The organism is Undibacter mobilis, assembly GCF_003367195.1.
Lineage (GTDB): Bacteria > Pseudomonadota > Alphaproteobacteria > Rhizobiales > Xanthobacteraceae > Pseudolabrys > Pseudolabrys mobilis.
Genome location: NZ_QRGO01000002.1, coordinates 112,029 through 340,808, shown reverse-complemented (window position 1 = coordinate 340,808; position 228,780 = coordinate 112,029). Strand labels below are relative to the sequence as shown.

222 protein-coding genes and 1 tRNA gene (2 of these 223 running past the window's edge) are annotated in these 228,780 nt (G+C 61.1%); 139 read left to right on the top strand and 84 right to left on the bottom strand.

Translation table 11 applies throughout. From position 1 onward, the window contains the following. The 4 genes from DXH78_RS15820 to DXH78_RS15805 all read left to right on the top strand — a co-directional run. Positions 1–15 carry the 3' portion of a twin-arginine translocation signal domain-containing protein gene (locus tag DXH78_RS15820; RefSeq protein WP_115518523.1) on the top strand. It extends 195 nt beyond the left edge of the window, so 15 of the gene's 210 nt are visible here — the last part of the coding sequence; its start codon lies off the left edge, out of view; it ends in the stop codon at positions 13–15. 13 nt (positions 16–28) lie between these two features. Next, positions 29–2,977, top strand: coding sequence for a formate dehydrogenase subunit alpha (locus tag DXH78_RS15815; RefSeq protein ID WP_115518188.1), 2,949 nt, complete (start codon positions 29–31; stop codon positions 2,975–2,977). A gap of 13 nt (positions 2,978–2,990) precedes the next feature. Then, positions 2,991–3,587 (top strand): formate dehydrogenase FDH3 subunit beta, encoded by a 597-nt coding sequence (gene fdh3B / locus DXH78_RS15810; RefSeq protein ID WP_115518187.1) that lies wholly within the window; start codon positions 2,991–2,993, stop codon positions 3,585–3,587. A 99-nt stretch (positions 3,588–3,686) separates the two neighbouring features. Continuing rightward, positions 3,687–4,724 carry a formate dehydrogenase subunit gamma gene (locus DXH78_RS15805; RefSeq protein ID WP_245416900.1) on the top strand — a complete coding sequence of 346 codons (1,038 nt, stop codon included), beginning with the start codon at positions 3,687–3,689 and terminating at the stop codon, positions 4,722–4,724. Between the two features lie 168 nt (positions 4,725–4,892). Here DXH78_RS15805 and DXH78_RS20275 read toward each other — a convergent pair whose 3' ends face one another. Next, positions 4,893–5,021 (bottom strand): hypothetical protein, encoded by a 129-nt coding sequence (locus DXH78_RS20275; RefSeq protein ID WP_283805641.1) that lies wholly within the window; start codon positions 5,019–5,021, stop codon positions 4,893–4,895. 568 nt (positions 5,022–5,589) lie between these two features. Then, entirely contained in the window at positions 5,590–6,594 is a 1,005-nt protein-coding gene (locus DXH78_RS15800; RefSeq protein ID WP_168192865.1) for an AbrB family transcriptional regulator, read from the bottom strand. A 268-nt stretch (positions 6,595–6,862) separates the two neighbouring features. Between DXH78_RS15800 and DXH78_RS15795 the strand changes: the two genes are divergently transcribed. From DXH78_RS15795 to DXH78_RS15785, 3 genes are all read left to right on the top strand, one after another. After that, the gene (locus tag DXH78_RS15795) at positions 6,863–7,840 is read left to right on the top strand and encodes a Bug family tripartite tricarboxylate transporter substrate binding protein (protein WP_147292661.1); all 978 of its coding nucleotides are present in this window, start codon (positions 6,863–6,865) and stop codon (positions 7,838–7,840) included. Positions 7,841–7,995: 155 nt separating this feature from the next. Further along, the gene (locus DXH78_RS15790; RefSeq protein ID WP_115518184.1) at positions 7,996–8,772 is read left to right on the top strand and encodes a maleate cis-trans isomerase family protein; all 777 of its coding nucleotides are present in this window, start codon (positions 7,996–7,998) and stop codon (positions 8,770–8,772) included. A 101-nt stretch (positions 8,773–8,873) separates the two neighbouring features. Next, entirely contained in the window at positions 8,874–9,281 is a 408-nt protein-coding gene (locus DXH78_RS15785) for a RidA family protein (RefSeq protein ID WP_115518183.1), read from the top strand. A gap of 92 nt (positions 9,282–9,373) precedes the next feature. Here the strand turns inward: DXH78_RS15785 and DXH78_RS15780 are convergent, their stop codons facing one another. After that, positions 9,374–10,366: an ABC transporter substrate-binding protein gene (locus DXH78_RS15780; protein WP_168192864.1), complete on the bottom strand. Its 993-nt coding sequence runs from the start codon at positions 10,364–10,366 to the stop codon at positions 9,374–9,376. A 120-nt stretch (positions 10,367–10,486) separates the two neighbouring features. Between DXH78_RS15780 and DXH78_RS15775 the strand changes: the two genes are divergently transcribed. The 13 genes from DXH78_RS15775 (at position 10,487) to DXH78_RS15715 (ending at position 23,548) form a co-directional block, all read left to right on the top strand. Next, positions 10,487–11,530, top strand: coding sequence for an aromatic ring-hydroxylating dioxygenase subunit alpha (locus tag DXH78_RS15775; protein WP_115518181.1), 1,044 nt, complete (start codon positions 10,487–10,489; stop codon positions 11,528–11,530). Further along, positions 11,527–12,285 (top strand): SDR family NAD(P)-dependent oxidoreductase, encoded by a 759-nt coding sequence (locus tag DXH78_RS15770; protein ID WP_115518180.1) that lies wholly within the window; start codon positions 11,527–11,529, stop codon positions 12,283–12,285. The genes DXH78_RS15775 and DXH78_RS15770 overlap by 4 nt, the downstream gene beginning before the upstream one ends. A gap of 28 nt (positions 12,286–12,313) precedes the next feature. After that, positions 12,314–13,126 carry an SDR family NAD(P)-dependent oxidoreductase gene (locus DXH78_RS15765; RefSeq protein WP_115518179.1) on the top strand — a complete coding sequence of 271 codons (813 nt, stop codon included), beginning with the start codon at positions 12,314–12,316 and terminating at the stop codon, positions 13,124–13,126. 43 nt (positions 13,127–13,169) lie between these two features. Beyond that, positions 13,170–14,402, top strand: a complete 1,233-nt coding sequence (locus tag DXH78_RS15760; RefSeq protein WP_115518178.1) for an NAD(P)/FAD-dependent oxidoreductase — start codon at positions 13,170–13,172, stop codon at positions 14,400–14,402. Between the two features lie 352 nt (positions 14,403–14,754). Next, positions 14,755–15,432, top strand: coding sequence for an isochorismatase family protein (locus DXH78_RS15755; protein WP_115518177.1), 678 nt, complete (start codon positions 14,755–14,757; stop codon positions 15,430–15,432). A gap of 67 nt (positions 15,433–15,499) precedes the next feature. Beyond that, positions 15,500–16,303, top strand: a complete 804-nt coding sequence (locus DXH78_RS15750; protein WP_168192862.1) for a polysaccharide deacetylase family protein — start codon at positions 15,500–15,502, stop codon at positions 16,301–16,303. A 4-nt stretch (positions 16,304–16,307) separates the two neighbouring features. Then, entirely contained in the window at positions 16,308–17,174 is an 867-nt protein-coding gene (locus DXH78_RS15745; protein WP_168192861.1) for an ABC transporter permease, read from the top strand. A 1-nt stretch (position 17,175) separates the two neighbouring features. After that, positions 17,176–17,967, top strand: a complete 792-nt coding sequence (locus DXH78_RS15740) for an ABC transporter ATP-binding protein (RefSeq protein ID WP_115518174.1) — start codon at positions 17,176–17,178, stop codon at positions 17,965–17,967. A 268-nt stretch (positions 17,968–18,235) separates the two neighbouring features. Further along, entirely contained in the window at positions 18,236–19,111 is an 876-nt protein-coding gene (locus DXH78_RS15735; RefSeq protein ID WP_115518173.1) for an FAD binding domain-containing protein, read from the top strand. Beyond that, complete coding sequence (locus DXH78_RS15730) at positions 19,111–19,596, top strand: (2Fe-2S)-binding protein (RefSeq protein ID WP_115518172.1); 486 nt, start codon at positions 19,111–19,113, stop codon at positions 19,594–19,596. The genes DXH78_RS15735 and DXH78_RS15730 overlap by 1 nt, the downstream gene beginning before the upstream one ends. After that, positions 19,593–21,953 (top strand): xanthine dehydrogenase family protein molybdopterin-binding subunit, encoded by a 2,361-nt coding sequence (locus DXH78_RS15725; RefSeq protein ID WP_115518171.1) that lies wholly within the window; start codon positions 19,593–19,595, stop codon positions 21,951–21,953. The genes DXH78_RS15730 and DXH78_RS15725 overlap by 4 nt, the downstream gene beginning before the upstream one ends. Before the next feature lie 26 nt (positions 21,954–21,979). Next, complete coding sequence (locus tag DXH78_RS15720) at positions 21,980–22,966, top strand: ABC transporter substrate-binding protein (RefSeq protein WP_115518170.1); 987 nt, start codon at positions 21,980–21,982, stop codon at positions 22,964–22,966. Between the two features lie 18 nt (positions 22,967–22,984). Continuing rightward, positions 22,985–23,548 carry an SRPBCC family protein gene (locus tag DXH78_RS15715; protein WP_115518169.1) on the top strand — a complete coding sequence of 188 codons (564 nt, stop codon included), beginning with the start codon at positions 22,985–22,987 and terminating at the stop codon, positions 23,546–23,548. Positions 23,549–23,560: 12 nt separating this feature from the next. On the opposite strand, the gene DXH78_RS15710 is transcribed toward DXH78_RS15715, so the two are convergent. Further along, positions 23,561–24,550, bottom strand: a complete 990-nt coding sequence (locus DXH78_RS15710; RefSeq protein ID WP_147292660.1) for a LysR family transcriptional regulator — start codon at positions 24,548–24,550, stop codon at positions 23,561–23,563. A gap of 84 nt (positions 24,551–24,634) precedes the next feature. Here DXH78_RS15710 and DXH78_RS15705 point away from each other — a divergent pair, with 84 nt between their 5' ends. The 11 genes from DXH78_RS15705 (at position 24,635) to tcuB (DXH78_RS15655) (ending at position 36,940) form a co-directional block, all read left to right on the top strand. Then, a complete protein-coding gene (locus DXH78_RS15705) occupies positions 24,635–25,633 on the top strand; it encodes a quinone oxidoreductase family protein (protein ID WP_245416899.1) in 999 nt (332 codons plus the stop codon). Continuing rightward, positions 25,630–27,159 (top strand): class I adenylate-forming enzyme family protein, encoded by a 1,530-nt coding sequence (locus DXH78_RS15700; RefSeq protein ID WP_115518167.1) that lies wholly within the window; start codon positions 25,630–25,632, stop codon positions 27,157–27,159. The genes DXH78_RS15705 and DXH78_RS15700 overlap by 4 nt, the downstream gene beginning before the upstream one ends. Then, complete coding sequence (locus tag DXH78_RS15695) at positions 27,159–27,584, top strand: PaaI family thioesterase (protein ID WP_115518166.1); 426 nt, start codon at positions 27,159–27,161, stop codon at positions 27,582–27,584. The genes DXH78_RS15700 and DXH78_RS15695 overlap by 1 nt, the downstream gene beginning before the upstream one ends. 146 nt (positions 27,585–27,730) lie before the next feature. After that, complete coding sequence (locus DXH78_RS15690; RefSeq protein WP_115518165.1) at positions 27,731–28,255, top strand: thiamine pyrophosphate-binding protein; 525 nt, start codon at positions 27,731–27,733, stop codon at positions 28,253–28,255. Positions 28,256–28,267: 12 nt separating this feature from the next. Further along, positions 28,268–28,879 (top strand): thiamine pyrophosphate-dependent enzyme, encoded by a 612-nt coding sequence (locus DXH78_RS15685; protein WP_115518164.1) that lies wholly within the window; start codon positions 28,268–28,270, stop codon positions 28,877–28,879. A 12-nt stretch (positions 28,880–28,891) separates the two neighbouring features. Next, positions 28,892–30,304: an aldehyde dehydrogenase family protein gene (locus DXH78_RS15680; protein WP_115518163.1), complete on the top strand. Its 1,413-nt coding sequence runs from the start codon at positions 28,892–28,894 to the stop codon at positions 30,302–30,304. A gap of 25 nt (positions 30,305–30,329) precedes the next feature. After that, positions 30,330–32,459 carry a hydantoinase/oxoprolinase family protein gene (locus DXH78_RS15675; RefSeq protein ID WP_115518162.1) on the top strand — a complete coding sequence of 710 codons (2,130 nt, stop codon included), beginning with the start codon at positions 30,330–30,332 and terminating at the stop codon, positions 32,457–32,459. A gap of 1 nt (position 32,460) precedes the next feature. Continuing rightward, positions 32,461–34,032 carry a hydantoinase B/oxoprolinase family protein gene (locus DXH78_RS15670; RefSeq protein ID WP_115518161.1) on the top strand — a complete coding sequence of 524 codons (1,572 nt, stop codon included), beginning with the start codon at positions 32,461–32,463 and terminating at the stop codon, positions 34,030–34,032. A 22-nt stretch (positions 34,033–34,054) separates the two neighbouring features. Then, complete coding sequence (locus tag DXH78_RS15665; RefSeq protein WP_115518520.1) at positions 34,055–34,405, top strand: RidA family protein; 351 nt, start codon at positions 34,055–34,057, stop codon at positions 34,403–34,405. A gap of 8 nt (positions 34,406–34,413) precedes the next feature. Next, entirely contained in the window at positions 34,414–35,826 is a 1,413-nt protein-coding gene (gene tcuA / locus DXH78_RS15660; protein WP_115518160.1) for an FAD-dependent tricarballylate dehydrogenase TcuA, read from the top strand. Continuing rightward, entirely contained in the window at positions 35,813–36,940 is a 1,128-nt protein-coding gene (gene tcuB / locus DXH78_RS15655; RefSeq protein ID WP_210209595.1) for a tricarballylate utilization 4Fe-4S protein TcuB, read from the top strand. Before tcuA (DXH78_RS15660) ends, tcuB (DXH78_RS15655) begins: the two co-directional genes overlap by 14 nt. A 30-nt stretch (positions 36,941–36,970) precedes the next feature. Here tcuB (DXH78_RS15655) and DXH78_RS15650 read toward each other — a convergent pair whose 3' ends face one another. From DXH78_RS15650 to DXH78_RS15640, 3 genes are all read right to left on the bottom strand, one after another. Continuing rightward, positions 36,971–37,291, bottom strand: a complete 321-nt coding sequence (locus tag DXH78_RS15650) for a 2Fe-2S iron-sulfur cluster-binding protein (protein WP_115518158.1) — start codon at positions 37,289–37,291, stop codon at positions 36,971–36,973. Between the two features lie 201 nt (positions 37,292–37,492). Further along, positions 37,493–37,942 (bottom strand): nucleoside deaminase, encoded by a 450-nt coding sequence (locus DXH78_RS15645; RefSeq protein WP_430727502.1) that lies wholly within the window; start codon positions 37,940–37,942, stop codon positions 37,493–37,495. A 45-nt stretch (positions 37,943–37,987) separates the two neighbouring features. Further along, entirely contained in the window at positions 37,988–39,700 is a 1,713-nt protein-coding gene (locus DXH78_RS15640) for a thiamine pyrophosphate-requiring protein (protein WP_115518156.1), read from the bottom strand. Between the two features lie 289 nt (positions 39,701–39,989). On the opposite strand from DXH78_RS15640, the gene DXH78_RS15635 reads away from it, so the two are divergent. The 5 genes from DXH78_RS15635 (at position 39,990) to DXH78_RS15615 (ending at position 45,061) form a co-directional block, all read left to right on the top strand. Further along, positions 39,990–40,934, top strand: a complete 945-nt coding sequence (locus tag DXH78_RS15635) for an ABC transporter substrate-binding protein (RefSeq protein ID WP_147292659.1) — start codon at positions 39,990–39,992, stop codon at positions 40,932–40,934. Positions 40,935–41,015: 81 nt separating this feature from the next. After that, the gene (locus tag DXH78_RS15630; RefSeq protein WP_168192859.1) at positions 41,016–41,846 is read left to right on the top strand and encodes an ABC transporter permease; all 831 of its coding nucleotides are present in this window, start codon (positions 41,016–41,018) and stop codon (positions 41,844–41,846) included. A gap of 1 nt (position 41,847) precedes the next feature. After that, positions 41,848–42,645 carry an ABC transporter ATP-binding protein gene (locus DXH78_RS15625; protein ID WP_115518153.1) on the top strand — a complete coding sequence of 266 codons (798 nt, stop codon included), beginning with the start codon at positions 41,848–41,850 and terminating at the stop codon, positions 42,643–42,645. 61 nt (positions 42,646–42,706) lie between these two features. Then, positions 42,707–43,516 carry an enoyl-CoA hydratase/isomerase family protein gene (locus DXH78_RS15620; protein ID WP_115518152.1) on the top strand — a complete coding sequence of 270 codons (810 nt, stop codon included), beginning with the start codon at positions 42,707–42,709 and terminating at the stop codon, positions 43,514–43,516. Between the two features lie 24 nt (positions 43,517–43,540). After that, on the top strand, positions 43,541–45,061 hold the full coding sequence (locus tag DXH78_RS15615) for a class I adenylate-forming enzyme family protein (RefSeq protein WP_168192858.1): 1,521 nt from the start codon (positions 43,541–43,543) through the stop codon (positions 45,059–45,061). A 750-nt stretch (positions 45,062–45,811) separates the two neighbouring features. On the opposite strand, the gene DXH78_RS15610 is transcribed toward DXH78_RS15615, so the two are convergent. The 10 genes from DXH78_RS15610 to DXH78_RS15565 all read right to left on the bottom strand — a co-directional run bounded on the left by DXH78_RS15610 (position 45,812) and on the right by DXH78_RS15565 (position 56,175). Beyond that, positions 45,812–46,567, bottom strand: a complete 756-nt coding sequence (locus tag DXH78_RS15610; protein WP_115518150.1) for an SDR family NAD(P)-dependent oxidoreductase — start codon at positions 46,565–46,567, stop codon at positions 45,812–45,814. Between the two features lie 23 nt (positions 46,568–46,590). Continuing rightward, positions 46,591–47,778, bottom strand: coding sequence for an ABC transporter substrate-binding protein (locus tag DXH78_RS15605; RefSeq protein ID WP_168192857.1), 1,188 nt, complete (start codon positions 47,776–47,778; stop codon positions 46,591–46,593). A gap of 76 nt (positions 47,779–47,854) precedes the next feature. Beyond that, positions 47,855–48,628 (bottom strand): SDR family NAD(P)-dependent oxidoreductase, encoded by a 774-nt coding sequence (locus DXH78_RS15600; RefSeq protein WP_115518148.1) that lies wholly within the window; start codon positions 48,626–48,628, stop codon positions 47,855–47,857. A gap of 39 nt (positions 48,629–48,667) precedes the next feature. After that, a complete protein-coding gene (locus DXH78_RS15595; protein WP_115518147.1) occupies positions 48,668–50,281 on the bottom strand; it encodes a flavin-containing monooxygenase in 1,614 nt (537 codons plus the stop codon). After that, positions 50,274–51,287 (bottom strand): branched-chain amino acid ABC transporter permease, encoded by a 1,014-nt coding sequence (locus DXH78_RS15590; RefSeq protein WP_115518146.1) that lies wholly within the window; start codon positions 51,285–51,287, stop codon positions 50,274–50,276. Before DXH78_RS15590 ends, DXH78_RS15595 begins: the two co-directional genes overlap by 8 nt. Next, positions 51,284–52,168 (bottom strand): branched-chain amino acid ABC transporter permease, encoded by an 885-nt coding sequence (locus DXH78_RS15585; protein ID WP_115518145.1) that lies wholly within the window; start codon positions 52,166–52,168, stop codon positions 51,284–51,286. The genes DXH78_RS15590 and DXH78_RS15585 overlap by 4 nt, the downstream gene beginning before the upstream one ends. A 5-nt stretch (positions 52,169–52,173) precedes the next feature. Then, the gene (locus tag DXH78_RS15580) at positions 52,174–52,881 is read right to left on the bottom strand and encodes an ABC transporter ATP-binding protein (protein WP_115518144.1); all 708 of its coding nucleotides are present in this window, start codon (positions 52,879–52,881) and stop codon (positions 52,174–52,176) included. Then, on the bottom strand, positions 52,874–53,632 hold the full coding sequence (locus DXH78_RS15575) for an ABC transporter ATP-binding protein (RefSeq protein ID WP_115518143.1): 759 nt from the start codon (positions 53,630–53,632) through the stop codon (positions 52,874–52,876). The genes DXH78_RS15580 and DXH78_RS15575 overlap by 8 nt, the downstream gene beginning before the upstream one ends. Positions 53,633–53,837: 205 nt before the next feature. Next, entirely contained in the window at positions 53,838–54,575 is a 738-nt protein-coding gene (locus DXH78_RS15570; protein ID WP_168192856.1) for a cyclase family protein, read from the bottom strand. 43 nt (positions 54,576–54,618) lie between these two features. Continuing rightward, positions 54,619–56,175 carry an aldehyde dehydrogenase gene (locus DXH78_RS15565; RefSeq protein WP_245416897.1) on the bottom strand — a complete coding sequence of 519 codons (1,557 nt, stop codon included), beginning with the start codon at positions 56,173–56,175 and terminating at the stop codon, positions 54,619–54,621. Between the two features lie 227 nt (positions 56,176–56,402). Between DXH78_RS15565 and DXH78_RS15560 the strand changes: the two genes are divergently transcribed. Next, positions 56,403–58,082, top strand: a complete 1,680-nt coding sequence (locus DXH78_RS15560; protein ID WP_115518141.1) for a GMC family oxidoreductase — start codon at positions 56,403–56,405, stop codon at positions 58,080–58,082. A gap of 17 nt (positions 58,083–58,099) precedes the next feature. After that, complete coding sequence (locus DXH78_RS15555; RefSeq protein WP_168192855.1) at positions 58,100–59,272, top strand: mandelate racemase/muconate lactonizing enzyme family protein; 1,173 nt, start codon at positions 58,100–58,102, stop codon at positions 59,270–59,272. 14 nt (positions 59,273–59,286) lie between these two features. Here DXH78_RS15555 and DXH78_RS15550 read toward each other — a convergent pair whose 3' ends face one another. Beyond that, entirely contained in the window at positions 59,287–60,231 is a 945-nt protein-coding gene (locus DXH78_RS15550; RefSeq protein WP_115518139.1) for a LysR substrate-binding domain-containing protein, read from the bottom strand. Positions 60,232–60,483: 252 nt separating this feature from the next. Between DXH78_RS15550 and tcuA (DXH78_RS15545) the strand changes: the two genes are divergently transcribed. The 4 genes from tcuA (DXH78_RS15545) to DXH78_RS15530 all read left to right on the top strand — a co-directional run bounded on the left by tcuA (DXH78_RS15545) (position 60,484) and on the right by DXH78_RS15530 (position 66,539). Further along, the gene (gene tcuA, locus DXH78_RS15545; protein ID WP_115518138.1) at positions 60,484–62,016 is read left to right on the top strand and encodes an FAD-dependent tricarballylate dehydrogenase TcuA; all 1,533 of its coding nucleotides are present in this window, start codon (positions 60,484–60,486) and stop codon (positions 62,014–62,016) included. A gap of 149 nt (positions 62,017–62,165) precedes the next feature. Beyond that, positions 62,166–63,587 carry an MmgE/PrpD family protein gene (locus DXH78_RS15540; RefSeq protein ID WP_115518137.1) on the top strand — a complete coding sequence of 474 codons (1,422 nt, stop codon included), beginning with the start codon at positions 62,166–62,168 and terminating at the stop codon, positions 63,585–63,587. Between the two features lie 25 nt (positions 63,588–63,612). Continuing rightward, positions 63,613–65,034, top strand: a complete 1,422-nt coding sequence (locus DXH78_RS15535; protein WP_115518136.1) for an MmgE/PrpD family protein — start codon at positions 63,613–63,615, stop codon at positions 65,032–65,034. After that, entirely contained in the window at positions 65,031–66,539 is a 1,509-nt protein-coding gene (locus DXH78_RS15530; RefSeq protein ID WP_115518135.1) for an aldehyde dehydrogenase family protein, read from the top strand. Before DXH78_RS15535 ends, DXH78_RS15530 begins: the two co-directional genes overlap by 4 nt. A gap of 96 nt (positions 66,540–66,635) precedes the next feature. Here DXH78_RS15530 and DXH78_RS15525 read toward each other — a convergent pair whose 3' ends face one another. Further along, a complete protein-coding gene (locus DXH78_RS15525) occupies positions 66,636–67,622 on the bottom strand; it encodes a Bug family tripartite tricarboxylate transporter substrate binding protein (protein ID WP_115518134.1) in 987 nt (328 codons plus the stop codon). A gap of 304 nt (positions 67,623–67,926) precedes the next feature. Between DXH78_RS15525 and DXH78_RS19950 the strand changes: the two genes are divergently transcribed. After that, a complete protein-coding gene (locus DXH78_RS19950; RefSeq protein WP_168192854.1) occupies positions 67,927–68,085 on the top strand; it encodes a hypothetical protein in 159 nt (52 codons plus the stop codon). A gap of 66 nt (positions 68,086–68,151) precedes the next feature. On the opposite strand, the gene DXH78_RS15520 is transcribed toward DXH78_RS19950, so the two are convergent. Beyond that, a complete protein-coding gene (locus DXH78_RS15520) occupies positions 68,152–70,515 on the bottom strand; it encodes a xanthine dehydrogenase family protein molybdopterin-binding subunit (protein WP_115518133.1) in 2,364 nt (787 codons plus the stop codon). Positions 70,516–70,894: 379 nt separating this feature from the next. Here DXH78_RS15520 and DXH78_RS15515 point away from each other — a divergent pair, with 379 nt between their 5' ends. Together DXH78_RS15515 and DXH78_RS15510 are read left to right on the top strand one after the other, a co-directional pair. Next, a complete protein-coding gene (locus DXH78_RS15515; protein ID WP_115518132.1) occupies positions 70,895–71,749 on the top strand; it encodes an FAD binding domain-containing protein in 855 nt (284 codons plus the stop codon). Then, complete coding sequence (locus DXH78_RS15510; RefSeq protein ID WP_115518131.1) at positions 71,746–72,219, top strand: (2Fe-2S)-binding protein; 474 nt, start codon at positions 71,746–71,748, stop codon at positions 72,217–72,219. The genes DXH78_RS15515 and DXH78_RS15510 overlap by 4 nt, the downstream gene beginning before the upstream one ends. Positions 72,220–72,260: 41 nt before the next feature. Here the strand turns inward: DXH78_RS15510 and DXH78_RS15505 are convergent, their stop codons facing one another. After that, positions 72,261–73,844, bottom strand: coding sequence for an FAD-binding oxidoreductase (locus tag DXH78_RS15505; RefSeq protein WP_115518130.1), 1,584 nt, complete (start codon positions 73,842–73,844; stop codon positions 72,261–72,263). Between the two features lie 243 nt (positions 73,845–74,087). Here DXH78_RS15505 and DXH78_RS15500 point away from each other — a divergent pair, with 243 nt between their 5' ends. From DXH78_RS15500 to DXH78_RS15470, 7 genes are all read left to right on the top strand, one after another. Continuing rightward, positions 74,088–74,825 (top strand): isochorismatase family protein, encoded by a 738-nt coding sequence (locus tag DXH78_RS15500; RefSeq protein WP_115518129.1) that lies wholly within the window; start codon positions 74,088–74,090, stop codon positions 74,823–74,825. A gap of 313 nt (positions 74,826–75,138) precedes the next feature. After that, positions 75,139–76,005 carry an amidohydrolase family protein gene (locus DXH78_RS15495; protein ID WP_115518128.1) on the top strand — a complete coding sequence of 289 codons (867 nt, stop codon included), beginning with the start codon at positions 75,139–75,141 and terminating at the stop codon, positions 76,003–76,005. Between the two features lie 62 nt (positions 76,006–76,067). Beyond that, positions 76,068–77,216 (top strand): ABC transporter substrate-binding protein, encoded by a 1,149-nt coding sequence (locus tag DXH78_RS15490; RefSeq protein WP_115518127.1) that lies wholly within the window; start codon positions 76,068–76,070, stop codon positions 77,214–77,216. A 63-nt stretch (positions 77,217–77,279) separates the two neighbouring features. Next, positions 77,280–78,167, top strand: a complete 888-nt coding sequence (locus DXH78_RS15485; RefSeq protein ID WP_115518126.1) for a branched-chain amino acid ABC transporter permease — start codon at positions 77,280–77,282, stop codon at positions 78,165–78,167. A gap of 3 nt (positions 78,168–78,170) precedes the next feature. Beyond that, a complete protein-coding gene (locus tag DXH78_RS15480; RefSeq protein WP_115518125.1) occupies positions 78,171–79,121 on the top strand; it encodes a branched-chain amino acid ABC transporter permease in 951 nt (316 codons plus the stop codon). A 1-nt stretch (position 79,122) separates the two neighbouring features. Beyond that, on the top strand, positions 79,123–79,905 hold the full coding sequence (locus tag DXH78_RS15475; RefSeq protein WP_168192853.1) for an ABC transporter ATP-binding protein: 783 nt from the start codon (positions 79,123–79,125) through the stop codon (positions 79,903–79,905). After that, complete coding sequence (locus tag DXH78_RS15470; RefSeq protein ID WP_115518123.1) at positions 79,898–80,602, top strand: ABC transporter ATP-binding protein; 705 nt, start codon at positions 79,898–79,900, stop codon at positions 80,600–80,602. The genes DXH78_RS15475 and DXH78_RS15470 overlap by 8 nt, the downstream gene beginning before the upstream one ends. A gap of 13 nt (positions 80,603–80,615) precedes the next feature. Here the strand turns inward: DXH78_RS15470 and DXH78_RS15465 are convergent, their stop codons facing one another. Continuing rightward, a complete protein-coding gene (locus tag DXH78_RS15465; RefSeq protein WP_147292658.1) occupies positions 80,616–81,119 on the bottom strand; it encodes a MarR family winged helix-turn-helix transcriptional regulator in 504 nt (167 codons plus the stop codon). 161 nt (positions 81,120–81,280) lie between these two features. Here DXH78_RS15465 and DXH78_RS15460 point away from each other — a divergent pair, with 161 nt between their 5' ends. From DXH78_RS15460 to DXH78_RS15440, 5 genes are all read left to right on the top strand, one after another. After that, positions 81,281–82,423 (top strand): acyl-CoA dehydrogenase family protein, encoded by a 1,143-nt coding sequence (locus DXH78_RS15460; protein WP_115518121.1) that lies wholly within the window; start codon positions 81,281–81,283, stop codon positions 82,421–82,423. Beyond that, complete coding sequence (locus tag DXH78_RS15455; protein WP_115518120.1) at positions 82,420–83,919, top strand: class I adenylate-forming enzyme family protein; 1,500 nt, start codon at positions 82,420–82,422, stop codon at positions 83,917–83,919. Before DXH78_RS15460 ends, DXH78_RS15455 begins: the two co-directional genes overlap by 4 nt. Positions 83,920–83,957: 38 nt before the next feature. Continuing rightward, the gene (locus tag DXH78_RS15450; protein ID WP_115518518.1) at positions 83,958–84,842 is read left to right on the top strand and encodes a polysaccharide deacetylase family protein; all 885 of its coding nucleotides are present in this window, start codon (positions 83,958–83,960) and stop codon (positions 84,840–84,842) included. 47 nt (positions 84,843–84,889) lie between these two features. After that, on the top strand, positions 84,890–86,437 hold the full coding sequence (locus DXH78_RS15445) for a long-chain-fatty-acid--CoA ligase (protein WP_115518119.1): 1,548 nt from the start codon (positions 84,890–84,892) through the stop codon (positions 86,435–86,437). A 125-nt stretch (positions 86,438–86,562) separates the two neighbouring features. After that, on the top strand, positions 86,563–87,861 hold the full coding sequence (locus DXH78_RS15440) for an amidase (RefSeq protein WP_168192852.1): 1,299 nt from the start codon (positions 86,563–86,565) through the stop codon (positions 87,859–87,861). A 3-nt stretch (positions 87,862–87,864) separates the two neighbouring features. Here the strand turns inward: DXH78_RS15440 and DXH78_RS15435 are convergent, their stop codons facing one another. From DXH78_RS15435 to DXH78_RS15415, 5 genes are all read right to left on the bottom strand, one after another. After that, positions 87,865–88,758: a polysaccharide deacetylase family protein gene (locus DXH78_RS15435; RefSeq protein ID WP_115518117.1), complete on the bottom strand. Its 894-nt coding sequence runs from the start codon at positions 88,756–88,758 to the stop codon at positions 87,865–87,867. 75 nt (positions 88,759–88,833) lie between these two features. After that, the gene (locus DXH78_RS15430) at positions 88,834–89,796 is read right to left on the bottom strand and encodes a helix-turn-helix domain-containing protein (RefSeq protein ID WP_245416896.1); all 963 of its coding nucleotides are present in this window, start codon (positions 89,794–89,796) and stop codon (positions 88,834–88,836) included. Positions 89,797–89,812: 16 nt separating this feature from the next. Continuing rightward, positions 89,813–90,805, bottom strand: a complete 993-nt coding sequence (locus tag DXH78_RS15425; protein WP_115518115.1) for an NADPH:quinone oxidoreductase family protein — start codon at positions 90,803–90,805, stop codon at positions 89,813–89,815. Positions 90,806–91,013: 208 nt separating this feature from the next. After that, complete coding sequence (locus DXH78_RS15420; protein ID WP_115518114.1) at positions 91,014–91,433, bottom strand: PaaI family thioesterase; 420 nt, start codon at positions 91,431–91,433, stop codon at positions 91,014–91,016. Beyond that, entirely contained in the window at positions 91,430–93,082 is a 1,653-nt protein-coding gene (locus DXH78_RS15415) for a class I adenylate-forming enzyme family protein (protein WP_115518113.1), read from the bottom strand. Before DXH78_RS15415 ends, DXH78_RS15420 begins: the two co-directional genes overlap by 4 nt. A 173-nt stretch (positions 93,083–93,255) precedes the next feature. Between DXH78_RS15415 and DXH78_RS15410 the strand changes: the two genes are divergently transcribed. The 9 genes from DXH78_RS15410 to DXH78_RS15370 all read left to right on the top strand — a co-directional run bounded on the left by DXH78_RS15410 (position 93,256) and on the right by DXH78_RS15370 (position 102,160). Next, the gene (locus DXH78_RS15410; protein WP_115518112.1) at positions 93,256–93,957 is read left to right on the top strand and encodes a class II aldolase/adducin family protein; all 702 of its coding nucleotides are present in this window, start codon (positions 93,256–93,258) and stop codon (positions 93,955–93,957) included. Positions 93,958–94,012: 55 nt separating this feature from the next. Next, positions 94,013–95,410: an FAD-dependent tricarballylate dehydrogenase TcuA gene (tcuA, locus tag DXH78_RS15405; protein WP_115518111.1), complete on the top strand. Its 1,398-nt coding sequence runs from the start codon at positions 94,013–94,015 to the stop codon at positions 95,408–95,410. Further along, on the top strand, positions 95,397–96,524 hold the full coding sequence (tcuB, locus tag DXH78_RS15400; protein ID WP_210209593.1) for a tricarballylate utilization 4Fe-4S protein TcuB: 1,128 nt from the start codon (positions 95,397–95,399) through the stop codon (positions 96,522–96,524). Before tcuA (DXH78_RS15405) ends, tcuB (DXH78_RS15400) begins: the two co-directional genes overlap by 14 nt. Before the next feature lie 133 nt (positions 96,525–96,657). Further along, positions 96,658–97,683: an ABC transporter substrate-binding protein gene (locus tag DXH78_RS15395; protein ID WP_115518110.1), complete on the top strand. Its 1,026-nt coding sequence runs from the start codon at positions 96,658–96,660 to the stop codon at positions 97,681–97,683. A 5-nt stretch (positions 97,684–97,688) separates the two neighbouring features. After that, positions 97,689–98,561 carry an ABC transporter permease gene (locus DXH78_RS15390; protein WP_115518109.1) on the top strand — a complete coding sequence of 291 codons (873 nt, stop codon included), beginning with the start codon at positions 97,689–97,691 and terminating at the stop codon, positions 98,559–98,561. Further along, positions 98,558–99,358, top strand: a complete 801-nt coding sequence (locus DXH78_RS15385; RefSeq protein ID WP_115518108.1) for an ABC transporter ATP-binding protein — start codon at positions 98,558–98,560, stop codon at positions 99,356–99,358. The genes DXH78_RS15390 and DXH78_RS15385 overlap by 4 nt, the downstream gene beginning before the upstream one ends. Positions 99,359–99,384: 26 nt before the next feature. Beyond that, positions 99,385–100,086, top strand: a complete 702-nt coding sequence (locus DXH78_RS15380; RefSeq protein WP_115518107.1) for an isochorismatase family protein — start codon at positions 99,385–99,387, stop codon at positions 100,084–100,086. A 41-nt stretch (positions 100,087–100,127) separates the two neighbouring features. After that, complete coding sequence (locus DXH78_RS15375; RefSeq protein ID WP_115518106.1) at positions 100,128–101,024, top strand: polysaccharide deacetylase family protein; 897 nt, start codon at positions 100,128–100,130, stop codon at positions 101,022–101,024. Positions 101,025–101,137: 113 nt separating this feature from the next. After that, a complete protein-coding gene (locus DXH78_RS15370) occupies positions 101,138–102,160 on the top strand; it encodes an MBL fold metallo-hydrolase (protein WP_115518516.1) in 1,023 nt (340 codons plus the stop codon). Between the two features lie 164 nt (positions 102,161–102,324). On the opposite strand, the gene DXH78_RS20270 is transcribed toward DXH78_RS15370, so the two are convergent. After that, positions 102,325–102,450 (bottom strand): hypothetical protein, encoded by a 126-nt coding sequence (locus tag DXH78_RS20270; protein ID WP_283805640.1) that lies wholly within the window; start codon positions 102,448–102,450, stop codon positions 102,325–102,327. A 516-nt stretch (positions 102,451–102,966) separates the two neighbouring features. Here DXH78_RS20270 and dusA point away from each other — a divergent pair. After that, positions 102,967–103,968 carry a tRNA dihydrouridine(20/20a) synthase DusA gene (gene dusA / locus DXH78_RS15365; RefSeq protein ID WP_115518105.1) on the top strand — a complete coding sequence of 334 codons (1,002 nt, stop codon included), beginning with the start codon at positions 102,967–102,969 and terminating at the stop codon, positions 103,966–103,968. A gap of 40 nt (positions 103,969–104,008) precedes the next feature. Then, entirely contained in the window at positions 104,009–104,839 is an 831-nt protein-coding gene (locus DXH78_RS15360; RefSeq protein WP_115518104.1) for a sulfite exporter TauE/SafE family protein, read from the top strand. Between the two features lie 11 nt (positions 104,840–104,850). Here the strand turns inward: DXH78_RS15360 and DXH78_RS15355 are convergent, their stop codons facing one another. The 3 genes from DXH78_RS15355 to DXH78_RS15345 all read right to left on the bottom strand — a co-directional run bounded on the left by DXH78_RS15355 (position 104,851) and on the right by DXH78_RS15345 (position 107,455). Continuing rightward, positions 104,851–105,348: a TIGR02281 family clan AA aspartic protease gene (locus tag DXH78_RS15355; protein WP_115518515.1), complete on the bottom strand. Its 498-nt coding sequence runs from the start codon at positions 105,346–105,348 to the stop codon at positions 104,851–104,853. 211 nt (positions 105,349–105,559) lie between these two features. After that, positions 105,560–105,748 carry a DUF1289 domain-containing protein gene (locus DXH78_RS15350; protein WP_245416895.1) on the bottom strand — a complete coding sequence of 63 codons (189 nt, stop codon included), beginning with the start codon at positions 105,746–105,748 and terminating at the stop codon, positions 105,560–105,562. A gap of 111 nt (positions 105,749–105,859) precedes the next feature. After that, positions 105,860–107,455: a sensor histidine kinase gene (locus DXH78_RS15345; RefSeq protein ID WP_115518103.1), complete on the bottom strand. Its 1,596-nt coding sequence runs from the start codon at positions 107,453–107,455 to the stop codon at positions 105,860–105,862. A gap of 189 nt (positions 107,456–107,644) precedes the next feature. On the opposite strand from DXH78_RS15345, the gene DXH78_RS15340 reads away from it, so the two are divergent. Beyond that, positions 107,645–108,256, top strand: a complete 612-nt coding sequence (locus tag DXH78_RS15340; protein ID WP_115518102.1) for a glutathione S-transferase family protein — start codon at positions 107,645–107,647, stop codon at positions 108,254–108,256. A 142-nt stretch (positions 108,257–108,398) separates the two neighbouring features. Next, positions 108,399–109,142, top strand: a complete 744-nt coding sequence (locus DXH78_RS15335) for an MBL fold metallo-hydrolase (protein WP_115518101.1) — start codon at positions 108,399–108,401, stop codon at positions 109,140–109,142. A 79-nt stretch (positions 109,143–109,221) separates the two neighbouring features. Here DXH78_RS15335 and DXH78_RS15330 read toward each other — a convergent pair whose 3' ends face one another. Together DXH78_RS15330 and DXH78_RS15325 are read right to left on the bottom strand one after the other, a co-directional pair. Further along, a complete protein-coding gene (locus DXH78_RS15330) occupies positions 109,222–109,404 on the bottom strand; it encodes a hypothetical protein (RefSeq protein WP_115518100.1) in 183 nt (60 codons plus the stop codon). 168 nt (positions 109,405–109,572) lie between these two features. Further along, entirely contained in the window at positions 109,573–110,445 is an 873-nt protein-coding gene (locus DXH78_RS15325; RefSeq protein ID WP_115518099.1) for an NAD(P)-dependent oxidoreductase, read from the bottom strand. A gap of 239 nt (positions 110,446–110,684) precedes the next feature. Here DXH78_RS15325 and DXH78_RS15320 point away from each other — a divergent pair, with 239 nt between their 5' ends. From DXH78_RS15320 to DXH78_RS15305, 4 genes are all read left to right on the top strand, one after another. Then, the gene (locus tag DXH78_RS15320; RefSeq protein ID WP_115518098.1) at positions 110,685–111,821 is read left to right on the top strand and encodes an Mrp/NBP35 family ATP-binding protein; all 1,137 of its coding nucleotides are present in this window, start codon (positions 110,685–110,687) and stop codon (positions 111,819–111,821) included. 188 nt (positions 111,822–112,009) lie between these two features. Next, complete coding sequence (locus tag DXH78_RS15315) at positions 112,010–113,098, top strand: TRAP transporter substrate-binding protein (RefSeq protein ID WP_115518097.1); 1,089 nt, start codon at positions 112,010–112,012, stop codon at positions 113,096–113,098. Positions 113,099–113,159: 61 nt separating this feature from the next. After that, positions 113,160–113,549, top strand: a complete 390-nt coding sequence (locus tag DXH78_RS15310; RefSeq protein WP_168192850.1) for a type 2 periplasmic-binding domain-containing protein — start codon at positions 113,160–113,162, stop codon at positions 113,547–113,549. A gap of 335 nt (positions 113,550–113,884) precedes the next feature. Next, a complete protein-coding gene (locus tag DXH78_RS15305; RefSeq protein WP_115518095.1) occupies positions 113,885–114,970 on the top strand; it encodes a TRAP transporter substrate-binding protein in 1,086 nt (361 codons plus the stop codon). A gap of 81 nt (positions 114,971–115,051) precedes the next feature. On the opposite strand, the gene DXH78_RS15300 is transcribed toward DXH78_RS15305, so the two are convergent. The 5 genes from DXH78_RS15300 to DXH78_RS15280 all read right to left on the bottom strand — a co-directional run bounded on the left by DXH78_RS15300 (position 115,052) and on the right by DXH78_RS15280 (position 120,256). Beyond that, positions 115,052–116,866, bottom strand: a complete 1,815-nt coding sequence (locus DXH78_RS15300) for a TRAP transporter large permease (protein WP_115518094.1) — start codon at positions 116,864–116,866, stop codon at positions 115,052–115,054. 27 nt (positions 116,867–116,893) lie between these two features. After that, a complete protein-coding gene (locus DXH78_RS15295; protein ID WP_245416894.1) occupies positions 116,894–117,496 on the bottom strand; it encodes a TRAP transporter small permease subunit in 603 nt (200 codons plus the stop codon). A gap of 225 nt (positions 117,497–117,721) precedes the next feature. Beyond that, on the bottom strand, positions 117,722–118,762 hold the full coding sequence (moaA, locus tag DXH78_RS15290; protein WP_115518093.1) for a GTP 3',8-cyclase MoaA: 1,041 nt from the start codon (positions 118,760–118,762) through the stop codon (positions 117,722–117,724). Between the two features lie 194 nt (positions 118,763–118,956). Then, positions 118,957–119,448, bottom strand: coding sequence for a hypothetical protein (locus DXH78_RS15285; RefSeq protein WP_115518092.1), 492 nt, complete (start codon positions 119,446–119,448; stop codon positions 118,957–118,959). 133 nt (positions 119,449–119,581) lie between these two features. Further along, a complete protein-coding gene (locus DXH78_RS15280; protein ID WP_115518091.1) occupies positions 119,582–120,256 on the bottom strand; it encodes an HAD family hydrolase in 675 nt (224 codons plus the stop codon). A gap of 169 nt (positions 120,257–120,425) precedes the next feature. On the opposite strand from DXH78_RS15280, the gene rpiA reads away from it, so the two are divergent. The 5 genes from rpiA (at position 120,426) to DXH78_RS15255 (ending at position 126,459) form a co-directional block, all read left to right on the top strand. Continuing rightward, positions 120,426–121,133: a ribose-5-phosphate isomerase RpiA gene (gene rpiA, locus DXH78_RS15275; RefSeq protein WP_115518090.1), complete on the top strand. Its 708-nt coding sequence runs from the start codon at positions 120,426–120,428 to the stop codon at positions 121,131–121,133. A 15-nt stretch (positions 121,134–121,148) separates the two neighbouring features. Beyond that, positions 121,149–121,673, top strand: a complete 525-nt coding sequence (locus DXH78_RS15270; RefSeq protein ID WP_115518089.1) for a DUF2059 domain-containing protein — start codon at positions 121,149–121,151, stop codon at positions 121,671–121,673. 57 nt (positions 121,674–121,730) lie between these two features. Further along, entirely contained in the window at positions 121,731–123,140 is a 1,410-nt protein-coding gene (gor, locus tag DXH78_RS15265; protein ID WP_115518512.1) for a glutathione-disulfide reductase, read from the top strand. 93 nt (positions 123,141–123,233) lie between these two features. Then, positions 123,234–124,616, top strand: a complete 1,383-nt coding sequence (locus DXH78_RS15260) for a class II 3-deoxy-7-phosphoheptulonate synthase (RefSeq protein WP_115518088.1) — start codon at positions 123,234–123,236, stop codon at positions 124,614–124,616. Between the two features lie 85 nt (positions 124,617–124,701). Next, entirely contained in the window at positions 124,702–126,459 is a 1,758-nt protein-coding gene (locus DXH78_RS15255; RefSeq protein WP_115518087.1) for an NAD+ synthase, read from the top strand. Positions 126,460–126,568: 109 nt separating this feature from the next. On the opposite strand, the gene DXH78_RS15250 is transcribed toward DXH78_RS15255, so the two are convergent. The 4 genes from DXH78_RS15250 to DXH78_RS15235 all read right to left on the bottom strand — a co-directional run bounded on the left by DXH78_RS15250 (position 126,569) and on the right by DXH78_RS15235 (position 129,803). Then, the gene (locus DXH78_RS15250) at positions 126,569–127,609 is read right to left on the bottom strand and encodes a DUF2865 domain-containing protein (RefSeq protein WP_115518086.1); all 1,041 of its coding nucleotides are present in this window, start codon (positions 127,607–127,609) and stop codon (positions 126,569–126,571) included. 74 nt (positions 127,610–127,683) lie between these two features. Then, positions 127,684–128,565 carry a DMT family transporter gene (locus tag DXH78_RS15245; RefSeq protein ID WP_245416893.1) on the bottom strand — a complete coding sequence of 294 codons (882 nt, stop codon included), beginning with the start codon at positions 128,563–128,565 and terminating at the stop codon, positions 127,684–127,686. Positions 128,566–128,606: 41 nt separating this feature from the next. Then, positions 128,607–129,254: a maleylacetoacetate isomerase gene (gene maiA, locus DXH78_RS15240; protein ID WP_115518084.1), complete on the bottom strand. Its 648-nt coding sequence runs from the start codon at positions 129,252–129,254 to the stop codon at positions 128,607–128,609. A gap of 45 nt (positions 129,255–129,299) precedes the next feature. Next, a complete protein-coding gene (locus tag DXH78_RS15235) occupies positions 129,300–129,803 on the bottom strand; it encodes a MarR family winged helix-turn-helix transcriptional regulator (protein WP_168192849.1) in 504 nt (167 codons plus the stop codon). A 187-nt stretch (positions 129,804–129,990) separates the two neighbouring features. Here DXH78_RS15235 and DXH78_RS15230 point away from each other — a divergent pair, with 187 nt between their 5' ends. Further along, positions 129,991–130,434, top strand: a complete 444-nt coding sequence (locus DXH78_RS15230) for a DoxX family protein (protein ID WP_115518082.1) — start codon at positions 129,991–129,993, stop codon at positions 130,432–130,434. Here DXH78_RS15230 and DXH78_RS15225 read toward each other — a convergent pair. Both DXH78_RS15225 and DXH78_RS15220 read right to left on the bottom strand, forming a co-directional pair. Further along, a complete protein-coding gene (locus DXH78_RS15225) occupies positions 130,431–132,650 on the bottom strand; it encodes a hybrid sensor histidine kinase/response regulator (protein WP_115518081.1) in 2,220 nt (739 codons plus the stop codon). The genes DXH78_RS15230 and DXH78_RS15225 overlap by 4 nt on opposite strands. 145 nt (positions 132,651–132,795) lie before the next feature. Then, entirely contained in the window at positions 132,796–133,107 is a 312-nt protein-coding gene (locus tag DXH78_RS15220; protein ID WP_115518080.1) for a hypothetical protein, read from the bottom strand. A 352-nt stretch (positions 133,108–133,459) separates the two neighbouring features. On the opposite strand from DXH78_RS15220, the gene cysS reads away from it, so the two are divergent. The 6 genes from cysS to DXH78_RS15190 all read left to right on the top strand — a co-directional run bounded on the left by cysS (position 133,460) and on the right by DXH78_RS15190 (position 138,454). Next, positions 133,460–134,824, top strand: coding sequence for a cysteine--tRNA ligase (gene cysS / locus DXH78_RS15215; protein ID WP_115518079.1), 1,365 nt, complete (start codon positions 133,460–133,462; stop codon positions 134,822–134,824). A 22-nt stretch (positions 134,825–134,846) separates the two neighbouring features. Further along, positions 134,847–135,317, top strand: a complete 471-nt coding sequence (locus tag DXH78_RS15210) for a GFA family protein (RefSeq protein ID WP_115518078.1) — start codon at positions 134,847–134,849, stop codon at positions 135,315–135,317. Beyond that, positions 135,317–135,829 carry a GNAT family N-acetyltransferase gene (locus DXH78_RS15205; protein ID WP_115518077.1) on the top strand — a complete coding sequence of 171 codons (513 nt, stop codon included), beginning with the start codon at positions 135,317–135,319 and terminating at the stop codon, positions 135,827–135,829. The genes DXH78_RS15210 and DXH78_RS15205 overlap by 1 nt, the downstream gene beginning before the upstream one ends. Positions 135,830–136,035: 206 nt before the next feature. Further along, positions 136,036–137,631: a citramalate synthase gene (gene cimA, locus DXH78_RS15200; protein WP_115518076.1), complete on the top strand. Its 1,596-nt coding sequence runs from the start codon at positions 136,036–136,038 to the stop codon at positions 137,629–137,631. Positions 137,632–137,651: 20 nt separating this feature from the next. Next, complete coding sequence (locus DXH78_RS15195) at positions 137,652–138,080, top strand: nucleoside deaminase (protein ID WP_210209592.1); 429 nt, start codon at positions 137,652–137,654, stop codon at positions 138,078–138,080. Continuing rightward, on the top strand, positions 138,077–138,454 hold the full coding sequence (locus tag DXH78_RS15190) for a VOC family protein (protein ID WP_115518074.1): 378 nt from the start codon (positions 138,077–138,079) through the stop codon (positions 138,452–138,454). Before DXH78_RS15195 ends, DXH78_RS15190 begins: the two co-directional genes overlap by 4 nt. Here the strand turns inward: DXH78_RS15190 and DXH78_RS15185 are convergent, their stop codons facing one another. Beyond that, positions 138,455–139,093, bottom strand: coding sequence for an LOG family protein (locus DXH78_RS15185; protein WP_245416892.1), 639 nt, complete (start codon positions 139,091–139,093; stop codon positions 138,455–138,457). Between the two features lie 116 nt (positions 139,094–139,209). On the opposite strand from DXH78_RS15185, the gene DXH78_RS15180 reads away from it, so the two are divergent. The 4 genes from DXH78_RS15180 (at position 139,210) to DXH78_RS15165 (ending at position 144,060) form a co-directional block, all read left to right on the top strand. Further along, positions 139,210–141,174: an ABCB family ABC transporter ATP-binding protein/permease gene (locus DXH78_RS15180; RefSeq protein WP_115518073.1), complete on the top strand. Its 1,965-nt coding sequence runs from the start codon at positions 139,210–139,212 to the stop codon at positions 141,172–141,174. Between the two features lie 112 nt (positions 141,175–141,286). Next, a complete protein-coding gene (locus DXH78_RS15175) occupies positions 141,287–141,985 on the top strand; it encodes a phosphatidylserine decarboxylase (RefSeq protein ID WP_115518072.1) in 699 nt (232 codons plus the stop codon). 573 nt (positions 141,986–142,558) lie between these two features. Further along, a complete protein-coding gene (gene pssA / locus DXH78_RS15170) occupies positions 142,559–143,455 on the top strand; it encodes a CDP-diacylglycerol--serine O-phosphatidyltransferase (protein WP_115518071.1) in 897 nt (298 codons plus the stop codon). Between the two features lie 23 nt (positions 143,456–143,478). Then, positions 143,479–144,060 carry an urease accessory protein UreE gene (locus DXH78_RS15165; protein ID WP_115518070.1) on the top strand — a complete coding sequence of 194 codons (582 nt, stop codon included), beginning with the start codon at positions 143,479–143,481 and terminating at the stop codon, positions 144,058–144,060. A 3-nt stretch (positions 144,061–144,063) separates the two neighbouring features. On the opposite strand, the gene DXH78_RS15160 is transcribed toward DXH78_RS15165, so the two are convergent. From DXH78_RS15160 to DXH78_RS15150, 3 genes are read right to left on the bottom strand one after another with little or no spacing between them, the layout of a single operon-like run. After that, positions 144,064–144,732 (bottom strand): glutathione S-transferase family protein, encoded by a 669-nt coding sequence (locus tag DXH78_RS15160; RefSeq protein WP_115518069.1) that lies wholly within the window; start codon positions 144,730–144,732, stop codon positions 144,064–144,066. A gap of 37 nt (positions 144,733–144,769) precedes the next feature. Continuing rightward, positions 144,770–145,186 carry an AprI/Inh family metalloprotease inhibitor gene (locus DXH78_RS15155; RefSeq protein WP_147292657.1) on the bottom strand — a complete coding sequence of 139 codons (417 nt, stop codon included), beginning with the start codon at positions 145,184–145,186 and terminating at the stop codon, positions 144,770–144,772. 13 nt (positions 145,187–145,199) lie between these two features. Further along, complete coding sequence (locus DXH78_RS15150) at positions 145,200–146,696, bottom strand: CoA-acylating methylmalonate-semialdehyde dehydrogenase (protein WP_115518067.1); 1,497 nt, start codon at positions 146,694–146,696, stop codon at positions 145,200–145,202. Positions 146,697–146,959: 263 nt separating this feature from the next. On the opposite strand from DXH78_RS15150, the gene DXH78_RS15145 reads away from it, so the two are divergent. The 5 genes from DXH78_RS15145 to DXH78_RS15125 all read left to right on the top strand — a co-directional run bounded on the left by DXH78_RS15145 (position 146,960) and on the right by DXH78_RS15125 (position 153,167). Continuing rightward, positions 146,960–147,745, top strand: coding sequence for a motility protein A (locus DXH78_RS15145; RefSeq protein WP_115518066.1), 786 nt, complete (start codon positions 146,960–146,962; stop codon positions 147,743–147,745). A 36-nt stretch (positions 147,746–147,781) separates the two neighbouring features. Further along, a complete protein-coding gene (locus DXH78_RS15140; RefSeq protein ID WP_115518065.1) occupies positions 147,782–148,606 on the top strand; it encodes an OmpA/MotB family protein in 825 nt (274 codons plus the stop codon). 213 nt (positions 148,607–148,819) lie between these two features. After that, entirely contained in the window at positions 148,820–150,655 is a 1,836-nt protein-coding gene (locus tag DXH78_RS15135; RefSeq protein ID WP_245416925.1) for a potassium transporter Kup, read from the top strand. A 170-nt stretch (positions 150,656–150,825) separates the two neighbouring features. Next, entirely contained in the window at positions 150,826–152,742 is a 1,917-nt protein-coding gene (locus tag DXH78_RS15130) for a potassium transporter Kup (RefSeq protein WP_115518063.1), read from the top strand. Positions 152,743–152,828: 86 nt separating this feature from the next. Further along, a complete protein-coding gene (locus DXH78_RS15125) occupies positions 152,829–153,167 on the top strand; it encodes a rhodanese-like domain-containing protein (protein WP_115518062.1) in 339 nt (112 codons plus the stop codon). Between the two features lie 6 nt (positions 153,168–153,173). Here DXH78_RS15125 and DXH78_RS15120 read toward each other — a convergent pair whose 3' ends face one another. The 7 genes from DXH78_RS15120 to DXH78_RS15090 all read right to left on the bottom strand — a co-directional run bounded on the left by DXH78_RS15120 (position 153,174) and on the right by DXH78_RS15090 (position 158,905). After that, positions 153,174–154,100 (bottom strand): lipid A biosynthesis lauroyl acyltransferase, encoded by a 927-nt coding sequence (locus DXH78_RS15120; protein ID WP_115518061.1) that lies wholly within the window; start codon positions 154,098–154,100, stop codon positions 153,174–153,176. Then, on the bottom strand, positions 154,100–155,122 hold the full coding sequence (locus DXH78_RS15115; RefSeq protein ID WP_115518060.1) for a zinc-binding dehydrogenase: 1,023 nt from the start codon (positions 155,120–155,122) through the stop codon (positions 154,100–154,102). Before DXH78_RS15115 ends, DXH78_RS15120 begins: the two co-directional genes overlap by 1 nt. Before the next feature lie 28 nt (positions 155,123–155,150). Next, a complete protein-coding gene (locus DXH78_RS15110; protein WP_115518059.1) occupies positions 155,151–156,422 on the bottom strand; it encodes a beta-ketoacyl-ACP synthase in 1,272 nt (423 codons plus the stop codon). Between the two features lie 11 nt (positions 156,423–156,433). Then, the gene (locus DXH78_RS15105; protein ID WP_115518058.1) at positions 156,434–157,627 is read right to left on the bottom strand and encodes a beta-ketoacyl-ACP synthase; all 1,194 of its coding nucleotides are present in this window, start codon (positions 157,625–157,627) and stop codon (positions 156,434–156,436) included. Continuing rightward, positions 157,620–158,093 carry a 3-hydroxyacyl-ACP dehydratase FabZ family protein gene (locus tag DXH78_RS15100; protein ID WP_115518057.1) on the bottom strand — a complete coding sequence of 158 codons (474 nt, stop codon included), beginning with the start codon at positions 158,091–158,093 and terminating at the stop codon, positions 157,620–157,622. The genes DXH78_RS15105 and DXH78_RS15100 overlap by 8 nt, the downstream gene beginning before the upstream one ends. 12 nt (positions 158,094–158,105) lie before the next feature. Beyond that, entirely contained in the window at positions 158,106–158,387 is a 282-nt protein-coding gene (locus tag DXH78_RS15095) for an acyl carrier protein (RefSeq protein WP_056912728.1), read from the bottom strand. 185 nt (positions 158,388–158,572) lie between these two features. Next, complete coding sequence (locus DXH78_RS15090; protein WP_245416891.1) at positions 158,573–158,905, bottom strand: hypothetical protein; 333 nt, start codon at positions 158,903–158,905, stop codon at positions 158,573–158,575. A gap of 85 nt (positions 158,906–158,990) precedes the next feature. Between DXH78_RS15090 and DXH78_RS15085 the strand changes: the two genes are divergently transcribed. Then, positions 158,991–159,347, top strand: coding sequence for a hypothetical protein (locus DXH78_RS15085; protein WP_147292656.1), 357 nt, complete (start codon positions 158,991–158,993; stop codon positions 159,345–159,347). A gap of 84 nt (positions 159,348–159,431) precedes the next feature. After that, positions 159,432–159,926 carry a copper chaperone PCu(A)C gene (locus tag DXH78_RS15080; RefSeq protein ID WP_115518055.1) on the top strand — a complete coding sequence of 165 codons (495 nt, stop codon included), beginning with the start codon at positions 159,432–159,434 and terminating at the stop codon, positions 159,924–159,926. A 23-nt stretch (positions 159,927–159,949) separates the two neighbouring features. Here the strand turns inward: DXH78_RS15080 and DXH78_RS15075 are convergent, their stop codons facing one another. The 8 genes from DXH78_RS15075 to ku all read right to left on the bottom strand — a co-directional run bounded on the left by DXH78_RS15075 (position 159,950) and on the right by ku (position 168,355). Then, positions 159,950–161,272, bottom strand: a complete 1,323-nt coding sequence (locus tag DXH78_RS15075) for a TRAP transporter large permease (protein ID WP_115518054.1) — start codon at positions 161,270–161,272, stop codon at positions 159,950–159,952. Continuing rightward, a complete protein-coding gene (locus tag DXH78_RS15070) occupies positions 161,272–161,772 on the bottom strand; it encodes a TRAP transporter small permease subunit (protein ID WP_245416890.1) in 501 nt (166 codons plus the stop codon). The genes DXH78_RS15075 and DXH78_RS15070 overlap by 1 nt, the downstream gene beginning before the upstream one ends. After that, the gene (locus DXH78_RS15065) at positions 161,772–162,860 is read right to left on the bottom strand and encodes a TRAP transporter substrate-binding protein (protein ID WP_115518052.1); all 1,089 of its coding nucleotides are present in this window, start codon (positions 162,858–162,860) and stop codon (positions 161,772–161,774) included. Before DXH78_RS15065 ends, DXH78_RS15070 begins: the two co-directional genes overlap by 1 nt. A gap of 205 nt (positions 162,861–163,065) precedes the next feature. Then, on the bottom strand, positions 163,066–163,710 hold the full coding sequence (locus DXH78_RS15060; RefSeq protein WP_210209591.1) for a carboxymuconolactone decarboxylase family protein: 645 nt from the start codon (positions 163,708–163,710) through the stop codon (positions 163,066–163,068). A 68-nt stretch (positions 163,711–163,778) separates the two neighbouring features. Further along, positions 163,779–164,153, bottom strand: coding sequence for a septal ring lytic transglycosylase RlpA family protein (locus tag DXH78_RS15055; protein WP_115518051.1), 375 nt, complete (start codon positions 164,151–164,153; stop codon positions 163,779–163,781). A 90-nt stretch (positions 164,154–164,243) separates the two neighbouring features. Further along, complete coding sequence (locus DXH78_RS15050; protein WP_115518050.1) at positions 164,244–164,753, bottom strand: low affinity iron permease family protein; 510 nt, start codon at positions 164,751–164,753, stop codon at positions 164,244–164,246. A 78-nt stretch (positions 164,754–164,831) separates the two neighbouring features. Further along, entirely contained in the window at positions 164,832–167,477 is a 2,646-nt protein-coding gene (gene ligD, locus DXH78_RS15045) for a DNA ligase D (protein WP_115518049.1), read from the bottom strand. A 14-nt stretch (positions 167,478–167,491) separates the two neighbouring features. Next, positions 167,492–168,355, bottom strand: coding sequence for a non-homologous end joining protein Ku (gene ku / locus DXH78_RS15040; RefSeq protein ID WP_115518048.1), 864 nt, complete (start codon positions 168,353–168,355; stop codon positions 167,492–167,494). 131 nt (positions 168,356–168,486) lie between these two features. Here ku and DXH78_RS15035 point away from each other — a divergent pair, with 131 nt between their 5' ends. Then, positions 168,487–168,666 (top strand): DUF1328 domain-containing protein, encoded by a 180-nt coding sequence (locus DXH78_RS15035; RefSeq protein WP_115518047.1) that lies wholly within the window; start codon positions 168,487–168,489, stop codon positions 168,664–168,666. Between the two features lie 88 nt (positions 168,667–168,754). Here DXH78_RS15035 and DXH78_RS15030 read toward each other — a convergent pair whose 3' ends face one another. Both DXH78_RS15030 and DXH78_RS15025 read right to left on the bottom strand, forming a co-directional pair. Beyond that, positions 168,755–169,300 carry a sigma-70 family RNA polymerase sigma factor gene (locus DXH78_RS15030; protein ID WP_115518046.1) on the bottom strand — a complete coding sequence of 182 codons (546 nt, stop codon included), beginning with the start codon at positions 169,298–169,300 and terminating at the stop codon, positions 168,755–168,757. Continuing rightward, the gene (locus DXH78_RS15025) at positions 169,300–169,488 is read right to left on the bottom strand and encodes a NepR family anti-sigma factor (RefSeq protein ID WP_115518045.1); all 189 of its coding nucleotides are present in this window, start codon (positions 169,486–169,488) and stop codon (positions 169,300–169,302) included. Before DXH78_RS15025 ends, DXH78_RS15030 begins: the two co-directional genes overlap by 1 nt. 220 nt (positions 169,489–169,708) lie before the next feature. Between DXH78_RS15025 and DXH78_RS15020 the strand changes: the two genes are divergently transcribed. The 8 genes from DXH78_RS15020 (at position 169,709) to DXH78_RS14985 (ending at position 177,812) form a co-directional block, all read left to right on the top strand. Beyond that, positions 169,709–170,509 carry a response regulator gene (locus DXH78_RS15020; protein WP_115518044.1) on the top strand — a complete coding sequence of 267 codons (801 nt, stop codon included), beginning with the start codon at positions 169,709–169,711 and terminating at the stop codon, positions 170,507–170,509. A gap of 113 nt (positions 170,510–170,622) precedes the next feature. Further along, the gene (locus DXH78_RS15015; protein ID WP_115518043.1) at positions 170,623–171,741 is read left to right on the top strand and encodes an HWE histidine kinase domain-containing protein; all 1,119 of its coding nucleotides are present in this window, start codon (positions 170,623–170,625) and stop codon (positions 171,739–171,741) included. Positions 171,742–171,774: 33 nt separating this feature from the next. Continuing rightward, the gene (locus tag DXH78_RS15010) at positions 171,775–172,257 is read left to right on the top strand and encodes a DUF992 domain-containing protein (protein WP_115518042.1); all 483 of its coding nucleotides are present in this window, start codon (positions 171,775–171,777) and stop codon (positions 172,255–172,257) included. Between the two features lie 283 nt (positions 172,258–172,540). Continuing rightward, on the top strand, positions 172,541–173,560 hold the full coding sequence (locus tag DXH78_RS15005) for a carbon-nitrogen hydrolase family protein (RefSeq protein ID WP_115518041.1): 1,020 nt from the start codon (positions 172,541–172,543) through the stop codon (positions 173,558–173,560). 36 nt (positions 173,561–173,596) lie between these two features. Beyond that, positions 173,597–174,694, top strand: coding sequence for a cupin domain-containing protein (locus tag DXH78_RS15000; RefSeq protein ID WP_115518508.1), 1,098 nt, complete (start codon positions 173,597–173,599; stop codon positions 174,692–174,694). A gap of 94 nt (positions 174,695–174,788) precedes the next feature. Then, positions 174,789–175,544: a maleate cis-trans isomerase family protein gene (locus DXH78_RS14995; RefSeq protein WP_115518040.1), complete on the top strand. Its 756-nt coding sequence runs from the start codon at positions 174,789–174,791 to the stop codon at positions 175,542–175,544. 18 nt (positions 175,545–175,562) lie between these two features. Continuing rightward, the gene (locus DXH78_RS14990) at positions 175,563–176,819 is read left to right on the top strand and encodes a flavin-dependent oxidoreductase (protein WP_115518039.1); all 1,257 of its coding nucleotides are present in this window, start codon (positions 175,563–175,565) and stop codon (positions 176,817–176,819) included. An 81-nt stretch (positions 176,820–176,900) separates the two neighbouring features. Then, positions 176,901–177,812 (top strand): fumarylacetoacetate hydrolase family protein, encoded by a 912-nt coding sequence (locus DXH78_RS14985; RefSeq protein ID WP_115518038.1) that lies wholly within the window; start codon positions 176,901–176,903, stop codon positions 177,810–177,812. A 46-nt stretch (positions 177,813–177,858) separates the two neighbouring features. On the opposite strand, the gene DXH78_RS14980 is transcribed toward DXH78_RS14985, so the two are convergent. Beyond that, positions 177,859–178,350 carry a MarR family winged helix-turn-helix transcriptional regulator gene (locus DXH78_RS14980; protein ID WP_115518037.1) on the bottom strand — a complete coding sequence of 164 codons (492 nt, stop codon included), beginning with the start codon at positions 178,348–178,350 and terminating at the stop codon, positions 177,859–177,861. A 233-nt stretch (positions 178,351–178,583) separates the two neighbouring features. Between DXH78_RS14980 and DXH78_RS14975 the strand changes: the two genes are divergently transcribed. After that, positions 178,584–180,767, top strand: coding sequence for a cytochrome P450/oxidoreductase (locus DXH78_RS14975; protein ID WP_147292655.1), 2,184 nt, complete (start codon positions 178,584–178,586; stop codon positions 180,765–180,767). A gap of 26 nt (positions 180,768–180,793) precedes the next feature. Here the strand turns inward: DXH78_RS14975 and DXH78_RS14970 are convergent, their stop codons facing one another. Further along, positions 180,794–181,498: a GntR family transcriptional regulator gene (locus DXH78_RS14970; RefSeq protein WP_245416889.1), complete on the bottom strand. Its 705-nt coding sequence runs from the start codon at positions 181,496–181,498 to the stop codon at positions 180,794–180,796. A 270-nt stretch (positions 181,499–181,768) separates the two neighbouring features. Here DXH78_RS14970 and DXH78_RS14965 point away from each other — a divergent pair, with 270 nt between their 5' ends. The 7 genes from DXH78_RS14965 to DXH78_RS14935 are packed head-to-tail and all read left to right on the top strand — an operon-like array spanning position 181,769 to position 187,732. Then, positions 181,769–182,632 (top strand): alpha/beta hydrolase, encoded by an 864-nt coding sequence (locus DXH78_RS14965; protein WP_115518034.1) that lies wholly within the window; start codon positions 181,769–181,771, stop codon positions 182,630–182,632. A 19-nt stretch (positions 182,633–182,651) separates the two neighbouring features. Then, positions 182,652–183,083: a cupin domain-containing protein gene (locus DXH78_RS14960; protein ID WP_115518033.1), complete on the top strand. Its 432-nt coding sequence runs from the start codon at positions 182,652–182,654 to the stop codon at positions 183,081–183,083. A gap of 45 nt (positions 183,084–183,128) precedes the next feature. Then, complete coding sequence (locus DXH78_RS14955; protein ID WP_115518032.1) at positions 183,129–184,301, top strand: ABC transporter substrate-binding protein; 1,173 nt, start codon at positions 183,129–183,131, stop codon at positions 184,299–184,301. 60 nt (positions 184,302–184,361) lie between these two features. Beyond that, on the top strand, positions 184,362–185,282 hold the full coding sequence (locus tag DXH78_RS14950; protein WP_115518031.1) for a branched-chain amino acid ABC transporter permease: 921 nt from the start codon (positions 184,362–184,364) through the stop codon (positions 185,280–185,282). Beyond that, a complete protein-coding gene (locus tag DXH78_RS14945; RefSeq protein WP_115518030.1) occupies positions 185,279–186,277 on the top strand; it encodes a branched-chain amino acid ABC transporter permease in 999 nt (332 codons plus the stop codon). The genes DXH78_RS14950 and DXH78_RS14945 overlap by 4 nt, the downstream gene beginning before the upstream one ends. After that, positions 186,274–187,026, top strand: coding sequence for an ABC transporter ATP-binding protein (locus tag DXH78_RS14940; protein WP_168192847.1), 753 nt, complete (start codon positions 186,274–186,276; stop codon positions 187,024–187,026). Before DXH78_RS14945 ends, DXH78_RS14940 begins: the two co-directional genes overlap by 4 nt. Beyond that, positions 187,019–187,732, top strand: a complete 714-nt coding sequence (locus DXH78_RS14935) for an ABC transporter ATP-binding protein (RefSeq protein WP_115518028.1) — start codon at positions 187,019–187,021, stop codon at positions 187,730–187,732. The genes DXH78_RS14940 and DXH78_RS14935 overlap by 8 nt, the downstream gene beginning before the upstream one ends. 96 nt (positions 187,733–187,828) lie before the next feature. Here the strand turns inward: DXH78_RS14935 and DXH78_RS14930 are convergent. From DXH78_RS14930 to DXH78_RS14920, 3 genes are all read right to left on the bottom strand, one after another. Continuing rightward, a tRNA-Gln gene (locus DXH78_RS14930) sits at positions 187,829–187,902 on the bottom strand. 144 nt (positions 187,903–188,046) lie between these two features. Beyond that, entirely contained in the window at positions 188,047–189,273 is a 1,227-nt protein-coding gene (locus DXH78_RS14925; RefSeq protein ID WP_115518027.1) for an MFS transporter, read from the bottom strand. 194 nt (positions 189,274–189,467) lie between these two features. Beyond that, positions 189,468–191,828 carry a xanthine dehydrogenase family protein molybdopterin-binding subunit gene (locus DXH78_RS14920; RefSeq protein WP_115518026.1) on the bottom strand — a complete coding sequence of 787 codons (2,361 nt, stop codon included), beginning with the start codon at positions 191,826–191,828 and terminating at the stop codon, positions 189,468–189,470. Between the two features lie 196 nt (positions 191,829–192,024). On the opposite strand from DXH78_RS14920, the gene DXH78_RS14915 reads away from it, so the two are divergent. After that, the gene (locus DXH78_RS14915) at positions 192,025–193,161 is read left to right on the top strand and encodes a Ppx/GppA phosphatase family protein (protein WP_115518025.1); all 1,137 of its coding nucleotides are present in this window, start codon (positions 192,025–192,027) and stop codon (positions 193,159–193,161) included. A 99-nt stretch (positions 193,162–193,260) separates the two neighbouring features. Beyond that, complete coding sequence (locus DXH78_RS14910; protein WP_115518024.1) at positions 193,261–193,941, top strand: RlmE family RNA methyltransferase; 681 nt, start codon at positions 193,261–193,263, stop codon at positions 193,939–193,941. 23 nt (positions 193,942–193,964) lie between these two features. Here the strand turns inward: DXH78_RS14910 and DXH78_RS14905 are convergent, their stop codons facing one another. Both DXH78_RS14905 and DXH78_RS14900 read right to left on the bottom strand, forming a co-directional pair. Continuing rightward, a complete protein-coding gene (locus DXH78_RS14905) occupies positions 193,965–196,205 on the bottom strand; it encodes a tetratricopeptide repeat protein (protein ID WP_115518023.1) in 2,241 nt (746 codons plus the stop codon). 126 nt (positions 196,206–196,331) lie between these two features. Beyond that, positions 196,332–197,747 carry a DHA2 family efflux MFS transporter permease subunit gene (locus DXH78_RS14900; protein ID WP_115518022.1) on the bottom strand — a complete coding sequence of 472 codons (1,416 nt, stop codon included), beginning with the start codon at positions 197,745–197,747 and terminating at the stop codon, positions 196,332–196,334. Positions 197,748–198,065: 318 nt separating this feature from the next. Between DXH78_RS14900 and guaB the strand changes: the two genes are divergently transcribed. Beyond that, positions 198,066–199,550, top strand: a complete 1,485-nt coding sequence (gene guaB, locus DXH78_RS14895; RefSeq protein WP_115518021.1) for an IMP dehydrogenase — start codon at positions 198,066–198,068, stop codon at positions 199,548–199,550. Positions 199,551–199,630: 80 nt separating this feature from the next. Here guaB and arsH read toward each other — a convergent pair whose 3' ends face one another. Genes arsH through DXH78_RS14875 form a run of 4 tightly spaced genes read right to left on the bottom strand, consistent with a single transcriptional unit; the run spans position 199,631 to position 202,300 of the window. Beyond that, complete coding sequence (gene arsH, locus DXH78_RS14890; protein ID WP_115518020.1) at positions 199,631–200,386, bottom strand: arsenical resistance protein ArsH; 756 nt, start codon at positions 200,384–200,386, stop codon at positions 199,631–199,633. A 10-nt stretch (positions 200,387–200,396) separates the two neighbouring features. Further along, a complete protein-coding gene (arsB, locus tag DXH78_RS14885; protein ID WP_115518019.1) occupies positions 200,397–201,488 on the bottom strand; it encodes an ACR3 family arsenite efflux transporter in 1,092 nt (363 codons plus the stop codon). 18 nt (positions 201,489–201,506) lie between these two features. After that, on the bottom strand, positions 201,507–201,941 hold the full coding sequence (arsC, locus tag DXH78_RS14880; RefSeq protein ID WP_115518018.1) for an arsenate reductase (glutaredoxin): 435 nt from the start codon (positions 201,939–201,941) through the stop codon (positions 201,507–201,509). Continuing rightward, a complete protein-coding gene (locus DXH78_RS14875) occupies positions 201,938–202,300 on the bottom strand; it encodes an ArsR/SmtB family transcription factor (protein ID WP_115518017.1) in 363 nt (120 codons plus the stop codon). Before DXH78_RS14875 ends, arsC begins: the two co-directional genes overlap by 4 nt. A gap of 232 nt (positions 202,301–202,532) precedes the next feature. Here DXH78_RS14875 and DXH78_RS14870 point away from each other — a divergent pair, with 232 nt between their 5' ends. From DXH78_RS14870 to DXH78_RS14825, 10 genes are all read left to right on the top strand, one after another. After that, entirely contained in the window at positions 202,533–202,958 is a 426-nt protein-coding gene (locus DXH78_RS14870; RefSeq protein ID WP_115518016.1) for an MAPEG family protein, read from the top strand. Then, complete coding sequence (locus DXH78_RS14865) at positions 202,955–204,223, top strand: RsmB/NOP family class I SAM-dependent RNA methyltransferase (RefSeq protein WP_115518015.1); 1,269 nt, start codon at positions 202,955–202,957, stop codon at positions 204,221–204,223. The genes DXH78_RS14870 and DXH78_RS14865 overlap by 4 nt, the downstream gene beginning before the upstream one ends. Positions 204,224–204,421: 198 nt before the next feature. Continuing rightward, positions 204,422–205,342 (top strand): hypothetical protein, encoded by a 921-nt coding sequence (locus DXH78_RS14860; protein ID WP_115518014.1) that lies wholly within the window; start codon positions 204,422–204,424, stop codon positions 205,340–205,342. A 131-nt stretch (positions 205,343–205,473) separates the two neighbouring features. Next, positions 205,474–207,045, top strand: a complete 1,572-nt coding sequence (gene guaA / locus DXH78_RS14855; protein WP_115518507.1) for a glutamine-hydrolyzing GMP synthase — start codon at positions 205,474–205,476, stop codon at positions 207,043–207,045. A 93-nt stretch (positions 207,046–207,138) separates the two neighbouring features. Continuing rightward, positions 207,139–208,785 carry an SIR2 family protein gene (locus tag DXH78_RS14850; RefSeq protein ID WP_115518013.1) on the top strand — a complete coding sequence of 549 codons (1,647 nt, stop codon included), beginning with the start codon at positions 207,139–207,141 and terminating at the stop codon, positions 208,783–208,785. Further along, positions 208,782–209,030 (top strand): type II toxin-antitoxin system HicB family antitoxin, encoded by a 249-nt coding sequence (locus DXH78_RS14845; RefSeq protein WP_210209590.1) that lies wholly within the window; start codon positions 208,782–208,784, stop codon positions 209,028–209,030. Before DXH78_RS14850 ends, DXH78_RS14845 begins: the two co-directional genes overlap by 4 nt. A gap of 164 nt (positions 209,031–209,194) precedes the next feature. Further along, on the top strand, positions 209,195–209,545 hold the full coding sequence (locus DXH78_RS14840; RefSeq protein WP_115518012.1) for a hypothetical protein: 351 nt from the start codon (positions 209,195–209,197) through the stop codon (positions 209,543–209,545). 105 nt (positions 209,546–209,650) lie between these two features. Beyond that, positions 209,651–210,469, top strand: a complete 819-nt coding sequence (locus tag DXH78_RS14835) for a hypothetical protein (RefSeq protein WP_115518011.1) — start codon at positions 209,651–209,653, stop codon at positions 210,467–210,469. Positions 210,470–210,714: 245 nt separating this feature from the next. Continuing rightward, positions 210,715–211,266, top strand: coding sequence for a hypothetical protein (locus tag DXH78_RS14830; RefSeq protein ID WP_115518010.1), 552 nt, complete (start codon positions 210,715–210,717; stop codon positions 211,264–211,266). Positions 211,267–211,287: 21 nt separating this feature from the next. After that, a complete protein-coding gene (locus tag DXH78_RS14825) occupies positions 211,288–211,842 on the top strand; it encodes a papain-like cysteine protease family protein (RefSeq protein WP_147292654.1) in 555 nt (184 codons plus the stop codon). 59 nt (positions 211,843–211,901) lie between these two features. On the opposite strand, the gene DXH78_RS14820 is transcribed toward DXH78_RS14825, so the two are convergent. From DXH78_RS14820 to DXH78_RS14810, 3 genes are all read right to left on the bottom strand, one after another. Next, positions 211,902–212,441: a GNAT family N-acetyltransferase gene (locus DXH78_RS14820; protein WP_115518008.1), complete on the bottom strand. Its 540-nt coding sequence runs from the start codon at positions 212,439–212,441 to the stop codon at positions 211,902–211,904. A gap of 142 nt (positions 212,442–212,583) precedes the next feature. Continuing rightward, on the bottom strand, positions 212,584–213,777 hold the full coding sequence (gene nhaA, locus DXH78_RS14815; protein WP_115518007.1) for a Na+/H+ antiporter NhaA: 1,194 nt from the start codon (positions 213,775–213,777) through the stop codon (positions 212,584–212,586). A gap of 141 nt (positions 213,778–213,918) precedes the next feature. Further along, the gene (locus tag DXH78_RS14810; RefSeq protein WP_245416888.1) at positions 213,919–215,322 is read right to left on the bottom strand and encodes an aminotransferase-like domain-containing protein; all 1,404 of its coding nucleotides are present in this window, start codon (positions 215,320–215,322) and stop codon (positions 213,919–213,921) included. Positions 215,323–215,442: 120 nt separating this feature from the next. Between DXH78_RS14810 and DXH78_RS14805 the strand changes: the two genes are divergently transcribed. The 3 genes from DXH78_RS14805 (at position 215,443) to arsK (ending at position 218,225) form a co-directional block, all read left to right on the top strand. After that, on the top strand, positions 215,443–216,303 hold the full coding sequence (locus DXH78_RS14805; RefSeq protein ID WP_115518006.1) for a DMT family transporter: 861 nt from the start codon (positions 215,443–215,445) through the stop codon (positions 216,301–216,303). A 90-nt stretch (positions 216,304–216,393) separates the two neighbouring features. Further along, positions 216,394–216,828: a VOC family protein gene (locus DXH78_RS14800; protein WP_115518005.1), complete on the top strand. Its 435-nt coding sequence runs from the start codon at positions 216,394–216,396 to the stop codon at positions 216,826–216,828. Between the two features lie 188 nt (positions 216,829–217,016). Further along, entirely contained in the window at positions 217,017–218,225 is a 1,209-nt protein-coding gene (gene arsK / locus DXH78_RS14795) for an arsenite efflux MFS transporter ArsK (protein WP_115518004.1), read from the top strand. Positions 218,226–218,255: 30 nt separating this feature from the next. Here the strand turns inward: arsK and DXH78_RS14790 are convergent, their stop codons facing one another. Beyond that, entirely contained in the window at positions 218,256–219,179 is a 924-nt protein-coding gene (locus DXH78_RS14790; RefSeq protein ID WP_115518003.1) for a LysR substrate-binding domain-containing protein, read from the bottom strand. Between the two features lie 215 nt (positions 219,180–219,394). Here DXH78_RS14790 and DXH78_RS14785 point away from each other — a divergent pair, with 215 nt between their 5' ends. Beyond that, entirely contained in the window at positions 219,395–220,393 is a 999-nt protein-coding gene (locus DXH78_RS14785) for a TerC family protein (protein ID WP_115518504.1), read from the top strand. 244 nt (positions 220,394–220,637) lie between these two features. Here the strand turns inward: DXH78_RS14785 and yghU are convergent, their stop codons facing one another. From yghU to DXH78_RS14770, 3 genes are read right to left on the bottom strand one after another with little or no spacing between them, the layout of a single operon-like run. Beyond that, positions 220,638–221,510, bottom strand: coding sequence for a glutathione-dependent disulfide-bond oxidoreductase (gene yghU, locus DXH78_RS14780; RefSeq protein ID WP_115518002.1), 873 nt, complete (start codon positions 221,508–221,510; stop codon positions 220,638–220,640). Positions 221,511–221,551: 41 nt separating this feature from the next. Further along, on the bottom strand, positions 221,552–221,839 hold the full coding sequence (locus tag DXH78_RS14775) for a YciI family protein (RefSeq protein WP_115518001.1): 288 nt from the start codon (positions 221,837–221,839) through the stop codon (positions 221,552–221,554). Positions 221,840–221,859: 20 nt separating this feature from the next. Further along, the gene (locus tag DXH78_RS14770; RefSeq protein WP_115518000.1) at positions 221,860–222,465 is read right to left on the bottom strand and encodes a TetR/AcrR family transcriptional regulator; all 606 of its coding nucleotides are present in this window, start codon (positions 222,463–222,465) and stop codon (positions 221,860–221,862) included. 415 nt (positions 222,466–222,880) lie between these two features. Here DXH78_RS14770 and DXH78_RS14765 point away from each other — a divergent pair, with 415 nt between their 5' ends. The 7 genes from DXH78_RS14765 (at position 222,881) to DXH78_RS14735 (ending at position 227,478) form a co-directional block, all read left to right on the top strand. After that, positions 222,881–223,303, top strand: a complete 423-nt coding sequence (locus DXH78_RS14765; protein ID WP_115517999.1) for a VOC family protein — start codon at positions 222,881–222,883, stop codon at positions 223,301–223,303. 79 nt (positions 223,304–223,382) lie between these two features. After that, positions 223,383–224,594, top strand: a complete 1,212-nt coding sequence (locus DXH78_RS14760; protein ID WP_115518503.1) for an alpha/beta hydrolase family protein — start codon at positions 223,383–223,385, stop codon at positions 224,592–224,594. A gap of 2 nt (positions 224,595–224,596) precedes the next feature. Then, the gene (locus tag DXH78_RS14755) at positions 224,597–225,373 is read left to right on the top strand and encodes an LOG family protein (RefSeq protein ID WP_245416886.1); all 777 of its coding nucleotides are present in this window, start codon (positions 224,597–224,599) and stop codon (positions 225,371–225,373) included. A gap of 139 nt (positions 225,374–225,512) precedes the next feature. Next, positions 225,513–225,899, top strand: a complete 387-nt coding sequence (locus DXH78_RS14750; protein WP_115517997.1) for an ArsR/SmtB family transcription factor — start codon at positions 225,513–225,515, stop codon at positions 225,897–225,899. Further along, positions 225,896–226,429: an SRPBCC family protein gene (locus tag DXH78_RS14745; RefSeq protein ID WP_115517996.1), complete on the top strand. Its 534-nt coding sequence runs from the start codon at positions 225,896–225,898 to the stop codon at positions 226,427–226,429. The genes DXH78_RS14750 and DXH78_RS14745 overlap by 4 nt, the downstream gene beginning before the upstream one ends. Positions 226,430–226,460: 31 nt before the next feature. After that, positions 226,461–227,213: a DUF899 domain-containing protein gene (locus DXH78_RS14740; RefSeq protein ID WP_115517995.1), complete on the top strand. Its 753-nt coding sequence runs from the start codon at positions 226,461–226,463 to the stop codon at positions 227,211–227,213. A gap of 4 nt (positions 227,214–227,217) precedes the next feature. Further along, entirely contained in the window at positions 227,218–227,478 is a 261-nt protein-coding gene (locus tag DXH78_RS14735; RefSeq protein WP_245416885.1) for a hypothetical protein, read from the top strand. Positions 227,479–227,490: 12 nt separating this feature from the next. Here DXH78_RS14735 and DXH78_RS14730 read toward each other — a convergent pair whose 3' ends face one another. Beyond that, positions 227,491–227,937, bottom strand: coding sequence for a MarR family winged helix-turn-helix transcriptional regulator (locus DXH78_RS14730; RefSeq protein WP_168192846.1), 447 nt, complete (start codon positions 227,935–227,937; stop codon positions 227,491–227,493). Between the two features lie 173 nt (positions 227,938–228,110). Here DXH78_RS14730 and DXH78_RS14725 point away from each other — a divergent pair, with 173 nt between their 5' ends. Continuing rightward, positions 228,111–228,780, top strand: the 5' portion of a protein-coding gene (locus DXH78_RS14725; RefSeq protein ID WP_245416884.1) for an alpha/beta fold hydrolase. Its footprint extends 185 nt past the window's final position; the window shows 670 of its 855 coding nt (coding positions 1–670); its start codon is at positions 228,111–228,113; its stop codon lies beyond the right edge, outside the window.

Genomic DNA, 228,780 nt, shown 5'->3' with positions numbered 1-228,780 from the left:
CGCTATCCGAGCTGAGGGAGGCTGAGCCGTGTTAATAAAAAAATCGGAACGACAGGCACGTCGCGGCAATCTCGCAGCGGCCATTGATACTCAGGCGACGGGCGGCTTCGACCGCCGTACCTTCCTGCGCCGATCCGGTCTGGCAGCCGGTGGTCTCGCGGCGCTCGGCGCACTGCCGCTGGCCAGCGTCCGCAAGGCAGAAGCCGCCGGTACGCAGGTTGCTGGCGCAACCCTTCGCAAGAACATCTGCACGCACTGTTCGGTCGGTTGCACATTGATCGCTGAAGTGTCGAACGGCGTCTGGGTTGGGCAGGAGCCCGGCTGGGATTCGCCGATCAATCGCGGCTCGCATTGCGCCAAGGGCGCGGCGACCCGCGAACTGGTGCATGGCGATCGCCGCCTGCGCTACCCGATGAAGATGGTGAACGGGGAGTGGACCCGCATTTCGTGGGACGTCGCGATCAACGAGATCGGCGACAAACTGATGGAAATCAGGGCGAAGTCGGGCGCCGATTCAGTTTATTGGCTGGGTTCGGCGAAGTTCACGAACGAAGGCGCCTTCCTCAATCGCAAGCTCGCCGCCTTCTGGGGAACGAACAACGTCGACCACCAAGCGCGTATCTGCCATTCGACGACCGTTGCCGGCGTAGCCAACACCTGGGGCTACGGCGCGATGACGAACTCGTACACGGACATCCGCAACGCCAAGACCATGATCATCATGGGCGGCAATCCGGCCGAGGCGCATCCGGTGTCTCTGCAGCATGTGCTGGAAGGCAAGGAAGCCCGCCGCGCCAACATGATCGTGATCGATCCGCGTATGACGCGTACCGCGGCACACGCCACTGAATATGTCCGCATCCGCTCCGGTACCGACATTCCGGTGATCTACGGCATGCTGTGGCATATCTTTAAGAACGGCTGGGAAGACAAGCAGTTCATCGAACAGCGCGTCTACGGCATGGACGACATCCGCAAGGAAGTCGCCAAGTGGACGCCCGAGGAGGTGGAGCGCGTGACCGGTGTGCCGGGCGCGCAGCTCGAGCGTGTCGCCAAGATGTTCGCGACCGAGAAGCCGTCGACGCTGATCTGGTGCATGGGCGCGACCCAGCACACGGTCGGAACCGCCAACGTGCGCGCGCTCTGTATCGCGCTGCTGGCCACCGGCAATGTCGGCGCCCCGGGCACCGGCGCCAACATCTTCCGCGGCCACACCAACGTGCAGGGCGCGACCGATCTCGGCCTCGATATCGTGACGTTGCCGCTGTATTACGGCCTGGTCGAGGGCGCGTGGCGGCATTGGTCGCGCGTCTGGGAAGTCGACTACAACTGGTTCGTCGACCGGTTCGACAAGAGCACCGCCGCGGACGGCAAAGTCACCAACACGATGAACACGCCGGGTATTCCGTCGACACGGTGGTTCGACGCGACGCTTTTCGACAAGAAGGACGTGCGGCAGAAGGATCCGATCAAGGCGATGTTCATCATGGGCCACGGCGGCAACACCGTGACCCGCATGGCCGAAGCGCAGAAGGGTATCGAGAAGCTCGATCTTCTGGTGGTCTGCGACCCGCATCCGACCACCTGGGCGGCGCTGGCACCGGCGCGCAAGAATGGCACCTATCTGCTGCCGATCGCGACCAGCTACGAAACCAACGGCTCGCGCACGGCGTCCAACCGGGCGATCCAGTGGGGCGAGCAGATCGTCAAGCCGATTTTCGAATCGAAGGACGACCTTGAGGTCATGTACCTCCTGGCCAAGAAGCTCGGCTTCGCCGATGCGATGTTCAAGAACATCAAGGTCGAGAACAACCTGCCGTCGCCTGAGGATATTCTCCGCGAGATCAACCGCGGCGGCTTCTCGACCGGCTACTGCGGCCAGTCGCCGGAGCGGCTCAAGTCGCACATGGCGAACCAAAAAGACTTCGACATGCTGACGCAGAAGGCCACCACCGGTCCGAACAAAGGCGATTATTACGGCCTGCCGTGGCCTTGCTGGGGCACGCCCGAGTTCAAGCATCCGGGCACGCCGCTGCTGTACAATACCAACCTCTCGATCAAGGAAGGCGGCGGCACATTCCGTCCGCGCTTCGGCATCGAGCGCGAGGAAACGCTGCCGGACGGCACCAAGCGTATGGTGAGCCTGCTTGGCAACGGCTATTACTCCAAGGACTCCGAGATCAAGGACGGCTATCCCGAATTCACCCTGGGCGTCCTGAAGAAGCTCGGCTGGGATAAGGATTTGACCGAAGCCGAATTGGCGGTGATCAACAAGATCAATCCGACCACGCCGGATTCGGTGTCCTGGGCCATCGATCTGTCAGGCGGCATCCAACGTGTTGCCATCGAACATGGCTGCACCCCTTATGGGAACGGCAAGGCGCGTGCCAATGCATTCGGTCTGCCGGATCCGATCCCGGTGCACCGTGAGCCGATCTACACACCGCGTCCCGAACTCGTGGCGAAGTATCCGACGCTGCCGAACGCCGTGCAGTTCCGCTTGCCCAATATCGGCTTCGACGTTCAGAAAGCCGCGGTCGACAAGGGCGTTGCCAAGCAGTTCCCGCTCATCCTCACCTCCGGCCGCCTGGTTGAATACGAGGGCGGTGGTGAAGAAACGCGTTCGAACAAATGGCTGGCAGAACTCCAGCAGGACATGTTCGTCGAAATCAATCCGGCTGATGCCGCCGAACGCGGCATCAAGGACGGCAGCTGGGTTTGGCTGACCGGTGCAGAAAACAACTCCAAGGCCAGGATGAAGGCGCTGGTCACCGAACGTGTCGGCAAGGGCGTGACCTGGTGTCCGTTCCACTTCGCCGGCTGGTTCGAAGGCGTCGATCAGCGCGGCAACTATCCGAAGGGTACCGATCCGATCGTGCTGGGCGAAAGCGTCAACACGCTGACCACCTACGGCTACGACCCGGTCACCGGTATGCAGGAACCCAAGGCCACCCTCTGTCAGGTCAGAGCGGCTTAAAGGAGCAACGATCATGGCACGTATGAAATTCCTCTGCGACGCCGACCGTTGCATCGAATGCAACGCTTGCGTCACGGCCTGCAAGAACGAGAACGATGTCCCCTGGGGCATCAATCGTCGGCGTGTCGTCACTATCAATGACGGCAAGCCGGGTGAGCGTTCGGTGTCGATGGCTTGTATGCACTGCACCGATGCGCCCTGCGCTTCGGTATGCCCGGTGGACTGCTTCTACACGACCGCGGACGCGGTGGTTCTGCACTCCAAGGACCTCTGCATCGGCTGCGGGTATTGCTTCTACGCCTGTCCCTTCGGCGCGCCGCAGTACCCTAAAGTCGGCAACTTCGGTTCGCGCGGCAAGATGGACAAGTGCACGTTCTGCGCCGGCGGTCCGGAAGCGGACGGCAGCAAGGCGGAGTATGAAAAATACGGCGCCAACCGGTTGGCCGAAGGCAAGCTGCCGCTCTGCGCCGAAATGTGCTCGACCAAATCGCTGCTGGCCGGCGACGGCGATGTGATTGCCCAGATCTACAAGGAACGCGTGTCCCGTCGCGGCTACGGCTCCGGTGCCTGGGGCTGGCAGACGGCCTACCGCGAAACGATCGCGACCTGAACGGGGCAAACCGATGTCGGCGGCGTGAAACGCTCGCGCCGCCGTTTCCGACAACGAGACATTGAGAAGATATTGAGACGACAAGGGGAGGGGATGCCGATGTTGCGCATTTTGGCGAAACTCATGATGCAGGGTCGCTACATCGCCGGCGCTCTCGCGCTTGCTTTCGTTATCGCCATCGCTGCGCCGGTCTCGGCGCAGCAGCCATCCTCGGTCAACCCGACGGCAAGTGCGGTTCAGGAGCGGCAGCTTCTCCAGGAACTCAACCGGATCCAGGGCCGGGTTTCGATCCCGGATACCAAATCCGATGTGCTGGAACAGCCGGCCGGCCGCGAATGGCGGCAGTGGCACCAGGTGACGCTGCGCTGGATCGGCGCCATCGCCATTCTCGGAATGCTGGCGCTGCTGGTCGTCTTTTATCTGGTGCGCGGCCAAGTCAAACTGGAAAGCGGGTTTTCCGGGCGCAAGATCGTACGTTTCAGCGCGGTCGAGCGCTTCGTGCATTGGCTGACGGCGACATGTTTTGTTGTTCTGGCGGTTTCCGGACTTAATGTGACCTTTGGCAAGGCGCTGCTGCTGCCGCTGATCGGCCCGTCGGCGTTCTCCACCTGGTCGGAGCTGGCGAAATACTCACACAACTTCCTCAGCTTCCCGTTCACGATCGGCGTGGTGCTGATTTTCCTGATGTGGCTCGGCAGCAATATTCCGAACCGGACCGACGTCGAGTGGGTGAAGCGTGGCGGCGGCATCATCGGCCATGACCATCCGCCGGCCGGTCACTTCAACGCCGGCCAGAAGATGATCTATTGGATCGTTGTGCTCGGCGGCGGCGCCTCGGCCGTCACTGGTTATCTGCTGCTGTTCCCGTTTTACGGCACGGGAATCGCCGACATGCAATTGGCCCAGGTGATTCACTCTGTCGTCGCGGTGCTGTTCATCGCCGCTATGCTTGGCCACATCTACATTGGCACGGTCGGCATGCAGGGCGCCTTTGAGGCGATGGGCGAGGGCACCGTCGACGTCAATTGGGCGAAGGAGCACCACAGCCTGTGGCTGGATCAGGAAAGGGCTCGTGCGGGTGCGGCCGGTGCGGCTGACGCACAACGCCGGGCGACGGCTGCAGGCCCCGCCGAGTAGCCATCAGGTCTACAACAACAAGAAAGCGCCCGGCTTGCGAAGCCGGGCGCTTTTCTTTTGGCGATTCGAACGGTTTGCGATCAATCGTAGCGGCTCGACCCTCGTCGTTTCGGACTGAATCGGAAGGCTGCCTTGCTGCGATCGGTGTAGAGCCGTCCCTGGTACCGCTTAGGCGCCGAGGCGTACGCCGCCGGTGCTGAAGGCCTTGTCCGCAGGCTCGTTGATACCACTGAGAACAACGCCGCCGACGACAGCGATCAAAACGGCTGCGAGGCAAGCAATGATGAAGCTTTTCATGGATGAACCCTCCGAATAAGTCGTTATTTTAAACTATAGCAGAAATAGCCAGCGGTGAGGAGACGCAAGTTTGCGGCGGCCTGTCGCGGCGGCCGTGCGTCGGGGAAAGGCGCCAAATGCGCGCAGTGCGGAACCCGGAGCTTACCCAAGGGTTGAACCGGGAATCTCACTATGGAGTGTCCCATGCGCGCCGCCCTCGTTCTGCTCTGTTTGGTTACCTCAGCCGGGCTGGCGTCAGCTCAGACGCAGCCTCCGGCGACGGAGAATGCTCCGGCCTCGGAACAAAGCACGGGCCGTACGGTCACGCCAGAAACGAAGGGACAGCTACAGCCGCAGGGCTGGACAGGTCCGATCAATACGAAATCTGAAGGCGGTGCCCCCGCTGAAAGCCCGCAGGGCCAAACCCCTCCTGGCATGCAGGCGGCTCCTGAAGGATCTTCGAAAACCGTCGTAGACCCGGGCACGAAGGCGCAATGACGGTTGGTCGACCGCCGGCATGACTCTAATGGCGTCGTATTGCTTTTGGTTTTGACGCAAGCAATTTGTCGAACCTTTCCGGGATGGGTATCTACCGTCCGCGCCGCAAAAAGCGCAATATAAGGGGCGTGACACCCATCACGAAGAAGACCCGTACTAGGTGATGCGCGCCGACGTATATGGGATCAAGGTGCAACGCCAAGGCGAGCAGCATCATGCCGTCAGAGGCGCCGGGGGCGAAAGCCACCATCATTTGAGCGGTGGGGACGGCGAGTATGGGCAGAAGCGCGCCGGCGAAGCTGGCGGCGATGATAGTGGTGAGAAGCAATGTGCCAATTGCCGCACCAAAATAGCATTTGAGCTGCGACCAGGATGTGTTCGAGAATCGAGCGCCGGCGACGGCGCCAAAGGCGATCATCACAACGTATTGCACTCCAGATGGCAGGGTGACATCAATCAAGCCGCTTCCATGCAGGGCCGCGGAGGCGAGCATTGCGCCGAAAAGAAGCCCGCCCGGGAATCTTGCGCGATGAGCAAGTGCGGCGGTGAGGGTCGAGACCAAAGTGAGGATTGCCAGCTCACCGGGCTGCGACAGCTGAAATGCGTTGCGCGTTGAGATCGGCGTACCGTCGGCGAGTCCCAAAATTGCGAATGTCGCGGGCAACGCGATTGACAGGACGATGACGCGTACCGTTTGCACAATAGCCACCGCGCGTGCATCTGCCTTACATTCAAAAGCTAGCACCATTACCTGCGCCATTCCCCCGGGCACTGCCGACAAGTAGGCCGTCGTACCGTCGAATTTGTGGACGAATTTCAGATAACTGGTGCCAGCAACACTCATCGCTATTGTCGATGCAAGTAGCATCGTCAGGCTAAGCGGATAGTCGCTCAACCCGTTGATCGTCGCCGGAGTGACGACGCTTCCCAAAGATATGCCGATGAGCACAAATAAAATGCGGACCGCCGGCGTAGGAACATACATAGGCCGGCCCGCCAGCGCGGCACTTGCCACAAAGGCGATCGAACCCGACAGGTAGCCCGCTGGAACACCTAGAAGAGTGAAAGCGATCCCGCCAGCGCCAGCAAGTGTCAATGTCTCCGCGATGTTGCGACATGAACGCGGAGGCGGACGGAATGCCGATATCATTCGTGCTTTCTCGAGTGCGCGATTATTCGTCTGAGAAGAATTATCGTTCGTTTTTTACAATGCGAACGGTCGCTATTTTCATAATACCCTTCGGCACAGAAGCGTCATCAGCCGTAGCTATGCGCCTCAAGAATCGATGTATTGCAATTTCAGATATGATGCCGGGATAGTGTCTATCGAAGCTGCCGCCAGAGATCTCAATCGGAGTTGAACCTTGCGAAATCATGTGCTGACTACGGTAGTAGCCGCGCTACTTGCCGCCTTGTGTTCTGAGGTCGCAGTTGCGAACGATTATCCGTCGCGCCCGATACGAATGTTGGTGACCACAGGAGCGGGCGGCGCTGGAGACCTGGTTGCGCGAGCTATTGCGGAGCGGTTTTCCCAAAGCATGGGGCAGCCTGTAACCGTCGAAAACAATCCGTCGGCGAATGGCGGCGTCATGGCGGGGCAGCTCGCGAAAGCAACGCCCGATGGGTATACGCTGTCAGTCATGGTCGACAGCACCCTGACCAGCAATCCTCATCTATATAAGAATCTGTCCTATGATCCGTCCAAGGACTTCGAGCCGATCGGTATAATCAGCAAGCTCCCGCTGGTTCTCGTCGCTAATCGCGAATTGAAGGCGGATGATGTTCGTGGCGTCATCGGTCTGGCCAAAGCGGCTCCGGGAAAATTGACTTATGCGTCGACCGGCATTGGCACGCAGCTGCACATAGGGATGGAGCTTTTGAAATTGAGGGCCGGCATTGATCTGCTCCACGTGCCATATCGGACCACGACGAGCGCCATGACCGATGTTATGGGCGGCAGGATCGACATGGTGATGGTGGGGCAATCGTCGGCGAAAGCCCAGGCGGAAGTTCCACAACTCAAATTGCTCGGCATAGCCGCGCTCAATAGGTCAGCGCTGCTGCCGAACGTGCCGCCGATCAGCGAGGCCGGGCTGGATGGATATGAGGTAACGTCCTATTTTGTGCTGCTTGCCCCTGCGAAAATGCCGAGAGAGATTGTCATGCGTCTTTCGGACGAGCTCAAGAAGGCGGCGAGTGATCCCCGATTCATTGCGGCTCTTGAACCGCAGGGCATGGAGATTGTTGCCAGCTCTCCGGAAGAAATGCGAACGACGATGGAGAAGACTTCTGAGAAATGGCGCGATGTCATTAAGGCGACCGGCACGACCGTTAATCAGTAGTCTATACCATCCCCACGCACATCGCGGGTGGTTGTGTCGGCCCCCCGAAGTCGCGCGGAAGTGGCAGATCCGGTGAGGGTTTCGGGGCTTCCATTCGCTATCGTTAGTGCGGTGTCGCAATACACATCGCGCGCTCTGGAATCGCGAGATCGCAAATGAGCTTTTCGCTTTGGCGTGGTGTGGTCGGAATGGTACGCCCGACGCGGCGGCCAGGGACTCTGGAGGAGCTGATACGAATTCTGCCGGAGGGCATAGGCATTGTGCCCTTGCTTTTGAATTTTAAAGCCGGTTCCAATTCTGAGTTTCTCGAGTCGTTGCCGCAGTATGAGGCATTCGTTGCCGAACTAGCGGAACAGGGCGTTGACTTCATTATTCTCTCCGGCGCCCCGCCTTTTATGTTGCTCGGCTACGAAGGCGAGCGTGCATTGATCGAGGCGTGGGAAGCAAAATATGGAACGCCGATCGTTACAGACCCGCAAATGCAGGTCGCGAGCTTGCGCGCATTAGGCATCAAGTCGTTCGTTGGCGCGAGCTACTCCGCGATCCAGAATGAGATCGTGCTGAAATACATGGCTGAGGCCGGCTTTCAGTCCCTGTCGATGGAGCCGATTGATGTTCCCTTCGATCAGGTATCTCAAATTTCCGCAGAGAGGCTATACTCTCATGTGAAGCGTCAATGCGTCCGGCATCCGGGCGCAGATGGCATCTATATTCAGGGCGGCGGGTGGCAAACGGCCCGGGTCGTTCAGATGCTCGAGGACGATCTGCAAATGCCGGTTGTGCATGCGACTATTTGCCAGGCCTGGGAGATTCATACGCGGCTCCGCGTCCGGCAGGTGGCGAGCGGGTACGGCAGACTTCTCACGGAGCTTCCCAAAAACCCGGCGATAGCTAGTCATCGCGCAAAGGCTGATCCTGGGCTGGAGAGGTAAGCACTGGGCATTACTACCGGGCTTGAGTTCGTTCGCGCCCTGGTGCGTCTGTCAGCGCAGCGATTGTGATCCCTGTCTCCTTGAGCGGTTGAGGTGAATTCATGGCGACCGTCAAAATTTATACGCCGGATACGATGTGTCCTCCAGGCTCGCCTTACGAGCAAATCGCCCAAGTCCGGGGCAGCGAATATGTGTTCATCGCCGGACAGGTCGCCGTGGACGGGTCTGGAAATCTTGTAGGAGACGGCAACATTGAGGCTCAGTGTGAGCGCGTATTCGCCAATATCGAGCTGGCTCTGCACGCCGCCGGGGCCGGATGGCAGAATGTCGTGGAATTTACCAGCTATCTCGTGCGCCGAGAGGATATTGCGCCGTTCAGAGATTATCGTACACGTGTCTTTCCAGACATGTTCGCCAATGGCGCCTATCCGCCATCGACGCTCCTCATTGTGAGCGGACTTGCGAGCCCGAAGTATCTGCTGGAAGTCAAAGCCACCGCGGCGATTTAGTGGCGTTATTGCCTGCGCCAAGGACGCAGCGAAGCCCTAGGGGATTGCGAGGGAGCAAAAACGTTTTGCTCCCTCGTAACCGAGTGGCTTGGTTATTTGCCCCAACCGGCTTTAACATAGCTATCGTCGACAAACTTCGTAATCGCCGGCGCCGGTGACGGCAAGTCGCCGAACTCGATCAAGGTGTCGGCCATCTTCTTCCAGCTGGCATCGTTGATCAGGCCGTCCTTGCTGTAGGCGGCGATGCCGATGAAGTAGTCGTAGGTGTCGTTGGCATCCTGCTGGGTCACCTTACCGTGCTTCATCAGGATCTTGACCGCTTCGTCCTTGTTTTTCTTGTCGTACAGCCAAGTCAGCGCGCGGCTGTAGGTCTTCATATAGTTGCGAAGAGCCTCGCCGTTCTTCTTGGCCCAGTCCAGATTCGCTCCATAGACGATGAAGGGAATGTCTTTGACGTGATCGCTGATTGTGGCGACCTTGTTGAATCCGGCAGCGGCGGCCTTGAAGTTCGTCGGCGGGTACAGGATTGCCGCATCGACGCCGCCAGACATCAACGCAGCAAAGCGCGCCGTGGTGGACTTGGCATAGATGTAATCGACGTCAGTCGGCTTCATGCCCACGGCGGCCATGGCGGCTGTTACGTAGGTGAGGGTGATATCCTTGTTGCCGCCGATTGAGACAAGTTTGCCCTTCAGTTCCGGCAGCGATTTGATGGTGGGCTTTGCGTATACGTCGTAGGGAGGCATGTTGACGCCGTTCAGCACGATTTTGATCGCCGCACCCTGCTCAGTCGCGCGCACGTAGTCGGGAAAGCCGCTTGCTGAAAGATTGAGTGCACCCGCTGCCAGTTGCTGCGCGGCGCCGCCGCCGACTGCCAGCATCTCGATGTCGATGTTGTTTTCCTTGAACCAGCCTTTTTCGATCGCAACGTACTCAGGCCACTGCAATGCGCCGTCCGAGACGTAGCCGAAGACGACCTTTGTCTGTGCATTCGCATGCTGAGTGCCAAGAACGATGACGCTCGCGGCAAATATGAAGACCGCGGCGGTAGCGCTTTTCATCAAGCGAGATGCGTAAGACGTCATTTGACCACCTATCGTGTTTAGTTGTTTGTCCATAACTATTGCCTAATTGAGTTATCCGGCGTGCCGTGTACCTTAACGCTGGTGTAAATAAATTCTCAAGCGAATTGGGAGTCGAACTGAATGTATCTGCAGAACGCCTGGTACGTCGCCGCGTGGGATCACGAGATTGGCGATGGACCACTGGCGCGCACGTTGCTTAATCAGAAGATCGTCTTCTTTCGTGCTGCTGATAAGTCGGTTGCTGCTCTTGAAGATCGCTGCTGCCATCGCGCTGCTCCGTTGTCGGTAGGGCGCGTAGTCGATGGTTTGATCGAGTGCGGTTATCATGGAATGGTCTTCAACGCGGCGGGCAAATGCGTTTGCGTGCCGAGCCAAGAGACGGTTCCCGCAACGGCCTTCGTTCGCAGCTATCCGGTCGCCGTTAAACACCGGTGGGTGTGGATATGGATGGGCGAGCCGGAATTGGCCGATGAGGCGCTGATCCCCGATTTGTACTGGCATGACCACCCGAAGTGGAAGATGCTCGGTGATTACTTCCATGTTAAGTGCCATTATCAGGAATTGATCGACGTCCAGCTGGACAACACCCACTCCAAGTATGTTCACCCAGGCTCGCTGGGAAACGACGGCGCTGTCGCGACGCCCCCGCGGGTGAAGCTCGTTGGCGACAAGATTCATGGGTCGCGGCATATGGCCGCGAGCGATCCGCCGCCGATCTGGCGCAAGGCGGCGGATTACAAGCTTGAGAGGGCTGACTATTGGCTCACCTGGATCTATCACGCGCCGACAGTGATCACATTTGACGTTGGAATTGCTGAGCCGGGAACGGGAGCGTTCGAAGGCAACCGAAGCAAGGGCATCACGGTATACACCGATCACGGCATTACGCCGGAGACCGACGACACCACCCACCATTTTTGGACGTGCTCGCGGGATTTCCGCCTTGAAGATGAAGGTCTCACGAAGACGCTGAGCGGTATTCGGAACACCTTTCTCGAGGACGTCGCGATATGCGAAGCGCAACACGCCACGATCGCCGCGTTCCCGGGCGCGAAGATGGTGGACATCAGTTCTGATGCACCGACAATTCAGGCGCGGAGACTGCTCAGGCGGATGCGCGAGCGAGAGATGGCTGCTGCGTCCGAAAGCAGAGCGTCGCAATGAAGCGACTCGAAGGTAAGGTGGCGTTCGTAACGGGGGCCGGTGGTGCCATCGGTTCGGCCATAAGCCGCCGTTATGCTGAAGAGGGGGCGTCGGTCGTCTGCACCGATATTGCGAACGATAGCGCCGCCAGAACCGTTAAGGATATCATTGCGGCCGGTGGGCGCGCGGTTTCGACGTACTGCGATTCATCGAATGCAGGCGACGTCAAATACGCGATCGATTACGGCTTCAAGGCGTTCGGTCGTCTCGATATTCTTGTCACCACGGCTGCCAGCAACGATCCTGTGGCGACGGTTGTGGACCTCGATGAGGCCGACTGGAACAAAGCGCTTGCCGTCAATCTGACCAGTGTTTTTCTGATTACAAAGTACGGGATTCCGAAGCTTGTCGAAAGTGGCGGCGGAAGTGTCGTCATCCTGGCGTCGCAGCTGGGACAGGTCGTCGTTCCGCGTCGTCCGGCCTATGTGACGACCAAGGCAGCGCTGATCCAGTTCGCGCGCTCCCTGGCGTTGGACCACGCAAAAGACCGAATTCGGGTTAATTCGCTCTCTCCTGGTGCCATTGAGACTGTTCGTGTTGAAACGCGCTTCGCTGATATGGACGCCGCACGCAAGGCCTTGATCCCGCTGCATCCAATCGGTCGTCTTGGGCAGCCGGGAGACATCGCAAACGGCGCATTGTATTTGGCGAGCGACGAAGCGTCTTTTATGACGGGCGCTGATCTGGTCATCGATGGTGGGTATACCTGCATCTGACCGCGCTGGATTTCCGAGGACGGTTTGAATGGGCGAAAGTACTGACCGAGTGGTTATCGTTACGGGCGCCGCTCAGGGCATTGGGCGGGCGATTGCGCTTCATATGGCAACGATAGGCAATCGGGTCGCATGCGTCGATTTGCCGGCCTGCCGCGATGAGATGAACGAAACCCTGGCCTCCGCGAAGGAGCGAGGGATCCCGGGCGACCAGTTGTTCGGCATTTTTGGCGACGTCACACAGGACGGCGAGTGCGTCTCGTTCGTCGAGGCGACATTGCAGCGCTTCGGCGCCATCCATGGACTGGTCAACAACGCCGCGATCGGGATGCAGTTCATCGGGCATGTGCTCGGGGGACAGCGCAAGCGCTTTTTCGAGGTTCCGATCGAGCGGTGGAGAGAGGTCATCAACGTCAACGTGAACGGCTCGTTCAACATGGCGCGGGCGGTTACGCCGCATCTTGTCGAGCGGCACTTCGGCAGGATCGTCAACATCACGACCAGCTACCCAACGATGCTGATGGCGGGATTTTCGCCTTACGGTCCTTCGAAGGCGGCGCTCGAGGCCGCGACTGTCATCTGGGCCAAGGATCTCGACGGCACGGGCGTGACCGTCAATGCGTTGCTTCCCGGCGGTGCCGCCGACACCAAGCAAATTCCGGCGAGCGACGGCGTCGACCGCGAAAAGCTGTTGCGGCCCGAAATTATGGGGCCGCCGTGTGCGTGGCTGATCAATCAGGCGGGTGCGGATATAAGTGGACAACGTTTTATCGCGAATGTGTGGGACGTCGCTCTCAATCCTGATGAGGCGGCCAGGAAGGCGGGCTCGTCCGCCGCGTGGTGAAACTGCTGCCACATTTCCAGTAATGCGCGACGCGAGGCGGTGAATGTCGAAACCTGGCACCGTGATCGTTGGCGCCGGTCAGGGCGGATACCAGCTCGCGGCTTCACTTCGGGAATTCGGCTATGCCGAGCCGATAGTCCTGATCGGTGAGGAGACCGAGCAGCCCTATCAACGCCCGCCCTTGTCCAAGGCCTTTCTGCTCGGAGAGATGGCCGCGGAGCGGCTGGCATTCCGGTCGCCTGACTTCTATGAAAAGCAGAATATCGAGTTGATCACCGGCGCGCGGGCGATGACGATCGACCCGATCGCGAGGCGGGTCGAGCTGCAGACTGGCGCGGCTCTCGGTTACGATCATCTTGTGCTGGCGACGGGTGCTAGAAACCGGGCGCTGCCTGTGCCGGGAGCGGACTCGGACGGTGTGATGTATTTGCGCACGCTCGCGGACTCGCATGCCATTCGCGAGCGTTTCGAGCGGGCGCAAGATATCGTCGTTATCGGCGCAGGCTTCATCGGCCTTGAGCTGGCGGCCGTTGCGTCGAAGGTTCGAAAAACAGTGACAGTCGTGGAAGCTCTGCCTCGCGTGATGAGCCGCGCTGTGACGCCGATCGTCTCGGATTTCTATGCCGGTGAGCACCGCAGGTGGGGCGTTGACCTGATATGCGACGCCGGCGTCGGGGCACTGGATGCAAGCGACGGCAAGGTCAGCAAGGTTGTACTGTCCGACGGACGGCGCATTCCTGCCGATCTCGTTCTGGTTGGTATTGGCGTTGCTCCGGCGATCGAGCTTGCGATGCAGGCCGGTGTGGCGGTCGACAACGGCATCGTCGTAGACGCAAACCTCTCGACTGCCGACCCGCGTATTTCTGCGATCGGCGACTGCGCTTCCTTTCCGCTCGGTCAGCGGTATATGCGTTTGGAGTCAGTTCAAAATGCGGTCGATCAGGCCCGCTGCGTCGCTCGACGTATCGTGGGACGTTCAGAGCCATACTCGCCTGTGCCGTGGTTCTGGAGTGACCAGCGAGATTTGAAGTTGCAGATGGTTGGGCTAACCGCAGGGGCGGAACGGTGCGTGGTGCGTGGCTCGATCGAGAAGCGGGCCTTCTCGGTATTCTGCTTCACAGGCGAAACACTGATCGGCGTCGAGTCTGTGAACAGCGGTGGTGACCACATCTTCGGCCGCCGGTTGCTGAATGCAGGGGAAAGCATATCCCCGGACGAAGCGGGCGACAGCAGCTTCGACTTCAGGGAAAGGATTGCACGCATCGGTAAACAATAACGTTGCTATCGATCATTAAGGTTGCGGGGCTGTGACGACGCCATTCGCCCGGCGTCTGGTGGCGCGCGGCATACGGCCGGGAGCCCAGAACCGCGACGTCATTCTTCGCTGCAAGTAATCAATTGCCTTAATTTATCAATTTGTGCCTTGGTGTTCCGGTTAGTTATCTAGGATGGCCGGGCTGTTCAGGCACTCTGCGGTAACTACCGGTCCCAGAAAGGGCCGTCGGCAACTGGAATCTGGTGCGGTGTCCATGGCGCGGGGCGGCAAGCCTCGATCTGCGGTCGTCGTGGTCTAGCGCCGGAATCCGGGAGCAACCGTCACAGAGGCGTTCGTCTTGAGGTCTGTCGAAATGGACGATTTTGAGGATCACTGCTGGCAGGACGTTTATTCAGCAGACGTTTTGGAACTCTACAGACCATACCGTCGACCGCTGTACGTGGGGCCCAGGCCCGCGGTTCTCCTGATCGACTTGTACCAACTCGCGTATGCCGGTGGCCCAAAGCCGATCAGCGACGTCAGCAAGATGTTTCCTTCGTCCTGCGGTATCGCGGCCTGGAATGCTCTGCCGCCGACACAGAAGCTCCTCGCCGCCGCGCGGCGCGCCCAACTGCCGATCTTTTACACTACCGGCTGCGTTCCAAAATCGAAGGGAGCGATGGCGGCGACTCAGCGCGGCGGCAGGCGACCTGACGAGTCGGATTTCGTGATCCAGCCGGACGTCGCGCCCGAGGAGGGGGACGTCATCATTACCAAGGAGCGGGCCAGCGCGTTCTTCGGCACGCTTCTTGCGACAAACCTTACGCGCTTGGGCATCCAGAGCCTGATTGTCGCAGGCGAGACCACATCGGGTTGCGTGAGAGCCAGTGTCGTTGATGCATATTCGTCCGGTTTTCACGTCACCGTCGTCGAGGAATGTTGCTTCGACCGCAGCGAGTTGTCACATAAGGTGAATCTATTCGACATGCATCACAAATACGCGGATGTCTTGAAGATCGAGGCAGTTCTCGCGCATCTCGCTAAGGCGTGAGGCGTCGATGTCTTCCGTCTATGGTCCTTTTCGATACTCGCCCGTAACGGCCCGGGAACCGTATCGCATGAAGAACGGCGCGAAAGTCGCCGTGTGCGTCTTCCCGAATATTGAGTTCTTTCCGCTCAACATGGTGATTCCAAGAGCCGGCGCGAGCGGGAAGATCCCCGATGTTCCCGGTTGGGGCATGCGGGATTACGGCAATCGAATCGGCGTATTTCGTCTCATTGAGCTCCTGAACCGCTATGGCATTCGCGGTACCGTGGCGCTCAATAGTGACATATGCACGCACCACCCGCAGATTGTCGAGGCATGCCTCGCCCACAAGTGGGAACTCATGGGGCACAACGAGACGAACGTAACCCGCCTCAATGAAGTGCCCGAGAGCGAAGAAGACGGAATAATCGTTCGAACTGTCGAAGCGATTGAGAGGGCGACGGGAGAACGGCCCAAGGGGTGGCTTGGTGCAGGTCTGCAAGAGACCTGGCGGACGTTGCCGCTTCTGCATAAGGCGGGAATTGAGTACGTCGCGGACTGGTGCAATGACGACCAGCCATACAACATGAGTATCGGCGACGGCGAAAAACTCGCCTGTATTCCCTACTCGTTCGAGCTCAACGATAAAATGGCGTACGAGGCTTATACTTGCACTCCCGATGAGTTTGCCGGGATGCTACGGCGCCAGTTCGATGTTTTGTACCGGGAAGGCGAGACGCAGGCGCGCGTTCTCCCCATTGCGCTACATCCATACTTGTCCGGTGCGGCCCATCGTATCGATGCGCTCGACCGCGCCCTTGAATACATGTGCGGGCACGAAAAAGTGTGGCTCGCGACAGGTTCTGAAATCGCTACTTTCGCCAGGGATCTCTGAGCCAATGTCGGTAAAGCAAGCTGGTTTCGCGTTAGGGCAGGATAAGCTCACGGAGGCCCAAGGACAGCCGGTGCAGGTTGTTGAAGTGGAGCCGCAACCCTCTGCACTCAAGAAAATCGTGTCTTTCTTGAATAGGCGTATGTGGGGCTGGGTCTCAGTCATCACAGGGCTCCTTTTGTGGGAGCTTGCCGGACGGTTCATTGTGGAATCGAAATTGTTCCTGGCGCCGCCGTCGCAGATCGCAGCGGCGGTCGGCAGGCTCTACGAAGCCGGCGAACTACAAAAACACATTTGGGTCAGCGGTACCGAATTCGTCCTCGGGTATGTTAGCGCGAGCATCATTGGCGTTGCCCTTGGCCTTTTGATCGCGAGTTTTCGCACGGCCAAGCAAGCGCTGCAGCCCTGGGTGTCCGGACTATACGCAACGCCCACCGTTGCCTTGGCCCCCCTATTCATTCTGTGGTTTGGCATCGGCATTACCTCGAAGACAATCGTTGTCGCCCTGCTGGTCGTTTTTCCGGTGATCATAAACACCGAGGCGGGCTTGCGTATGACAGACCGGCAGCTCGTCGAGATGGTCAGAAGCTTCGGTGCATCATCTCGACAGATCTTTCTCAAAGTGTCGTTGCCCTCGGCGCTGCCGTTCATTTTCGCCGGTTTGAAACTGGGTATTGGTCGCGGCCTGATTGGTGTAGTCGTCGCGGAAATGTTCGGCGCCCGAGCCGGTCTTGGCCAGTTGATCAGCCAGTCCGCAGAGACGTTCAATATGCCGGAGCTGTTCGCGGGCGTTCTGATATTGGCCGCGGCAGGCATCCTCCTCACCAGCGGCTTTCAGTGGCTTGAGACGCGTCTGATCTCATGGAAAGATTAAGATGGGCGATGCAGTGACGACGAAACTTTCGGTATCGGGACTGACGAAGAAATTTGCCACGCTCGATGTGCTTAGCTCGGTCAGCGTAGACGTCGGTCGCGGTGAGTTTATATCGATTGTCGGGCCCTCCGGCTGCGGAAAGACGACGTTCCTACGGATCGTCGGCGGGCTTGAACACGCGACATCGGGCACTGCCGCCCTTGATGGCAAGACGATCACGGGTCCTGGCATGGACCGCGGATTTGTCTTTCAGCAGGATAATCTGCTGCCGTGGCGTACGATCGAATCGAATGTAAACATCGGGCTTGAGATCAATAACAGGCTTGATCGGGCGCAGAAGGAGCGGACTGCGAAGCTGCTGAACCTAGTCGGGCTCAGGGGCTTTGCCGACTACTATCCGCGTCAATTGTCCGGCGGTATGCGTCAGCGCGTCAACTTGGCGCGCGCACTGGCCGTCGATCCGGAACTCTTGCTGATGGATGAGCCATTTTCGGCGCTAGATGCCCAAACGCGTGAGATCATGCAGACCGAGCTTCTTCGGATCTGGGAGGCGGGGGCCAAGACCGTCTTGTTTGTGACCCATCAGATCGACGAAGCTGTCTATCTCTCGGACCGAGTTTTCGTTTTCGCCCGGCGGCCCGGTCGCATTAACGAGATTGTGGAGATCGACCTGCCGCGCCCGCGTCCGCTCAGCATCAAACGCACTCCCCAGTTCGCGAAATATGTCGATCACATCTGGAAGCTTATTGAAGAGGATGTTCGAGTCTCGGTGCTTGAAGAACATGTTGGCTGAAGCTGAGCCGATTTATCGTTAATATGGAATAATATAGCGTAATTATTTATTTGTAGTAATGCCGTGATCGGCGAAAATCGGCCTGCGGCGAAGGCCGCAGCGGACTGCGAGCGTGGGGCGGAAGAGTGATAGAGGCTGATGCACCCGAAACTGGCTCGCTGTTGCGGTCGGCACTGCTGGGCTCCACAAGCGACCTCGGTAGCGTGGGTGAATCGCATGATCCACTCGCCATTTCCCAGTAGGTCTGACCGTCTCCGAGACCCCGCGCATGAAACCCCCTCCATTTGAATACTTCTGTCCTGCCACGCTTGATGAGGCGATAGGGCTCCTCAGTGAAAGGGAGAACGCAAAAGTTCTAGCGGGGGGGCAATCGCTCATGGCGATGCTCAATCTGCGCTATGTCTTTCCCGACGTGCTGGTGGATATCAACAATCTCCATGATCTTGCGAGTATCGATGTAACCGCCGAGCGCATCCGCATTGGCGCGATGACGCGGCAGCGGAAGATTGAAGTCGATGCGGCTCTCTTCGCTCGCGCTCCTATTTTCCGTTCTGCCTTGAAACTGGTCGGTCACCGCCAGACTCGAAACCGGGGAACGATCGGAGGAAGTCTCTGTCATCTCGACCCCGCTTCGGAACTGCCGCTACTCGCCTTGCTCCTCGACGCTGTGGTCGAAGCTGCAGGACCTTCTGGCAGGCGGCGCATTCCGGCCCGGGACTTTATCGCCGGATTCATGATGCCGGGAATAGCGGCCGATGAGATCGTTACGGCCATCGAATTTTCGCCTTGGGCAGATACCCACACATTTGGCTTCAACGAGTTTGCACGGCGGCACGGCGATTTTGCCATTGCATCATCCGCCGTGCATATCGAACGTGATAGTTCCCTGGTGATCCAGCGCGCCGCAATTGCGATCGGCGGGATTGGTTCGGTCCCGCAGCGGCATTTCGCCGGAGAGAAACTGCTCGTAGGGACGAGCGGCGATGCCGGCGCCATTGCCGCGGTGGTCGAGGCCTGCGACCAATTGGAAGTGATTGGCGATTTTCACGGAGGCCCGGAGTATCGTTTGAGCGTTGCCCGAACGATGCTCAGGCGAAGCTTGCACTCGGCCCTGCCGGGACCTAACAGACCGGTGGCAGCGTGATGCACGAGATCGAAATGCTGATCAATGGCCGCAGTTATAGCGGCCTTGCCGAAGCCCGGATGACCTTGGCTGATTTCTTGCGACACAGCCTCGGCCTGACAGGGACGCATTTGGGTTGTGAACACGGTGTGTGCGGAGCCTGCACCGTTCTGGTGGACGGCGCGAGCGTGCGAAGCTGCCTGATGCTGGCGGTGCAGGCGAAGGGCGCTATTGTGGAGACCGTCGAAGGACTCGCGGCCACCGACGGAAAGTTGAGTCCGCTCCAGCAGGCCTTCCAGGATACGCACGGCCTGCAATGTGGCTATTGCACCCCCGGCATGCTCATGACCATCGTCGAGTTGCTCCGGGAGAACGCGCAACCGTCGGAAGCGCAGATACGCGACGCCATCTCGGGAAACATTTGCCGTTGCACGGGCTATCAGAGCATCGTCGAGGCGGTTCTGCTGGCGACCGGGGGTAAGAGCGCCGGAAGGATGAGCGAATGACCGGCCATGACAGCCAGAAGCCGGCGGTTCCCGCGGCCTTGTCGGTCGGCCGCGCCGTTCCGCGGTTGGAAGATCCGAAGCTGCTCCGCGGGCAGGGGCAGTACCTGGACGACATTGCGCTACCGGGTCTTCTGGAATGTGCGTTTCTTCGAAGCTCGGCCGCCCACGCGAAAATTGATGATCTCGACGTTGAAGAAGCGCGGGCCATGCCCGGCGTGCACGCCGTCTTGATTCTCGCCGATTTGATGCCGAAGTTGACGTCAGGTCGGATGCCGCTCGGCGCGAGCCCGACCGGGGGACAAAGCAACAGCACGCCCTTTGTGCTCTCGAACAGCGAAGTCGCGTATGTCGGCGAGCCCATTGCGATGGTGGTCGCCGATACGCGATATCTTGCCGAAGATGCAGCCGCGCGTGTCAAGGTGGCTTACACGCCGCTGCCGGTGGTTACCGACGCCAGGGCGGGAATGTCCGCCGATGCTCCGACCGTCCGCACCGAGCTCGAGAGCAACGTTCTCAATTCCTTCAACGTCGGCTTTGGCGACGTCGAGAGCGCTTTCGCCAACGCTGCTCATGTTTTCTCCGACGATCTTTGGCAGCATCGCGGTTGCGGACATTCGATGGAGGGGCGCGGCGTCGTCGCCGAGGTGCGGCCCGGCGATGAGCTTTGCGTATGGTCGTCAACCCAAATGCCGCATGACCTCTATTACATGCTGCAGTCCATGCTGGGCCTGGACCAGGACAGGCTGCGCGTGATTACGCCGGACGTCGGCGGTGGTTTTGGTCCCAAATATTGCCTTTATCCGGAAGAAGTCGCCGTTCCGGCAGCCGCGCGTCTGCTCGGCAGGAACCTGAAATGGGTCGAAGACCGCCGCGAAACCTTTATTTCGTCGATCCAGGAGCGCGACCAGTACTGGACGGTTGAAGTCGCGGTAGACGCCAATGCGCGTCTGCTCGGAATTCGAGGAAGGTTGGTGCATGACCAGGGCGCATATGCGCCGAAGCCCGTCAACCTCCCATATAACTCCGCCACGGCGATGAGCGGCCCTTACATGCTGCCTTCATACAGCATGGACGTGGTCATCGTACACACGAACAAGGTGCCGGTTTCGTCGGTGCGCGGCGCGGGATATCCGCAGGCGGCGTTCGCGATGGAACGGACGATGGATCTGATCGCCTTCAAACTCGGGCTGGATCGCGCCGAAGTGCGACGACGCAATCTTATTCCGCCAGAGAAAATGCCGTACACGAAGAAGCTGAAGGCCCGGTCCGGCGCAGCGATGGTGTATGACAGCGGCGACTATCTCGCCTCGCAGGCAGAAGCCTTGGAGGCTGCGGGGTGGAAGGATTTTCCGGATCGCCAGGCGCGAGCACTGGCTGAAGGCCGCTACATCGGTATCGGAATAGCCAATGCCGTCAAAGGTACCGGCCGTGGACCGTTCGAAAGCGGGATTGTCCGGGTCGGCCAAGACGGCAAAGTCAGCGTCTATACCGGTGCCACTGCGATGGGGCAGGGCATTGAGACGGCCCTGGCTCAGATCTGCGCGGACGGCTTGTCGCTTCCCGTTGACGATGTTCGGGTGATCGCGGGAGATACGGCCCGAACTCCGCTTGGGCTCGGTGGATTTGCCAGCCGTCAACTCGTGACTGCAGGCTCATCCGTGCACCTCGCGGCGAAATCGGTGGCGGCCAAAGCATTGGCAGCCGCAAGCGTGATCCTTGATGTTCCGCAGGCTGATTTGGAGCTGAAGGATGGTCACGTGCGGGTGCTCGCGAGCAATCGCGCTATCAGCCTTGCGGAAATAGCGCGCACGCTGCGAGGAGCACCGGGCTATGCCTTCCCTGCGGGCACTGAGCCCGGGCTCGAATCGGCCATGCATTGGCGCTCGGACTCCTTGGCCTACGCGAATGCGTGCCACGTTGCGGAAGTGGAGGTCACGCCCGAACTGGGACAGGTTGAGATCAAGCGCTACGTTGCACTGAACGACTCAGGGCGAATGATTAACCCGATGATCGTCAAAGGTCAGGTCGAGGGAGGCATCGTCCATGGCATCGGCAATGCTCTCTACGAACTCATGGGCTATGACGATTCGGCTCAGCCCGTAACGACCAGTTTCCAGGAGTATCTATTGGTGACCGCGACCGAGTTGCCGTTCCTGGAGACGATTCTGCGGGAGACTCCGTCTCCCATCAATCCCATTGGCGCGAAGGGGGTTGGTGAGGCAGGAACGATTCCGGCGGCGGCCGCAATCGTGTCCGCCGTGGAACATGCTCTGGCGCCATTCAAAGTGCGCATCTCACAAACGCCGATCACGCCGGAGGCCCTCTTCAGGCTAGTCGAATCTTCAAAGACAAATTGACGAACTGCTTCTTCAGAAAGACCACCATGACAAAGAAACTCGAACTCACCCTCGCTTGCGGCGATTACGAGATCGTTCGTCCTTTGAAGGAGGGGCTTGTTCGGCCCGATGGCATTGAACTGAACATTCTAACCGGTGCGGACTCAGCCACGCGTCACTGGCGTTTCTTGCGCAATGAGGAATACGACATCGCCGAGTGTTCCGCGTCTTCCTATATTGCTGCCCGCGCGCGCGACCTGCCTTTCCGCGCTCTTCCGGTATTTCTTCACCGCCGTTTCCGCCACGGCTTCATCTTCGTGAACACGTCGAAGAACATCACCAAGCCGAGCGATCTGATCGGCAAGAGAATAGGTGTGAAATTCTACCTGGTGTCCGCGATCCTCTGGCTGCGCGGCATTCTTGAGAATGAATACGGCGTTCCTCATAAATCGATCGAGTGGTTCGCCGAGCTCGATGAAGACGTCGCCTTTACACCCCCGCCCGGGCTTAAGCTGACGCGGCTTCCAGATGACAAATCAGTCGAAAAGATGCTGGCAGATGGCGAACTGGACGCCGTCCTGCATCCCGACATCATCGACCCGATCATCAATAAAGATCCGCGTGTTGGGCGCCTTTTCCCGGACTATAAATCGGAGGAAGAGCGTTACTATGCTAAAACTGGCATATTCCCGATCATGCATGTGCTGGGTATTAAGAAAGCACTCGTCGAACAACATCCCTGGATCGTGCCAAATCTCTACCAGGCCTTTGAAGAATCCAAGAATTTGGCGATGAAGCGGATGCGAAACCCGCGGCTCGTCCCTCTTGCGTGGTACCAGGAAGCTTGGGAGGAGCAAGAGAGGCTCTTGGGTCCGGATCCTTGGGAGTACGGTTTGGGGGAGAGGAACGCTCACAACTTCAATACGCTCGTCGGCTATTCGCACCAGCAAGGACTAATCGATCGGATGATTCCTCTCGATGAGCTTTTCCTTCCTGTGTCCCAGGGCCGCAAACGCGGAAAGTTCCGCACTTGATCTTTGAAGAGCAGGCACATGTTAATTAAGAACAGCTTTGAAATACCGCTTCCACCGCAGCAGGCCTGGGCCGTGTTGATGGACATCCCGCGAATCGCGCCCTGCATGCCGGGTGCTGAATTGACCGGGCAAACGCCCGACGGCGGTTATCTCGGCAAGGTTTCTGTAAAGCTCGGCCCGGTCGCGCTATCGTTTAATGGTGTGGCGCACTTTATCGAGCGCGATGAGACGGCGAAGGTTGCCAAGGTCAAGGCGCAGGGCTCCGATCAGAAAGGTAGAGGCGACGCCCACGCTGTGATCGAGTTTCGCCTGTCGGCCAGTGGACAAGGTTCTCACGTTGATATCTCGACCGACGTTACGCTCTCCGGTTTGGTTGCTCAATATGGTAGAGGAGCTGGCCTTATTCAGGCCGTCGCAACGCAACTCGTCGGTCAGTTCGCTGTAAATTTAAGTTCGATGATTACCCAGCCGTCTGCGCAAGCCGGCGCGGAGCGCGGTGTGGAGCCGGCAAAGCCGATCAGCGGATTTTCCCTCGTCCTATCGGCAATCTGGCAAAATATTCGCAGCCTGTGGTCGCGCTAGTCGAGCGGTGGCTCAGTAAATCTTGGATCCAAATAACCGCTTCGACGACTTTATGGTCGACAGCAGAATATCCAGGATACGCTGAGTGCTCGGAGAATGAGAGCGAAGTTGACGCGTAATAAGGCATATTTCGCGGAACACCTGCGGCTTGTGCAGCTCGCGGAATTTGAACTTCGATAGCTCCTCCGTATGAGCAGCCAGCGATGGAAGCACCGAAATCTTGCCCCCTAGTTGGAGCAGCGCGAGGAGAGACGTGGTGCTTGATGCATAGTCGCGCACCTCGATGCCTTCGAGTAGTTCCTTCTCGCGCGTGAGCAATGCGCCGATGCCGGTATCCGACGTCAACCCAACGTAGTCATACTGCCGCAGTTCCGACCATGCCACCTTGCCTGGCTTCCGCCCGACGGGGTGGTCAGGCGGAAATATCACTCCGAACGGATCCGACAACACTGGAACATAATCAAGATCCGCAAACCGATTCAGGGGAGTCGACAGGCCGAAATCCATATCCCCATTGAGGACTGCTCTTTCAATCTTGTCCGACCCGAGATCGTATACCGAGATACTGATCTCAGGATATTGCGCGCGGAACGATTTCAGCGTCGGCGCCAGCACGTGGGGCATCATCGATGGCGCGACTGCGATTTTGATGTGGCCGCGCTGGCTCTTCGAGACGGCCTGCAGATCAGCGATAGCGTTGTCGAAATCCAGCAGGACGCGTTCGGCAACTGCTTTGAACCAGATGGCGTCTTTGGTCAGCTCGACGCGGCGTGTAGTTCGATCAAAGAGCTTTAAGCCGGCCGTCTCTTCAAGCTGTTTGATTGTCGCGGTTAAGGAGGATTGCGTTTGGAACAGACGGTTGGCAGCAACCGTGAAGGAGCCGGTCTCAGCGACTGCCACAAAACTCCGCAAATGCCTTAGCTTTATGCTTGCTCCCATTACGCCAACCCGCTTAAGAACTGATCCAGTATAGATCTTTTGTATATCTGTGTTGATTGTCAATCAAGCAGTTTTAATAATTTGTCCCGCAGCTAGATATGTCCATATTCGGTCGCAAGCCTAGTTCGGTATCGGATCGAGTGGTTCATGACGAGCGCGACAATGAGAGCCATTGCGTTACGTGCGCATGGCGGGATTGATCAACTAAAGCTGGAGACGTGGGACGTACCCGTTGCTGAAATGGGGCAGGCGCTCATTGAAGTGAAAGCCTGCGGTCTGAACTATATGGACGTCTTCGTTATGCGTGGCATGCCCGACATGCCCACGAAGATGCCGCGAATTCCCGGCGGCGACATCGCAGGAATCGTAAGGGCCGTCGGCGAAGGCGTAGACAAGGCCTGGGTCGGCAAACCGGTTGTTCTGTTCCCGCGTTTTCCAACCGGTGGTGTTCTTGGCGAAAATGGAAATGGTGGCCTTTGCGAGTATATCGCGGCCGATCATCGCCAGCTCATCGAGATTCCTGCGGGCGTCAGCTTCGACGATGCGGCGGCTTTGCCGATTGCGTACGGTACGTCGCATCGGATGCTTTTCACGCGCGGCAACATCAAGGCGGGCGAAAAGGTACTCATTCTTGGAGCAAGCGGCGGCGTTGGTGTTTCGTGTCTGCAGTTCGCAAAAATGGCCGGATGTGAGGTCTTTGCGTGTACTTCGAGCGAGGCGAAGGGTGCCAAACTCAAGGCATTGGGCGCCGACCACATCATCAACTATGTCGAGCAACCCGAGTTTTCGCGCGCGGTGTGGACAGCGAGCGGCAAGAAGGGCGTCGACGTAGCGGTCAACTTCACCGGTGGTGATACCTGGATCCAAACACAGCGATGCATGGCGACGGGTGGTCGCATCCTTACCTGCGGATCGACCGCCGGCCACATGAGTATGATTGATGTCCGTTTTCTTTGGCATCGCGAGACAGAAATCATTGGAAGCCGCGCATATGTTCCGGAAGACATAGTCGCATGTCTCGAACATGTCGCTTCTGGCCGGCTCAAACCTGCGGTTGAGACCAGGTTGCCGCTTGAGCAGGCGGCGCGAGGCGTTGCTCTGCTCGAAGACAGGCAAATCTTTGGTAAGGTCATCGTAGTCCCATGAGCGAAGAGATTCGCAATCTCGGCAGCCTCGGCAGCAATTTCCGAGATGCAGGCCACACCGCCATTATTGATCTGTACGATCCGCTGAATCCGCGTGTAATCGATTATCCAGCATATCACTCCGCCTGTGACGCCATTGCGCGGGGGCTTCTTAAACGCGGTTTCAAGCCTGGGAGCCGGATCGGCGTACTCTGTTCCAACAGGGCAGAGTTCTTGCAGATATTTTATGGCGCGATGCGTGCTGGCGTTGCCCCGGTGATGATGGGCATCCTGCAGCCGCCGGAGACGCTCGCCTGGATCATGCAGGACTCTGAAGTCGAGCTGGTTTTCTGCGAGGCGGCGTTGCGTGAAAAACTCCCATCGGGGACGCCGATCGTCGTTATTGATTCCGACGGGACCGATGGGCTGGAGGCCTTCAAAGACGGTGGCTCGCTGGTGCCGTTCAGGCCGGAGCACGATTCGCTCGCCTTTATCCCGTACACGTCAGGATCGACCGGGCGCCCAAAGGGCGTTCTGCTGTCGCATCGGGCGCACAGCTGGGTCGCGGAGAAGATTTCAAGTGACCGCGATTTTTCTCCGTCTGATCGGATGATCGTGGCCGCGCCGCTGTATCACAAGCACGGGATGAACTCGATCAAGTGCGTCCTTTACGGCGGTTCTACGGTCGTCTTGATGCCGAAATTCAACGCTCGCGCCTACATCGAAGCGATCAACAAATTCCAAACGACCGTCGTTTCGGGCGTGCCGACGATGTTCGCCATGATGCTTCAGCAGCGCGATCTCTTAGCAGGCCGCGACTATTCGTTTGTGCGGCTGGCCACGCTGGGCGGTGCTCCAGCGTCGGACGAGTTGCTGGACCAGGTGGCAGATCTATTTCCCAATGCAATGATCAACCTCATCTTCGGCATTACGGAGACAAGTGCGGCCCTGTTCGGCCGGCATCCCCAGGGCGAGACCCGGCCGCGTCACTCCGTTGGGTGGCCGATAGCGGGTAACGAGTTCAGGCTGGTTGGCGGCGAGGACGGCAACTTCGGTACCCTGCATGTTCGCGGCCGCGGGATGATGAGCGGCTATGTCAAAAATCCAGAGCAGATGAAGAAGCGTATTGACGCAAATGGATGGTACAATACCGGCGACATCCTCCGTAAGGATGAAAAGGGCTGGTTTTATTTTGTGGGCCGTTCCGACGACATGTTCACGTCAAGTGGACACAACATCTACCCGGCTGAAGTTGAACTCATGCTCGAGCGGCATATTGACGTCGATCAGGCAGTCGTCGTTCCTGCGCCGGACAAGATCAAGCACACTGTTCCATACGCCTTCATCGTTAAGCGCGCTGGTTCTGCACTCAACGAGGAAGAGGTTAAGCAGCATGCGCTGAAGAACGCGCCTCCCTATCAGTATCCTCGGAGGATCGTATTCGTCGACGTACTGCCAGTGAATACGGTCGGCAAGATCGATCGCCGAAAGCTTGAGGCGGAAGCGGCACGCCTTACAGAGACAACGCAAGTCGGAAAGGTGTCCTGATGAGCATAGATCCTTCCGGCAAAACCGTGGCCGATGTGCAGGCGATCGTTGACAGAAGTGCCTTCCTCTCCTGGCTTGGAATAAAAGTGATCGCCCTCGAAAGCGACACGATTGAGGTGCGAGCCACTTGGCGTTCTGAATGGGTTGCCAATCCAGTCGTTGGGCAGACTCAGGGCGGTATTCTCTCGGCGCTGATCGATTTCGCGGCTTGTTTTTCCCTTATGAGCAAGATTGGACGGCCAGCTTTTACCGTCGACTTGCGAACTGATTATCATCGGGCCAGCAAGAACAGCGATCTCGTCGCTAAGGGAAGCGTGATCAAGTTCGGCAAGCAGGTGGCGACCTGTGAAGCGGAACTGTTCGATCTGGAAGGCCGCCTGATCGCCAGTGGGCGCGGGACTTTTCTTACCGCTTCGTCGTCCTGATCCGAACGGCGGCCATTCATACGGCAGGATGATAAATAGACAAAAATTAATCGTTTGTGACTCAAGCGACGCTCCTTATTGTCCTCTTGTAGTAGCAAACTAAACGGTCGATGGGTGGCTGCGGGTAATGCTGGGCCGAGGCGAGCATGTCGGAAAATAAAAAGCGGGAACCGTGGGAAGAAATCGTCATCCGCGTTCTCAAAAAGAATGAAGTTAGGCTCGTTAGCCATGTGCCGGATAATGTTCTGTCTCGCCTCATCCGGCTCATTGAGGAAGATCCATACTTCACGGTGATTTCGCCGGCGCGGGAAGAGGAGGCGATCGGCATCGTGGCTGGCGCCTACATGGCTGGCACGCGCGGTATTGTGCTGATGCAGACCAGCGGTTTTGCGACCGTTGTCAACGCGCTGGCGTCGTTGGCGTGCCCCTATCAAATCCCGATCGTTATGATGGTGTCCGAACGGGGCACTCTTGGCGAGTTTCAACTGGGCCAATCGATTGTTTGCCGCACAATGCGCCCGGTTCTGGTGAGTTTGGGAATGGAGCACTTTGCAATCCAGGATATCGATCAGGTCGAATTCGTAGCCGATGGGATGATCTCGCAAGCGTTCACCACCCAATCGCCGGCGACCATCATTCTCTCCCCGCTTCTTACGAAGCGAAAAGTCTAGAGGAGGTGGCTCATGTCGAACAGTGAACCCGATATTACGCGAGAGACCGCGTCCCTCCTTAATCGAAGCGACCTCACTCGCAGGCTTGTCGAAAAGCTCGATTCCCAGGAAGCCGTTATTGGCGGCATCGGATTTTCCAATTTCGATCTTTGGGCAAGCGGCCAGCGCCAGCAGAACTTCTATATGCTCGGGAGCATGGGGTTGGCGACAGCCATTGCTCTTGGCGTGGCGGTCGCGCAGCCTGATCGCAAGGTATTCGCACTGGATGGCGATGGGTCGATTCTCATGCAGCTCGGTTCCTTTGGCACCGTAGCGGCAGTTGCTCCCAAGAATCTGGCGATCATCATCTGGGACAACGGCGCTTACCACATCACTGGCGCGCAGAAGACGCTCACCGAGAAAGGGTCTGACCTGGTGGCCATCGCCAAGGGGGCGGGCATAAAGCAGGCCTTCTGGGCAGCTGACGCCGAACATTTCGAGGCGTTGGTCGAGCGGACTCTAAGCGGAGATGGGCCTTGGTTGATTGTCGCCAAGATCGACAAGGAGAGGCCGACCGGCGTTACCGAAAGAGACCCGGTGAAGATCCGAATCAATTTCATGAACGGCATTGCCGCAAAAGCTTAGCAGAGGCTAGCCGTGTCAAAGTTGCTCATTGGCGGTCGCTGGGTAGACGGAGAGTCGACTGATCGATTGTTCGATAAGTTCGGAGGTCGTTCTTTCGGGGAAATGGCCGTGGCTTCCCTGGAACAAGTCGATGAAGCGGTCGCCGGAACGCATGCTGCAGTGGCCTCGTCGAAACTGGGCCCATACGAACGTTACCGGGTCCTGTCAGAAGCGGCGAGGTTGCTCGAGAACCGCTTCGATAGGCTGATCTCGCTGATGCGCGACGAGGTCGGTTTCACACGGGCGGACGGCGAGAACGAGGTGCGCCGTTGCATTCAAACGCTTGAGTTATCGGCGGAGGAAGCCAAGCGTCTCAATGGCGAGCTTATTCCGATGACCGCTGCGGCAGGCAGCGCTGACAGGATTGGGTACACCATTCGCAAGCCGCGCGGCGTCGTGTGTGCGATCACTCCATTCAATTCGCCCCTCAACGTTGTGGCCCACAAGGTTGCGCCGGCCCTCGCGGGAGGGAACTCGGTCGTCGTGAAGCCGTCCGAGCATACGCCGCTGTCTGCGGTTGAACTGTGCAAGCTCTTGATCGACGCCGGCTTGCCGCCGGAAATGCTGGCCCTTGTGCACGGGCCTGGACAGGCAATCGGAAAGCGTCTGCTCGCGGACCAGCGGATCGCATTCTATGCCTTCACCGGCAGTACGCGCGTTGGCCGCGAGATTCAATCGGCGGCGGGTTTGCGAGGAACCCAGCTCGAACTTGGGAGTATAGCGAGCACGATCGTTTGCAGCGACGCGGATATCGGACGCGCAATTCCCAAGATTATGAATGCGGCTTTCCGTAAGGCCGGCCAGGTCTGCACGTCGGTCCAGAAGCTTTTCGTGGATCGTCGTATTGCGGCAAAATTCACGCCGGCGTTTGTGGATGCCGTTCGTTCCCTTAAAGTAGGCGATCCGGCTGATCCTTCCGTGGTCATCGGGCCTATGATTTCCCAAGCGAGCGCCGAGCGCGCCGCCCGGTGGGTCGACGAAGCGGTGTCTGCTGGTGCTCGCGTTCTCGTCGGGGGCACTCATGACGGTGCGCTCTTTATGCCCACGGTTCTTGACCGTGTTAGCGCTGATATGCGTGTCGTTTGCGAAGAGATATTCGCCCCCGTGGTCTGTATCATCGAATTCGACCAACTGTCGGAGGCCGTGGCACAGGCAAATGCGACTCCATTCGGGCTGGCAGCCGGACTCTTCACCTCGAATATCAGTACGGCCCTACGGACGGCGCCAGCACTTCGTTTCGGCGGTGTTCATATCAACGAAGCATCCAGCGCACGCGTTGATGTGATGCCGTTCGGTGGCGTCAAGGAAAGTGGCTTCGGCCGAGAGGGACCAGCTTATGCGGTGCGTGAGATGACCGAAGAGCGGCTGATCACCGTCTCCTACTGAACCCGAAGCCGGACCATCAAAGCCTATGAATAAGCAAGTTAAAGTCGAGAACATCCTGCGTGTCGCGGTCGACATCGGCGGGACATTTACAGACGGGGTGGCCGGGCTTCTGCCGGCAGGTCGAATTTGGGTGGCCAAATCACCGACCACGCCGGACGACCCAGGCGAGGCCGTCTCCACGGTAATCCGGGACTTGCTGAGGCAGGTTGCCGCTTCCTATGCCGACGCCGAGTCCAGTTCACCGCCTCTCGCGGAGGTCGTGCACGGGACGACACTCATCACGAATACGTTGATCGAGCGAAAAGGGGCCCGATCAGCCCTCGTTACGACCAGCGGAATGCGTGACGTGCTCGATATCGGGCGGGAGTGGCGCTACGACATCTACGATCTCGAGATCGAACTGCCCAAGCCCCTTATCGCCGAGACTGACCGTATCGAGGTCAGCGAACGCCTCGATGCGCGCGGCGAGAAGTTGTTGCCGCTGACGGCGGCCGAAGCGCAGCGCGTGGTCGACGAACTGCGGTCACTGAATGTGACTTCCGTCGCGGTGTCTCTGCTGCATTCGTATGTCAACCCGGATCACGAAAAGGAAATCGCAGCCCAGATCAAGGCGGCCCTTCCGGGAATGTTCGTCTCTCTGTCGTCAGATCTGGCTCGCGAAATCAAGGAATATGAGCGGACGTCGACCGTGGCCGCGAACGCTTACGTGAAACCGCTCGTTTCTAACTACCTCAATGAACTCAACGCGCGTATTGCGGCGATTAAGGAGAATGTGCCACTTCGCGTCATGGTGTCGAGTGGCGGCTTTAGCTCGGCCGAAGCGGGCGCCGAATCGCCCATTCTTCTCCTGGAGTCGGGCCCGGCGGCCGGCGTCATGTCTGCGCTCAACACTGCGCGCCAGAACGATGTGCAGCAGGTGCTCGCATTCGATATGGGGGGGACAACCGCCAAAGCCTGCGTTGCAGTGGGCGGTGAGGCGCCAATCGCGCACAGTTTCGAATGCGCCCGCGTCAAACGGTTCCGCCGGGGTTCGGGACTGCCCATTTTGATACCAAGCATCGAGCTGATTGAAATCGGCGCCGGCGGGGGATCGATCGCGCACTGCAACCGGCTTGGTCTTCTGAACATCGGCCCGGAATCGTCCGGATCGGTGCCGGGGCCTGCCTGTTACGGGCGCGGAGGCACCGAGCCGACCGTAACGGACGCGGATCTTTTGCTCGGCTACCTGAGCCCGGACAATTTTCTCGGCGGTGAAATGAAGCTCGACGTTGCCAACGCGTCTCAGGCAGTGGCGAAGCTCGCAACTGACCTGAAGGTGTCGCCTCTGGAAGCGACCTGGGGCATCTGCAACGTCGTCAACGAGAATATGGCGAGCGCCGCGCGCATCCACATTGCCGAAAACGGCCTCGACCCTCGCGACTTTACCATGATCGCGACAGGCGGTGCCGGCCCGGTGCATGCCGTGGAAGTGGCGCGCAAGCTTCGCATTCCGCGAGTGTTGATCCCGATTGCCGCGGGCGCGGGCTCGTGCCTCGGCATGCTGGCAGCGCCTGCGCGTGTGGATCGCGCGTGGTCGAATCCGCAGCTGTTGGCCGATGTTGACTGGCAGACGGTGGCCCAGAACCTGGCTGATCTTCGTCACGAGAGTCAGGCGGAGCTGGAGGCGGCTGGAGCCGACACCGTCGAATGGATTATCGGGGTTGATATGCGTTATGCGGGGCAGGGTGCCGAGATTGCGGTCACGCTTCCCTTCGAGGAAGTATCGCAAGCGACGGCCGATCGTTTGTTGAAGTCCTTCGAATCCGAATATGAGCGCCTCTACGGCCGCCTGGTGCCAAACGCCTTGCCACAGGTCATCACGTGGCGCCTGGTCGGTCGGGCACCCAACGAGGGACAACGCTTCGCTTGGGGGGACAGTCGTGCGTCTGCTCGTAAGGACGTCGTGCCATCAGGGCAGCGCAAGATTTACCTGCCGCTCAAGGGCGACTTCGAGATGGTGAATGTCTACAACCGCTATTCGGTGCCGCCGGATTCATCTCTGATAGGGCCTCTCATCCTCGAGGAGCGTGAGTCGACAATTGTGGTTGCAGTTACGGCGGATGTTTCCATCCGATCCGACCTGACGGTCTCGGTGACGATCAAGGAATTCGATTGACATGAAGACAGCTTCGGCTCCTGCGCCGACTCGGCGCAACTCGTCTTTCGACGCGATTGAACTCGAGATTCTCTGGAAGCGCTTGATCAGCGTTGTTGACGAGGCATCGGCCGCATTCGTTCGAACCTGTTTTTCGACTTTGGTCCGGGACGGAAACGATTTCGCGATCGTGCTCACGGACGCAAGGGGCCGCTCGCTCGCCCAATCTACGATGAGCCTGCCGGGTTTCATCGGATGCCTTCCGGCGACGGTGCGTCACTTTCTGGAGAAGTTTCCCGCGGATACGATCAAGCCTGGCGACGTATTCATAACAAACGATCCCTGGAAGGGATCCGGTCACGTTCACGACGTGACGACGGCAACGCCCATATTTCATCGTGGTCAACTTGTGGCCTTCGCGGCGGTCGTTTCTCACTTGCCTGACATCGGAGGCAAGCTACGCAGCAACTCCAGCCGAGAAATCTACGAGGAAGGCTTGCAGATACCGGTGATGCGATTGCTCGATGGTGGCAAGCCAAACGATGTTCTGATCGAGATCATTACGCAGAATATCCGGGTCTCCGAACAGGGAATGGGTGACGTCTGGGCGCAGGTTTCCGGTTGCCGGACCATGGGGGAGCGGCTTCAGGGCCTGCTGGATACGGTCGATATCGAAGCGCTAGGTTCGGAAGTGCGCGCCCGCTCGGAAAAGGCCATGAGGGATGCAATTCGTGCAATCCCAGACGGGGTATATCGTTCAACAGTGAACCACGATGGCTTCGAAGGCACGCCGATCAAAATCGAGTGTGCATTGACCGTTCGTGGAGATGAGATCTCGATCGACTATGCAGGTACCAGTCCCCAAATTCCATATGCGATGAACGTCGTACCGATATATACGTTCGCATACACGGTATACGGCCTGAAGGCGCTGTTATGTCCGGATATTCCGAACAACGAAGGCTGCTTCATTCCGATCAAGACCTCTGCCCCCATCGGCTCGCTACTAAATCCAACATATCCTGCCGCTTCCGGTGGACGTAGCGCGATCGGACATCTTCTGCCTGCGGCGGTGTTTAAGGCGCTCGCTAACGTACTGCCTGATCAGGTATGGGCGTCCGGATCGCCCAATTCGTCCATGACCATGTCGGGGGAGTATCGCGGCAAACGGTTTGCCGTCGTGAACTTTCTCAATGCGGGCCAAGGCGCCACTTCCCGACGTCCTGGATTCTCGGCTTTGAGCTTTCCGGCCAACCTCGGAAACACGCCGGTAGAAATGATGGAGAATCTTGCGCCGATCCGGGTCGTTCGTCGTGAAATCCGTCGGGGCAGCGGCGGCGAGGGCAAGAATCGAGGCGGAGCCGGAATCAGCTTCGAGTTCGATATTCTGTCTGACGCCTCGGAAATCATGGCGTCATTTCTGATGACGCAGTTGAAGGCGCCCACCGAAGGATTGGCTGGCGGTGGAGCGGGCAGACCAGGGCGACTTGCGATCAATGGTCAACAGACCGATCCGACGACGCCACGCGTGCTGAAACCTGGCGATCGCGTACTGATGGAAACCGCGGGTGGCGGTGCGTACGGCCGCGCCTGAACGTCTAGAGAATGAGGATAAGATGAGTGAAATTAGTCGTTTCGATCAGAACCAGCGCCGTAGCCGTGCGATCGTGCATGGCGGCATCGTATACACCGCCGGCCAGGTTCCCGACGATATGTCTCTCGACGTGACCGGGCAGGCGCAGCAGGTTCTTGCCAAGATCGAACAACTGGTCAATGAAGCCGGCTCTAACAAAAGTCGAATCCTCACTGCCCAAGTCTGGTTACGGACGATGGATGACTTTGCTGCCTTCAATAAGGTCTGGGATGCCTGGGTCATTCAAGGTTCAACTCCGACGCGCTGCTGCGGCAAGGTTGAGATGAACAATCCAAATTGTCGCGTGGAGATTCTTGTTACGGCGGCGCTCTGAGGGCGAGCATGGGTGAGTTAGGCCAGCTCGATCCCGCTAAGCTTTATGACGTACTGGTCGTCGGGGGAGGCAATGCGGCGCTTTGTGCGGCAATCGCCGCGCGCCGCGACGGTGCGTCGGTCCTCGTGGTGGAGGGCGCGTCAAAATTCTATCGTGGCGGCAATACAAGACATACCCGAAATATTCGCTGTGCGCATGACACCGCGACTGAGACCCTCACGGGCCCATACAGCGAAGAAGAGCTTTTCCAAGACCTGCTGCGCATGACTGGGGGTAAGACCGACGAGCCCCTCGCAAGACACATGATTCGCGAGTCGAAGGAAGTGCTGGTGTGGCTGACGGAGCAGGGCGTACGTTATCAACCGTCGCTCGGAGGCACACTCACGCTCGGTCGAACCAATGCGTTCTTCCTCGGCGGCGGCAGGGCCATGCTGAACGAACTCTATCGCACGGCTGAGCGGATTGGAATCGACGTTGTCTACGACACACCGGTTACGGCGTTGGAGATTGACGGAGGCGTCTTTAAATCGGCAACTGCGTTGCATAAAGGGGTGCCCCATAAACTCCGGGCGAAAAATCTGGTGGCGGCTGCCGGCGGCTTCGAGTCCAACATCGAGTGGCTGAAGGAATATTGGGGCGAGGCGGCCGAAAACTTTCTCATCCGGGGTACTCCGAACAATCGCGGCACCGTTCTCAGGATGTTGCTTGATGCTGGGGTTCAAGAGACCGGCGACCCGACGCAATGTCACGCGGTGGCGATCGATGCGCGGGCGCCGAAGTACGATGGCGGCATTATCACCCGACTGGATTGTGTGGTCTTCGGCATCGTGGTGAACAAGAACGCCGTTCGCTTCTACGACGAGGGCGAGGACATATGGCCCAAGCGCTACGCAATCTGGGGCCGTCTCGTCGCGCAACAGCCGGACCAGATCGCCTATATCGTGTTCGACGCGTCCTCGCTGGAGCTCTTCATGCCGTCGCTCTTTCCGCCGATTACGGCGGACACAATTGAAGAACTCGCTGGCAAGCTCGGTCTCGATCCGGAAGTTCTCGGTAAGACAGTTAGTGAATTTAATTCAGGCGTCCGACCGGGGAACTTCAACCACGCCGACCTCGATGGATGCCGAACGGAGGGGGTGACACCCCCGAAATCGAATTGGGCACGGAAGATCGAGAAAGCGCCCTTCTATGCTTATCCAGTCAGGCCCGGGATCACATTCACCTACCTTGGGGTGCGTGTGAATCTTGAGGCGCGCATGATCATGAATGACGGGAGTCCGGCGGAGAACATGTTCGCGGCCGGTGAGATCATGGCCGGTAATGTTCTGACGAAGGGATATGCCGCCGGCATCGGTATGACGATCGGCAGCGTCTCCGGACGTATGGCAGGACGAGGGGCGGCGAAGAATGCGCACCGTTGATATGCATACGACGACGTCCCACCCGACCGAGGCTTTGAATGAAGCGGACCGGTTGATGGTGGTCTGCAACTCCTGCCGCTATTGCGAGGGCCTTTGTGCGGTGTTCCCGGCTATGGAGCGCCGGAGGCTCTTCACCGATGCGGACCTCAACTACCTATCCAATCTTTGCCATGGCTGCGGAGCCTGCTTCTCTGATTGTCAGTTTTCTCCGCCGCACGAGTTTTCGGTCAATGTGCCGCGGGCGCTCGCAAAGGTACGAGGCGACTCATACCGAGTCTATGCTTGGCCTCGACCGCTGAATGGGCTTTTCGCCAGAAACGGCCTCGCCATCAGCCTCATCGCTGCGCTAAGTGTGGCAGCCTTCATTGTCGGCTTCGCCGCTTATCGTGATGCCAGCGTGTTGTTCGGGGTTCATACTGGTCCCGGCGCCTTCTACAAGCTGATGCCGCATAACACGATGGCCGTTCTGTTCGGTTCGGTCTTCGTCTATTCATTGGTGGCACTTACGCTGTCCATGCGTGCATTCTGGCGCGACATATCTGGCGGCGCACCGATTGGCGGCCTACGACCGCTTCTCCAGGCGGTAAAGGATGCCGGTCGGCTGCGTTACCTCGATGGCGGCGGCGCTGGGTGCATCAATGATGATGAAGAGCCGACAGACCGGCGCAAGCACTATCATCACGCCACATTCTACGGCTTTCTTCTCTGCTTCGCGGCGACGTCCGTGGCGACGCTCTACCACTACTTCCTGGGGCGCGAGGCCCCTTATCCCTGGTGGGACTTGCCGGTCGTTCTCGGGACGCTTGGCGGGGTGGGACTTGTTGTCGGTCCAATTGGCCTTTTGGTCGCGAAGTTCAGGCGCGCCCCAGAGCTTCTCGATGAAGCGCGGTTCGGTATGGACGTCGCATTCATCGTCATGCTGATGCTGACGAGCGTCACGGGGCTGGCCTTGCTCGTCTTCAGGGCAACGCCCGCCATGGGGATACTGCTCGCCGTGCACCTAGGCGTGGTTTTTGCTCTGTTCCTGACGATGCCCTATGGAAAATTCGTTCATGGCCTGTATCGTTTTCTTGCTCTCGTGCAATACGCGAGAGAGAGCAAGACAGGCCATTGATCCGGAGGCGCGGCAAGCGCTGATGGGCTGTTAGCCCTGCTTCGAGGGCGTATGAACGATGATGCCGTCGAGCTCATCGGTCACCTGGACCTGGCACGAGAGTCGCGACGTTGGGCGGACATCCTCACTGAAGTTGAGAAGGTCCTGCTCAAGTTCACTAATCGGGCCCGTCTTCGAAAGCCATTCCGGCTCCACGTAGACGTGACAAGTGGCGCAGGCGCATTGTCCGCCGCACTCGGCAATAATTTCGGGGATATCGTTTCGCCGCGCGACCTCCATGAGCGATAGCCCAGCGTCGGAATCGACTTGCCTGTGTCGGCCGGTCGAGTCGATGAATGTGAGTGTCGGCAAAGGCGGCGCTCCGTGAGCATAAGCGATCGTTCGCGAATCTGCCTTTCGGCAGTTTTCGATGCTCCATTTGCAATAAGCGTTCGACCCACGTCTAAGCAAATTGGATCTTTCGAACGATTATGCAGCATCTCCGATGCATGCCGCGTCAGAGCGGATGCCGTACCGCGGCGTCTACCGTGTGTGCGGAAGTCTAGGAAAGAGTTAGCCGCTACTTATTTGGGCGCTCGCCCAGTCACTGAACAGAGCTTGTGCTTGTGGGCGCATTAATTGCTCCGACGGCTGACGACGCTTGGCGATAGGCAGTCGGACTTCGCGGATCAGCTCGTCCAGGTGTATGCCCACCTTTCCGCAATCGTCGACCGTGGCCGCGTAATAGGTCTTGCGAATCCGGGCGTACCAGATGGCGGCGACGCAAAGGGGACACGGTTCGCAAGTCGCGTAGAGATCGCAATCGCTAAGGTCGCGTGTGCCTAACTTATCGCAGGCGTCTCTGACCGCAAGAATCTCTGCATGTGCAGTGGGGTCGTTTCCGCTCCCGCTAAGGCTCACAGCCTCGCAAACGACCGATCCGTTTCTCGCTATGACTGCGGCGAAGGGGCGATGGCCTGCCTGGCCGAGTCCCATGCGTGCGGTATCTATCGCCCGCTGCATCAGTTCGTTCGGTGTCATGAGTGGTGCTCCGGAGATGGGCGCGTTCTAACGGCCTTCTGTAAGAACATTCAATACGGCGGGAACGCCGGCTCGCACGGCGTCCAGCCCCCGCTCTATCGCGTTGGGTAACTCCGCCGGCGTGTCGACCTTTTCGCCATAGCCGCCAATGGCAGAAATCGTCTTCTCGTATTGAGGCGAGGGTGCGAGCGACGTTAATGGCATGTCATTGGACTTGGCCGCGGCGCCGCGGGGATAGACCGATCGGGCCGCGACCCTCACGGCGTGCCAAGCGTGGTTATTCGAGACAATTGTCAAAGTCGGCAGCTTCTCGGCTGCCTGAACGAAATGATAGGGGGTCGGGTTGCCGAACATGTATGACCCTTCGCCGCAACACACGATCACCTCCCGCTCGGGCGCAGCGAGCTTGGCGCCAAGGGCAGCACCGAGACCGAAACCGAGGCCACCGGCCAAGCTTGTCGCCATGTAGCTCCCCCATTCGTTCAGTTCCAGAAAGTCCGGAGCATTGAAGCCGAGCTCGTTGATGATTATCGCGTCGGGCGATTTAAGAGCATTGAGGCAATGCGTAATCCACACCCCGCCAGCGCGGGGAGCGGCGCTCGCCTTGTCGATCTGTCGCCGGCGCTCAAGCGCCTGTTCGTCCCGGATCCGACTGATACTGATACGGCGCTCGTCCTTCCTGATCTTTGCCTTATTGTTTGCTGCTGCGGTCATGGCCTGGTCGAGCGCGACGACACCACGCGTTGTCTCGCTCGTGATTAGAACGTCTGTTTCGAACTCCCGGAACGGGTAGCGAGACGCGAGAGGATCTGCCGACATATGGATGACCTTGGCGCCCGGTGACGGGCCACCGACGCTCGGTAGCCATGGAACATCGTTGTCCAACACCAAAATCACGTCGGCTCGAGGCAGGATTTGGTGCACATTATGACCGAGGTTCATCGCGTGCGCTGTCGGTAGATTGAGGTCGCGAGTCTGTGATTGGACCACCGGAATCGCGTGCCGATCGGCGAAATCTGTGAGCGCGGCGTAACTGGTGCGCGTCCTTCCGGCTGTCGCGGTGATAATTAAAGGAAAGCTTGCATTGGTGAGAAGCTCAGCGGCGACTCCGATTGTTTCGGGGCATGGATGAGGGGCGGCCGCGCCGAGCCCGCGGAGGTTGTTGCGCCGCTTGTCAACAACGGGCCCTCCTAGAACCTCGCGAGCGAGTGTGAGATAAACCGGGCCTCGCGGCTCGCTCATCGCTATGTCGAGAGCTCGATCGACGACATCTCCGGCCGGCTGGCCGTGGCGCCATTCGTAATCCCATTTGACGTATTCGCGGACGAGTCCGCCCTGGTCGAATGATTCCGTGCCCCAGTGAATGTAACCGTTGCGCGATTCCGGGAAGCCGGTCTCGGTGTTGGGCGTACGACCAGCCGCCAGCAATACTGGGATATGATCGCGCGAGCAGTTCATCAAACCGCAGAGCGCGTTCGCCGTACCAACGGTGACATGGCACATGACCGCTGCGGGCTTTCCGGAGAGGCGATAGTAGCCGTGTGCCATAGCCATCGCGAGATTTTCGTGAGGCACGGTGACGAAGCGTGGAAAACGTGCGCTGTTTGGTTCGCGGGCCAATGCTTCAACGATTGGCGCGAAGTCGGTACCGGAGTTGACGAACGCATACTCCACGCCTCTCTGCGCCAGGCGCTCAAGGAAGGCAGTAGCCGCAAGGTCTGGAAGCGGTGTGTCGTGCATTGCGCGCACCTTGAGGTTGAATGGCGTTTCGATGGAATCCGCAGCGCAGCGTGATGGTGACTGAACTACGAGCGTGAATGCAACCGCGCCTCAACAGTCACTCCGACTTATTAGCCTAGGAGATTAATATGCGACGAAAAAGCAATTTGTGCTGTTGAGTGTGAGCTTCATACTCTCTCTCGGCCGGCTCGCTCGCGCTTGGGCGCGAGCTGATGGCACGTGCATTGCATGCCATTCATCGGTCTGATCCTCGGTCGGGCCAACGTTTATCTCGTTACAGGAGCCTCCGGTGTTTTCATATCCAGCAACACTCTTCCGCGCACTTGTTGTGGCGCTGACGACCGGTCTTGCCGGCGGCGCATATGCCGCTGATCAGATGCGCGTTCACGTGTCGCCGCCGCTCTCGATTGAATCGGCGCCGTACTGGCTGGCCGATGAACTTGGGTACTACAAGGAAGAGGGCATCGATTATAAAAGCATGCCGATGGCGACCAGCGTGGGCGTGACCGCGACAGTTGCGGGTGAGGTCGAGGCGACCCAGATCCTGGGGTTGTCGCTGCGAGGCGCGGTTCAGGGCATCGATATGAAGATTGTGATGGTCTTCAATCGGTCGCCGACTTTCAGCTTCGCCGCTCGTCAGGCGGGTACATGGGCGGAGCTCAAAGGAAAAAAGATCGGTGCCACCGCTATCACCACCAGCTCAACGGTTATGATGCGGCAGAAGCTCCAGGCAGCCGGCGTTGACCCGGCTAAAGACGTGACCTTCTTCTATCTTGGCGCTCCCAGCTCCATCTATGAGGCGTTGAATGCGGGCACCATCGATGGCGGCTATGTCGTGGTGCCCAATGAATTTGAGGCCGAGAAGCGCGGCATGAAGTTGCTGCCTTATGCCGAAGGTGTGCGTATTCTCGTCGGCGGCGTTGCGGTTCGCGGCAAATTCGCTGCGGAGAACCCGGAGCTTCTCAAGCGTTTCCTCCGCGCCACCTATCGCGGGCTGCGCACGTTTCACACCGATCGCGCCAAGACGATTCCCGTTATGGCCAAGGTGATGAAGATCGACGTGGGCCTGGCGGAGAAAGTGTATGACCGGTGGCGTGGCGCATTGAGCGAGGATGGTCACGAAGATGAGGCATTCATGGAGGCCGCGCTTAATTATGAGTTCGGCGCGACGGTTCCGCAGAAAGCCCGAGAAGCTTTCGATTTTTCCATCGTCAAAAGCTTCAAGGACAAGTAGTGCGCACCGCAAGCAGACGCTCAGCTGGAGCGAATTCTGAGGCAAACGAGTGTACAGGCCGGCATCGCCATGAGTGACATGATGACTGCGTCGACTGCCGGTCGCAGCGAACGACGGGCTCCAGGAATCATGGAGCGTCTCGCAAAATACGAAAAGACGCTCTATGGCGTTGGCACTGTCGGTATCTTGTTGGTGGCTTGGCAGGTCGCCGTTGCGAACATTGATCCATCGCTCGCGCCGCTCTTCAGCTCGCCAACGCGTGTACTGGCATCCGCGATTGAGTTGTTCCAAAGCGGGGAGCTTGTTCACCACCTTCAGGTCAGCGCCGTCGAGTATGCACTGGGTTACGGCGTGTCGATTCTGATAGGCGTTCCGCTCGGCATTGCCCTGGGTTGGTACAAGCGATTCAATTACGCACTCGATCCACTCACGACTGCCCTGTACGTTGCGCCTGGGGTGGCTTTTATGCCCCTGATTATGATCTGGTTCGGCATTGGCCTCGCTTCGAAAGTCGTTCTTATTGTGCTTCTCGCGTTGTTTCCGATCATGATCAATTGTCGTGACGCGGTGAAGACGACGCCGAAAAATCTTCTGGAAGCAGCACGGAGCTTTCAGGCGTCGCAAGGGCGCATCTTTAGGACGATTGTCTTCCCGTCAGCCGTGCCATTCATCTTGACCGGATTGCGCCTCGGAGCGGGACGCGCGTTGATCGGCGTCTTCGTCGCGGAAATGTACATTTCACAGGCAGGCATCGGGTACATGATTACGCAGGCCGGGACGAGCCTCAAGACCGATGTCGTGTTCGTTGGCGTGATCATCTTCTGCATTGCTGGCCTTCTCGTCTTCGAATTGATCGCTCAGCTCGAGCGTCGGTTCGAGAAATGGCGACCGCAAGTTGGGTCCGGAGAGTGATATGACGCCAAAGGTCCAGATATCTGGCGTCCGTATGGAGTATCGTCGCAAGAGCGACGAAACGGCGACTGTAGCGTTGGACGGAGTTAATCTGTCGATCGAGGCAGGGAAGTTTGTTGCGCTTGTCGGACCAAGCGGCTGCGGCAAGACCACGCTGATCAAGATTGTCGATGGCCTCATCAAGCCCAGTTCAGGAAGCATCGTTATCGATGGAAAAGCGGTCAGTGGTCCCGGACCCGATCGTGCCATGGTTTTTCAGGACGCATCCTTGCTTCCGTGGCGCACCGTGTTCGATAACGTTATTTACGGCCTCGAATGCCAGGGTCGGGTAACCGATGCGAGCCGGCAACGGGTGTCCGAGCTGCTCCAGTTGGTGGGCATTGCGAAGTTCGCCCGACACTATCCTCATGAATTGTCGGGTGGTATGCAACAGCGTGTGAATATTGCGCGTGCGCTGGCGGTGGATCCCGAAGTGCTGATCATGGATGAACCGTTTGCGGCGCTTGATGCCCAGACGCGCGAGCTGATGCAGCAAGAATTGCTGAGGATATGGAGCGAATCCAACAAGACTGTCTTGTTCGTCACCCACCAGATCAACGAAGCCGTTTATCTGGCCGACGAAGTCGTCATTCTTGGCTCGCGTCCAGGCCGTATCAAGCGGTGCGTCGACATCAAGCTTGACCGTCCCAGGCCGTTATCCATCAAGCGGGATCTCAATTTCCTTCGGTATGAGGACGACATCTGGTCCACGATCGAAGAGGAAGCATCTAAAGCGATGTTGCGCGAGGAAGTGGCGTAGCTAAGAAGCCCGCCGTCAGCGAAAGCGCCAACCATCGTAACTTGGATTGAGGAAGTATAAGATGTCGGAAGAACATGTCGTTACACGCGTATCCGGAGCGGAACATATTGCGTGGATGCGTCTCAATAGGCCGGAGAAGAAGAACTGCCTTTCAAACAAGATGATGGATAAGATGATCGTCGATATTAAGGCGATCACAGAGAATACCGACATCAAGGTTCTCGTTCTGTCAGCGGCCGGGGATTCGTTCTGCTCTGGACTCGATCTTTTTGATTTGCGCGAAGCGAACACCAAGGAGCATCGGTTTGGCCGATCGGAGGGGACTCGCGAGATTACTCAGTTGCTCCGTAAAATGCCGCAGATCACCATCGCTTCAGTGCAGGGGTGGTGTCTCGGTGGCGGCATCGCCCTGCTCAATGCCTGTGACCTCGCGATTGGCGCAGAGGACGCCAAGATCGGCATGCCGGAGGTTCTGCGAGGATCGTATGGTGAGGTGGCGACGCCCACTCTTTTCCACACCAAGATTCCCCTGAAGCAGGCGTTTTACATCTCGTTGACGGGGCGCAATCTGAGTGGGGTTGAAGCAGCTCGGATCGGTCTTCTGTCGAAAGCTGTGCCTACGGCGGATCTCGAAGCATCGGTTGATGCCCTCGCCAGAGAGATTGCCTCTCGTCACCGAGTGACGCTGACCCATGCGAAGATTGCCGGCTACACAGAAGTCGATTTGTCATTCGCCGACGCAATGGCTGCGGACGAGCTCATCGGGCATCGGCAGCGCTTCTACATGAATCCCTTGAATGACGTTGAGAAGTATCTCGGGTCGCAGAAGGGCGGTGGTAGCGTCACGTACAAGAAGCCGGACGCGCAGTAGAAGATGGATGAGAGGGGATTAGCGGTGTCTGGCGCCTTCGGTCTGTACACCGTTCATAATTTGCTTGCCGTGAACGCCAGGCGTTACCGCGACCGCGTCGCGCTGGCGCAGGGCGGCGTTCGGCTACGATACGAGGAGCTGAATGCCCGAGCAAACCAGCTGGCGCATGAGCTCATTGCGCGTGGTGTGCGTCCTGGCGATCATGTCGGCGTCCTTGCCGGCAACACGATTCCGCACGTTGTTGCGCTGTATGCCGTGGCCAAGGCAGGGGCGGTTTCCATCGTTTTCGATGTGAAATGGGTGCCGCGCGAGACGGGTATCGCTGTCAACCTCTTCGACTGCAGTCTTCTCATTGCTGACCGCGCGCACGCGGCACAGTTGTCCGATGAGGCGATCGGAAGTGTTCGGTGCGGGGTCCTGTGGTGCGATGCGCGACGCCCGCAGGACTGCGAGTTCGAAGGGGCGTACGCGAAGCGCCCCGGTGACGATCCCGGCATTCCTGTTGCGGAAGATGCGACATTTATGCTCATGCTGACTTCTGGAACCACGGGGCGTCCGAAGGGCTGCATCAAAACCCACAAAAGCTACCTGCACAGTACGATCAATAATCTTCTGAGCAAAAGAATGGGAGGCGGAATCAACGAGCTGTTGGTTGTGCCGATCTACTACAATTCGGGCCGTGTCAGCCTCATCACGCAATTGAGTTTTGGCGGCACGGTTCACCTCCGCGAGACATTTGACGCGACCGATGTGCTGACGACGATACAGGAGGAACGCATCGCGTGTATTGCGCTCGCGCCACAGCAATGTGAGGAGTTGCTTCGGCATCCGGATCTGGACCGGTACGACAAGTCTTCGCTGCGGGTGTTGCGTAAGGCGGGCTTGCCGTTTCAGAAGCGCTCGCTTGAAGCGATCGTAAAGTCGATCACGCCGAACGTTTTTCAGTCCTATGGAGGCACGGAGTTCTCCGAGGCGTCGGTGCTGATGCCTGAGGAGCAGTTGACCAGGATAGGGTCGGCGGGCCGACCATTGTGGGGGATGGAGATCGACGTTGTGGGGCCGGACAAGCAGCCACTGCCGGCCGGGACGCAAGGAGTAATTCGGGTGCGCGGGCCGAGCGTTTGTGATGGTTACTATCACGACAGCGAGGCCACAGCGGCTGCCTTCCAGGACGGCTGGTATTATTCGGGCGACCTTGGATTCATGGATGAGGACGGGTTCCTGTATATCTCTGGTCGCGAGAAGAACATCATCAAGACAGGGGGCATCAATGTCGCGCCGGCCGAGATTGAGGATGTCCTTCTGTCTTTCCCCGAGGTCGCCGACGCGGCGGTCGTTGGCATAGCAGACGACAAATGGGGGACGGCGATCAAGGCCATGGTGGCGCTGCGAGACGGCGCGGCGATCTCCGAGCAGGAATTGTTGAAGCGCTGCGGCGAGAGCCTCTCTCGATACAAATTGCCGAAGGTAATCGAGTTTGTGGACCAGATATCTCGCGATGCGCTGGGGAAGACCGGTCGCGCTTCGGCGGCGCGGAATCCCTGAACTCCTTTGATCTGATAGCTGAGGCGCGTATCTGCGGCCAGGCTTCAATTGATCACTCAGATTGGCTGATCGTACGGGATATCGCCCATTCACTAGGCCGCGCCAGCATCTAGCCCGGTTCCGGTCATGGTGGCCAGTTCCGTCGGAATGCAGGCCTTGTGGACAAATTGTTGCTCGGACAGGTGCGAGAAGTAGTCGGAGCAGCCCGTGCTAAGAGAATAACGTCCGTGCCGTTATGCTGAGTCATCAGCATAAATGACGTATTCAAGGCCATTGTCTTCGTTTGCAAGACCTATTTTCTGCCATATCTCGCGTGTGACAAAGCCGAGCACGACCGCCGGCTGCTCTATCGCCAAGACGTAAATGATTGAATTAAAAATAACATTCGCTACTGCCCCGTTATGGAGAGGGGTAAGTGAAGTAAGAAGGCGTTATTGAAAAATTGGTTATCTGTGGCTTACTATTCGGTACACCGATCGCAAGTTCTTCTACTTGACTAGGAGAGGCGCGAACTGCCGCTCCGCTGAGCCGACGGTAAAAAAATGGTCAGGTTACCGGCGCGCGCCCCGCTGGGTGACCAGTTTAACCTCACGTGTGTCCCAGAGATCGCGGGACGATCGGCTACCATGTCGACCGATTATCGACAGTTTGCGGCAATGCTGGTCAACGGATGCAAGGCTGGTTCGCGAACCGCAGTCGGGCTAACGCGAACGTAATGATTGCGGCAACCGGCATTGCCATCATTTTACTTCAGGCCATCGATCCACCGTCCACAAGATAAGTCGCTCCGGTACAGAACCGGCTGTCTTCGCTTGCGAGGAACAGCATCATGTCTACGACATCGGCAGGCTCGGCGTAGCGGGCCAGCGGGATGCGCGCTGTCGAGCCGCCAGGTCGACCTGCCGCTACCATGGCTTCGTCGATCGCGGCCATCATTCGGGTCCGCGTCTGCGCCGGATTGACCGTGTTGACGCGGACATTGTCGGCGGCGCCTTCCAGCGCGGCCGAGTGCATCAGGCCGACAACGGCATGCTTGCTTGCGCTGTAGGCCGCGAGCATCGACGAGCCGCGCAGCCCGGCGACGGAGGAGGTGATCACGATGCTGCCGCCGCCCGTCTCCTTCATCGCCGGCATCAGGGCCGCAATGCCTAGCCAGACGCTACGCACATTCACTGCCATGACCTTGTCGAAGGCCGAGACCGGGAGGGCATCGATCCTCCCGATCTCGCCTTCGATGCCGGCATTCAGTAGCGCGATGTCGATGCGGCCGAAGCGACGCTTCGCTTCCGCCACAACCTTCTGCATCGCGGCCTCGTCGGTGACGTCGGCGACGACAAAGCCCACTCTGTCGAACAGGAGGGCCGTCATCGCCTGCTTTAAGGCGACCTCATCGCGATCGACGAGGAGAACCTTGGCGCCTTCCTCGGCGAACCGCCTCGCTGCGGCCGACCCTATGCCGCCCGCCGCGCCCGTGATGATTGCAACTTTGTCCGAGAGACGCCCCATAGCGTTCGCCTTCCTTGTCGCTGCTAGAACGTGCAGCCGGTCTTGCCTTCGGGAACGAAGCCTTCTTCGCCCGATACTTTGCCCGACAATTTGTAAACGTCGAACGGACCGACCGACTCCGACGGCGCCTTCACCGACGCGATATTGAGGTCGTAAATGACGCGACCATCCTTGCGAATCCGACCTTTGAAGTCGAGCACCGAGACCGGCAGCTTCTTCATCTCTTCGACCACCGCTTTGCCGTCGGTATGCGACTTCATCTGGCTGACGGCTTTCAGGTAGTGCTGGGTGGCGGCATATGCCATGAACTGGTTTTCGCTCGGCACCTTCTTCATCTTCTCCTCGAAGCGCTTGGAGAAGGCGCGCGTGACATCCGACTGGTCCCAGTAGACACTGTTAGTGACGATGACGCCTTGGCCGACCGTCAGTCCGAGCGCCAGCGCGTTCGGGATCTGGAAGGCGGGGGCAACAAACTGCATCTTCGCATGCAAGCCGAATTCGCGCGCTTGCTTGATCGACGTGGACATGTCGTTGCCCGAGTTGATGAAGGTGATGACATTGGCGCCCAGTGACTGCGCCTGCAGCAGGTAGGTCGAGAAATCGGGCGTGCCGAGCGGGTGTCGGACGGCGCCCACGATCTTGCCGCCTTCCGATGTCACCAGGTTGGTGACCAGTTCCTGCAGCTGGTGGCCGAAGGTGTAGTCGGTGACCAAGAGGAACCACTTATCGCCGCCGCGCTTGACGACGACCTTGGGGGCGGCGTTGCCGAAGGCGTAATTATCCATGCCCCAGACGACGCTGTTGGGCGAGCATTTGGCACCGTAGAGGTCCGATGTCGCCGGGCCGAGGGGCAGGGCGACCTTGTTGGCGCTGCGTGTCAAGGCCTGGGCGGCGAGACCGACCGTCGAGGTCGTGAACTCCATCGCCACGTCAACGCCACGCTCTTCATACCATTGGCGCAGGATGCTCAAGGCGACGTCCGGCTTGTTCTGGTGGTCCGCGAAGATGATTTCGATTGGCTTACTATTCACCTTGCCACTGGCGTCGGCAACCGCGAGGCGGACGGATTCCACCGCGCCCTGGCCGACAATGTCTGCAAACGGGCCGCTCATGTCGGTGAGGACGCCGATGCGGATCGTGTTCTCGTCCGCCATGAGCGGGCCCGTCAACGCCGTCAGTACCGCAAGTGCTGCTGCTGTTTTCCTGATCATTTTCCCTCCTGCCTCCCTTTTCGATGGCGCGCCGGGTCTGGCGAACCTTCTCGAGCGTTCAGCCGATTGCTGGCTGTTATTGTTCCGAAGCGTTGCCGGCGTCGCCGAAGGCCGCCCATCCTCCATCCACCGACAACGTCACGCCGGTCACGTAACGGGCCGCGTCGGAAGCGAGAAACAGGACCGGGTCGGCAATGTCCTCGGGTGTGCCCAAACGGGCCATCGGGATGCGGCGGCAAAGCCGCGCGCTGTCGACCTTGCCCTGGTCGACCAGCCCCTGAACCATCGGTGTGGCGACGTAGCCAGGCGCAACGGCGTTGACCCTGATGCCGTGTTGGGCCCATTCGGTTGCAAGCGAACGGGTGAGTGAGTGAACACCGGCTTTGGCAGCTCCGTAGGCGTTGCGCCGCGGCAGTCCGGTGAGACCGGCGATCGAGCCGACATTGACGATGGCGCCGCTTTTCTGTGCCGCCATCGGGTGGAACGCGGCGCGCGAGCAGAGAAAGGTGCCGTTGATGATGACCTTGGTGATGCGGTCGAAATAGACCATGTCCTGGCTGATCGATGGCTCCTGCGAGCCGACGATGCCGGCATTGTTGACGAGCACGTCGAGCCGGCCGTAGCGGGTCTGGACAGCGGCGAAGGTCCGTTCGACCTGGCCTTCGTCGGAAACGTCGCAGCCGTAGCCCTCGTGGTTGCCGTTCAGTTCGCCGGCGCGCTTCTTCGCCGTCTCGGCATCGAGATCCACGACGCAGACCGCATAGCGCGCGCGGGCAAAGGTCTGGGCAAGGGCCCAGCCAATGCCACTTGCCGCTCCGGTAATGACCGCCACCTTCTCGTCCGCACTCACGTTTCGCTCCTCTGCCGCACGTCTGACGTCGGTCTCGCCTCAAGTGAGGGTGAGGCCGGGATAATCGTTATCGGGGCCTGCCTGCCGGAGTTCGCGGACGTAGGCCGGGATTCCGCCCATGTACAAGAAGTACCGGTTGGTCTTCCCCGCGACATTGGCGCCGGTGTACCAGGACTTCGTTTTGCTGATCAGCGTGCCCTGGGCGAGGGCGGCGACCTTGTTCACCCATTCCTCCTCGGCGTCGCTTTTCGCTTCGATGACACGCGCCAGCCTGGCGCGGGCATGAGCGACGCAGTCCGTGATCCAGTTGACGTGGTGCTCGATCGCCAACACGACGTTCGACAGAACGGACGGGCTGCCGGGGCCTGTGATCATGAACATGTTTGGGAAGCCGCTGATGCAAATTCCCAAATAATTGGCGGGACCGTCGACCCACTTTTCATTGAGCGTCAGGCCATTGCGGCCGCGCACATCGATTCGGCTTAGCGCGCCGGTGAAAGCGTCGAATCCGGTTGCGAGCACCAGCATGTCGATGGCGTGCTCGCCGCGCTCGGTGCGAAATCCGTTGCGTGTCACACCGAGTAGAGGGTCGGTGCGCAGATCCACCAACGTCACATTGTCGCGGTTGAAGGTCTCGTAGTAGCCGTTATCGACGCAGAGCCGCCGGCCACCGATCGGGTATTCGGTGGGGATGAGCTTGGCTGCGATTTCCGGATTGCCAATCTTTTCCGAGATCTTGCGATGGACGAAATCTGTCGCATGCTTGTTCACCTCCGGATCGGACGTCATGTCCGGATAGGCGTAGACGAATCCCAGACCACCGGTCTGCCAGCGGCGCTCGAACTCGCGCTCGCGTTCCTCGAAAGAAACCTGCCGACCCGGTACCGTGCCGGCGTCGAACAGATTGTTGCTGCGGGTCGCGAGTGCTGCTGCGCGATGCGCAGGGTAGTTCGCTTTCCAGTCGCGCTCGAAGTTGGGATCCATCGGTTGGTTGCGGCCCGGAACCGAGTAGTTCGGTGTCCGCTGCAACACGAACAGATGGTCGGCCTGCTCGGCGATCACCGGGGTGCACTGGATGCCCGACGAACCCGTGCCAATCACGGCAACACGCTTGCCGGTGAAGTTGATATCTTCTTTCGGCCAGTTCGAGGTCCGCAGGATACGACCCTCGAAGCGATCAAGACCACTGATCTCCGGCTCGATAGGTACCGACAAGCAGCCGGTTGCGAAGACCAGGTAGCGGGCGCGATAGGCGTGGCCCTCGGCGCTCGCGACATCCCATAGGCCCGATGCATCGTCGTAGTGCGCGCGGATGACGGACGTGTTCAGGTCGATGTCGCGGCGCAGATCGAAACGATCGGCGACGTAATTGATGTAACGAAGAATCTCGCTTTGGCTCGCGAAGCGCTCGGACCAGTTCCACTCCTGCTGAAGATCGTCGGAGAAGGAATAGGAGTACTGCAGGCTCTCGACGTCGCAACGCGCGCCGGGATAACGATTCCAGAACCAGGTGCCACCAATGCCGTCGCCGCGCTCCAGAACGATGGTCGCAAGGCCGAGGTTTCTGAGCCGATGGAGCGCGTACAGGCCCGCGAAACCCGCCCCAACAACGATTGCGTCGTGGGTCGACGTGCTAACTCCCGCCTCATGCATCCTTGCTTTCCTCTGTGCCTTGCATGCGCCGTTTCTCGATTGCGGCGGCGATTGTGCCGACGATGCCCTGCCGGAACAGCAGCACGCAGGCCATGAATACGAGGCCATTGATGACCATGACGGGGAACTTGCTCTCGGCGAAGAACCAGTCGAGGCCGACGATAGCTGCTGCACCGGCGAGCGGCCCCAGCATCGTGCCGATGCCGCCGACAAGAGCGACAATGACCACCTCGGTCGAGGCCAGATAGGTTGCGTCATTCAGCGTCGCGATCTGGAAGAGCAGCGCCTTGAGCGCGCCTCCAAGGCCGGCGATCGCCGCGGCAATCATCAGAACGGCGAGTTTGTAGCCGTGAACGTTGTAGCCGAGAGAAGTAGCGCGGGCTTCGTTGTCGCGGATCGCGATGACGACTTGTCCGAAGGGGGAATTGACCATCCGGTAGATGAAAAGGAGGCCCGCGACCGTGAAAGCGAGGATGAAGTAGTACATCGTCAGGCTGTTCCCCAAATTGAGGATGCCGAGCACGGTGCCGCGCGGAATGTCCTGGAGGCCGTCTTCGCCGTGAGTGAAGGGCGCCTGAAGGAAGATGAAGTAGATCAACTGGGAGAGCGCCAGTGTGATCATCGCGAACTGAATACCACGGCGCCGGATGGCGACGAGTCCGAACAGCCAGCCGACGGCCGTGGCTGCCGCCATGCCGAGGATGATGGCGAGGAGGGGCGACAGGTGCATTTCCTTGGCGGCGTAACCGGCGATATAGGCGGCGCTCCCGATGAAGGCGGCGTGTCCGAACGACAACATGCCGCCATAGCCGAACAGCAAGTTGAACGACGCCGCCATCAGCGCCATGCACATCAGCTTCATTAAAAGAAACGGATAGAAGTAAAATGGGGCGAACAGCGCCAGGATCATCAGGGAGGCGATGCCCGCGACGTGCAGATGCCGGGGAGTCGTGGTCGTTCGCTTCGCTTCGGTGGTGAGCACGTTCGGCTCGAAGGTCGTGCTCATCGTGTCGACTCCTGTCGACCAAACAGTCCTTCGGGTCTGAGCACGAGCAGCGCCGCCATGATGACGAAGACGGCCATGCTTGCAGCTTGCGGGAAGGCGATCTTCGTCACCGTCTCAGCGATGCCGAGCAGGAAAGAAGCGGCGATGGTGCCCTTGACGGAGCCCATGCCGCCGATGACGACGATGGCAAAGACCACCACCATGATGTGCGTGCCCATGAAGGGGCCGACCTGATAAATCGGCGCGGCCAACGTGCCTGCGACGGCCGCAAGCGCTGCGCCGAAGGCGTATGTCGCGGTCAGCAGCAGCGACACGTTGATTCCGAAGGTGCGTAATAACTGCGGGTTTTCATGGGCGGCCCGCAGGTAGGAGCCCGCGCGTGTCCGTTCGATCAGCAGCCATGTGCCGAGGCACAGCACCACGGAGGCGATCACGACGAACAGCCGGTAGCGCGGGAAATACATGAAGCCCAGATTGACGACGCCCGACAGCGATTCCGGCACGACATAGGCGCGGCCGGCCGAACCGAACCAGTAGCGGAACAAGCCTTCAAGAACGAGCGTCAGGCCGAGCGTGAAGAGCAGCCCGTACATGTGGTCGATGTTGTAGAGCCGCGAGATCATCGAGCGCTCGATCGCCGCCGAGACGAGCCCGACGACAAGCGGCGCGATCAAGAGCGACCACCAGAATCCGATACCGAAATAGACGAGGAGAAGATAGGACAGGAAAGCGCCGACCATGAACTGGGCGCCGTGGACAAAGTTGACGATGCGCAGCAGGCCGAAAATGACGGTCAGGCCGACGCTGAGCAGCGCATAGATGGAGCCGTTGACCAACCCAAGGAAGAACTGCGGAAGGATTGCGTTGAGGGTGTCGCTCATGACGTTTACACTCCGACTGACACTTCGACGCGCTCGCGCGAGGCAAGAAACTCGTCGCGATCCAACGCCGCGGTCACCCGGCCTTCGTCGATGAGATAGAAACGGTCGGCGATGCGCGCCGCAAAATGCAAATTTTGCTCGGCGATAAGGATCGAAATGCCCTTTTTCTTCAACAGGTGGATCACTTCCCCGATCTTTTGCACGATGACGGGAGCCAGGCCCTCCGTCGGCTCGTCAAGCAGCATCAACCGGGCCCCGGCGTAGAGTATGCGAGCGATCGCGAGCATTTGCTGCTCGCCGCCCGATAGCTGGCCGCCGAGACTGCCGCGCCGTTCCTTGAGATTGGGGAACAGTTCGAAGATCTCGTCGGTGCTCATCCCACGGTCGGACAGGACCATGGGGAGGACGAGGTTTTCGTAGACTGTCAGCGAGGCGTAGATGCCCCGTTCTTCGGGGACATAGCCGAGGCCGAGCTGAGCGATGCGATGCGGCTTGGTCGCAATCGCATCCGCGCCCCAGACGCGGATAGTGCCCTTCCTTGTCGGCAGAATGCCGACGATGGAACGCATCAGCGTCGATTTGCCGACGCCGTTGCGGCCGAGCAGGGCGACCGTCTCGCCTTCGCGGACGGTGAGCGAAAGGCCATGCAGTACGTGGCTCTCGCCATACCAGGCGTGCAGGTTTTGAACTTCGAGCGCCGGGGGATTATGCATCGGCGCCTCCGATATAGGCTTCGCGGACAGCGGGATTGCGGCTGACCTCGGAGTAGGGACCTTCCGCGATGACTTCGCCACGGGCGAGCACGGTGATCTGGTCGCAGATCGTTGCGACTACGGATAGATTATGTTCGATCATGATGATCGCGTGGCGGTTCGACAGCGAGCGGATCAGATCGCTGATGCTGGCGATGTCCTCATGGCCCACGCCGGCCATAGGTTCGTCGAGCAAAAGCAGCTTCGGCTCCATCGCTAGGGTCGTGGCGATCTCAAGCGTGCGTTTGCGGCCATAGGGTAGTGACTTGGCTTCGACGCCGGCGAACTTCTCGAGTTTTACGGCACCGAGCAGCTCAAAAGATCTGTCGCGCAGGCGGTCAAGGACCTTCCGCGAGCGCCAGAATTGACTAGCGAGTCCGGCTTTGCGCTGGAGGGCCACTTCGATATTCTGCAGGACGGTAAGGTTGGGAAATACGGCCGAGATTTGGAACGATCGGATGATACCCTGCCGTGCGACCGCGACTGGCGTGAGGTTGGTGATGTCCTTGCCCTGAAACTGGATCGAACCGGAGGTCGGCGACAGGAATTTCGTGAGCAGGTTGAAAACGGTCGTTTTGCCCGCTCCATTAGGCCCGATAATGCCGTGGATTCCGAACTCGCGGACGTTGAGGCTGACATTGTTGACGGCGAGGAAGTGCCCAAAGCGCTTGCTGAGGCCATCGAGCTGCAACGCATAATTATTGTGCGCCATTCGGTTGCGCTCCTCCTCCGCTAGCTTTTTTTGCTTTCGGTTTCCGCACATGGCAGGCCCCGAGATCTGTTTTTCTGGATGTCTACCGACGTACTGAAGTCGGGAGCAGAATTCGTTAATGTGATGCTAGTGATGCGACTATCGCCGGAACAATGCTATTTCGAATCCGATGATAACCAGCGCGCATGCTGGATGGCGTCTCCACTCAGGATTCGACTAGTCTCGCCACCACCCGTGCGGGGGCGCCGTCGGCTCCACTGATGGGCAGCGCGCCAAACATGAACTCGACATGCCTGCCGGCGAGTGCGGCATGGCCTCTGAGGTGTTCGCAAATAAGAATGCCGCGGCTGAGCAGTGTGCGGTGCACAGGCCAGTTAAATCCGGCGGGTCTGAGATGGTAGACGAGATCGGGCGTGGCGAAGTCGCAGGCGAGCATCTTGATACGCCGCTCGGCTAGCCAGGCCGCAGCTTCAAGTGACAGACTCGGATGCCAATCATAACTGTCGTCGCCGAAGCGCGCCGCCCAGCCGGTGTCGAGGGCCAGGATGTCGCCCGGCCGTAGCTCTGGCCGACATTTTTCGAGGCTCGCGACGCCGATGACCTCATTCGGCTTGGGGGACATTCGCCACACAACGCCCGGCCCATTCAGGCGATCGAAGGGAATGTCCTCAAACGCGGGGCCGTCGAGATAGTAATGCCGGGGCGAATCAACATGCGTTCCGGCATGTACCACCATGCGCAGTTCGGTCACATTGAACGGGTCCTTGGGCATTTCGCGCAGCAGCGACAGGGAGGGGCGCGTAAAGATCGAAGCGCAGGGCAGGTCTGGGCTGACCGGGTACGAAAGTTCGGTCCAGGGACCCAGCGCCGGGCCGGCGCTACGGTCGGGCAATGGAATCCAGCCCAGCCATCCGGCGCCGCTTGTGGCGCAGTTCTCACACATCGTCTTGCTCCTGCCCCACGTGCCGCGGCGCTTCCTTGCACGCTCAGGTTTGGACGGCGAACGGGTCGCGCTCGGCATCGGAGAAGTTGATCATGACATTCTTCGTCGTCAAAAACTCCATTAGCCCTTCCTGGCCGCGCTCTCTGCCATAGCCGCTGTCCTTGACGCCGCCGAACGGAATTTGGGCGGCAACGGCACGATAGGTATTTACCCAGACCATGCCGGTGCGAAGGGCGCGTGCGACGCGATGGACGCGGTTGACGTCTCGGGTCCAGATGCCGGACGCTAGGCCGTAGCGCGTGTCGTTTCCGATGGCGATGGCTTCGTCCTCGCTGTCGAAGGGAATGATGGAGAGCACAGGGCCGAAGATTTCCTCCTGCGCGAGCCGCATCTCATTGCGGACGTCCTTGAAGATGGTCGGCTGGACGAACAACCCGCGACCCAGGTCACCGCCGGTTGCGCGCGCGCCGCCGGCGACAAGCGTTGCGCCCTCGCTCTTTGCTTGTTCGATAAACCCCATAATACGGTCGAACTGCGGTTCGTTCGCCGCCGTGCCCATCTCTGTTGTCTTATCGAGCGGATTTCCGAGACGGATCGTTGCAGCTCGCTTCGCCAGACGCGAGGCGACCTCCTCATAGATCGGACGCTGAACCAGCAGGCGGGAACCGGCAACACAGGTCTGTCCAGTGGCGCCGAAAATCCCTGCAAATGCGCCAGTGGTTGCCTTGTCGAGATCGGCATCCGAGAAGATGATGTTCGGGGATTTGCCGCCGAGTTCTAGGATAACCGGCGTCAGGGTCCGACCGGCCGCGGATGCGATGGCCCGGCCGCCGGCGCCGCTACCGGTGAACGATATTTTGTCGAGGCCTTCGGCGCTCGCAAGAGCTTGCCCGGTGCGCACGTCGCCTGTGACGACGTTGAAGACGCCGGCGGGGAAACCGGCTTCTTCCATTAGTTTACAAAACTCCAGCGTCGTCACTGAAGCATGTTCCGACGGCTTCACCACGACCGTGTTGCCGGCCGCCAGCGCCGCTGCCAGCTTGTTGCCGAGCAATGCCATCGGTGAATTCCACGCCGTAATGATGCCGATAACGCCGAGGGGATCCATCGTCGCGTAATCGAAGACGTCGGGCCGGTCGAGCGGGATAACGCGGCCCCAGATTTTGTCGGCATAGCCGGCATAGAACCTGAACATGCGCGCGAGAAAGATGACCTGCGAGGTGGTTTCGCGGATTATCTTGCCGTTGTCGGTTGTTTCCAGCCGCCCGATGCGCTCGGCCGATTTTTCGGTCAGATCGGCCAGCCGGAACAGCAATTTCGCCCGCTCGTATCCGGTCGTGCGGCTCCATGTCTGATTGAATGTGTCGCGCGCGATCGCGATCGCGGCATTCACGTCGGCCGTTTCAGCCTGCGATATGATGGCCCACGGCTCTTGCGTGAATGGATTGTAGGTAGGAAACCGCTCGCCGCCTGCCGGAGGAAGCCATCGCCCGCCGATATAAAGCTCGTAGGAAGGCAGCGATTCCGTATTTACCACCCTAGGTCGTCCTTTCGCTTGAAGAGCAAGGTGTCGAGTCGCGCATTTGCACGCTATCGGCAAAGGGTCGGTCGCAAAATAGGGGGCTCATCGACACTGGAGCCAATAATGTTTCCGCGGCGAGCATGTCGGCACGTTATGCAAACGCAAGTGGTCGTGCCCTTGGCACAGCCTGAGTATGCATTCCGCGCATCTTCGCCCAAGTATTGATTATTGTGCGGCATGGCCAAAGCTCACTAAAACGACAGTCTGGCGATGCATGCGCCAATCTCAGACAGTGAGGACAACAAGTGGCGGACAAAGCGACCACCAAGGCAGAGTTCGATTTCATTGTGATTGGGGCCGGGTCCGCCGGTTGCGCCCTCGCGAACAGACTGTCCGAGGACGACTTTTCCCGTGTTCTTCTGATCGAAGCGGGCGGCAAGGACGACAGTATCAACATCAAGATTCCGTTGATGGTAGTGAACCTTCTCAAGGATCCGAAATTTACCTGGCCGTTTGTGACCGAGCCCCAGGCCGCACTGAATGACCGCGTCCAGCTATGGACCCGTGGCCGCGTGCTCGGTGGCTCGAGTTCGATCAACGGCAATGTCTATGTGCGCGGCGATCCGGCGGTGTACGATTCCTGGTCGGAGATGGGCGTTGCCGGCTGGAGCTGGGCGGACATGCTGCCTTACTTCAAGCGCATGGAGAACTATGCAGTCGGCGATCCGGCCACGCGCGGCAAGAGCGGGCCGATCGGCGTGACCAGCCTGAAGAACTTCGACCCGCTCGCCGACGGCTATGTCGAAGCGTGCCGCGAGGCCGGCTTTCCGGTCGTCGAAGACTATAATGACGGCCACTATGAGGGTGCTGCTTATCTCCAGTATTCGACGCGGCGCGGCTATCGCTCGAGTTCGGCGGCCGGTTATCTGCGGCCAGTGGAGGGCCGGGCAAACCTTGCAGTCTGGACCGATACTGTTGTCACTCGCGTTTTGATCGAGAGCGGCCGTGCCACCGGCGTCGAATGCCGCCGCGGTGGCGAACTGCAGCAGGTCCGGGCCAAGAAGGAGGTGATTATCTCCGCGGGGCCGATCCAGTCGCCGAAGCTGCTCGAACTATCCGGGATTGGCAATCCGGAATTGCTGCGGTCAAACGGCATCGACGTGGTCCGTGCCTTGGCGTCGGTGGGCGAGGGCTTGCAGGACCATCCGAACACACGGTTGACCTTCGAATGCAGTCAACCGATCACAATCAACGATGTTCTGCAGAACCCAGTCGCCAAGGTGCGGGAGGGCCTGAAGTACCTGTTCAGGGGAAAGGGGCTCCTGTCGATCTGTTCGGCCACGGCGCACACCGTTATGCGCAGCCGGCCGGATGAAACCTCACCCGACTTGAAGATTCAGCTGCAGCCCTTCTCCGGAAAGGACCGCTACGCACGGCGCCCGCAAGATGGGCTCGATCCGCATTCGGGTTTCACGGTCGGTGTCATGGCGCTAAAACCAAAGTCGCGTGGTTGGGTACACATTTGCTCGCCAGATCCGCTGGCCTTCCCGAAGATCGATCCGAAGTACCTCGATAGTCCCGAAGATGCAAAAGTGCTTCTGGCCGGCATCAAAGCGGTGCGCCGCGTTGCGTCGTACCCGAGCCTGAAGAAGCTGATCGTGCGCGAGACGCGGCCAAGCGACGCTGTCGTGACCGACGAGCAACTAATGGACTACATCCGCGAGACCACGCAGACGACGTGGCATGTGGTCGGCAGCTGCACGATGGGCCGGGATGCATCCGACAGCGTCGTGGATTCCGAGTTGCGGGTGCACGGTGTCGGCGGCCTTCGTGTTGCCGACTCCTCGGTGTTTCCGACGATCCCGTCATCGAACACTAACGCTCCGGCCATTGCGCTCGGTGAGAAGGCTGCCGATATCATCAAGCGAGCCTGGTCGAACCGGGGGCAGGGCGCGGCCGCTCGTGCCGCCCGACGCGCCTTATGACGGACGGAATACCCTCAATGATCGAGCGCATCGAAATCCGTGTTGTAGAAATGCCCGTGCGCTTGAAGCGCACATTTTCCAGCGGTAGCTATGACACCGGCCCGGCCGGCCAGATTCTAGGCAAACCGGTTTTTGTCCGCATCTTCGCCGACGGCGTGATCGGCAACGGTCAGATCCGTCCGATCAGCCCCGGCCATTTTGTCGCCGACACGGTGCATAGCGTCGTGGCTGCGATCCGCGAGGTTTACGGGCCATTGCTCATAGGCCGCAAACTGAGTGACCTCGAGGCAACGGATGAGCTCCTCACGTCGCGGCTTGCCAGCAATCCGGCGGCGCGCGCCGTTCTCGACGTCGCGATATATGATGCACTAGGCAAAGCGCGAGGCGTGCCCATCCACGCGCTGATTGGCGGCTGCAGCCAAGCGGAGATTCCGCTGGAATGGTCGGTGAGCCTCGCCGATGATATTGAAACTATGATCGCCGAGGCGCGCCGCGCGGTCGAGGAGTACGGCGTCAAGGTGCTATGCCTGAAGGCGGCCGGCAAGGGTGGCTGGCGACGCGATGTCGCAAACTTCGAGGCGGTGCGCCGCGCTGTCGGCGACGACATCGTGATAGGCGTCGATCCGAATACCGGTTGGACGGTTGCCGAAACGGTCAGCGCCATAGCGGGATTTCGCCCCTTCAATCTGGGCTATTTGGAGCAGCCAGTCCTGCGGCGGGACGTTCACGGAATGGCTGAGATCCGCGCCAAGGCCGACGGGGTGCCGGTGATGGCGGATGAAAGCCTGTTCACGATTCAGGATGCGGCGGAGCTTGCTGCGGCGCGGGCGGTCGATGTCTTTTGCATCAAGCTCTACAAAGTCGGTGGCCTGTCGCCTGCGCGCAAGATTGCGGCGATCGCCGAGGCGAATGGCATACAGCTCAACTGCGGCGGGCTTGCTGTCGCCTCGCAGTTCGAGGCGGCGGCCTCCGCGCATTTTTGCGCCACGGTACCGGCGAAGCGGACGTTCGGGGCGGCGGAATTTATCTTCGGTGTCGGTCCGATGGGGGCTGACCCGCTTGTTGCCGATGGGGCGATGTCGATCCACGACGGCGCTGTCACCGTGCCGATGGAGCCGGGTCTCGGCCTCACGCTCGACGAAAAGGCGCTTGAGCGCATGACGCTGCAGATGAGCGTCGTGGAAGCCTGAGCGACGCCCCGGTCTCAGTACATGCCGGCTCGCGCCGGTGCTTCGCGCAGGGCTTCGCGCAGCACTGTCACGGTAATCTGCGGCGCGATGGCATGAATAAAGTCGACAAGGTACGGCCTGAGATAGACGTTGGGACGCAGCGAAACTTTGATCATGCTGCCTGGGAATAGATGGCTGGCGTCGCGTGCTGAGAGGCCGACGTCCCGCTTTGGGTCGTATGTAACGGTGGTCAGGATGGCAATGCCCAGGCCCTTCTCCACGTAGGTTTTGCAGACATCGGCGTCGATTCCGCTGAGACTCACCTTCGGTTCGACCCCGTTGTCCCGGAACACTTTCATTACCTTCCAGCGTCCGCTGTAGCGAGTGTCGTAGGTAATAATGGGATATTTCGCGATCTCCTCGACGGTGAGCTCGGGGATGCTGAGCAGCGGATGTCCCTTTGGCGCGATGATCGAACGCGGTAACTCGAAGCAAGGTAACTGCACGAGGCCTGGAAACTCGCGCATTGTCTCGGTTCCGACGGCGAGATCGGCGTCGCCCGACTCCACCAGGGCGCATATCTCCTCGGGGTCACCTTGCTTGAGCGTCAGATGCACCTGCGGATAGCTCTTGATGAAGGTTTCGACCACCGTAGGCAGTACGTATCGAGCCTGCGTATGTGTCGTACCGATGGTCAGCGTGCCACGGTTGCCGGAGGTCATGTCGCTCTTGAGGGAGCGCAGGGCGGCAATGTCGGTGGTCACTCTTTGCGCGATCGCAAGAACCAACTTGCCCGGTTCGGTGATGCCGATGATCCGATTTCGCGTGCGCTGGAATATCTCGAAACCCAGATCCAGTTCGAGAAGCTGGATCTGGCGGCTCACACCGGGCTGGGAGGTGTTGAGTGCATCCGCAGCCGCTGAGAGATGATTGCCATGTCGTACGATCTCCACGACGTAACGAAGTTGCTGCAGTTTCATCTCTGTCCTCGCTATAGAAATACTAAATGCCAGGATAACGGAATATTGTGTGAATGCATACTGCGTCCGGAGTAGACAGAAAATCGAATAGTCCGGTGCGTCATGCCGCGATTTCGATCATCCAGGGCAGATCTCGCCCGACGATAATCGAAAGACCTCAGCTGGTAGGGGCTGCCCGTTTCTCAAGGCTTGAGAAGCGTGCCCGTCATGACGCGTGACTGGGCGGATTAGTCAGCCTGCGCTGGAGAACAGATGTCGTCAGCACCTGGACCGGATTACGACGTGATCGTTGTGGGTGGTGGAAATGCTGCGTTGTGCGCCGCGATATCCGCCGCCGAGCAAGGCGCCAGGGTTCTGGTTTGCGAGAGGTCGCCGGAAGCGGAACGAGGCGGCAACAGCACTTACACCGACGGAAAGTACCGTGCGGTTTACAACGGCGTCGAGGATGTGAAGGCCCTGGTGCCCGATCTCACGGATGAAGAGGTCGCGTCGAGCGATTTCGGCAGCTACTCCGAATCCGATTTCTTCGACGACATGGGGCGCATCACCCTGAACCGTACCGACCCGGATTTGTGTGAAATACTAGTCCGCAACAGCCGCGATATTCTCTTTTGGCTTAAGTCGGTTGGCGTGCGGTTTATGCCGAACTACGGCCGTCAGGCTTACAAGGTTGACGGCCGCTTCAAATTCTGGGGCGGCACGACGCTGACCGTGGCTGCAGGCGGGCCGGGGCTTGTCGATTCCCTGTACCGCGCGGCCGAGAAACGTGGCGTTGTCATTCGCTATGACGCCTGGGTCAGAGATCTCGTCTATAGCGAAGACGCCGGTGTCACCGGAATAACCGTGCGTATCGACGGACATCTCCAGACTATCCGGGCGGGCGCCGTTGTGTTGGCTTGCGGCAGCTTCGAGGCGAATGCCGAATGGCGCGCCAAGTATCTCGGCCCGGGCTGGGATCTCGCCAAGGTGCGCGGCAGCAAATACAACACGGGCGACGGACTGGCGATGGCGATGAAGATCGGCGCGCTGCCCTATGGTCATTGGTCCGGCTGCCACGCCACCGCCTGGGAGCGCTACGCGTCCGACTTCGGCGACATGGTCAACACGCCGCAGTACCAGCGGCACAGCTACACGTTCGGCATTGTGGTCAATGCACAGGGCGAGCGCTTCATCGACGAAGGCGCCGACTTCCGCAATTACACCTATGCCAAATACGGCCGCGAAGTGCTGGAGCAGCCCGGCCAGGTTGCCTGGCAGATCTACGACGGCAAAGTGCTGCATCTGCTCACCAGCGAATACCGCACGCGCACTGTCACCAAGGTGCGCACCGACACGCTGGACGCCCTAATCGCTCAGCTCGACGAAGTCGACAGCGACGGGCTGCGCCGCACCATCTCCGAGTTCAACGCGGCGGTGACGCAGGACGTGCCGTTCGACCCGAACAGCCGTGACGGCCGCAGCGCGCCAGGCCTCGCGGTGCCGCGCTCCAACTGGGCGAACCCGATCGATACGCCGCCGTTCGAAGCTTACGCCGTCACCTGCGGCATCACCTTTGCTTTTGGTGGCATCCGCGTCACGACGGAAGGGCAGGTGGTCGATACTGATCTTCGGCCGATCCCCGGTCTGTTCGCAGCGGGCGAGATGATCGGCGGCATTTTTTATCACAACTACCCTGGAGCCAGCGGGCTCACCAGCGGCTCGGTCTTCGGCCGGCTTGCCGGCGGCAACGCGGCCCGTGCCGCGGCTGCGACGCAGCCGCTCGCGTTGGCGAAGCAGATGGGTTGAGGAGCATGTGCAAAGCGCATGCTGACTACCCAATCAGTATTGGACTGCGATTGCCGCAACACTGAAGTTCAACATGTGCGGGACAACGCGATGTCCATGCGTTCTGCAATCGATGTGCCGCCGCTCAATTATCTATCGAAAGGTCGATCATGAATATCGCCGTGACCGCCACCGCCACCGCGCCAGCGACAACCCGCACCGTGGCGGAATTCGCCGTCGGCCTGCGTTATGAGGACCTGCCGTCTGAGGTCATTGCCATGGCCAAACGCTGCATCCTCGATTCCCTCGGCTGCGGCGTCTTCGGTGCACAGACCCCGTGGACACAGGCGGTGACGCGCGTCGTGAACGGGTTAGGTCAGGCGATGCGCGCTTCGGCCTGGGGCCAGAAAGGCAAGGCTGATGTACTCGGCGCTTCGTTCATCAACGGCACTTCGGCCCAAGGCTACGAGCTCGACGACTGCCACGATCAGTCGATGTCGCATTACGGCGCCGGCGTGATCCCGGCGGTGATGGCGTGCTCGGAGGATTTTGGCAACGTCTCGGGCAAGGATATGATCCTCGCCGTCGTCGCCGGCTTTGAACTCGGCACTCGCATCGGCAACACGGTGAGCCCGTCAGCTTTCCACACCGGTTTCCATCCCTGCGGCTTGACCAGTACTTTCGCGTCGGCCGCGGCGATCGGTAAGCTGATCAAGCTAGACACTGACAAGTACGTCTCCGCGCTCGGTCTCGCCGGCTCGCAAGCTGCCGGCCTGATGGCGGCACAGTTCGGCGCCATGGCCAAGCGTTTCCATTCCGGCAAGGCGTCGCAGAACGGAATCATCGCCGCTTATTGCGCGCGCGAGGGATTGACCGGCGTGCGCGACGTGCTGGAAGCCGAATATGGCGGCTTCTGCTCGTCCTACTCGCGCGAGTACGATCTGTCCTGGGCGACCAAGGGCCTCGGCACTGGCCACTGGGAGATCCTGAAGAACGGCTTCAAGCGCTACTCCTCGCTGGCGTCGAGCCAAGCGACCGCCGAGTGCCTGCGCATCCTTCGCGAACAGCACAAGCTGCGCGGCGAGGACGTCGCCAAGATCGATGTCGGCACCACCAAGATGGTGTTCGTGCATTGCGGCTGGCCGTACAAGCCGATGAACCCGCCGGAGACGATCGCCGCGCAGATGAACTTGCCGTTCGTCGCCGCCGTGATGATGCTCGAGGGCAACGCCTTCATCGACCAGTTCCAGGACTCCAAGTTGCTCGATCCGACCATTATCGATCTCGCCAACCGCGTGAACGTCACGATCGATCCGGAGCTCGATGCGCTCGGCCCCGACGAGATGCGCGCGGTGCGCGTCACGCTCACTATGAAGGATGGCGTGGCATACAAACACTCGCTGCTGTATCGCCCTGGCCACTGCATGAACCCGATCCCGGACGAGGCGCTGCGCGCCAAATTCCGCGACCTCGCCGGCCGCGTCATCACCAAGGGCGCGGTCGAGCGTATCGAGAACATCGTCGGCAATCTCGACAAAGAAAAGAACCCGGCCGCCGAACTCGGCACAGCACTGCAGGACGTACGCGGCTAAGCGCCGTCCGCAGAGGAACACGCCCATGACTTCGACCCTTGCTCAGACCTTTGCTGAATTCGCGACCGGCCTTGCCGACAAGCAGGTGCCCGACGCGGTGCGCGACGCGGCCGCCTGGCACGTCGTCGACTCGATCGGCGTGTCCATCGCCGGCGCCAGCCCGCACGAGGAAAGCGGACAGGCCGCGCGGCGACTGGCATCGAAGTGGCGCGGTGATGGCGCTACCATCTTCGGCATCAATCAGAAGGTGAGGCCCGAGCTGGCGGCGCTGGTCAACGGCTCACTAGCGCAGGCCCTGGAGATGGACGACAAGCACGGCTCCTCGCTCGCCCGTCCGGGCTCTACCGTCGTGCCGGCGGTGCTCGCCGTCGCCGAGGAGCGCAACGCTTCGTTCCGCGAAGTCATCACCGCCGTGACCATCGGCTACGAAGTGATGATTCGCCTGGGCTTTGTTGGCGGCGACCGTTTTCTCGAGCGCGGCTATCACACCAGTTCGCTAATCGGCTCGTTCGGCGCTGCCGCTGCGGTTGGTCGCTTGATCGGCGCCACGCCGCAGCAGATCGTCGATGCCATGGGCATCTGCGGCACCTTCGCCTCCGGCATCCAGGAATCGACTCGCACCGGCTCAACGTCCAAGATCCTACACGGCGGCTGGGGCGCGCATGCCGGCATTCTCGCCATCGATCTGGCGCAGTCCGGTATCACCGGTCCGGGCAGTGTGTTCGAAGGCAAGTTCGGCTTCTTCCAGACCCACCTGACGCCGGTGAAGGGCGAGCTCGATTTCGCCAAGGCTGCGGCCGGCTTCGGCAGCCGCTGGTATTTGCCGGAGACGGCTTACAAGCCTTATCCGTGCTGCCAATTGCTCCACGCCTTCATCGAGGCGTGCAAACAGTTGCTGGCGCAGTTCAAGCGCGACGGGATTTCGCTGGATCAGATTACCCGCATCTCGTGCCAGCTTGCGGAGCCGGGCCTGACGCTGGTCACCGAGCCGAAGGATCGTAAGAAGGCGCCGCAGACGCCGCACGAGGCGCGCTTCAGCCTGATGTTCGGCGTCGCGTCAGCGCTGGTTTACGGCGACGTCGGCCTCGAGACCTTCCGCGTCGACCGGCTTGGCAACCAGAAAGTGCTGAAGCTGGCCGCGCTGGTCGAAGCCTCGGTCGATCCCGACTCCGATTACCCGGCGCATTGTCCGGCGATTTTGGAGATCGAGGTCGCGGGCAAGACCTATCGCAGCCATGTTCTGCATCACCCCGGCTGCCCGGAGGCGCCGCTGTCGAAGGACGACGTCCTCGACAAGTTCGCGCGCAATGCTGGCTGGCTGTTTGGTGATGCGACCCGTGAGGTTGGTGCCGAAATCGCCGCCACGCCCGAGCGCGACACGATGCGCACCGTCGTCAAGCGTCTCGGCGAGGCCGGCGTGACGGTGCTGTCGGGCGCTATGGCATGAGCGAAGCGTCTGCGTTTGCGCCGTCGCAGGAAGAGCCAAGACGCTACGACCGTCTCTTTATCGACGGCGAGTGGGTGGCGGCGCGGTCCGGACGGGTCATCCGCTCGATCGATCCGTCGACCGAAGAGGTCTGGGCCGAGGTCGCCGAAGCCGACGCCGACGATGTCGACGATGCAGTCCAAGCGGCGCGACGGGCGCTCCGCGGCCCATGGGGCGGCTACTCGCCGACCAAACGCGGCGAGATGCTTTCGAAGCTGGCCGGCTTGGTGCGGCGTGACGCCCGTCGCCTGGCTGAGATCGAAAGCCGCGACAACGGCAAGCCGCTACGCGACACGCTGGGCGAGGTGCAACGCGCCGCCGACTGGCTAACATTCTTTGCCGGCGCCGCTGACAAGATCAACGGACATCAGATTCCGTACCGGCCGGACGCGCTAGCTTACACGCGGCTGGAGCCGGTCGGCGTCGTCGGCGCCATCCTGCCGTGGAATTCGCCGATCTCGCTGTGCTCGTGGAAGCTCGGTCCTGCGCTCGCGGCCGGCAATACGGTGGTGCTGAAGCCGGCCGAGCAGACGCCGGTCAGTCTGGTCGAGATCGGCAGGCTGGTGGAGGAGGCGGGCTTTCCAGCGGGTGTCGTCAACGTCGTGCCGGGCTACGGGCCGCTTGCGGGCGCGGCCTTGGCCGCGCACCCACACGTCAACAAGATCTCGTTCACCGGCCATCATGGCACGGCGGCCGCCATCATGAAGGCTGCCAGCGGCAACCTGAAGCGCTGCTCCTTCGAGTGCGGCGGCAAGTCGCCGTATATTGTCTTCGCCGATGCCGACTTTGAGCGCGCACTGTCGGTTGCTGTGCACAGCGCGTTCCGCTCGACCGGTCAATCCTGCTCGCTGGCCTCGCGGATTTTCGTCGAACGTCCGCTGTACGAGAAGTTTGCCGCGGCGATTGCCGAGCGCGCCGGGCGGATCCGTGTCGGCATGCCGTTCGACGAACGCACCCATATCGGGCCGCACACCTCGGCGCAGCAGCGCGACAAGACGGAGCAGTACATCGCGCTGGGCCGGGAATCCGGCGCGCGAATTTTAACGGGCGGCGGCCGGCCGCGCGGCTTTCCGCGCGGCTACTTCGTCGAGCCGACGGTGTTCGCCGATGTCGATAACCGCTCGCGGCTGGCGCGCGAGGAAGTGTTCGGGCCGGTTCTGGCGGTGATGCCGTTCGACGACGAGGAGCAGGCGGTCGAGTTCGCCAATGACACTGATTATGGTCTCGTCGGCGGCCTGTGGACGTCGGACGTCGGGCGCGCGCACCGCGTGGCAGCGAAGATCGAAGCCGGGCTGGTGTCGGTCAACACCTTCCGCCCGGTGCATTACATGTTGCCTTATGGCGGATACAAGCTGTCGGGCTTCGGTCGGGAGAACGGCTTCGATGCCATCCGCGAATACACCGAAGTGAAGGCGGTGGTTGTGGACTTGGCGCAGGATATGCCCGCGGATCCATTCGCCGATTAACACCGGCCAAATCTTTCGAAAAGACGAAGCGCCGGCTCGGGCGCACAATTGAGAAACGCCGGGCGCACAGCCCGGCGTTTCTTTCACGTCCGTCGCTCAGTTGACCTGCATGCCGGACTCTTCGACGATCTTGCCCCACCGGTCGTATTCTTTCTTGACGTAGGCACCGAATTCTTCCGGCGTGGTCGGCCTGGTCTCGTAGCCGCGGTCGAAGAACAATTTCTTGACGTCCGGCTTGGTGAGGACATCGCGGATCGCCGTGTTCAGGGTGAAGACGATGTCTTTCGGCATTTTTGCCGGACCGAAGATCCCCCACCAGGTTTCGATGCTGTAATTGGGCAGGCCTTGTTCGGCGATGGTTGGGATATCCGGCGCAAACTCCGAGCGCTGCGGGGTCGTCACGCCGATGGCCTTCAACTGGCCGGATCTGATCAGCGGTAAGACGACCGGCAAGTGGGCGAACATGTAGGGCAGGTGGCCGGCCAGGACGTCGGTGGTCGCGGGACCGTCTCCCTTGTAAGGGACTGTCTGCACCTTGATACCGGCCGTGGCGTTGAACAATTCGCCGGCCATATGAGGCACGGAACCTGTTCCGCCATTGGCGTAGCTGATGTCGTTGTTCTTCGACTTGATGTAAGCGAGCAATTCCTTGACGTTCGACGCAGGCACACTCGGGTGAGCGACGAGGACCAGCGGCGTGTATCCCACATAGGAAATCGGTGTGAAGCTCTTGATCGCATCGTAGCCGATCGTGTTCCTGAACAGCCACGGATTGACGGCGTGAGTGGTGGCGGTGGCGATGACGATCGTGTAGCCGTCCGGCTTCGCTTCGGCGGCGAAGCGCGCGCCGAGCATGCCGCTGGCGCCGCCGCGGTTGTCGACCACGATCCGTTGGCCGAGTTTGTCGCCCAGCGCCTCGGCTAACAAACGCCCGATCAAATCGGTCGCACCGCCTGCTGGATAGGAAACGACCAGATGGACAGGCCTGTCGGGGTAGTCGCCAGCATGGGCAACTGGGCCGATCAACGGAAGCGCTCCGCCGATGACGACTGGAGCGAAAATCTTGAGGAGCGTGCGTAACATCTGCTTCTACCCTTTGGCAACGATTTGACCGCCGTGGAGGGCGGCTCGCTGTTGGGCTGCATCGGTACGGCGTGTTTGACCCGATAGAGATTGCCGCGCCGCACCATTGCCCGCTGTTGCTCGGAGGAAGGATAGACGAGGCAGCCCCGCGCGGGAAAATACCAAAGTTCGGATCGAGTATGCCTAACTGATATGAGCAACATAGCGATTGACTCGTGCCGGCGACACTGGTTCCGGCGCCAAGCGCATGCTATAGATACTCCGGCTTTCTGACTAAGCCGCTTGTACGCGCCGGAACGCGCACATGATCGTCGAGCGGATTCGCGCTTATGAGCGCGCCGGCATAGGGTTCTTAATGTTCCACCTTCATCCAATGATGGAGTGGCTTGAGCGACTCGCGGAGCAGGTCATGCCGCTGCTCTCATCAAAGGCGATGCCACTTGAAGAGCATATTGGTCTCTAAACTTCGAGCGGCTAGACCCAGTTTTGGCCTTGATCTAGAATGTTTATCAGATTGCGTCCTGAACGTTCAGCGCACGCCGGCTGCCTCAAGCATAAGCGCCAGGTCCTTCGGGCGAATTGGAAATTGGAGAATGCGTACGCCGAACGGTGACAGGGCATCTTCTACGGCCGAGACGATCGCGGCGGGTATTGGCAATACGCCTGACTCGCCGATGCCCTTCACGCCAAGTGGGTTTAGCGGGGTTGGCGACTCGCGGTGGCCAATGTCGAGCCTGGGCATATCGCCGACGGTCACGAGCAAGTAGTCCGCTAAAGTCGTCGTCACTGGCTGGCCTTCGTCGTCGTACCCCATCCACTCAAAAAGCGTATTGCCGATGGCATGGGCGATGGCTCCGACAATCTGTCCGTTGGCGACCATCGGATTGATGATCGTGCCGGCGTCATGGATAAAGGCGATGTTGATGATCTTCACGGTCGCTGTCTTGATGTCGACCTCGACCTCGGCGACCGCTGAGCCATTGCCGTAAGTCATAGCGTCGATGACGACGTTCTCCGTTGCGTCCAGTCCAGGTGACAGGTTACCCGGCAGCACAAAGCCAGCGGAGCCCGCCATAGTCTTGGCAATCTGGCCGAGTGAAATTTTCATGCCAGCGGCGCCTTTGACCGCGATATGATCGTCATCGATGCTGAGATCTTCGACATCGACCTCAAGCAGATGGCTGGCTACGAGCAAGGCTTTCTCTCGCACCCGGACGGCCGCGACGTGCGCTGACGAACCGGCCATCACCGTTTGCCGACTGTTGAACCCCCCAAATCCCATCGATACTTTACCGGAATCGCCCGTAGTGACGACAACGCGCTCCATTGAGCCGCCCAGCTGTTCGGCGACGACTTGCGCAAGCATTGTCTTGGTGCTTTGGCCCATGGCCGCGGCACCGGTTGCAACCTCGATCGTTCCGGTGGCTGTTATCCGCACGCTCACCTGCTCATAGGGACCGCGGCCTGTTGCCTCGACAAAATTCGCGAGGCCGATGCCGAGATAGCGGCCAGCCGCGAGCGCTTCGCTTTGCCGCTTTGGGAAGTCGGACCAGCCAGCCCGTTCAAGGGCGTCTGCCTGACATGCAGGATAATCACCGGAATCCAGAACGATCGGGATGCCGCCCCGCGTCACAAAGTCCTTTTTATAAGGCATTGCACTGGCTGGTACGAGATTTCGTCGGCGAATCTCGGCGCGGTCAATCTTCAATTCTCTGGCGGCCCGGTCGAGCAGACGCTCCATCACAAAAACGCCCTGCGGCTGGCCGGCGCCGCGCACCGGCGTGACCGGAACTTTGTTGGTGAGAACAACTTTCACCGCCATGTGGTAGGCGGGCACGATGTAAGGTAACGTCAGCGCGGCGACCGAACCCTGAGGCACCGTAAGCCCACGCGCGGTATAGGCGCCATGATCGTGCAGCAGAGAGCCGCGCACGCCGAGGATCTTGCCATCGGCGTTGAGAGCGATCTCCGCGTCCCAGTGTTGATCACGCTCCTGCGTGGTTGAGATAAAATGCTCGCGGCGGTCTTCGATCCACCTCACTGGGCGGCCAAGTGTCACCGCCGCGATGGCGACCGCGGCTTCTTCCGGATAGAATACAAGCTTGGGTCCGAATCCGCCTCCAACGTCTGGCGCCACCACGCGCACGCTGGTTTCCTCCCGCCCGAGCAGTTCGGCGAGAATGCGCGCGCCGACCAGAGGTGTCTGGGTTGAACTCCACAGCGTCAGCTTGCCGTCGACGTCGTCTTGGGAAGCGATACAGCCCCGGCATTCGACGGAGGTCGCACAGCCACGATGCATCCAATAGGAGTCTTTGAAGACATGCGTTGCGCCGGCAAATGCGGCGTTGACGTCGCCGTAGGCAGTGGCAAATTCGGCAACCAGATTACTTTGCGCATCGCTATGGACACGCGGGGCATCCGGTTCAAGCGCAATGCGGCAATCGAATGCTGCCTCCAAAGGCTTGAACTCGATTTCGACGAGGCCGGCGGCGTCTTCCGCAAGGTAGGCATCGGTGGCGACGACCATGGCAATCGCCTCGCCAACATAGACGGTCTCGCCGGCGGCAAGAATGTAGCGGTCGCGTTGCTGCTTGTAGGTCTTGTCCGGCAGGGCGACGATGAGGCGATCGATCGTTGCCGCCGCGCGGATATCGTCACAGGTTAGAACCGCGACGACGCCGGGGAGGGCGAGCGCTGCGCTCTTATCGATCGAAACGATCTTGGCATGGGCGTGCGGGCTCCGAACAAAGACGGCGTGCAGGGTGCCTGGCAGCCTTATATCCGCGACAAATCGCCCTTTGCCGCATAACAGGTCGCGATCCTCAAGCCGCGCAGTCGATTGTCCAAATGTCTTTGTGGCAGACGTCGACGTTCCCGAAGCGGATTTTTTCATTGCTTAAATATGCGCAGAGAACGGCGTATTGCGCCGCGCTTCGCTTGCCTGCTTATGCTTGAAGATTGAAGGCATTGTCGGCCCGGAACCTGCCCGGCGGCGGCAAGGTCACGGCTGCTCGCAATCGGTCCGAGTTCTTTGTCGATGGCTGCGCGCATGCTAACCCTAGAGAAAGACTATCCCATTTTTAATACAAAGTGGCCCGGGCCACAACATTAAAAGGTTGGCTACGATGGCTGGAAAAGGAAAAATGACCTTATTGCAGATGCATGTGGCGATCCCGGATTCTGAAACTTCCCTTTCTAAATTGCAATAAAAAGATTACAATCGATCAATTGATATCGGTGCCATGACGTTTGGAGCAGATTAGGTCCGCCCAATGAAACCCGCTTCTTTTGCCTACCACGCGCCAAAATCGGTGGATGAAGCCGTGTCTCTTTTGGACGAATTGGCCCCGCAGGATGGGCGCATCCTAGCTGGCGGCCAAAGCCTGGTCGCGACTATGGCCTTCCGCATGGCGCGGCCTTCGCACCTGATCGATATCAACGGGATCGAAGAACTGGCCAAGCTGTCGGCCGATCACGGGGTTGTTAGGATCGGCGCCTGTGTGCGCCACTGCGCGTTCGATAGCGATGCCTTGACCGGCGCGACTGGCGCGTTATTGCGCAAGGTCGTTCGCAACATCGCGCATCTTCCGATTCGTACGCGAGGCACATTCTGCGGGAGCGTCGCAAATGCCGATCCGGCTTCGGAGTGGTGCTGCGTCATGGCGGCACTTGATGGCGTTGCTGTGCTGCGCAGTCCGCGCGGCACCCGACGTGTGCCGGCCGCTGAACTTTATCAAGGTGTGATGGCGACCTCAATGGCGGAAGACGAACTGCTGATCGCGGCCGAATTGCCGATGCTCGCCGATGATACCAGAACCGGCTTCATTGAATTCAGCCGGCGGCAGGGCGATTTTGCGATCGCCATGGCGCTCGTGACTTACCGGCTCGAGGGCACGGTCATCGTAGAGCCGCGCGTTGCCATCGGCGGTGCCGAGACGTACCCTCGCCGTATCTCCGAGTCAGAAACCGTTCTGCAAGGGCGCGCCCCCTGTGAAGCAACTTTTGTAGCGGCTGCCGAGGCCGCGGCCGTTGCGATAGACCCCATGGAAGACATCAACAATACCGCCAGATATCGCCGCAATTTGGTCCGAGATTTGACGCAGAAGGCGCTGGAGCTAGCAGCGTGACGGACCGCCGCGAAATCACGCTGAAGATTAACGGCACCGAGTACACCATCAATGTGGAGGCGCGCCGGACCCTGGTGGATGCCATTCGCGAAGAATGCGGCCAAACCGGCACACACATTGGGTGTGAGCACGGGGTGTGTGGCGCTTGCACGGTACTGGTGAACGGAAATCCGGTGCGCTCGTGCCTGATGTTCGCGGTCCAGGCAGAAGGCCAAAGCATTCGCACGGTTGAAGGGTTGCAGCAGGGCGAACAACTCCACCCGCTACAGGAGTCCTTTATGAAGCATCACGCCCTGCAGTGCGGCTTCTGCACGCCGGGATTCCTGATGCTGGCAGTCGGCGTACTCGAAAAGAATCCGGACCTGACCGACGAAGAACTGAGCGATCTTCTGTCGTCGAACTTGTGCCGGTGCACTGGGTACGAGAATATCATGAAGGCTGTGCGTGCCGGCGCGGATGGAATGAAATAGGCATGCCGCTAATGCCTGGGCGGTTTTTTGACCGGCTTTCGCTATTGCGGTTTCTTCGGCCACCCGAAATTGCCTGGATTGAGCCGACCTGCCGGGTCAAACGAATTTTTGATAGCGGTTAGCAGATCGTAGGTCTCGGGTGCGACTGCCTTTTCGTAGCCGTAGTACTTTCCAATCTGCAGATGTGATGCGCCGAACTCAAAGAAGATGGTTCGCAACTTCTCTCGCAGGCCGATAACCACGTTACGCGTGTCAATATTGCGTTTGTTTTTATTCAGCTTGGCGAATTTGTCGGCCGGCAAATGGCGCTGGTGAATCGGCCCCAATTCATCTGCCCAGTAAAACATGGGTTCCAGCAGAAATACGCCCTGTTCCGCCGAGGCAATGCAGCTGGTAGATATGTCATTTTCGTCAAACACGGGTTTGTGTTCAGCGAAAAATTGTTCAATCCGCGATGCGACCGCCGCTGCGCGCGAATAGGGGAAAATAGCGTTGATCGGTACGAACCGCTCACCCTGGATACCAACAAGGCCGCGAATGGAATAGGGACGAGCATTATAGGCGATAGCCACGGTAGCGGGAAGCTCCAGCCCATTTTTGCAGCAGATGTCGCGAATCAAGCGGATGCTGGCCTGTGCAGCGTCGTCGTTCACGCCTTCGGCGTGAACATGCAAAACCCAATCAGCCGCGTCTAAGGCGCCGCGCCCAGCGCGGACCACGGTCGCCGCGTCAACAAGACCTTTCATCAGCGAGTTTCGTCCAGACGCAATCGACGAGAGCGTACGCCCGGCCTCGACGATGGTCACCTTCGTCGCCGTTCGAGACTTCAGCGGGTCCATGCCGTAAAGACGGGGCACAATGTTCAGGCGGGCAATTGCAAGGATCGATTCCACCATTTGACTCAGTGATGGAAAGGAGAAAGCCGCCATTGCAAGACCGTGTGGGGGCTTTTCAAGCTTCAGCGTCACCTTAGTTTTGATACCCAATGCACCAGTATCGCCGATAAAGAGGCCAGTTAGGTCCGGCCCGTAATGGCGATAATGGGGTGAGGGCAGTTTCTTCATAGCTCCTGAGCCAGTGGTGACGATCCGGCCGTCCCCCAACACGATCTCGAAGCCCAAAAAACTATCTAGTCGCCCGAGTAAATTCTGCGATGCGGCGCCGCCAACTGTCGCGTGGCTGCCGGATATCGGCCCGTGCATAACAGGCCGCAAACCGACGCTTTTGGCAGCATCGAAGACTTGCTGCCAAGTAGCTCCGGCACCGACCGTTATGTATTGGTCGTCTTCACTTAGAGCGGTAATCTCATCGAGCCGCGTGAGGTCAATGGCTACGGTTTCGTCCGCTTGCGGCAGATATCCACCCGTATATGAAAGGCCCGCGCCGCGGACAGTGATAGCCAAGTTGAGTTGCCCGGCCAATTTAACGACAGCCGCGACCTCATTCGTGTTGGCCGGGCTGACAACTAACGCGACGCGGGCGCTTGCCTCCCAGTCAATGAGATCTTGGGAAAACTCCCGACGCAGGTCATCACTGGCGCGCGCATATTCTTTGCCGACAATCCCCGCAAACAAGGCGATTTTATCATCCGGCGAAGGGGGAGCGTCCGCTAATGCCTTTGTCATGCTTGCTCTAACCCTTCCAAGCGCCTTGATGTCTTCTTCGGCGGCGACGCTTCAGACGTCCGCCGCATCTTCTGCTGGGGTATGATGCATCCGCGACAGGCTGATACATCAAAAACCAGGAACGGCCAATTTTGCGTATTGTACCAAAATATTAACAAAATACGAAAATAATGTCAAACTTGTCGGCGTTGCCACTCGTGAGGCGCAACGCAAAAGTAGCATCGAACGAAAAGGGATGAGTGCATGGAGCGTATTTGGGACAAGTTTTTAACGCCCAGAGATAGGGCGGTATTCGCCGCGGCGGGTTATGGAGAGCTTGCTGGATACGGAAAGCGTCCAGCGTTGCTCGTCATTGATGTCTGCTACGGTTTCACAGGTGACAGGCCGGAGCCGATACTCGACTCGATTAAGCGCTGGAGCAGTTCTTGCGGTGCCGAGAGCTGGGATGCGATCGCAGTCATCAAGCCGCTCTCGGAGTTGTTCCGATCGAAACGGATGCCCGTCATATACACAAAGGGATTCGGCCGTAGCGATAATTGGGACGCAGGCGGTTGGGCCTGGAAAAATAGCCGAACAGCGGAAGCCGTTTCGTTGCCGAAGAGCAACTCGGGGTTCAATGAAATTGTCGGCGAGCTGGCGCCGCGTCCCCAAGATCTGGTGGTCGAGAAACAGAAACCAAGCGGCTTCTTTGGAAGCAATCTCCTGAGCTACCTGTTGCTTCTGAATTGCGACAGCCTGATCGTTGCCGGCACAACGACTAGTGGGTGCGTTCGCGCCACGGTATTGGATGCATTCAATTACAATCTAAAGGTTACGGTCGTGGAGGATGGCTGCTTCGACAGGAGCGAGGCCAGTCATGCCGTGAGCCTGTGTGATATGCACGCAAAGTACGCAGACGTTTTGCCGTCTTCCGAGATCACACGCCACTTAACCTCTCTGCCTGACAATCTCTTTCCTAACTTACCTGCCACCGCGAAATAGCGTTGGGCGCTTGTGCTGACGTCGCATTGTGCGACGCAAAGCTGAAAACCAGCAATGTTTGCTGCCTTTTGGCGGACACGCAATGACGGCAGCCATTGCTGTCTAAAATATGGCCACGCAGTGTCTGTTCTTACGCCAGCATTCCAATAGGCAGAGCGTCCCGCGCGGGATGGTCCACGTTGCCAACGCACTGGGCGTTTCAACGATCGTTTGCTGCGCCCTCGGCTTCAGTCTCTGCGGAGAATAGTCATTGACACCGCGTCGCGACGGCTTCTAAAATAGTTCGGGACCGAACGATATTTTGGGAGTGTAAATGTCCGGGTACATTGACCTTGTCGCAAATCTCCATACGCCGGACATTGTGGCCGACGGTTACGAGAGTGTTGACGAGCATTTCAAAACTCAGGTTCGTCTGGATCCTGAGGTTTGGAACGGCCTGCCGATTGAGAAGTACATCGAGAAGAAAGATAAGGCGGGAATCGAGCGGACTTTTCTTGCTGCCGCGCGAATGGGTGACCTCCGTATGCGTGGGTCGGTCCATATTCCTTATGACCGCGTTGCCAAGGTTTGCCGCGACTATCCGGATCGGTTCTCCGGCCTGGCCGGCATCGATCCCACTCTCGGCATGAAGCAACTCTATGAACTCGAATACGCGGTTAAGGAGCTTGGGTTTATCGGCGCTCACTACTACCCGCATTGGTTTGATATCGCCCCGGACCATCCGTACATCTTTCCGATATACGCAAAGTGTATCGAGCTCGACATTCCGATCATGCTGCAGGTCGGACAGAATCTAATCTATCAGCAGGACAGGCGGCTCCCGTCGATTGCAAATCCGATTACGCTGGATCGGGTTGCGATTCACTTCCCTGAGCTTCGCTTGATCGGCATGCATCTTGGCGTTCCGTGGACCCAAGAAATGATCGCAATGGCCTGGAAGCATAAGAATATTTACATCGGCGGTGACGCCTATGCGCCGAAACACTGGCCAGCCGACATCGTCCACTTCGCTAACACGTATGGCCAAGACAAGTTCATGTTCGGGACCGATTGGACGGTGGTGGATCCAATTCGCGCAGTTAACGACGTGAAAGAACTCAATTTTCGTCCCGAACCGCTGAAGAAAATTATGCGTGAGAACGCCTACCGCGTTTTCAATCTCGATCGTCTGCAGAAGTAGAAAGCGACTAAGCAGGTTTGTTGCCGGAAGCTTGAATTCAACAGCTTGAAGGAGACAAAGTCATGATCAAGAGTTTAGTGCGTACTAGCGCTCGAGTGGCTTTCTTGGTGATGCTCGCCGGCTCGGTGGCAGTTGCCCAGGAAGAAATCGTTGTCGGAGCCGCTCTTCCAATCACTGGTCCATTTGCGGGGGCCGGCCTGCAGACCCTTCAGGGGCTCCAACTCGCGGAGCATGACATCAACACGGCTGGCGGGATCAATGGCAAAAAAATCCGCTTCCAGACCGAGGATACGCAAGTCTCAAACAGCGTCGCGATAAACGCATTTTTGAAGCTCGATCAAGCGAAGCTGCCATTCATATTCTTAAGCAGCTTCACCGTGCAGAACTTGGCGACCGAGCCGGAAGTGAAGAAGGCCAAGGTGGCGGTAATGTATGGCGGAGGTGGCGTCACCATTGGCGAGCAGAATAATCCCTACATGTTCAGACTTCGCGCCAACGACGCGCTGCGCGCGGCAGCCACAGCCGAAGCGGCGATGGGCGTCTTGAAGAAGAAGAAGATTGCAATCATCAACGTGCAAGACCAATTTGGAAACGCGATAGCCGAATTGCTTCGTAAGAAAATTGTCGAGCGGGGCGGCGAGGTCGTTGCCACTGAGACGCACAACATTCGCGATACGGACTTTGCTCCGCAATTGCAGAAGGTGAAGAACTCCGGTGCTGAAGCGCTTGTTGTCTTCGGATACATTCGCGATCAGGCTCTTATCATCAAGCAGCGCAGGGCGCTTGGCTTGACGGGGATCCCCATGGTGTCGGTGACCTCGGTGAACGAAGACTCGATGCTTAGCCTCATCGCTCTCGAAGACCTCGAGAACGTCATTGGCGTAGCCGATGCGGTATTTGGAGAAGCGAATCCGAACGGGCCAAAAAGCGTGAAATTCGTCGATGATTTCACCGCTCGCTTTAAGGTGCCGCCCGATGGCTTTGGTTCGGTGTATTATGATGGTGCCATGATGGTCGCGGAGGCCTTGAAGAAGGTTGGTCCGGATCGCGAAAAGATCCGAGCCTATCTGGCTGGCCTTCAGAACTACAAAGGCGTCACCGGGACATTCGGAGCTGGTGCCAACGGTGACATGCTGCATGCCGTCTCGATCGTCGAATTCATCCCGGGCAAGAAGGCAGTCCGGGTCGTGAAGAACGTCACCGACAAGTAAACGGCGCAAACGTATCGCTGCGCGAACCTTGCTGAGTATGAGCTCAATCCACGAGGTGTCGTTTTGGACTTAGCTATTCAGCAGTTCGCGCAGCTCGCGCTGAACGGTGTGGCCGTAGGGTGCATTTATGCAATCATGGCTATCAGCGTTCAGCTCGTTTACGAGACGACAGGTGTCGTGAATTTCGCGACGGGCCAATTGGTGATGGTCGGCGCCGTCGTCGGCGCGTCGTTTGCCGCGATAGGTTCTCTGGGTGTCGGCGGAATTTATACTGCGACCCTTGTCAGCATGGCCGCTATGGGAATTGTGTTCGCCATTACCGCGTATTGGCCCCTTCAAAGCCGGTCAATTTCGACCGTGGTGATTGGCACAATTGCCGTCGGCATCTTTCTTCAGAATGTTGCCTTGATGGGATTTGGCCCGTTGCCAGCCAAAGGGTTTTCTCCGGTAGGAGAGGGCATCTTGAATATTAGCGGCATCGTCGTGCCAACACATTCCATTTTTGCGGCAGTCGTTTCCTCCGCCTTAATCGGAGGTCTCTATATTTTCCTCAATTATACCAGCCTCGGTGTGCAAATGCGCGCGATCGCGCAGGACATAGAGGCGGCGCGTTTGATGGGAATTCAGACGACTGCGGTTCTGGGATTCACTTGGGCCCTAACCTGGGTTTTCGCCGGAGTCGGCGGGCTGTTGCTGGCGCCGCTGTGGCTGGTCGACGTTGACGTTGGGGATTCCGTCGCGCTCAAGGCGTTCGCCGCGGCCATCATTGGCGGGTTCGGGAGTATCCCAGGGGCGATCGTTGGAGGCCTGATTGTCGGCTTGAACGAGACTTTCAGCGCTGCGTATATCTCTACGAAGTACAAGGACGTCGTTGTATTCGGCGTAATGATTGCATTTTTGCTGTTCAAGCCGAGAGGAATCTTCGGCGAACGCATCAGTGAACGGGGTTAAATAATGCCCGGTTCATCTATCGAATTTCGGGTCGTCATTTTAGCCGTCGTGCTCGCAATATTGGGAATCGCTACGTTTCTTTCCGACTATGATTTGCGTTTGGCGATCCTCGCCATTTTGGCAGCAATTTCGGTTATTGGTCTTTACTTCGCGTTCGGCCTGGCGGGGATGATCCATCTGGCGCAGGGGGCTTTCGTCGGGATTGGAGCCTATTTTTCAGCTGTGCTGGTGTTACGGACGGGGCTGAGTCCATGGATAACGGTTCTGATTGCCACGGCTGCGACGACGCTGATCAGCGCGTTGCTTGCATATCCAATGCACCGGACGAAAAGCCACTATTTGGCGCTGATAACAGTCGGATTCAACGTCAGCTTCGAAGTCATCATTCGCAACTGGATATCGATGACCGGCGGTTATGACGGAATCGGCGGAATTCCGCTGCTGCGTATAGGCACGCCTTTGCGTTCCGAACTTGAGTTCTTTTACATTGCGGTGGCTGCTTTGATCGTTTGTGCGCTAATCGCAAGTCTGTTGCGAACGTCGCATATTGGCAGGGCGATGGTTGCAGTCCGTGATGACGAATTGGCGGCCGCTGCTTCGGGAATCAACGTTGCGCGAACTAAAACGCTGGCATTCGTCATCTGTAGCGGCTACGGCGGTTTAAGCGGCGCCCTCTATGCGCATTACAGCGGCTTCATATCGCCGGACGATTTTTCTCTTGGGCGCTCGATCATCCTTTTATCGATGCTGATTGTCGGCGGTGAGTTCTCGATCCTTGGCGCCATCGTGGGCGCCGTCGTCTTGAGCTACTTGCCCGAGTGGTTGAGGTTTGTCGGCGGCGGCTACATGGCCGTGTTCGGACTTCTCATGCTGGGCGTTCTCATCATTATGCCGAATGGCATTATGGGGTCGCTCAGGTCCCGTTGGCGGCTCGCCATGTCGAAGGACCGGTGAGATGGAACGGAAGATTCTTCTCGAGACCGTGGGACTCGAATGCCACTTTGGCGGCCTCCGGGCCGTGTCCAACCTCGACATGCGGCTTGAGCGCGGAAAGATTACCGCGCTGATTGGGCCGAACGGCGCCGGAAAAAGTACGACGATCAATCTTCTTTGCGGATTCGTGACCCCTACCGCGGGCCGTATTCTTCTCGATGGTAAGGATGTGACGGCTCGGCCGCCGCACCGGTTGGCGAAGGCTGGCATGGTGCGGACATTTCAAAATGGCCGATTGTTCAGCCGAATGTCTGTTTTCGAGAATGCTCAGATAGGAAACAGCAGCAGAATGGCGGCGAGTGTATTCGATGTCGTCAGGCGTGGGCTGCGATGGCGAACTGAAGAGGTGAATCTTCGGCGGCGTGTCCGGGATTTGCTCGACGAATTCGGGCTTTTGGCCGATGCGGATCGCCTTGTGACAGAGTTGCCTTACGGTAAGCAACGCCAAGTTGAGATGGTCCGTGCTCTGGCGGGATCGCCTGATGTGCTGTTGCTTGATGAACCCGCGGCCGGACTCAACTCCGTGGAACGCGAAAATCTTGCGTTATATCTCGAAGAATTGCGAGGCCGTGGCCTGACAATGTTGCTCGTCGAACATCACATGGGGCTAGTTATGAAAGTGGCCGACCACGTGGTCGTTCTCAACTTCGGCAGCAAGATATTTGAAGGCACGACTGAGAAAACACAAAAATCTTCCGTCGTTGCGGAAGCCTATCTTGGGCGGCGGGGCATCCAACATGCTTAGATGCAACGACATCTCTGTCTCTTATGGGAGCGTTAAAGCGCTTTCGGAGGTTTCGCTACACGTTGAGGCGAACGAAATTATATCTTTGTTGGGCGCCAACGGGGCCGGCAAGACCACATTGCTGCGCGCCATTTCGGGACTGACAGCGACATCTGGAACCGTATCGCTGGACGGAAGTTCCATCGATCATCTTTCGCCTTCCCGGCGCGTACGGGCCGGCGTAGCGCAGGCTCCAGAGCGAAGGCGTATTTTTCCGGGGCTAACGGTCCTCGAAAATCTGACGGTAGCGACCGCGGCGTGGAAACGCCTTGGCGTCGCTTACGATGAAGATCTGGATCGCGTTTACCAGCTGTTTCCGCGATTGAAGGAGCGGGCACGGCAGCTCGGGTGGTCCTTGTCCGGGGGCGAGCAACAAATGCTCGCAATCGGTCGGGCGCTCATGTCGCGTCCCCGTGTGTTGCTACTCGATGAGCCGTCGCTTGGCCTTGCGCCGATGCTGTCCGAAGAAGTCTATGAGCGCATCGCGAAGATTAACAAGCAGGGAATGACGGTGTTGCTCGTCGAACAGAACACTGCAATGGCTTTGGCCTATTCGACACGCGCCTACGTTCTCGAACACGGCAAGATCGTACTTGAAGGAACGGCGAAGGTGCTCGCCGAACATCCGCGAGTCCGCGAAGCTTATCTGGGGACCTGACGCGATGGCTACTTCACGCCGCTTTGTCGGGATCGCGCGCCGTCGCTTTGCCGTGAACTGGGCGGCTGGCCCTGAAGTTTTGTCTAATTTGCCAAAGGCAAGCTCGCAGGACCTTAACCTCGGCGGGACCGATCCCCTGCAAGGCAGAATCATTGACCTCTTGAGCTATGGGCACAATCTGCTTCTTCAAGGCGCGACCTTTCGGAGTTAGAAATACATGAATCTTGCGCCGGTCAATTTTCGAGGGCGTTCGCTTTATGAAGCCTCGTGCTTCCATTCTGCGCAGCTGCTCAACGGTACCTGGTCCAAGAGTGCCGACGCGGTCGCCAAGCTCTTTTTGGGTGAGGCCGTCCTCGCGCCAGAGCCACATGAAAAAATAGAACATACCCATGGAAATATCGTGGGGCGCCAGCCGTTCCTGCATCTTCTGATAAATGAACCGATAGGTATGCCGCAGTGAAGCTCCAACGTAGAACTCACTTGTGGCTTTCGTCGACTTGGAGGTGGGCTGTTTCAAGATCTTCACCTGTGTCCAGAACGCTATGCTGGGGAGCAATAGTTCATGAGCGGTGAGAAGGTCAACAGACTTGGCCGGGTCGATCCCGTCCCATTTTTTGAGGCTCGGTGTCTGATTGATGGGCGGCGTCCGATTGTTACATTTGCTGCGAAAGGCTTTCTATGGACTTTGCGATCACCAGCGACCAACTGCAAATCCTAGATACGGTAGATCGGCTCATGCAGCGCCATTATCCGCCCGAGGAAATTCGTCGTCGCGATGCTGCCCACCAGGATTGCAAGGATATGCTTCCGGTTTTCGCCGAGGCCGGACTTTTGGCTTTGCCGTTCCCTGAGGAATATGGCGGCCTGAATGCCGACCGGCTGACCGTCGTTCTTGTGCAGGAGCGACTCGCCCAACATGGAGCGATTGCTGCGATCGTCTATGGGCAGCTTGCCGACTTCGGCGGGACATCCCTTCTCAAGTACGGAAGCGAGGCACAGAAACGCGAATTGCTGCCGCGCGCAATTCGCGGCGAGCTTAGTTTTTCATTTGCATTGACCGAACCGGGCGCCGGCAGCGACGCAGGGGCCGCGATGACCTCGGCCACGAAAACCAGCAGCGGCTGGCGAATCAATGGCAGAAAAATTTGGATCAGCATGGCCGGAACGGCCGACTATCTGCTGACCATGTGCCGCACTACCAAAGGAAGCAAAGGCAAGGTCGGTCTCTCGACCTTTTTGATACCCAGGGATACTCCCGGAATCAGCATGTCCCGTCTCGACAAGGTTGGAAACAACTGTATGTCATCGTGGGACATTGGCTTCGAAGACGTCGAGGTGGCCGAGACGGCTCTTATGGGTGAAGAAGGAAAGGGCATGAGCAATATGCTCAAGACCCTCCAATACAGTCGGACCGCACAGGCCGCGTTAGCCATCGGAATTGCGCAATCTGCCCTGGAGACGGCCAAGGCTTTCGCGATTGAACGGCGTCAGTTCAATAGACGAATTGCCGATTTCCAGGTCATTCGCCATCGGCTGGTCGATATGCAGACACGAATCGATCAGGCGAGGCTGATGCTCTACTACTCGAGTTGGCTGGTCGATGCCGGACGTCCATTTAGGAAAGAGACAGCCCAGACAAAGGTTCTCGCCTCAGAGGCCCTGGAGTTTGTGTCGAGGCATGGCATGCAGATTATGGCAAGCTTCGGGTATTCTGCGGAGAGCGATATGCAGCGGCATTGGCGTGATGCCAGGCTCTATACTTTCGGAGAAGGCACGAATGAGCTGCAACGGGACCTCATCGCCAATGAGATGGGTCTATGAAAATCGATAACGTCACTTACTGTCTAATCAACAACGCGGAGCGTCGTCCGCACCACACCGCTGTGATCGACGGCGACCGACAAATTGACTATCAAATGCTCGAATTGCATGTAGAGCGTTTCGCCGGCGCATTGAAGGAGCAGGGGGTCGCGGCCGGCCAGATTGTCGGCGTGTCGATGAAGGATACGATCGAACTGATCGTCATCATATTTTCACTGATGCGCCTAGGTGCGATTCTGCTGCCGTTCGATTTTCGTTGGACTGCCGCGGAGCGTCGCGCCGTCGCGGCCGCGTTCCAAGCAAAGTTGATCATCACAGATACGCCTTTTGTTCCGGTCGAGAAAACGCGCTCGATCGTCATCGACCAGGCTTGGCAGACTGCTGCAATGGCCGCGCCAGCTGTGACAGGCTGGAGCACGACGGCCGACAGCCCGGTCATGTTGTCTCTTTCTTCTGGGACCACGGGCACACCAAAAGGCCCGCTAGTAACCCACGGCCTGTACATGGCGCGGTTCTTCTATGAATCGATGGCGGTATCGTCGACGCAGGACGACGTCAATATGTGCGCGCTACCGATGTATTTTGGCGCCGGCCGCAACATTACGCTCCAGCATCTGATGATGGGGGCGACGGTGGTTATGTATACGCCGCCTTATGAAGCGGCGGAATTGGCGCTAGAAATCAACCGGAGAAATGTGAATTCGGTGTTTCTGGTGCCGACGATTATCCGCCGGCTGTTGAAATTATCGAATCCGGAAGGGGTTCTGTTTCCAAAACTGCGAGCCCTCATTTCCGGCGCGGCGCCCCTCTACGAAGAGGAGGTGAGGCGCGTACGCCAGGCGTTGACGCCCAATCTTTACGTGAGTTACGGCACGACGGAAGCGGGCGTCATATGCTACCTGACGCCGCAACACGAAGACCGGAAGCTTGGTTCGGTTGGAAAGCCGGCATTCCTGAGCGACGTCAAGATTCTCGACGACAACTATAACCCGCTGCCGCAAGGCGAAATCGGGCGCATCAGTTTCGATACGCCTGCGGTGCCGAGTGGCTTCTACAAAAACCCCCAGGCCACTGCCGAATCCTTCCACGGCGGACGATTTCTGCCGGGCGACCTCGGTCGCGTGGACGAAGAGGGGTACGTCTTCATCGTCGGGCGATCAAAAGACATGATCTTGCGGGCCGGCGTCAATATCTATCCCGGTGATGTTGAGTCCAGCATTCTCATGCATGAAGCCGTTGTCGATGCGGCTGTCGTCGGCTGGCACATTGGCGAGAAGGGCGAAGAAGTTGCTGCCGTCGTCGTCGTGAAAAGCAGCGTTTCCGAAGCGGATCTGATTGAGCATTGTCGCGGCTTGATCGCGCCTTACAAGGTTCCCCGTCGCATATTCTTTGCCGATAAATTGCCGCGCAGCGAGGGAGGCAAGATCGCAAAAGCGAGGATTGCCGCTTTGCTGCCGGACAAGCTCGACGGCAAGCTTAAATCCGAAATGGATTGAACGAGCCGGATCGCCCCCACGCAGTGAATGGAGCCGTTATGCACCACGATCGATTTGATTATTCCCCGATCATAGATCGACCGAATCTGCGCCTGCCCGGTAACGCCCGCGTGGCCCTTTGGGTCGTGCCGAACATCGAGCACTTTCTGTTCGATAGACCTTCGACGTCATTGGTTCCTTTCACCGCGCCCTTTGTGCCGGACGTGCTGAACTACGGTTGGCGCGACTACGGGGTGCGGGTGGGAATTTGGCGGCTGATGGAGGCGCTGGAGCGACACGGAATTCGTGGCACGGTTGCGCTGAATTCCGACGTTTGTGACCGCTATCCGCGAATTATCGAAGAGGGTCTCAAGCTGAAGTGGGACTGGATGGGGCATGGCACCAATAATTCGACACTCCTGAATTCGCAGGACAAGGCCGAAGAACAGGGAATTGTTAAAGGTGTGCTCCACAAGATTTCTCAGGCGACGGGGCGCCGGCCAAAGGGTTGGCTCGGGCCGGCCCTGACGGAAAGCTTCAATACGCTTGATATCCTGGCGGAGGAGGGCGTCGAATTTGTCGCAGACTGGTGTAACGACGATCTTCCGTATCAGATGCGGACGACGGCGGGCAAAATGTATTCGATACCGTACTCGCTTGAGATAAACGACATTTGCGCATTCCTAGATTTGAAAAAATCCGCAGATGAATTCTATCGCATGATCATGGATCAATTCGAGGTCCTTTACGAAGAAGGCAAGAAGTCTCCGCGCGTCATGTCGATTTGCTTGCATCCGTTTATTATCGGTCACCCCTTCCGGATTAAATATCTTAACCGCGCTTTGGCGGAGATTGCGGCCAATGACGGCGTGTGGCTTGCGACCGGAACCGAGATCATCGAATGGTTCAAGAAGGAATCCGAGGCCGGGGGCGGTCGCGGGTAATCTAACTGGTCAAATGCGGAATTTTGTTCCGACGGGAAGAAACGGCCATGCCTCTTTCGTCGACTCTCGGCGCATTGTTTGAACGAAATGCGCGGCTCTATCCGCGGCGGTCTGCAGTATCGTACAATGGTCGGGAGTACACTCACGCGGACATTGCTGCTCGCATGCACAGGCTCGCCAGCGCTTTAAGGAGCAGCCTCCCGAATCAGGCGCGAGTCTCGATATTGTCGCAAAATAGCATCGAATATATCGAGACAATGGGTGCAGCCTATTTGTCGGGATCAATTCTAGTGACGCTGAACTGGCGTCTGGCCGTGGACGAGCTCAGCCGGATTCTTGCAGACTGCGAGCCGGCGGTGCTGCTTTTCGAGGAACAGTACATCGAAACGGTTGATAGACTGAGGGCGGCCCGGCCGGGGATGAGGCTAATTTGCGTCGGCGAGGCGCCAGAATGGGCCGAGGCGTACGAGGATGTTCTGACGAGCGAATCTACCGGGTTCCCAGCAACGGCGGTAAGTCCCGACGATACCGCTTGTCTCATATACACAAGCGGAACAACGGGCGTGCCGAAAGGCGTGATGCTGAGCCATCGTGGATTGCTGGCCGGAGCCCTCGCGAACTGTATCAACACGAATGCGAAGACGATAGATCGTGTCCTTATTACGATGCCGCTGTTTCACGTCGGCGCGACGATCATGTATCTGGGCTATTCGGTGGTGGGCGCGAGGACAGTCCTGCACCGGCGGTTCGACGCGGTGCAGTCGCTTGCTGCAATCCGCGACGAAAAAATTACTCAGATTCACACCGCGCCGACCATGATTCATCAGTTGCTATCGGTTGACGGATCCGAAACATACGATACGTCGAGTTTGACTAATATCGTCTATTCGTCGTCGCCGATGCTCGACGATCTCTTGAGACGAGGCGTCGGCCGCTTTGGTCCGATTTTCACGCAAATCTATGGGATGACGGAGTATGTCGGCGCCACGTGCCTTCAGCCTTATCAACACGTTCTCGATAGCGAAGGTGCCGGGCGTTTGGCATCGGCGGGGCAGCCGAGCCAGGATACCTTTGTTCGCATTGTGGACGCAGAGGGCAATGATTGCGAGACCGGCGATATCGGAGAAATTGCGGTCTCGGGAACGTCAATGATGCAAGGGTACTGGGGCGCTGCTTCGGCGAAGAGCATCCTGCGAAATGGCTGGTTGCACACCGGCGATCTCGGCTATATCGACGATGAAAGTTTCGTTTTTATTGTTGACCGCAAGAAAGATATGATTGTATCGGGCGGTGAGAATATTTATTCGCGCGAAGTGGAAAGCGCGATATTGACGCATCCCGACGTGGCGGAAGTTTCAGTCATTGGCGTACCGGATCAGCGGTGGGGCGAGGCGGTCAAGGCCTTCGTCGTCAGGCGGAGCGGGGCAGAGGTGAGCGCCGACGAAATCATCGCCTTTTGCAAGAGCAAGATTGCGAGTTACAAGAAGCCGCGTTCGGTCGAGTTTGTCGATGCGTTGCCTCAGTTGCCCAGCGGAAAAGTCGACAAGAAAATGTTGCGACAGCCGTTCTGGGAAGGGCAGAAACGCCAGATTTAGCCGATCTTGAGGAAATTAGTGCAGGTGCGGCCGACGATCGAAAATGTGTTTAACCCGCACCCATTGCCCGGCATTGCCAATGACGGCGCACCCAGGTTGCTACGGCGTGAGGAGCTTTCCATATCGTGCAGCCGCTGAATACATTGTCCGCCACCGAGATTGTGGCCTTGACCTTGAACGGCACGGTCAATTGCGAAACGCTGGCGCGGGAATGCCTGGCGCGGGTCGCCGCCCGTGAGCCTGTTGTCAAGGCCTGGGCGTTCATTGATCTGGATCAGGTGCTGCGAGAGGCAAAAGCCCTCGACTCTCGAGCCAATCGCGGACCGCTTTTCGGCGTGCCGGTTGGCGTCAAGGATATCATCGAAACCGCCGATATGCCGACACAGATGGGCTCACCGATTTATCGCGGTTACCGCACCTTGTCCGATGCCGGCTGCGTCGCGCAATTGCGTGCGGCGGGTGCGCTGATAGTCGGCAAAACCGTAACGTGCGAGTTTGCTGGACCGGCCGCAAACGTCACGACCAATCCCCATAATGCGGCGCGTACGCCCGGTGGTTCGTCGAGCGGGTCGGCAGCTGCCGTTGCCGACTTTATGGTGCCGTTCGGGTTTGGAACGCAGACCGGTGGCTCCGTGCAGCGGCCTGCCTCTTATTGCGGCATCGTGGGCTACAAGCCAACTTTCGGCCTGATCAATCGCCAAGGTGTGAAACCTGCCGCTGAAAGCCTCGATACGATGGGGCTGATGGTCAGGACCGTTGAAGATGCCGCGTTGTTTATGCAGGTGTTGACCAACAGCGCCAAGGTGCAATGGCTCCCGGCTGACGCGCCGATTCGGATTGGCCTGTGCCGAACCTATGCCTGGAAAGACGCGGACGAGGCGACGCGCAACGCGGTTGAGAATGCGGCACGGCGATTGGAGAAAGTCGGCTTCAGCGTGTGCGATGTTGCGCTGCCGCCGCCTTGCGAGGGCTTGCCGAGGACGCGCGAGATCATCAATGACTATGAGCGCGCCCGCGGCATGGCCTGGGAATGGAACACGCATGCCGATAAAATCACTGACGCGTTAGGCAAAAGCATCCGCAATGGTCTCGTCATTCCGCGCGCGCAATATATCGAAGCGCTCGAACAGGTCGCGCTTTGTCGTCATCGGGTTGCTGCGCTTTTTACCGATGTCGATGTGTTGCTGACGCCGGCGGCCGATGGCGAAGCGCCGCTCGGTCTGGCTCATACAGGCCATCATCGATTCCAGAGCATTTGGACGCAGCTGCGCACACCGACCGTGACCTTGCCGACCGACGCCGGGCCAAGCGGCATGCCTGTCGGCATCCAACTCGTCGGTGCGCATTTTGCCGACGATCGCCTGCTGGCGATCGCGCAGCGCGTTTTTGCTCTGCTTGGGCAGGGGCCCCGTATCGAGCTGTAACGATTAAGGCACGCAGTCGGCGGGGAGTGTGGCCGCGTAGTCCGCGATTTGTCCGGGCGTCGTGACCCAGACCGTTTCGAAGCCCGGATGACTCAAGAGCGTCTGCAAGGCCTGTCGCACCTGACTAAGCCGGAATGGTTGACCGCTGCAGAATGTGTGCAGGGAAATGCCGAAGACAAGCGATTGGTCCTTCGACAGACGCAGCATTTCGTTGAACTGATCGATGATCATCCGATGAAAGTCTGTTGCCGGTTGGGCGCGGCTCAGCATGGTCGGCGTGTCGTTGATCTCGATCGGGTAGGGCACCGAGAGAATCCGGCCGGCGCGCGTTTTCATCCAGAACGGCTGGTCGTCCGCGGGCCAATCCATGAGGTACGTGTAGCCGCACTCCTGCAGCAGGTCGGGTGTAACCGCTGTCTCGGAAATCCAGGGGCCCATCCAACCGAAGGGCCGGCGGCCGACATGTTTGGCGAGCGTGTCGGTCGCGTGGCGAATCATGGCCGCCTCGGTTGCCGCATCCATGTCGGATTGCCGCTCCGAATTGGTATAGCCATGGCCAACCACCTCGTCGCCGCGTTTGGCGATGCGCGCAGGGATCTGCGGCATCTCCTCGCAGACCGACGCATTAAGGAGGTGGCACATCGGCAGGCCGAGTTCATCCATCATGTCGAATATGCGCCATATGCCGACGCGGAGCCCGTAATCGCGCCAGCCGAAATTGCGAACGTCAGGCTGCGGTCCGGGTGCCGTCGGCGTATGGCCGAGGCCTTCGCCGAAGCTGAAATGCTCGACATTCAGCGCGACATAAAAAGCGAGGCGCTTGCCACCGGGCCATTTGAAGTCCGCCCGCTCAGTGATCGGCGAATAATTGTAGCGGTTATGCTTTTTGAGGTTCATCGATAATGTCCAAAGTTCTGGCATGGGCAACGCGCGGCCTCGTGAACGATCACAAGGCCGGCGTGGCATCGTCCGTCACATCAAGGACGGCCGCTTATTGCGCGATCCGCGCTTCGGCGCTTTACCAGGATTGGAGAAATCCTCATTGTCATTTGGCACCCGCTTACTGGCGAGCAACTGGCGCACGAGATTTGCGGCGTTTTGGCCTTTCAGGGCGCGTCCCCACATCTCGTCAATGGACGCTTCATGAAAGGAGAGTGCATCCGGGGCGGAGGTGATCATCGCCACGCCGACACGAATGTTCGGCTCGCCGCCTAGTCGGAATGGACTCAGCACCAGAATCTTGCGATCCGGCTGGCGGAAAATCTGAAAGCCGGTATGCGGAAGCGTGTCTGTGACAATGCCGATCTGGACACCAATCGGCGGGTTCTCCAGAAGCTGGGCGAAATGGTCGAGTTCCTCTCGCGCCAAGGCGCGGCGCTGTTCGAGAACCTCTTCCGGCAAGCCGCTTCGGCCGACCAGTCCATGGTGGAGGAAGCGCTCTATCTCCATCGCCGACATCAGATTGACGATGGCCGGGCGGCGGCGGCGATAGGCATCCTTGCGGGCCCGCAGGATCTCCATGAGCTTAGGAATATCGCTGAGCGCCCGTTCCCTGTTGGCTACGTTCTTGGTTACATTTTCAGTCAGTACTTCTTCGAGTGTGAGCATGAAGTTGTCGGACGAGAGCAGCAGCGAGATGGGACCCGACAGCACGATGATCTGGTCGCTGGTCTCCTCGATCTGCCGCATGCGCTCGAAATAGCTGACCGCAGACGGGATGTATTCGATGCCGACGCCGAGCAGGGTGGGGATCGATACGCCGAGGAGTTCGGCAAGCCGTTCCAGGGTCTCAATTTTGGCAAGCTCGCCCTTCTCGAAGCGATACAAAGCGGTGCGCGAGATGCCGAGCTGATTGGCGATCTCATCGGCGCTGAGATTGGAGCCAAGCCGGTAGGCTTTAAGCCTGTTGCCGATCTCATCGTAGCGCAATGTCACCCGTCTCTCCGATGGATCATGGATTGGGCTCGAGAACGATACGCCCATGCGCACGTCTGTCGACAACTTCCTGCAGAGCTTCGGCGAAGGCGTCGAGCGGGCGCGTCTCGAAGGTCGCAGGCTTCAGTTTGCCGGCTTCGTACAGCGCAAAGATTTCCCGCATGCATTCGGCCATCATTTCCGGCATCCGTTTGCGATAGTCGCTGACTTGAAGGCCGGTCACCTCAATGTTCTTGAGCAACAGATAGTTCACCTTCACCTCTGGAATACGACCGGAGGCAAAGCCGATGACGACAAGGCGGCCGCGCCAAGCTAGCGCGCGCAACGCGGCGTCGAAGGCGTCGCCGCCGATCGGGTCGATAACGATGTCGACACCTTTGCCGCCATTCTTGGCGAAAACTTGCTCGCGAAGCGAATCCCGCAGGTTAGGCTGCGACAAGTCTACGATATCGTCGGCGCCGGCTTCCATAGCCAGCGGTGCCTTGGCCGCGGTGGAGACACCAGCCAGGACTTTTGCGCCCATGGCCTTGGCCAGTTGCACAGAGGCCAGACCCACGCCCCCAGTCGAGCCAAGGACCAGCACGCTGTCGCCGGCTTGAATGCGCGCTCGTTCGCGTAAGGCAAACCAGGATGTATCGTAAACCAGCGCCATCGATGCGGCCTCGCCAAAACTCATCGTCGGCGGCAGTTTGAAACATTGCTTTGCGTCGACGGCGATCTTTTGCGCGTAGCCGCCTTGCTCGGCGAGCGCGAGCACGTGGTCGCCGACCTTGAAGCCCGAAACGCCTTCGCCAAGAGCGGCAATCTCGCCGGCTGGCAGCTTGCCCGGCGCGAAAGGGCGCTGCGGCAGGAACTGGTACTTACCAGTGACGACAAGGCTGTCGACAAAATTGACCGCAGTTGCCTTGATGGTAATGAGCACTTCGCCGGCACGCGCCGTCGGGTCGGGCAAGTCTCCAGCCATGTGGCTGGCGATTGGACCAAAATCTTTGACGATCGCAGCGCGCATGGAAAAATCCGGAGTGAGACAACTATCTCGTTTTTAATACAGCAGATGATATTGCGCAAGCGACGGCGGGCCGCCACCGTTAAAAGCTGCCGCAAACCCGGCATTTGTGCCCATGAGGCGAACGAAAGCTGTCCGGCAAAGTTGTAGCAATAAGTACACAGCGTGATAATAGGTGAGACCTGCGGCAGACTTGCGCCGTTTTCCGTATTCAGATCGTGCTGTAGGTACCGCGGCCGAGTGCAACGGATCTGTTTTGCGCATCAAAAACTTCGATGTCGACCCGTGCCACTGAGCGGCCGGCCTTCAGCAATTTGGCGTGGGCCGTGATCGCCTCGCCTTCGGCCCGGCTCATGTAGTCGATACGCAGGTCGATGGTCGGCGCCATGCGGCCGATCTTTACGGCGACGGCAGCGTGGCCGGCAAGATCTATCAGCGAAGCAATGACGCCGCCATGAAAGGCTCTGTCGCTCTTGGCGCGCGCCAATTCATCGCGAAATTGAAGACGGATGGTGATGGTCCCGCCTTCCGGATCGACATCGACAGCTTGCGGCCGCAGCAGGTGATGGAACGGCGGCCCTTCCATCTGTTCTCGCAGTCGCGCGAGTGCATCGCTGTGGGCGTGGCTCATTGTGTCTTGGCTTGGAAGCGCACAGGTTCCGGTGTGACGCGGCCGTCGGCAATCCAGTCGCTGACATCGCGCTTGCGAATCTTGCCGCTGGCAGTGAGAGGGATTTCATCGACGCGCAGGAAGAATTCTGGCATGTCGTATTTCGACAGCCCGGCATCGTCGAGGTGCTGGAGGATTTCCGGCGCATCGACCGACTTTCCGGGCCGCGTCATAATAGCGAGGCACACACGTTCACCGAGGCGCTGGTCCGGAACGGGAACGGCGGCGGCGCGCTGGACGGCATCATGCGTCGCGGCCAATGCTTCAATCCTGGCAGGATAAATGTTGTGGCCGCCGCGAATGATGACGTCTTTCTTGCGGCCCGTGATGCGCAGATAGCCGTTCTCATCGACCCAGCCGAGATCGCCGGTCATGAACCAGCCATCGCGGTTGAAGGAGTCTTCCGTCGACTTCTGATCGTCGAAATAGCCGAGCATCAGGCTGGCGCCCCGCCCGCCGATCTGACCGATCTCGCCGGCCGCCAGTTCCCGATTTTGATCTTCGCGATCGAAGATGCGGATCTCGTAGCCGGGGCTGCTGCGGCCGCAGCTCTCGACAATAAGACGCGGGTCGTCATTGGGAAGCGTGTATTGATGGGAGCAAGTCTCGGTCATGCCGTAACCGCTTTGCGGAATAATACCGCGTGCGATCAACTCGGCGACCAATTCCTGCGGGGCTTGCGCGCCGGAAATGCGGAATCCTTGCAGTCTACCGATACCAGCGAGGTTGCGCGCCTTGACCTCGGCAAGGAGGTCGATCGCATGTGTCGGCACGCCGACGAGAAAGGTTGTGCCGGTGTCGATCAGGCGATCGATCAGACTCGCCCCGCGCGGCAAATCGTGGATAACGATTTGCCCGCCCATGCCGAGCGCCATGATCATCGCGCCAAACCCGAGATTGTGGCTCAGAGGGCTCAGCGAATAGACGACGGACGTCTCGTTGATGTTCCAGTCGGCCGCCAGAGCGCGCGCGTTGGCAAGCAGTGTATTGTCGCTGTGCATCACGCCTTTCGGCTCGCCGGTCGTGCCGGAGGTGAAAGCGAGATAGAGGATGGTGTTGGGATTTCCTTTCGGTGCCGCGGCCACGGAACCGGCCGGTGCGATAATCCCTGGTGCGCGGCCGCCATCGGTTTTTTCCAGCCGGTACACCTTGCGAAGCGTTTCGACTTCGCCGAGTTGCGCGAATAAATCATTTTTGCTGGCGTCGGCGCCATAGCCCGCCTCGGCAACCACGGCCACGGCGCGCATGCGCTTCAGCAAGGCGACAATGTCGCCCACGGTGTGATCGCGGTGCAGGGAGGGGCAGCAGATGTATCTGTTGCGGCTACAGGCGAGCAGGGCGATGATTGTTTCCGGGCGGCTCGGCAGCCATACGGCGACGCGCTGTCCCAGGCTGACCCCGGTTTCGGCGAGGTCGCCGGCAAACGCATCAACCAGATCAACCAACCGACGATAGCTTAAATCGCCGCCGGCACTGCGGATCGCGATGCGGTCCGGCGTGCGTTGGGCGTGGCCGCGCACGAGGCTGTATAGCGTGTCATTGCCCCAGAAACCGCCCTGGGAATATTCCTCCCAGCGATCGGAGTTAAATAGCGTCAGAAGATTATTCATGCGTTTTAAGCCCGGGGGCGGACATTTCCACTTTCGATACAGCGGTCAACCGAGAGAGAGAGGCGATTTGTAGCGCTTTCCGAGGATAAAATGGGAACTCGCCAATAGGATGTTCCAATTTTTATACAAGTCTCTATATTATTACAAGATGGCCACCTTGGAAATTTGTGTTGATGTCTGCTGAAAGCCCGCACACCCTCGTCACGCTCGCCAACCGCATGCTGACCCGCGAAGCCGTCCTGGACGCCTTCGGCCACGTCAGCATGCGCCACCCGACCGACCCAGGCCGTTTCTTTCTGACCCGCTCCATCGCGCCGGAACTCGCGACGGAAGCCGATGTGCTGGAGTACGACCTCTCGGGTGAGCCAGTATCATCGACCGGTCTCGCACAATATTCAGAGCGCATCATCCATTCAGTCCTCTATCGCATGCGGCCGGATGTAAATGCGATTTGCCATCACCACTCACCATCGATGATGCCGTTCTGCCTCGCTGACCTGAAGCTTCGTGTTGTCACGCAGCTCGGCGCCGCTATCGGACGGCAGGTGCCGATGTGGGATCAGCGCGAAGGATTCGGCGCGACGAACCACCTTGTTACCCGCGAGGCCGAGGCCCTCTCGCTGGCAATGTGTCTCGGCGACAGCAATATGGTCCTGATGAAGCGGCACGGAGCAACCGTTGTGGGCGGGTCCATGCGCGAACTGGTATTTCGCTCGATCTATGGCTGCCGCGACGCCGAGCTTCAGCTGCGTGCGCTGACCTTTGGCGATATCAGCGTTTTCACCGATGAGGAAATCGCACTGGCCGGGAAATTCCCGGAGGCGACGCTCGCGCGGGCGTGGGAATACTGGCGCTCGCGGCTGCCGAATGCCTGAGTGCGAACTGTCTGGAACGATACTTGTCTTGTAACGAAATGGCGCCGGGACGTTTATGGTCGATCTTGAAAAGCAATATGATGTTCTTGTCGTCGGCGGCGGCAATGCTGCGCTGTGCGCCGCAATTGCGGCGCGGCGTGACGGGGCTTCGGTATTGGTACTTGAAGGTGCGCCGAAGTTCTATCGAGGCGGCAATACGCGCCACACGCGCAACATCCGATGCGCGCATGACGCGGCGACGGAGACGCTTACCGGGCCGTATAGCGAGGAAGAACTGTTCGACGACCTGCTGCGCGTCACCGGAGGCAAAACCGACGAGCCGCTTGCTAAGCACATGATCCGCGAGTCGAAGGAAGTGCTGGTTTGGCTGCAGGAGCAGGGAGTGCGTTACCAGCGATCGCTGGGCGGCACGCTGACGCTCGGGCGCACCAATGCCTTCTTCCTCGGTGGCGGCAGGGCGATGTTGAACGCGCTCTACGACACGGCCGAGGAACTCGGCATCGATATTCTCTATGACGCGCCGGCTACGGCGGTCACGATCGAAAACGGCATGTTCCTGTCGGCGACGGTGACGCACGAAAGCAAGCCGCATCAGGTACGGGCCCGCACGCTGGTTGCGGCCGCCGGCGGCTTTGAATCGAACATCGAATGGCTGAAAGAATACTGGGGCGATGCGGCCGAGAATTTTCTCATCCGCGGTACGCCGTATAACCGTGGTTCGGTGCTCAAGATGTTGCACAATGCCGGCGTGCAGGAAACCGGCGATCCGACGCAGTGTCATGCGGTGGCGATCGACGCGCGGGCCCCAAAATACGACGGCGGCATTATCACGCGGCTCGACTGCGTCGTGTTCGGTGTGGTGGTAAACAAGCACGCCCAGCGTTTCTACGATGAAGGCGAGGATATCTGGCCGAAGCGGTATGCCATCTGGGGCCGCCTTGTGGCGCAGCAGCCCGATCAAATTGCCTACATCATATTCGATGCCTCGTCGTTGAGGTTGTTCATGCCGTCGCTGTTTCCGCCGATTACGGCCGGCAGCATCCGGGACCTTGCGGGCAAGCTCGGTCTCGACGCCGACGCCCTGGAAAAGACGATCGGTGATTTCAACGCGGGAGTTCGGCCAGGTACGTTCAATCATGCCGATCTCGACGATTGCCGCACAGAGGGCGTTACGCCGCCGAAGACGCATTGGGCGCGCCGAATTGAACAAGCGCCGTTCTATGCCTACCCGGTGCGGCCCGGCATTACCTTCACCTATCTCGGCGTACGCGTGAATTTGGAGTCGCGGATGCTGATGGCCGACGGGAAACCTGCCGCCAACATGTTTGCGGCAGGCGAGATCATGGCCGGCAATGTGCTGACCAAAGGCTACGCCGCCGGCATCGGCATGATGATCGGCAGCGTCTCCGGGCGCATAGCGGGACGGGGAGCAGCGAAGAATGCGCGCAATTGACATGCACACGACCATGGCGCATCCGACACGGGCGTTGGCCGAAGCCGACCGGCTGATGGTCATATGCAACTCGTGCCGTTACTGCGAGGGCCTTTGCGCGGTGTTTCCGGCAATGGAGCGCCGCAACCTTTTCAAAGACGGCGATCTCAATTTTCTGGCCAATCTTTGCCATGGCTGCGGTGCCTGCTACGCGGATTGCCAGTTCTCGCCGCCCCATGAGTTCGACGTCAATGTGCCGCGCACGCTGGCGCGCGTGCGCGGAGAGTCCTACCAGACCTATGCTTGGCCCGGCGCATTGTCAGGCCTGTTCGCACGCAATGGGCTGGCAATTAGCCTGATTGCAGCGTTCAGCGTTGCGGCGTTCCTCCTTGGCTTTTTCATCTGGGCCGATCCATCAGTGTTGACCGGGACACATGTGGGACCAGGCGCCTTCTATCGGCTGATGCCGCACAATGTCATGGCGCTCCTCTTTGGCGGTGTGTTCGTCTATGCCATCCTGGCGCTGACCATGAGTATGCGGGCTTTCTGGCGTGATATTGCCGGGAATACGCCCGCAGGCGGGATCGGCGCTTTCCTGCAGGCAGTTAAAGATGCGGGCAGTCTGCGCTATCTCGACGGCGGCGGGGCTGGCTGCATGAACGATGATGACAAGCCGACCGATCGCCGCAAGCATTACCATCACGCGACGTTCTATGGTTTTCTGCTCTGCCTTGCTTCAACAACGGTGGCGACGCTCTATCACTATTTCCTCGGCCGTGAGGCGCCATATCCGTGGTGGGACTTGCCCGTCGTATTCGGTACGCTCGGTGGCATAGGGCTCATCGTTGGCCCGGTCGGCTTGCTCGTCGCGAAGTTCAAGCGGGCGCCAGAGCTTCTCGATGAGACGAAATCAGGCATGGACGTCGCCTTCATCGTCATGCTGCTGCTGACAAGCGTCACCGGTCTTGCGCTGCTTGTGCTGCGCGCGACGCCGGCCATGGGTGTCCTGCTGGCAGTGCATCTTGGCGTTGTTTTTGCACTCTTCCTGACGATGCCCTACGGCAAATTCGTGCACGGCCTGTTTCGCTTTCTCGCCCTTGTTCAGCACGCGCGAGAGAGCAGGGGCGATCATTAGATGGCTCGCAACGTCGGCAGTCTGCCTAAATGCTGGCATTGACACCGTACGTAAAATGGTAGGAATATCAAAAGTGGCACAGATGCCAACATCAACAAGCCGCCGCGATTAAACCGGCGCGAGGGGCTTCATTATGAAGAACGAATATTTGCTTGATCGCCGTGCTTTTCTTGGCGCGTCGGCTGTGGGTTTAGCTGGAATTGCGGTGGCGAACGTTTCTTATGCTGCTTCCGGCCTGGTCGTTAAAATTGCGGCTTCGCGGAACGCGGCTGCGCCTGTTTGGAATCTTGGTACCGTCGCACCTCGTTTTGGCTTCAGCGTCGAGATGTCGATTTTGTTCACATATGCGGAACAGGCGCGGGCAGCGCACCTCGGGCAGACCAATTCCGCTACCTGCGGCATCGACACGATGTCGACCGTGGCCGATCAAAATATAACCAATCTGCGCTATATCGCGGCAAACCAGTACGGCGCCCAGAACCTCGTCATGCGCAAGGGCGTCGAGGTAAACAAATGGTCCGAACTCGAAGGACGGAATATCGGCGTCGTTCCGGGGACATGGGCCCGTGTGCAGTTCCTGATCGCGGCCAAGGAAGGCGGCGCGGACGTCGGCAAAATCAAACTGGTGAATGTTTCGGTCGGCGCCACCGCAACGGAAGCGCTGCGCCGTGGCGACGTCGACGGCGTTGTCCTGTTTTCACCCCAGTCGGACCAGCTGGTCGTTTCAGGAGTTGGACACTATCCGCCGAAACTCGACATTGGCGCTTGCTCGCTCGGCAATGCGAATTCCGGGCTGCTGGCGAGTTCGGATCTTCTCGCCGACAAGGAACTGGCGACAAATCTGATGAAGGCGTACCTCGCCAGCATGCAGGAAATCAGGGACGAAGAGTACTTCAAGAAGCTCGTGGTAAGTGTCACCGGCGTGACGCCGGAAGTGGCGGCACTGTCGTTCCGCAACATGGTCTTCAGCGAGAAAATTGACGTCAACGCTATCGTCGGCGCGGCGAAGCTCGGTCCGCAATTCGGCTTCACCAAAACCGACGCGTCCGGGAAAGTCGAAAGCCTCATTGATTTTGCTCCTCTGATGGCGGCTACCGGCAAGAGCCGTGCCGAACTGACCGGCCCGCCAAAAGAAGCGCTTGCGATCGTGAGACGGTAGCCTGTATGGCCCAACCGATCGGCGCAGCCATTACTCAACCAGAGTCCCGGGCGGATGAACCGCCCGGCAGGCGAAGGCTGAGCGTGCTCTTCGCCAGCCGCCTTCTCCGCGGCCTCATCGTGCCTGCCGTTATCCTGGCGGTATGGCAATTGGCTGCGGCCACAGGGTGGGCACCTTCCTCGTCGATTCCTTCGCCTGCGGCCGTCATCGAGAGTTGGTATGAATGGATCGCCGGTCCCGTCACGCCGCTGGCGTGGTATTCGGGGACCTGGGGCACCTATGCGCTTTTGAGCGTGCGCCGCGTCGCCGCCGGCTTTGCCATAGCGTCGGCGGCTGGAGCGACGTTCGGCCTGATGCTTGGCTGGTACGCATTGATGAATGACCTGTTCGAGAATATGGTCAACTTCCTGCGTGCCATTCCGACGACGGCCTGGGTGCCTTTCGTCGTTTTCTTTTTCGGCATTCACGAAACTGCGGCGATATCGCTTATCGCCTTCGGCGCGTTCTTCCCCATTGCCACCAATATTGCCGCGGGCGCGCGCCAAACGCCGCGCACGCTCATCCGTGCCGCGCGGATGTTAGGAACGCCTGCGCGCAAAGTTCTGTGGCGTGTGGTCTTGCCGTCCACATTGCCCGCCGTTTTCGCCGGCCTGCGTATCGGGCTCGGGCTGTCGTGGGTGCTCGTCATCGTCGCCGAAATGCTCGCTGTGCAGGGTGGGCTTGGTTACGCGCTCTGGTCCGCCTATCAGGTGAACCGTCTTGACCTCATCGTCGCCGCAATCATAAGCGTCGGGCTGTTCGGCCTTTTCTCCGATTGGCTGCTGGTAAGCCTTTCCAATATGTCGCTACGCTGGCAACGGGGACTTGTAGGCCGATGAACGCAGTTCCGCGAATCGAATGTATTCAGCTCGGTAAAACCTATCTGGATACCCGTGGAGAACGGGTCGTAGCCTTCAAGGATCTCTCGCTTCAAATTCAGCGCGGCGAGTTTGTCACGGTTATAGGTCCGAGCGGCTGCGGCAAAACATCGTTGCTCTACATGCTGGCTGGTTTCGAAGGCAAAACATCAGGTCAAATGCTCGTGGATGGCCGGCCCATCGAAGGCCCCGGCGCCGACCGTGCGGTCGTGTTTCAGGAATACGCGCTTTTCCCCTGGCTCAATCTCCGGCGCAACATTGAGTACGGCCCACGCGAACGCGGCGTGTCGCGGGAGAAAATGCGTGAGGCCGTCGACGCGATGCTGCTGACGGTCGGCCTGGAATCGGCAGCAACGCGCTATCCGCATGAACTCTCGGCCGGGATGCGCCAGCGGGCCGCGCTGGCGCGCGTTCTTGTCAACGGCCCGAAAATTCTCCTCATGGACGAGCCATTCGCCGCGCTCGATGCGCAGACCCGCTTGTCGCTTCAGCGCGAACTGAGCCGCCTCTCCAAAGAGATGAACCTGACGGTCATGTTCATCACCCATAGCGTCGAAGAAGCCGTCTTGTTGGGGGATCGGGTCGTCGTCATGACCGCGCGTCCGGGCAGAATTCTTGCGGATGTGCCGATCAAATTTGACCGTCCGCGAGATCCCACGGGGCATGAATTCAACGACTGCCGCCGCGAGATCGAAGATCTCCTCAAGCGTGCCAGCGCGTTGACGGGCGATACCTATGACAAGAATTTCGCAGCCTAACGATCAATAATCGGAGTGCCAGCCACATGAATAGTTCCGTCGCGGCAACCTTGAAGACCGTCATAAAGTCGGATAGCGCTTCGAACGAAGTCTACGCCCGCCAGGGCATGGGCCAGCGCATCGGTTTCGGCAAACGTCCGGCGGTTCTGCTTATCGATATGCAGAATGACTTCTGCGATAAGGATGCGCCGACGACGCTCTATCCTTCCATCACGTCCACTTACGAGCCGATCAAGCAGCTGTCGGCGGCCGCGCGCAAGCACAAGGCGCCGGTCATCTATACGCAAGGGTTGGTCGCGGCGGACGGTTCGAGCGCCGGCCTTTGGCGCTTGAAAACGAAGCATCACGGGCTCAGCAGCGTGCAGATCGAGGGGAGCCGCGGCGCTGCCATCATCGACGAGCTCACGCCGCAACCGGGCGATCGACTCATCCGCAAGTGGCGGCCGAGCGCATTCTTCCGGACGGACCTTGAGGTCTTTCTCGGCGTACAGCAGATCGATACGCTGCTCATCTGCGGCACGAGTATGAGCGGGTGCGTGCGCGCGACCGCGGTCGATGGCTTCATGCGCGACATTCGCTGCATGATCGTGCGGGAGGGCGTCGCCGACCGCAGTGACGCGGTGATGGACGCCAACCTGTTCGACGTCGACCAAAAGTACGGGGATGTCGTCACGCTCGAAATGTGTCTACAGTATTTCGAAGGCTTGCCAAAGGCCGCTGCGCTTTAGGTCCCCGCAAGTGACCGAGTAGTCGCGGAAAGGGCGCTCCCATGCTTAAGCTGCCGACGCACGGGCGTTACGGCTATTCGCCGATCGACGAACGTCCGACCTATCAGTGGCCGGACGGCAAGCGTCTGGCCTTTTACATCGGCCTGAATGTCGAGCACTTTGCTTTCATGGCTGGCATTGGAAATGATCCGTTCTCGCGAACAGCCGGACCGCAGACGCAGCGCAACTATGCCTGGCGTGATTACGGCCTGCGTGTCGGAATCTGGAAGGTTTTCGACTTGTTTGAGGAGCTTGGATTGCCGGCGTCGATCCTGCTCAATAGTCTGGTTTGCGAACATTATCCTCAGGTCGTCGAACGCATCAAGCGGCGCGGCGATTCAATATGCGCACATGGCCGCACCAACGGTGAACTGCTCAACACGATGTGGGAGCACGATGAGGCGCGAGTCATTGCCGAGACCACCGATCTTATCGCCGCGCATTTCGGACGGCGGCCGACCGGCTGGATGGGTCCGGCGGCGGCTGAATCCAGGGTGACGCCGGATCTGCTCGTGGAGGCCGGCTATACGCATACGCTGGGCTGGCCGCTCGACGATCAGCCGGTCTGGATCGGGACCCGCTCGGGGCCAATCCTGTCCGTGCCATATCCGATGGAACTGAACGATATCGGCAGCAACGTGCTGAGGGATCATACCGGCGAGCATTTCGAACGTATGATCATCGATCAATTCGACGAGATGCTGGATCAATCCGAGAAACATCCGCTCGTCATGTCGATCGCCCTGCATCCCTTCGTATGTGGGCAGCCCTTCCGGTTGCGCGCGCTGAGGCGCGCGCTGAAGCACTGCGTGGTGCGGGCAGGAAACAATGTATGGTTCACCGATGCCGAGACGATTGCCGAATATTGCATGGCGCTGCCCAAAGGCTTGATTTCTTGACATTGCCATATCGTGAGGTGCGGTGCCCTCGGACCGCGCGTACGATAATGTTTCACGCACGTTTTTTAGCGCGCCTGACTGGGGCGCCTTGATTGGACCAAGAGGCGGTGCCAATGCTGGAATTTCCGTTCCCTGAAGTTCCTGCCGCCGGCGAAGTTGTCGCGATTGCGCCTGGGATTCTGTGGGCCCGAATTCCACTGCCGTTTCGACTGAATCACGTCAATATCTATCTGATCGAGGATGACGGCGGTTGGGCCGTTGTTGACACAGGTATCGCCGATGAAAGAACACGCGGGGCATGGCGAGCCCTTCTTGCCGGTCCTCTGGCGGGCAAACGGTTGACCAAGTTAATTGTAACCCACTTCCATCCTGACCATATCGGTCTTGCCGGGTGGCTGTGCCAGGAATTCGGCATCCCGCTGCTCACAAGTCAGACTTCATACCTCGGCTGCGTCAATATATCGCTTAGCCAGGCTGCGTTGGAGGCTAAGCCCTATCGCGATTTCTATCTGAGACATGGGATGGCGGACGAGGCGGCGACCCTCGTCAGTACGCAAGGCCAGAAGTATCTTCGAATGGTCACGCCCTTGCCGCTCACTTTCATGCGTTTGGTTGCGGGTGACACTTTGCATCTCGGTGGTCGAAGCTTTGCGGTGCTTTCCGGCAATGGGCATGCCCCGGAACAGACGATGCTTTACTGCTCCGAAGACAATATCTTTCTCGCCGCTGACCAGGTGCTCGCCAAGATCACGCCGAATGTCAGTGTATCGGTCGTCGAGCCGGAAGGCGATCCGCTTCGTCTCTATTTGCGCTCGCTCAAAGCAATCGTCCAAGATGTTCAGCCGGATGCTCTTGTATTGCCGGGGCATCAATTGCCGTTCCGGGGGCTGCACCTGCGCTGCGAAGAAATAGCATCACATCATGCGGAGCGCTGTAGCCTTATTCTGGAGGCATGTCGTGTCCTGCCCAGATCGGTGGCCGAGTTGGTGCCCGTGATATTCAGCCGTAATCTCGACGCGCACCAGATGAGTTTTGCTTTCAGCGAGGCACACGCCCATGTCAATTATATGCTGAGACGCGGTGAACTCGTGTGGGAGGAGACAAGAGGCAAAGTGCGGCGCGTTGGCGCTGTGTAGACTTGTTAATGTTGTCTGCGCCCCGGGCCAATGGTGGCGGCACCTCTTCCCTCGATGAAGGGCAAGCCTGGTGCGCATTCATGGCGACAAGTGCCGGTCTCGTCGTTTCAACCTCGCGATGTCGAACGATCTTCTGATGCCCTTGCTTGATCTGGATCGCTATATCAGCGGCAACTCGTCGCTTCGGTGCAGAACAACTTGGCCAGCATCGCCTCCTCCGCGGCATTGAGGCGCAGGCCCGAGCTTGCGGCGGCGTCCATCTCGGGCGCCTCGGGCAATGCGAGTTTCATCTTTGACCGGCCCTGTTGGGTGGGGGCACCGGATAGCTTCTGAACCATCGGATCCAGCATATCCGGGTGTAACTGTGGCGGCCGCTACACTGCTATACTGTTGCGTTCCGATGGGTGTGCCATTTAATTCGTCACGGTGCTCCGCCCGGTAAGGTGCGGGGCCACTGATTGCGGGACACTACTGCAAGATGCGATTGCGGATCGCGGTGAATAGCGGATGTCGGGCCGTTTCATATCGGAGCATTCTGCATTCAAACAATTGATGATGGAGCCGACGCGTTGGCGGGCGCCAAGTTACATCGGCAACTGTTTGCATGCCAACTTCAGTCGTACTGCCGGCGTACCGCAGACGCGGTCGCGAAAGCGGCGCTGCAAGCAAAGCGTTTCCGCCTCGCGCTTGGTAATCTCCCGCCTTGTTTGAGGACTCTCTGCCCCGTATAGGCTTTAGAGGCGTCGTTACAACTGCATATTGTCATGCGGTCCTGCTCAATAATTGAGCGTCGAGCAAGTCACTAAATGATTGATATTAATAGAAAATTTTGCATCGCTCCAATGATGGATTGGACGGACCGGCATTGCCGGTTCTTCCATCGGCTCATGACGCGCCGGGCGCTGCTTTATACCGAGATGGTGACCACCGGCGCCGTCATTCATGGCGACCGGCAGCGGCTCCTCGGTTTCGACCCCGCCGAACACCCGATCGCGCTGCAGCTTGGCGGCAGCGATCCGGCGGCGCTGGCAACAAGTGCCAGCATCGGCGAGGGCTTCGGTTACGACGAGATCAATCTGAATGTCGGCTGCCCGTCTGATCGGGTCCAGGAAGGCCGCTTCGGCGCCTGCCTGATGCTGGAGCCGAAGCTGGTGGCTGACAGCGTCGCGGCGATGAAGGCTGCGGTGAAGGTGCCGGTCACGGTCAAATGCCGCATCGGCGTTGACGACCAGGACCCGGAACAGGTGTTGTTTGATTTTGCCCGGCACGTGAAGGATGCGGGGGCCGATGCGCTCATCGTCCACGCCCGCAAGGCCTGGCTGAAAGGTCTGTCGCCGAAAGAGAACAGGGAAGTCCCTCCGCTCGACTACGCCATCGTGCATCGGCTGAAGGAGGCGCATTCCGATTGGCCGATCGTGCTCAATGGCGGGCTCGCCAGCCTTGAGCAGGCGCACGCCAATCTCGGCAAACTCGACGGCGTCATGCTCGGCCGTGCCGCCTATCAGGAGCCGTGGCAGCTCCTCGGTGTCGATCCGCTGTTCTATGGCGAAGCCGCGCCTGTCGCATCGACCAAGGAGGCGGCGCTGGCGCTCATTCCCTATATCGAAGAGGAGATGGCGAAGGGCGTGCGGCTCAATTCCATCACCCGTCATGTGCTGGGCCTGTTCCGTGCCGTGCCGGGTGCGCGCGCCTTCCGTCGCCACCTCTCGGTCGAGGCGGTGAAGCCGGGCGCCTCCGCGGCGGTCATGGCTGATGCGCTGGCACTGCTGGTGGACTCTTCCGCGGATATGGCGCACATCGCCGCCTGACGCTTTTTTCGATCCTGCCCCGCACCCCTGCGGCATCTTCATGGTCCTCGGCTATCCCATCAATGAACTGATCTGGCTGGCGCTGCTGATCCTCGCGGGCGGTGTCGTCACCGGTTTTCTCGCCGGCCTGTTCGGCGTCGGCGGCGGCGGCGTCATCGTGCCGATCCTCTACGAGGTATTCCGCTTCATGGATGTGCCCGCGGATCTGCGTATGCAGCTTTGCGTCGGCACCTCGCTGGCGATCATCGTGCCGACCACCTTGCGGTCCTATTCGGCGCATCAGAAAAAAGGCGCGGTGATCCCGGGCTTGCTGCGGCTGTGGACGCCCGCGGCGCTTGCCGGCATTCTCATCGGCGCGGCTGCAGCGTCTTTCGCGCCCGCCGTCGTTTTCAAGATCGCCTTCGTGACGTTCTGCGCCTTGATGGCCACGAAGATGCTGGCCGGCACCAACCGCTGGAATATCGGCACCGAGTTGCCCGGCCGCGTCGTGCTGTCGTTTTACGGCTTTGCCATGGGCGCGCTGTCGTCATTGGTCGGCGTGTCTGGCGGCGGTTTCTCGACGGCGATCCTCACCCTCTACGGCCAGCCGATTCACCGCGCGGTGGCGACGTCCGCCGGTCTCGGCGTACCCATCACCATCGCGGGCACCATCGGCTACATCATCGCCGGCTGGCCGCATATGGGCGAACTGCCGCCGTTGTCGCTCGGCTTCGTGTCGCTCCCGGGCTTCGTGCTGATGGCGCCGGTCGCCAGTTTCATGACAACCTACGGCGTGCGGCTCGCTCACGGACTGTCGCGCCGGAGCCTGGAAGTGGCGTTTGCCTGCTTCCTGCTGCTGGTCGGCACGCGGTTTTTGATCAGCCTTTTCTAGTTTGCTCGCAATTACGGCGTGCCGCGCATGCGCAGCTTGTTGCCACGCACTTCCCAGCTGTCGAGCCGGTTGAGGAAGCTCATGCCGAGCAGTGATTGTTTGAGCTGGCCTTCTTTCGCCACCAGCGCCGGCACTGAACGTTCGATTAGTCCGCCGACGACGACGCGCTCCAGCGTCACCGGCGCCGCGCGTGTGCGGCCGTTCGCGGTATCGACATTGACGGTGTAGCTCAGCACTTCGATCGGCAGGCCCGAGGCTCTGGCCGCTTCTTGTGTCAGCACCACCGACGACGCACCGGTGTCGATTACCATCGGCACTCGCGCGCCGTTGACATGGGCGGTCAGCGAGAAATCGCCATCGCTGCCGCGCACCACTTCGGCGTCCTGGCCGTGGCGCGCCACGTAGCCGGGTATCACTTCGGCGACGACGCGGTCGCCGACGTCACGCAGTTCGAAGCGATAAGTATAGCCGACGATCAGCAGCAGGCCGACGACCAGCCAGAATGCCATGGCCTCGAAGGCCTTCGACAGCCGCTCGCGAAACGTCACCAGCAGCAGGCCGCCGGCCGAGACCAGCAGCGCCGCCTTCAGGCCGAGCGCGCTCATGTCGTGGCGCAGCAGGCTGGCGATCGGATCCCGGTCCTGCGAGGCGACCAGTGCCGCCAGCGACAGCGCCACGCCGAACACGAAAATCCAGGTGATGCGGCGGCTCACGGCGCGCTTATCCGGCGAGTTTTTGCGAGGCATTGAAAGCGGCAAGGCGTTCGGAAAGTTCGTTCATGATGCGCCGGCGCTCGGCCGGCACCATGCCGGCCCAGGCCGCGATTTCGTCCATCGTGCGGCCGCAGCCCAGGCACAGCCGGCGCTTGACATCGAGTGTGCAGATCTTGACGCAAGGGGTTTCGATCATCGCGGATTCTTCGCATGGGGCGGCGACGCACTTGCCCCGGAACATAGAGACGCTTTGCCGGAACGCAATCGCGGATTGGCTGCGGCGGCCGGCTCTTCAGGCGAATAATTGTCACGTCCCGGCGCGGAACAGGGGCCGCTGGCGCAGGCGGCGGCGCTCGTCGTCGTTGAGGATGCGCTCGCCGGGCACGGGTTCGTGCGGCACAATCGATGGCGCCGGCTCTGTCATCGGCGCCATGGCGGCGACCACGCGCTCCGGCGGGAAGGTGACGATCACTTCGGTGCCGATGCGCAGCTTGGAGCGCAGCGTGAACGTGCCACCGTGCAGATCGACGAGACTCTTGGCGATCGGCAGGCCGAGGCCCGCGCCCTGTTCGGCGGACTTGATCGAATTCGAGCCTTGGCCGAACGACGCCAGCACCACCGGAATTTCCTCTTCCGGAATGCCGGCGCCCGTATCGGTGCAACTCATGTACTGGCCGCCGGACGCGGTCCAGCCGACCTTGAGCCAGATGTCGCCGCCTTGCGGCGTGAACTTGATGGCGTTGGACAACAGGTTGAGGCAGATCTGGCGGATGGCGCGTTCGTCCGCCCACAGCCGCGGTAGGCCTTGCTCGTAGACTTCGTGCAGATTGATGCCGCGGTTGGTGGCGCGCAGCTTCAAGAGATGATGGCAGTCCTCAACGATGCCGACCAGCGACACCGACTCTTCGTTGAGTTCGTAGCGGCCGGCCTCGATGCGCGACAGGTCGAGAATCTCATTAATGAGGCCGAGCAGATGCACACCCGAGGAATGGATGTCGGCGGAATATTCCTTGTAGGCGGCGACCGAGTGCTCGCCGAACACTTCGGTCTTCATCACTTCGGAGAAGCCGAGAATGGCGTTGAGCGGCGTGCGCAGCTCGTGGCTCATTTGTGCCAGGAAGCGCGACTTCGACACATTGGCGGCTTCGGCACGCTGGCGTGCCTCGTCGGAGATCATCTTGGCTTGCTCAAGTTCGCCGATCAGCGCGTCTTTTTCGGCGCGCGCTTCGAGCGTCGCCAGCGTCGTCGAATAAAGCCGGTAGGCTAGGATCGCGAAATAGCCCTGAGCCGACACCGCCATGATGGCGAGGATATAGTCGCGTAAGGTGCCGAGCAGCGCGAAGTTGAGCGCGATCGCTGCTGTCACCGGGAAGGTCGCGGCAAAGGCGGCAATCGGCAGGCTGGAGGCGAGCATGCTCGACACCGCCACCACCAGCAGCATCACGAACAGCATGAACGTGCCGGACGACTCATCGGAGCCAAGCGGCTTGATCAGCACGAACATCCAGGCCAGACCGTAGAACAGGTCGAGCATGATGAAGCGGAAGCGCCAGGCCCGCGTATCCACCGTCGAGACCGGCGCGTCCAGCAACTGCCGGCACTTGGTCACGATGACCGCATGGATGACCAGCACCGAGGCTGTCCAGGCGCCGGCGGCGACCGCGCCGGTCCACAGGCTCGACAGGAAACCGACGGTGGCGACCAGCAGCAGGATGACGAGCGAGGCGGAGAGGCGGTTTTGGGCGTATTGGCGCAGCAATTCGACGTCGAAAACGGGCCGCGTGCCTGAGGTCGAGGTCAGGCGGTCGCGGGCGTCGCGCACATATTGCGCGGCCAGCCGGCGCTTTACCGGCGAGCTTTCCGGCGGCAGCGCGGTCAGGTCGGGTTGCTCACCAGGAATCATGGACTAAACGACGCCACCACTACGCAAAATCGATATTGGGCACCGTGGCCCAAAATTCTTAAGACCGGCCTTAAAGGATGAAAAAGCCTGGAGGTTAATGTGCGTTAACTCTTGGCTTTGACAGGCGTTGTGGCCTGTGTTCGGCTTGCACCGCACAAGAAACTCGTTCTGTCAGCCGGAAACGCTCCCATGAAGCTTTATGACGCCAAAGGCGCGCCCAATCCGCGCCGAACCCGTATTTTTCTTGCCGAAAAGGGCATCGAGCTGCCGATCGAGCAGGTCGATATCATGGCCAAGCAGCACAAGACGCCGGAGTTCACGGCGATCAATCCGCTGCAGCGCCTGCCGGCTCTGGTGCTGGACGACGGCACCGTGATCTGTGAATCGCTGGCCATCTGCCGGTATTTCGAGGCGCTGCGGCCCGAGCCGCCGCTGTTCGGGCAAGGGCCAAAGGAGATCGGCCTCACCGAAATGTGGAGCCGGCGGGTCGAGAACAACCTGTTCGCGACCGTGGCGCAGGTGTTCCGCCATCTGCACCCGGCCATGCAGGAGCTGGAGGTGCCGCAGGTGCCGGCCTGGGCCGAGGCCAACCGGCCGCGCGTTTTCGAATTTCTCGGCATTCTCGACCGGCAACTCGCCGAGCATGAGTTCATCGCTGGCGAACGCTATTCAATTGCCGACATTACCGCGCAGGTCACTGTCGATTTCATGAAGGTGCCGAAGCTTGTGGTGCCGGAGGATCTCGTCAACGTGAAGCGCTGGCACGCTGCGGTGTCGGCACGGCCCAGCGCGAAGGCTTGAAGCCAGCACCGCATCCAATCGCCTCATCCTGAGGAGCGTTGCAAAGCAACGCGTCTCGAAGGATGAGGCCGCCCCATCCTTCGAGACGCATCGCTGATGCGATGCTCCTCAGGACGAGGCGGCGAGAGCAGAGAGACAGACCATGCACCTCACCATTATCGGCTCGGGTGACGCCTTCGGCTCCGGCGGCCGTTACAACACCTGCTTTTTGCTCAAGACCGCCAAGGCGACGCTGCTGATCGATTGCGGCGCCTCGGTGCTGCCGGCTTTGAACGCGCAGAATGCCGATCGCAACGCCATTGACGCCATCGTGCTGTCACATCTTCATGGCGATCACTTCGGCGGCCTGCCGTTCTTCCTGCTCGATGCGCAGTTCCTGGCGCGGCGCGACAAGCCGCTGCTGATCGCCGGACCGCCGGGTACCAAGGCGCGGCTTGAGGCGGCGATGGAAGTGTTCTTTCCGAAATCGACCGGCTCGAAGTGGAAGTTTCCATGGCTGGTCAAGGAAATCGAGGTTGGCGTCGCTGATGATGTGCTCGGCCATTCCATCGTCACCGCTGAGGTGATCCATCAGTCCGGGGCGCCGTCGACGGCGTTGCGTCTGTCCGACGGCGAGAAGACTTTCGCTTATTCCGGTGACACCGAATGGACCGATGCGCTGTTGCCGATCGCGCGCGGCGCCGATCTGTTCATTTGCGAATGCTACGGCTTTGCAGGCAAACTCAACGGTCATCTGACGTGGGAAGTGCTGCAGCCGCGTCTTGGCGATCTCGGCGCCAGGCAAACCATGGTCACGCATATGAACCCGACCATGCTGTCACGCCTCGACGAAGTGAGGGCGGGCGGCGTGCTGATTGCGGACGACGGCTTGACGATGGCGTTTTAGTTCTGTCGCGCGGCTGGAGCGCCGGCGACGTCCGGAGGCGTCGCTTCCGCATTCGAATTGTTCATGCGGGCCACAGGCTTCAATAAAACCCGGACTGCCCGGCGCGTTTGAGATGGCGCAGGTCTTCCGGCTTCGGCGGCGGCAGTTTTGGCTCGGTGATCGAACGGACGATTGAGCGCACGATGTAAATGGCAATCGCGATGATGGACGCGAACAAAGCTAAGATTTCGACGAACGCCATGGTGGAGTAGATGAAGGCCATGGCCGTGCCCTAACGGCTGCGGCGCCAGGTGGCAAGTGCCCCAGGCGCAGGGCTGGCTTCTCTCCGTCATTCCGGGGCGCACCGCAGGTGCGAACCCGGAATCCAGTCGTATGAGAGCGTGGCTGGATTCCGGATCGCCGCTGTCGCGGTGTCCGGAATGACGAAATATTACTTCCGCTCCAACCTTGCCAGCAGGCTCGACGTATCCCAGCGGCTGCCACCCATCTTCTGCACGTCGGCGTAGAACTGATCGACCAGCGCGGTGACGGGAAGGGTCGCGCCGTTCTTGCGCGCTTCAGCCAGACAGATGCTCAGGTCCTTGCGCATCCAGTCCACCGCGAAGCCGAAGTCGAACTTGCCGGCATCCATGGTCTTGTAGCGGTTCTCCATCTGCCACGACTGCGCCGCGCCTTTGGAAATGGTGGCGATCAGCTTCTCGATGTCGAGGTCTGACTTCTTGGCGAAATGCAGCGCTTCCGCCAGTCCCTGAACGACACCGGCGATACAGATCTGGTTGCACATTTTGGCGAGCTGGCCCGAGCCGGGCGCGCCCATCAGATTGCAGGCGCGCGCATAAGCATCGATCACGGGCTTGGCCTTGTTGAAGATGGCCTCGTCGCCACCGCACATCACCGTGAGTGCGCCATTTTCGGCGCCGGCCTGGCCGCCCGACACCGGGGCATCGATGAAGTCGAAGCCGGTCTTCCTGGCTGCGGCGTAAAGCTCGCGTGCGATTTCGGCCGAGGCGGTGGTGTGATCGACGAAGATCGTGCCCTTGCCCATGGCCTGGAAGGCGCCGTCCTTGCCGAGCGTGACGTCGTGGAGGTCGTTGTCGTTGCCGACGCAAGCCATTACGAAGTCCTGGCCCTTGGCGGCTTCGGCCGGCGTCTTGGCGAACTTGCCGCCGAACTGGGCGGCCCATTTCTCGGCCTTGGCGGTGGTGCGGTTATAGACGGTAACGTCGTGGCCGCCTTTGTTCTTCAGGTGCCCCGCCATCGGGTAGCCCATGACCCCCAGGCCCAGAAAAGCAACCTTCGCCATTGCACATCCTCCCAACTGTCCGGTGACCCGGCTATTTTGACAATCTGGATCGAAATACTGCGGTCCGGCCGACCGGGCCGCGTTCCCGGCCCATAGGTCATTGTCGGGGTGCGCCCGTCAACCGTCTAGGTCCGCCGGCTATGAGGCTGTGGGGTCTCTTGCATCGGCGGCGGCAAACGGCCAAATGGCGGTGAGACAAGACCCTGGAAAGGGTCCAGGCGGCGAAAAAGGGAACGATCATGGCGGTGAGCAAGGACGAAGTGCTGGGCGCGCTGGCGAAGGTCCGTTCGCCCAATGGTGCCCCGCTCACCGGCGAGAAGGTGCTGTCCGACATCGTCGCCACCGACGGCAAGGTGTTCTTCTCGATCACCGTGGACGCCGCGGCGGTGAAGGCCTGGGAGCCGGTGCGCGCGGCGGCCGAAGCCGCGGTGCGTGCTCTGCCGGGTGTCACCTCGGCGCTGGTCGCGCTCACAGCCGAGAAAGCCGGGAAGGGCCCGGCGCCCGCGCATCAGGCGCAGGGTCACAATCACGGCCACAATCACGGCCCGGCCAAAGCGGCTTCTGGTGCCCAGACCGGTATCCCCGGCGTCGATGCGGTGATCGCGGTCGCCTCCGGCAAAGGCGGCGTCGGCAAATCGACCACTGCGGTCAATCTCGCGCTCGGCCTTGCTGCGCTCGGCCTCAAGGTTGGCCTGCTCGATGCCGATATCTACGGCCCGTCGATCCCGAAACTGCTCAACATCAAAGAGAAGCCGGAGACCCTCGGCGGCACCCGCCTCAAGCCGATCGAGCGCTACGGCCTCAAGGTCATGTCGATCGGCTTCCTGATTGACGAAGAAACACCGATGATCTGGCGCGGTCCGATGGTGATGTCGGCGATTACGCAGATGTTGCGTGAAGTCGAGTGGGGCAAGCTTGACGTCATGGTAGTGGACATGCCGCCGGGCACCGGCGATGCCCAGCTTACGATGGCGCAGCAGGTGCCGCTCAAGGGCGCTGTGATTGTCTCGACGCCCCAGGATCTGGCGCTGATCGACGCCCGTCGCGGCGTTGCCATGTTCAAGCGCGTCAACGTGCCGGTGCTCGGCGTCGTGGAGAACATGAGCTACTTCCTGTGCCCGCAATGCGGCACGCGCTCCGACCTGTTCGGCCATGGCGGCGCGCGGCACGAGGCCGAGCGGCAGGGCGTACCGTTCCTCGGCGAAGTTCCACTGCATATGACGATCCGCGAGAAGTCGGACGCGGGCCTCCCTGTCGTCGCGACCGAGCCGGACGGCGTCCACGCCAAGCTCTACCGCGACATCGCCGCCAGGGTTTTGGAACAAATCAAAGGCGGGCCCTCGCGTAGCGCGCCGAAGATCGTCATCGAGGCGTGATCCATCCCGGGGACCTAGACGAAAGTCTAAACGTGTACTGCATCGCTGCGACAATGATGCCGCGCATGCTTGCAATGCAGCCATGACGCTGGTCAGCCCTGTGACGAAGGGTTAGCAGGCGCGCAAGTAATCGCCGTTTCGCGGCGGTGAAAGCTGCAAAAACTTTCGCAAAAAACGGAGAATGTGGAATGAAACGCCGACAATTTTTGGGAGCGGCAGGCGTGGGCCTTGCCGCGAGCGCGGTTGCCGCGCCGGCCATCGCCCAGTCGAGCCCCGACCTGAAGTGGCGCTTGACCTCGAGCTTCCCGAAGTCGCTCGACACGCTCTACGGCGCGGCCGAAGTGTTCGCCAAGGCCGTGGCCGATGCGACCGACAACAAGTTCCAGATCCAGACTTTCGCCGCGGGTGAAATCGTCCCCGGCCTGCAGGCCGCGGATGCGGTGCAGAACGGCACCGTCGAAATGGCGCACACTGCGTCTTATTACTATGTCGGTAAGGATCCGACCTTCTCGCTGTTCACCGCACAGCCTTTCGGTCTGAACACGCGCATGCAGGCGTCATGGATGGCGTTCGGCGGCGGCGAGCAGCTCGCCAATGACTTCTTCAAGAAGTACAACTTCCTCGCCATTCCGTGCGGTAACACGACCTGTCAGATGGGCGGCTGGTTCCGCAAGGAGATCAAGACCGTCGAGGATCTCAACGGTCTGAAATTCCGCATCGCCGGTTATGCCGGCAATATCTTCAGCAAGCTCGGTGCGGTGCCGCAGCAACTCGCCGGCGGCGACATCTATCCGGCGCTTGAAAAGGGCACCATCGACGCGGCGGAGTGGGTTGGTCCCTACGACGACGAGAAGCTCGGCTTCGTCAAGGTTGCGCCGTTCTATTACTATCCGGGTTGGTGGGAAGGCGGCGCCATGCTGCACAACTTCATCAACCTCGATAAGTGGAATGCGCTGCCGAAGAACTATCAGGCCATCGTGCGTGCCGCCTCGGCGCAGGCGAATGACTGGATGATCGCCAAGTACGACAACGCCAACCCGCAGGCGATCAAGCGTCTCGCCGCCGGCGGCGCGCAGCTTCGTCCGTTCCCGCAGCCGGTGATGGAAGCCAGCTACAAGGCGACGATGGACACGTACGCCGAAACGTCGGGCAAGAACGCCGACTTCAAGAAGGTCGTCGATTCCGTCATCGCTTATCGCGGCGACTCGTATCAGTGGTGGCAGGTGGCCGAACTCGGCTTCGATGCCTTCATGGTGCGCATGCGCCAGCGCGGCTAACCACGGTGCCGGTGGGCAGGCTGTCCGCCGATAGTCGATCCTTCAGAAGCCTCCGCCCAAATTGGGCGGGGGCTTTTTTCGTTGCAGCGGGGCCTTGTTTCATTGTGATTTGATTGCTGGATTTATCGCCCGCCCGGGCTGGTGGGAAGGTGGCACGCCGAACCATCTTCTGATCAATCAGGCGAAGTGGAACGAACTGCCGAAGAATTGCCAATCAATCATCGTCGTCGTCGCCGGCGCCGCGAATATCGAACAGACGGCGCGGTATGACGGGCGCAATTCGCAGGCGCTTCGGCGTCTGGTCGCCAATGGTGTGCAGTTGCGGCCGTTCTCGACGGAGATCATGGACGCGTGCCTCAAGGCGTCCAATGAAGTCAACGCCGAGGAGTCGGCCAAGAACGTCAACTACAAGAAGGTGCTGGCCGATATGGAAGCCTACCGTAATTTATGAATACCTGTGGTGGCAGGTCGCCGAGCATACCTATGAAAGCTTTATGATCCGGTCACGGTCGAGAGGTTGAGGGCGAGGCTGGTTGCCCGAAAATCAATCAGCCGGACTTACGCAGAAGCGACTGGACAGGGCCGACCATCAGCGCCGGCCCTGTTTATTTGGTAGGCACCGGCTCCGGCACCCAGCGTGTTAACTTTCGGGCGATTTAACCAATGGGGGGCTGGATTTAGGTCGCGGTCTCCGCCATGTTTGGAACAAGCCCCCGGTTAAGTGGGTGCATGTGCGGGTAGTCCGGGGGCTCCCGCAATTTAAGTGACATTGGGAGGATACTAGTAATGAAACGTCGTCAGTTTATTCAGGCGGCCGGCCTGGGTGTAGCCGGTGCAGCAATCGCGGCGCCCGCGATTGCCCAATCGAACCCCGAAATCAAATGGCGCATGCCGGCGAGCTGGCCGAAATCGCTCGACACCATCTATGGCGGCGTCGAAGTGATGTGCAAGGCGGTCTCGGACGCCACCGACGGCAAATTCCAGATTCAGCCTTTCGCAGCCGGTGAAATCGTACCGGGCCTGGCCATTGTCGATGCGGTGCAGAACGGCACCGTCGAAATCGGTCACACGGCCTCGTATTATTATTTCGGCAAGGATCCGACCTTTGGCTTCGGTACCTCGGTGCCGTTCGGCCCCAACGCCCGCCTGAACCAGGGCTGGTGGATGCAGGGCGGCGGGCAGGACGTGCTCAATGAGTTCTACAAGAAATACAACATCCGCGGCATCCTCGCCGGCAACACCGGTGCTCAGATGGGTGGCTGGTTCCGCAAGGAAATCAACACCGTTGACGATCTCAAGGGCGTCAAGATGCGTATCGGCGGCTGGGCCGGCAAGATTATGCAGAAGCTCGGCGCCGTGCCACAGCAGATCGCCGGCGGCGATATCTACCCGGCGCTGGAAAAGGGCACCATCGACGCGGCCGAATGGATCGGTCCTTACGACGATGAAAAGCTCGGCTTCTACAAAGTCGCGCCGCACTACTACGCGCCGGGCTGGTGGGAAGGCGGCTCCATGCTGTTCGCCTTCGTCAATCTCGACAAGTGGAACGCGCTGCCGAAGCACTATCAGGCGGTGCTGGAGCAGGCCGGCCACCTCGCCAACACCAACATGATGGCGAAGTACGACGCGCTCAACCCGCAGGCGCTGCGCCGTCTCATCGCCGGCGGTACCAAGCTGCATGTCTTCTCGCAGCCGATCATGGAAGCCTCCTACAAGGCGACCCTGGAGCTGCACGCCGAGACCGCAGCCGGTAACGAGAGCTTCAAGAAGGTCAACGAATCGATGATGGCGTTCACGAAGAACTCCTATCAGTGGTTCCGTCTGGCCGAGAACAGCTACGACCAGTTCATGATGCGCGCGATGAGCGCCTGATCGCCGCCATCAGGCATAAAAAGAGAAACCCCGGAGCGCAGGCTCCGGGGTTTTTTTATGGGTCCGTTTCCGGCCACGCCGCTATTTGAAGGTTGGCGGTCCGAGATCGAGCGGCGGCAGGTTGTCGAGCGCCGGCACTTCGATCTTCACGGTGTTCGGGTCGACGGTGGACATGCCCTTTTTGTAGTGCATCACCATCGATGGGAAGATGATCACCAGCGCCACCATGATGAGCTGGATGCAAACGAACGGCACCGCGCCCCAGTAGATCTGACCGGTGGTCACCGGCTCCATGCGCAGGCCGGTGACGCGATCCGTATAGTTTTCCTTCGGAGCCACCGAGCGCAGATAGAACAGGGCGAAGCCGAAAGGCGGATGCATGAACGAGGTCTGCATGTTGACGCCGAGAATGACACCGAACCAGATCAGGTCGATGCCGAGCTTTTCCGCCGCCGGTCCGAGCAGCGGAATAACGATGAAGGCGAGTTCGAAGAAGTCGAGGAAGAAGGCGAGAACGAAGACCAGCGCGTTGACGAAGATCAGGAAGCCGGTCGCGCCGCCGGGTAGCGAGGTGAGCAGGTGCTCGACCCAGATGTGGCCGCTGACGCCGTAGAAGGTCAGCGAAAACACGCGAGCGCCGAGCAGAATGAACACGACGAAAGCCGACAACTTGGCGGTGGATTCCACGGCCTGGCGGATCAGGTCGAAGGTCAGTCGGCGTTTCATCGCACCGAGGATGAGGGCGCCGACCGCGCCCATGGCGCCACCTTCGGTCGGCGTCGCGACGCCGATGAAGATGGTGCCGAGCACGAGGAAGATCAGGAACAGCGGCGGCACCATGACGAAGGTGGTCTGCTCCGCCATCAGGGTCATTAGGCGGAAGCCGGTCGTCTTCTCGATGACTGCCGCGATGACGGCATAGAGCGCGCCGGCCGACAGTGCCGCCAGAAGCAGCGCCCAGTTCTCGTGATTGTGGTGGTTGAAGTAGTACCAGGCCGCCGCCAGAGCGACGAACAGAATGAAGCTGACGTAGAAGTAGCGCGTGCCGAATACGCGGTTGAACACCGCGCACAAGAACGACACGATGACGCCGACCGACATGGTCAGGATGACGAAGTCGGCGCCGCCCCGGACATTGGTCTGGGTCATCAGCAGATAGGCGACAATGCCCGAGAACACGACCAGCACGCCGAGTTGCCAGACGCCGCGGGCGCCGCTCGGTTCGCGAAAGCCGATCGCGTCCAGCGGCAGGCCGGGCACCGCTTTCGGCTGGGCTAGGGTTACGAGGAAGATGTAACCGGCATAGAGGGCCGACAGGACAAGGCCGGGAATGAAGGCGCCTTCGTACATGTCGCCGACCGACTTGCCGAGCTGGTCGGCCATCACGATCAGAACCAGCGACGGCGGAATGATCTGCGCCAGCGTGCCGGACGCGGCGATGACGCCCGAGGCGACGCGGCGGTCGTAGCCGTAGCGCAGCATGATCGGCAGCGAAATCAGGCCCATCGAGATGACCGAGGCCGCGACCACGCCGGTAGTGGCGGCGAGCAGGGCGCCGACGAAGATCACCGCATAAGCGAGGCCGCCGCGCACTGTGCCGAACAGTTGTCCGATCGTATCGAGCAAGTCCTCGGCCATACCGGATCTTTCGAGGATCAGGCCCATGAAAGTGAAGAACGGAATGGCGAGCAACGTGTCGTTGTTCATCACGCCGTAGACGCGCTCGGGCATGGCCTGCAGAAAGTCGGGCTGGAACTGGCCGAGCTCGATTCCGATCAGCGCGAATATCAACCCGACCGCGGCCAGTGAGAATGCCGCCGGATAGCCCAGCAGCAGAAACACGACCAGCGACACGAACATGATCGGCGCCATGTTCTCGATAATAAAGGCAATCATTGTGGTGCTCCCCAGACCCGCAGGCGCTTAGCGCTGTTCTATCGCTTCGACAGTCCGTTCGACCTCGGCTTCGAGGGCGCTGATCGAACTTTCGTGCGGATCCGGAATGAAGCCGCGCATTACCGCGAGGCGCTTGATCAGTTCCGAAAGACCTTGGACGAGGAGAAGAGTGAAGCCGAGCAGGACCAGCGACTTCGACGGCCATTGCGGCAGGCCGCCGGCGTTGCCGGACTGCTCGTTGATCATGGCCGAGCGCCAGAAGAACGGCAGGCCGGTGATGATCATGATGATGCACCAGGGCGCCAGGAATAGCGCGTGGCCGACGACGTCGATCCAGTTGCGTACACGCTTCGGCATCATGCTGTTCACGATGTCGATGCGGATGTGCTCGTTGGCAAGCAGGGTCCACGGTGAGCACAGCAGGAATACGACGCCGAACAGCACCCATTGCAGTTCGAGCCAGGAGTTCGAGGAGATGTCGAACAGCTTGCGAATGACGGCGTTGATGGCCGAAACCAGAACCGCGGCCAGGATGAGCCAGGCCAGGTTGCGGCCCAGCCAGGTGGTAAAGGCATCAACGGCACGGGATACAGGCAACAGGGCTTTAAGCGTTGCGTCGAGAGCGCTCACGTTCGAATTCCCCCTCTGGCGGACCGGCGGGCCCGCGAAACTATTTTTACTTCTCTTTTATGCGCCCCACACGCATGCGGTCTACCGACCGACATGTCTGTTAAGCCAATGGAAATGCCGGCCGTCAATGGTGAAAATGTAGCCACCCCGCGATCAGCATCGGACTTTTGGCTAGCCTAAAATAGTGCCTCGATGGGCCGCCATTGGCGGCGGGCGGGGCCGGTTTCAACCGCCGGTGACGCTCATATGGCGGGCCAGTGCCGGGCGGCGCTGGCGCCGGTCGATGACAAAGTCATGACCCTTGGGCTTGCGCAGGATGGCCGCGTCAATGGCACGGTGCAGCGCCTCATCGCTTTCCGAGGCACGGAGCGGCGCGCGCAGGTCGGCGGCGTCTTCCTGGCCGAGGCACATGAACAAGGTACCAGTGCAGGTGATACGGACACGGTTGCAGGATTCGCAGAAATTATGGGTGAGCGGTGTGATGAAGCCGAGGCGGCCGCCGGTTTCCTTGACCTGCACGTAACGGGCAGGGCCGCCAGTCTGATAGTCAATGTCGTCAAGCGTAAAGCGCTCGGCAAGTCGCGCGCGCAGCATCGACAGCGGCAGATACTGATCAAGGCGATCTTCGCCGACCTCGCCCAACGGCATCACTTCGATGACCGTCAGATCCATGCCGCGGCCATGAGCCCAGGCGATCATGTCGCCGATCTCGTCTTCGTTGACGCCCTTGAGCGCGACTGCGTTGATCTTGACCTTCAGCCCCGCCGTCTGCGCGGCGTCAATGCCGGCCATCACCTTGTTGAGATCGCCCCAGCGTGTGATAGCGCGAAACTTGTCGGCATCGAGCGTATCGAGCGATACGTTGATGCGTTCGACGCCATAGCCCTTGAGTTCGGCGGCGTATTTATCGAGCTGTGAGGCGTTGGTGGTCAGCGTCAGTTCCCTGAGCGCACCGCTTTCGAGGTGACGCGACAGCGACGCGAACAAAGTCATGATACCGCGACGGACGAGGGGCTCGCCGCCGGTGAGACGCAGCTTGGTCACGCCCTTGGCGACAAAGGCGCTGCAAAGGCGATCAAGCTCTTCGAGGCTGAGCAGATCGGCCTTGGGCAGGAAGCTCATGTGTTCCGACATGCAATAGACGCAGCGGAAATCGCAGCGGTCGGTCACGGAGACGCGCAGATAGGTGATGGCGCGCGCGAAGGGGTCGATCAGCGCGCGGGGCTTTCCGAATTCGCCGGATGCGGAATCGAAGGCCGTGGACATATGGCTTCCACTGAAACTCGTTGGGGCGCCCCCCGTCTTGCCGTGCGAAGACGCCCTGGACATTCCCATATAGGCAGTTCGGTCCCCGATGACCATAGCGCCGGCTTTTGCAGCGCAGCGAACCCGTTGACGTCAAAAGCAAAACGGCGCGCCCCAGTAGGGCGCGCCGATCGAAGTTGTCAGTCTTCTGGAACTTATTGCTGCTTCGGCGCCGGCCAAGGCGACGTGCCGCCCGTCTGTGGGGCAGGAGCAGGCGCGGGAGCCGGGGCTGGAGCCGCCGGTGCGGGCTTTGCCGCGGCCGGCTTGGCCGCCGGCTTCCTGGCCTGGCTACGCGGCTTGGCGGCCGGCTTTGCGGGTGGGGCAGGGGTCAGTTCGACCATCACCGGGTTCGGCCGCAACTGCGGCAGGCTGCCCGACTGGTCGACCGGCTCGAGTGTTTCCTGCTCGCTTTGATAGCCCTGAAGCGTGAAGGTCACGGTCAGAGGCGCATCGACAGGCAGCGCAAGCGCGCAGGGCGTCTTGCAGCTCTGGCCGTTCGAAGTCTTGGCGTCGGCGCCCGGCGGTTCGGATTCGAAGCGCACGGTGTCGAGCGTCGGCCCCGGCTTCAGACCGTCTAGAAATTCCGAAGACGACGAACATCCGGCGAGGACGAGCCCGCCGGCGACAACAGCAATGACTCGGTACATTGGTTTAATCCCGGTCCACCTGAGCGAAATCCCCCGCTCTCCATTAACGAGATTAAGTGCCAGATTAAGACGTGGCAACAAGTCGCGTTCTATTAACCTTACCGCATTAACCATAACCGTGGCGAACTTTGCCTTATTTGCTGGGCGAGAGGCCCGCAATTGCTTCCGATAACTGCGCAAAATGGCTGATCAGGCGGTCCGGACTATACTCGGACACCGGCCGCTCGCTGTAACCGAAATCGACGGCGACCACGGGGAGCGCGGCGGCGCGGGCGGTGAGGATATCGGTCTCGGAGTCGCCGATCATAACGGCGTGCGCCGGGTCGCCCCCCGCGGTGAGGATCGTGCGCCGCAACACTTCCGGATCGGGCTTGGCAATCTTGAAGGTGTCCTGGCCGACAATTGCGGCGAAACGGCTCGTCATCTTGAGGGCGTCCAGCAACAACAGCGACTGCTTTTCGAACTTGTTGGTGCAGACTGCGAGGCGATAGCCACGTTCGCTCAAAGCGTCGAGCGCTTCGATGACCCCGGGAAAGGGATAGGAGCGGTCGGCCACGTGCGCGGTGTAATAGTCGACGAAGTCGTTGAACAGTTTGTCGAGGATCTGCGGCGTGACCGTGCGACCCTCCGCATCCAGTCCGCGCGTGATCATGGCGCGGGCGCCATGGCCGACGAAAGTTCGTGCTTCATCGAACGGTACCGGCGGGATGCCTTCGCGTTCGAACACGACATTGAGCGTATCGACGAGGTCGGGCGCGGTTTCGACGAGGGTACCGTCGAGGTCGAAAACGATGGTCGGGAGCTGCATGGAGCATGTCGCTAGCCGCCGGGGCGGCGCGATGCAAGGCCGAAATCCGCTTGTGATATCGGCATTTTCGGCTATCCAGCCCCGCCGTTAGGCGCTAGAAACCGCCGGACTCCGCCAAGCGCCGCCGGCTTCATTGCGGCATCAACCGAGACCAATGAGAAGCGCCTGAATGGACGCCGACGCTCAAAAACGAGCTGCTGCCGCGCGCGCGGTTGAATATGTGCAACCGGGGATGCGCCTCGGCCTCGGCACCGGCTCGACCGCCAAGCATTTCGTCGATCTGCTCGGCGAGCGCGTTCGCGCCGGTCTCAAGGTGGTTGGCGTGCCGACCTCGGAAGCCACTTTTGCGCAGGCCAAGGCCTGCGGCATTCCGCTGACGACGCTCGATGAGACACCCGAGCTCGACCTGACGATCGATGGCGCCGACGAGGTCGCGCCCGATTTCAGCATGATCAAGGGCGGCGGCGGGGCACTGCTGCGCGAAAAAATCGTCGCCTCGGCCTCGTCGAGGATGGTGGTAATCGTCGATGCCACAAAATGGGTTGAGACGCTCGGAAGGTTCGCTTTGCCTGTAGAAGTCACGCCGTTTGGCTACGGCGCGACGTTGCGGGCCATTGAAAAAGCCATTGGCACCGTGCAAAGCGGTGGACCGCTGAAGTTGCGGCAGACGAAAGACGGCCATCCTTTCGTCACGGATGGCGGCCACTGGATCGTCGATGCCGCCCTCGGCCGGATCGACGACCCGAAGGCGCTGGCTCGCGCGTTGGCGGCGGTGCCCGGCGTGATGGAGCACGGTTTGTTTGTCGATCTCGCGTCGGTTGTAATTATTGGCGGACCGGACGGTATCAAAACCGTCGAGCGCCCTGTCTCAAGCTAACTGGAGTTGAAGGCAATGAATTTCCCGGCGAGTTTCTTGCGCGGCGCCTCTTCACGCGGCCTTCGCTCGGCGATGCTGGCGGTATCGCTGCTGTTGTCCGGCCCTGCTTTGGCGCAACAGCCGAGCCCGGCGGCGCTGAAGATGGCCGGCGAAATCGTGAAGATCACCGGCGGGCTCGAACTGTTCGCTCCGATCGTGCCCGGCGTCGTCGAGCAGTCGCGACAATTCTTCGTGCAGCAGAATCCGATGATCACGAACGACATCAACGAGGTCGCGGCACAAATCCGCAAGGACTATGAGTCGCGCGTGTCGGAAGTGCATAACAAGGTCACGGAAATCTACGCCGCGAACCTCTCCGAACAGGAGCTGAAGGATATTCTTGCTTTCTATACCTCTCCGGCCGGCAAGAAATTTCTGGTCGCGCAGCCCAAGATCATCGATGAGAGCCTGAAATTCGCTCAGGAATGGGCCAATTCCCTCTCGGACGAGGTCATCGGCAAGATGCGCGAGGGCTTGAAGAAGAAGGGCCACAAGCTTTAATGAGCTTCACCCGCCAGCGCATCTGATGCGCCGATGGGCGGCGGAGCTCAGGCGGCCATGGCACCTTCTTCAAAGTCTCCCTACGACGTCGATCTGTTCGTTATCGGCGCGGGCTCCGGTGGCGTGCGCGCCGCGCGCATTGCTGCCAGCTACGGCGCGCGGGTGATGATCGCGGAAGAATTCCGCGTCGGCGGCACCTGCGTCATTCGCGGCTGCGTACCAAAGAAGCTTCTGGTTTACGCCTCGCGTTTTTCCCACGATTTCGAGGATGCCGCCGGTTTCGGCTGGACTGTGTCGGAGGCCAGTTTTTCCTGGTCGACCTTGATCGCCAACAAGGACCGTGAAATCGACCGCCTCGAGGCGGCCTATGTCGCTACGCTCGAGCGGTGGAAGGTCAAGATCGTGCGCAGCCGCGCGGTGATCGAGGATGCCCACACCATTCGTCTGGCCAATGGCGACAAGGTCACCGCCGATAACATCCTGATTGCCACTGGCGGCTGGCCGCATATGGGCCCCCACATTCCCGGCCTTGAGCACGCCATCTCGTCGAACGAGGCGCTGCATCTTCCCGAACTGCCGAAGCGCATCGTGGTGCAGGGCGGTGGCTACATCGCGGTCGAGTTCGCCTGCATCTTCGCCGGCATGGGCAGCGAAGTGACGTTGGTCTATCGCGGCGAGAATATCCTGCGCGGCTTCGATGACGATGTTCGCGAACATCTGCGCAACGAGATGCAGGAGCGCGGCATCAAGGTGCTGTGCGGTCACACGGTGACCGCGATCGACAAAACGGGTGACGAATACGTTACCCATCTTTCCGACGATCGGAAGATCGCCTGCGACAAGGTGCTGTTCGCCATCGGCCGCCGGCCGAACTGCATGGGCATCGGCATGGAAAACCTCGGCATACGCTGCCACGAACACGGCGGCATCGAGGTCGACGAATACTCACGCACGGCGGTTCCCAATGTCTATGCCGTCGGCGATGTCACCAACCGCGTCAATCTCACGCCGGTGGCGATCCGCGAAGGCCATGCCTTCGCCGACACGGTCTTCGGCGGCAAGCCGACGCGGGTCGATCACGCCGACGTCCCGACGGCAGTCTTCTCGGAGCCGGAACTCGGCGTCATCGGCCTCACCGAGGCGCAGGCGCGCGAGACGCTCGACAAGGTCGACGTCTACAAGACCTCCTTCCGGCCCATGAAGGCGACCCTGTCCGGCCGTGCGACCCGGGTCTTCATGAAGTTGCTGGTCGACGGTGTGACCGGCCGGGTGGTCGGTTGCCATATCGCCGGCCCGGACGCTGCCGAACTGATCCAGTTGATCGGCATCGCCGTGAAAATGGGGGCGACCAAGGCCGATTTCGACGCCACCATGGCGGTCCACCCGACCATGGCCGAGGAACTGGTGACGATGCGGGACAAGGCGGCCTCCTACAGCCGCGAAACCGCTGGCAAGGCCGCGGAATAGGGCGCCGGCCAAGGTTAACGCTGCCCGCTCTATTGGCTGGCGCTGCGTGACCTAATTTGTGTATAACCCCGCAAAATTGCTGGAGTAAGTGCGATGCCCGAACGTTGGGCGCCCGATAGCTGGCGCAACAAGCCCATCATGCAGGTGCCGGATTACCCGGACCAGCAGCTGTTGGCCGATACCGAGAAGCAACTGGCGACCTTCCCGCCGCTGGTGTTTGCCGGCGAGGCCCGCAACCTGAAGAAGTCGCTGGCGCGCGTCGCCGCGGGTGAGGCTTTCCTGCTCCAGGGCGGCGACTGTGCCGAGAGCTTTGCTGAGCACGGCGCCAACAACATCCGCGATTTCTTCCGCGTCTTCCTGCAGATGGCGATCGTGCTGACCTATGCCGGTGCGTCGCCGGTGGTGAAGGTCGGCCGTATTGCCGGCCAGTTCGCCAAGCCGCGTTCGTCGCCGACCGAGAAGAAAGACGGCATCGAGCTGCCAAGCTATCGCGGCGACATCATCAACGACATCGCCTTCACGCCGGAAGCGCGCATGCCCGATCCGCGCCGGCAGATGGACGCCTATCGGCAGTCGGCCGCGACGCTGAACCTGCTGCGCGCTTTTGCCAAGGGCGGTTACGCTTCGGTCGAGAACGTGCATCGCTGGATGATCCAGTCGGTGTCCGACAGCCCGCAGTCGAAGGCTTACGCCGATCTTGCCGATCGCGTCTCCGGCGCGCTCGATTTCATGCGCGCCTGCGGCCTGACCTTCGCGGTCGACAGCACACTCGGCACCACCGATTTCTACACCAGCCATGAGGCGCTGCTGCTCGGCTACGAGCAGGCGCTGACCCGCATCGACTCGACCACGGGCGACTGGTACGCGACCTCCGGCCACATGATCTGGATCGGCGACCGCACGCGCCAGCCCGATCACGCGCACATCGAATATGCGCGCGGCATCAAGAATCCGCTCGGTCTCAAGTGCGGCCCGTCGCTGAAGGCGGAAGATCTTCTGCGCCTCATCGACATTCTCAATCCGGACAACGAGCCGGGCCGCCTGACGCTGATCGGCCGCTTCGGCGCCGAGAAGGTCGGCGAGCATTTGCCGGCGCTGGTCCGCGCGGTGAAGCGCGAGGGTCGCAGCGTCATCTGGTCGTGCGATCCGATGCACGGCAACACCATCACCTCGGCGTCGGGCTACAAGACCCGGCCGTTCGATCTGATCCTCAAAGAGGTGCGCTCGTTCTTCGACGTTCATGCTGCCGAAGGCACCCATGCCGGCGGCGTGCATCTGGAAATGACCGGGCAGAATGTCACCGAATGCACCGGCGGCGCGCGCGCGATTTCCGACAACGATCTCAACGACCGCTACCACACGGTCTGCGATCCGCGGCTCAATGCCGAGCAGGCGATCGATCTCTCCTTCCTGCTGGCCGACCGGCTGCGCAAGGAGCGTTCGGCGCATCCGTTGCCGGCGGTGGCCGGCCTTTAAGGCCGGCCCGCAGAAGGGCATTGCAGGCCTGACCTGCGGGGACCGGCCATTGCCGCCCGGGACGACGAGGCGATAGAGATTTCGTATGAACACCCGCCCCGCCGACCGACTGGCGATCGCTTGCGCGCAGCTTAACCCGATTGTCGGCGACATCGCCGGCAACGGCGCCAAGGTGCGCCGCGCCCGCGACGAGGCGGCCGGGCAGGGTGCCGATGTCGTCGTCTTCCCCGAACTGTTCATCTCCGGCTATCCGCCGGAGGACCTGGTGCTCAAGCCGGCGTTTCAGGCAGCGTGCCGGGCCGAGATCGAGAAGCTGGCGCGCGAGACCGCTGCCGGCGGTCCGGCGCTGGTTGTCGGGACGCCATGGGTCGAGGCGGGCAAGCTTTATAATGCGGTGGCGTTGCTCGAGGGCGGCCGCATCACGGCGTTGCGTTTCAAGGTCAACCTGCCGAACTACGGCGTCTTCGACGAGGCGCGCGTCTTCGCGCCGGGGCCGTTGCCCGGGCCGGTGAACTTCCGCGGCGTTCGTCTCGGCATTCCGGTGTGCGAGGACATCTGGACCGAGTCCGGTGATTACGAAGACGTCGTCGAGTGCCTCGCCGAGACCGGCGCCGAAATCCTGTTGGTGCCCAACGGTTCGCCTTATGACCGTGCCAAGGACGAGGTGCGCCTCAACATCGCGGTGGCCCGCGTTACGGAACAGAACCTGCCGCTGCTTTACGTCAACCAGGTCGGCGGGCAGGACGAACTGATTTTCGACGGCGCCTCGTTCGCGCTTAATGCCGATCGTTCGCTGGCATTCCAGCTCGCGGCGTTCGAAGAATCCGTCGTCACCACGCAATGGCTGCGCGGGGACGATGGCTGGGTCTGCGAGAAGGGGCCTTTCGTCGCCGCGCTCGAAGACGACCACGCCGACTATGCGGCCTGCGTGCTGGGCCTGCGCGACTACGTCAACAAAAACGGTTTCCCGGGCGTTGTCATCGGACTGTCGGGCGGCATCGACTCCGCGCTGGTCGCGGCCATGGCGGTCGATGCGCTGGGCGCGGAACGCGTGCGCTGCGTGATGCTGCCGTACAAATACACGGCTCAGGAATCGCTCGACGATGCGGCGGCCTGCGCCAAGGCGCTTCGTGTCCCTTCCGAAATCCTGCCGATCGGACCGGCGGTCGAAGGTCTGGAGAAGGCACTGGCCACGGCCTTTGCCGAAACGCAGCGCGACGTGACCGAAGAGAATTTGCAGTCGCGCGCGCGTGGCACCATCCTCATGGCCATCTCCAACAAGTTCAACCTGATGGTCGTGACCACCGGCAACAAGTCGGAAATGTCGGTCGGCTATGCCACGCTCTACGGCGACATGAACGGTGGCTTCAACCCGATCAAGGATCTCTACAAGACGCAGGTGTTCCGTCTGTCGCGCCTGCGCAATCAGTGGAAGCCGTCTTTCGCGCTAGGCCCCGACGGCGTCGTCATTCCCGATGCGATCATCGTGCGGCCGCCGACCGCGGAATTGCGTGAGAACCAGAAGGACGAGGATTCACTGCCGCCATACAGCGTGCTCGATCCGATCCTGGAGGCTCTGGTCGAGCGCGAGGAGCCGGTGTCCAGAATCATCGCCGCCGGTTTTGCCCGCGACACGGTGCTGCGCGTCGAGCGCCTCTTGCACATCGCGGAATACAAACGCCGGCAGGCGGCGCCCGGCGTGAAGGTGACTCGGAAGAATTTCGGCCGCGACCGGCGCTATCCGATCACCAACCGCTTCCGCGATACCGGCGAGCCGCTACCGAAAGCGGATGCTTCGCTGATCACCGGCCAGCCGGCGAAGTCGGAAGCTTTCGATTTTTAGGTTTTGATCTCAAGCGAGGCGCCATTCTCCGTTCATTCCTGCGAAAGCGGGAATCCAGTTCTTCTTCTGGGTCCCCGCTTTTGCGGGGACGAACGGGCGGGCGGCCCTTCTACTGCTGCCGTTGCGGCACGAAGGTCGGGCCCACCGAACGCACGTCGTTAGTGGACGGCTGCGCCGCCGATTGCGGCTGCTGAGCGGCGGCCGGGGCCTGCGGGCGGATCGGTTTGCCGTCGGCGCCGCGTGGCTGCGACAGGCGCTTGGCGCTTTCCTCGGTAACGACGACATCGCCCGGTGCCAAGGTCTGGTCACCGCCAATCACCTTCATCGCCTCGGCCCAGCTTTCGCCGGGACGGCGGCAGCCGCAGGATTTGTCGAGTGCTTTCCGATAGGCAAACGCGTTCGGCAGCGATGTGTAGGGCTGGCCGTCGAGCGAGACCGCCTGGTTCACCTCTTCGCCGGGGTTGTGATAGACGTAAAGCTGCACCTGCGCCGCCGGACATGAGCGCTGGCAGGTCTGCGCATCCTCGTTGAAGCGGTCCGGCGAGGTCGCGTAGGAAATCGGGAAATAATAGCCGTCGCAGCTTCGCACGCAGATCGTGCGGTAGGTGCCGCCCATCTGACCTTGCGGCGTCGAGTAGATGCCGCTGTTGGTGTTGCCGCCGAACAGCCGGTCGAAGAAACCGCCTTGCTGGCCTTGAGCCGCCGCCGAGCGATATTGCGCGCCGCAATTATTGTCGCCCAGCGCGATCAGCAGCGACTGCCGCTGCGCCATGCGTTCGGTATTGCCGCCGGTCAACTGTTCGAGCTCCACCTGCAGCCGCTCCAGCGTCGAGCGCTGCTGGCCGACCTGGCGGGTGATGCCGCCGCACTGTGGCGGTGGGTTGGAGAAGATAGAGAAAAACCCCGAGCTTTCGCACCCGTTCTGGCGGCTCTGCGACACCAGACGGTCGACCTCGTATTGTTGGCGGTTGACCGCGTCCTCGGCCCGCCGGATGCGATCGGCGCGCGCCGGATCGGCGTTGCCGCGATCCAGCGAGGCCAATTGCGCCTCGAGCCGCTGGCAGGTCGGGTTGGCCGATTGCGCCTGTGCGCCGGATACCACGGCGAGGGCGGCGATGGCTGCGAGGGCGGGACGAGTGAAAGCGTTCATGCAGCGAACTCTAATAGGAGAATCGTGGCCAAGCGAGGACACCCGTTGGCCGAGAACAGGGGCCCGGCGCGGCCTCATGTCGCCGGCGCGCGTTCGGAACGGAGGTTCCAGAGCACCCCGGCAATGATGATTAGCGCGCCCACCAGCACCCAGATATCGAGCACTTCGCCATAGAAAGCCCATCCCACGACGGCGATGATCGGAATGCGCATAAAGTCCATCGGCACCACGAGCGTGGCGTCGCCAGCGCGGAATGCATTGCTCAAACAGTAATGGGAGGTCAAGCCCGACAGGCCGACGCCGATTGCGGGCAAAATGTGGCGCAGATCGTAAAGACCGGCGTCCAGAAACACCGCCGGGTTGCTGCCGATGAGGGATAGTGGAAGCTGGATCAGGGCCATCCAGAAAATGATGCTGAACGTCGATTGCGTGCCGGTGAGCGACTTGGTCATGATCATCATCAGCGCGAAGCCGATCGCCGCCAGGAGGACGAAGCCGGCAGCCGGATTGAAGCTGGCAATGCCGGGCCGCAAGATCACCAGGATGCCGATCAGCCCTAATATCACGACGCCGATGCGGCCCGGCGTCAGTCTCTCGCCGAGAAACCAGGTGGCGAGCAGGGCGGTCCAGGCCGGGGTCGTAAATTCGAGCGCAAACACCAAAGCAAGCGGCAGCATGGTCACGCCATACGCCCATGCGAACTGCGCCCCGTAATGGATGGTGTTGCGCACCACATTGAAGCCCAAGCGATGTGGCCGCACCTGAACACGCAGGTCAGGCCGCACCAGCAGCAGAAAACCCAGAATAGCCAGAGCCGTGGCGCTGCGGATGGTGAAGATTTCGAAAATGCTCAGGCCGACGCGCGACAATTCGCGGATCGACACCGCCATCGCCGAAAACGACAGCAAGGCGCCGGCCATCCACAACACGACGCGGGCGATATGAGAGCCACTCACCGGCCGGACTTTCTGGTTTGATGGGGAAGGTGCGTCCGCTACTACTCGGCGTCCGGCTGGTTCTCGGGCCGCGCCTTGTCGAAGGCCGGCAGTTTCAGGCAGGCGGCTTCGACCGCGACGATCTTCGGAAAGGCATCGAGGGGCACTTTGAGCCGCCGCGCATTGAATACCTGCGGCACCAGGCAAATATCGGCCAGCGTTACATGGGAGCCGAAGCAATAGGGGCCAGATACATTCACTTGCTCAATCATCTTCTCGATCGCGTTGAAGCCTTCGATCACCCAGTGATGATACCAGGTGTCGATCGCGGCCTGCTCTTGATCGAGATTGCGCTTCAGGTAGCGCAGCACGCAAAGATTATTGAGCGGATGAATATCGCAGGCGACGATCTGCGCCGCCGAGCGCACGCGGGCGCGGTCGAGGGCCTCGGCCGGCAGGAACGGCGGATCGGGAAAGACCTCGTCGAGATAGTCGATGATGGCCAGCGACTGCGTGAGCACTTCGCCGCCGGACAATTCGAGCGCCGGCACGCGCATCTGCGGATTGATGGCGCGGAAGGTGTCGGAGAATTGTCGCCCGCCATCCTTGGTGAGATGGATCGACTCCATCTCGTAGGGCAGGCCCTTGAGATTGAGGGCGATGCGGACGCGATAGGCGGCGGACGAGCGGAAATAGCTGTAGAGCTTCACGAGCGGCGTTCCCCGGCAACTTCAATCGACGGTTTTGCCGGCAACCTAACCGGCTTTGGCCGGCTTGGCGATATCTTCGGCCATCGCGCCGGACCGTTCCGTCAATTGCGTGAGCACGCGGCAGAACGCCTCGCGGTCGGACGGGTCGATCGATGCGAGCAGCCGGTTGACGAATTCGACCGCCTGCGGTGCCACATCGTCGTAAATGGCACGGCCTTCCGGCGTCAGCGACAGGAAAGCCTCGCGCAGATCGGCGGCATTGGCCCGCCGCGTCACGAAACTGCGCTGCTCAAGGCCGGCGACGGCGCGGGACACCTTGGTCTTGTGCATCTGGCCGTGGGCGCCGATTTCCTTGGCGGTCAACTGGCCGAATTCGCCGAGGATGACGATGACGCGCCATTCGGGCACGCCGATCTGGTAGCGCTCGGCATAAATCCGCGACAGCGCCGTGGAGACGCTGCCGGAGCACATGTTCAGCCGGTGCGGCAGAAATTCATCGAGCTTGAGCGTCAGTGCGAACTCCGCCTGATCCGGGGGGATCCCTGACATCGCCGGTTTGTGCATCGCGCCGCTGCGTCCTCTGGCCGGCAGGTCCTGAGCTATCGGCCGGTCAATGCTAATGAATTTACCCATGTTGCAATGCTCTGCAACCTTCTTGGAAACATTCTAATCGCTTGACTCTGCGCATCCGGTTCCGAATCCGATACCTTTTGCCGCCGGCCATGGAGTTCCGCTGATGCCGAATGAACCGCGTCTGCTGATTCCGGCCCTTGGCGGGCTCTACCGGTCGCTCGCGCCGGTGACCGAAGCGCTGGTCCGCCTGTGCGCCGGCCTGTCGCTGGCGGCGCATGGCTATCCCAAGCTGTTCGGCGCAACGGCTGCGAACGTGGCTTTCTTCGAACAGGCCGGATTTCACCCGCCGCTGTTCTGGACCATTCTGACCGGGCTCACCGAATTCGGCGGCGGGCTGTGCCTGGCCCTTGGTCTGCTGACGCGGCTTGCTGCGCTGCCGGTGCTGGTCTTCCTCGCGGTGGCTATCAAATTTCACGCCGCCAACGGCTTCTACTGGAACAATCTCGGCTTCGAATATCCGCTGTTCTGGGCGCTGGTGGTGCTGCACGTCCTGGTGCGCGGCGGCGGACGCTTCTCGATAGACCGGCTGCTCGGCCGCGAGATTTAGGCCTTCTCGGGCGGCTTCTCGCCGTCGAGCATTTCACGCAGTTTCTTCGCCAGCGCCTCGGTGGTGAACGGCTTGGTCAAAAGATCGACGTCGCTGTCCAGCCGGCCGTGATGGATGATGGCGTTGCGCGTGTAGCCAGTGGCGAACAGCACCGGCAGGTTGGGGTGCGTTCGCTTCACCGCATTGGCGAGTTCGCGGCCGTTCATGCCGCCGGGCAGAATGACATCGGTGAACAAGAGCGCGATGTCCGGCATCGTCTTGATTTTCTCCAGCGCCTCGGCCGCGGTCGCCGCATGTGTGACGCGGTAGCCGATATCGCTGAGCGCATCGACGACGAAACGGCTGACATCGGCATCGTCCTCGACGAGCAGGATCGCTTCGGAGTGTTCGCCGGAACCGGGCGCTATCGGCTCGGCACTGTCTTCCCACGCCGGGAAGGCCGATGGATCTGATAGCCGCGGGAAATACATCTTGATCGATGTGCCCTGGCCGATCTCGCTGTAGATTTGGATATGGCCGTGTGACTGTTTGACGAAGCCATACACCATGCTGAGGCCGAGGCCCGAACCGGCGCCGGCCGGCTTGGTGGTGAAGAACGGATCGAAGGCGCGGTCGCGTACGTCCAGGCTCATGCCGGTGCCGGTATCGCTGACGGCGACCAGGACGAATTGACCGGCCTCCACCTCGGCGCCCGATTGTCGGACATAGGTTTCGTCGAGATAGGCGTTGGATGTCTCGATCGTCAGCCGTCCGCCATCCGGCATGGCGTCGCGGGCATTGACCGCGAGATTGAGGATCGCGCTCTCCAACTGATTGGGATCGAGAGCCGTGTTCCACAGCCCGCTGGCCAGCACGGTCTCGACGCGCACGGTCTCGCCGATGGCCCGGTGCAGGATCTCCGACATCTCGTTGACCAGCCGGTTGACGTTGACCGCCTTCACCTCCTGCGGATGCTGCCGCGAGAAGGTCAGCAGCCGCTGCACCAGCGTGGCGGCGCGCATGGAGGCCTGACGGATGGCGTTGAGCGAATTGGCGACGCGGGCGTCTGTCGACGTGTTGCGCCGCAGCGCCAGTTCGATATTGCCGATGATGGCCGTGAGCAGATTGTTGAAGTCGTGCGCGATGCCGCCGGTGAGGCGGCCGACCGCGTCCATCTTCTGCGCCTGACGCAGCGCGAGTTCTGTGGATTGCCGCCGCGCCGCTTCCTGCCGCAATTGCGCGTTGACGATCGCCTCGCGCCGCGCCTGCCGCAGGGCGAACATGCCGAGGCCGGCCATCATCAGCGTTGCCGGAATGCCGAAGATCAGGTGCGCGGCCATGGCGTGCAGCCATTTGGCGCGGATACGGGAGACGTCCAGCGCGGCGTAGACATAGACATCGTGGCCCGGCAGCTTGCTGTAGGCGCCGATACGGCGCTGGCTGTCGACCGATGATGAGCCATCGGTAACGCCGCTTTCGGGACTGGCGGCGATCGCGCGCATGAAGATCGAACCGGGGGCCGAGCGTTTGAATTCGGAATTGGCCGGGAAGCGCGCCAGCGCCACGCCATCGTTGCGCACCAGGCCCGCGACCGTCAGGTCGCTGCGGGGCAGGCTGGCATAGTAATTCGAGAAATACTCCGGCGCGATCGATACCAGGTAGACGCCGTCGAAGCGGCCATCGGCCGTCAAGCGCTTGCGCGTGATGGCGAAGAATTCGGTCGCCGCCGCGCGGGCCTCGATCACTTCGCTGATGTAGGTGTCGACGTCGGGGTTCCGATGCGCCTGGAAATAGGCGCGATCCGACAGATCGAGATCGCGCGGCAAGGGATTGACCGTGCCGGCCACCAGCGGTTTGCCATTGCCGTCGATGACCCAGAGATCGCGCAACTGCGGCAGCGTCGCAATGAAGTTCCTGATGCGCTTGCTGTACTCCGCCTCGTTGCCGCGGATTGTCGCGTCAGGCGTATCGTTGAACAGCTCTTCGAGATAGCGCTCGCTGATGGCGAAAGTCTCAAAGACCTTGCTGGCATGTTCCTGCATGGCGGCGACGGTGCGCTGCAGGCGATCGGTCGCTTCGGAAACATGCTGCCCGTAGGAAATCCAGCCCGCGATGACATAAATAACGATGGGAAAAATAACCGACGCCGCGATCAGCAGCTTCAACGGCCGCTCGGCACGGCTGACCGTGCTCTCGGCCGCCACCGGCGGGCTTTGAGGTTCGCGTGCCTTGACCATGGACTCTTGCGTCGGAAGAAGCAGGAGTTCCTTGGTACCGGGCTCTCACCGATAACTCAACCGCAGCCGCGCATTCACGGCCGTATAAACCCAGCAAAAAAATTTGCGAGGCGATGGAACTTTTTTGACGTAACGAATGCCGCGATTAGCGCGAGCAAACGATGGCGACGACGTCGTCGCAACTCGCGCCCTTGCAACCGCCCGAGCCGCCGGCCGGAATGGCGCCCGTGATGTCGTCGCGATCGACCTTGCTGAACGACATGGCGGTGGCGAAGTTTTGGCTGCGGCAATAGGCGGCCGCGGCCGGCGCGCCGCAGGCCGCGCCGTTGGCGAGGCAGCGATCGACGCCATAGCCGCCGACGTCGGCACTGATGATGAACATCTTGCGCTCGGCCTGAGCGGTCCCGGCGAAGGCGAGGCCGGACAGCAAGGCGAGGCTGACGAGGAGGCGACGCATGGGCACATCCGTTCCTTGTCGCGCGCTTGGGGGCGGCGCGGATCGATCGAGGGTTTGTCGGTGAAATTCCAGCCGCTAAAATGCAGCGCACTTTCTTAAAACCCGTTTAACCGGTGCGGCGATTCCGGGGATTGGCACAAGTATTTATTTTTACTACAGAATTCTACGGGCGCTTGACGCTTGCCGGACAATTTGCGCAATGTGCGGCCCAATGAACGGCCTGACCCTCATCCGCGGCATTTGCCGCCAGATTATTAGCTAGCGCGAAATCGCTGGCTGAGGCCGTCTTTTCTCGAATCGAGATACAAAGGGACGCCCCGGCCAGCGGGCTCGCCGGCTATTGGTGACCCTTATGGAATTGCGGCTCTACGATACGCTCTCGCGCGAAAAGCGGGTGTTTGCCCCCATCGATCCGTCAAACGTGCGGATGTATGTGTGCGGGCCGACGGTCTATGACTACGCCCATATCGGCAATGCGCGGCCGGTCATCGTCTTCGATGTGCTGTTCCGGCTGCTTCGCCATATCTACGGCGAAGGCCACGTCAAATATGTCCGCAACATCACCGACGTCGACGACAAGATCAATGCGCGCGCCGCCGAGCGCGGCATCGATATCCGCGAGCTGACCGAAGAGACCTACAGGAATTTCAAGGACGACGTCGCAGCGCTGGGCTGCCTGCCGCCGACCGTGGAGCCGCGCGCCACCGAGCACATCGAGGAGATGAAGACGATCATCGAACGTCTCATCGCCGCCGGCCACGCCTATGTCGCCGAAGACAATGTGCTGTTCAACGTGCCGTCGATGACGGACTACGGCCAGCTCTCCAAGCGGCCGATGGATGAGATGATCGCCGGCGCCCGCGTCGAGGTCGCGCCCTACAAGAAGGACGCCCAGGACTTCGTGCTATGGAAGCCGTCGAAGGCCGGCGAGCCGGGTTGGCCGTCGCCGGGCGGCATCAAGACGCCGGGTCGTCCGGGCTGGCATATCGAATGCTCGGCGATGTCGTGGAAACATCTCGGCGAGACCTTCGACGTTCACGGCGGCGGCATCGACCTCGTGTTTCCGCATCACGAGAACGAAATCGCGCAATCGCGCTGTGCCTTCCATCAGAGCGTGATGGCGAATTACTGGATGCATAACGGCTTCCTTCAGGTGGAAGGCGAGAAGATGTCGAAGAGCCTCGGCAACTTCATCACCATCCGGGACGTGCTGAAGGACTGGCCGGGCGAGGTGGTGCGTTTCAACATGCTCAAGACGCATTACCGCCAGCCGATCGACTGGACGGTGAAGAGCCTCGAGGAAAGCTGGAAGACGCTCGACGACTGGTACTGGATCGCGAATGACGCGGCCGGTGAGGCGATCTCGGCGCCGGTTCTCGAAGCGTTATGCGACGATCTCAACACCCATCAGGTCATCACGGCGCTACACAGCCTGCGCAACCGTATCCAGGGCGGCGAAGACGCGCTGCGCGGCGAATTCGCCGGCACCTTGCGGGCGCTCGGCTTCCTGCGTGAGAGCGCTGCGGCCTGGGCGGGGCGCCGGCAGAGCGGCAGCGGCGTCGATGCGGCCCAGGTCGAAGGTTTGATTGCCGCGCGCAAGGCGGCGCGTCTGTCGAAGAACTTCGCCGAATCCGATCGCATCCGCGACGAGCTCGCCGCCATGGGTGTCGTGCTCAAGGACTCCAAGGAAGGCACCACCTGGGAGATCGCGCGATGAACGCGCATTGGGAGATCGCGCGATGACAGCGATGCACTCCGGCGGCTGCCAGTGCGGCGCGGTGCGTTATCGCGGCTCGGATTTCGGCCGTTCGTCGATCTGCCATTGCCGCATGTGTCAGAAGGCGTTCGGTTCGCCCTTCGCGCTGCTGGTGACGGTGCGGGATCTGGAATGGACGCGCGGCCAGCCGAAACGCTATCGCTCGTCGAACAAGGTCGAGCGCGGCTTCTGCGCCGATTGCGGCACGCCGCTGACCTATGAATATGGTGGCCCGACCGAAATCGCGGTCTGCACTTTCGACGATCCCTCGGTCGCGCCGCCGACCATTCAGGTCAACCCGGAAAGCAAGCAGCCGTTCTTCGATGGCCTTTGCACGCTGCCGACGCGACCGGAAGGCGCCGAGCCGCAGCAGGAAGCGTTCAAGGCTTCGATCGTTTCGCATCAGCATCCCGACCGCGACACGGCTGAGTGGCCGCCGCAAGGGGGGCGTTGATGGCGACGGCGACACCGAAACTGGCGCTGCGGCCGTTCCTGCCCACGGATACGCCTATGCTTGCGGAAATCTTCCGCGACAGCATCCTCGAACTTACCGGCGACGATTACAGCGAGGCGCAGCAGGAGGCGTGGGTGTCCCGCGCCGACGATCTGGAGGCCTTTGCGGGCCGCCTCGGCAAACAGCTCACCTTGATTGCGACGCTCGATGGTTCGCCCGCGGCTTTCGCCTCGCTCGCCGGCAACACGACGATCGACATGCTGTACGTGCATCCGGCGGCCAGCGGGCAGGGCGCGGCCAGGCTGCTCGTCGATGCGCTGGAGAAGCTCGCCGGCGCCCGCGGTGCAGAGAAGCTCACGGTCGATGCCAGCGACACCGCGCGCGGCTTCTTCGAGAAGCGCGGCTACACCGCGCAGCAACGCAATTCGGTGTTGGTCGGTGACGAATGGCTGGCCAATACGACTTTATCAAAGCCGCTCGCGGCGCAAACGGAGGTCTCGCAGCCGTCATGAAGAAACCCGACACGCCGTTTCCGCGCCACTGGCTCTATTATATCGCACTCAAGGTCGTTGTGATCGCCGCAGCGGTCGCGGTGGCGACCAAGTATTTCGGTCTCTGGTAGACGCGTCATGCAACGGCATCACGTCATCATGGCCGGCGTTGCGCTGCTGGTCGCCATCGCATTGGCGGCAAATTATTATCTCTGGTGAGGCGTATCATGTCCCGCGAGCGGCTTTATTTGTTCGACACGACCCTGCGCGACGGTGCGCAGACCAATGGCGTTGACTTCACGCTCGCGGACAAGGTCGCCATTGCCGCCATGCTCGACGATCTCGGCATCGACTATGTCGAAGGCGGGTATCCCGGCGCCAACGCCACCGACACTGAACTCTTCGCGCAGAGCCGTCCGCACAAAGGCAAGTTCACCGCCTTCGGCATGACGCGTCGCCCCGGGCGCTCGGCGTCGAACGATCCCGGCATCGCCGCGCTCATCGAGGCCAAGGCCGACGCCATCTGTTTCGTCGCCAAGAGTTGGGACTATCACGTCAAGGTGGCGCTCGAGACCACGCTCGATGAAAACCTCGCTTCGATCCGCGACACTGTGAAGGCCGCCAAGGCCGCGGGCCGGGAGGTGCTGATCGACTGCGAGCATTTTTTCGACGGCTACAAGGCCAATCCGCAGTTCGCGCTGTCCTGCGCCAAGGCAGCTTACGAAGAAGGCGCGCGCTGGGTCGTGCTGTGCGACACCAATGGCGGCACGCTGCCGCATGAAGTCGAGAAGATCGTCGGCGAAGTGGTCAAGGTGATCCCCGGCGATCATGTCGGCATCCACGCACATAACGACACCGAGCAGGCGGTGGCCAATTCGCTCGCCGCGGTGCGCGCCGGCGCGCGGCACATCCAGGGGACGCTCAACGGACTGGGCGAGCGCTGCGGCAACGCCAATCTCGTGTCGATCATTCCGACGCTGAAGCTGAAGAAGGAATATGCCGACAAATTCGATATCGGCATCAGCGACGAGGCGCTCAAGTCGCTCGGCAAGGTGTCGCGCGCGCTGGACGAGCGGCTGAACCGGCCGTCATTCCGCTACGCGCCTTATGTCGGCGAGAATGCCTTTGCCACCAAGGCCGGTATCCACGCCTCCGCCATCATGAAGGAGCCGGAGACCTACGAGCACGTCAGCCCGGATCTGGTCGGCAACAAGCGCAAGGTGCTGGTGTCGGATCAGGCCGGCAAGTCCAACGTGCTCGCCGAACTCGACCGTATCGGTCTCAAGGTCGACAAGGATGATCGCCGCATCGGCCGCTTGCTGGAAATCGTCAAGGAGCGCGAAGCGCTCGGTTATGCCTATGAGGCGGCCGACGCCTCGTTCGAGCTCCTGGCGCGGCGCACGCTCGGCACGGTGCCGAATTACTTCGACGTGTCGCAGTTCGACGTCAATGTCGAGCAGCGCGACAATGCGCTCGGCCAGCGCGTCACCGTGACGATGGCGGTGGTCAAGGTGAAGATCGGCGACGAAAGCATGATCTCGGCGGCCGAAGGCAACGGCCCGGTCAATGCGCTCGACCAGGCTCTGCGCAAGGACCTCGGCAAGTATCAGGACTTTATCAAGGGCCTCAAGCTCACCGATTTCCGCGTTCGTATCCTCAATGGCGGCACGGAAGCCGTGACCCGCGTGCTGATCGAAAGCGAGGACGAGAGCGGCGAGCACTGGACCACCATCGGCGTGTCGCCGAACATCATCGATGCCTCGTTCCAGGCGCTGATGGATTCGATTATCTACAAGCTGGTGAAATCGGGCGCCCCGGCATAGCGCGAGCGGGAGAGGTCGGCATGACAATGTGGACACGCCGGGCGCTGGGCACCGCCGCCGCTGCGGTGTTGTCACTTGTCGCACGGCGCTCGCAGGCCGCAGCCGATCCCGTCCATGCCGTCTTTGTCGAACAGGCGGCCGCGATGAAGCGGGATGCCGTCGCCGCCGGCGATCAGCCGTTCGGCGCCGTGGTGGTGCGTGGCCGGGAGATCGTCGGCTTCGGACCGAGCCGCGTGGTCGTCAGGAATGACGCGACCGCGCATGCCGAACGCGAAGCCATCCGCGATGCAACAGCGCGTCTCGGCCGCGCCGACCTGTCCGATTGCGTCATGTATTCGACGTCGCGGCCGTGCTCCGACTGCGAACAGGCTGCGGCCGAGGCGCGACTGGCGCGCATGTATGTCGGCCCCGACGCGACGGATGCCGGCGTGCCGCGGCGCTCGCGATGATCGACCACGTCTCCATCGCCGTCCGCGACCTCGCCGCCGCGACGCGCTTCTACGAAGCCGTGCTGGGTGCCATCGGCATGAAGGCCATCGATGTCCGCGCCGCGACGGTCGGCTTCGGCAAGCAGTATTCCGAATTCTGGATCAACTTGCGCCGCGACATGGCGCCGGTTGAAGCCGGCAGCGGCGCTCACATTTGCTTCCGCGCGCGCTCGACCGAGATGGTCGATGCCTTCCATGCGGCGGCGCTGGCCGCCGGCGGTGTCAGCGATGGCGCGCCGGGACTTCGCCCGCATGACGGCGAGGGCGGTTACTACGCCGCCTTCATCCGCGATCCCGATGGCAACCGCATCGAGGCGGTGACGTTCACAAAATAGCTAAAGCTTCTCCGCCACTGCTGGCGGCATGTCCTTGGCTTCTTCGGAGACGCCGTGCATCGCCTGGCGCAGCTTCGGGATGATGTCGCTAACCTCGTCGGCGACCAGCAGTTCGAATTCCATGCCGCGGCGGATGAAGGCCAGCGCCTTCATGTGATCGAGCAGGGCGTGCAGCGGCTCCCAGAAGCCTTTGACGTTGGCAAGCAGGATGGGCTTCTTGTGCCGGCCGAGCTGGGCCCAGGTCATCTGCTCGACGATCTCCTCCAGCGTGCCGACGCCGCCGGGCATGGCGACGAAGGCGTCGGCCAGCTCGAACATCTTGCGTTTGCGCTCGTGCATGTCGGGCGTGACGATCAGGCCCTCGCCGTTGAAACCGGCGCGCTCCTTGTTGAGCAGGAACTCCGGGATGATGCCGATGACCGAGCCGCCATTGCGCCGCACCGCGTCGGCCACGGCGCCCATCATGCCCATGTCGCCGCCGCCATAGACCAGCTCGATACCGGCCTTGGCCATGGCGGTGCCGAGCGCGGTAGCGGCCTCGATAAAGGCGGGGTCATTGCCCGGGCCGGAGCCGCAGTAGACGCAGATTCGGGCGAGCGAGGCGGGTATCTCTGGCGAAGTCATGCTCTGGATGTGCATCGCCACCCCCCGGGCGTCAAGGTGGGGCATAAAAATCCGTAGGAAATACAGGGCGGAAGGGTGTTGCCGGCCAGTTTAGACCTATATGAAAGTCGCTTGACCCCGGACCCTTCCGAATGACGCCTCCGCACCACGCTGCCAAGCCCGAGACCCGCGTCTCCGCCGATCGCGGCGCGCTGCTGGCCACCATCGCCCATTTGTGGCCCTACATCTGGCCGTCGGACCGGCGCGACCTCAAGATGCGTGTTCTCGTCGCCACGCTGCTGCTGCTGCTCGCCAAGTTCGCCACCATCGTCACGCCCTTCACCTTCAAATGGGCGACCGATGCGCTCGCCGGTGTCGGCAGCGCCCCGGTCGGTGCGAACGACTGGCTGCTCTGGGTATTTGCTGCGCCGGTGGCGATGACGCTCGCCTATGGCGGCATGCGCGTCGTCATGGCGGTGACGACGCAGATGCGCGACGGCGTCTTTGCCAAGGTGGCGATGCATGCCGTGCGCCGGCTGGCCTACCGCACCTTCGTCCACATGCACGAACTGTCGCTGCGCTTTCATCTCGAGCGCAAGACCGGCGGCCTGACGCGCGTTCTCGAGCGCGGCCGCAACGGCATCGAAACCATCGTGCGCATGGTCATCCTGCAACTGGCGCCGACCATCATCGAGCTGGCGCTGATCTGCATCGTGCTGATGTGGCAGTTCGACTGGCGCTATGTCGCCGTCATCGTCGTCACGGTCGCGCTCTATCTGGTGTGGACCTATTACGCCACCGAGTGGCGCATCGGCATCCGCCGCAAGATGAACGACAGCGACACCGACGCCAATGTGAAGGCGATCGACTCGCTGCTGAACTACGAGACGGTGAAGTATTTCTCGGCCGAGATTCGTGAGTCCGAGCGCTACGATCGCGCCATGGCGCGTTACGAGGATGCTTCGACCAAGGCCTACACCTCGCTCGCCGTTCTCAATGCCGGGCAGGCGATCATCTTCACCGCCGGGCTGGCCGCCGCGATGGTGATGGTGGCCACCGAAATCCGCGCCGGCTCGAAGACGGTGGGCGATTTCGTGCTCATCAACGCGATGATGATCCAGCTCTATCAGCCCTTGAATTTCATGGGCATGGTCTATCGCGAGATCAAACAGGCGATCACCGACATCGAGCTCATGTTCTCGATCCTCGGGCGCCCGCCGGAGATCAAGGATATTCCCGGCGCTAGGCCGCTGGCGGTCTCGGCGGGCCATGTCCGCTTCGACAATGTCGCTTTTGCCTATGAGCCGGCGCGGCCGATCCTGAAGGGCGTCAGCTTCGAGGTGCCGGCGGGCAAGACGGTGGCCGTGGTCGGCCCGTCCGGCGCCGGCAAGTCCACCATCTCGCGGCTGCTGTTCCGCTTCTACGACCTGTCGGGCGGTCGCATTACCATCGACGGCCAGGACATTGCCGCCGTGACGCAGAAGTCGCTGCGCGAGGTTATCGGCATGGTGCCGCAGGACACGGTGCTGTTCAACGACACCATTCGCTACAACATCCGTTACGGCCGCTGGGAAGCGAGCGACGCGGACGTGGAGGAAGCGGCGCGGCTGGCGCAGATCGACGGCTTCATTCGCTTGTCGCCGCATGGCTACGAGACCGAAGTCGGCGAGCGTGGCCTCAAACTGTCCGGTGGCGAGAAGCAGCGCGTCGCCATTGCCCGCACCATCCTCAAGGGCCCGCCGATCCTGGTGCTGGATGAAGCGACCTCGGCGCTCGACAGCCACACCGAAAAGGAAATCCAGGACGCGCTGGAGCGCGTGTCCAAAGGGCGCACCACCTTGGTGATTGCGCACCGGCTTTCGACCATCGTCGGCGCCGACGAGATCATCGTGCTCGACAAGGGCGCGATCGTCGAGCGCGGCAGCCACTCGGCGCTGCTCGCGGCCAACGGCCTCTACGCCAGCATGTGGAATCGGCAGCGCGAGGCGGAGGAGGCGCGCGAGCGTCTGGCCCGCGTCGGCGATGACGACGCGGCCCCTAACCGCAACCCGCCGCCGGTCGAAGACCCGGTGCTGGCGCCGTCCGGCGGGCCGGTCCCGGCGGATGCGGCGGAATAGGGTATCGAATAACGTTCCGAGTAGGGTTATAGGAAACGGCAGCCGCGCGCTTCGCGCGTCACTCTCTCCCCGAAGGGAGAGGGCAAAGAATGAGCCCGAGAGTTAAGCCGCCATGTCCATCTACGACTCCATCCGCAAGCAATTGGTGCCGATTACGCCGGAGGGCTATCCCTTCATCGGCGTCTTTGCGTTGGTCAGTCTGGTCCTGTTCTGGATCTGGACGCCGCTTGGATGGATCGGCACCGTGCTGACCGTGTGGTGCATCTATTTCTTCCGCGATCCGCCGCGGGTGACGCCGGTGCGCGAGGGGCTGATCGTGTCGCCGGCCGATGGCCGCATCAGCATGGTGACGACCACGCCGCCGCCGCATGAACTCGGTCTCGGCCCCAAGCCGATGCTGCGCATCTCGGTGTTCATGAGCGTGTTCGACTGCCACGTGAACCGCTCGCCGGTGGCCGGCCGCGTCGAGAAGATCCTCTATCAGCCGGGCAAGTTCGTGAACGCCGATCTCGACAAGGCCTCGGTCGACAACGAACGCAATTCGCTGGTTATCGCGACCGGCGGCACGCGCATCGCCGTGGTGCAGATCGCCGGCCTGATTGCCCGCCGCATCGTCTGTTACGTCAAGGAAAGCCAGCCGGTAGGCGCCGGCGAGCGCTTCGGCATGATCCGCTTCGGCTCGCGGCTCGACGTCTATTTGCCCGAGGGCACCCAGCCGTTGGTCGCGGTCGGGCAGACGGCACTGTCCGGCGAGACCGTGCTGGCCGATCTCAAGGGCGGCGACGAAACCCGCGGCTTCCGGGTCGGGTGAAGACCCGTCATTCCGGGCCGGCTGGCGATCAATCCCCCGGGTTACGCTTTGCTCCACCCGGGCTACCTGAGCCTCTTGACAACAATCCTATCTAGGACTATATCCATTCTCGTCCTGCTCGGCCGGGGGCGTCATCTAGAGGCGTCTACGTGATGGAGCAGGACGCGGTGCCCGCGGCCGGGGGAGGACGTATCCTCCGGGCTCGGGCGGCGACGGGGCTCCGCCCGGAGGCACAAGGACCTCCCGCAAGGAGCTTGCTGACGGTGCGTGCTACCCGCGAGAGCGGATCAGCCGCCGAAAGCGCGGCCCGTGCGCCGTAACGACACCGCGATGGAGCGCCGCGGGGCGCGGGTTTCTCCTGTCGCAGGGAGAAGCCTCGCACCCACAAGGTGCGATCCACAAAGAGCGCCTCGCGGCGCTCCATCCCCCCGGCGTTTGCCGGGTCGGAAAGGGGACTACCGGCGCCCCCACGCCGTAAACAACAGGGGCGATGACGCGCGTCCCGGGTTTGGACCCCGTCACAATTGGGCGCCAAACGTGGCGCAGGCTCCGCCAACCCGCTATAGAGGACGCATGGTGTTCCAACCGATCGACCCCACGCCGTCGCCCCGCCGCCGCCGCTTCAAGGCGATCCCGGTGCGCACTCTGGTGCCCAACCTGATCACGCTGCTGGCGCTGTGCGCCGGCCTGACCTCGATCCGTTTGGCGATCGAGAGCAAGCTCGAATGGGCGCTTGCGGCCATCGTCTTCGCTGCGCTGCTGGACGGCATCGACGGCCGCGTCGCGCGCATGCTCAAGGGCACCTCGAAATTTGGCGCCGAGCTCGACAGCCTGGCTGACTTCGTGAACTTCGGCGTTGCGCCGGCGCTCATCCTGTATTTCTGGGGCCTGCACGATCTGAAATCGGCGGGCTGGATCGTCGCGCTGGTGTTCGCGATCTGCGCCGGCCTGCGTCTGGCGCGCTTCAACGTCATGGCCGACGATCCCGATGCGCCGGCCTGGGCGGGCAACTTCTTCACCGGCATTCCGGCGCCGGCCGGCGCGCTCACCGTGCTGCTGCCGATCTATCTGTATTTCCTCGGCGTGCCGAATGGCAGCGTCACCATCTGGCTCACCTTCCTCTACACGCTCGTCATCGCGCTGCTGATGGTGTCGCGGCTGCCGGTGTTCTCCGGCAAGCGCGTCGGCAAACGCGTGCCGCCGGAGATGGTGCTGCCGGTCTTCGTCGCGGTGGTGCTGCTCGTGGCGCTGCTGATCAGCTACCCATGGGAAGTGTTGTCGGCCGGCGCGGTGCTGTATCTCGCCTGCCTGCCGCTCGGCTGGCTGTCCTATCGCAAGCACCAGCGTCAGGATGCATTGACGGCCGCGGCCGGGGTGCCTACGGCATCGCCGGCCTCGTCCGAACCGGCTTCGCCCGCCGAGCCCGGCCAGGCCCCTCGCGCCGACGACCGTCCGGCGCGGCTCAACTGATCCTGCCGAGAGTCCAATCGACCATGCCGCGCGCCACCAACATCTTTGCCGCCCACGATGCCCGCGGTCTCACCGCAGCTGACAGCGTGCTGCTCGATCATGTCCAGCGCGCGGGTGGATCGTTTCGTGTCGCCACCGTGAAGGGGCAGACGCTCGACATGGCCTTCCAGGGCCGCCTGCACACCGACGACGTCATTGCGCTCGATGACGGCAGCTTCGTCGAAGTCGTCGCCAGCACGGAGCCGCTGCTCGAGGCGCGCGCTGCCGACGTCTCGGCGCTGGCCCGTATCGCCTGGTATCTCGGTGACCGCCACATCGCCGTGCAGCTTCTGCCGAACCGCATCCGCGCGCTGCGCGAACCGGCGACCGAAGATTTGTTGAAAGCGCTCGGCGCCAAGGTCACGCCGCTCGAAGCGCCGTTCGAGCCGGAAGGCGGCGCCTATGAGGTGCCGTCAGGCCACTCGCATGGCCACGATCACGCCCATCACGGGCATGAGCATCATCACGACCATGCGTGCGGCTGCGGGCATGATCATTCCCACGATCATCACGCCCACGATCATGACCACGGCCATCATGGCCATGGTCATCACCATCACAAGTAAGCGTCAGCTCTTCTTGTTGCGGTAGCCCTGCGTGCCGAGCGGATAGCCCGGCATGATGTCGTAGGGGTGGCCCCAGCCGGGCAGGGCCTCGATGCGCTTGAGCCAGGCGGCGATCGCCGGATGCTCCTTGGCGATATCGAATCCGAATTCCTCGGCCGGATAATAGAGATAAGCGCACATCGAAATGTCGGCGATGGTGGGCTTGTCGCCAAGCAGGAACGGCGCCTTCTCCAGTCGCTTGTTGACGATGGCGAGATTGCCGTCGGCGCGGCCCTTCAGGAAGGCGAGCACGGCCGGATCGCCCGGCACCTTGGCAAGCGTGCGCAGGAAGCGGAACGGCCCAAGGAAGCCGTTGACCTTCTGGTTGTCGAAGATGATCCAGCGCAAGGCCTCGAGCTCTTCGTCTTCGCCTTTCGGCAGGAACTTGCCCGACTTGCGCGCCAGATAGCTGAGGATCACCGCCGACTGCGACAGCTTCTTCGCGCCGTCGACCAGCACCGGCACTTCGCCCATTTCGTTGACGTCGCCGCGATATTCGGGCGAGCGCTGCACGCCGGCGCCGAAGAAGTCGATCCAGACCGGCTCCCATTTGGCGCCGATCAGGTTGAGCATCAGCGCGGCGCGATAGGCGTTGCCGGATTGGGCGAAGCAGTAAAGCTGATAGTCGGCCATTGGAATTCGGTCCCTTGGGTGGTCGTGACGCGGAAGACTAGCGCGACAGCGTGATCGTTGTCTCGGTGGCGGATTTGCCGTCGAAGCGGTCGCCGGCGTTGCGGAACGTGCCGAGCGAGGTGCCGTCGCCATCGATGACGGTGAGGAGGCCGTCGGACAGCCGCCAGCGTCGCGCCAGGAAGAAGCGCTCCGGGCAGCCGCCGTCCGGCGTGACACGGCCGTCGGTCGCGCTCGGCGGTCCGGTGAAGGTCAGCCCGCAGCTGGGTGCGTTCGGCGCCGCCAAAACCCAGCGGCCTTCCATCCCCAGTTCTTTGCCGACGTCGGCGCCACCCGCGGCTTGCGGCTTCTCATCGGCGCCGAACATGAGCGCGGCGCCGCCGCCGCAGCCGGCGAGGGCCAATGTCAGCATTACGAGGCAAAGGATTGGCAGAGACTTGCCGGTGTCGCGGCGCAACGTCGGTCCTCTTTTACTTCATCGTCGGAATGGTGAACTCGGCGCCGCCTTTGGTGCCACTCGGCCAGCGCGAGGTCACGGTTTTGGTCTTTGTATAGAAACGCACTGAGTCGGGCCCGTGCTGATTGAGGTCGCCGAAGCCGGACCGCTTCCAGCCGCCGAAGGTGTGGTAGGCGAGCGGCACCGGGATGGCGAAGTTGACGCCGACCATGCCGACCTGGACGCGGCTGACGAAATCGCGGGCCGCGTCGCCGTCGCGGGTGAAGATGGCAACGCCGTTGCCGTATTCGTGCTCCGACGGCAGACGCACCGCTTCCTCGTAGTCCTTGGCGCGGACTACCGACAGCACCGGGCCGAAGATCTCTTCCTTGTAGATGCGCATGTCGGATGTGACCTCGTCGAACAGACAGCCGCCCATGAAGAAGCCGTTCTCGTAGCCCTGCATCTTGAAGCCGCGGCCATCGACGGCGAGCTTGGCGCCTTCCTTGACGCCGGTGTCGACATAATCGCGGATGCGATTGAGCGCCGCCTTGGTGACGACAGGGCCGTAATCGGCCTGCGGATCGCTCGACAGGCCGACCTTGAGAGCCTCGACGCGGGGGATCAGTTTCTCCATCAGCAGGTCGGCGGTCTTTTTGCCGACCGGGACGGCGACCGAGATCGCCATGCAGCGCTCGCCGGCCGAGCCATAACCGGCGCCGACCAACGCATCGACTGCCTGGTCCATGTCGGCGTCCGGCATGACGATCATGTGATTCTTGGCGCCGCCGAAGCACTGCACGCGTTTGTTATGCGCGGCGCCCGTCGCATAGATGTATTGCGCGATGTCGGACGAGCCGACGAAGCCGATGGCGCGGACCCGCGGATCGGTCAGGATCGTATCGACCGCTTCCTTGTCGCCGTTGACGACATTGAGAATGCCCTCCGGCAATCCGGCTTCCAGAAACAGCTCGGCAATCCGCATCGGCACCGACGGATCGCGCTCCGACGGCTTGAGGATGAAGGCATTGCCGCAGGCGATCGCCGGCGCCGCCTTCCACAGGGGAATCATGGCCGGGAAGTTGAAGGGCGTGATACCGGCGACCACGCCGAGCGGCTGGCGCACGGAATAAAGATCAATACCGGGGCCGGCGCCTTCAGTGAACTCGCCCTTGAGCAGGTGCGGAATACCGCAGGCGAACTCGACCACCTCGACGCCGCGCTGGATGTCGCCTTTAGCGTCGGGAACGGTCTTGCCGTGTTCGGATGACAGCAGCCGGGCGAGGCTATCGTTTTCCTTGGCGATCAGTTCGAGGAATTTGAACATCACCCGCGCGCGGCGCTGCGGGTTGGTTGCGGCCCAGGCCGGCTGCGCCGCCGCCGCATTGGCAATGGCCTTTTCGACTTCGGCCTTGGATGCCAGCGCGACCTTGGCCTGCACTTCGCCGGTATTCGGATCGAAGACGTCGCCGGTCCGGCCGGAGCTGCCTTTGACGGTCTTGCCGCCGATGAAATGGCCGATCTCACGCATGGCGCCGCTTCCTCCGGGTTAATTCTTTTCTAACGGTCTGGGCCGCTGTGACCGCCATTGGATGACCTTTTGGCAAAGATTTCCAGAGTATTTGAATGACCGGCGCGTCACGAAAAACGACCCGCGTCGAAACGCGCTGCTGTGACCGTATTCCGGCGTTTCCGGTCGGTTAGCCTTTACTGGGTCTTAATAGCGACCGTCTAGGGTCGCGAAGTGCCCCCGATCGCCAGGGGCGCGGCGTCTTTTGTTGGGTGGAGCGTAAGATGGATATCACGACCGGCATCGGCATTGTGGCTGGTATAGCCGTCATCGCGACCCTCATCCTGATGGGCGGCGACTTCAGGATGTTCTACGACATCCACGCCATCATCATCATTTTCGGCGGCTCGCTCGCGGCGACCCTCATCCGCTTTCCGCTGGTGGCGATTGTGCATGGCCTGCCGCTCGGCATGAAGTTCGCTTTCACCATGCGCAACATCACCCAGCGCGACCTGGTTGACGAGATCGCCGGCCTTGCCGAGGTCATGCGTAAGGAAGGCCCGATCGGTCTGGAAAAGGCCGAGACGGAAGATCAGTTCCTTGCCAAAGGCATTCGTTTCGTCGCCGACGGCTACGACGCCGGCTTCATTCGCGACAATCTCGAGCGCGACCGCGACAACTTCCTCACCCATCTCGACGAGGGCCAGAAGATCTACCGCGCCATCGGGGATTGCGCCCCGGCCTTCGGCATGATCGGCACACTGATCGGCATGGTGCAAATGTTCTCCAACATGTCCGATCCATCCAAGCTTGGCCCGTTCATGGCGGTGGCGCTGCTCGCCACCTTGTACGGCGCGCTCGTCGCCAACCTGTTCTGTCTGCCGATCGCCGACAAGCTGCACGTCAAGCTGGTCGACGAGGAAATCAATCGCACGCTGATCATCGACGGCATCCTGATGATGCGCGAGGCCAAGAGCCCGGCGCTGGTGCGGGAAATGCTGCTGGCTTATCTGCCGGAGAAGCACCGGCACGCAGAGGAAGGGGCGGAGGCTGCTGCCGCGACCGCGTAAGGTCGGGGCAGGGGGTCTCTTTCAGAGTAGTAGCGTATGGCCAAGAAACGCGGCGGTCACGGTGGCGGTCACGGCTGGTTCGTCACCTTCGCGGACCTTATGGCCCTGCTGATGAGCTTTTTCGTGATGCTCGTCGCTTTCTCGACCCAGGATCAGGCCAAGCTTCAGGTCGTCGCCGGTTCCATGCGCGATGCCTTCGGTGTTCAGGACAAGGTTCGCTATTCCGGCGTTCTCGAAGTGATGGGCCTGCCGACGCGGCCGAAGCTCAAGAGCGTGGCCAATATCGATCCCAAGGATGCTTCGCCGACGCCGGCACCCGACGAGAAGGGCATGAACCGCAGCTACGGCGCGCGCATGCAGGAAGACCGCAAATTCGCGCTCGCCGCTGCGTCGCTGCGTCAGGCCTTGCAAAGCATGCCGGAGATCACCGAGGTCTCCAAGCATGTGATGGTCGAGGAGAACCGGCAGGGGCTCAATATCGAGATCACGGATCAGGATGGCCGCTCGATGTTCGCCGATGGCTCCAAGGAGCCTTACGAGCGCACCCGGCTCCTGATTCAGCGCATCGCCCCGTCGCTCAGGGCGATGCCGTTCCGGATCTCGATTGCCGGTCACACCGCCACCAGTTCGATCCCGCCACGGTCCGGCTACGGTCCCTGGGAACTCTCCGCCGACCGGGCCAATGCGGTGCGGCAGATTCTGGCCGCCGAAGGCGTGCCGGCCGGCCATTTCTACATGGTCGCCGGCAAGGCGGACACCGACCCCCTGTTTCCCGACAATCCCTCGCTGGCGCCCAACCGCCGCGTGACGATTACGCTGATCCGCGAAGAGCCGCCGATTCCGGCCGACCTGCGCCCCTGATCTGCGCCAGCCGGCTCGGCTCCCGGACCTAAGGCCATCAACAAGTCAAGTCCAAAGGCCCGTATTCTCTCCTGGGGCCCGGTGATATAAGCCCGCCTCCCGGTCCCGTCGCGGACCCGATTTGCGGTGAGAAACGGCGTGAACGACCCGGCAGCGTCGGCCGACCCGACGGCGACGGCCAATGGCGAGACGAAGGCCCCCAGCTTCTGGGCACTGGCTCTCGGTAGCGTTGGCGTCGTCTATGGCGACATCGGTACCAGTCCGCTTTACGCCTTCCGCGAGGCGGCGCTCGCGGCCAGCAATGAGCGCGGCGTCACACCGGATATTGTGCTCGGCGTTTTGTCGCTTATCGTATGGGCGCTGATCCTCACGGTGACCTTGAAGTACGTGTTGCTGTTGCTGCGCGCCGACAACAACGGCGAGGGCGGCACGCTGTCGCTGATGGCGCTGGCCACGCGCGCGGTTGGCCGGCGCACGCCGTTTATTCTGCTTCTCGGCGTGATCGGCGCCGCCATGTTTCTCGGCGACTCGGTGATTACCCCGGCGATCTCCGTGCTCTCCGCGGTGGAAGGTTTGAAGCTCGCCAACCCGGCTTTCAGCCACTACGTCGCGCCGCTGACAGTTTTGATTCTCATTCTTCTTTTCGCCGTGCAATCGCGCGGCACCGCCCGGGTCGCCGCATTTTTCGGACCGATTATGGTGGTATGGTTCGTGTCGATCGCGATCGCTGGCGCGCTGCACATTCACGACGATCCGCGCGTTCTGCTGGCGTTGAACCCGGCCTACGCAGTGTCATTCATGCTGAGCCACGGCCATATCGGCCTGATCACGCTTGGCGCGGTGTTCCTGGTGGTGACCGGCGGCGAGGCGCTCTATGCCGATCTTGGCCATTTTGGCCGCAAGCCGATCCAGTTGGCGTGGCTTGGTCTCGTGCTGCCGTCGCTGCTGATCAACTATTTCGGGCAGGGCGCGCTGGTTCTTGCCAATCCCTCGGCCATCGAAAATCCGTTCTATCGTCTGGTACCGGAGAGTTTTCTGGTACCGATGATCGTGATGGCGACGGCCGCCACCGTCATCGCCAGTCAGGCGGTGATCACCGGGGCCTATTCGCTGGTCCATCAGGCCATTCAGCTCGGCCTGCTGCCGCGCCTGACCATTCTGCACACTTCCGCCTCGCATGCCGGGCAGATCTACATTCCGCGCGTCACTCTTGCGCTGCTCATAGGCGTGCTGCTGCTGGTCGGGCTGTTTCGAACCTCCGGGTCGCTGGCGGCGGCTTACGGCATCGCGGTCGCCACCACGATGGTGGTCGACGCGACCCTGGGATTCTTCGTCTTCTGGAAGTTGTGGAAGCTCAAGGTGTGGCAGGCGGCGCTGCTGGTCGCGCCCTTCGTGTTCATCGACTCGGTGTTCTTTTCGGCCAACCTGCTCAAGGTGGGTGACGGCGCCTGGCTGCCGCTGCTGTTCGGCGCGACCGTCGTGATGGTCATTCTGACTTGGCGGCGCGGCACCGGAATCCTGCTCAACAAGACGCGCCGCGCCGAAGTGCCGATCGAGACGCTGCTGCGCAGCCTCGAGAAGAAGCCGCCGCATATGGTGCCGGGTACCGCGGTGTTCCTGACCAGCGATCCGGATTTCGCGCCGACCGCGTTGTTGCACAATCTCAAGCACAACAAGGTGCTGCACGAGCACAATGTCATTCTCACCATCGTTACGGGTGATACGCCGCGCGTGCCTGATTCGGAGCGCGTGCAATTCACGCCGCTGTCGGAACACTTCGCGCGCGTGACGCTGAAGTTCGGCTACATGGACAACCCCAACGTGCCGAAAGCGCTGGCGATCGCGCGCAAGCACGGCTGGCAGTTCGACATCATGTCGACGTCGTTCTTCCTGTCGCGGCGCACGCTTCGGCCATCGGCGCAGTCCGGCATGCCAAGCTGGCAGGATAGGCTGTTCATCGCGCTGGCGCGTTCGGCCAGCGATGCCACCGACTTCTTCCAGATCCCGACCGGGCGCGTGGTCGAAGTCGGTACCCAGGTGACGGTCTGATATCGTCACCTAAGGCATTGTTTTTATGGAAAAATATGAGATATCGGCTTGCGGTTTCGCGGCTGCCAGTCGCATGACTTGCGAAAACGCAAGGTGGCGGCGCAGGTCAGGTTGTTACAAAGTCGTCCACTCGCGTCCATGCCCAAGGCAGTGACAGCAGGATTCTCATCATGACCGAACCTTCCGCGTCCGCTGCTCCGGGCCAACTTGCTGACGGCACCCCTTTGCCTCACGCCGGGTTCTGGGCGCTGACGCTGGGCAGCATCGGCGTGGTCTACGGCGATATTGGCACCAGCCCGCTTTATGCCTTCCGCGAGTCCGTGCTGGCGGCGGCCGGGTCCGGCAATGCGGTAACCGAGGCGATCATTCTCGGCATCCTGTCGCTGATCATCTGGGCGCTGCTTCTGGTGGTGACGGCGAAATACGTGCTGATCCTTTTGCGAGCCGATAACAACGGCGAGGGTGGTACCTTGGCGCTAATGGCGCTGGCCTCGCGCGCGCTCGGACGATCGAGCGGCTTTGTTATTCTGCTGGGCATTACCAGCGGCGCTTTGTTCTACGGCGATGCCATCATCACGCCGGCCTTGTCGGTGCTGTCGGCGATCGAAGGTTTGAAAATCGTCACGCCGGCCTTCGAGCATTACATCGTACCGCTCACCGTGGTGATCCTGGTTGGGCTGTTCGCCGTGCAGTCGCGCGGCACCGCCAAGGTCGCGACCTTCTTCGGGCCGTTGACGCTGGTCTGGTTCGCGGCGCTCGCCGTCGCCGGCCTCGTTCACATCGCCGACAATCCACTGGTGCTGAAGGCCTTCAATCCCTACTACGGCCTCAACTTTCTCTTCCATCACGGCATCATCGGGTTCTTCACCCTCGGTGCGATATTCCTCGTGGTCACCGGCTCGGAAGCGCTTTACGCTGATCTTGGCCATTTCGGCCGCGGCCCGATCCGCTTTGCCTGGCTTGTGGTGGTGTTGCCGGCACTCACGATCAATTATCTGGGGCAGGGTGCCCTGGTGCTCGCCAACCCCAAGGCGATCGAAAGCCCGTTTTTCCTGATGTATCCGCAATGGGCGCTGCTGCCGATGGTGATCCTCGCCGCCATCGCCACCGTGATCGCCAGTCAGGCCGTGATCACAGGCGCTTATTCATTGACCCGCCAGGCCATTCAACTCGGTCTGTTGCCGCGCCTCGAAATCCGCCACACCTCGGAAGAGGTCTCCGGCCAGATCTATATGCCGCGCGTTAACCTGCTGCTCTTGATCGGCGTGCTGTTGCTGGTGGCGCTGTTCCGCTCATCGAGTGCGCTCGCCTCGGCCTACGGCATCGCCGTGACAGGCACCATGGTGGTCACCGCACTGATGGCGATCGTCGTTATCAACAAGGTCTGGCGCTGGCCGCTCGCGGCGGCGCTGGCGCTGATGTTGCCATTCCTCGTTATCGACCTGACCTTCCTGACCTCGAACATGCTGAAGATCGCCGAAGGCGGGTGGATGCCGCTGGCGCTCGGCGCCGTCGTCATGGTGCTGATGTATACATGGCGGCGCGGCAGCCGGCTGCTGATACAAAAGACCCGTAAGCTGGAAATCCCGCTCGATACACTCGTTGCGAGTCTGGAACGAAAGCCGCCCGCGCGTGTGCCGGGCACGGCGGTGTTCCTGACGGGCGATCCGGCTTTCGCACCGACCGCGCTGATGCACAGCCTGAAGCACTACAAGGTGCTGCACGAGAAGAACGTCATTCTCACCGTTGAGACGGCACAAACGCCGCGCGTCGATGTCGCCGGGCGCGTTCGCATCGAGCCGGTCGGCGAGACCTTCTCGCGCATCGTGTTGCGCTTTGGCTTCATGGAGCAGCCGAACATACCGAAGGCGCTGGCGGTCGCGCGCAAGCTTGGCTGGACGTTCGACATCATGTCGACATCGTTCTTCCTGTCGCGGCGCCTGCTCAAGCCGGCGGCGCAGTCCGGCATGCCGCGTTGGCAGGACCACCTGTTCATCTCACTGTCGCACACCGCCAACGACGCCACCGACTACTTCCAGATCCCGACCGGCCGCGTTGTCGAGGTCGGCACGCAGGTCACTATCTAGGCAACCGTCGCAGGCCTTAAAAAGTCGCGTGCGGCGGCCTGCGATCTTGGCTAAACAAGGCCGTTCGGATCGGAGGAGTTGCCATCATGGCCGATGAAATGCCGCGCGCGGACGAGGTGATCAATCTGACGCCGCAGGAGGTGGACGAGGGCGTGCGCGCCGGCCGTATCCTGCTCATCGACGTGCGCGAGCCCAACGAAGCCGCGGTTGAGAGCTATCCGGATGCGGTGCTGCTGCCGCTGTCCTCGTTCAATCCGGCGGATATTCCCGATCCGCAGGGCAAACAGGTGGTTTTTGCCTGCCGTTCGGGTCGCCGTTCGATCACGGCATCGGTCGCGGCGCAGGACGCCGGCTACCCCTACGATCATCATCTCGCCGGCGGCATACTCGGCTGGAAAGCCGCGGGGCTGCCGACGCGGACCTGAAAGGGGTCACCGCCAGCGGCGGTGCAGCCACAGCCACTGCTCGGGATGCTCGCGCACCCAGGATTCGATCACGCCGGTGATGACCTGCATGGTCGCGGCGATATCGACATCGCCTTTCGCGTCGCGCACCGGCTTGATCTCGTCGGTCAGCTCCGCGGTAAAGCGATTGCCCGGGAGGCGGATGACACGCACGCCGACGATCGGGCAATCGAAGTGCTGCGCCAGCCGCGCGATCAACGGATTGGCGTTGGTCTTGCGACCGAAGAACGTCACCTCGACGCCGCGCACATAATACTGATCGACCAGCATACCGATATGTGCGCCGCGCTTGAGCGCATCGGCAATGCGCACCGGTGCGTCGAGTCCTGTTGCGATCAGTTCGCCCATGTGGGCCGCGCGCGTCTTGCGCACCCAGCGGTCGATGGCGGCAATGTTGGGCCGGCGATACAGCGCCGCACTGTCGAGTTTCTGGCTCGCGGCGAACACCGCGGGCAATTCCCAGTTGGCCAAATGCGCGGTGAACACCAAAGCCGGCTTGCCATCATTGGCCAGCGCGAGAAATTTATCGAACAGCGACTTCGGAATTTCGAGACGTCCGCGTTCGGGATGGTCGCGGTTATAGTCGATGAGACGATCGAGCTGCGTGAACTCGGCGCCGACGCGGCCGAGATTGTCCCAGACGCCAAGCAGGATGCGGTCGATTTCTTCGGGCGTTTTCTCGGGGAAGGCGGCGGTGAGGTTGGCGCGGCCGATTTTGTGCTCGGGGAGCAGGGGGCCGATGGCGCGCATCACACGACCGGCGGCGTTTCCGACCGCGTCGGGGCGTGCCAGACGCATCAGGTTGATGACGCCGATCGCCACCGCGCCGGACACCGCATTGCCCGTGGCCTTGAGGCCGCGGCGCAGCCGCTGTTTCAGGCCCCTGAGTGGCATCAGAAATTGATAATGACTTTGCCGAAGACCTGACGGCCTTCCAGCCGCGCCAGACCCTTCTCGAAGTCGGTCAGGGCAAATTCGCTGTCGATGATGGTCGCCATGCCGCCCGCCATCTTGGCGAGGCTCTCATGGATGTTGCGGATGGTGCAGCCGAATGAGCCGAAAATCTTGTACTGCTGCTGGAAGAGCTGCATCAGGTTGATGGTCACGGTCGGGCCGGCGGTCGAGCCGCAAGTGACCAGACGGCCGCCGCGCTTGAGACAGAACAGCGAGGCGTTGAAGCCTTCGCCGCCGACATGCTCGAACACGACATCGACACCTTTCTTCTGCGTCAGCTTGCGCGTCACGCCTTCGAAGCGGTCGGTCTTGTAGTTGATGACGTGATCGGCACCCAACGCCTTGGCCTTCTCGGCCTTGGCGTCGTCGCCGACTGTGGTGATGATGGTGCAGCCGAGCGCCTTGGCCATTTTGATGGCGACCGAGCCGATGCCGGAGCCGGCGGCGTGAACGAGCACGGTCTCGCCGGCTTTCAGTTTGGCATTGTCGAACAGCATGTGCTGCGTGGTGCCGAAGGCAATCGGCGCACAGGCGGCATCGCGCAGGCTGACATTGTCCGGCACCGGCACCACGAGGCGCGCCGGCATGTTCATGAGATCGCGGGCGAAGCCGTCGATATGGAAACCGAACACGCCGCCGACATTTTCGCAAAGGTTGTCGCGGCCGTCGCGGCAGTTGGCGCAATGCCCGCAGGTTTGCGCGCCGTACATCGTGACCTTCTGGCCCGGCTTGAAGTTGGCGACGCCCGGGCCGACAGCGGCGATTTCTCCAGAGGCTTCGGCGCCGACGATCAGCGGCAGCTTGCGTTTGGCGAAGGCCATGCCGCGAAAGCCCCAGACGTCGAGGTGATTGAGGCCGACGGCCTTGATGCGAACCTGTACCTCGCCTTCTGCGGGCGCGGCGGGGTTGGGCAGGTCGACCAGTTCGAGGTGACGGTCGCCGATCAGTTGCAATGCACGCATGTTTTTATGAACTCGGCCGTGCGGCGAATTACGCCGTCGGCTCCAGGCCCATGATGAGCGACACGTTCTGTCCGCCGAAGCCGAACGAATTCGACATGGCGTGCGTGACGCGGGCCTCGCGGGCTTTGTTGGGCACGACGTCGAGCTGAATTGCCGGGTCGGGCACGTCGTAATTGATGGTGGGTGGAATACGCTGAGTCTGCAGCGTCAGCAGGGAGAACACTGCCTCGACCGCACCGGCGGCGGACAGGGTGTGACCGATCATCGACTTGTTGGATGAAATCGGCACCGTCTTCACACGCTCGCCAAGGGCGGCAGTGAGGCCGGTATATTCCATCTTGTCATTTTCCGGCGTCGAGGTGCCGTGCGCGTTGATGTAGTCGATGGCTTCGGCCTCGAGGCCGGCATCCTTGAGGGCATTCTTGATGCAGCCGATGATCGGCTTGCCGTCCGGGCTCGAGCGGGTGCGGTGGAAGGAATCGGCCATCTCGCCGCAGCCTTCCATGACGCCGAGGATGGTGGCGCCACGCGCTTTCGCCGAGTCGTAGCTTTCCAGCACCAGCGCGCCGGCGCCTTCGGCCATGATGAAACCGTCGCGGTTCTTGGCGAAGGGCTTCGATGCGCCTTGCGGGTTGTCGTTGGTGGTCGACAGCGCCGACAGCAGCGAGAAGCGGATCAGGGCTTCCGGATTGATTGAGCCGTCAGTTCCGATGCACAAGGCCGCGTCGGTATCGCCGCGGCGGATCGCTTCGACGCCAAGCTGGATGGCGCTGGCGCCGGAGGCGCAGGCGGTCGACAGCGAGATCGGCGATCCCTGGGTGCCGAACTTGTCGGCGATGTGATTGGCCACCGAACCGAACAGGAAACGCTCGTGATAGGCCGGAAATTGCGGTGCTGCGCGTAGCAGATCGTCATAAGTCAGCGCGGTATTGGCGCCGGATTTGGCACCCAGCTCCATGCGCTGCGGCCACTCGATTTCGATCGGGGGCACGGCGACGAACAACGGGCCGGGGAAATGGCCGAGCGAGCCCACGCCAGATTGCGCGACCGCTTCTTCGGCGGCGAGATCGGCAAAGCGTTCGGCAAGCGCTGCGGACGTCATCTCGCCCAGGAAATCGACCGTGCCGGCGATGCGGGTCTTCATGCCGTCGGTGGCGAAGCGGGTGATCTCACGGATGCCGGACTGGCCTGCGGTCAGCTTGGCCCAATTGTCTACTTTACCGGCGCCGAGCGAGGTGACGACGCCGAGGCCGGTGACGACGACGACGGGGCGGCCGTACTTATCTTTGCCGGAAGCCATGCTGCTCTCCCTCAGCCGACGCGCTCGACCAGCGCCATGCCTTCGCCGCGCCAGTGACCGACGCCGGTCACTACGACCTGGTCCAGAGAGCCGCTCATCGGCTTCTCCAGCCCGGTCTGATCGGACGGCGGGTAGAGGCTACCATGGGCAAGCGCCACGGTCGCCAGGGCCACATTCATCGCAAATTGTGGTTCCATCCCGTGACCGAGATAGGTGGCGGTGGCGCGCACGGCAAGCTCGCCATGTTGCTCCAGGAAAGCCCGTTCCTCGGCGGTCGCCTGGGTGGAGCCGGTGGCGCCCGACAGGATTGCCGTCTGGCCGCCTTTGACCTTGTCCTTGATCTTGTCCCAGAGCTTGCCAAGCGTTTCGGTAATGGTGCCGGGTTTGCGCGAGGCGCGATCGGCAACGACTGCCGACAACCGCGCCAGCGGCTTGGCGCCGCGTTTTTCCGCATGATCGCGCGCTTCGATGACGAGGAAGGCGCCGAGTGAGCCCAAGGCGAAGCCGCCTTTGTCACCGCGCTCCCATATCGGAGCGAACTTGTCCTTGAGGCACTGGCCGGCGAACTCATAGAGCATGAGCATTTCCGGCCGTTCGCCATTATGGGCGCCGCCGACAAGGGCGATGTCGCTCTGGCCTGCGGTGATACGCGACAGCGCAATGCGCACCGCATCGACGCCAGCGGCTTCCTCGCCCATGAAGGTGCGCGATGAGCCAGTCACGCCATGCACGATCGAGATGTTGCCGGCGAGAAGATTGGAGAGCTGCGCCAGGAAGAGGGTGGGGCGCAGGTCGCCCATCAGCCTCTCGTTGAGAAATGCTGCCGGATTGGCCGCCTGGGTGTAGCCGTTCAGGATCGTGGCATCGACATTGAGATCGCGCTCGCCGCCACCGGCCGCGACGATCATGTCCATCTGCGACAGGAGTTCGGGCTTGCCTTTAACGCCAGCGGAATCGAGAGCCAAGCCTGCAGCGTAAGTGCCGATGCGTTGCCAGTTTTCCATCTGACGCTGATCGCCCTTCTTGGGGATCTGGGCGTCGAAATTCAGCGGCGCCAGCGGATGGACGACGAAGGGCGCAAAGGTTGTCGTATCGGCGCCCGGTTGCGCGGCAGACAGCTTCTGCCAGTGCGCGTCGGCGCCTTCGCCGAGCGTGGAGACGATGCCGACACCCGTAATCCAGGCTTCGCGCTTCGCCTCAGGCATTGACCGCCGCCTCCGGGGTAAGGCCGACACGTGCGGCCATCTTGAGCATTTCGCCGGCGAGTTCCGGGTTCGGGAACTCCATCACGCGGAGCGTGATGGTGGCGTCACAAACTTGCTTGCCGTTGTTCTTCACCTTGGCATCGAGCACGGCATAGCCAGAGCCTTCGTGAACCAGCTTGGACTCTATGTTGAGCACGTAGCCCGGCAGGACGAAGGTGCGCAGCTTGGCTTCCTTCACCGAGGCGAGGAAAGACATGCGCTTGAAGTTGTTGAGCGAGGAGACCAGCCAGCCGGATGTCTGGGCCATGGCCTCGACCAGCAGCACGCCCGGCATCAGGGGGAAGCCGGGGAAGTGACCTTCAAAAACCGTCGAGACAGACGGCACCGTCGCCTCGCAGCTGATCCGACGATCGGCGAGATCAAGGTCGACAACCCGATCGATCAGCTGAAAATACTCGAGGCGCATAGGCTTTTGGCGTCAGGCCCCTTTGGCGGCGACGAGTTCGTCGATGCGAGCGGCCAAGTTCTTGAGGACGAAATACTGATCGGTCGTTGCCTTGCCGTCGGAAACCTCCTGGGTCCACTGCTCGAGCGGCAGCTTGATCCCGAAGGCCTTGTCGATGGCGAATGCGATATCGAGGAAATCCAGGCTGTCGATGCCCAGATCGTTAATGGCATGACTTTCGGGCGTAATGGAATCGCGCGGAATATCGCAGGTCTCGGCGATAATATTGGCAATCGTCTCGAAAGTGGATGACATATTAACTCTCTGATTTTATTGACATTATTGCGCCTGCCCGGTGTGGGGCGCAAAAACTGTCAGAACCGGCCGGTTAGGGTCGCGAGCCCGTATAGCGAAGCCTCACCCCAAGTTCAATGCCGGCGGCTGACCATAACCTCGGATTACCAAGGCCTTGGCGGGGATAATGAAGGGGTTTCGGAGACTTAATAGCGTTCCGGGGTGGGAACATCGATAGGGGTGCAGCCGCGCCGGCCGCTCAGGACGCAGTCCTGGTTCTTGCGCATGGTCGCCATGGTGTCGGCCAACCAGTAGCCGACCAGGGCGAGGCCCAGGACAAAGACGACGGCGACGGCATTGACCATCATGCGGTGCCGATAATCGTCCGGCGTTTCGTCGCGGTTGTATTTGGACAGGTCCTCGACGGCGTCGCGGTTCGGCCCGTTGTCTGGGCGTTGCGGCGGAGGCGCGCCGGGCCGCCGACGGAAATTGAGAATCCGCGCACCGGGGTCCGGTGCTTGGGGCTCATGGGACGACATAATACCGAAAGCTTAGCACGACCGGAGCAGACTTTCGACGGGGCGGTCATGGACGCTGCCGCCGCGAAACAATAATATGCGCGCAATGCGCAGATCCTCACCCGTTCGGCAATTGCTGGCATTGGCGGCAGCCTATGTCGTGGCGCTACAGCTCATACTGTTGCCGCTGACGGTTGCCGCGAGCAACGCGCCATCGGCGCCGCTCTGTTCGCAACTTAGCGATCCGGCCAAGTCCGCCCCGCTCAAGAGCGATACCGGCTGCGCCTGCGCGGCGGGTTGCGGCGTTCAGTGTTGTGCGCCGGGATATCCCGTGCCGTCGAGCGCCGCGGTATCGCTGCAGCGGGGGCAGGGCGATGTGCTGGCGCCGGCACAAGTGTTTCTCGCCTTCACGCTCGGTCAGGAGCGCGGGCCGCACAATCCGCGAGCGCCGCCGGCCGCCTAATAACGGACCGGTCTTTCATTCTGTTCAATCAGCAAGCTGCTTCGCGCTGGGTGCGCGTGCCGCTGCAACTTCAGGAGTCACTCAATGTTTCGTCTCGTCTCGGCGGCCGCGCTCGCCCTCATCCTCACGTCGCCAGCGTTGGCGGCCGATTTCACCGCCGGATCGCTCAAGATTTCCCAGCCCTGGGCCCGTGCGACTCCCAAGGGCGCGCAGGTCGGCGGTGGCTACATGACCATCACCAACACCGGCGCTGCGCCCGACCGCCTGGTCGGCGGAGCTTCCGGCGTCGCGGCGAGCTTTGAGGTCCATGAAATGAGCATGGACGGCGGCATTATGAAAATGCGCATGCTGAAAGATGGCCTTGAGATCAAACCGGGTGAGACCGTTGCGCTCAAGCCCGGCGGCTATCACGTCATGTTCGTGGGCCTGAAGGATCAACTCAAGCAGGGCGACATCTTCAAAGGCACGCTGCAGTTCGAAAAGGCCGGAAAGGTCGAGATCGAATACAAGATCGAAGGCATTGCCGCGACCGGGGGCGGCAGCCCGTCCGGCCACGGCGGCATGAACATGAAGCACTAAGAGCCTTGCGCGAAGGCCGTCGGCTACCAGCCGATGGCCTTCGGCAGCCAGGTGGCCAGTCCGGGAAAGGCGAAGACAAGCACAAGCGCCAAAAGCTGCATGCCAACGAACGGAACAACACCCCGGTAGATATCGCCAGTGGTGACTTCGGGCGGCGCGACACCGCGCAGGAAGAACAAGGCCCATCCGAACGGCGGCGTCAGAAATGACGTCTGCAGGTTGACGCAGATCAGCGTCGCCAGCCAGACCATATCGACATTCGCCGCCGTAAAGACCGGCAGAAACAGCGGCACGGCGATGTAGGAGATCTCGATCCATTCGATGAAGAAGCCGAGCACAAAAATGATGAACATCAGAAACCAGATGTCCGCATTGATGCCGCCCGGCAGGAACGCGAACAGATCGCGGACCAGATCTTCGCCTCTGAGGCCACGGAAGGACAAAGCGAAGATCTGCGCGCACATGAGGATGAACATCATCATGGCCGTGGTCTTCACGGTTGCCTGACCGGTTTCGCGCAGCACTTTCCAGGACAGGCGTCCGGTGATGGCGGTGATGAGGATCGCGCCAAGCGCTCCCATCGACGCCGCTTCTGAGGGAGCGGCGATGCCGGCGATGATCGAGCCGAGAACGGCGCCCACGAGTCCGATCGGCGGCGCGACCACCTTGATCAATTTGGCTGCCAGCGCGGCGCGCGACAGCAGGGCCCGTTCTTCGGCAGGTATGGCCGGAACCTGGTCCGGCCTGACGATGCCGAGAATTAAAATATATATGCAATAGATACCGGCGAGCATCAGGCCCGGAATAGCGGCGGCGGCGAACAGCGTGCCGACCGACTGATTGAGGATGTCGGCAAGCAGAATGAGGATCAGGCTTGGTGGGATGATCTGCCCGAGTGTCCCTGAGGCGCAGATGACACCGCTCGCCAGGCCTTTGTCATAGCCGCGGCGAAGCATGCCGGGCAGCGTCAGGAGGCCGAGCGTCACCACCGTCGCGCCGACGATGCCGGTGGTCGCGCCCATCAGAACACCGACAATAACAATACCGATGCCCAGGCCCCCGCGTAGCGACCCGGCGAGATGACCGATGACGTCCATCAGGTCTTCGGCGAGCTTGGATTTCTCCAGCATCATGCCCATGAAGACGAACAGGGGAATGGCCACCAGCGTCGAGTTCGTCACCACGCCGAACAGACGGTGCGGCAGCAGATTGAACAGCGTCATGCCGAAGCCGAGATAGCCGAAGAAGAAGCCGGAAACGGCCAATGTCAGCGCGACCGGAATGCCGGCCATCAGCAGCACGAAGAACGACAGCAGCATCAGAACGGCGAGAACTTCCAGTGACATCAGGCTCTCCGGTAGGCGATGTAGCTTTTGATCGCTTCGGAAAGCGATTGTAGGAAGTATAGTGCGAAGCCTAGCGGGATCAGGCCTTTGACGATGTAGCGATAATCGATGCCGCCGGGGTTAGCCGTGCCCTCGTTGATGCTCCAGGATTGATAGACGTAGGGAATGCACAGCTTGATCACGAGTACGCACAGGAGCATGCCGAGGATGGCGGTGATCACGTCGATCAGATGTTTGGTTTTGCCGCTGAAATACTGGAATAGGACGTCGACGCGGACGTGCTCGCCCTGCAGAAGCGCGTAGCTCATGCCGAACACGCAGATCGGCACCATGATGTGCCATTCCAACTCCTGCATCCAGATCGAGCCGATGGAGAAGCCGTAGCGTAACAGCACATTTGTGCCCATGATGAGCGCGAGCCCCAGCGCCAGCCAGGACGTCGCGCGGCCCACGCGATCGACAAGAATGTCGATTGCATGGGCCAGCCGCTCTGCCGTCATCAGGACGCCTTACGGATTTTCGTGTGGTAGACAGTCTCGCTCTTGTCAGCCCATTCGTCATATTTGGCCTTGTAGGCGAAGTATGAGTCATGGACCTTCTTGGTAACGGGGTCTTTTTCGACCGCCTCGGCGAGGATTTTTGTGGTGGCAACGCGCAGCGCCTTGACGACGTCATCGGGCAGGGGCCCGGCGATGACGCCCTGGTTCTTCACCAGGTCTTCGTAAGCCTCGGCATTGTTTTTCTGGCACCAGGCTTCGCTGATGACATTGCAGGCCGCGCAGGCGTTCTCGACGATCGCCTTGAGATCGGGCGGCAGGCTCTCCCACTTGGCTTTGTTGATGGTGAGCTCAGAGGTAGTCGCCATCTCGTGCCAGCCGGTCGTATAGTAGTACTTCGCGACCTTCTGCAGACCGAGCTGACGGTCGAGATAAGGGCCGACGAATTCGGCCGCATCGATGACGCCGCGTTCGAGGTTCGGAAAAATTTCGCCTGGCGCAATCAGGCGTGCATCGACACCGAGCTCCTTGTAAACGCGCCCGGCGAGTCCCGGGATGCGCATCTTGATGCCCTTGAGGTCCTCGACCTTTTCGATCGGCTTGCGGAACCAGCCGGTCATTTGCACGCCGGTATTGCCGCAGGCGAAGGGCACGAGATTGAACTTGTCGTAGACCTCGCGCCACAGCTCTTTGCCGCCGCCATCGTAATACCAGCCGTTGAAGCCCTGGAAATTCAGGCCGAAGGGCACGGCAGTGAAGTATTGCGCGGCAAAGCTCTTGCCGGTCCAGAAATACGAGTTGGCGTAGTTCATCTCGACGGTGCCGGACGAAACGGCATCGAAGCCTTCAGCGGCGGGAATCAACTCGCCGGCGCCATAGAATTGAATCTTCAGGCGGCCACCCGACATCTCCTCGATGCGCTTGCAGAGGTCCTTGGCGCTGCCCGGGCCTGTCGAATAGAAGGCGGCATTCGGCCCGTAGAAACTGGTCATCTTCCAGTTGAAGGCGGCCTGCGCGCGGACGACGGCCGGGGCCGCGATGGTGCCGGCAGTGCCTGCCAGCAGCAATTTCGAAAAATCACGGCGTCGCATTGTTGTAGCTCCTTCTGCGCCTTGGTTGTGGTCTCCACCAAGGCAGCAGGGAGCAAGCGACGTGCCAAATCGTATACAATTCATGTCGCAGCGGCGGAGGGCCGGTACCTACCCCAAGCCGGGACTTTTCAAGCCTCAATCAATGGCGGGCATCCGGTCGCCGCCATGCATTGCCTAGAATGTCATCACCGCGCGCAAGAAGAGGTCACTGTGGCTCGGCGAAAGCCAGCGGCGCGTCCTCGGGGGGCAGCATGGCGAAGACATTGAGCGTCATTGCCACCGATGCATAGTAGCCAAGAATGCCGACCAGTTCGACGACGCCTTTTTCGCCAAGGACAGCAAGGACGCGCTGATAGGTGCGCTCGCTCACACGTTTGGCTTTGTAAACTTCCTGGACGAAGTCGTAGACCGCACGCTCGTCCTTGGCCGCGGACTTCGGTGCGCGGCCAGCGCGCAAGTCGGCGATGGTCGTCGGCTTGACGCCTTCCTTCTCGGCGATGCTCGCGTGGACGTACCACTCGAACTGGGCGCGCCACAGGCGGGCGGTGCAGAGGATAGCGAATTCGGAGAGCCGCGCCGGCACGCTCGACTGATAACGGCAGAAGCCGCCGAGGGCCTGGGCTAATTGTCCATATTCCGGCGCATGGAGCCATACGGCAAATGGCCCCTGTGGCTTGAGAGCGGCGCCGCGTGGGCCTGACCGCATGGCCCGCAGGAGCGTGTGCTGGGCCTCATTCATGTCGGTCTCGGCGGGCGTGACCAGACGTGCGGAGGGCCGCTTGGCTGCTGTTCTTTTAGCGTTCTTTTTCGTGGTGGTTTTGCGCTTTGATGGCGGGCGCTTGGCGGGCATAACGATCCTCGGGAATCCGGATGAAGGAAGAGCCCGGATAGCACATCGGCGCCGGCGGCACAGCCGCGCTACTGAATCGCCGCCGTGACCTTGATCAGCCCGCGGCTTTCCATCTTCAGCGCTTGTGCGGCGGCGTAGGAAAGGTCGATGACGCGGCCCTTGATGAATGGTCCGCGATCATTGACGGTGACCGTGACGCTGCGCTTCGTCGCCTTGTCGACGACAAGCACCTTGGTGCCGAAAGGCAGTGTGCGGTGTGCCGCGGTGAACTTGGCGGGGTCGTAACGCACGCCCGAGGCGGTCTTGCCCGAATATCCTTTGCCGTAATGCGAGGCCATGCCGGAGAATTCCCGGGCGGCGCCCTTGGCCTCCTGCGCCACGGTCGCGCCGGGCGCGAGCGAGCCCCAGGCCGCAACAGCCGCGATCGCCAGCCAGGTCCTCATCGAATCCGCCTCCGAATTTGAAATTCTTTCGCCGGATAAAGAGTACTTGTGTCGAAATAACGAAAGCAGCTCTGCCGCGCGTTACGGGCGCTATGCCACGTTCTGGACGCTTCCTGTGCTTTTTGCATTGGCGGGCTTCGCGCGACTGGCCATTTGCCGGGCCGTCATTTCGGCGCGGGCGCGGCAATCCGCGTGCAATTTTTGGAGTTCCTCGTCGCTGAGGTCCTCGATCGTCGCAAATCTGTCCTCGGCGCCTTTCATGGCCAGCACCAGTTCCGACAGCTTGAGCTGCATCGAGAGCATGTCGCGGTTTTGGGTATTCTGGATCAGGAACACCATCAGAAATGTGACGATGGTCGTGCCGGTGTTGATGATGAGCTGCCAGGTATCGCTGAAGTGAAAGATGGGCCCGCTGACGATCCAGACCAGAATGGTGCCGGCCGCAATGAGGAATGCGACCGGATGGCCGGTCAGACTGGCGGTCTTCTGCGCAAACACGGCAAAGGCTTGCGATAAGGGGTGGCTATGCCGGCGAACGCCATGCTCGTTTACCGAGCTGATGGCGGCAGCCTCACAGAGTGTGGTCTTGTTGTCCGACATGTCCGAGCCATCCCAACGCCAGAGTTCCCAGAACGCGCGACAACGCGTCGCAGTTCCTGGTGCGTCGTGAGAATGTGCTCAGGCGTTCGGCAATTTTTGGCGGATGCGGCCGATGCCGGCCCAGGGATCCTGGCGTAGCCGTGCCAGACGGGCGCGGATGTTGAGCAGCGTATATTGGTCGGCGCCTTTGAGGCTGCCGAGTTCCGACCAGGTAATCGGCGTCGACACGGCCGCGCCCGGTCGCGCGCGGGTGGAATAGGGGGCCACCGCTGTGGCTTCGCGGCTGTTGCGCAGATAGTCGATGAAAATGCGGTTCTTGCGTTTGCTCTTGGTCGCCGTTGCGACATAGAGGTCGGGATCGTCTGCGGCCATGGCTTGTGCCAGCGCCTGGGCAAACTCCTTGGCTTTGTTCCAAGGCGTTGGCGCGACCGGCAGCACGATGTGCAGGCCCTTGCCGCCGGAAGTCTTGAGAAAATTTTTGAGCTTTAGCGCGTCGAGCCGCTCATGCACATCGCGTGCGGCGGCGACGACATCTTTCCAGGTGGTGCCGGGACCAGGGTCCAGGTCGAACACCAGACGGTCGGCATTCTCGCGGTCATCGACGGTGGTGCCGCGCGTATGCACCTCGAGCACGCCGGCCTGTACCAGCGACAAGAGACCGCCAAGATTGTCGACGGAAATAATCTTGTCGCCCTTTTCGGGAACGAGATGAAGATGTTCGGTGGCGATGCCGGCGGCGGCGTGCTTCTGGAAGAAACATTGGCCGCTGGCGCCTTCGGGGCAGCGCAACAGCGAGATCGGTCGGCCGGCGACGTGCGGCGCCATCCACGTCCAGACGTCCTTGTAATACTCGGCGAGGTCCCGCTTGGTGACGCCGGCGTCTTCCCAGTAAACGCGATCGGGATGAGACAGCGCGATGCCGCCGACGGTTGCGTTTTTACTGTCTTTCGATGCTCGTTTTTTCACCGGCGCGCTGCGCTTGCGCGCGGTGGTTCTGCTCTTGGCTGCAATGGTCTTGTTGGCCGGCTTGTCCTCGCGGACGACGTCGGCGGCGGTCTTGTCCTCGCGCAGGCCCTGATACGACGCCTGCCGGATGCGGTCGCCGTGGGTCCAGCCGTGGAAATCGACCTCGGCGACCAGTTTCGGCTCGACCCAGATCGGGGTGCGCACACCGCGCTCTTCCGCCGGAACGGTGGCGAAGGGCGTGCGCTCGCGCTTGAGCGTTTTGAGCTTCTTGTACAGCTCGCGCGAAGCAAGGTGTGTGAAGCCGGTTCCGGTGCGGCCGGCATAGACGAGCTTGCCCTTGTCGTGGAAGCCAAGTACCAGCGCGCCCACGGCGTAAGCGTCGGCAGTCGAGGGCACGAAACCGGCGATCACCAGTTCCTGCCGGCTCGTACACTTGGTCTTGATCCAGTCATGGCCGCGGCCCGAGTGATAAGCCGCATCGTCGCGCTTGGAGATAATGCCTTCGAGCCCGAGCTGGCAGGCATGTTTGAGCAGAATGGGTCCGCGCTCGGCAATGGATTCGCTGAAGCGCAGCGGCGACGAATTCGGCGCCCGCTTGATCAATTGCGCCAGCGCTTCCTTGCGATCCGAGAGCGGCAGGGGCCGCAGGTCGCGGCCGTCGAGATGGAGCAGATCGAAGACGTAATAGACGAGCTGGTTCTGCCGGCCTGATTTAAGTTCTTCCTGCAGCAGCGAGAAGCTGGTGACGCCGTCGTCACCTTCCACCACCAGTTCGCCATCGATCAGAGCGCTGTCGACATCGAGCTCGGCGATGGCATCCGCGATGGCGGTGAATTTACGGGTCCAGTCGAGGCCCTTGCGGGTCATCAGTTTGACCTTGCCGCGGCTGAGCCGAGCCTGCAGCCGATAGCCGTCGAACTTGATCTCATGAATCCAGTGTGCGCTGTCCGGCGCCTTGTCAGCGAGTGTGGCGAGGCAGGGCGCGACAAAGCCGGGCAGGGCCGCGCGTTTGGCACCTTTGAGCGGCGACGCTTTACGATCGGAAAGGGTGTCGTGCTTCTGGACCAACTGAGCCGATGCGGCCTTTGTGCGCGTCTTCTTCGCGCCTGGATTCTTCAGCGCCGCCATCTTCCTTTGGGTCGCCGTCAGGACCTTCTTCATTGTGGATTTTTCATTCGCGGTGGCGCGTTTGCCCTGCGCGATCTCATCCATCGAGCGGCCGGTCTTGATAGAGAAGTCTGCTTCCTTGAGGATATCCTTGTCGCGCGGCGCGCGCGCTTCCTCGTCGTCCGATTTGATCAGGAGCCAGTTGTTGCGCTTCTCGCCGGGGCGCTTGCGCAACCTCACCAGATGCCAGGCGCCGTGCAGTTTGGCACCCTCGAGGTCGAAAGCGAGGTGGCCCTTCTTGAGCCCCTTGTGCGGGTCGTCATGCGGCTGCCAGGTGCCACGATCCCATACCATTACGGTGCCGCCGCCATACTCGCCTTTGGGTATCGTGCCCTCGAATTTGTTGTAGTCGATGGGATGATCCTCGACCTCCACGGCGAGGCGTTTCTCGCTCGGCACCAAGCTCGGGCCGCGGGTCACTGCCCAGCTTTTCATGACGCCGTCGAGTTCGAGCCGCAGGTCGTAATGCAGGCGCGTGGCCGCATGCTTCTGAATGACATAGGCGTGGCCGCGCTTCCTGGCGACCTTGCCTTTCGGCTCAGCCGTGACGCCGAAGCGGCGCTTGCCGCGATAGGTCTTCAGCCCCGCCATCGCGCGCCGTCCATTTAGCTGGCCTTGCGCACCTTGCGCCGCGTCGTCGTCCGTTTCGTCCGCGTCGCGGTCTTGCGGCGTGAAGCCGACGCCGGCTTGCGGCGCTCACCCTGGGCGCTGCGGCGCAGCGCGTCCATGAGATTGATCACATTGCTTGGCTTCGGCTCCGCCACCGTGACCGGCTTCTTGCCGGCGCGTTTGGCCTTGATGAGATCCATCAGCGCAGTCTCGTAGCGGTCCTCGAATTTCGAGGGGTCGAACTTGCCCTTCTTGGTTTCAAGAATATGGGTCGCGAGTTTCAGCATATCCGGCGATACTTTGGTGTTCGGAATGTCGTCGAAGTAGTCGGCCTCTTTGCGCACTTCATTATTGTAGCGCAGCGTCGTCGCGAGCAATCCCTTGCCGCGCGGTCGCAATAGCAGCAGCCGCTCGCGGCGATAGACGACGACGCGAGCCAGCCCGGCGAGGTCTTCCTTGCGCATCGCCTCGCGGATCACGGCGAAGGCTTCCTGGGCGACGTCGTCCTGCGGCACAAGGTAATAGGACTCGTCGAGATAGATGCGGTCAACGTCCGCCATCGGGACGAATTCGTCGATGTCAATCGTGTGCGTGCTTTCCAGCGCGACATTGTCGAGCTCATCTTCCTCGAGCAGGACATATTGGCCTTTATCGACCTCGTAGCCTTTGATCCGGTCCTCTGGCGCGACCGGATCGCCGGTCTCGGCATCGATCACTTCGTTGCGGATACGGTTGCCGGTTTCGCGGTTGATAATGTTGAAGCGGATACGCTGGCTGGTGGAGGTCGCCGGGTAGAGCGCGACCGCGCATGACACCAGCGACAATTTGAGAAAGCCCTTCCAATTCGGACGCGGCGCCATAGCGATACTCCCTACACAACAAGATGAATTCGCTGACGGGACGGCAGTTCCAACCTAGCGCGTCCCGCCGGAACATTCATCCTGAGATCGGGTTGGAAATCGCATCAATCGGGTCAACAGAGGAGACACCCATGTTCGGTTGGGCACTGACCTTTCTGATCGTCGCGTTGATTGCGGCCATCCTCGGTTTCGGCGGTATCGCAGGCGTCGCCGTCGAGGCTGCCAAGATCGTGTTCTTCGTCGCCGTGGTGCTGTTCGCCATCTCGGCGGTTGTGCATCTGGTGCGTGGACGTTCGCCCACTGTGCCGTAAGCCGCTCGGTTGACGCTCCAACGGAAAAGCCCGCGTGGTTCAACCACGCGGGCTTTTTCTTACATCGGATTAACGATTACGGGGCAGGCTACTCGCCGCTTGCGAGCACAGCACGGGTTTGCTCGTCCGGACCGAAATCGTCACTGTCGCGGACATGGAGGAGTTCGGCCAGTCGGTTTCGGGCGCGGTTGACTCGCGACTTGATGGTGCCGATGGCGCATCCGCAGATCTGCGCGGCTTCCTCGTAGGAGAAGCCCGAGGCGCCGACCAGAATGAGCGCTTCGCGCTGATCGGTTGGCAGTTGCGACAGCGCCTCGCGGAATTCGCCAAACTCGATGTGGCCTTGCTGTTCCGGTTGCGATTTCAACGTGTCCGCATAGTGTCCGTCAGCATCCTCCACCTCACGGCGGCGTTTGCGATATTCGGATCGAAAGTGATTGCGAAGGATCGTGAACAGCCATGCCGGCATGTTCGTACCCGGCTGGAACGAGTCGATATTCGCGATCGCCCGCACCATCGTTTCCTGCACCAGATCGTCGGCACGATCCACGTTTCCGCAGAGCGAGATTGCGAAAGCGCGCAGGCTCGGGATGGCATCAAGGATTTGCTGTCGGACCACGTCGTCCATGGGCATTACTGCCTGTCCTTGTTGTCTTTGTTGTCGAGCTGGCTCAGCAGGTCGGCGAAGCGGTCCGGAACGCCCTGATTGACCACATCGTCGTACAGTGAACGCAGTTGTTGGCCGAGGCGGGCTTGAACCTCCCGTCCAAGCTTGGCGGATTTGGCGTCGTTCTTCCTGGCGCGGGCGACCCCGGTTTCCATTGGCTTTCGTTGTCCTGAAGCTTTGTCTCGATCGTCGTTCGTCATGTCATGGAACCCCGATGCCCCTTCCTCTGGGTCTAAAAACCCCCTCGGCGAAATTTGGTTCCATCCATCATGGAACTTTTTCGCGCTCGTAACGTTTTCGCCGGGTACGCTATTTGGGCCGCAGGCGGGTTACGCCCCGCCGGGCCTTCGGGCCAGACTGTTTCGGGAGGGATTTTTGTCGATATCTCAAATCGTTGCGCAGCATCTTCCATATCTGCGGCGCTATGCCCGCGCTTTGAGCGGAAGCCAGCAGTCAGGGGACGCCTATGTGGCCGCCACGCTCGAGGCGTTGGTCGAAGACCCCTCAATCCTCGACTTGGGCTCGTCTACGCGGGTAGGTCTATACCGTCTTTTCACCAAAATCTGGAATTCGGTCGGCATCAACGGCGTCACCGTCGAGGATAGCGGCGACCAACCCGTCGAGCGGCACCTGTCGCAGATCGCCCCGATGCCGCGTCAGGCGTTTCTCCTGATCGCGCTCGAAGGGCTTTCGGAAGACGAGGCCGCGAAGGTTCTCGATATCGAGGTGCCCGAACTGCGCGAACTGGTGGATCAGTCGGGCCGCGAGTTGGCGGCAGAGATCGCGACCGACGTGCTCATCATCGAGGATGAGACCTTTATTGCGCTCGACCTTGAGGCGCTTGTTGAAGGTCTGGGCCACAAAGTGCTGGGCGTCGCTCGCACGCACACCGAGGCAGTGACCTTGGCGCGGGCTAAACAGCCGGGCGTAATTCTCGCCGACATCCAGCTGGCCGACGGTTCTTCGGGTCTCGACGCGGTCAATGAGTTGCTGCGCTCGTTCGAAGTGCCGGTGATCTTCATTACCGCCTATCCGGAGCGGTTCCTTACCGGCGAGCGCCCTGAGCCGGCCTTCCTCATCGCCAAGCCGTTTCAGCCGGCCACTGTTTCGGCCGTTTTGAGCCAGGCATTGTTTTTTGCGCGCAAAGCGAAACGAAAAGAGCGCAAGGCGAGTTGATGTTCAAGACGGCGGCCGGAGGGGTACCGGCCGCCGGCTAGTTGGACGACTGACAGGCGGCGCTACGGTACGTTGACGGTGTGCGACGGGGGCGCAGAAATGGATTTGGACTGATGGCCAACAAAGCGCCGTCAGGGGAGGGCGCTTCTGGCAGCCTCCTGCTGGACGAACTTCAAGAAGAATGCCAGCGGCTGGAAGGGCAGGTCAATGCCCAGGCCATTGAGCTCAATCTGCTGCGCGCGAGATTTGCCCGTTATGAGACGGCGCTGCGCGGTTCGCAGGTTGTCGTCTATACGCAGGATCGCAGCCTGCGTTACACGTCCATTAGCCAGCCGATGCTTGGGCACTCGGTGGCGGATCTTCTCGGCCGTGCCGACGAGGACGTTCTGCCGGAGAGCGTGCGCGACTCCATCGTTGCCATCAAACGTGAAGCCGTTTCGTCGGGGCAGTCGCAACGTATCGAGTTTTCACTGGAAGAGAGCGGTGCGCTGCGTTGGTACGACTTGCATGTCGAGGCTCTGCGCAACGATGCCGGCGATATTGTCGGCATTACCTGTGCATCTGTCGATGTGACCGAGCGCAAGGAAGGCGAGGCGCATTTGCGCCTGCTTCTGCGCGAACTCACGCACCGCTCCAAGAATCTGCTGGCAGTGATCCAGGCCATGGCGCGCCAGACCGCACGCCATGCCGGCTCGATCGATTCATTCCTCACCCAGTTCGGTGCACGCTTACAGGCGTTGGCCGCATCGCATGACCTATTAATTCGCGAGAGCTGGCACGGCGCCTCGCTCGACGAACTGGTCCGCTCGCAACTCGTCGGCTACCTCGACGGCGCGGCGCAGCAGGTGACGATTGAAGGCCCGCAGATCGCGCTCAAGCCGGAAGCGGCGCAGAATCTGGGCCTCGCGCTGCATGAGCTGAGCGCCAATGCCACGCGCTTTGGGGCGTTGTCGACGTCGGAAGGCCGCGTGTCGATTGAATGGCGCCGCAGCGACGGGCCGGATGGACCGGTGGAGTTCTCCTGGCGCGAATCCCTGGGGCCCCGCGTCAAGCCGCGGCGCAAACGCGGCTTCGGTACCATGGTCATTGAAACGAATCTTACGCGCGCCATCGACGCCAAGGTTGATATGGCTTTCGATCCGGAAGGGCTGCAGTGTCGGGTGGTAATCCCGGCAAACCAGTTGATCGCCGCGCTGGATCGTGACGGAACCAGCCCGCCGGCCTCGCGTTGAGAGGTCAGGAATTTCCCGATTGAGGAGACGAATATGAATAAGCCACTGACTGCGCTTGCCGCCATGGCAATCGCTGCTGCCGTCGCCGCGCCCGTCGGCGCTCAGGCTCAGGATCGCACCAAGGTTGGCGCGCTGACCTGCGATATTTCGGGCGGCATCGGCATGATCATCGCGTCAAAGAAACAAGTGACCTGCCTGTTCACGCCGTCGGCGCCGAACGCGGCGCGCGAGGTCTACACCGGTTCGATCACCAAGTTCGGCCTCGACATCGGTGCCACGTCCGGCGGCGAGATGATCTGGTCGGTGTTCGCGCCGAGCGATCGGAAGTTCGGCGCGCTGGCCGGCAATTATGGTGGCGCCAGTGCGGAAGCCACGGTTGGCGTCGGGGCCGGCGCCAACGTGCTGGTTGGCGGCTCGAACCGCACGGTCACGCTGCAGCCGGTGTCGGTGCAGGGCCAGACAGGCCTCAATCTGGCGGTCGGCGTCTCGGGGCTGGAATTGCACCCGGCCCGCTAAGCGACACCCGTACTGAACATCTGAAAAGCGCTGGCGCAAGCCGGCGCTTTTTTTTGCGGCGTGGGGTGGTGGGCTAGCCGGTGGGGCTTTCACCTAGCCGCAGCTCCGCCTGTGGCGCAGCCGCCGTGACCAGAATTCCGTCGGAGCCGCGCCAGCCCCCGGGCAGTCCGCATTTCAGGCGCTGACACGCCCTCGGTCGTGCACAGGACGTTCGTATCGACCGCACTCTGGTTGACTGTCATAATATAAAAGAATACATTCTTTCGAAAATTAGGAGAGGCGTATGCTGAAGCTTCAGGCATTCAAGGCAGCGGCCGTTCAGGCATCGCCGGTCTTCCTGAATACGGATGCCACGATCGACAAAGCCATTGCGCTGATCCGCGAAGCGGCTGGCAACGGCGCCAAGCTTGTCGCCTTTCCGGAAGTCTTTGTGCCCGGGTACCCGTACTGGAGCTGGATCACGGACCCGGTGACCGGCAGTGCCTGGTTCGAGAAGCTCGCCCGGGCGGCAATCCTGTTGAACGGTCCGGAAGTCGAGCGGTTGCGCCGGGCCGCCCACGACAATGCCATTTACGTCGTGATCGGGATCAACGAGCGCAGCCCCCACTCTCTCGGCAGCATTTACAACACGCTGTTGTTCATCGGCCCGGAGGGCGAGTTGATCGGCCGCCACCGCAAGCTGGTCCCCACCTGGGCCGAAAAGCTCACTTGGGCACCGGGCGATGGCGCGGGCCTGCGCGTCTACGACACCAAACTGGGGCCGCTTGGCGGCTTGGCCTGCGGCGAGAACACCAACACTTTGGCGCGCTTCACGCTGTTGGCGCAGGGTGAGTTGATCCACGTCGCCAGCTACATCTCGTTGCCGGTGGCGCCGCCGGATTACGACATGGCTGAGGCCATCAAGCTTCGCGCGATCGCCCATTCCTTCGAAGGAAAATTGTTCACGATCGTCTCGTGCTCCACCGTCTCGGAAGAAATCATCCAGCAGATGGAGACGGTGACGCCGGACGCGCGTGCCAAGCTGGAGCGTAAATCGAGTGCCTTCTCCGGTGTCATCGGTCCGGACGGGCGGATTGTCGGCGATGCGCTGATCGATGACGAAGGTATTGTCTACGCCGACATCGATCTTGGTCGCTGCATTCAGCCCAAGCAGATGCATGACATCGTCGGACACTACAATCGATTTGACGTATTCGACCTGCGCGTCAATCGCCGGCCTCTTGCGCCGGTTTCGTTGTTTGACGCTCCGGCCGAGCGTAGTGAGCCCGAGGAAATACAAAGCAGTGGTGATGCGCACCCTTAGTGGGGCAGACGCAAGGGTTGGAAGAGGAGAGTGGTCGTGCGTGAAGATGTTATCGGACGCGCCAATGTCGAGGATACGCCGGAGCTCGAGGCGTATTATCGCGACCTCGAAAGGTACGAGGCCGGCGCCCTTTGGACCGTCGCCAACAAGATCGAGCCATGGCAGCCCAAATCGCAGTCCGTTCCGGTGCTCTGGCGCTATGACGATTTGCGTTCGCACGTCCTTCGCTCGGTCGAGCTTGTAAGCCCCGAAAAGGCCGGCCGTCGCGTCATCTATCTCAACAACCCGGGCCGTCGCGAAGTGTCCGCTGCGGTCGGCTGGCTCTATTCGGGCCTGCAGGTCATGAATCCAGGCGAGGTCGCGTCGGCGCACGCGCACTCGGCTTCGGCGCTTCGCTTCATCATGGAAGGCCGCGGCGCTTACACGATCGTGGACGGCCACAAGATGCCGCTCGGCGCTAATGATTTTGTGCTCACGCCGAACGGGACGTGGCATGAGCATGGCGTCGAGGCGTCGGGTTTGCCCTGCATCTGGCAGGATGGCCTTGATATCCCCTTCGTGAACGCGATGGAGGCCAATTTCTATGCGGTTCATCCGGACCTGTCGCAGGCCGTTGCATATCCGGTTGACGACACCACCCATGCCTGGGGTGCTCCCGGTCTGCGGCCCGCCGGAGACAAATGGTCGAAGCAATATTCGCCACTGTTCAAGTATCAGTGGGGCCCGACCTACGAAGCGCTGAGCAAATACGCGAAATCGACGGCAGGCTCGCCCTTCGACGGCGTGATGATGAACTACGTCAACCCCGTCACCGGTGGTCCGGTGATGCAGACGATTGGCGCCACCATGCAGATGCTGCGCGCGGGCGAACGGACCAAGGCGCACCGGCATACCGGCAGTTTCATCTATCAGGTGGCCAAGGGCAAAGGTTACTCCATCATCGATGGCAAGCGCTTCGACTGGAAGGAGCGCGACATCTTCTGCGTGCCGTCATGGTCGTGGCATGAACATGGCAACGCGTCGAACAGCGAAGATGCCTGCCTGTTTTCCTTCAACGACATGCCCGTCATCGGCACGCTCGGCCTCTACCGCGAAGAGGCATTTGGAGACAACGACGGTTACCAGTTGAACTGATCGCGCGGCCACACTTCAGAAACGGAGGGCCTGGCGCAGGCATTCACCCTTGGCAGCCGGCAGGCCCATTCACGGATTGATCTCGAGGACTCTCATGAAGCAAGCAACCTACCGCATCGGCCAGATCGTCCCGTCGTCCAACACGACGATGGAGACGGAGATACCGGCCTTGTTGAGAGCGCGTGAGACGATTCTTCCTGAGCGTTTCACGTTTCACTCGAGTCGCATGCGCATGAAGAAAGTCGTGAAGGAAGAGCTTGAGGCGATGGATCGCGACAGCGATCGCTGTGCGATTGAGCTCTCCGACGCCCGCATGGATGTGATCGGCTACGCGTGTCTCGTCGCCATCATGAGCATGGGTAAAGGCTATCACCGCGTCTCGGAAAAGCGTCTACACGGCCGAACCGTTGAAAATAATGCGCCGGCTCCGGTCGTGACGAGCGCCGGTGCGCTTGTCGACGGTCTGCAGGTGCTGGGTGCAAAGACGATCTCGGTCATTTGCCCTTACATGAAGCCGCTGACGCAACTTGTCGTCGATTACATCGAGAGCGAAGGCATCAAGGTCAAGGACTTCGTGGCCCTTGAAATTCCCGACAACATCGAAGTCGGCCGCCACAACCCGAAAAAACTGCTCGACATCTATAAAAGCGTCGATTGCAAGGGAATCGATGTCCTCGTGACATCAGCCTGCGTGCAGATGCCATCCCTGTCGATCATCGACCGGATGGAGCAGCAAAGCGGGCTGCCCGTCGTGAGCGCCGCCGTATGCACCACATACCAAATGCTCAAGAGCCTTGGACTTTCGGCGCAGGCCCCTATCGGTGGCGTGCTGATGTCGGGCAAGTATTGAAATCAGTAAGAGGAACTCATGAAGGTCATTATTGTCGGTGGCGGCATCGGAGGGCTGACCGCGGCCCTGATGTTGCATTCGCGAGGCATTGAAACGACTGTCTATGAGCAGGCGGCCGAGATCCGCGAATTGGGCGTTGGCATCAATGCGCTGCCCCAGGCGATCAATGAACTGGCGTATATCGGGTTGCTCGATGAGCTCGATCGGGTCGCGATTCGAACGAACAAGCTCTACTATCTCAATCACCTTGGCCAGGAAGTATGGGTCGAGCAACGCGGCATGGCCGCTGGCCACCCCGTTCCCCAGCTTTCGATCCACCGCGGGCGGTTGCAGAACGTGTTGCTGCAGGCCGCTCTCAGCCGGCTTCCGGCCGGCAGCATTCTAACGGATCACAAACTCGTCGCGTTCGCTCAGGCGGAGGCGAGTGTCACGGCAAAATTCGCGCGCACCGACGGGACGATCGTCGAGAGCCACGGCGACGTTTTGATCGGAGCGGACGGAATTCATTCGTTCGTGCGAAGTCAACTCGTCCCGAATGAAGGCCCGCCGGTCTGGACCGGATTGATGAATTGGCGCGGCGCGCTCGATTGGCCGGTTTTTCTCGATGGCCGTTCGATGATCGTGGCGGGCGGGCTGGAGTCGAAGATCGTCGCATATCCCATCGCGCCGGGCGAAACGCCGGACACCCGACTGACCAACTGGGGCGTCATCAGCCGAGCGGGCGCACCGGGCTTGCCGCCCCCGCGTCGCGAGAACTGGTCGCGCGCCGGATCCTGGGACGATCTCTGGCCGCGCATCAATCACTTTCAGGTCAAGGAAGCAGATTTGATCGGTCTCATTCGCAACTCGCCATCCATACTTGAATGGCCGTTGTGCGATCGCGATCCGCTCGAGCGCTGGTCGTTCGGCAACGTCACGTTGCTCGGCGATGCCGCGCATCCAATGTATCCGGTCGGTTCGAATGGTGCTTCGCAGGCCATTCTCGATGCGCGGGCGCTTGCAGATTGCCTGGCGTCGGCACGGTCGCCGGTCGAAGCGTTGCAGGCCTACGACGCCATGCGCCGCCCGCCGACATCCGAGATTGTACTCAACAACCGCCTCGGGGGTCCGGAGGGCGTCATTGACGCCGTAGAGGCCCTGGCGCCGAACGGCTTCAGCGACGTCGACGCAGTGCTTCCTCGTGCCAAGCGTGAAGCCATTGTGCGAAGCCGCGCTGGCGCGGCAGCTGTGCGCGACAGGGCCAATGAGGTTCAGCAACCGACGACGGCGTCGTAACGGCGTCCGTGACAATAAACATTGCATGAATATCCCTGACTTCAGGCCAGGTGCGGCTCTTTCTCAATAAAGGTCATCCAAATGCGTTTGGTCACGTATCGTGCTTCTGTCGAAGACGCGGCGCAGCTCGGCGTCATCGAGGATCAGATGGTCGTCGATGTGGCGCGTCTCGGCGCGTCATGTGGCGTGGAGTTGCCAAACTCCATGCTCGATTTCATTGATCTTTCCTCTCCCGGCATCGAGGTGCTGAAGGAACTGCTCGAGGCCAAGCGTTCGCGCTGGCCGACGGGTACCGCCCGGGCACTCGACGACGTCAAGTTGCTGGCGCCGATTCCGCGTCCCCGCAAGAATATCTTCGGCATCGGACTCAACTACGTAGAGCACGTCGAGGAATCCAGCCGTACGCTGGATACTTCGAAGGATCTACCGAAACAGCCGGTCATTTTCTCGAAGCCGCCGACCGCGGTCATTGGGCCCGGCGACGCGATCGAGCACAACAAGAACATCACGCAACAGCTCGACTGGGAGGTCGAACTTGCGGTCATCATCGGACGCACCGCCAAGCGCGTTCCCGTAGACCGGGCTCTCAACTATGTCTTCGGCTACAGCGTGATGAACGACATCAGCGCGCGCGACAACCGGCGCGCGGGCCAGTGGATTTACTCCAAGGGACAGGACACGTTCGCGCCGTTTGGGCCTTGCATCGTAACCGCCGATGAAATTCCCGATCCGCACGATCTCGATCTATGGCTTCGCGTGAATGGTGTCGAGAAGCAGCGCTCCAACACGCGTCATTTGCTCTTCAACATCCCGACGCTGATCGCGGATATTTCGGCGGCCATGACGCTGGAGCCGGGCGACATCATTGCCTCGGGTACGCCTGCAGGCGTCGGCGCCGGACGGGTGCCGCAGGAATGGATGTGGCCTGGCGATGTGGTCGAGGCCTGTGTGGACAAGATCGGACTCCTGCGTAACCCCATCGTCGCCGTCTAGGGCTAAAGCATCGCCGCGCGCGGCGCCGGTGCGGCGAACGCCGCGCTTACGGGGCCTTAAGTCGTAACGGCGAGGGACTGGCGTCGTTGTTAAGCCGGACGAGTTTTTTCAACAGATACATGAATATCGCCTGCTCGCCCTCCGAAAGCGGGGCGAGCACGTCGATCTGGGATTGCGGCATCAGCGCGTCCATCGCCTGCAAGAGAGAGACGCCGGTTTCGGTCAACGTGAGGCAACGTATCCTCTTGTCCGTCGGGCTGGCCTCTCTTGCCACGCAGCCTTTTTCCTCAAGCCGGAGGATGACCTCGCCGATGGTGGACCGGTCCAGTGCGACAAGGTCGGCCAGGGCGCGTTGCGAGATGCCGGGGTTGTTTTGCAGGACGGCCAGGACGGCATACTGCACCGGCGTCAGGGCACAGGACTTGGTTGCCTGCGAAAACAAGCCAACGGCGATCTGATGGAGCCGGCGAATGAGGTGGCCCGGCATTTCGTGAATGCGGTGCGTTGAAACCTGATCAGCCGGTAGCTGCTCGGTCATCCCCAACCTCAATTGTATGTCTACTTACGATTATAAGGTGCTTGTCCGCCAGAGGAAAGCTGGCTTGATGAGGTTTTTGACGAAAAAACCCTGATTTTCTAAGAGGAAGGCAATATCGGTAGTAATTTTCCGCTCAGGAATTGACAGTTATCATACTATCGACAAAAATCGAAATCGTCGAAAACCTTCCGCACCCTTTCACTCTTGCGGGCGCAGCGCAGACCGAGACGCCGATGAAAATGGCCCCCAGCTATGACGTCGATTTCTACTCGGATGAATTTATCCAGAACCCGTGGCCGCATTACGCGACGATGCGTGAGCTCGGGCCGGTGGTTTGGCTGCCTCAGCACGACAACTTCGCGCTGACCCGTCACAACGAGGTCGGTAAGGCGCTTCGCGATCACGACACGTTCATCAGCGGGAAGGGGGTTGCCGCCGATCCCAAAGCGAATGAACTGACACGCGGGAATTCTGCAGGGTCGGACGGCGAGCGACATAGCGCCATTCGCGCTGCGACCTCCGCGCCGCTTTTGCCCGGCGCCTTGACGAAAATTCGCGGTCTCCTGGATGCGACGGCCGAAGGCTTGATCGAGCGCCTGATCGCCAGCGGTCAGTTTGACGCGGTAAAGGATTTGTCGACCTTCCTGCCTCTGACCATTGTCCGCGACCTTGTCGGTCTGCCGGATTCGGGCCGCGAGAACATGCTCCGGTGGGCTGCCGCAACCTTTGACCTTCTCGGTGCTCAGAACGCGCGCGGCAAGGCCGCAGTGGACGTTTTCCTCGAACAGCGCAAGTTTGCACAAAGCCAGTCAAATCCCGAGAACCTCAAGCCGGGCAGCTGGACCCGGAGACTGTTCGATCTTGTCGAACAGGGTCTGCTGGCGGCGGATCTCGCGCCTGTCGCCATGCGCGACTACCTCAATCCCAGTCTCGACACCACGATCTCTGCGACGGGACAGTTGATCTATCAATTGGGTACCAATCCCGATCAATGGGCCCTGTTGCGCGACAAGCCTGAGCTGGCACGCAACGCCGTGAACGAAGCGGTGCGCATGGGCTCGCCGGTGCGGAGCTTCGTCCGCCACACATCGCGGGCGGTTCAAATCGACGATGTCACCATCCCCGAGAACGCGCGCGTCATGATGCTGTACGCATCGGCGAACCGTGACGAGCGTGTTTATCCCAATCCGGACAAGTTCGACATCACCCGTAATCCGCGCCAGCATCTGGGCTTCGGCAGCGGCATCCACATGTGCGTCGGCATGCATCTGGCGCAGATGGAGATGATCGCGCTGATTGAAGCCATGATTCCTCGCGTCAAGGCGATCGAGGTCGGCAAGCCGACCATCGCGCTGAACAATACGATTTACGGCCTGGCGTCTCTGGACGCCCGCTTCATTCCAGTGCCGGATTTCGCATCGCTTGTTAAATCCAAGGCGGCATCGAATGATGTGGCGGTGGCCGAACCGAATACGCTGGCCGGCATTGTCGCCACGCGCGACGAGATCGCCGACGGCATTATCAGCCTGCTGATCGAACCCCGTGACGGTGTTCAGTTTCCGGGCTGGACTCCGGGCGCGCACGTCGATTTGCACGTGACTGATGGATTGACCCGTCAGTACTCCCTCACCGGGCGAGCGGAGAAGGGGCGCTATCAGATCGCCGTGCAACGTGATCCGAACTCGAAGGGTGGGTCCGAGGCTGTTCACAGATGGATCAAATCGGGCACTCCGGTTCTGATCTCGAAGCCGCGCAATCATTTTCCGCTGGCGGAAAGCGCCGCGCATCACGTGCTGTTGTCCGGCGGCATTGGCCTCACGCCGCATTACGCGATGGCATGGCATCTTCATGAGCGGGGCGGCAGCTTCGAATGGCACGTTTCGGTACGCAGCCGTGCCAAGCTGGCCTGGGCGAATGAGCTTGAGGCCGCGCCATTCCGCGACAAGATCAAGCTTCATTTCGACGATGGGCCGTCGGCGCAAATGCTCAATGTCGCGGCGGTCTTGGCCACAGCGCCGGCGGAAACCCATATTTATATATGCGGACCGCGCGGCTATATGGAACACGTTCAAATGGCGGCATCGGCGGCCGGCTTGGCAGCCGGTCAGATCCACCAAGAACACTTCGGCGCCGAAATCGATGTGAATGGCGATCCGTTCACCGTAGTCGCCAAACGCTCGGGCAAGTCCGTCGAAGTGGCGGCGGACGAGACCATCCTTCAGGCTCTGGGCCGTGCCGGCGTCAAGATTGAAACGTCATGCCGCAACGGTGTCTGCGGCAGCTGCCTCACGCGGGTTCTGGAAGGGCGGCCCGATCACCGGGACATGGTACAGACAGCGGCCGAAAAGGCGAACAACGATCGGATCGCGGTCTGTTGTTCGCGCTCGCAGACAGCCGCACTCGTGCTGGATGTCTGACGAACGAGGAGGTCGGGCAGGCGAGTCTAGCCAGCGGCGGAGCGAACCGGCTCTTCAATGTAACCGCTCTTGCCGAGATGCTCTTCGATCATCGTGCCTGTTCTGCGGAAATGCTGCTCCAGCAAGAACGCGGCACTGTTGGCATTCCGGGCGATTGCCGCTTCCATGATCGCGCGATGTTCGGCTTCGATGTCGCGTGTGGGGAGTGTCGTGCTCTGGCTTTGCATCATCGGCCGACGATAACGTTCGGTTTGAGCATAAAGCTGCAGTGAGAAATCAATGAGCCATCGAGAGCCGCATTGCGAGACCAGCGACAAGTGAAAATCCCGGTGACGTCCTTCAAGCTCTTCGTCTTCTTCAACTGTTCGCTCTCGTTTGAGTTGGGCGAGGCGTGCCGCGCAACGAGACAGGGCGTGGAAAGCCGCGACAACCGCGGCTTCCCAGTCGTCGTCGCCGCGGGCGATTGAGCGGCGGAGACCTTCGACGTCGATGAGAACACGGGTTTCGATCGCATCGCGCATCTCTGCCAAGGAAAATTCGGACACACGGAAGCCCCGCAGCGCCGAGGAAACAACCAGCCGCTCGGCGTGCAGACGGTTGAGTGCTTCTCGAAGCGGCGAGAAGCTCAAGCCGTAACGGTCTTTGAGCGCCTCGAGACGAAGCGGGCTGCCGGGTTTGAAGGTGCCGCCAATAATGTCGGTCCGGAGCCGGCGATACGCTTCGTCGGTCAAGGTTCCGCTTCGGGCGACAGCCGGGGCGGCCTCCGCGGGGGCGCGGAGTTGTGAGACCGCTGACTTGGACGTCGCGCGTTTCATTTCATAATCCCCAAAAGGCATGTCGCCGCAGCTCTTTATATAGGCAATGTCCCGCTCAAATAGCAATCAGCCGAATTCTCGCAAACATATCAAATCGTCGAAAATATGATTGACAACGAGATGACCCATGGAGTTTGCTAAAGAAAGGCGGACCGGTGTGGCTGCCGATATTCTGGTGGCAAAGCTGTGCGCATTTATTCGGATGCCGATCGCGAGTTCTTGGACCGGGAATACGACGCCCGGTTGCTCTCCGCCGGCTTCGACAAGGCGGCCATCTACCAACGCGAGAGCGCGCGCGTTTTGGGTACAATCGAGCGCATCCCCGATATCGTCTACGACCCCACGTCGGGCGAGACGCTGGACCTTTACCCTGCGGCCAAGGGTGGTCCGCTATTCGTTTGGATCCACGGCGGCTATTGGCGCTCTTCGAACAAGACCGAGAACGCCTTCGTCGCGCCGGCCTTCCTGAAGGCCGGGGTCAGCGTGGCGAGCATCGATTACACGCTGGCGCCGGCGGTCTCTCTGGATGAAATCGTCAGGCAAGTCCGCGCCAGCATCGCCTGGCTCTACACCAACGCCGCAGCCTACGGGTTTGATGGAAGACGGATTCATATCGGCGGTCATTCGGCCGGCGGTCAGCTCGTCGGCATGCTGCTCGCCGATGGCTGGCGGCAGTCGTTTGGTTTGCCCGAGGGTGTCTTCGGCGCCGCGCTGAGCGTGAGCGGCCTCCATGATCTGCATCCGCTCGTGCATAATTTCGTCAACGAGCCGCTGTCGCTCGATCACGCGTCAGCCAGTCGCAACAGCCCGCTCGAACATTTACCGGCGCGCAGCACGGCGCATCTGATCGGCACGTGCGGCGGTCTGGAATCGTCGGAGTTCAAGCGACAGACCCGCGATTACGTCGACGCCTGGAAGGCGAGGGGTTTCGGCGGCGAAGAAATCGCGATGCCGGGCTTCCACCACTTCGACATCATCCTTGAGCTTGAGAAGTCGGAAAGTCCGTTGTTTGCCCGGACCATCCAGCGCATTCGCGAATACACCAATTGATCAACGCAGGAATATTGACATGAAGATCACGTCCGGTGTGCGGCCAGCGAACGAAGGTATCGAAGGCAAGTCGTGGAATATCCTGGGCCAAACTTATGTGCCCAAGCAGGTGACGGAGTCGTCTTTCACCTGGCACGCCACGCTGCCGCCGGACAGCTTCGTGCCGCGGCACATTCACGACACGCAAGACGAGTTCATCTATCTGATTGAAGGAAATCTTGAATTCGTCATCGGTGCTGACGAGGCCAAAGGCGGGCCCGGCGACCTTGTTTCCTTACCCAAGGGCATTCCCCACAGCATCCATAACCGCTCGGGAAAGACCGTGAAATGCGTGTTCTGGGTGTCACCCACGCGCATGCTCTACGACTATTTCGGCAAAATTTCCGGCCTGACAGATCCGGCCGAGGTCGAGCGGCTGGCTGGTGAGCACGAAGTGCCGTTCGTCAAATGATCTAAGGACGTCGTTTCAATTACGAGAGTCAAAACAGGAGGGAATATGAAAATTGCATCGTTGTGGGCAGGTGTCGCGCTTGCCGTCTGTACCGGCGTGGCTGGGCCCGCGGCTGCGCAGGAGAAGATCAAGATCGGTCTTATTCTGACACTTTCGACCCCGGTTGCCGCCAACGGCGTGCAGTCCAAGAATGGTTTCGATCTGGCGCTCAAGGAACTTGGCGGCAAGATCGGCGGACGCGAAGTCGAAGTATTTGTGGCTGACGACGAGGCCAAGCCGGATGTTGCGGCCACCAAGGTCAAGGGGCTCATCGATCGCGACAAGGTGAATTTTGTCGTCGGCCCGATCCTGTCGAACGTTCTCGGCGCGATCATCAAGCCGGTCGCCGACTCGCAGACCATCCTCATCAGCCCGAACGCCGGTTCGTCGGCACTCGCCGGCAAGTCCTGCAGCCCGTATTTCTTCTCGACCTCGTACCAGAACGACCAGGTCCATCAGATTTCCGGCAAGGTTGCACAGAGCCGCGGCTACAAGAAGATGTACCTGATGGCGCCCAACTATCAGGCCGGCAAGGATGCGATCGCCGGTTTCAAGATTGATTACAAGGGCGAGATTCTCGAAGAGAACTACGTTCCGCTCAACACGCTCGATTTCCAGTCCGAACTGACAAAGATCGCTGACATGAAGCCCGATGCGGTTTTCGTGTTCCTCGCCGGCGGCATGGGCGTCAACTTCGTCAAGCAATACACCCAGGCCGGACTCGCCTCGCGTATTCCGGTGCTGTCGTCCTTCACCGTGGATGAGGCGACTCTGCCGGCGCAAGGTGAGGCTGCGTTGGGCATGCAGGCCGGCTCGAACTGGGCGCCGGACCTCAAAACGCCGCAGAACCAGAAGTTCGTCGATGCTTACGTAAAGGCCTACAACGCGGTGCCGGCGACCTACGCCATGCAGGCTTATGACGCCATCATGCTGATCGATTCCGCGGTGAAGGCGGTGAAGGGCGATCTGAGCAACAAGGCTGCCCTGCAGGCTGCGCTGCGCAAGGCGGATTTCGTGTCGCTGCGCGGACCGTTCAAGATCAACCGCAACGGCTTCCCGATTCAGGACTTCTACCTTACGAAGGTCGGCAAGCGTGCCGACGGCAAGTTCGAGACGCAGATCGTTGAGAAGGTGTTCGAGAATTATGCCGACCGCTACGTCGGCGAATGCCCTCTCTGATCCGACCCGGCGACTGCATGCCCTTAGGCGTGCAGTCGCTTCTTTTTTCCGGAGTGCCGAATGTCGCCAACACTTGCCGCGGTACAGCTGCTGAACGGCATTCAGCTTGGCCTGATTCTATTTCTAATTGCCGCGGGCCTGACGCTGGTTTTCGGCGTCATGGACTTTCTCAATTTGGCGCACGGCGTTCAGTACATGATCGGCGCATATCTTCTGGCGACGATCGCGGCGGCTACGGGTTCATATGTGGTGGGGCTACTCCTGGCGCTGCCGGCGGCGCTGCTGCTGGGGCTGGCCCTCGAGCTGTTGATATTCCGGCATCTATATTCGCGGTCGCATCTTGATCAGGTTCTGGCCACTTTCGGCGTCATCATCTTTCTGTCCGAGGCGGTGCGGATGATCTGGGGCGTCTCGCCGATCTCGGTCGACATTCCGCCGGCGCTGTCGGGCGCCATCGAGCTGTTCGATGGCTTGAACTATCCTGTGTGGCGCATCGTCATCATTTCCTCCGGCCTTGCCGTGGCAGCGTTGCTGTATGTCGTGGTCGGCCATACGCGGCTTGGCATGCTGATCCGCGCCGGATCGACCAGTGCCGATATGGTCTCGGCTCTTGGCGTGAACATCAAGCTGCTGTTCAGATTGGTGTTCGGCTTTGGCGCCATGCTGGCGGGGTTTGCCGGCGCCATCATCGCGCCGCTGCTCAGCGTCGAGCCCGGCATGGGCGACAACGTATTGATTCTCGCTTTCGTCGTGATTGTGGTTGGCGGTATCGGTTCGATCCGCGGGGCTTTCATTGCCGCGATCCTTGTCGGGATTGTCGAAACGCTGGGCCGCTCCATCGCCGTGCCTCTGCTGAAGCTCATGCTCGATCCGGCTGCGGCGAGCCAGAGCGGCCGGGCCGTGGCGCCGATGCTGGTCTACATCCTCATGGCGGCTACACTCGCGGTACGGCCCGCAGGCCTTTTCCCGGTGCGCCGATGAGCCTTGTAACAGAGGAAAAAGCCGCGTCCGCGGCAAGCGATGCCACGCTGCTCCGCCGGAAGGCGGATGTCATTCTGCCGATTCTGATCTTTGGTTGTCTGCTGTGCGTTCCCTTCATTGCGCGCCTCGGAAGCGAGAGCTACGTGCTGTCGCTCATGACGCGCGTGGTTATTCTTGCCACCGCCGCGATCGCGCTGGATCTGCTGATCGGGCAGGCGGGCATGATCAGCCTGGGGCACGCCGCCTATCTCGGCATCGGCACTTACGCGGTCGGGATCCTCGCGGCGCATGGCATTACCAATATCGCCATCATCGTGCCGCTGGCGCTCGTTGCTGGAGTCATCTTCAGTTTTGCGACCGGGATTATCGCCATCCGGTCGCAGGGCGCGTATTTCATCATGATCACGCTGGCCTTCGGTCAGATGCTGTTCTTCGTCGTTACCGCACTGGCGCAATATGGCGGAGACGACGGTATGACCTTGTCCGCGCGGAGTGACCTGTTCGGGATCGAAATCTTCAAATCCGACCGGTCTCTGTACTTCGTCGCGTTCGGCTTTCTGTTGGCGATGTACCTGCTGCTGCGACGAATCGTGCATTCGCATTTCGGACGTGTGCTCGCGGGCACGCGGGAGAACGAAGTGCGCATGCAGGCCATCGGTTTCAAACCGATGCAGTATCGGCTGTGCGCCTACGTGATTGCCGGCACGGTGACGGCTCTGGCGGGTGTGCTGCTCGCCAACCAGGCCAATTTCGTCAGCCCGTCGACAATGACGTGGCAGCGCTCGGCGGAGCTCATGTTCATCGTCGTGCTTGGCGGTGTCGGCAGTCTGCATGGGGTTATTCTGGGCGCCGCGGTCTTTCTCATTGGTGAGGAATACCTGGCTCAATGGACCGAGCATTGGCCGATTGTGTTCGGGCCGCTGCTGATCCTGACGGTTTTCTTTGCCCGCAACGGCCTGATCGCACTGTTCCCCGGCTCCGGGAGGCGCTTGTGAAGCCGCTTCTGTCCGTCCAGCAACTCTCGAAGAGCTATGGGGCCCTCAAGGTCACCAACGACATCAGCTTCGACATCGCTGAAGGTGAGCTGTTCGCCATCATCGGGCCGAACGGCGCCGGCAAGACGACGCTCATTCACCAGCTGTCCGGCATGTTGTCTGCGGATTCCGGCCAGATCCTGTTCAATGGCGTCGACGTGACGCAGCAATCGATGCCGGACCGCGTCAAGGCCGGATTGGCCCGATCCTTTCAGATCACGTCCATCCTCCCGCGTTTCACAGCGTTGGAGAATGTCGCGACCGCGATCCAGGCGCGGCGGCATTCGAGTTTCCGCTTCTTCGACCGAGTGGCAAATGACGAAGGTCTCAATGAACCCGCCCGTGCCATTCTGAACGAGGTCGGGCTTGACGGCCGTCATCACGTGCCGGCCGACAGCCTGTCCCACGGCGAGAAGCGTCAGCTCGAAGTTGCCATTGCGCTGGCGACGCAGCCCAAACTGCTGCTGCTGGATGAACCGCTGGCCGGCACCAGCCACGACGAGTCGCGGAACATCACCAACCTTCTGCGGGCCTTGAAGGGCAGGATCACCATCGCGCTGATTGAGCACGACATGGAGGCGGTATTCGCCTTGGCCGATCGCGTGGGCGTGCTGGTCTATGGCCGGATGATCGCGGCGGGCGCGCCGGCCGACATCCGCGCCAATGCCGAAGTGCGTGCGGCCTATCTCGGGGAGGAGACGCATGCCTGAGACGCTTTTGCAGGTCCATGGTCTCAAGGCCTCCTACGGCGCGGCGCAGGTCCTGTTCGACATCTCCTTCGAAGTCGCGGCGGGCGAGGTCGTCACGTTGCTCGGCCGCAACGGCATGGGAAAAACCACGACCGTTCGCTCGATCATCGGATTGCAGGAGCAGCGCGCGGGGCTGATCCGGTTTGACGGCCAGAATTTCACGGCGTCGCATCCGCCGTACCGGATAGCGCAGGCCGGCATCGGCCTCGTGCCGGAAGGCCGGCGGATTTTCCCCACGCTGACCGTGCGGGAAAATCTGGTGGCCACGGCGGCCTCGCGCGCTGGCCGGGCCCGCTGGTCGGTGCCCGAAGTCTACAAGCTGTTTCCCCGGCTTCAGGAACGGCAAGGAAATCTTGGCAGTCAACTATCCGGTGGCGAGCAGCAGATGCTGGCGATCGGCCGCGCGCTGCTGACAAATCCGAAGCTGCTTGTTCTCGACGAAGCAACCGAAGGCCTGGCACCGCTTATCCGCCAGGAAATCTGGCGCGTTCTCCGACTGCTTAAATCCGAAGGCCAGTCGATCATCGTCATCGACAAGAATGTCGATGCGCTCGCCGACTTTGCCGACCGGCATTTCGTCATCGAAAAGGGACGGGTGGTCTGGAGCGGCGACAGCGCCGCACTGAGATCGACCCCCGACATCAAGGATAAATTCCTGCACGTCTGATGTGTGCGGCTGCGCGCGGAGTTTCGGAATACCGAAGCCACCGAATGCGGCTGCCGACGTGCTGTTTCCAAGAACTGCGCGAGTGCCCGGAGAGGCTGGCTGGGGAACTAGGATTCGAACCTAGACAAACAGAGTCAGAGTCTGTTGTGCTACCGTTACACCATTCCCCAGCAGGGGCGGGCGGGGACCTTTGCGAGGCCGCCCAGCGGGTAAGAAACCCGCGCGCCGCGCCTTCACATGGGACAATTCGGCCGATTTGACAAGCCCGCGCTCGCGCCGAATTGCAAAATCCTTAAGCCAGCGTTGTCAGGGACTTATGCGGCCTCCCGGGGCCGCTTCGGCAGCGTCGTCACGGTCAGGATGGCGATCAGGGCGGCGGCCGCCACAACGACGAACACCAGCCGCGGGTTGCCGGCGTCCATCAGCGCACCGAAAATTACCGGCGCGACGATGCCGCCGAGATTGAAGCCGGTGGTGACGAAGCCGAACACCTTGCCGAAGGAGCCTTCCGGGGTGGCGTCGCGCACGATCATGTCGCGCGACGGCGCGATGATGCCGGTCGAGAAGCCCTGCGCAGCCATCACCGCAATCAGCAGCAGAGTGCCGAAGTCGAACGTGGCGATCAGGGCCGCCGCGACGGCGGCGCCGGCGATGCCGAGCGCGGCCACGGTCGAATGCAGCGCCGTACGGGTCACCAGCAGGCCGCCGGCGAGCACGCCGATGGCCGAGAGCGTCAGCATCGCGGTAAGCGCCGTATTGGCAATCGTCACCGGCGTTCCGTACAGCGCGCCGAGCGCGACCACCGAGTAATTGCTCATGCCGCTGTTCATCACGGCAATCAGGATGAAGAACACAAGATTGAGCAGGATCGGCGGTGACAGCAGCAGGTCCCAGCTCGCCGACTTGCCGTCGCGCGCCGCGCCAGGCTTCGGTGTGGCCGGCGTGGCAGACGCCTGTTCCCGCACCATCAGCACCGCCAAAGCGACAACGAGGCCCATGATGCCGGCGCCGATGAAAGCGCCGCGCCAGCCCCATGCGCTCTGCATCAGCAGCAGCGTCGGCGGCGCCACCGCCGAACCGAGGACGCCGGAAAAGGTGTGTATCGAGAAGGCCTGGCCGATGCGCTGCGCCGGGACGTGCCGCGACAGCAGCGCATAATCGGCCGGGTGATAGACGGTGTTGCCGATGCCGGCGAGGGCGAACATCGCCACCAGAAACCAGAACGAGTTGACGAAGCCGGCGAGCAGAAAGGCCATGCTGCCGAGCACCAGCCCTGCGACCAGCAGGAGGCGCGCGCCGAGGCGGTCGATCAGAAAGCCGGCGGGCGTCTGCAGCAGCGTGGAGACGATGTTGAAGGTGGTGAGCGCCAGGCCGATCTCGGTGTAACTGACGTTATACTCGGCGCGCACGAAAGGCAGCAGCGGCGCCAGGATGATGATGAAGTAGTGCGACATGAAATGCGCGGCACACACCACGCCGATCATGCGCAGCGGCGAGGCGGGCGCGCCCCGCGTCGGCGGCGCGTCGGTCAGTTGGGTCATCGGCGTTTCTTCCCGGCAGTTCTTATGATTTATCGCGGCCCGAACCGTCAATCAAACGTCTTTCGGGCAGGGTGTCTATGCAGCGTGGGGCAAGAAGGTCGCGGAGCTTGCGCTTATCCCTCCCCGAAGACGGGGAGGGATAAGAGACTGTGCCGGTAACCCGGGGGAGCGGAGCCTAAGCCGGGAGCGGGCGCTTACGCCACCTTCGCGCTCTTCGCCTTTTCGATCGCTTCCCAGATCTTCGACGACGTCATCGGCATGTCGAGATGCTTGATGCCGAATTCGGCGAGCGCGTCGATCACCGCATTCGCGACGGCGGGCAGGCCGCCCGACGTGCCGGCTTCGCCGCAGCCCTTGGAGCCGAGCGGGTTGGTCTTGGTCGGTACCGGACGGTTATCGACGGCGATCATCGGCGCGTCGTGGGCACGCGGCATGGCGTAGTCCATAAAAGAACCGGTGACGAGCTGGCCCGCATCGTCATAGACGACGCCTTCGAGCAGGACCTGACCGAGACCCTGCACGATGCCGCCCTGCACCTGGCCTTCGACCAGCAGCGGGTTGAGCACGGTACCGAAATCGTTGACCGCGTTGTACTTCACCACGCGCGTCAAGCCTGTGTCGGTTTCGATCTCGACCTCGACGACATGCACGCCGTTCGGATAGGTGCCCGGCACCGCTTCGGTGACATGGGAGATGTCGAGCGTTGTCGGCACGCCATCGGGCAGCTTGAGGCCGCCGCGCAATTGCGCCGCCAGATCCATGATGCCGACCGAACGGTCGGTGCCGGCGATGGTAAAGGTGCCGGCCTTGAACTCGATGTCGCCGGCTGACGCTTCCAGCACATGTGCGGCGATCTGCTTGCCGTTCTCGATGACCTTGTCGGATGCCTGCACGACCGCGGTGCCGGACAGCATCGCCGAACGCGAGCCGCCCGAGCCGCCGCCGGCGATGAGCTGGTCGCTGTCGCCCTGCAGCAGATTGATCTGGTCAAACGGAATGCCGAGCTTGGCGCTAAGCACCTGCGCGAAAGCCGAGGCGTGGCCCTGGCCGTAATCGAGCGTGCCGGTGATGATGGTGACGGTGCCGTCGGCATTGAAACGGATGCCGCCCATTTCCTGCGTCATCGCCGCCGTGGTTTCGACATAGCAGGCGACGCCGAGACCGCGCAGCTTGCCGGCCTTCTTTGAGGCGCGCTTGCGCGCGGCAAAGCCCTTGACGTCACCGACGTCGAGCGCCTGCTTGAACAGGCCGGGGAAGTCGCCGCAGTCATAGGTCGTGCCGGCCGGCGTCGCGAACGGCATTTCCTTGGGCTTGATGAAGTTGCGGCGGCGCAATTCGAAGCGATCGATGCCGAGTTCGCCCGCGGCGATGTCGATGCAACGTTCGATTGACAGTGCGCCTTCGGGGCGGCCCGCGCCGCGATAGGCGGAGACAATAGTTGTGTTCGAGTAGACGCACTGCGTCGACACTTCGAGCAACGGCGTCTTGTACATGCCGATGATGTTCTTGGTGACGTTCAGCGTCGGCAGTAGAGGGCCGAAATTGGCGCACCAGGCGCCGAGATTGCCGTAGCCGGTCATTCGGATCGCCTGGATGTGGCCTTCCTTGTCGAAGCCGACTTCGACGGTCATGTCGAAGTCGCGGCCCTGATGGTCGGACACGAAGCTGCCGGAGCGGTCGTCGGTCCACTTCACCGGGCGGCCGAGTACCTTCGAGGCGTGTAGAATGCAGACATATTCCGGATAGGGCGTCGCCTTCATGCCGAAGGAGCCGCCGACATTGCCGGTGAGGATGCGCACCTTTTCCGCCGGCGCCTTGAGGATGTCTTTCAGCAGATTCTTCATGCCGAAGACGCCCTGGCTCGACGAGTGCAGCGTCCAGTGGTCGTTCTTGCCGTCATATTCGCCGATCGCCGAGCGCGGTTCCATGGCAGCCACCATGATGCGCTGGTTGACGAGCGGCAGGCGCACCACATGCGCCGAATTCTTCAGGGCTTCGCCGACCTTGGCCGGATCGCCGTGCTGGAAGTCGAGCGCGATATTGTTCGGGATGTCGTCATAGAGCAGCGGCGCGCCGGGCTTGGCGGCTTCGCGCGCCGAGGTGACAGCAGGCAATGGCTCGATATCGAGCGAGACGGCCTCGGCGGCGTCTTTGGCCTGGGCGACGGTCTCGGCGATGACACAGGCGATCGGATCGCCGACGAAGCGCACCTTGTCGGTCGCGAGCGCCGGGCGCGGAACGTGGCGGATCGGCGAGCCGTCGCGGCTCTTGATCGGCAGGTAGCACTTGAGGCCATTGTAAGCCGTAAGGTCTTCGCCAGTGAGCACGGCGAGCACGCCGGGCATGGCCTTGGCGGCTTCGGTATCGATGCCGCGGATGATGCCGTGCGGCTCCGAGGAGCGGACCATCCAGGCGTAAACCTGCTTCGGCAGGTTGATGTCGTCGTTATAGCGCCCCTTGCCCTGAACGAGGGTGGGATCTTCCTTGCGGGTCACCGGCTGGCCGATACCGAATTTGGTCAAGGAAAGGGCGGTCTCGGTCGTTCTGTCGTCCATGGTCGCGCTTTTCGGGCTTGAATGTCGGGGCGGGGTACCGTCCTGAGATAGTCTACCGGGCCCCGCCGGACAACTATGGCTTTCGGGACCGAGGGTTGCGTGTCCCACTGGCGCTGTTACACTTTTATGGACAGTGGAAAAACAGCGCCGTTCCCCGCGGGGTAGGCGGGCGGGAAACGGCTGAGAGGTTGACGATATGAGCGGCGGGGCCGGGGATGACCCAGGTCTCGACCCCGCTTTTGGCCGGGTGTCCCAGGTTCCTCCTGGTGGGCAGCCCCGGTGGGGTCGGCGGTCGCCAGGAAGCGGAGAAAGCGAACGCGAGGCTGCCAATGGCAGCGATCGCGGGGGCCCGACCTATGCCGCGCTCGATCTCGGCACCAACAACTGCCGCCTACTGGTTGCGCGTCCCAGCGGCGACAGTTTCCGCGTTATCGACGCTTTTTCCCGAATCGTCCGGCTCGGCGAAGGCATTTCTGCCTCCGGCCGCCTGAGCGAGGCAGCGATCGGCCGCTCGCTGGAAGCCCTGGAGATCTGCCGCAACAAGATGCGCAACCGCGGCGTGACCCGCGCGCGGCTGGTGGCGACCGAAGCGTGCCGCGCTGCGGTGAACGGGGAGGAATTCCGCAACCGCGTCGCCGAGCTGCTCGGGTTGGAGCTCGAGGTCATCAACCGCGAAACCGAGGCGGAGCTGGCGGCGACGAGCTGTACGCCGCTGATCGATCCCGATGCCGCGGGGGTAGTTTTGTTCGACATTGGTGGCGGCTCGTCCGAGCTGGTGCGGCTCGATCGCTCCCCCACCGATGGGCGCGGGCCGCCGCCGCCGCGTATCCGTGGCTGGGTGTCGCTGCCGCATGGTGTGGTGACCCTGGCTGAACGCCACGGCGGGCTTCAGGTGACGCGCGACATCTATGAAGCGATGGTGGCCGAGGTCGCGGCGCTGATCGAGCCGTTTGCCCGCGAGCATGGTGGCGGCGATCTCGGCGGCGTCCACATGCTCGGCACGTCGGGCACGGTGACGACGATTGCCGGCGTGCATCTCGATCTGAAGCGGTACGACCGCAACCGCATCGACGGCTGCTGGCTCGGGGCCGACGAGATTGACGCGGTGCTCGAGCGCTTGCTGGCCATGTCCTACGAAGAGCGCGTGGCGAGCCCCTGTATCGGCGCCGATCGCGCCGATCTGGTGCTGGCGGGCTGCGCCATTCTGGAAGCGATCCGCCGCGCTTTTCCATGCCCGCGCCTGCGCGTCGCCGACCGCGGCCTGCGCGAAGGCATGCTGGTGCAGATGATGCGCGAGGACGGCGCCTGGGGCGGGCCGGCGGCCGCTTCATGAAATTCCTGCATCATTCCGGGCTCGTGTGCATCGTGCGTCGAAGACGTGCGTAAACGCGCTATTGCGCACACGCCCCGGAATGACGGATAGAGTTTCGCCATGACCAAGAAGCCATCCAGCGGCGCGCGCGACCTCAAGGTGCGGGTGAAGACCGCCCGCAAGCGCAGCAACTCGTCGACGATGTGGCTGCAGCGGCAGCTCAACGATCCTTATGTGGCGCGGGCCAAACGCGAGGGCATGCGCTCGCGTGCGGCCTTCAAGCTGATCGAAATCGACGACAAGGCGCGCTTCCTCAAGAAAGGCGCGCGCGTGGTCGATCTCGGCGCCGCGCCGGGCGGCTGGTCGCAGGTGGCGGTGAAGCGCGTCGGTCCGCAAGGCAAGGTGATCGGCATCGATCTTCTCGACATCGAGCCGATCACGGGCGTCGATTTTCGTGTGTTCGATTTTCTCGATCCGGGTGCGCCGGACCTGCTGAAGGAGATGCTCGGCGGGCCTGCGGATGTCGTGCTGTCCGACATGGCCGCGAATGCCACCGGCCACCGCAAGACCGATCAGATCAAGATCGTGGCGCTGGTCGAGGCCGCGGCCGAGTTTGCCCGCGACGTGCTGGCGCCAGGCGGAACGTTTCTCGCCAAGGTGATCCAGGGCGGCCTTGAGGGCACGCTGCTGGCGACGTTGAAGAAAGACTTTGCCAAGGTGCAGCACATCAAGCCGCCGGCCAGCCGCTCGGATTCAGCGGAGCTATATCTGCTGGCAACCGGCTTCAGGGGCGAGAACTAGGCTCCGACAGGGCGCATGGCGGATTACCGCCACACGTCCGTGAAGCGTACGCCGCGCTTCCTGGCCTGCATTTGCTGGAAATACAGCTCCCGCTTTTCGCGTTCGCTCAGCGCGCGCGGTTGCGGCGTTTCGCGGACGATGCGGGTGGCGCGCGACTGACGCTCGGCCGCCTTGCGTTCGGCCATGCGCTCGGCCTGTTCGCGCAATTTGCGCTCGCGCGCGGTCTCGCGCTTCGGCTCGGGCTTTTTGTCGGCCTTCTTGTTCGGTTTGCTCTTGTGCTTGGGCGTCGAGGCGGTGACGTCCTCGTCGTCGGCGCGCGGGTTCTTCGGCGGTGTCGCGACCGCGACCGTTTCGTTCTTCGCCACGGGCGACGCTTCTTCCTGCGCCGTCTTCTTGCCCTTGCCGGCCTTCTTCAACTCGGCCTCGCGCTTGGCGTTATCCGCCTCGCGCTTCCTGGCTTCGGCTTCGCGCGCGGCAGCTTCCTGCTCGCGCTTGATATCGCTTTCGATCGACGCCAGCGCCTGCTTGGCGCTCGCCATGCGGTCGTTGAGCGATATGGCCTTCTTGAAGTCGGCCATGGCGCGGTCGCGGTCACGCGCGGCGACATGGAGGGTGCCGCGTTCATAGTAAGCCTGGAAGTTGTTCGGCTCGCGCGCGATCACGATGCCGTAGTCGGCGAGCGCGCCGGCGGCATCGCCGTTTTCGGCGCGCAAACTGGCGCGTTCGAGATAGGGCGCGGCCGGCTTACCGTCGAGCGCGATGGCCTGATCGAGATCGGCCAGCGCCTTGGCGCGGTTGCCCTTGCTGCGCTGAATTTCGGCGCGGGCGCGGTAGATCGCCGGGTTTGAAACCTTCAACTCAATGGCGCGGTTGAAATCCGCGAGCGCCTTGTCGTTGTCGGCCTTGGACGCGTAGATGCGGCCGCGCTCGGCGAAAGCGAGCGCGTTATTGGTGTCGGCGGCGACTGCCTTGTCGAGATCGGGCAGGGCGCGGGCATAGTCCTTCTTCTTCGCGAAGGCGAGGCCGCGCAGCGCCGCGGCATCCGTATTGTCCGGCTCGATCTTGAGCATGAACTCGGCGTCTTTCAACGCGCCGTCGGCATCGCCGTCGTCGAGCTTGAGGTTGCCGCGCACCCGCAGGCCATTGACGGTCCACTGCGACTTCAGCGCCTTGCCGATATCGGCATAAGCGCGCTTTCTGTCGCCCTTGTCGCGCCAGGCTTCGGCGCGCATGCGCAGGACCAGCGATTGATTGTCGTCGATCGTCAGCGCGCGGTCGAGCACAGCGATGGTGCGGGCAAGATCGCCCTTCTTGCGCCAAACCGCGGCTTGCGCCGTCAGCGCGGTGACGCTCTTGGGATCCTGCCGGAAGGTTTCGTCATAGTCGCGGATGGCGCCGTCGAGATCGTTGGAGGCTTCGCGCGCCTGGGCGCGCAGCATCAGGTTGTTGGCATCGGGCTCGAGGCGAACCGCGCTGTTGAAGTCATCGAGGGCGCGGGCGTAGTTGTTCTGCCGCATATAGAGCTGGCCCCGGCCGCTGAAAGCGTTGGCGTGGTTCGGCCGCAGCGCGATGGCCTTCTGATAATCTTCCAGCGCGCCGTCATTGTAGCCGAGGTCGCGCTTGACCGCCGCTCGGTTGATGTAAGGCGAGGCCGAGCTTGGATCGAGCGCGATCGCCTTGTCGTAATCGGCGATGGCCTGGCCGAAATTGCCGCGCGCATACCAGGCATTGCCGCGGTTCTGGTAGGCGGGGGCGAAGTCCGGCGCGAGATCGATGGCGCGGTTGAAGTCGCCGATGGCATGGGCGATGTCGTGGCGGTCGAGATAAGCGAGGCCGCGCAGCGCATAGGCGACGCCGAGCGCTTCGCCCTTCAGTTTGCCGGTGCCGATGATCCCGGTGCAGGACGTGATGCGGTAGGGCGCGAGATTTTCCGTCTGCGTTGCGCAAATGCGGGCATCGCTGCCGCGCGGGCGCGGCGGCAGATCCTTCGGCATCGCCTGTTTGATGTCGCTGTGTTGGGCGACCGGCAGGCCGCTCAGCGCATTGGTGCCGGCCGGTCGGCGCTCGTAGCGCGCGGCAAAGGCCTGCGCGCCATCGCTGTCGGCGCGCATTTCAAAAGTCTGGCCGTTGAGATCGCGATAGAAAATGCGCGCCTGTGCGTCCGCTTCGTCGGCGGAATAAACACCGAGCGCGAAGGCGAGGGACGCGACAAGGCCAGCGCCAAACGCGCCTTGTGCAAGCCTGATCGATCGCCCTGAACGCATAACGCCGCCTTGCCGCAATTAACCATATTGCCGGTGCAAATCTGTCAGTGCTTCAATGCGTTGTCCATCGCATGGGTCCGTATTCGTTAACCAGTTTGCTTCCATGGTTAACGTCTAAAATTTGAATCAAATTTTCGCGTCGGGATCTTTCGTGGTGATGGAGGCGCGGCCGGACAATTCGGCGCCGGCGTCGAGCGGCAATCGCACGAAGATCAGCACCGACAGCACGGAGATGCCGGCGACGATGACGAAGGCCGGCGGGAAGTCGGCAGCGATCAATTGCGTATGGCCGTGCCAGGCGGCGGTGAGGTCCACCGCCAGCGCGCCGATGGCAACGCCGGTCGACATCGACAATTGCTGGGCGACGCTGACCAGCGAGGTGGCGCGCGACACTCGTGCAGGCTCGATGTCGGCATAGGCGAGCGTATTGATCGAGGTGAACTGCAGCGAGCGGCAGAAGCCGCCGACGAACAGTAGAGCGATCATGATCGCGGGCGGCGTCGCCTCGGTGAACAGGGCGCAGACCGCGAGGAAGGCGGCGCTGATGAAAGTGTTGATCAGGAGAATGTTGCGGAAGCCGAAGCGCCGCAGCAGGCCGGCCGTTGCCGCTTTCATGCCCATCGCGCCAGCCGCGGCGGCGAAGGTGATGAGGCCGGAATGAAACGGCGTCAGGCCGAAGCCGAGTTGCAGCATTAGGGGCAGGAGGAATGGCAGTGCGCCGATGCCGACGCGGAAGATGAAACCGCCAACGACGCTGGCGCGAAAGGTCGGGATGCGAAACAGGGTGAGATCCAGTGCCGGCACCGGCGTGCGTTTGGCATGGATGAGATAGGCGGCAACGAAGATGGCGCCACCGACCACCAGGCCGATGACGATACTCCACGGCAGGAAGTTCAGCCCGGCGACCGACAGGCCGAAGGCGATTCCGGCGATCCCGAGCCCGGCATAGATCATGCCGACGACGTCGAAGCGCTCATGCGTCTCGGCGCGGACATTCTCGATATAACGGCTGGCGAGGAGGATGCCGGCAATGCCGATCGGGATATTGATGAGGAAGATCCAGTGCCAGCTGAAGTAGGTGGTGATGAAGCCGCCGACCGGCGGGCCGATCACCGGGCCGATCAAGGCCGGCATGGTCACCCAGGCCATGGCGCTGACCAGTTCGCGCTTGGAGATGGTGCGCACCAGCACGATGCGGCCGACCGGCGTCATCATGGCGCCGCCCATACCCTGCAGGATGCGGGCGAAGACGAAATCGGTGAGCGAGGATGACAGCGCGCAGCCGATCGAGCCGACCATGAACACGGCAATGGCGGCACGGAACACGACCGAGGCGCCGAAGCGGTCGGCGGTCCAGCCGGAGGCGGGAATAAAGACCGCCAGCGAGAGAAGATAGGAGGTGACGGCGAGCTTGAGCGCCAGCGGGTTGGTGCCGATATCGGCCGCGATCGCCGGCAGCGACGTCGCGATCACCGTAGAATCCATGTTCTCCATGAACAGCGCGACCGCGATGATCAGCGGGACGATGCGGTCTCGGCGCATGGGGACTTCGATCCGGCGGGAAAGGCGCGGCGGGCGGCTGTCTGCAAGCCGTTCAACCGCAAAGCGGGCCGCAAGGAAAGTCCCAAAACCGTGACCGCCCTGTGGCTGTGGGGTTTCATGGCGGCGTTGCGGAAATCGCCTAGGAATCGCCCGGCGAACCTGCTACGGACCCACGCCAACCCAAAAGCGGGCTTCGATGACGGTGGGGATGTTTCCCCGCGGGGGCTGATCTATATCCAGCCCTCCGGTTTTGCCTCTCGGCGCCGGGCCCGGCCGCTTTTGATAACGCGCCCTTTTTGGGCAGGACGGAGTTGGCGAATGGCCGCAAACAAGCTTATCGAAGCGCTTACTTTCGATGACGTGTTGATCAGGCCCGGCCTGTCCACGGTGATGCCCTCCGACGTCGATATTCGCAGCCGCGTCACCGCCTCGATCCCGCTCAACCTGCCGCTGATCGCTTCGGCCATGGATACGGTCACCGAGTCGGCCATGGCGATCGCCATGGCGCAGTCGGGCGGCATGGGCGTCATCCACCGCAATCTCGAGCCCGAGCAGCAGGCCGCCGAAGTCCGGCAGGTCAAGAAATTCGAAAGCGGCATGGTGGTGAACCCGCTTACCATTGCCCCGACCGCGAAGCTGCAGGAAGCGCTCGACCTGATGAAGGCCAACCGCATCTCCGGCATTCCGGTGGTGGAAGGCGGCGGCAATGGTCGCGCCGGCAAGCTGGTCGGCATTCTCACCAACCGCGACGTGCGCTTCGCCAACGATCCGCGTCAGCCGGTCTCCGAACTGATGACCAAGGACAAGCTGATCACGGTGAAGGATGGTGTCAGCCAGTCCGAGGCCAAGAAGCTGCTGCACCAGCACCGTATCGAGAAGCTGCTGGTGGTTGACGAGCAGTATCGCTGCGTTGGCCTCATCACCGTCAAGGATATCGAGAAGGCGGTCGCCAATCCGAGCGCCTGCAAGGATGAGCAGGGCCGTCTGCGCGTCGCCGCCGCGACCACGGTCGGCGACAAGGGCTTTTCCCGCACCGAGGCGCTGATCGCCGCCGGTGTCGATCTCATCGTCGTCGACACGGCGCACGGCCATTCGCAGCATGTGCTCGACGCCGTCAGCCGCATCAAGCGGCTGTCGAACAAGGTTCAGGTGGTGGCCGGCAATATTGCGACCACCGAAGGCGCGCAGGCGCTGATCGACTCTGGCGCCGACGCCATCAAGGTCGGCATCGGTCCAGGCTCGATCTGCACCACGCGCATCGTCGCCGGTGTCGGCGTGCCGCAGCTCACCGCCATCATGGAAGCGGTGGAAGCTGCGAAGAAACACAACATCCCGGTGATCGCCGACGGCGGCATCAAATATTCCGGCGACTTCGCCAAGGCGCTGGCTGCCGGCGCCGATGTCGCGATGGTGGGCTCGCTGCTCGCCGGCACCGACGAGACGCCGGGCGAGGTGTTCCTCTATCAGGGCCGCTCCTACAAGAGCTACCGTGGCATGGGCTCGGTGTCGGCGATGGCGCGCGGCTCGGCCGATCGCTATTTCCAGCAGGACATCAACGACACCATGAAGCTGGTGCCGGAAGGCATCGAGGGGCAGGTGGGTTACAAGGGCCCGGTTTCGGGCGTACTGCATCAGCTAGCTGGGGGCCTGCGCGCCGCGATGGGCTATGTCGGCGCCAAGGATCTCGACGAACTGCACGACAAGGCGCGCTTCGTGCGCATCACCGGTTCGGGTCTCCGCGAAAGCCACGTTCATGACGTGACCATCACGCGCGAAAGCCCGAACTATCCGAGCCAGGTGTAATAACAAAGCGCAGTGTAGCCGCCTGCTGTCGCGTGTGAGCACGCCCTCACGAACGGATCAGGCGCGCCGGTCGGTGTCTCTCACGCGGAGCGCTTCTGAGGCGCGATCGCAACAGCCGAGTGATCGGTCGCCGGGTCTATTGCTTTGCCGGCCGCCTTCCGTTCCGAATAACGGTCGACGAGATGCGCCGCGTGAGGGCGGGTGAGGACGGTGAAGCGGACCAGTTCCTCCATCACGTCCACGATACGCTCGTAATAGCTCGACGGCTTCATCCGCCCACCCTCGTCGAACTCCCGATAGGCTTGGGCAACGCTGGACTGGTTGGGGATCGTGATCATCCTCATCCAGCGGCCCAGAAGCCGCAGCGTATTGACTGCGTTAAAGCTCTGCGAGCCGCCCGACACCTGCATCACCGCAAGGGTGCGTCCCTGGGTCGGGCGCATGCCGCCCATGTTGAGCGGCAGGTTGTCGATCTGGGCTTTCATGAGACCCGTGATCGTTCCGTGCCGCTCGGGGCTGCACCAGACCATGCCTTCGGACCACATGGCGTGCTCGCGCAATTCATGGATCGCCGGGTGGTCGTCGCCATCGATCTGGTCCGGAAACGGCATCTCCGAGGGGTCAAAGATGCGGACCTCGGCGCCGAACAGGCGCAACAGCCGCGCAGCTTCCTCGGTGGCGAGTCGGGAGTAGGAGCGCGGCCGCAGCGATCCATAGAGCATCAGGATGCGCGGCTTGGGCTCCTCCGGTCCAAGTCCGAGTCCGGGACGCTCCACGACAAAGCGTTTGTCGAGCGCCGGCAGAAAGTCCGGGTCGGGTAGGGTACGCAAACGCATGATGACGTTCCTAAGGCCGGCTGGCCGTCACCGGCGCGACGTCCGGTGACGAGCCGCGGAAATATCGGCTGCTGAGCCAGAGCGCGACGTGCACCAGCAAAATGAGAACCGGGACTTCGACGAGCGGCCCGATGACCGCGGCGAAAGCCACCGGCGAAGCAAGCCCAAAGGCCGCGATCGCGACGGCGATGGCCAGTTCGAAATTATTGCCGGCTGCCGTGAAGGCGACTGCGGTCGTGCGCGGATAGTCCGCCGCGATCAACTTGCCCATGGCGAAGCTGACCAGGAACTGGACGACGAAGTAGATCACCAGCGGCACCGCGATCAGGAGCGCGTCGAATGGCAGCCGCACTACGTCGCCGCCTTTGAGGCTGAACATGGCGGCGATCGTGAAGAGCAGCGCGACCAGGGTGATCGGACTGATCTTGGGGAGGAAGACGTCGCGGTACCACTCCGCGCCTTTTCGCGCGATCAGGATATGACGGGTAAGATAGCCCGCCGCGAACGGAATGCCGAGATAGATCAGAACCGCCTCGGTGATAGTCCAGAATCCGACATCGACCACGCTACCTTCCAGCCCGAACAAAGGGGGCAGGACCGACAGAAAGAACCAAGCGTAGGTCGAAAAGAACAGAATCTGGAAGATCGAATTGAAAGCCACCAGACCGGCGACATACTGATTGTCGCCTTCCGCCAACTGATTCCAGACCAGCACCATCGCGATGCAGCGGGCAAGACCGATCAGGATCACGCCAGTCATGTACTCGGGGTGATCGCGCAGGAAAATTACGGCCAGCGCAAACATGAGTACCGGCCCGGTGATCCAGTTCTGCACCAGCGAAAGAACCAGCACGCGCTTGTCGGCGAAGACGCGATGCAGTTCCTCGTATCTGACTTTGGCGAGGGGCGGGTACATCATCAGGATCAGGCCGACGGCGATCGGGAGGTTCGTCGTGCCGACCGACATTGCATCGAGCGCCACGGGAAGACCGGCGAACGTGGTTCCGAGGAATATTCCAAACGCCATCGCCGCGAATATCCAGACGGTCAGATAGCGGTCGAGGAAGGACAGACGGCGCGCCGGCTGCTGCATGTTGGACATTCGAAATTCCCTACGATCTTAGATGAGCCTGTTGCCCGTGGCGTCGATTACGCGCTCGCCGTCTTCCTTGGCGAAGGCGCTTCTCTGGGGCGGCAGCAGGTCAAGGACGGTTTGAGAGGGACGGCACAGTTTCACGCCCTTCGGTGTGACCACGATGGGTCGATTGATCAGGATCGGATGGCTCTCTATGGCATCGAGCAACTGGTCGTCGGTCAGTTCGGGAGCGCCGAGGCCGAGTTCCGCGTAGGGCGTGCCTTTCTGGCGCAGGATGTCCCGAACGGAAGCACCCATCCTCTCGATGAGATTCTGCAACAGAGCACGCGAAGGCGGAGTTTTGAGATACTCGATGACATGCGGTTCAAGCCCGGAATTTCGGATCATGGCCAGCGCGTTGCGCGACGTCCCGCAATCGGGGTTGTGATAGATGATGACGTCGGTGTCGTCCGTGCTCATGCCCGCGGCCTTCGCTTGCTCCAGGCGGGGGCCGATGATTTCACGGCGGCGGGCTCAATTGCGCACGCGCTGGTCTCTCCACCGCAGCAATTCTCTGTGAGATAAGCCAGCAGTTCGCTCATGGCCGCGAAGTTCGCCGTATAGATCAACGACCGTCCATCACGGCGGAAGGTAACGAGACCGGCCTGCTTGAGCTGATTCAAGTGAAACGACAACGTTGCCGAGGGGAGGCCGAGCTTCTCGCCGATATGACCGACTGGGCGCCCTTCGACGCCAGCCTGCACGAGCAGCCGGAAAATATCGAGCCGGGAACCCTGTGCGAGAGCCGACAAGCCAGTAACGACCTGTATCTTTTCCATATCTCCAGTATAATGGAGATATGGAAAAATGCAAGGTGCCGGATGTGTCACGTGGGCAACGTCGCTCGTTGCGGAGTCGTGACTTGCAGTATTGTCAGCCTGCCGAGATTTGGCCGCAACGGAATTCGCGTCTTCTGCCCTAGCATGTAGATGTACTGACGCTGAGGTCATTGTCGCTTGCCAGCGAGCGCGGTTCAGCCTAACGCAAGCGCGCTATTGGAGTGAAATGCCCATGTCGATCAAGATGATCCTGCTGCCGCTATTCATTCAGGTGGCGCTGACCTTCGTCATTCTGTTCTGGATGGCGCGCTCGCGCATCGGTGCGCTCAAGGCGGGTCAAGTCAAAATGGGCGACGTGGCGCTCGGCCAGACCGCATGGCCGACGCACGCGCAGCAGGTTTCCAACAACTATCACAGCCAGCTTCAGCTGCCGGTTCTGTTCTATGTTTTGACGCTGCTCGCCATTGCTACGCGGCAGGCCGATCTGCTGTTTGTGGTGATGGCCTGGCTGTTCGTTGTGTCCCGTCTGGCGCATGCTTATGTTCACACCACCACCAACTATATGCGCCACCGCTTCAACGCCTTCGCGGCGGGCGTGTTCATTCTGCTGGCCATGTGGGTGATCTTCGCCGTTCGCATTCTTCTGGCGACAGCATGACCCCTTCGGCGCGGCTTGAGGCCGCCATCGAGATTTTGACATCCATCATCAGCGAACGGCGCCCGGCGCCGGATGCGCTGAAAGGCTGGGGCCAGGCACATCGCTTCGCCGGCTCGGGCGACCGCGCGGCGATCGGCGGGCTCGTATACGACGCGCTGCGCCGCAAGGCTTCGAGTGCGTATCTGATGGGTGCGGACACGCCGCGCGCGGTCGTGCTCGGCATGCTCAAGCGCGAGCGCGGGCTGGACGGTGAGGCCATCGCCAGGCTGGCGAGCGGCGGGCAATATGCGCCGGCGGCGCTCAGCGACGACGAGCGCGCGCGGCTCGATGGCGCAAGCCTCGACGGCGCCCCGGCTCATATCGCGGGCGACTATCCCGACTGGCTCGATGACGCCTTCGCGCAGAGCTTTGGCGATCAGCGGGCGGAAGAGGGCGCGGCCTTGGCCTCGCGCGCGCCGCTCGATCTGCGCGTCAATACGCTGAAAGCGGACCGCGAAAAAGCGGCGGCGATGCTGGCCGATCTCAAGCCCGAAGTGACGCCGTGGTCGCCCTGGGGGTTGCGCATCGCGCTGGCAGCCGACGCCAAGGCGCCGCCGATCCATGCCGAGCCGGCTTTCATCAAAGGTTTCGTCGAGGTGCAGGACGAAGGCTCGCAGCTTGCCGCCTTGTTCTCGGGCGCCAAGCCCGGCGAGCAGGCGCTCGATTTGTGCGCCGGCGCCGGCGGCAAGACTTTGGCGCTGGCGGCGATGATGGAGAACAAGGGCCAGCTCTTTGCCACCGACGACGACAAAAGGCGGCTGGCGCCCATTCATGAGCGGCTGACGCGCTCGGGGGCCCGGAATGTGCAGGTCAGGACACCGAAGTCGGTTCACACCGAGATCGACGACCTCCAGGGCCGCATGGACCTGGTACTGATCGACGCGCCCTGCACCGGAACCGGCGCCTGGCGGCGCAATCCGGACGCCAAGTGGCGGATGCGGCCCGGCGCGCTCGAACAGCGGGTGAAGGAACAGGCCGATATCCTCGATCGCGCGGTCGGATTTCTCAAGCCGGGCGGGCGGATCGTCTACATCACCTGTTCGCTGCTCGATGCCGAGAATGGCGCCCAGGTGCGCGGCTTCCTGGCCCGGCATACGGATTTTACTGCCGCGGCACCGGGCGAGGGCGTTGTCCCCGGCGCGCGGCGCTCGGCCGAGGGCGTGCTGCTGACGCCGCAGACGACCGGGACCGACGGCTTTTTCGTTTCGGTGCTCCGCCATTCGTGACCGCGGGGCGTGTTTCGGGAAATGACCGGGGGTGTATTTCCGGAATTCATGGCCGGAGGCCGTGTTTCCGGAATTCATGACCGAAGGTCATGTTTGGGGAATTCCTCGATTGCGCCGCAATCCCGGCCAAAAAACCTCGGGAAGATTCTGTGTGGTCGGAACCGATCACAGGCATATCGGCGGGGATTAGACGTGACCATGGCGGCAAGACGTGAGCCCACTTTTCACAGCGTCGGACGGGCTGACGATCATCATGCGCCGGTCGGGGCCGTCCATCTGGGGCAACCGATCAAGTCGGGCTCGCACTTCACCCGCTTCATCTCAGGCTTCCAGGCGATCAGCACCTTGATCGGCGTGCCGCTGGCGCTCGCCTCCGGCTACACCCTGTATCGCACCAATTACGCGCCGGAGACCGGCTGCGCCAACCTGCGGGCCTCGATCGTGTCGATGCTCGACAAGAATGTCGACCCGGCGACTCGGCGCATGCTGGTCAAGCGCGACGTCGAAGCCTTCGAGCAGCGCTGCGGCGGCTTCGATCCCGACGCGCAGGCGGCATTCAAGGCGCTGCTTGCGACTGAAAAGGGCGTGGCACAAGTGGCCCCGACCGCGAAGGTTGCGCCGAAGCCAGCAGCGCCCGTCATAAAAGAGGCGGCCAAGGAGCCGCCGAAAGAAATCGCAAAGGAAGCCACGAAGGTGGAGCTGCGTCCGACGATTGTCGACAAGAAGCCGGTGGCTGTGGTGGCCCAGCCCGAGCCGGTGGCTCAGGACGCGCCGATGACCGATGCGCGCTGGCTCGACGCCGTGAGAAATGCGCTGACCGATCAAACGGCGGATGCCGGCGAGCGGCCGCGCAAGGCGGCGCCGCCGGAACCCCTGCTTCAGCCGAACTGGAGCGTCAGTGCGCCGGCCGCACAGCCGATAGCGCAGAGTGCCGTCGCGCCGCTGCCGCCGGCCGTCGCAGTCAGCGATGTCCAGCGGACGACGCCGGCCGATCCCAACCGTCCGGTGCCGCCAGCGTCAATTCCGGCGGCTCAATATGCCAATGGCGGCGCTAATAGCGGATCTTGGGTCGCCCAGATCCCGTTCGTCGGCCGGATGATCGACCGCAGCGGTAACTGAGCCGGACGCGGCGGGGCGGCTTTTCAGTTTTGACGTGGAAGGCCGCGCCGCCCAGTTGCGGCGCGGGCATGACTTGCTTATTTCAAAGTATGAACCCAGCCGCCCCCAAGTCCGCCGCCAGCCCCGTCAACATGACCCTCGGTCATGAATCTGCCGATCATGACAAGGTCCTGATCGTCGATTTCGGCTCGCAGGTCACCCAGCTCATCGCCCGCCGCGTGCGCGAGGAGGGCGTCTACAGCGAAATCGTGCCGTTCCAGAAGGCCGAAGAGGCTTTCCGCACCATGCGGCCGAAAGCCGTCATCCTGTCCGGCGGCCCGGCCTCCGTGCTCGATGCCAGCGCGCCGCTGGCGCCGCAGGCGATCTACGAGGCCGGCGTGCCGGTGCTCGGCATCTGCTACGGCGAGCAGGCGATGGCCCAGCAGCTCGGCGGCAAGGTCGAGGCCGGTCACCACCGCGAATTCGGCCGCGCCGAAGTCGAGATCACGGCGGACTCGCCGTTCTTCGAAGGCGTCTGGGTCAAGGGCGAGAAATACCCGGTCTGGATGAGCCACGGCGACCGCGTCACCGAACTGCCGGAAGGCTTCCGCGTGCTCGGCAAGGCGCCCGGTTCGCCGATCTCGATCATCGGCGACGACGCGCGCCGCTTCTACGCCATGCAATTCCACCCCGAAGTGGTTCACACGCCGCACGGCGCGGCGCTGCTGCGCAACTTCGTGCGCAAGATCGCCGGCCTCACCGGCGACTGGACCATGCGCGCCTTCCGCGAAGAGGCGATCGAAAAGATCCGCGCCCAGGTCGGCAAGGGCCGCGTTATTTGCGGCCTGTCCGGCGGCGTCGACAGCGCGGTGGCGGCGGTGCTGCTGCACGAGGCGATCGGCGATCAGCTCACCTGCGTGCTGGTCGATCACGGCCTCATGCGCCTCGCCGAGGCCAAGAAAGTCGTCGCCATGTTCCGCGACAGCTACAACATTCCGCTGGTGCATGTGGACGCGAGCGACACCTTCCTCAAGGCGCTTGAGGGCGTCGACGATCCGGAGGTCAAGCGCAAGACCATCGGCAAATTGTTTATCGATGTGTTCGAGGCCGAGGCGAAGAAAGTCGGCGGCGCGGATTTCCTGGCGCAGGGCACGCTCTATCCCGACGTGATCGAGAGCGTGTCGTTCACCGGCGGGCCGTCGGTGACCATCAAGTCGCATCACAATGTCGGCGGGCTGCCCGCGCGCATGAACATGAAGCTGGTCGAGCCCTTGCGCGAACTGTTCAAGGACGAGGTGCGCGCGCTCGGTCGCGAGCTGGGTCTGCCGGACATGTTCGTCGGCCGCCATCCGTTCCCGGGGCCGGGGCTCGCCATCCGCGTGCCCGGCGCGATCACCAAAGAGAAGCTCGATATCCTGCGGCTGGCCGACGAAATCTATATCGAGGAAATCCGCCGCTGCGGTTTGTACGACGACATCTGGCAGGCCTTCGCCGTGCTGCTCCCGGTGAAGACCGTCGGCGTGATGGGCGATGGCCGCACTTATGAGTATGTCGTTGGCCTGCGTGCCGTGACCTCGGTCGACGGCATGACCGCCGACTTCTATCCCTTCGATATGCGCTTCCTCGGCATGGTGGCGACGCGCATCATCAACGAGGTGAAGGGCGTCAACCGCGTCGTCTACGACGTGACCAGCAAGCCGCCGGGCACGATTGAGTGGGAGTAGGCGACCGGAAAGTGCTCGCGAGAGATTGATTAATATCTGAGTTTGTCGCCTTATTGGGCCTTTCGTGGCTATTCATAAAAGCCGAGCTGTTGCATGGCGCCCAAGTATCTCGTTCATTTTCCAAAGCCACTTTTAGAAGACCTTGTGAATGGCCGGTGGTTGCCGGTCGTCGGTGCGGGAATGTCGCTTAACGCGAAGCTGCCGCCGCCTGCAAAGATGCCCCTATGGTCGGAACTCGGTAAGAGCTTCGCAGAAGAACTGGCGGACTATTCGCCAACTAGCGTGCTCGATGGCATTTCTGCCTACGAGCATGAATTTGGACGCGCCCGTCTCATTGAGCGGCTGGTGAGCTTGCTGCATCTTGATCGAGTGCAGCCGGGTCCTGCACACAAGGAGTTCTGCAGCCTCCCGTTTGATATCGTTTGCACTACAAATTTCGATTTCTTGCTGGAAAAACAATATGACATGGAACGGCAGGACAATCGGACGGTCTACCCGGTGGTGGATGAAGATCAGCTCTCCGTTAATGTCGGAGCGGCCGGGACGCTTCTGTTAAAGCTGCATGGTGATGTGCGCCACCCCAAGCGACTTGTGGTTACAGAGGCCGACTATGACGGCTTTCTTACGAACTATCCGCTGATCGCGACCTTTCTCTCAAGTTTGTTAATTACAAAAACGGCTGTCTTTGTCGGCTACAGTCTAGAAGACCCTGACTTCCGGCAGATTTGGCAGGTGGTAGCGAGCCGCCTGGGCAAAACTAGGCGCATGGCGTATGCCATCCTGGTAAATGCGAAGCCCGGCGACATAGCTCGCTTTGAGCGTCGGGGCGTTAAGGTAGTCAACCTGCCGGGTACACGTGATCGGTATGGTGCTGTGCTTGCCGAGGCCTTTGTTGAGTTGCGAGAATATCGGCGTGAGAACGCAGGGCCTACGCTGAAGGCCACGGAGGAGCGTCCGCTAGAGCAGCTTCTCCTTCCGCGCGATGCTATGAGTCGGCTTTGTCTATTTGCAACGCCTCTCGATGTGCTCCCATTCTACCGTGAGAATGTATTTCCGCTCGCAGAGGCTGCGGGTTTTGTTCCTGTAACGGCCGCTGATGTCGTCAATCTCGGCGATAGCGTTAGTGCAAAGATCGATACGCTTATTGACCGTGCTGCGGTTATGGTTGTTGATGCTACTTCAGCTAACACGCAATTCGAGCTTGGCTTGGCCTTGTCGCGCGCGCAGGAGACGGGCGAGCGGCCCAACCGCCGGCCGTTGAAGGTTATCCCGATCGTTACGGAATTCTCTCAGTTGCCTATCCCAACCTTTGGGTACCATGTGATTGAGCGGCCTGCGGTTCTGGCTGAAGATAGTCCGTTTGTGCAGGCGCTCGGTATATACCTGCAACGCTTGGCGGACGAAATGGGTCTAGTGCAACGCCTAGAGCCGGGACGCCTTTTTGAAGCTAAAGAATATCGCGCGGCTGTGATTTCAGCGATGACGCTGCTCGAGACAACATTACGCCGTCGCTTAGACAAGGCTCCGCGCGATGCAGTACGAAGGCCAATGTCCGTGCGGCAACTAGTCGATCTTGCAAGAGAGCGGGAACTTGTCCACGAGAATTTCGGACGTATCTCCGAGTGGACAAAGATCCGTAACGACGCAGTGCATTCGGGAAAGCCTGTCACACGTAGTGAAGCCAAATCGATCGTTGACGGCGTCGCGCAGATTGTTGATCGATTTATTGTGTCTGGATGAAGACGTCTCATGCTTGGTTCTTGTCGATGAAAAACTACGCCATTGTTGTTTCCTGGTCGGACGAGGATCAGGTCTGGATCGCGGAAGCGCCGGACCTTGAGCCATGTTCCGCGCATGGCGATACGCGTGAGGGCGCCGTCGCGGAGCTGAGTGTCACGATGCAGGCATGGCTCGACGTCGCCCGCGAGAAGGGTTTGCCGATTCTCGAGCCGCGTTACCGGCCCGGGACGGTTGCTGCGGAGTAGCCGGGCCCGGCACGGCGGCGCAATACGCTTTGCTATTGCGCCCTAGAGGTCCAGCAAGTAGCCCGGGTGAGCGCAGCGAACCCGGGGCTGCTTCACTGTCGTTCCCAGGTTGCGCTTTCGCCCGCCCGGGCCACGCTCGCGAAGCCCGCCCTCGGAGTTCAGCCATGCCCCGCTTTCTCGCCGTCTACACCATGAAGCCCGAAAACGTCGTCCGCTTTCGCGCGATGTCAAAAGCGGAGCAGGAGGCCGTCGACGCCGCCGGCCTTCCGCAGTGGGTGGCATGGGAGAAGGCCAACGCCGCGTCGTTTGCCGACAAGGGTGGCATGGTCGGCAAGACCAAGCGCGTGACGAAGCACGGCGTCACTAACGCGCAGAACGACATCTGCGGCTATGTCGTCGTCGAGGCCGAGACCATCGACGCCGCGGCCAAGCTGTTCGAAAACCATCCGCACTTCAGCATCTTTCCCGGCGACGGCGTTGACATCATGCCATTCGTGACGGGGCCGGAGGGCTAGCGCTCCCCCTAGGCTTCGGCGTGCAAAAAAACACCGTTGCGCTTTGAGATTGCGTTCGCTAGCGTATAATACGAATGGTTGCGGCTCGCTGTGGGGGAGGGGCGCATGGTTCGGGCATCCGTCGGGCACTTCCTGTTGTTGGTTCTCGCGGCGTCATTCGTCGCGTCCGGTGCTTCAGCGCAAACGGCCGGCACGCCGCTCGCGCAGGCCTGCAAGCAAACCGGCATTTATCTCAAGCCCTATTCGTTCGACACACTCATGGACAAGCCGTTCAAGCTCAAGCTTGAAACCTGCGTGGATGGGACGGCCTGGTCGAACCTGTTTAATTTCAAGCTTCGGTTCGCCGGCCGGCTGGACGAGGTCAGCAAAAGCGTCGATGCTTTCGTCAACAAGCCGACGGCGCCTTGTGCCGACGGCAGCAACAATTACGTAAAGATCACATCGTTGACCGTCAGGACCGAGCCGGCGGTGGGAACCCAGCAGCCGGTTTATCTCGACGCTCTTGCCGATGTGACAAATTGCAAGCCGGTGTCCTTCGATGCAGACATGACCGTAAAGGTCAAGTTCTCGCTCAATATCAATAACCTGAAGATGATCAATTACGATCCGGAAATTTCGGTGAAGCCGAAGAACGTTGACAGTGGTTGGCTTCGAAACATTCAGAACAAGTTCTGGGTCAATCTGCTCAGGAGCTCAATTGTTGATAAGACTAAAAGTGAACTTGAGAAAGTCCTGAGCGCGTACCGAAACGTTTTGGCCGACTACAGAGAAGAAATTACGCTGTTCAAGCCAGTCGTCCGGTCGCTCGAATTTCGTACCGATGGTGATGCTATACTGTCCGATCTCAGAATTGATGCCCGTTTGCCTCAGCAGGTCATCGAGAAGCAGTCGATTCATCTGATCAATATGTTGCAACTCAAGTAGTTGCGCTTCTGTCATTTGGCATGTCGCGGTCATGCTTTGGCGCGGCATCGTAAAGTTATTTATAAACAAGAGCCTTGTCGACGGACGTGGTCGCGGGCGCCGGTGTGCGGCGCGTCATAAATATAAATATCTGCGAATAAATTATTCGGTGGATTAGTTTGTATAGAGCGTGCGCGTATTTGATCTGAATGCAACTTCATAAATGATTGATTGTTTAAAAATTCGAGAACCAAATGGGGGTTTGGATGAGAAAGTCGGCATGTGTTCTGGCCGTCGTCGCGGCGGCATTTCTTTTCGGCTCAAGCGGTGCGGCATTGTCCGAGGAACCGCTGGGCCGCGGCGGCTACGAAACGGCGCCAACCGTCAGAAAGACGGAGCCGATGACGCGGCGGCAGAAGCAAGTGCAGCGGGGCATCAAGAGCGGGGATGTCATCATTCTGTCCCTGCCGCAGTACTTGAAAATCCAGTTTTCCGATCCGGAGCTGGCATCGGCGCTCATGTCCAGCATGAGATCGAACGCCTATCCGAAGCTGTCCGCCGAGCGGCGCAAGCTCGTGCGCGACATGAGCATGGAAACCTATGACAAGATCAAGGCCGGTGCGGTGCCGATGCTGGGCGCGCAGGCATTCGCCGAGGAGCCCAAGCAGGTCGATCCGATGACGACAATGGTGGCATGTCTGGGCGCCGTGGCGGGCGCTGCGGCCATCAAGCCGCCGGCGAACTATTTCGTCATGTCGGCCATCGCGTCGGGATGTCTGGTTGTCTTCCTGATGAAAGAAAAGGTTCTGCCTATTTAACTTGAGGCGCGAGAACCTGCCGTGCGCCATAGCCTGATGGCCGTCGCGCTATTGCTGCTTGGGGTCTTGCCGGCCCCAGGCAGCACTGCGGTCGTTCCGGTTCCGTGGGTGGGGCAGAAAGGTTCTCGGGATTGCGGCCATGCCGTCCTGGCGATGCTGATCGCCTGGCGCAAGGGCGACGCAGACGGTGGAGCGGCGGCCTATAAGGGCTTGAAGCTTGCCCGCAACCGAATGTTGGCGCTGGAAGACCTGAGGCGCGTGGCTGCGGCGCATGGAATGAGTCTGGATTTTGTGGCGCCGGACCGGGTTTACATTCTCGGTATGTCGCCTGATGCCTCGCTTCTCGATGAATTCCGCAATGTGCTGAGCGGCCCCGAGCCGAGGCCGATTATCGTCGCCATTAAGGAGCAGGAGCTTCCGCACTACATTATTCTGGTCGGCGCAACGGGCGCTGAGTTTCTGGCGCGCGACCCCAACCCGGCCACCAAGGGCCGGCTCAGGAACTTGTCCAACGCCGAATTGATGCGCCTCATGACAGGATTTGGCGGCATCAGCCTCAAGGTGTCGAGGCGTTAATCCGGCGCGGGCGCTTTAATCGCAAGGTCGGCCGGCGTCCGCCTCGCCGAGTCTCCCGCCTATCCTCTCATCACCTTCTCGAACCTGAAAAACTCGCCGCCGCCGGGCAGGGCGTCATGGGGTGGCTTGTCGGGCAACGGATGATGCTCATGGTAGAAGTCGACAATCTTGAAGCCGCATTTATTGACGTAGAAGTGAATGTTGCGTTTTTCGAAATAGGGCGTGTGTGTCTCCCAGACCTTCGTGTCGGGATACATCGCTTCGATCGCCGCCCACGCTTTCGTGCCGATGCCGTGGCCGTGGCTCGCTGCGGATATGAAGAAGAGATCGAGCGCGTTGTGTTGCGTCGCTTCATCGATGCTCACCACCGCCCCGCCGACCTTCTTGCCGTCGGAGAGGATATGATAGACGGCGGACCCGGGAGCGGCGAAGGAACTGTCGACATCGTCATCGGACGGGATCGTTCCATCGCCGACCGCACCGAAGGCTTCAATCACGGCCACGGAAAAAGAGTCCCGCAGCTCCTTCTTGAATTCAGGCAGATCCGCCTTGTCCACACGTGCGAGTGTGACGCGGCTCGCTTCGCTCTCCGTCTTCAAGGTCGTAACTCCGTGCCGAAAGCCCACAATGCCGTGGGCTCGTCATGTCTGCCGCCGCGCCGCCGAGCGGCGGCTGCGGACATCGCGATTGAGAAAATCTTGATGGCTTTGTGAGGGCAGTGCCAACCGGCGGCGTCGAAGCCTAGCGTGCAGGGGCTTTCGGGCCGCCGGCCAGTCGCAGCGCGAGATAGCCCAGCGCGCCGGCCGCGAACGATCCGGCGAGAATGCCGATTTTCACCTGATCGAGCAGGGCGGCATTGTCGCCGAAGGCGAGCAGGCCGATGAACAGGCTCATGGTGAAACCGATGCCGCAAAGCAGGGACACACCGAGCAGGTGCTGCCAGCGTGCGTGCAGGGGCATGGCGGCGAGCCCGAGGCGGATCGCCAGTACGCTGGCCCCGAACACGCCGACAAGTTTGCCGAACAGCAAGCCGAAGGCGATGCCCGCCGGCAGCGCGCTGAGCATCGTGTCGAGCCCGACGCCGGCAAAGGACACGCCGGCATTGGCGAAACCGAAGATCGGCACGACGATGAAAGCGACCGGCTTGCTCAGCGCGTGTTCGAGTGCGTGCAGCGGCGAGCGCCGCGCGTCGTCCGGCGCGCCGCGCTTGTGCCTGAGCGGAATCGTCATCGCCAGCAGCACGCCGGCGACCGTCGCATGGACCCCGGAGCGCAGCACCAGAAACCACAGCAATGCACCGAGAATGAGATAAGGCAGCAGGCGGACAATGCCGGCTTTGTTCAGGGCGAACAGCGCGCCAAAAGTAACGGCCGCGAGGCCGAGATAAAGCGCCGAGATGTTCGCGGTATAGAAGATGGCGATGATGACGACGGCGCCGAGGTCGTCGATGATGGCAAGCGCGGCGAGGAACACCTTCATCGACGCCGGCACGCGGCTGCCGAGCAGTGACAACACGCCGAGGGCGAAGGCGATATCGGTCGCGGTTGGCACCGCCCAGCCGCGCAAGGTCTCAGGCGACTGGATGTTGAAAGCGACGTAGATGGCGGCTGGAACCGCCATGCCGCCCAGTGCGCCGAGGCCGGGCAGCATTCGGTTCGACCAGGTGGCCAGTTGGCCGTCGAGAATTTCGCGTTTGATCTCGAGCCCGACGAGCAGGAAGAACACCGCCATCAGGCCGTCATTGATCCAGTGAGCGACGCTCAAGGGGCCGATATAGGCGTGCAGCACCGCCTGATAGGCGCCAGCGGCGATCGAATTGGCGATGATGAGGGCCAGCGCGGCTGCCGCCATGAGAACCAGGCCACCAGCCGCCTCGCTGTCGAGAAAGCGGCGCAATGTAGAGGCGGGGCGGGGGGCTTCAAGGCGCGCAGTCATCGGCACAAGTCTCCGGCACAGACTTTGGGCGCTGGCGGCCCGACCAGCGCTCGATCCTGCCCGGCGGAGACGGACACCCTCATGGCTTCTATGACACTGCCTCGGGCCGCCCGCAACCTGCGACAAAGTGGTCTGCGCGGGTTACGCTTTCGCTTCCGCCGCAAGCGCGTTGCCGATGGCGTCGTAGATTCGCGGATGCGCCATCTGCGCGACGTTGAAGCGCAGAAACGACGATGCGGTTTGTGAAGCGCTGAACACATTGCCCGGCGCCAGCACGACTTGGTCTTGCAGGCAGCGCTGGGCCATCGATGTGGAGTCGCAGCCCTCAGGCAAGCGGCACCACAAATAGAAGCCGCCGCGCGGGACGATCCACGGCACGAGGCCGAGCGGCGCGAGTTTGTCGATCGCTTTTTGCCGCGCGCGGGTGAGCCGCCGGCGCACGTCTTCCATGTGCTTGCGGTAGGTGCCGCCGACGAGAACGCGTGCGATCGTTTCGGCCGCGATGGGGCTGGGGCCGCCGAAACTGGTGGCGATTTGCAAATCGACCAGGCTCTCGATCCAGTCCTTGCGGGCGGCGATATAGCCGCAGCGCAACGATGCCGACAGCGTCTTCGAGAAACTGCCGATCCTGATGACGCGATCGAGGCCATCGAGCAAGGCCAGCCGCGGCGACAATGTTGGCTCGAAATCGGCGAAGATGTCATCTTCGACGATGATCATGCCATGGGCCGCCGCGGTGCCGAGCACACGATGTGCGGTCTGCGCCGAGATGGTGGCGCCGGTCGGGTTATGCAGGGCGGAATTGGTGATGTAGAGGCGGGGCCTTTCCGTCGCGACAGTTTGCTCGAATGCTGCGACATCGGGCCCCGATGGCGTAAACGGCACGCTGACGATCCTGGCTTGATGCGCGCGCAGCAAAGACTGGAAATTGAAGTAGCAGGGATCGTCCACCAGCACTGCATCGCCGGGCTGCAGCAGCAGACGGCAGACGAGATCGATCGCGTGGGTGCCCGAATTCGTCAGCATCAGCTGGTCGGCGGATGCGGGCATGCCTTCATCGGCAAAACGGGCGAGCAGCATCCGGCGCAGGTTGAGCGAGCCGCGCGTGTTGCCATAGTCGGCCAGCAACGCGTCATCGGCGCGGCTGATGGTGCGCAGGCTCTTGCGCAAGGCGGCGTGCGGCATCCAGTCGGCGGGCAACCAGCCGCAACCGGGTTTGAGCGTCGAGGCTTCGGCATCGAGCGACTGGCGCGCCACCCAGAACGGATCGACGCCGCGCTCGCGCGGCGGGCCCATCTCCGCCAAAGCGAGCGGCGGCAGATCAGCTCCGGTCACATAAAAGCCCGAGCCGCGCTTGGCCCTGATCACGCCTTCCGCGGCGAGCCGGTCGTAGGCCTCGACCACGGTGGAGGGCGACACGCCCATGGTCCGGGCAAAACTGCGCACCGAGGGCAGGCGGTCGCCGGGGCGCAATGACCGCCGCGCGACCCGGTCGCGGATCGCGCTCATCAGGCTTTCGGTGCGTGTCGCGGCGCCGGCGGTCATCACAGTCTGTCCCGAAGTGTATGGCTATATGGACCAGTACGGATTGTTGAAATTGTACTGAACTGTGGCTGGCCGCGCCAGCCCAGGCCGGATAGTCAGCCGCCACAGACGGAGGTTCAGATGCAAGGCTCGATGGCAGGATGGGGCAGCGGCCTGCTCGGCGTCATTATTTTCAGCGGCTCGTTGCCGGCCACGCGCGTCGGCGTCGCCGCATTCTCGCCGATGTTCCTGACGTCGGCGCGCGCCGCCATCGCAGCCGCACTTGGCGCTGCTTTCCTCTACGGCTTGCGCCAGGCGCGCCCCGCGCGCGCCGACATCGTCCCGCTCTTCATCGTCGCCATTGGCGTGGTGGTCGGCTTTCCGCTGTGTACCGCACTGGCGCTGCAGCACATCACCGCGGCGCATTCCATCGTTTACGTTGGCCTCTTGCCGCTCGCGACCGCGATGTTCGGCGTAGTGCGCGGCGGCGAGCGGCCGAAGCCGGCGTTCTGGCTGTTCTCGGTCCTTGGCGCTGCCGTGGTTGCCGGCTTCGCGCTGCGCAACAGCGACGGGGCGTCGGTAGCGGGCGACTTTTTGATGGTGGCCGCGATTTTATTGTGCGGGCTCGGCTATGCCGAAGGCGCGACCTTGTCGCGCCGGCTCGGCGGCTGGCAGGTGATTTCCTGGGCGCTTCTGATGTCGCTGCCGGCGATGGCCGCGATCGCATTTGCCACGATGCCGGAGACATGGGGCGGCGTCGGCGTACCGGCGTGGCTGGCGCTGGGCTATGTGTCGGTCTTCAGCATGCTGGTCGGCTTCATCTTCTGGTATCGCGGGCTGGCACGGGGCGGTATCGCCGCAGTGGGACAGTTGCAATTGCTGCAGCCCTTCTTCGGCCTGATGCTGGCGGCGCTGCTGCTGCATGAGGCGGTGGCATGGAGCATGATCGCCTCGACGGCCATCGTCGTTCTGTGCGTGGCGGGGGCCAAACGTTTTGCCTGATGGTTCCGCGCCTGCGGCAACGGGCTCGCTTCGCGCCGCCGTGGGAACATGGCAGGACGGGCGCCGTTTAATCGGCATAGGGAGCTCGTCATGGAAACCATGGAAATTCACCGCGGCCGCCTGATCGATCACATCCAGCTCGTGGTCGACGATCTTGCCGCGGCGCGCCGTTTCTACGAAGCGGTGTTCAAGGTGCTGGACATTCCGCTGGGCGGAAGTGCCGACGATTATTTCTGGGCCGATGAATTGTTCGTCTCGACGCCGGGCAGTGAGGCCGCGCTCGGCAAGACGACCGGGCGGCATCATCTCGCCTTTCAGGCCAAAGATGAGGCGACGGTCGAGGCATTCTACAAAGCCGCGCTCGCCGCAGGCGGCAAGGACAACGGCGCGCCGGGCAAACGCAAGTATCATCCCGGCTACTACGCTGCTTTCGTGCTCGATCCCGCCGGCAATAATATTGAGGCCGTCTATCACGGCCCGGCGAAACGCTCGGCGCCGAGCGTGAAGTTCGAGTTCGAGATGTAGAAAGAGGCCGCCGCGCGAGGAAAGCGCGGGGGGCTGGCTTTTTGGATCGCTGGAGAAGCGGTTGACGATGCGGCCGTCGCGGGCGCGATCCCTTGAGGATCGCCAACGAAGGCTGTAGAACGCCGCTCGCGTACCATCACAGCCGCGCGACGCGCTGCAATCGAGACCACCTGATTGGGGCGACGTGAATGCGGCTCTGGGCTGAGATCGCCGCTCTGGGTGTCACCCAGATCATCGGCTACGGCACGCTTTATTACAGCTTCAGTATTCTCGAGCCGTCAATTTCGCGGGACTTCGGCTGGTCGTCCGAATGGATGTTCGGCGCTTTTTCCGGCGCCTTGCTGATCGGCGGGCTGGTCGCGCCGCTGACTGGACGGGCGATCGACCGCTTCGGCGCCGGGAGAGTCATGGCCGGCGGATCGCTGGTTGCAGCGCTGGCGCTGGTTGGCTGTGCGCTGGCGCCGTCCGGAGCCGCTTTCGTGCCGGCGCTGTTCGCGATCGAGATCGCCTCGACGCTGGTGCAATATGGCGCGGCATTCTCGCTTCTGGTGCAGCGCCATCACGACAGGGCCCAGCGCAGCATCGTCTATCTGACGCTCATAGCCGGCTTTGCCTCGACGATGTTCTGGCCGCTGACGACGTGGCTTCACCACGTGCTGACGTGGCAGCAGGTCTATCTCATCTTTGCCGCTTCGCATCTGATACTGTGCCTGCCGATCCACGCATGGCTGTCGCGACCGGTCGCGGACGCTTCACCGAAGGAAGAGGAGGTCAGGGCGGAAGCGTCCGGCGCGATACAATCGGCCGACGGCCTGCTGCTGCCGGCGGCGCGGCGCAAAGGCCTTGTGCTGACGGCGGGGGCCTTCGCCTTCGAGAGCTTCATCAGTTCTGCCATTCTGGTTCACATGTTGCCGATGCTGCAGGCGCTGGGGCTTGGGCTTGCCGGTGTCGTGGTCAGCACCGTGTTCGGGCCGTCGCAGGTGGCGAGCCGCTTCATCAACATGGTGTTCGGAAAGGGGATCTCCCAGCTCACTTTGGCAATCATCTCGGCTGCGCTTCTGCCGGGCGCGTTGATCGTGTTGTCGGCCAGTGCGCCGTCATTGGTAGGAGCTGTGCTGTTCGCAATTCTCTTCGGCATGGGCAGCGGTCTTTACAGCATCGTCGGCGGTACTTTGCCGCTGGAGCTGTTCGGTCGGCGTGGCTACGGCACGCTTCAGGGCCAGATTACGTCGGTACGCCTGATTGTCGGATCGGCGGCGCCGTTCGCCTTCGCGGTGATGATGGATCGTACCAGTCCCGCGGGCGCGGTGGTGATGTCAGCCGTTCTCGGCAGCGGCGCCGTTTTGATGCTGCTTGCGATCAAGCGGCTGATGAGCGAGCCTTCGCCTGACGTCTAGCGGACAGACATTGGACGCGGCTTGGCGCCGTCACTTTGTCGCCGCGCTGATCCCGAGCTTCGCCGCGGCGCGGCGTGCCTCGGCCGCAAGTTCCTCGAAATGGCGCTTGCGCCCGCTGGTATCGCGAAAATAGAGACCGACGGCGCGAGTCTCCCGCCAATCCTCGATCTCGAGCAGCCGCACGTCTTCCGCATGGCGAAACTCGGCGCGTGCGTAGAGTTCGGGGAACAGCGAGCAGCCCATGCCGATCGACACCATTTGCCTGATGGCGTCGAGGCTGGTGCCTTCATAGTCGTCGACGACGATCGCGCCGCTGGCTTCCGCCAGATGGCGAACATTGTCCAGAAGCCGGTTGCCGCTGCCCAGCGCCAGCAGACGTTCGCCCTTGAGGTCGGAAACGTGCGCGGCCGATTTCGACGCGAGACGGTGGTCGGCGGGCACGCCGAGAAAGAACCGCTCGGTGCCGATGCGCATGAACGCAAGTCCCGGCCGTTCGCACCCCGGCCCGATACCGCAATCGAGCAGGCCTTCGGCGACCGATGCCTCGATCGCGGCTGGGCGGTCCTCGGCGATGTAGATCTTGAGATCGGGATAGGTGCGATGGATCGGTGGCAGGAAAGTCGGGAGGAAGTAGGGGCCGAAGCTCGGCGGCGTGCCAAGCCGCACCGCGCCGCCCAGCGCGCGCGTATCGCTCGCCACCGAATCCAAGAGGTCGTTCATGGCGGCGAGCGTCAGGCGGGCGCCGTGAACGACCTTTTCCCCGGCAGGCGTTATCAGTACGGAGGTCGGCGTGCGCTCGAACAGCTGGACGCCCAGACCTTCCTCGACCAGCCCGATCTGCACCGAAAGGGTCGGCTGTGAGGCGTGGCAACGGCGGGCGGCCTTGCCGAAATGGGCGTATTCGGCCAGTGCGACCACATATTCCAGCTGGCGAAGGGTAGGGCGGAAGGGCATCTGGTCCGATAGCTAAAAGCTAATACAAGTATTGCCATAATCAATTTGAACTATCAACGGGTCCGCCCTAAGTTCCTCTCGATGAAGCCGTGGCCATTGCCCCTCAGGCCAGCTGCGGCGGCCCCGCTCACTGTCCGGGCCCCTCTGGCGAGAGACACCGGTCCTCTCGCGATGTCGGACGTCAGGTTCGGAAATCGGGCCGGTTGGAGACCTTCGTGGACTTGTCGTTTCTGTTCGCCGACTGGCTGGGCACGCCGGTCTGGATGTGGCTTGGCTTTATCGCCGTCGTCATCGCCTTGCTTGTGTTCGACCTCGGCGTTCTTCACCGCGACCATCGCGAGATCGAGGCGCGCGAGAGCCTGGTCCTGTCGGCGGGCTATATAGGCCTTGGCCTCGCCTTTGGTGGCTGGGTCTGGTGGCAACTCGGCGCCGAACCTGGCATGAACTACCTGACCGGCTTCGTCGTCGAAAAGACTTTGGCGCTCGACAATGTCTTCGTCATCGCGCTGATCTTCTCGTTCTTCGCGGTGCCGAGGAAGTATCAGCACAGGGTGTTGTTCTGGGGCATTCTCGGCGTGATCGTGCTGCGCGCCATCATGATCGGATTAGGCGCGGCGCTGGTCTCGCAGTTCGGTTGGGTGCTCTATATCTTCGCTGCCTTCCTGATCCTGACCGGCATCAAGATGCTGTGGATGGGCGACAAGGAGCCCGAAATCGGCAACAATCCCGTGATTGGCTTCCTTCGGCAGCGCTTCAAGGTCACGGACGAGCATCACGGGCCGAATTTCTTCGTCAGGAAGCTCGATCCGCAGACCGGCAAGATGGTTCGCTACATCACGCCGTTGTTTATGGCGCTGGTCATGGTCGAGATCGCCGACGTGATCTTCGCGGTGGATTCGGTGCCGGCGATCTTCGCCATCACCACGGACCCGTTCATCGTCTACACCTCCAACATCTTCGCCATCCTCGGCCTGCGTGCGTTGTATTTCGCGCTCGCCGCGATGATCCACCGCTTCACTTACCTGAAGCCGGCGCTGGCGGTTGTGTTGCTCTTCATCGGTGGCAAGATCTTTGTCGCCGATCTGCTGGGCCTCGAGAAGGTCCCCGCGGCGCTGTCGCTCGGCGTTACCTTTGCGATCATCGCTGCCGGCATCATCTGGAGTCTCATCAAGACGCGGCGCTCTGCGGCGTCGGTCAAAGAGGCGGGTGCATAGTTGCCTTCGCGGTGATGATGGATCGTACCAGTCCCGCGGGCGCGGTGGTGATGTCAGCCGTTCTCGGCAGCGGCGCCGTTTTGATGCTGCTTGCGATCAAGCGGCTGATGCGCGAGCAGATCCCCGATGCCTAGGCGGGCATCGGGCACGGCCCGGCGGGACGCTCGGCGCCGAGCCTGAAATTCGAATTCGAGATGTAGAGGGGCCGCCGCGCGAGGAAAGCGCGGCGGCCTTCTATCGGCGCTTATGCCTTTACGATTTTGTCCTGCGTCTTCGTGTCGAAGTCGCCGGCGTCATGGCGTTCGTGGAGCTGGCTCTTGGGATCGCCGGAGATGCGGTTGACGATACGGCCGCGATTGACGGCGGGCCGCTTCGCGAGCTGCTCGGCCCAGCGCAGCACGTTTTTGTATTCGTGGGCGCTCAGGAAGGTGGCGGAGTCGCCATAGAGCCAGCCTTTCACGAGTCCGCCGTACCATGGGAAGATGGCGATGTCGGCGATCGTATAGTCGGGCCCGGCGATGTACTCGTTGTCGGCGAGACGCTTGTCGAGCACGTCGAGCTGGCGCTTGGTCTCCATCGCGAAGCGATCGATCGCGTATTCGATCTTGGTCGGCGCATAGGCATAGAAGTGACCGAAGCCGCCGCCGAGATAGGGCGCGCTGCCCATTTGCCAGAACAGCCAGGAGAAGCATTCGGCGCGCGCGGCCGGATCGGTCGGCAGCAGGGCACCGAACTTTTCGGCGAGATAAGTGAGGATGGCGCCGGATTCGAAGACGCGGATCGGCTTTGCGCCGCTGCGATCCATCAAGGCCGGGATCTTCGAATTCGGATTGACGGCAACGAAACCGGAGCCGAACTGCTCGCCGTCGCCGATCTTGATCAGCCAGGCGTCGTATTCCGCGCCCTTGTGCCCGAGGGCAAGCAATTCCTCGAGCATGATCGTCACCTTCTGGCCGTTAGGCGTGGCCAGAGAATAAAGTTGCAGCGGATGTTTGCCGACCGGCAGTTCTTTTTCATGAGTCGGCCCCGAAACGGGACGGTTGATGTTGGCGAACTGGCCGCCTGAGGGCTTGTTCACCCAAACCTTGGGCGGCGTGTAATCGTTCGTCTCGGTCATGTTCCTGATCTCCTGATGTCGTCGGTATATGAGTTGCGGACCTAGCCGAACAAGCCCTCAAGCTGGGGTTGGCGCTGGGAAGGCTCGATTTCAATGATCTCGGGCACGACAATGCCGTGGGTGACGAATGGATCGTCGTTAACCCGGGCCTCAAGGGCTTCGCGTGACGTGTTGTGCGCCATGATGCCGCCGCCGAGTTGCGGCTTGAGGCTGCCGGACATCAGAAAAATGCCGTCGTCGAAGCCGCGTTTCAGCCAGGCCTTGTGGCCGTCCATGAACTGACCGGCTTTTGCTTTGTTATCCGAAAATTTGAGCAGTACAATGAACATCCGATCCTCTTTTGACGATGCTAGTGTTGTCTTCGGCGGTTGTCGGGTCTGGGCGTTGCATGGGCGACGGCCGCGGTCAGCCATTCTTCCATCAGGGCAACTTCCCGGCGGATGAAGCGGTCGTCGCCAAATGCATTGGCAAGCGTGGCGACGCCCTGACTGCGCGCCAGCAGATGCATCGCGAGCCGGTCGGCGTCTGCGCCGCAACCGAGGGCGCGGAATTGCGTTCCGAGCCAGGCGCGGAAGAGACCGAATAGCTTGTTGGCGTCCTCACGTGCGACGTGGTCGAGCTTGGCCATCTCGGTCACGAGCGTGCCGACCGGGCAGCCGTAACGTTTGATAGCGGCGCGGTTCGCGATCATCATGTGCATGAAGCGGCGAATGCGTGCCTCGGGATTGGGCGCTTCGCGCTCCCAACCCTCGATCATCGTCTTCGTATGAGCGAGTCGAGCGGCAATGACAGCGGTCAGTATCTCGTCCTTTGCCTTGAAGTGATAATAGAAATTGCCGCGCGAGATATTTACGGCTGCTGCAATGTCGGCAAACGACGTGTGTTCGTAACCGTTCTCATAGAACAGACGGTCGGCGGTCGTGACGATTTGCTCGCGGGTTGTGAGGGCGGTCATGTTCGGCGGAAGCCCCGTGACGATTCATACGCTTGTCCTAATTAATAGGACAAGCGTCCAATACAGTCAAGTTCGCGGCGCGCCGGCGCGGGATCGGCCGGTCTACTGGCTGATGTCGGTCAAGATTTGATGGGGCATCAAGGATTGCTGGAAGCGCTTCGCGAATCCGGTTTTAATCTCCGGCATTATCGAGCGGCACCGGGGGGCGCCGCCATATATTCGACACCTCCGGTGTTGCGATCGGCGCTGTTTCCGGAGCGGCGGCCGTGCGGCCGGTTGGACGATTTTTCAGGCGGCGGCGTCGAGGGATTGAGGGAAATTTCCTCGCAATCCTTCAATTGAGGTCGTGCGAAGTCTTGATTTGCGGCGCGAATGGCGTCGCTGTCTGCAATGCGTGCAGAAGGAGATTTGTCGAATGCAACAGATCGCAGTGATCACCTTGGGAGTCGCCGAGCTGGCTCGCTCGCGGCGGTTCTACACCGAAGGCTTTGGCTGGACGCCGGTCTTCGAGAACGATGAGGTGATCTTCTATCAGATGAATGGTTTGGTGCTGGCGACCTGGCTCACGGCGGCGCTTGCGAATGACATGGCCCGCGGCAACCTGCTGCGACCCGGCGCCTTCGCCCTCGCGCACAATGTCCGCGAAAAGGAGCAGGTGGCGCCGTTGATCGAGCGCCTGGCCGCGGCTGGCGGCAATCTGCTGCGGCTGCCTGACGAACCGGCGCATGGCGGCTTTCGCGGCTATATTGCCGACCCCGACACGCACGCTTGGGAGATCGCGTGGAATCCGGCGTGGCCGATTGACGACCATGGCCATGTGAAATTCGCGTCTGGCTGACGGAAAGATCGCGCGCGGTCTTCAGCGAAACTTAAGCGGTTTGAGCGAGCGTCGCGTCATGTTGTCCTCGGAGGTCCCGATGCCCTTTGCACGTCGATTGCTGGCCATTGTCATATTTGCGCTGGGTTTGGCAGCCCAGCCTGCGGCAGCGCAGGGCAGTGGTGCCATTCAGGTCGCCGCGGGGGTGACCTATGAATTTATCGGCCGCTGGGATGCCGACAAACTCAACAAGGTGCTGACCGAGGACACGCCTAAGTTTTTCGGCGTCACCGTCAAATACAGCGCGGCGAAGAACGCGGTGAAACTGTACCGTGTGACTTATAATTCCGTGGTGCCGGAGCGCGGCAACAAGCCGATCGTGGCGACCGGGCTCATCGCCATTCCCGATATCGCAGGTACGTCGTTCCCGTTGGTCTCGTATCAGCACGGAACGGTCTACGAAAAGACGCAAGTACCGTCTTATCCGGATCAATCGCCGGAGACGCAGCTGATGCTCGCGCAGTTCGGTGGCCAGGGCTACATCGTCATCGGCGCCGACTATTTCGGCATGGGCGCATCGAAAGAGCCGGAAGGCTACATGGTCAAGGCCAGCCACCAGCAGGCGTCCTATGACATGCTGATCGCCAGCCGTGCCGTGCTGGCCCACATGAAGCTGGAGAGCCCGAAGCTGTTCATTGCCGGCTGGTCGCAAGGCGGCTTCGTCACCATGGCATTCCTGGAGAAGCTGGAAGCGGCCGGTGTGAAGGTCGATGCCGCGGCCACGGCCAGTGCGCCGGTCGACATCTTCGTCGCGCTCAATGGCTTCCTCAGCTTTCCGCGCAAGATCGACGCCGACTGGGTGAACTCGCTGTTTATCCTGTCGTCGTTTTCGTTCGAGAATTACTATGGCGTGCCGGGACTGGCGCGATCGCTGATCGCCGACGCCTACTACGACGTCGCGCGCAAAGCTTACCTGCGCGAGCCGTTCAATCCCGCCGACGTGCCGACCGATCTGCGTAAATTGCTGAAGCCGGATTATTTCAATCCGCAGTTCTTCGCCGAGTCGGCGTATGGGAAGCTCGTGGCGCAGACCGCCGCCTATCGCTGGATCGTCAAGTCGCCGACGCGCAATTACTACGGCGAGACGGACGAGGCGATCTCGATCGGTCTCGGCCAGCTCGCAGCGACCTACCAGCACGCCATCGGCAATGGTAATACACAGGTTCAGGCAGTCTCGACCGGGCCGACCTCGCATCGCGGCACCTATGCGACTGCCGTGCCGCAATGGAAGATCTGGTTCGACGGACTTTGAATGTGACAGACGATCCGCCGCGCGCGCTGATAACCGACCCCGAGGAGCCGCTCTGCGGTGAATTCAGGCCGGGCAACGGCAATCGCGGCGAGCGGCTGCAGAACGAGTTCAACGCGGTGGAGGAGGTGCTGGGCCGCTGGCGCATCCGCTCGACCATCGTGGTGTTCGGCTCGGCGCGCGTGCGCGAAGACGGGCCGGGGCGTCATCCGTTCTGGTACCAGCAGGCGCGCGCCTTTGCCCGCATCGCCTCGGAGCAGGGCGGCGCCTTGCGGCCGCGCGGCCAGGTTCATGACAACGTCATCGCCACGGGCGGCGGCCCCGGCATCATGGAAGCGGCGAACCGCGGCGCGCACGATGCCGGCGCGCCGTCGATTGGATTCAACATCGAACTGCCGTTCGAGCAGAGGCCCAACCCCTACACGACGGCGGATCTGACGTTCCAGTTTCACTATTTCTCGATCCGCAAGATGCATCTGGCCATGCGTGCCAATGCGCTGGTGGTTTTTCCCGGCGGCTTCGGCACGCTGGACGAACTGTTCGAGATCCTGAATCTGCGCGTTACGCGCAAGGCGCCGCCGGTGACGACAATCATGGTCGATCGCGCGTTCTGGAAGTCGGTCATCAATTTCGAGCAACTGGCGACCGCCGGCATGGTCGATCCGGCCGAGTTCAGCGCGTTCGATTTCGCCGACGACGCCGGGGAGGTCTGGGCCAAGCTTGCCGCTACCGATCTGACGTCGCGTTACGACAACGTGCCGGTGGTGCCGACGGCAAAATAGGCCGCGCTGAACTCAGGCGAGAGGCGGGGCATCGCTCACACGAACGCATTTTTGTCGTGGCATCAATGGCCTGAAACGGCGGCAAAAACCATTCAACCATATGGTTGACTAATTATCCGGACCGTCTATATTCAACCACATGGTTGAATTATTGACGCCCCAGCTCGACACCGTTTTTCACGCCCTCGGCGATGCCACGCGCCGGCAGATGCTGCGTGACCTCGCTGCCGGCGAGCGCTCGGTCGGTCAACTGGCCGAACCGTTCTCGATCTCGCTCGCGGCCGCTTCCAAGCACATCAAGGTGCTGGAAGGCGCCGGGCTTATCCGCCGCGAAGTGAAGGGGAGGACGCATATGTGCCGCCTCGAACCCGGCCCGCTCGCCAGCGCGCATGAATGGCTCGGACACTACGAGCGCTTCTGGGCCGGCCGCCTCGACATTCTCGAAAGCCTGTTGCGTGCTGACGATGCGCGCAAGCTTTCCGCCACCAAGAAGCCAAGCATCAAGAAGAAGGGACCGCGTCAATGACCGACATCATGACTTCAGGCAGCTACGGTGAGGTGATCGAACCAGCGACGCTGAAGATCGAACGCGTATTGCCCGGGCCTATCGAGCGCGTCTGGGACTATCTGACGAAAAGCGATCTGCGCCGTCAGTGGCTCGCCTCGGGGGACATGGCCAAGAAGGCCGGTAGCGAATTCGAACTCACCTGGCGCAACGATGAACTCACCAATCCGCCGGGCCAGCGGCCCGAAGGTTTCGGCGAGCAGCACACCGCGGTCTGCCAGCTTCTCGAATACGATCCGCCGCACATTCTGTCTTACACCTTCGGCAAGCACGGCGAGGTAACATTCACTCTCACGCCGAAAGGCAACGAGGTGCTGCTGACGCTCGTTCACCGCCGCATGCCGGATCCCGGCATCATGGCCATGGTCGGCCCCGGCTGGCACGCCCATCTCGACGTCCTGGTGGCGAAGATGCGCGGGCTGAAGACCGTCCCGTTCTGGGATAGCTGGGTCAAACTCAAGGCCGAATACGCCAAGCGTCTGCCGATCTGACACGCGATCGCAGGCGAGAATGGAGAGAATCATGAGTGAACACACCGTCGCATCGCGCGAAGACTGGTTGAAGCAGCGCCTCGCTCTGCTCGAGGAGGAGAAGGAGCTGACGCGGCATGGCGATCGTGTCGCGCAGTTGCGACGAAAATTGCCCTGGGTCAAGATCGAGAAGAATTACGTCTTCGAAGGACGGGACGGCCACGAGAGCCTTGCCGAACTGTTCGAAGGCCGCCGCCAGCTTATGGTACAGCACTTCATGCTGGCGCCGGGCTGGGAGGAGGGTTGCAAGAGCTGCTCCTACATGGCCGATCATAGCGACGGCATGATTCCTCATCTTGCGCAGCGGGACACCACCTTTGTCGCCATCTCGCGTGCGCCTTACGATGAGATCGTGCGCTTCAAGCGACGCATGGGCTGGAAGTTCAAGTGGCTGTCGTCGAGCGGCACCAGCTTCAACTACGACTTCCGCGTCAGCTTCACGCCTGGCGAGGTCGCCAAGGGTGCGCCGGTGTACAATTACGGGACCTCACCTTTTGTCCGCGACGAATTGCCGGGCGTCAGCGTGTTCTTCAAGGATGAGACGGGCGACGTCTTCCACACCTATTCGACCTATGGCCGCGGTGTCGAGGTGATGATGGGGACGTACCGGATGCTCGATCTCACGCCGAACGGCCGTGACGAGCACGACCTGCCGTTCACGATGGCATGGGTGCGTCACCACGACCGTTACGAGTCCGGTACGGCGAACGCCGCATCGTGCTGTGGCGCGCTGGCGCGCGGGTGACGCCATGGACCGCGCGGCCGGGGATCGGATCCTGCGCGACCGGATCGGGAGCGACGATGCCGCTCCCGCGCTGGTCAGGGCTCTTGGTTACGCAGCCGCGCCGGTCTTCGCGTTGATGGCATTGTGGACCGGCGCGTTCGGCGGACCAGCCGGCATGCTGTGCACATCGCTATATGGCGGTTCGCCCCTCGCAGGCATGGGCGTGATGTATGCGCTGATGAGTCTGTTCCACGCCGGGCCTTGGCTGCGGCTCGTTCGGCGTTGATCGTCACGCCGGCTAACGCCTTGAGCCAGCGTCGAGCTTGTCGCACAGCGTCCGGTGAATCTTCTGGAGCTGGCGGTTGAGGCTCGCGAGTTGGCTTTCGCTGACGCCCGCATTCTCGATCAGCGTATCGCCGAGACATTGGCACTTTGTGAGCAACGTGCGGCCGGCAACGGTGAGCTGCACGGTCACCTGCCGTTCGTCGGTAGTGCTACGCTTGCGCTGAACGAAACCCGCTTGTTCCAGCCGCTTCACTGGCGGTGTCACCGTGCTCGACTCGAGCCCTAGCCGGGCGGCGATGGCGCCGATGGTCATTCCGTTTTGCTCGGCCAGCGCCGTCAGCATCAGATACTGCGGATAGGTGATGCCGAGGTCGTCGAGCATCGGTTTATAGGTTCGCGTGATCGCCATACTGGTGGCGTAAAGCGTGAAGCAGAAGTGTTTGTCGAGCGGACGGTGCACGGCCGGCGGTTCCCTTTGCGCGGCGCGGAGCGGCCGCTTGCGACGAAGGTATGACAGTCTGTGGCTCCGCGCAAATAGATATCGCGATAAATATTATCTTGACTGGTGCGGCGATGCGCGCTAGAAAAAGATATCGCGATAATGAATATCGCCAAACAAAAATGGAGAGTGTTATGAGCGAGACCAATGCGGGCGGCGGCTTCATAACCATCAAGGACGGCGCGCGGATCTTCTACAAGGACTGGGGCTCGAAGACGGCGCAGCCGATCGTGTTCCACCACGGTTGGCCGCTGAGCGCCGACGACTGGGACGCCCAGGTGCTGTTTTTCCTCGGCGAAGGCTATCGCGTCATCGCCCACGACCGCCGCGGCCACGGCCGCTCCAGCCAGACCGACACCGGCAATGAAATGGACACCTATGCCGCCGACGTCGACGCGCTGGCCGCGCATCTGGGCCTGAAGAACGCCATCCATGTCGGCCATTCGACCGGAGGCGGCGAAGTCGCGCGTTACGTCGCGCAGTACGGCGGCAATGGCCGCGTCGCCAAGGCCGCGCTGCTCGGCGCCGTGCCGCCGATCATGCTCAAGACCGCCGCCAATCCGGGCGGCTTGCCGCTCGAAGTGTTCGACGGTTTCCGCGCCGCGACCGCGAGCAACCGCGCGCAATTTTTCCGCGACGTTCCGGCCGGCCCGTTCTACGGCTTCAACCGTCCGGGCGCAGTGGTGTCGCAGGGAGTGATCGACAACTGGTGGCGGCAGGGCATGATGGGTGGCGCCAAGGCGCATTACGACTGTATCAAGGCCTTCTCGGAAACCGACTTCACCGACGACCTCAAGAAAATTG

Coding starts and splice junctions, on each gene's coding strand:
- tcuB (WP_210209595.1), top strand. CDS start 35,813: ATGCGCACCGTTGATATGCATACGACGACGTCCCACCCGACCGAGGCT.
- DXH78_RS15750 (WP_168192862.1), top strand. CDS start 15,500: ATGAAGAACGGCGCGAAAGTCGCCGTGTGCGTCTTCCCGAATATTGAG.
- DXH78_RS14760 (WP_115518503.1), top strand. CDS start 223,383: ATGCCCTTTGCACGTCGATTGCTGGCCATTGTCATATTTGCGCTGGGT.
- DXH78_RS15460 (WP_115518121.1), top strand. CDS start 81,281: ATGGACTTTGCGATCACCAGCGACCAACTGCAAATCCTAGATACGGTA.
- DXH78_RS15520 (WP_115518133.1), bottom strand. CDS start 70,515: ATGAAAAAATCCGCTTCGGGAACGTCGACGTCTGCCACAAAGACATTT.
- DXH78_RS15445 (WP_115518119.1), top strand. CDS start 84,890: ATGCCTCTTTCGTCGACTCTCGGCGCATTGTTTGAACGAAATGCGCGG.
- DXH78_RS15220 (WP_115518080.1), bottom strand. CDS start 133,107: ATGCGTCGCCTCCTCGTCAGCCTCGCCTTGCTGTCCGGCCTCGCCTTC.
- DXH78_RS14975 (WP_147292655.1), top strand. CDS start 178,584: ATGAAAATGGCCCCCAGCTATGACGTCGATTTCTACTCGGATGAATTT.
- DXH78_RS14990 (WP_115518039.1), top strand. CDS start 175,563: ATGAAGGTCATTATTGTCGGTGGCGGCATCGGAGGGCTGACCGCGGCC.
- DXH78_RS15010 (WP_115518042.1), top strand. CDS start 171,775: ATGAATAAGCCACTGACTGCGCTTGCCGCCATGGCAATCGCTGCTGCC.
- DXH78_RS14865 (WP_115518015.1), top strand. CDS start 202,955: ATGACCCCTTCGGCGCGGCTTGAGGCCGCCATCGAGATTTTGACATCC.
- DXH78_RS14775 (WP_115518001.1), bottom strand. CDS start 221,839: ATGTTCATTGTACTGCTCAAATTTTCGGATAACAAAGCAAAAGCCGGT.
- DXH78_RS14960 (WP_115518033.1), top strand. CDS start 182,652: ATGAAGATCACGTCCGGTGTGCGGCCAGCGAACGAAGGTATCGAAGGC.
- DXH78_RS15665 (WP_115518520.1), top strand. CDS start 34,055: ATGAGTGAAATTAGTCGTTTCGATCAGAACCAGCGCCGTAGCCGTGCG.
- DXH78_RS15340 (WP_115518102.1), top strand. CDS start 107,645: ATGAAGCTTTATGACGCCAAAGGCGCGCCCAATCCGCGCCGAACCCGT.
- dusA (WP_115518105.1), top strand. CDS start 102,967: ATGATTGATATTAATAGAAAATTTTGCATCGCTCCAATGATGGATTGG.
- DXH78_RS15515 (WP_115518132.1), top strand. CDS start 70,895: ATGAAACCCGCTTCTTTTGCCTACCACGCGCCAAAATCGGTGGATGAA.
- DXH78_RS15670 (WP_115518161.1), top strand. CDS start 32,461: ATGAAGACAGCTTCGGCTCCTGCGCCGACTCGGCGCAACTCGTCTTTC.
- DXH78_RS15695 (WP_115518166.1), top strand. CDS start 27,159: ATGAGCATAGATCCTTCCGGCAAAACCGTGGCCGATGTGCAGGCGATC.
- DXH78_RS15785 (WP_115518183.1), top strand. CDS start 8,874: ATGGCGACCGTCAAAATTTATACGCCGGATACGATGTGTCCTCCAGGC.
- DXH78_RS15370 (WP_115518516.1), top strand. CDS start 101,138: ATGCTGGAATTTCCGTTCCCTGAAGTTCCTGCCGCCGGCGAAGTTGTC.
- DXH78_RS14735 (WP_245416885.1), top strand. CDS start 227,218: ATGGACCGCGCGGCCGGGGATCGGATCCTGCGCGACCGGATCGGGAGC.
- DXH78_RS15415 (WP_115518113.1), bottom strand. CDS start 93,082: ATGAATAATCTTCTGACGCTATTTAACTCCGATCGCTGGGAGGAATAT.
- DXH78_RS14900 (WP_115518022.1), bottom strand. CDS start 197,747: ATGCGCCGAGACCGCATCGTCCCGCTGATCATCGCGGTCGCGCTGTTC.
- DXH78_RS15685 (WP_115518164.1), top strand. CDS start 28,268: ATGTCGAACAGTGAACCCGATATTACGCGAGAGACCGCGTCCCTCCTT.
- DXH78_RS15540 (WP_115518137.1), top strand. CDS start 62,166: ATGAATATCGCCGTGACCGCCACCGCCACCGCGCCAGCGACAACCCGC.
- DXH78_RS15185 (WP_245416892.1), bottom strand. CDS start 139,093: ATGCACATCCAGAGCATGACTTCGCCAGAGATACCCGCCTCGCTCGCC.
- arsB (WP_115518019.1), bottom strand. CDS start 201,488: ATGTCCAACATGCAGCAGCCGGCGCGCCGTCTGTCCTTCCTCGACCGC.
- DXH78_RS14835 (WP_115518011.1), top strand. CDS start 209,651: ATGGTTCGGGCATCCGTCGGGCACTTCCTGTTGTTGGTTCTCGCGGCG.
- DXH78_RS15620 (WP_115518152.1), top strand. CDS start 42,707: ATGTCGGAAGAACATGTCGTTACACGCGTATCCGGAGCGGAACATATT.
- DXH78_RS15775 (WP_115518181.1), top strand. CDS start 10,487: ATGTATCTGCAGAACGCCTGGTACGTCGCCGCGTGGGATCACGAGATT.
- ligD (WP_115518049.1), bottom strand. CDS start 167,477: ATGGCGGGGCTGAAGACCTATCGCGGCAAGCGCCGCTTCGGCGTCACG.
- DXH78_RS14805 (WP_115518006.1), top strand. CDS start 215,443: ATGCAAGGCTCGATGGCAGGATGGGGCAGCGGCCTGCTCGGCGTCATT.
- DXH78_RS15675 (WP_115518162.1), top strand. CDS start 30,330: ATGAATAAGCAAGTTAAAGTCGAGAACATCCTGCGTGTCGCGGTCGAC.
- DXH78_RS15280 (WP_115518091.1), bottom strand. CDS start 120,256: ATGCAGCTCCCGACCATCGTTTTCGACCTCGACGGTACCCTCGTCGAA.
- DXH78_RS15225 (WP_115518081.1), bottom strand. CDS start 132,650: ATGGTCAAGGCACGCGAACCTCAAAGCCCGCCGGTGGCGGCCGAGAGC.
- DXH78_RS15235 (WP_168192849.1), bottom strand. CDS start 129,803: ATGTCAGGGATCCCCCCGGATCAGGCGGAGTTCGCACTGACGCTCAAG.
- DXH78_RS15080 (WP_115518055.1), top strand. CDS start 159,432: ATGTTTCGTCTCGTCTCGGCGGCCGCGCTCGCCCTCATCCTCACGTCG.
- yghU (WP_115518002.1), bottom strand. CDS start 221,510: ATGACCGAGACGAACGATTACACGCCGCCCAAGGTTTGGGTGAACAAG.
- DXH78_RS15345 (WP_115518103.1), bottom strand. CDS start 107,455: ATGATTCCTGGTGAGCAACCCGACCTGACCGCGCTGCCGCCGGAAAGC.
- DXH78_RS15715 (WP_115518169.1), top strand. CDS start 22,985: ATGTTAATTAAGAACAGCTTTGAAATACCGCTTCCACCGCAGCAGGCC.
- DXH78_RS15250 (WP_115518086.1), bottom strand. CDS start 127,609: ATGAACGCTTTCACTCGTCCCGCCCTCGCAGCCATCGCCGCCCTCGCC.
- DXH78_RS14750 (WP_115517997.1), top strand. CDS start 225,513: ATGGTTGAATTATTGACGCCCCAGCTCGACACCGTTTTTCACGCCCTC.
- DXH78_RS15630 (WP_168192859.1), top strand. CDS start 41,016: ATGACTGCGTCGACTGCCGGTCGCAGCGAACGACGGGCTCCAGGAATC.
- DXH78_RS15050 (WP_115518050.1), bottom strand. CDS start 164,753: ATGTCGGACAACAAGACCACACTCTGTGAGGCTGCCGCCATCAGCTCG.
- DXH78_RS15120 (WP_115518061.1), bottom strand. CDS start 154,100: ATGCCACTCAGGGGCCTGAAACAGCGGCTGCGCCGCGGCCTCAAGGCC.
- cysS (WP_115518079.1), top strand. CDS start 133,460: ATGGAATTGCGGCTCTACGATACGCTCTCGCGCGAAAAGCGGGTGTTT.
- DXH78_RS14845 (WP_210209590.1), top strand. CDS start 208,782: ATGAAGACGTCTCATGCTTGGTTCTTGTCGATGAAAAACTACGCCATT.
- arsK (WP_115518004.1), top strand. CDS start 217,017: ATGCGGCTCTGGGCTGAGATCGCCGCTCTGGGTGTCACCCAGATCATC.
- tcuA (WP_115518160.1), top strand. CDS start 34,414: ATGGGTGAGTTAGGCCAGCTCGATCCCGCTAAGCTTTATGACGTACTG.
- DXH78_RS15435 (WP_115518117.1), bottom strand. CDS start 88,758: ATGAACCTCAAAAAGCATAACCGCTACAATTATTCGCCGATCACTGAG.
- DXH78_RS15555 (WP_168192855.1), top strand. CDS start 58,100: ATGATCGAGCGCATCGAAATCCGTGTTGTAGAAATGCCCGTGCGCTTG.
- DXH78_RS14920 (WP_115518026.1), bottom strand. CDS start 191,828: ATGGACGACAGAACGACCGAGACCGCCCTTTCCTTGACCAAATTCGGT.
- DXH78_RS15505 (WP_115518130.1), bottom strand. CDS start 73,844: ATGACAAAGGCATTAGCGGACGCTCCCCCTTCGCCGGATGATAAAATC.
- DXH78_RS14850 (WP_115518013.1), top strand. CDS start 207,139: ATGGCGCCCAAGTATCTCGTTCATTTTCCAAAGCCACTTTTAGAAGAC.
- DXH78_RS15190 (WP_115518074.1), top strand. CDS start 138,077: ATGATCGACCACGTCTCCATCGCCGTCCGCGACCTCGCCGCCGCGACG.
- tcuB (WP_210209593.1), top strand. CDS start 95,397: ATGCGCGCAATTGACATGCACACGACCATGGCGCATCCGACACGGGCG.
- DXH78_RS14830 (WP_115518010.1), top strand. CDS start 210,715: ATGAGAAAGTCGGCATGTGTTCTGGCCGTCGTCGCGGCGGCATTTCTT.
- DXH78_RS15755 (WP_115518177.1), top strand. CDS start 14,755: ATGGACGATTTTGAGGATCACTGCTGGCAGGACGTTTATTCAGCAGAC.
- DXH78_RS15350 (WP_245416895.1), bottom strand. CDS start 105,748: ATGATCGAAACCCCTTGCGTCAAGATCTGCACACTCGATGTCAAGCGC.
- DXH78_RS14945 (WP_115518030.1), top strand. CDS start 185,279: ATGAGCCTTGTAACAGAGGAAAAAGCCGCGTCCGCGGCAAGCGATGCC.
- DXH78_RS15380 (WP_115518107.1), top strand. CDS start 99,385: ATGAATAGTTCCGTCGCGGCAACCTTGAAGACCGTCATAAAGTCGGAT.
- DXH78_RS15300 (WP_115518094.1), bottom strand. CDS start 116,866: ATGATTGCCTTTATTATCGAGAACATGGCGCCGATCATGTTCGTGTCG.
- DXH78_RS15360 (WP_115518104.1), top strand. CDS start 104,009: ATGGTCCTCGGCTATCCCATCAATGAACTGATCTGGCTGGCGCTGCTG.
- DXH78_RS15085 (WP_147292656.1), top strand. CDS start 158,991: ATGCGCAGATCCTCACCCGTTCGGCAATTGCTGGCATTGGCGGCAGCC.
- DXH78_RS14985 (WP_115518038.1), top strand. CDS start 176,901: ATGCGTTTGGTCACGTATCGTGCTTCTGTCGAAGACGCGGCGCAGCTC.
- DXH78_RS15420 (WP_115518114.1), bottom strand. CDS start 91,433: ATGAGCCACGCCCACAGCGATGCACTCGCGCGACTGCGAGAACAGATG.
- DXH78_RS15385 (WP_115518108.1), top strand. CDS start 98,558: ATGAACGCAGTTCCGCGAATCGAATGTATTCAGCTCGGTAAAACCTAT.
- DXH78_RS15150 (WP_115518067.1), bottom strand. CDS start 146,696: ATGCGTGAGATCGGCCATTTCATCGGCGGCAAGACCGTCAAAGGCAGC.
- DXH78_RS15095 (WP_056912728.1), bottom strand. CDS start 158,387: ATGTCATCCACTTTCGAGACGATTGCCAATATTATCGCCGAGACCTGC.
- cimA (WP_115518076.1), top strand. CDS start 136,036: ATGTCCCGCGAGCGGCTTTATTTGTTCGACACGACCCTGCGCGACGGT.
- DXH78_RS15075 (WP_115518054.1), bottom strand. CDS start 161,272: ATGTCACTGGAAGTTCTCGCCGTTCTGATGCTGCTGTCGTTCTTCGTG.
- DXH78_RS15490 (WP_115518127.1), top strand. CDS start 76,068: ATGATCAAGAGTTTAGTGCGTACTAGCGCTCGAGTGGCTTTCTTGGTG.
- DXH78_RS14810 (WP_245416888.1), bottom strand. CDS start 215,322: ATGACCGCCGGCGCCGCGACACGCACCGAAAGCCTGATGAGCGCGATC.
- DXH78_RS15700 (WP_115518167.1), top strand. CDS start 25,630: ATGAGCGAAGAGATTCGCAATCTCGGCAGCCTCGGCAGCAATTTCCGA.
- DXH78_RS14765 (WP_115517999.1), top strand. CDS start 222,881: ATGCAACAGATCGCAGTGATCACCTTGGGAGTCGCCGAGCTGGCTCGC.
- DXH78_RS15425 (WP_115518115.1), bottom strand. CDS start 90,805: ATGCGCGCTGCGATCGTCAAAGATTTTGGTCCAATCGCCAGCCACATG.
- DXH78_RS15130 (WP_115518063.1), top strand. CDS start 150,826: ATGACCGAACCTTCCGCGTCCGCTGCTCCGGGCCAACTTGCTGACGGC.
- DXH78_RS15060 (WP_210209591.1), bottom strand. CDS start 163,710: ATGCCCGCCAAGCGCCCGCCATCAAAGCGCAAAACCACCACGAAAAAG.
- ku (WP_115518048.1), bottom strand. CDS start 168,355: ATGGCGCCGCGTCCGAATTGGAAGGGCTTTCTCAAATTGTCGCTGGTG.
- DXH78_RS15765 (WP_115518179.1), top strand. CDS start 12,314: ATGGGCGAAAGTACTGACCGAGTGGTTATCGTTACGGGCGCCGCTCAG.
- DXH78_RS15105 (WP_115518058.1), bottom strand. CDS start 157,627: ATGCCTGAGGCGAAGCGCGAAGCCTGGATTACGGGTGTCGGCATCGTC.
- DXH78_RS14870 (WP_115518016.1), top strand. CDS start 202,533: ATGTCGATCAAGATGATCCTGCTGCCGCTATTCATTCAGGTGGCGCTG.
- moaA (WP_115518093.1), bottom strand. CDS start 118,762: ATGTCCACGGCCTTCGATTCCGCATCCGGCGAATTCGGAAAGCCCCGC.
- DXH78_RS15070 (WP_245416890.1), bottom strand. CDS start 161,772: ATGACGGCAGAGCGGCTGGCCCATGCAATCGACATTCTTGTCGATCGC.
- DXH78_RS15780 (WP_168192864.1), bottom strand. CDS start 10,366: ATGACGTCTTACGCATCTCGCTTGATGAAAAGCGCTACCGCCGCGGTC.
- DXH78_RS15760 (WP_115518178.1), top strand. CDS start 13,170: ATGTCGAAACCTGGCACCGTGATCGTTGGCGCCGGTCAGGGCGGATAC.
- DXH78_RS15570 (WP_168192856.1), bottom strand. CDS start 54,575: ATGTGTGAGAACTGCGCCACAAGCGGCGCCGGATGGCTGGGCTGGATT.
- DXH78_RS15055 (WP_115518051.1), bottom strand. CDS start 164,153: ATGAGGACCTGGCTGGCGATCGCGGCTGTTGCGGCCTGGGGCTCGCTC.
- DXH78_RS15610 (WP_115518150.1), bottom strand. CDS start 46,567: ATGGGGCGTCTCTCGGACAAAGTTGCAATCATCACGGGCGCGGCGGGC.
- gor (WP_115518512.1), top strand. CDS start 121,731: ATGGCACCTTCTTCAAAGTCTCCCTACGACGTCGATCTGTTCGTTATC.
- DXH78_RS14950 (WP_115518031.1), top strand. CDS start 184,362: ATGTCGCCAACACTTGCCGCGGTACAGCTGCTGAACGGCATTCAGCTT.
- DXH78_RS15740 (WP_115518174.1), top strand. CDS start 17,176: ATGGGCGATGCAGTGACGACGAAACTTTCGGTATCGGGACTGACGAAG.
- DXH78_RS15585 (WP_115518145.1), bottom strand. CDS start 52,168: ATGAGCGACACCCTCAACGCAATCCTTCCGCAGTTCTTCCTTGGGTTG.
- DXH78_RS15770 (WP_115518180.1), top strand. CDS start 11,527: ATGAAGCGACTCGAAGGTAAGGTGGCGTTCGTAACGGGGGCCGGTGGT.
- DXH78_RS19950 (WP_168192854.1), top strand. CDS start 67,927: ATGATCGTCGAGCGGATTCGCGCTTATGAGCGCGCCGGCATAGGGTTC.
- DXH78_RS15330 (WP_115518100.1), bottom strand. CDS start 109,404: ATGGCCTTCATCTACTCCACCATGGCGTTCGTCGAAATCTTAGCTTTG.
- DXH78_RS15580 (WP_115518144.1), bottom strand. CDS start 52,881: ATGCATAATCCCCCGGCGCTCGAAGTTCAAAACCTGCACGCCTGGTAT.
- DXH78_RS15590 (WP_115518146.1), bottom strand. CDS start 51,287: ATGAGCACGACCTTCGAGCCGAACGTGCTCACCACCGAAGCGAAGCGA.
- DXH78_RS15790 (WP_115518184.1), top strand. CDS start 7,996: ATGAGCTTTTCGCTTTGGCGTGGTGTGGTCGGAATGGTACGCCCGACG.
- DXH78_RS15550 (WP_115518139.1), bottom strand. CDS start 60,231: ATGAAACTGCAGCAACTTCGTTACGTCGTGGAGATCGTACGACATGGC.
- DXH78_RS15205 (WP_115518077.1), top strand. CDS start 135,317: ATGGCGACGGCGACACCGAAACTGGCGCTGCGGCCGTTCCTGCCCACG.
- DXH78_RS15320 (WP_115518098.1), top strand. CDS start 110,685: ATGGCGGTGAGCAAGGACGAAGTGCTGGGCGCGCTGGCGAAGGTCCGT.
- DXH78_RS15730 (WP_115518172.1), top strand. CDS start 19,111: ATGCACGAGATCGAAATGCTGATCAATGGCCGCAGTTATAGCGGCCTT.
- DXH78_RS15480 (WP_115518125.1), top strand. CDS start 78,171: ATGCCCGGTTCATCTATCGAATTTCGGGTCGTCATTTTAGCCGTCGTG.
- DXH78_RS15035 (WP_115518047.1), top strand. CDS start 168,487: ATGTTCGGTTGGGCACTGACCTTTCTGATCGTCGCGTTGATTGCGGCC.
- DXH78_RS15805 (WP_245416900.1), top strand. CDS start 3,687: ATGTTGCGCATTTTGGCGAAACTCATGATGCAGGGTCGCTACATCGCC.
- DXH78_RS15110 (WP_115518059.1), bottom strand. CDS start 156,422: ATGGCTTCCGGCAAAGATAAGTACGGCCGCCCCGTCGTCGTCGTCACC.
- DXH78_RS15410 (WP_115518112.1), top strand. CDS start 93,256: ATGTCTGCTGAAAGCCCGCACACCCTCGTCACGCTCGCCAACCGCATG.
- DXH78_RS15645 (WP_430727502.1), bottom strand. CDS start 37,942: ATGCAGCGGGCGATAGATACCGCACGCATGGGACTCGGCCAGGCAGGC.
- DXH78_RS15125 (WP_115518062.1), top strand. CDS start 152,829: ATGGCCGATGAAATGCCGCGCGCGGACGAGGTGATCAATCTGACGCCG.
- DXH78_RS15640 (WP_115518156.1), bottom strand. CDS start 39,700: ATGCACGACACACCGCTTCCAGACCTTGCGGCTACTGCCTTCCTTGAG.
- DXH78_RS14980 (WP_115518037.1), bottom strand. CDS start 178,350: ATGACCGAGCAGCTACCGGCTGATCAGGTTTCAACGCACCGCATTCAC.
- DXH78_RS15335 (WP_115518101.1), top strand. CDS start 108,399: ATGCACCTCACCATTATCGGCTCGGGTGACGCCTTCGGCTCCGGCGGC.
- DXH78_RS15015 (WP_115518043.1), top strand. CDS start 170,623: ATGGCCAACAAAGCGCCGTCAGGGGAGGGCGCTTCTGGCAGCCTCCTG.
- tcuA (WP_115518138.1), top strand. CDS start 60,484: ATGTCGTCAGCACCTGGACCGGATTACGACGTGATCGTTGTGGGTGGT.
- DXH78_RS14925 (WP_115518027.1), bottom strand. CDS start 189,273: ATGACCCAACTGACCGACGCGCCGCCGACGCGGGGCGCGCCCGCCTCG.
- arsC (WP_115518018.1), bottom strand. CDS start 201,941: ATGAGCACGGACGACACCGACGTCATCATCTATCACAACCCCGATTGC.
- DXH78_RS14910 (WP_115518024.1), top strand. CDS start 193,261: ATGACCAAGAAGCCATCCAGCGGCGCGCGCGACCTCAAGGTGCGGGTG.
- DXH78_RS15165 (WP_115518070.1), top strand. CDS start 143,479: ATGCCGCGCGCCACCAACATCTTTGCCGCCCACGATGCCCGCGGTCTC.
- DXH78_RS15025 (WP_115518045.1), bottom strand. CDS start 169,488: ATGGAAACCGGGGTCGCCCGCGCCAGGAAGAACGACGCCAAATCCGCC.
- DXH78_RS15255 (WP_115518087.1), top strand. CDS start 124,702: ATGAACACCCGCCCCGCCGACCGACTGGCGATCGCTTGCGCGCAGCTT.
- DXH78_RS15355 (WP_115518515.1), bottom strand. CDS start 105,348: ATGGCATTCTGGCTGGTCGTCGGCCTGCTGCTGATCGTCGGCTATACT.
- DXH78_RS14740 (WP_115517995.1), top strand. CDS start 226,461: ATGAGTGAACACACCGTCGCATCGCGCGAAGACTGGTTGAAGCAGCGC.
- DXH78_RS15725 (WP_115518171.1), top strand. CDS start 19,593: ATGACCGGCCATGACAGCCAGAAGCCGGCGGTTCCCGCGGCCTTGTCG.
- DXH78_RS20275 (WP_283805641.1), bottom strand. CDS start 5,021: ATGAAAAGCTTCATCATTGCTTGCCTCGCAGCCGTTTTGATCGCTGTC.
- DXH78_RS15375 (WP_115518106.1), top strand. CDS start 100,128: ATGCTTAAGCTGCCGACGCACGGGCGTTACGGCTATTCGCCGATCGAC.
- DXH78_RS14745 (WP_115517996.1), top strand. CDS start 225,896: ATGACCGACATCATGACTTCAGGCAGCTACGGTGAGGTGATCGAACCA.
- DXH78_RS14860 (WP_115518014.1), top strand. CDS start 204,422: ATGGCGGCAAGACGTGAGCCCACTTTTCACAGCGTCGGACGGGCTGAC.
- DXH78_RS15735 (WP_115518173.1), top strand. CDS start 18,236: ATGAAACCCCCTCCATTTGAATACTTCTGTCCTGCCACGCTTGATGAG.
- fdh3B (WP_115518187.1), top strand. CDS start 2,991: ATGGCACGTATGAAATTCCTCTGCGACGCCGACCGTTGCATCGAATGC.
- DXH78_RS15315 (WP_115518097.1), top strand. CDS start 112,010: ATGAAACGCCGACAATTTTTGGGAGCGGCAGGCGTGGGCCTTGCCGCG.
- DXH78_RS15470 (WP_115518123.1), top strand. CDS start 79,898: ATGCTTAGATGCAACGACATCTCTGTCTCTTATGGGAGCGTTAAAGCG.
- DXH78_RS14770 (WP_115518000.1), bottom strand. CDS start 222,465: ATGACCGCCCTCACAACCCGCGAGCAAATCGTCACGACCGCCGACCGT.
- DXH78_RS15005 (WP_115518041.1), top strand. CDS start 172,541: ATGCTGAAGCTTCAGGCATTCAAGGCAGCGGCCGTTCAGGCATCGCCG.
- DXH78_RS14955 (WP_115518032.1), top strand. CDS start 183,129: ATGAAAATTGCATCGTTGTGGGCAGGTGTCGCGCTTGCCGTCTGTACC.
- DXH78_RS15270 (WP_115518089.1), top strand. CDS start 121,149: ATGAATTTCCCGGCGAGTTTCTTGCGCGGCGCCTCTTCACGCGGCCTT.
- DXH78_RS14800 (WP_115518005.1), top strand. CDS start 216,394: ATGGAAACCATGGAAATTCACCGCGGCCGCCTGATCGATCACATCCAG.
- DXH78_RS15525 (WP_115518134.1), bottom strand. CDS start 67,622: ATGTTACGCACGCTCCTCAAGATTTTCGCTCCAGTCGTCATCGGCGGA.
- DXH78_RS14905 (WP_115518023.1), bottom strand. CDS start 196,205: ATGCGTTCAGGGCGATCGATCAGGCTTGCACAAGGCGCGTTTGGCGCT.
- DXH78_RS15325 (WP_115518099.1), bottom strand. CDS start 110,445: ATGGCGAAGGTTGCTTTTCTGGGCCTGGGGGTCATGGGCTACCCGATG.
- DXH78_RS14875 (WP_115518017.1), bottom strand. CDS start 202,300: ATGGAAAAGATACAGGTCGTTACTGGCTTGTCGGCTCTCGCACAGGGT.
- DXH78_RS15230 (WP_115518082.1), top strand. CDS start 129,991: ATGCCGAATGAACCGCGTCTGCTGATTCCGGCCCTTGGCGGGCTCTAC.
- DXH78_RS15595 (WP_115518147.1), bottom strand. CDS start 50,281: ATGCATGAGGCGGGAGTTAGCACGTCGACCCACGACGCAATCGTTGTT.
- rpiA (WP_115518090.1), top strand. CDS start 120,426: ATGGACGCCGACGCTCAAAAACGAGCTGCTGCCGCGCGCGCGGTTGAA.
- DXH78_RS15160 (WP_115518069.1), bottom strand. CDS start 144,732: ATGGCCGACTATCAGCTTTACTGCTTCGCCCAATCCGGCAACGCCTAT.
- DXH78_RS15690 (WP_115518165.1), top strand. CDS start 27,731: ATGTCGGAAAATAAAAAGCGGGAACCGTGGGAAGAAATCGTCATCCGC.
- DXH78_RS15180 (WP_115518073.1), top strand. CDS start 139,210: ATGACGCCTCCGCACCACGCTGCCAAGCCCGAGACCCGCGTCTCCGCC.
- DXH78_RS15115 (WP_115518060.1), bottom strand. CDS start 155,122: ATGCGTGCATTGCAACTGATCGGCGACCGTCACCTCGAACTGGTCGAC.
- tcuA (WP_115518111.1), top strand. CDS start 94,013: ATGGTCGATCTTGAAAAGCAATATGATGTTCTTGTCGTCGGCGGCGGC.
- DXH78_RS15625 (WP_115518153.1), top strand. CDS start 41,848: ATGACGCCAAAGGTCCAGATATCTGGCGTCCGTATGGAGTATCGTCGC.
- DXH78_RS15175 (WP_115518072.1), top strand. CDS start 141,287: ATGTCCATCTACGACTCCATCCGCAAGCAATTGGTGCCGATTACGCCG.
- guaA (WP_115518507.1), top strand. CDS start 205,474: ATGACCCTCGGTCATGAATCTGCCGATCATGACAAGGTCCTGATCGTC.
- DXH78_RS15145 (WP_115518066.1), top strand. CDS start 146,960: ATGGATATCACGACCGGCATCGGCATTGTGGCTGGTATAGCCGTCATC.
- DXH78_RS15195 (WP_210209592.1), top strand. CDS start 137,652: ATGACAATGTGGACACGCCGGGCGCTGGGCACCGCCGCCGCTGCGGTG.
- DXH78_RS15260 (WP_115518088.1), top strand. CDS start 123,234: ATGCCCGAACGTTGGGCGCCCGATAGCTGGCGCAACAAGCCCATCATG.
- DXH78_RS15530 (WP_115518135.1), top strand. CDS start 65,031: ATGAGCGAAGCGTCTGCGTTTGCGCCGTCGCAGGAAGAGCCAAGACGC.
- DXH78_RS15100 (WP_115518057.1), bottom strand. CDS start 158,093: ATGCGCCTCGAGTATTTTCAGCTGATCGATCGGGTTGTCGACCTTGAT.
- arsH (WP_115518020.1), bottom strand. CDS start 200,386: ATGCGTTTGCGTACCCTACCCGACCCGGACTTTCTGCCGGCGCTCGAC.
- DXH78_RS15090 (WP_245416891.1), bottom strand. CDS start 158,905: ATGTCGTCCCATGAGCCCCAAGCACCGGACCCCGGTGCGCGGATTCTC.
- DXH78_RS15575 (WP_115518143.1), bottom strand. CDS start 53,632: ATGGCGCACAATAATTATGCGTTGCAGCTCGATGGCCTCAGCAAGCGC.
- DXH78_RS15030 (WP_115518046.1), bottom strand. CDS start 169,300: ATGCCCATGGACGACGTGGTCCGACAGCAAATCCTTGATGCCATCCCG.
- DXH78_RS14840 (WP_115518012.1), top strand. CDS start 209,195: ATGCCCCGCTTTCTCGCCGTCTACACCATGAAGCCCGAAAACGTCGTC.
- DXH78_RS15500 (WP_115518129.1), top strand. CDS start 74,088: ATGGAGCGTATTTGGGACAAGTTTTTAACGCCCAGAGATAGGGCGGTA.
- DXH78_RS15705 (WP_245416899.1), top strand. CDS start 24,635: ATGACGAGCGCGACAATGAGAGCCATTGCGTTACGTGCGCATGGCGGG.
- DXH78_RS15210 (WP_115518078.1), top strand. CDS start 134,847: ATGACAGCGATGCACTCCGGCGGCTGCCAGTGCGGCGCGGTGCGTTAT.
- DXH78_RS15065 (WP_115518052.1), bottom strand. CDS start 162,860: ATGCGACGCCGTGATTTTTCGAAATTGCTGCTGGCAGGCACTGCCGGC.
- DXH78_RS15455 (WP_115518120.1), top strand. CDS start 82,420: ATGAAAATCGATAACGTCACTTACTGTCTAATCAACAACGCGGAGCGT.
- DXH78_RS15305 (WP_115518095.1), top strand. CDS start 113,885: ATGAAACGTCGTCAGTTTATTCAGGCGGCCGGCCTGGGTGTAGCCGGT.
- nhaA (WP_115518007.1), bottom strand. CDS start 213,777: ATGACTGCGCGCCTTGAAGCCCCCCGCCCCGCCTCTACATTGCGCCGC.
- DXH78_RS15450 (WP_115518518.1), top strand. CDS start 83,958: ATGCACCACGATCGATTTGATTATTCCCCGATCATAGATCGACCGAAT.
- DXH78_RS15605 (WP_168192857.1), bottom strand. CDS start 47,778: ATGATCAGGAAAACAGCAGCAGCACTTGCGGTACTGACGGCGTTGACG.
- DXH78_RS15720 (WP_115518170.1), top strand. CDS start 21,980: ATGACAAAGAAACTCGAACTCACCCTCGCTTGCGGCGATTACGAGATC.
- guaB (WP_115518021.1), top strand. CDS start 198,066: ATGGCCGCAAACAAGCTTATCGAAGCGCTTACTTTCGATGACGTGTTG.
- DXH78_RS14915 (WP_115518025.1), top strand. CDS start 192,025: ATGAGCGGCGGGGCCGGGGATGACCCAGGTCTCGACCCCGCTTTTGGC.
- DXH78_RS14790 (WP_115518003.1), bottom strand. CDS start 219,179: ATGCCCTTCCGCCCTACCCTTCGCCAGCTGGAATATGTGGTCGCACTG.
- DXH78_RS20270 (WP_283805640.1), bottom strand. CDS start 102,450: ATGAAACTCGCATTGCCCGAGGCGCCCGAGATGGACGCCGCCGCAAGC.
- DXH78_RS15745 (WP_168192861.1), top strand. CDS start 16,308: ATGTCGGTAAAGCAAGCTGGTTTCGCGTTAGGGCAGGATAAGCTCACG.
- DXH78_RS15395 (WP_115518110.1), top strand. CDS start 96,658: ATGAAGAACGAATATTTGCTTGATCGCCGTGCTTTTCTTGGCGCGTCG.
- DXH78_RS15475 (WP_168192853.1), top strand. CDS start 79,123: ATGGAACGGAAGATTCTTCTCGAGACCGTGGGACTCGAATGCCACTTT.
- pssA (WP_115518071.1), top strand. CDS start 142,559: ATGGTGTTCCAACCGATCGACCCCACGCCGTCGCCCCGCCGCCGCCGC.
- DXH78_RS15535 (WP_115518136.1), top strand. CDS start 63,613: ATGACTTCGACCCTTGCTCAGACCTTTGCTGAATTCGCGACCGGCCTT.
- DXH78_RS15140 (WP_115518065.1), top strand. CDS start 147,782: ATGGCCAAGAAACGCGGCGGTCACGGTGGCGGTCACGGCTGGTTCGTC.
- DXH78_RS14995 (WP_115518040.1), top strand. CDS start 174,789: ATGAAGCAAGCAACCTACCGCATCGGCCAGATCGTCCCGTCGTCCAAC.
- DXH78_RS15390 (WP_115518109.1), top strand. CDS start 97,689: ATGGCCCAACCGATCGGCGCAGCCATTACTCAACCAGAGTCCCGGGCG.
- DXH78_RS15495 (WP_115518128.1), top strand. CDS start 75,139: ATGTCCGGGTACATTGACCTTGTCGCAAATCTCCATACGCCGGACATT.
- DXH78_RS15285 (WP_115518092.1), bottom strand. CDS start 119,448: ATGTACCGAGTCATTGCTGTTGTCGCCGGCGGGCTCGTCCTCGCCGGA.
- DXH78_RS14935 (WP_115518028.1), top strand. CDS start 187,019: ATGCCTGAGACGCTTTTGCAGGTCCATGGTCTCAAGGCCTCCTACGGC.